This window comes from Streptomyces sp. NBC_00259, assembly GCF_036181745.1.
Classification (GTDB): Bacteria; Actinomycetota; Actinomycetes; order Streptomycetales; family Streptomycetaceae; genus Streptomyces; species Streptomyces pratisoli.
Window position 1 is genome coordinate 627382 of the sequence record NZ_CP108080.1, and the last position, 226737, is coordinate 854118.

Genomic DNA, 226737 nt, shown 5'->3' on the forward strand with positions numbered 1-226737 from the left:
GCCGAGGCGGCCCGCCGCGCCGGCATGAACGTGGTGTGGCTGCGGATCTCGGCGTTCATGGTGTCCGGGACCCTCGCCGCCGTGGGCGGGCTCTTCCTGGCCTCACGCGTCGCGGCGGTGGGCCAGACCTCGGGCTCCAGCATCCTGCTGATCAACGCCATCGCCGCGGCCGTCATCGGTGGTGTCAGCCTGTTCGGCGGCCGGGGTACGACCTGGGCCGTCCTGCTCGGCATGCTCGTGATCCAGTCGATCGCGTCGGGCATGGTGCTCCTCGGCATCCCGACGCCGATGCAGTCCGTGATCACCGGTGGGGTGCTGCTCGCCGCCGTGACCCTCGACTCGCTGTCGCGGATCTCGCAGAAGGCCCACGGCAGGGCCTGAGCTGCCACCCTCGGCCACCGCCGACGCGGGTTGGTACGCCGTCGACGCGGCGTCGATGCGCCGTCGACGGTGCCTCGATGCGGATGGCGTGGCGCCGATGCGGATATTGCGGATGTTGCCGTCCTGGATCTGGTGTTCCGCCGTAGCGGTGTGGTCCACTCCGCTTCGGGCCGGGCGCGGGCGCGCCGGCCGTCGTCGAGAGGACAGCAGATGGGGGTTCACAGCAGCCCACCGGACCCGGGCTCCGGCGTCGTCAAGGACGGCATGGGCCGCCGGCGGTTCCTGGGGTACGTCCTGGCGGGATCGACGCTGACGGTGGCCGCGCAACTCGGTGAGGCGGTTCTCGACCCCGCCAAGGCAGCGGCGGTGGTCCCGTCGGTGCCCGGGCCGTCCGAGATCTACGACCTCAACGACATGCTGACCCATGCCGCCCTGCCGACCGCGAACCTGATCAGCATCCGGATCGACCCCGACGGCACGGCGTCCCTGGCGCTCCCCCGGGCCGAGGTCGGGCAGGGCATCACCACCTCCAGCGCCATGCTGATCGCCGAGGAGCTCGACCTGCCGCTGGACAGGGTCCGGGTCACCCTGGCCGACGCCCGTCCGGAGCTGCTGTTCAACCAGCTCACCGGCGGCTCCAACACCACCATCTCGACCTTCACCCCGATCCGGGTGGCGGCCGCCGTCGCCCGCGGACGGCTGTTGCAGGCCGCCGCCCTGGAACTGGGTGAGGCGATCGGCACCCTCACCGCCAAGGCCGGGCTCATCACCTCGGCGGCGTCCGGGCGGAGCATCGGCTACGGCGAGCTGGCCGTGAAGGCCGCCGGAGTGGCCACCAGCCAGGTCTCCGTCGTGCTGAAGGAGCCCTCCGAGTTCACGGTCATCGGGACCGGCCGAGGCAGGATCGACGCGCTGGACGCCGTGACGGGCCGCAAGACGTTCGCGATGGACCTGCGGGTGCCTGACGCGCTGCCCACGATGGTGTGCCGACCGCCGACGATCAACGGCACGGTCCGTTCGGTGGAGAACCTGGCCGAGGTACGGGCGATGCCCGGCATCACGGACGCGGTGCCGGTCTCCACCGGTGTCGCCGTCCGGGGCCGCACCTTCGGCCAGTGCATCGACGCCGTCCGCGCGCTGAAGGTCGTCTGGGGGCCGGGCACGGCCGAGGGCGCCTCCGACGCCACCGTCCGCCAGAAGCTGCGACGCGCCGAACTGCCGCTCGTCGTACCGCCGTTGCCGCTGCTCACCAAGGCCGTCGACGCGCGCTTCACCTTCCACTTCGCCAGCAACGGCGCCCTGGAGACCAACTGCGCGATCGCCGACGTACGGGCCGGCTCGGCCGAGATCTGGGCGAGCCTGAAGTCGCCGATCGTCGCCCAGGAGCAGATAGCCCTTCGCCTCGGCCTGCCGCCCACCGCGGTGAAGGTCCATGTCGCCCAGGGCGGTGGTTCGTTCGGCCGGAAGCTCTTCCACGACGCGGCCGCGGAGGCCGCCGAGATCTCCCGGGCCATGGGCAAGCCGGTGAAGCTGATGTGGCACCGGACGGACGACTTCCGTCAGGGACGTACGCATCCGATGTCCACCTCGCGGGTCCGGGCCACGTACACGCTCGGCGAGGTGCTCACGTACGAGCAGCGGCACACCTCCGTCGCCACCGACTTCGGCCACGGGCTGGGCGAGATCATCACCTCGCAGGCGGCCCAGCTGCCCGTCGGCGATCTGACCTTCTCCGAGACGGTCTTCCAGCTCACCCAGCAGAGCCCGTATCACTTCGGTGCCACCACCCAGTTGCTCAGCGAGACCGACAAGGGCTTCAACACCGGCTCCATGCGCAACATCTACTCGCCCAACGTCCGCTGCGCGCAGGAACTCGTCGTCGACGAGCTGGCCGAGCGGATGGGCAAGGACGCCTACGCGTTCCGCCGTCGTCATCTCAAGGACGAGCGGGCCCGGGCCGTGCTCGACAAGGTCGCCGAAGTGGGCAGGTGGGGGCGCGCCATGCCGGCGGGTACGGCGCAGGGCATCGCGGTCCACCCGGAGTACCACGCCTTCGTGGCCGTCCTCGCCGAGATCGACTGCAGGCCGCAGACGACCGGACGGAAGGTCCCGAACGCGTACACGGGACCGCGCGTCACCAAGGTCGTCTGCGCCGTCGACACCGGCCTCGCCGTCAACCCGCGCGGCCTGGAGGCGCAGATGATGGGCGGAATCATGGACGGCATCGCCATCACGCTCACCTCGGGTCTGCACCTCGAGGACGGGCACTTCCTCGAAAGCAGCTGGGACAACTACTTCTACACCCGGCAGTGGAACACCCCGCCGGAGCTGGCGATCGTCGTGATGCCGCCGACGACCGGCAGACCGGGCGGCGCGGGGGAACTGGCGGTCGCCGGCGCGATGGCCGCGGTGGCCTGCGCCTACGGCCGGGCCACGGGCACCATGCCGACGACCTTCCCGATCAACCACGGCGAACCGCTGGGCTTCGAACCGCTGCCCACCACCCCGCCGATCCCCGCCTCCCCCACCGACGGCCTCGACCTCGCCCGCTAGGAGTCAGCTGTGCCGCAACACACCTTCATCCTCAACGGCAGGCCGGTGACGGTGGACATCGAAGGCGACGTCCGGCTGCTGTGGGTGCTCCGGGACGTCCTGGGCGTCACCGGTCCGAAGTACGGCTGCGGGGTCGGCGTCTGCCGGGCCTGTACGAGCCACATCAACGGCAGGGCGTTCACCCCCTGCACCGTTCCGGTGGAGGACCTGGGGCCCGCCGACGAGGTCACCACCATCGAGGGCCTGCCCGCGACCGTGGGCCAGGAGCTGCACCCGATGCAGGAGGCCTGGCTGGAGTACGACGTCGTGCAGTGCGGCTACTGCCAGCCCGGCCAGATCATGGCCGCCGTCGCGAAGGTCCGGCAGGCGCGTGAGACCGGCCGGGAGATCGCCGAGGCCGATCTCGACGAGATCCGCAACATCTGCCGTTGTGGCACGTACAACCGCATCCGCGAAGCCATCGTGGCGGGTGCGAAGCAGTTCTAGGGCCCGGGTCCCCAGGGGTCCGCCTCTGGGGACCTGCCGCCTCGGACGGACCCCACCAGGTCAGTCGATCCCGCCCGGTCAGTCCATCCCGCCCAGTCAGTCGATCCCGGTCCGATCCTGCCGGTCAGGCGGACCGTGCCAGGTCAGGATGCCGGGGGCTCGGCGCGCTCCGCGTTCTTCTTCTTGATGCGCGCGGCTTCCTTGCGCACATCGGCCTGGGTGGCGCGCTCCGTCTGCAGCCACTCGGGAGACTCCTGCTTCAGCGCCTCGATCTGCTCCGTGGTGAGCGCCTCGGTGATTCCTCCGCGGGCGAGACCCGAGATGGAGATGCCCAGCTTCGCCGCGACCACCGGCCGCGGGTGCGGACCGTTGCGCCGCAGCTCCAGCAGCCACGCGGGCGGATCGGCCTGCAGCGCACGCAACGCGTCCCGCGAGACCGCGCCCTTCCGGAACTCTTCGGGGGTGGCTTCGAGGTACACACCCAGCTTCTTGGCCGCGGTCGCGGGCTTCATGGTCTGGGAGGTCTGGTGCGACGTCATCCACCAAGGATATCGAGCATGTGCGCGACCTCCGACCACGCCCGGTAACCTGGCCGGGTGACAGGCTCGGAAGTATCCCGTTCGTTCCGGCTCGCGTACGTCCCGGGCGTGACACCCGCGAAATGGGTGCGGATCTGGAACGAGCGCCTGCCCGACATCCCGCTGACCCTCGTTCCCGTGTCCGCCGCCGAGGCACCCGGCCTCCTGCGCGGCGGCCAGGTCGACGCGGGTTTCGTGCGGCTGCCGATCGACCGGACGGACCTCAGCGCGATCCCGCTCTACACGGAGACGACGGTGGTCGTGGTCCCGAAGGACCACCTCGTGGCGGCGGTCGACGAGGTCTCCGCCGAGGATCTCGCCGACGACGTCGTGTTCCACCCCCTCGACGACACCCTCGACTGGGAGCAGCCGCCGGGACGGCCGGCGACCGAGCGTCCCGCCACGACGGCGGACGCCATCGAGCTGGTGGCGGCAGGGGTGGGCGTGCTCCTCGTGCCCCAGTCGCTCGCCCGGCTGCACCACCGCAAGGACCTCACCTACCGGCCGGTCACCGGCGTCCCTCAGTCGCGCGTCGCCCTGTCCTGGCCCGAGGACGAGACGACCGACCTGGTGGAGGACTTCATCGGGATCGTCCGCGGCCGCACCGTCAACAGCTCACGAGGCCGCCGCCCCGACGCCGCGGCTGCCCAGCCGAAGGACAAGCGCGCCGACAACGGCTCCGCGCGGCGCAAGCCCGCGGCCGGCAAGTCGGCCGGAAGAAGTCCCCGTAGCGGTTCCGGCACCGCCAAGGGCGCCAGGCGCGGAAAGCCCCGACGCCGCTCGTAGCTCCGGCGCTCCCCATGCACGCGTCTGCGTGCATGGACCGCCACGTGCGCGTCTGCTTGCCCGGCCGCCGCGTGCACCGCTGTGGCCTGTACGGCTCCCCTGCGCGACACCGGCGCCATTGATATCCGCGCGGAGTTCGCCGACGACACAACTCCCCGGAGATTGCGTCTCACTCATGTAACAAGCACTGACACTAGCGGTGGGAATAGGCCGTTATGAGCCCAACGAAGCGCGCTTTCAAGGGGAGTTGAAGGCTTTCGCGTCCTTGTCACTCCGGTCGCTCGTTCCACATAATCGCAGGGCGCTTCACGGACTCATCCCCCACTGGGTTCGGACGCCTCATGGCGCGCTGCCGTCTTTCAACGCACCTCTCTCGGTGGTGATTTCCGATTCCTGGGGTTGGCATGAGCCCGTCATGGGCGTAACCCCCCACGAGAGGAAATCCGTTGAAGAGTTACCTGAAGCACCTGAGGACGGCCACGGCGGTCGGCGCCGTCGCCCTCGCCGGCCTCAGCCTCCAGACCACAACGGCCGGCGCAGCCCCCGCACCGACCCCACGCGGTGAGGTGGGCACGAAGGTCGTCGGCGGCACCAAGGCCGATCAGGGTGAATTCCCGTTCATGGTCCGGCTGTCCATGGGCTGTGGCGGCTCGCTGTACGCCAAGGACATCGTGCTGACCGCCGCCCACTGCGTCGACGGCAGCGGCCCGAACACCGGCATCACCGCCACGGCGGGCGTCGTCGACCTGGAGGACCCCAACGCGATAAGCGTGAAGTCCACCGAGGTCCTCCAGGCGCCCGGCTACAACGGCAAGGGCAAGGACTGGGCGCTGATCAAGCTGGAGAAGCCGATCGATCTGCCGACCCTCGCGATCGCCGGGGACGACAAGTTCAACACGGGCGACTTCGACATCGCCGGCTGGGGCGCCGACAAGGAAGGCGGCCAGCAGCAGCGCCATCTGCTGAAGGCAAAGGTCCCGTTCATCGACGACACCGCCTGCGGGACGGCGTACGGCGACCAGCTGACCCCCGGCGAGGAGCTCTGCGCCGGAATCCTCGACACCGGCGGCATCGACACCTGCCAGGGCGACTCCGGTGGCCCCATGTTCCGCAAGGACGACGCGGGCGCCTGGATCCAGGTCGGCATCGTCAGCTGGGGCGAGGGGTGTGCGCGCCCGGGCAAGCCCGGCGTGTACACCGAGGTGAGCGCCTTCGCGGCCGACATCAAGCAGGCCGCCGACGGTCTGGGCGGCTGACACCGGTCGGTGACCGTACGACGGCGGAACAACGGAACACAGTGAGCAACTGAGCGACCTCGCGTCCCGGTGCCCGGCCTCACGGCCCGACGGCACCGGGACGCGACCCGTCGAGGCCCGACCCGTGACGCCCCGGGCGCGACCGACGGAGAACGGCGGAGACCGGCAGAGACCGCGGAGACCGGCATTCGCGCGCCAACTTCACTGCTGTTCCTTCGCGTTCCGCGCTCACGTTCCGCCCAACCCCGCGCTCCCTGCAGCCGCATCCCGTACCGGACTTCCAGTTGCGACCCATTTGGCACTGCATGAGCATGGACAGGGAGAATGCCCGGGAGGAACTCATGCCTGCACGTGGCTCGGCAATCACCGAACGTGGCCGGACGGTCGAGGAACGTGGCCCAGGCCCGGTCGAAGTCACCCTGAAGGTCAACGGCTCCGAGCACACGATGGAGATCGAGCCCCGTGTGAGCCTGCTCGACGCCCTGCGGGAGCGTCTGTACATGACGGGCGCGAAGAAGGGCTGCGACCAGGGCACGTGCGGCGCCTGCACGGTGTGGCTGGACGGGCAGCGCGTGCTGGCCTGCCTCACGCTGGCGATGACCTGCGAAGGCCGTGAGATCACCACGATCGAGGGGCTCGCGGACAAGGGCGAACTGCACGACATGCAGCAGGCGTTCATCGCCGAGGACGCGTTCCAGTGCGGTTACTGCACCCCGGGTCAGATCATGTCGGCCGTGGCGCTGCTGGAGGAGGGACACGCGGGCGACGACGACGAGATCAAGGAGTGGATGAGCGGCAACATCTGCCGCTGTGCCGCGTACCCGCACATCCGGGCCGCCATCCGCGCCGTCCGCGACCACCGTGCAGACCACGACGCGGACCATCATGCAAGCCACCACGCGGACCAGCAGGCGGACCGCCACACGCTCCGCCCCGACTCGGAGCGGGCGGACCGAGCCGAGTAGTCCTCCGCCCTCATGTGACCCGAACCCAGGGAGCCCGCCGTGCGGCCCATCACCTACTCCCGCGCCCCTGACACGGACACCGCGATCGCGGCCGTCAGCTCCGACCCCACGAGCGACTTCCTGGCCGGCGGCACCACGGAGGTCGACCTCCTCCGCCAGAACGTCCTCACTCCGCGCCGTCTGGTCGACATCAACGATCTCCCCCTCACCGGGATCGAGGCCACCCCCGCAGGGGGCCTGCGCATCGGTTCACTGGCCCGGATGAGCGAGGTGGCCGCGGCGCCCGTCGTACGCGAACGCTTCCCCGTCATCGCCCAGGCGCTGGAGCTCGGCGCGTCCGCGCAACTGCGCAACATGGCCTCCATGGGCGGCAATCTGCTCCAACGTGTGCGTTGCTCCTACTTCCGCGACGCCGAGTCGCCCTGCAACAAGCGGGAACCGGGCACCGGCTGTTCAGCGATCGAGGGCTTCAGCCGAGGGCACGCGGTGCTGGGCACCAGCGAGCACTGCATCGCCACCCATCCCTCCGACGTGGCCGTGGCCCTCATGGCGCTCGACGCGACGGTGCACACCCAGGGAGCCGAGGGCGAGCGTTCGTACGCCATCGACGACTTCTTCCTGCTGCCGGGCAACACCCCGCACAGGGAGCACCCCATGGCGCACGGTGAGCTGATCACCGCCATCGAGGTGCCGGCCGCGCCGGTCGCCCGGAAGTCCCTGTATCTGAAGGTCCGCGACCGGGAGTCCTACGAGTTCGCCCTGGCCTCCGTGGCCGTGGCGCTGTCCCTCGTGGACGACACCGTGGCGGACGTACGCGTCGCCCTCGGCGGCGTGGCCACCAAGCCCTGGCGTGCCCGCCGCGCGGAGGACTTCCTCATCGGTGCGGTCGCGGAGCGGGCGAACTTCGAGCAGGCCGCACGGGTGGAGCTCATCGAGGCACGGCCCACCGCGATGAACGCCTTCAAGGTCGAACTCGCCAGGCGCGCGATCGTACGCGCCCTCGAAACCCTCGCGGGGAACGGGAGCCCAGCATGACCACGGCAACCCCGGCCGTCGGACAGGCCCTCGACCGGGTCGACGGCCGTTCCAAGGTGACGGGCGCGGCACGCTACTCCGCCGAGATCCCGATCCCGGGCATGGCGTACGCGTACATCGTCGGAGCGCGCATACCCAGCGGTCGCATCACCGCCATCGACACGGGCGCCGCCCTGGCCGAGGACGGTGTGCTCGCCGTGCTGACCCACCGGAACCTGCCGAGGATCGCCTCCCAGCCGCCGCTGATCCCCTCACTGGCCGGGACCGCCGCGCCGGGACAGACGTTCTTCCCGATGCAGGACGACATCGTCCACTACGCGGGCCAGCACGTCGCCCTGGTGATCGCCGACACCTACGAGCGCGCCCAGCACGCGGCGAGCCTGGTGCGGATCAGCTACGAGGAGACCCCGTCGGTCACCACGATCGACCAGGGGCGCGACCAGGCGTACGAACCCGAGAGGATCTTCGGCGGGTTCCTGCCGGGCCGTATCGAGCGCGGGGACGCCGAAGCGGGGCTCGCCGGGGCCGACGTCCGGGTGGACGCCACGTACACGTACGCCGCGAACCACCACAACCCGATCGAGCCGTCGGCCACCACCGCCGAGTGGCAGGGTGACGAGTTGCTCCTGTACGACGCCACCCAGGGCGTCAACGCCACCCAGATCACCGTCGCGCAGCTGCTCGGCATCCCGCTGGCGAAGATCCGCGTCATCAGCCACTTCGTCGGTGGCAGCTTCGGCTGCAAGGCCATGATCCACAACCATCCCGCGCTGGCGGCGATGGCCGCCCGGGAGATCGGCCGTCCCGTCAAGCTCGTCCTCACCCGTGAGCAGATGTTCACCTCCGTCGGCCACCGCGAGGAGCAGGAACAGCACCTCACGGTCGGCGCCACGCGTGACGGCCGGCTGACCGCGATCCGCCACCACAAGATCTCGGTCGGCTCGCACTTCGACGACTGGGCGGAGCCGTCGATGGGTCTCTCCTCGCAGATCTACGCCGCTCCCGCCTACGAGGGCGTCTACCGGCTGATCCGCGGCAACACCATGACGCCCACCTTCATGCGCGCGCCCGGCGAGGCGTCCGGGATGTTCGCCCTCGAGTGCGCCATGGACGAACTCGCGTGGGAACTCGGCCTGGACCCGATCGAGCTGCGCCTGCGCAACATCAGCGACCACGACCCCAGCACCGGCAACCCCTGGTCCAGCACCGGCCTCAGGGAGTGCTTCGAGCGCGGCGCCGCACGCTTCGGCTGGGACCGGCGCGCCGCTGAGCCCGGATCCCGGCGGGAGGGGAACTGGCTGATCGGCACCGGCATGGCGACGGCCGGCTACCCGGTCACCCCGCCCGCCAACCCGCAGCGTGCCCGCGCCCGCCTGTACGCCGACGGCACGGCCGTCGTCCAGGCGGCCACCCCCGACTTCGGCACCGGCGTGGCCACGGTCATGGCCCAGGTGGCGGCGGACGGCCTCGGAATGCCCTTCGAGCGCTGCCGCTTCGAGAACGGCGACACCGACCTGCCCAGCATCGCCGCCGCCGTCGGCTCCGCCGGCAGCGGGATGATCAGCGCCGCCGTGCACAGCGCGGCCACCGCCCTGCGCAACCAGATGATCACCCGGGCCGTCGCCGACAAGGGATCACCCGTGTACGGCGCGGCTCCGGCCGATGTCGTCGTCCAGGACGGCGTCATGACCGCGGGCACGTCGAGCGAGTCGTACGCGGCGCTGCTGCAGCGAAGCTTCCAGCCGGACGCGGAGGCCACCGGTTCCTGGATCCCGCCGCGGGCGGACGCGGAGTACGGCATGCTCACGTTCGGCGCCCAGTTCGCCGAGGTGGCCGTGGACAGGGAGCTCGGGCTGATCCGGGTACGGAGGATGACGGGCGCCTTCGCCCCCGGCCGGGTGCTCAACCCCAAGACGGCGGGCAGCCAGCTCATGGGCGGCATGCTCTGGGGGCTGGGCCAGGCGCTGCTGGAGGCCAACTACATGCAGCCGAGGACGGGGCGCTGGGCCAATGCGAACCTGGGTGAGTACCTGGTCGCGGTCAACGCCGACGCCCCGGACGTGGACGTCGAACTCATCGAGGGCGACGACCCGGTGGTCAACCCGCTCGGGGTGAAGGGCGTCGGCGAGATCGGCCAGGTGGGCGTCGCGGCCGCCATCGCCAACGCGGTCCACAACGCCACCGGCCGCAGGGTCCGCAAGCTCCCGATCACGATCGAGGACATGCTCTGACCCTCTCGGACGAGGGCCTGCGGGAGCGGTACTAGAGGTTGTAGCCACCGGAGACCTCGATGTTCTGCGCGGTGATCCAGCGGCCCTCCTCGGAGACCAGCGTGGCGATGAACATGCCGATGTCGTCGGGTTCGCCCACCCGGCCGAGCGCGGTCTTCGCGGCGATGGCCGGTATCACCTCGGGGAAGCGCTCGAAGGCGTTGTCGGAGATGCGGGTCCGGGTGGCGCCGGGGGCGACGGAGTTGACGCGGATGCCCCGGGTGCTGAGCTCCTTGGCCAGGTAGCGCGTCAGCACGGTGAGGCCGCCCTTTATGGAGGCATAGGCGGAGTAGCCGGGCTCCAGACCCGAGGTCAGCGCGGAGTTGCTGGTGACGTTGACGACGGCACCGCCGTCGACCAGCAGCGGCAGCAGGGTCTGGGTCAGGAAGTACGGGCCCTTGAACAGCACCCGCATGAACCTGTCGAACAGCTCCTCGGTCGTGTCCTGGAACATCGCCGTCGCACCGAACCCCGCGTTGTTGACCAGGTGGTCGAACGAGTCCCGCTGCCAGTTCTCCCGCAGCGCCGCGACGACGGCCTCGCGGAAGGCCGGGAACGTCTCCGAACGGCCGACGTCCAGCGGCAGCGCGACGGCGGTACCGCCGTCCTTCTCTATCGCCGAGACCGTGTCCAGCGCTCCGGCCCGGTTGGCGTTGTAGGTGAGGATCACGCCCTCGCCGCGCTTGGCGATCTGGATGGCCGCGCTCTGCCCGATGCCGGAGCCGGCGCCCGTCACGATGGAGACCCGCATGGTTGTACCACCTGTTCATCACGTGGAGCCGTTGTGTGCTCCGTAGGAATCCGATGCCTCCATCCCACCACCGTGACCTGCGAAAACAGTAGAACGATGCTCGCGGGCTCTTGCACGATCCTCCCCCGCCGGCGGCGGCCGGCCGGCCGGCCGGAGCACGGTGCCCTGCTGCGGGGCGCCTGGCGGTGACGCGACGGGGCTCTCATCCGGCCGCCGCCAGCAGGGCCGTGCGGCTGCCGAGCGCGGCGGAGAACTGGTCGACGACCTGGACGAGGGCTTCGGCCGAGTCGGGCGCGACGGTCAGCGTGCCGTCGTCGGCCACCGCGATGTCCCGGTCGAGAGTGAACCAGCCCTGGACGATGTGCGCGGCGCCCATGGAACTGAGCACCGGGCGCAGCGCGTAGTCGATCGCCAGGACGTGGGCCGTGGTTCCGCCGGTCGCCAGCGGAAGGACCGTCTTGCCGGCCAGGCCGTACTGCGGCAGCAGGTCCAGCAGGGCCTTCAACAGGCCCGAGTAGGCGGCCTTGTAGACGGGTGTGCCGATCACGACACCGTCGGCGCGGTCGAACAGGGCCGTGGCCTCGACGATCGCCGGGTGGCGGAAGTCGGCGCCGAGCAGTGCCTCGGCGGGGATGGTGCGGACGTCCAGCGGGATCACCTCGTGGCCCTGGGCGGTGAGCCGGGCGTCCAGATGCCGCAGCAGCCGGGCGGTACGGGAGGTGGCGGAGGGACTTCCGGAGACGGACAGGACGGTGGCCATGGTGGACCCTTCGGGAACGTGGTCGGGCTGTGCGGTCACTGCTGCGGGGGACGGGGAGCGGGCTCCCCGGAACGGGAGGGGTGCGCGACCGCGTACGGCGGCCACGCACCCCGCGACGGGCTACTTGTTGGTCTTCGGCAGGCCGGGCGGGTTGATGTCCGACTTCTCGACGGACTCCTCGGACAGACCCCAGCGCTTCAGGACCTGGGCGTAAGTGCCGTTGTCGATGACCTCGTTCAGCGCTTCGGCGAGCGGCTCGACCAGACCGTTGTCCTTCTTGGTGGTGGCCGCGATCAGGCCCTGGAGGGTGGCGCCGGCACCGGAGTAGGTTCCGACGATCTCGGTCTTGCCCGCGGTGGCGACGCGATAGGCGGCCGTCGGGTTGGGGCCGAGGTAGAGGTCGATCCGGCCGGAGGCGACCGCCAGGTTGGTGTCGCTCACGTTCTGGTAGTACTTGATGTTCACCGGCTCGCGGCCGGCCTTCTCGTTCTCCTTGCTCCACTCGACCAGCAGCTTCTCCTGGTTGGTGCCGGTGTCCACGGCGACGGTCTTCCCCGCCACGTCCTCGGGTCCGGTGACCTTCAGGCCGCTGCCCTTCTTCGCCTCGAAGGCGAGGTCGTCCTTGCGGTAGGGGGCGAAGTCGTACTTCTCCTTGCGCTCCTCGGTGACCGTGATGTTGCTGAAGCCGGCGTCGTACTTGCCGCTGTCCAGGCCGATGAAGATGTTCTCCCAGGAGACCGTGTTGATGCGGGGCTCGAGTCCGAGGACGTCGGCGACGAGGTGGGCGATGTCGGGCTCGACGCCGATGACGGTCTTGTTGTCGGTGGCGTGGAAGGTCAGCGGCGCCGCTGAGCCGGAGGACGCGACGATCTCCAGGGTGCCTCTCTTGCGGATCTCGGTCGGCACCTTGGCCGCTATGGAGTCGACCTTGCCGGTGGTGATCCGCTTCTGGTCCGGGCCGAGGTTGATCTTCGTGCGTGCGCCGGTCGTGGCGGCGACCTCGGTCGTGCCGCCGTCCGTGGGGTTGCTGCAGGCGGTGAGGACGAGGGCGGCGGCGAGTCCGAGCGCGGGTGCGGTCAGGCGGCGGGTGAAGAGGGCGGACACGGGCGTTCTCCTTGCGTGCGTAACAGGGGACGAGAGGGGGAAACGGGGGCGGTTCAGAGGACTTTGGAGAGGAAGGCGCGGGTGCGGTCGGACCGCGGGTCGTCCAGTACGGCCGTGGGCGGTCCCTGCTCGACGACGACACCCGCGTCCATGAACACCACGGTGTCGGCGACCTCGCGGGCGAAGCCGATCTCATGGGTCACGACGATCATGGTGGTGCCGCTGCGGGCCAGATCCTTGATCACGTCGAGGACCTCGCCGACCAGCTCCGGATCGAGCGCCGACGTGGGCTCGTCGAAGAGCAGCACCTTGGGCCGCAGGGCGAGCGCACGCGCGATGGCCACGCGCTGCTGCTGCCCGCCGGACAGCTGACGCGGGTACGCGCCGGCCTTGTCGGCGAGGCCGACGCGCTCCAGGAGCCGCCCGGCCGCCTCGACGGCCTCCTTGCGCGGGCGGCGCAGCGCGGACACCGGGGCTTCGACGAGGTTCTCCAGCACGGTGAGGTGCGGGAACAGGTTGAAGTTCTGGAAGACGAACCCGATGTGCGTGCGCTGCTTCAGGACGTCCTTCTCCTTCAGCTCGTGCAGCTTGCCGCCGGAGCGGCGGTAGCCGATGAGTTCGCCGTCGATGCTGATCCAGCCGCGGTTCACCTTCTCCAGGTGGTTGATGGTGCGCAGCAGGGTCGACTTCCCGGAGCCGGACGGGCCGAGGATCACGGTGACCTCGCCCTGACGGACCTTCAAATCCACACCGCGCAGCACCTGAAGCGGCCCGAAGCTCTTGTGGACGCCGCGGACGTCCACCATCACTTCGCTCATCGGCTGCCTCCCAGCGGGCCCGCTGGTACGACGGACCGGTTGCGCTGCGCCGCCGCGGTCCGCACCGTGCGGACGAAGCGCACGGCGCGCTGGACCGGGGTGAGCGGCGGGGTGCGGTCGGCCCCCCGGGCGAAGTGGCGTTCCACGTAGTACTGCGCGACCGACAGCAGGGAGGTCAGGAGCACGTACCAGGCGGTGGCGACCAGCAACAGGGGGATCACGCGGCCGTTGCGGCCGTAGATCACCTGTACCTGGTAGAAGAGTTCGCCGATCGCCATCACGTAGACCACCGAGGTCCCCTTGAGCAGGCCGATGATCTCGTTGCCGGCGGTGGGCAGGATCGCGCGCATGGCCTGGGGGAGCACGATCCGCCGGATCTGCCGCAGCCGTGGGATGCCCAGTGCCGCGGCGGCTTCCAGCTGGCCGTGGTCGACGGAGATGACGCCGCCGCGGACGATCTCGGCGGCGTACGCGGCCTGGTGCAGCGACAGCCCGATGAGTGCGGCGCCGATGGTGCCGATGAGGCTGTTGCTGTCGACGGACCAGAAGACCGGGCCGAAGGGAATGCCGACGCCCAGCTCCTTGTACAGGGCGCTGAGATTGAACCAGAACACCAGCTGGACGATCATCGGTATGGAGCGGAAGATCCAGATGTAGGTCCAGGCCACGGTCTGGAGCACGGGGCTGTGCGACAGTCGCATGAAGGCCAGCACCGTGCCGAGGACGAAGCCCAGGACGGTGGCGTACGCGGTGAGTTGCAGGGTCACCCCCACCGCCTCGACGATCGTCTCGGACAGGACGTAGTCGCGGAAGACGCCCCACTCCCAGACCGGGTTGGTGACCAGTCCGTGCACGAACTGGGCGGCCAGGACGACCACGGCGGCGGCCGCCGCCCAGCGCGCGTAGTGACGTGCGGGGACGACCCTGAGCGAGCCGGGTTCGTCATGGGCCGGGTCCCGGCCCGGACTTCCGGGGCAGGCTGCCGCGGCGGCCGGCTGCGTGGCGGCGCCGGGTGGCGCGGAGTCCTTGGTGAGTTCCATGGTGGTGTTCCTGCTCACTGCGTGTGCTCGGGCGGGTTGATCCGCGACGTCTCGATCGCGGAGGCGGTGGTCCCCCACTTCCTGAGGATCCGGTCGTACGTGCCGTTCTTGATCAGCTCGTTGACGGCGCCCTGGAACGCCCGGGTGAGCGGGGACCCCTTCCTGAAGGCGAAGCCGACGTCGAGACGGTGGAACTCGCCCAGGAACTCGGTCCGGGACGCGGGCTGTGCCGCCTGGTGGCGCAGGCCGTTGATGGTGGACATCACCACGTCGACGCGGCCCTGCTGCACGGCCGTGACGGTGGCCCCGTTCTCCGAGAACACCTTGACGTCGTACGGTTCCTTGCCGGTCTCGGCGCATCTCCCCTTCTGTGCGGCGAGGGTCTTCTCGAAGGTGGTGCCGGCGCCGGTGCCGATGGTCAGCCCGCACAACTGGGTGAGCTCGGAGACCTTCTTTCCGAGCGAGGTGTTGCCCTTCCTCACCGCGAAGCCCTGGCCGTCGTTGATGTAGGTGACGAAGTCGATGGTCTTCAGCCGTTCGGTGGTCACCCCGAAGTTGCCGGTTCCGACGTCGTACTTGCCGCTGCCGAGGGCGGGCAGGATCGTCTCGAAGGAGGCGTCCTGCCGCTCCAGTTCGACGCCGAGGACCTTGGCCACGGCATCGGCGATGTCGATGTCCTGACCGGCGGGCTTCGTCCCCGAGGCGCCCTGCGGGTAGTACGCGCCCGGCGGGGCGGCGATGGCGCTGCCGACCCGCAGACGGCCCGACGTCCGTACGTCGTCGGGCAGCAGGGCGGCGACGGAGTCCACCTTGCGTACGGCGGCGACCGGATCGTCGGTGCTCGTGCGGGGGGCCTGGGCGCCGGCCGCCGTGGTCCCGTCGGTGGCGCCGGAGCCGCAGGCGGTCAGTGCCGTCAGGGGCAGCAGCGCAACGAGCGCGGCGAGGCGCAGACGGGCTCTGGTTCCGGAGAGGTTCACCGGGCGGAGGCCTTTCCGGTAGGTGCGTCGGTGGGATCGGGATCGGCACTGCTGGTGGTGCGGGTGGCGTCGGTGGTGTCGGCGCTGCTGCTGGTGGCGTCGGTGCCGAGGTGCTTCTCGAAGGGCAGGAGGCCGAGCGCTTCCGGATCGGCCTGCGTGTCGAACAGCGGTGTGTAGCCGCTGACCAGATACAGGCCGCGGGCCTCGGGCTGGCGCGGGCCGGTGGTCAGCCAGATCCTCCGGTAGCCCCGGGCGCCGGCCTCCCGCTCCAGTTCCGCGACGACACGGCGGGCGAGACCGCGCCGGCGGTGGGCGGTGTGCGTCCAGATCCTCTTGAGCTCGGCCGTGGTTGGGTCGTACCTGCGGAAGGCGCCGCCTGCGACCGGCTCGCCGCGCTCCAGGAGCAGCAGCAGTACGCCGCCGTGGGGTGCGGTGAACTCCTCGTCGGGGTAGCGGGCGAGCTCGGTGCGGGCATCGCCGCCGTAACGGGCCGTGTACTCGTCGCCGAGTTCCCGCAGCAGCGGTTCCACCCGCGGGTCGGAGACGGCGACCTGGATGACCGTCAGTTCCGGTGCGGAGGTCATGCGTGCACCGCCGCGAGCGCCTGAGGGCCGTGCGCCGCAGGGTCCGCCGCGCGCTTCGCCTCGCGCTCCGCGTCGCGTTCGGCGACCTCCTCGCGGACGATCGGGATGACGTACCGCCCGAAGTCGATCGCATCGTCCAGCAGGTCGTAACCGCGGGCGGACAGGATGTCCACGCCCAGGTCGTAGTAGTCGAGCAGCGCCTGGGCGACCGTCTCGGGAGTGCCGACGAGGGCGTTGGAGTTGCCGGCGCCGCCGGTGGCGGCCGCGGTGGGCGTCCACAGCGCGCGGTCGTAGCGCTCCCCCGCCTCGGCGATGGCGACGAGCCGCTGCGACCCGGTGTTCTGCGGTGTCGCAGCCCGCTCGGCGCCGCTTCGGTGGTGGCGCACGAGCCCCTGTCCTTGCCGGGCGCGAATGGCGCCGACCGTACGGTGGGCCTTCTCCCAGGCCAGTTCCTCGGTCGGGGCGATGATCGGACGGAAGGCGACCTGGATACGGGGAATGTCGGTGCGGCCGGCGGCCTTCGCGGCGGCCTTCACCGCCTCGATCTGTTCCGCGGTCCGCGCCAGGGGCTCACCCCACAGGCAGTAGATGTCGGCCTCGGCTCCGCCCGCCTCGTACGCCGCGGGGGAGGAACCGCCGAAGGACACGCCGGGCCTCGGCTGCTGGACGGGGAACACATCGCTGACGAAGTCGTGGAAGCGGTAGTGCTCACCCTCGTGGTCGAAGGGCTCGTGGGTGGTCCAGATCTTCTTGACGATGCCGATGTACTCACGAGTGCGGGCGTAGCGCTGATCCTTGGTGAGGGTGTCCCCCTCGCGGCCCTGTTCGTGGTCGTTGCCGCCGGTGATGAAGTGCACGGTCAGCCGCCCCTCGCTGATCCGGTCGAGGGTGGCGAAGGTCTTGGCGGCGAAGGTGGGGTACGAGACGTTGGGCCGGTGGGCGAGCAGGATCTGCAGGGTGTCCAGTCTGCTCGCGATGAACGCGGCTGCCGGGGCGGGATCCGGTGACCCGGAGCCGTAGGCGAACAGCACCCGGTCCCAGCCGTGCTCTTCGTGCGCCCGGGCGAGCCGCAGCGTGTACTGCTTGTCGAAGGCGGCGCCGGAGCGCGGGGTCGTCTCCGACCCGTCGTGGGTGGCGGCGATGCCGAGAAACTCCACAGGCATGGGAGAGGGCCTTTCCTCGAGTTCTCTGGTGCCGTGGACCGCATGCGGGCAGGACGGAGCTGCCCTTGGTACGGGCCGTGTGCGACGGCACCATCGGGTTGGTGGAAACGGGAGGGTGAAGCAGGTGTGATGACGCCGGGGGCGGTGGCGCCTCGGGCGAGGTGTGCGGCGGCAGCGTGTGTCCGGGATCGCGGCACGGGTCGTCCGTACGACCCTGATCAGGTCTGCTTACGGACGATGGTGCGGCGAAGGGAGAGCTCGGCCCGCGACGGGGTCACCGAGGGAGGGAAAGGGCCGTTCGGACAGCCCGCTGCCGAGTCAGGCGCAACACGCCGCGGACCACACCCGACCGAAGTCGATGTGGTCACGGGTGACCAGGCGCTGCTCGGCATTCATGGGACCAATTGAGCAGTACATCGCGCTGCTCGTCAACCACTGCCCGGATGCCGGACCGGAGTTGCCGGACCGGCAGGGGCCGTTTCCTCAGCATGGTTGACACATGGGCGCGTTGGCCTCGTACGATCGGACACGGACCGGCTGCGCGTCGCGCGGCGGCCGCTCCCGCCGCGTTGAGGGACGTGGCACAGGTGATGACGCCGGGGCCCGCCCGCCCCGTACCCGCGCCGTGTCCGCACGGTCCGAGGGTGCGTGTGCCGCCGGGTGGCCACCACGCCCGCGAATCCCTCCCCGGAGAGCCTCCCGATGGTCTCGCCTTCCGACGTCACCGCTCCCTCCAGCAGCTCCGTACCCGTCCCGCCCCCGGAGTCTCCGGAGGCCCCAGGCCACGGCACCGACGGCGATCTGCCGCGGATCGTGCCGCGCCGGCACGTGGCCCGTCTGGTGTCGGCCGCCGTCGCGCTGCTGGTCTTCGCCATAGTGATCGACTCCGTCGTCCGCAACCCGGCCTTCCAATGGGAGGTGGTGGGCCGGTACTTCACCACCGGCGCCGTGCTCGACGGGCTGCTGCTGACCCTGTGGCTGACCGGCGTCGTGATGGTGCTCGGCTTCCTGCTCGGCACCCCGCTGGCCGTGATGCGTCTGTCCGGCAACCCGGTGCTGCGCACGCCGAGTTGGGGCTACGTATGGATCTTCCGGTCGACGCCCCTGCTGGTGCAGTTGCTGTTCTGGTTCAACATCGGCGCGCTCTACCCGACGCTCGGCATCGGCATTCCCTTCGGGCCGCAGTTCGTCACCGTCCAGACGGTCAATCTGCTGGGGCCCACGCTCACCGCCGTCATCGGGCTGACCCTGCACGAAGCCGCGTACGCCGCCGAGGTGGTCCGCGGCGGGATCATCTCGGTGGACCCCGGCCAGACGGAGGCCGCCCAGGCACTCGGCATCGGCAGACGGCGCACACTGCGCCGGATCGTCGTTCCGCAGGCGATGCGCTCCATCGTGCCGACCGCGGGGAACATGCTGATCGGCACCCTGAAGGGCACCAGCATCGTCAGTGTGCTGGCAGTGCACGACCTGCTGTACTCGGTCCAGCTCGTCTACAACCAGACGTACCAGGTCATTCCGCTGCTGATGGTCGCCACCCTCTGGTACGTCGGCGTCACCACGGTGCTCGGCGTGGGCCAGTTCTACGTCGAACGCCACTACGCGCGCGGCTCCGCCCGCGCGCTGCCACCCACTCCTCTGCAGCGACTCAGGGTCCGGTCGGCCGTGCTGCGCGCCAGGCTGCGTGCGGCGACCGCGCCCGACGCGGCCTCCCCGCGGCGGGCCGACGGGCTGAAAGAGCGCCGCCCTTCGTGACGATCTTCGAGGGGGCGGTGGATCCGAGGAGGATCCCGCGAGCGGCGATGAGTCCTGCGGGGTGCGGCGGTCGTACTGTCGAACCCGTCACCGAGGAGGACTTCCGATGCGCAGCGTGACCTATTCGATGAGCATCTCGCTGGACGGCTACATCGTCGGGCCGGACGGCGGCTTCGACTGGACGGCGCCCGACGACGACGTCTTCCGCTTCTGGATCGACGAGATCCGAGGGGTCGGCGTCCACCTCCTGGGACGACGGCTGTACGAGACGATGCTCTACTGGGAGACCGCCGACCAGGATCCCTCGCTCGACGACGCCATGCTCGAGTGGGCCGCGCTCTGGAAGCCGCTCCCCAAGGTGGTGTTCTCCACCACGCTTTCGGCCGTGCAGGGCCATGCCCGCCTGGCCTCCGGGGGCGTGACGGAGGAGATCGAGCGGTTGCGAGCCGAGCCGGGGGAGGGCGAGATCGCCATCGGCGGCGCGACTCTCGCCGCCGAGGCGGCCGCGGCGGGTCTGATCGACGAGTACCGGGTCATGGTCCACCCGGTACTGGTCGGCGGTGGCATCCCCTTCTTTCCCCAGCGCGAGCGCCGGGTGGATCTCGAACTCGTCGAGACCCGCACGTTCAGCTCGAAATTCGTCTACCTGCACTACCGCGTGGCGCGCTAGGGGCGCCGGTGCGGGCAGCCGTGGGCCTGGCTCAGCAGCCGGTCGATCTGTGCGCCGATCCCGGCGGCGTCCCGCACCGGGACCGGGAACGGGATGCGGATGTCGTGGTGCCCTCGGGCGTACTCGCAGCGAAGGGTGATTCCGTAGCGGTCCAGGGCGAGCGGCCGGACGTGGCGGGCGTCCCGCAGCACCCGCGCGTCCGCGAGGCGGCTCAACCCGGCGACGACGTCGTGGTGGTGGTGGTCGCGGTCGAGGTGGTTCAGCATCCCCGCTTCCTCGGCCGCCAGCGGATCGGTCCGTGCGAGGCCCACCTCGTCGAGGCGTACGTCCTCGGCGAGCCCGTCCCTCTCGATGGTCGCCCGCACGGCCTCGAGACGGAGCACGAGCACGTCCGGGGCCGACTGGACGTCGGCCGGCGTGAGCCGGCCGGAGAGCGTGACGCGCGCCCGGATCCGGTCCCGCACCGCGACGGGGGCGATGTCGGTGAACTGCAGCAGCCCCGCCAGGAGCCCACGCGGCGCACACACGGCCTCGGCGGCGAGGGGACTGTCGGCCGGGGCGTGCAGCCGCAACCGGCCCTGCTCGTCGACGGTGTGCATGGCGATCAGGTCGTAGCAGTTGCCGCCGGTCGTCAGGCTCAACGAGGTGGAGGCTGACATGACCGAACGAATCCGCTCCGCGTTGGTGGGTCCGGTCGCGCGGACGTCTGCGAGGGCCATCGAAACTCCTTAGGTTAGGCTTGCCTAACCTATCCTGGCCGACGCGGGCTGTCCACGCTCCACCCGGTGGAGCGGGCCCGACGGCGCTCACCGCAGCGGGTAGGCACCGGCCCGGACCGGCGGCAGGCTCAGGTGGGCGAGGTCGGGTGGAGCGGGGGTCGTCAGCGGCCACAGCGGTGCGGCGTCCCCGTCGGCGGCCGCGGCCGGAGCATCGGTCAGCCTCATGCGCTCGCGAAGGCGACCGTAGAAGTCGGTGGGCCCGAGCCGCACGGCTCTCAGGGGGCGGGGTGCGGCGTAGACACCGATCCACTCCCCGGGCCGGAGCACGCCGCGCAGCTGACCGTCGAGGCTGACCGCCGCGAGACCCGAGCGTTCGAGCAGGCGCAGTGCGATGGGCTCGTCGGGAGCGGCGACGACGGATCGGTTGAACGCCATATGGGGCGCGACGGGGGTGAAGACGAGGGCCTCGGCGCGCGGGGAGATGACCGGTCCGCCGGCCGCGAAGCTGTAGGCGGTCGAACCGGTCGGCGTGGCGACCATGAGCGCGTCGGCGGAGTACGAGGCCAGCAGCCGCCCGGCGACATAGACGCCCACCGACACCTGATGGTCCCGCGCCAGCCTCTCCAGGACGACGTCGTTGAGCGCTGTCGCGTCCAGGGCGATGCCCCATCCGCCGCCCTGCCGGCACTCCGCGCGCACACAGGGCGGCGGCAGGAGGGGGCCGCGGCCGAAGCGCATCAGGGCTTCCATGTCCTCGGGCAGTTCCAGGGGGCACGAGGCGCGCATGGTGAGCAGCATGCGCCTCTCGATGTTGACGCGGTCCTCGTGCACCGCGTCCAGGGCCAGTCGCACGTCCTGCACGGGCACCTCGGTCAGGAATCCCACGCGTCCGAGGTCGACGCCGAGCACGAGGGCATCGTTCTCGGCGGCCAGGCGCGCACCGCGCAGGAACGTGCCGTCCCCGCCCAGGGTGACGATGAGGTCGGGGTCGCCCGCGGTGTCGAGTTCCTCCTGGGCGCTGCGGCGCTGCTCGCCTTCCTGCCACACGTCGATGTCGGTGCAGCGGACGCCCCGCTCCTCGCTCCATGCACGCACCACCCGGGCCGCTTCGACGGCTTCGGGACGCCCTTGGTGGACGACGAGTCCGACTCGTGCCACTGCCATGGTCTGCCTCCTCATGTGTGCGCGGTCGAATGCGGCGGTCGTCCGCCAGGGGTCGGGCCACCGGCCTCTGGTGTCACCCCATCGGCGTCACCGGTCTCGGAGAAGACCGCACCGCACGAAGGTGTCTGCGAGAGCTGACTCCGAGCTTGGAGAACACATTGCCAAGGTGCCACTCCACGGTGCGCGGGCTGATGAACAGCTGGGCGGCGATCTCGGAGTTGGTGAGCCCGTCCCTGGCCAGCCGGGCGATCTGGGCCTCCTGGCCGGTGAGCTCGGCATCGGCTCCGGCCGTCCGGCTGCGTACGGTCCCACCGGTCGCCACCAGTTCCCTGCGGGCGCGCTCGGCGAAGCCGCCGGCTCCGAACCGGGTGAACGCCTCGTGGGCGGAGCGCAGTTGCGTACGGCTTTCCTGGCGGCGGTTACGGCGACGCAGCCACTCGCCGTACAGCAGACGGGCACGGGCGAGGTGGACGGCGATCCGGCACCGTCCGAGACGCTCGATCGCCTCCCCGTAGAGCGCGTCGGCGGCCTCGTCGTCGCTCAGCAGCGCGCGCGAGCAGGCCTCCGTGCCGCGGGACCATTCGGTTCCCCCGGCGCCCGTGCGTCGGGTGAGTGCGTCCAGTGCCGTCGCCGCGACTTCCTGCTGCCCACTGCGGACGGCCGCCTCGATCAGTTCGGCCAGCGCCCACCCGTGGAATCCCGGATCCTCGTACCGGCAGGCGCGCGTCGCGGCCGCCAGCGCGTCGTCGTAGCGGCCGAGGCCGTTGTACAGCACGGCGGTCGCGTACTCGGCGAGGCCGAGAGAGCGTCCCTCCCCCCGGGCGACCACCTCTTCGACGGTGCTTTCGATGAGGGCCAGCGCCTCGGACTCCTCCGCCCGCCAGGCGGCGAGCACGAGTGAGGTGTACATCATGGGTGCCCCACCCGTCGCCTCGGAGATCGCCGTCGCCTCGTCGATCAGAGCCGCCGCGGTGTCGAACTCGCCTGCGTGGACGTGGAAGCACGCCTGATAGGTCAGCGCCATCGGGAGGACGGCGAGCGCCCCCGCCTCGCGGGCGGTGCCGACCGCCCCGGCCGCCAGTTCGTACCACGCGTCGTCGTCCCACAGCTCCGGCGCGAGAGGTTCGGGTGTCACCCGGAATGCCAGCCACAGCCAGCGCCGGTCCGCGTCCCCGGCACCGGACTCCTGCGCCTGCGCCTGCGCCTGCGCCTGCGCCTGCGCCTGCGCCTGCCGGACGACGTTCAGGGCATGCTTGAGAGCGTCGACGCCGGCGGCAGGGCCGTCGATGATCAGGCCCACCGTGCTGTCCAGAAGCACGTCGACCATCCGCGGTGGATCCGGCGGCGGTGGTCCGGCCCGGGCCGCCTCGGCAACCTCCCGCTGCCCGGGGCCGTCACTCAGCCGGCCCGCGAAGATCGCCGCGCCGACCGCTTCCAGCAGGGTGTCGCGGGCCAGGGCGGCGTCGAGGGGTGCCAGCCGGTCTGCGGCGTCGAGGAGCAGGCGGGGTGCGTCGCCGCCGCGCAGCCGCGAGAACACCAGCCGGGCTCGAAGCCGCTCGAGCCGGGCGCGCTGCAGGTCGTCGAGCGGCCCGGCCTCCGCGGCAGCCAGCATGTTGTCGGCCTGAGCGGCCCCGCCCGCGTCGATCTCGGCCTGCGCGGCCGCCAGCGCACGGGTGACGCGCCGTGCGGGATCGGGTGTCAGTTCCGCCGCACGCCGCAGGAACGCGGCTGCCGCAGCGGCCCCTCCCCTGCCGTGGGCCCGGCCGGCCGAGCGTTCCAGGTCGACGGCGACGCTTTCGTCGGGCGCGGCGGCGGCGTGAGCGCGGTGCCACGCCCTGCGATCAGGGTCGAGGCGAGGATCGGTGGCTTCCGCCAGCGCCCGATGCGCCGCCCGGCGATCCGGCGCGGCCGCCCTCCCGTAGACGGCCGAGCGCACCAGAGAGTGGTGGAACCGCACCCCGGTACCGAACTCGACCAGCCCTGCGGCCTCGGCCGGTGCGGCGGCACCCGCCGGTATCCCCTGCAGACCGGCGGCACGCCACAACAGACACACGTCTCCGGTCGGCTCGGCAGCGGCGATCAGCAGAAGCCGTCGGCTGTCCTGCGGAAGTGAACGGAACTGCTGGTGAAGAGCGTTCTCGAGGCAGCTCGCCATGGAGCGACCCCCGGGAAGCCCGAATCCGCCCGCCAGCTCGGCGGGGGCGAGCCCACGTCGCACCCGCAGCAGGGCCATCGGGTTGCCGTGGGCCTCGGCGACGATCCGGTCCCGTACGAGCGGGTCCAGCGGCCCGCGGACGGCCGAAGCGAGCAGGGCACGCGCGTCGGGCTCGCCCAGACCCCCGACGAGCAGTTCCGGCAGGCCGGCCAGCTCATGGTCGTTGTCGAGGTCCCGCAGGGCGAAGATCAAAGCCACCGACTCGGCCACCAGCCGCCTGGCGACGAACGCCAGCACCTGCACCGACCCGTCGTCGAGCCACTGCGCGTCGTCGACGAGACAGACCAGCGGCCGGTCCTGTGCGGCGCCGGCCAGCAGACCGAGCACGGCCAGACCTACCAGGAACCGACTGGGCGGCTCGCCCTGCCGGCCCTCCCGCAGCCCGAACGCGACGGACAACGCGTCGCGCTGCGGTAGGGGCAGCTCGTCGAGCCGACCCAGCATGGGCGCGCAGAGCTGCTGAAGGCCCGCGTACGGAAGCTCCATCTCCGACTCGACGCCCGCGACGACGGCGGTGCGGAATCCCTCGGCCCGGCCGGCCGCGTGGTCCAGCAGCGCGGTCTTGCCCATCCCCGCCTCACCACGCAGGACGAGGACCGCGCTGCCGCCCTCCCGCGCCGTGGCCAGCACCCGCTCCAGCGCGGCCAGCTCCTGGCTCCGGCCCCGCAGTCCGATCGGATTCTCGATGGCGGGCACGCTCATGGGTCGATCTTCCTGGTCCCCCGCTGATGCGTCATCGTGATCTTATTCCCTTTCGCCCCCTTTGGCAGTTGCGCGGGCTCACGCCCGCCCCGGGTCCGACCACGGGACCAACCCCCGGGGTTTCCCCTGGGGCCACACACGCAGACCCGGTCCACCGTGGACGGACCGGCGGCACGAACACGTCGCCGCCCCCCAGCAAGGAGACCCTCACATGTCTGTCATTTCCGAGTCGACGGCGATCCGGCCGTTCACGTTCGAGTTCCCGGAGGAGGAGCTCGCGGACCTGCGTGCGCGCATCGAGGCGACGCGCTGGCCCGAGAAGGAGACCGTCTCGGACCAGTCGCAGGGCACGCAGCTCGCGACGATCCAGGAACTCGCGCGCTACTGGGCCGCCGAGTACGACTGGCGCAGGGTCGAGGCGAAGCTGAAGGCGCTGCCCCACTTCATCACCGAGATCGACGGTCTGGACATCCACTTCATCCACGTCCGCTCGAAGCATGAGAACGCTCTGCCGCTGATCGTCACCCACGGCTGGCCCGGCTCGGTCATCGAGCAGCTGAAGATCGTCGGACCACTCACCGACCCCACCGCCCACGGCGCGAGCGCGTCGGACGCCTTCCACCTGGTGATCCCGTCGATGCCCGGCTACGGGTTCTCGGGCAAGCCCACCACGACCGGCTGGGGCCCCGAGCGCATCGCACGCGCCTGGGGCGAGCTGATGAAGCGCCTGGGCTACACGAAGTACGCCGCGCAGGGAGGTGACTGGGGTGCGGTCGTCTCGGACATCATGGCCGTTCAGGAGCCCGAGGGCCTGGTCGGCATCCACACCAACATGCCCAAGGTGGTTCCGCCCGCCATCGAGGCGGCGATCGTGGCCGGCAACCCGCTTCCCTCCGACGTCGTCCTGTCCAACGACGAGGAGAAGGCGGCGGTCGAGCAGCTGGACTTCGTGTACCGGCACGTCTACTACGCCTACATCATGGGGTCGCGTCCGCAGTCGCTGACGGCATTGGCGGACTCTCCCGTCGGTCTCGCGGCCTTCATGCTCGACCACGACAGGGACAGCCTGGCCATGATCTCCCGGTCCTTCGCCGGACAGCAGGAGGGACTGACCCGTGACGACGTCCTCGACAACATCACGTTCTTCTGGCTGACGAACACGGCGGTCTCCGCGGCTCGCCTCTACGGGGAGAACACCAGCCCGTTCTTCGGCGCCAAGGGCGTCAGGCTCCCGGTCGCCGTGAGCGTCTTCCCCGACGAGATGTACCAGGCGCCCAGGAGCTGGGCCGAGCAGGCGTACCCGAACCTCGTCCACTACAACAAGCTCCCCAAGGGCGGGCACTTCGCGGCGTGGGAGCAGCCGGAGCTCCTCGTCGAGGAGGTCCGCACGGGCCTCCGGTCGCTTCGCTAGACGACGCCGACCGACCGGCGCAGATGCCGGGTCGCGCCGGGGCGGTCGAGTGGCTCATCCCGATGCCGCTCGGCCGCCCCGGGCCGCGCGGCCCGTCACCCTCGGGCGCTTCCGGGTGCCGGCACGTGCGTCGGCGGCGCGCCCCGCGAAGCGCCTCCCCGGCCGACCCTTGCCCCCTGCACCGGCCGACCTTAGGCTGAATGCGCTTTCAGCAGGTCGGCGGGTTCACGGGCCGGCCGGACGCGCGCGGGGCGCGGCAGAACGAGAGGCGAGGCGGCAGGATGAGCACTCCCACGGTGTACGACGTGGCGGAGCGGGCGGGGGTCTCCATCGCGACGGTGTCGCGCGTCTACCGCAGCCCCGATTCGGTGCGGGCGGCGACCCGCGACCGGGTCCTGTCCGTCGCGCGTGAGCTCGGCTACCTGCCGAGCGGCAGCGCGCGCGGGCTCGCCAGCCGCACCACCGGCGTACTCGGCCTGTGCTTCCCCGACATCCATGACACCGAGGCCGAGGACGCTCCGGACACCGAGGACGCGGAGCTGATCCTCTACTCCGACGAGGTCATCCGGGGCATGGAGCGCGCCGCCCGGCGTCACGGCTACGCGCTGCTGATCGCCGCCTCGCACGCGGACCGCGCGGGCGGGCAACTGGCCGAGGTCGCCGGGCGGGTGGACGGCCTGGCCGTGCTGGCGCAGACCGTGCCCGCCGAGGACCTCGAGGTCGTCGGGCGGCGGCTGCCCGTCGTACTGATCGCGGGCCAGCGCGACGACGACTACGACCACATCGAAGTGGCCAACTTCGACGGCCAGCTGGAGCTCACCCGGCATCTGATCGTCGACCACGGCCTGCGCCGCCTCGCCTTCGTCGGCGGCCCCCCGGACTCCCCGGACGGCGAGGCGCGCTTCCGCGGCTTCCAGGCGGCCCATCTGGAAGCCGGGCTGCCGTTGCCGGAGGCGCCCGACGTGCGGGGAGACCTGACGCAGGCCGCCGGCCGGAAGGCGGTCGAGGAGCTGCTCGACCGGGACGGGGCGCCGCCCCAGGGTCTGGTGCTCGCCAACGACCAGATGGCGGTGGGTGCGTTGCACGCTCTGGAGTCGCGCGGGGTCGGCGTCCCGGACGAGATCGCCGTGACCGGCTTCGACGGGATCGCGCTGAGTCGTCTGGTGCGTCCGACGCTGACGACCGTGCGGCAGCCGATGGGCCGCCTCGGCGAGGAGGCCGTCGAACTGCTCGTCTCCCGGCTCCAGGACCGCGGGCAGGCGACCGTGGCGCGCGTGCTTCCGGTGAAGGTGACCCGGCGGGCGAGCTGCGGCTGCGCCGGGGAACGGTCCCTCTAGCGAAGGCGGTTCTCGTGTTCCGGCGGGTTTACGGAAGCGTTACCTCCGCGCCTCTTGAGTCGCTCCGCCCCGTGCTGCAAGGTCATGTATGCGCTTACGGACAGCGCATACATGAACTCTTGGAGGAGCCGCATGACACGCACTGCCAAGTCCGTCAGCATCGCCGCCACGGTGGTGACGGCTCTCAGCCTGACCTCCTGCGGAGGCAGCGGCGGCGACCAGGCAGCGGCTGACGCCAAGCAGACGCTCACCGTGTGGGCGATGGGCGAGGAGGCCACCCGACTCCAGACCCTCGCCAAGGAGTTCACCGGGGAACACCCCAACATCACCGTCAAGGTGACCCCGGTCGGCTGGGACGTCGTCCACCAGAAGCTGGTGTCGGGCGCCGCTGCCGGGACGCTCCCGGACATGGCCCAGATGGGCTCCACCATGATGGGCGAGTTCATCGAACTCGACACCCTCGAACCGGTGGACGACAAGGCGTTCAAGAAGGACGACTTCTTCCCCGCCACCTGGGACGGGAACGTCGTGGACGGCAAGGCCTACGGCGTGCCGTGGTACGCGGACGCGCGGGCGCTCTACTACCGCACCGACCTCGCCGAGAAGGCGGGCTTCGACAAGGCTCCGGCCACGTGGAAGGACCTGCGCGACCTCGCCGCCGCGTACAAGAACAAGGGCGGGGCCGAGTGGGGCCTGGACCTCCAGCCCGGCAGCACCGGCGCCTGGCAGGGCTGGGTGCCGTTCCTCTACGCCACGGGCGGCGAACTGCTGGGCGAGGACGGCAAGCCCGCCCTGGACTCCCCGGAGACGGTCAGGGCGCTGGCCGAGTTCGGCCACTACTTCGACGCGGGTCTCGCCAAGAAGAACTTCGTTCCCGGTCACGACGTCCTCAAGGACTTCGCCGCGGACCGTGTGCCCATGTTCCAGTCCGGCCCGTGGATGGTCCAGAACATCGCGGAGCAGCAGCCGCAGCTGGACGGCAAGTGGAAGGTCGCGCCGCTGCCGGCGGACAAGTCCTCCACCTCCTGGGTCGGCGGCTCCTCGCTGGTGACCTTCAAGGACAGCGAGCACAAGGCCGCGGCGCAGGAGTTCACCACGTTCCTCACCACGGCGAAGACGCAGGCCAAGTGGTACGAGATATCCAAGACGCTGCCCGCCAACAAGGCCGCGTGGGACGAGCCCGCGCTGAAGGCCGGCGGCGAGTCCCTGGCCGTCTTCAGGAAGTCGCTGGACACGGCCAAGGAGATCCCGCCGATGGCGACGTGGAACGAGTTCTCCGTGCAGATCGAGGACGCCCTGGAGAAGGTCGCTCGGGGCGCCGACCCGGCCGCCACGGCGAAGAAGCTCCAGCAGTCCACCGAGGGCCTGGTGGGCTGAGCACATGAGCACCACCGCCGCCAAGGCCGCCGCCGAGGACCGGGGCGGGAACGGGCCCGGGGCAGCAGCAGAGCCCACGGCGGGCAGGGAGGTCCCGGAGGCGCCCCGGCGCCGCCGGGACCGGCTCTCGACCCAGAATGTCGCCGGCTGGTTCTACTCCGCGCCGTTCCTGTCGCTCTTCCTCACCTTCATGGCGCTGCCCATCGTCGCCACGCTGGTGATGAGCTTCACCGACTTCGGCCTCCGCAACGTCACGGACCCGTTCTCGGCCGAGTTCGTCGGCCTGGAGAACTACGCGAAGCTCGTCGAGGACGAGAAGTTCGTCCGGTCGCTGCTCAACACCGGCTACTTCGTGGTGCTCGGCGTGCCGCTGACCATCGGCAGCGGGCTGGTGGCGGCGGTGCTGCTCAACTCCGGGATCGACCGGATGCGTACGTTCTTCCGCGTGGGGTTCTACGCGCCCGTGGTCACGGCCATCGTCGCGGTCGCCGTCATCTGGCGCTTCGTGCTCGACCCGTCGGAAGGCCTGATCGCGGGACTCGCCGGCCAGATCGGACTGGACAGCCCGGACTTCCTGGCCTCCGAGACCCTTGCCATGCCCTCGCTCATCGCGATGGCGGTCTGGCGCAACATGGGCACCGCGATGGTGCTCTTCCTCGCCGGGTTGCAGGCCATTCCCTCCGAGGTGCGGGAGGCGGCGAGGATCGACGGCGCCGGGATCGTCCAGGAGTTCCGCACGATCACGGTGCCGCTGCTGCGGCCCACCATGCTCTATGTCGCGGTGATGACCACCATCGGCTTCCTCAACGTCTTCGAGGAGCCGTTCGTGATGACCGACGGCGGCCCGTCGGACAGCACGCTCACGGTCTCCCTGCACATGTACCGGGAGGGCTTCGACTTCTTCCACATGGGTTACGCCGGCGCCATGGCGTACGTCCTGTTCGTGATCGTCCTGGCCGTCACGCTGCTCCAGCTCCGCCTGCTGAAGGACAAGACCCGATGAGCGCCACCGAGACCCGAGCGAAGACCGCACCCGTCGCCCGTCCGGCGCCGCCCGCCCGCGGTGCCCGTGGCCGCAGGGCCCTCACGTACGTCCTGCTGGGCGTCGGCATGGCGGCCATGGTCGCGCCGTTCCTGTGGATGGGGCTGTCGGCCTTCAAGACGCAGCGGGAGCTGGGCGCCAGCCCGCCGGTGTGGATCCCGACCGAATGGACGCTCCGCAACTTCCGTGAGCTGCTCGGGCTGATGGACGTTCCGCAGGCGTTCTTCAACTCCTCGCTGGTCGCCGTCTTCGTCACGGTGTGCAATCTGCTGTTCTGCTCGATGCTGGGCTATGCCCTGGCCAAGCTGAACTTCATCGGCCGCAGGCCCGTGTTCGCCGTGGTGCTGGGCGCGCTGATGGTGCCGGGCAACCTCCTGCTGCTCCCCCAGTTCGTGATGATGAGCAAGCTGGGGCTGCTCGACACCTATGCGGCGCTGATCCTGCCGTTCGCGGCCGGGGCGTTCGGGGTCTTCCTGATGCGGCAGTTCATGATGGCCATCCCGGACGAGCTCCTGGAGGCGGCCCGCATCGACGGCGCCCGCGAGTGGTTCATCTTCTGGCGGATCGTGCTGCCGTTGGTCAAGCCCGCGCTGGCGACCCTCGCGATCTTCGTGTTCCTCGGCTCCTGGAACAACTTCCTGTGGCCGCTCGTCGCCACCAACGATCCGGACCACTACACCCTTCCGGTCGCCCTGGCCACCTTCGCCACCGACCCGACGAAGGCCGACGGCTCCAACGGTGTGCTGATGGCGGGCGCCTTCCTCGTGGTGCTGCCGGTGCTGCTGGTCTTCGTCGTCCTGCAGCGGCACTTCACGCAGGGCATCGCCACCGCCGGGCTGAAGTAGCCCACCGCTCCCCGCCCCGGGGACCGCGCCCACGGGCCGGTCTCCGGGCGCACGGCGGGGAGTCCGCACGCCTGTCATGTATGCGCATCCATGCGAAAGGCGGACCATGACCCACACGCACGGTGACCGTCCCGACGGGGACCTGCGCCCCGGCCCGACCGGCGACGGACCGCCGCCCGGCACCACCGCGCTGCCCGCGCCCCGCGGGCTGCGCTCCGAGGACGGCACCGGCCATGTGCTGCTCGACTGGGAGCCGGTGGAGGGCGCGCTGGGCTATCTCGTCCACCGTTCGCACTCCGCCGACGGTCCCTTCGTACCGCTGGACCACCGGGGCGGCGACGTCCTGGCCGTGCCCCACCCGCCGTACGCCGACACCCAGGTGGAGGCCGGCCACGGCTACTGGTACACGGTCGCCTCCTGGAGCGACGCCGGCCCCGGCCAGCTCGCACCCGCCGCCGTCCGGGGCTGCGCGAGGGCGAGGGGCATCGGCCCCGGGGAGGTGACCGTCTCGGTCGACGCCGCCGCCGCGCCCTCGGAACTCCCCGGTGTCTGGAACCGGATGATCGGCGCCGAGCACTTCTCGCTCCTGGTCGGTGACGAGGCGGGACCGGGCGGCGCGGACATCGCCGCGGAGTACGCCGAGGCGCTCGGCATCGTGCGCGACGAGATCGGCGTCCGCACCGTCCGCGCCCACGGCACCTTCCTGCCCGAGAACGTCTCCGTCCGCGACGACGGCTCCTTCGACTTCACCGGTCTCGACGAGGTCTACGACCGCCTCCTCGCCACCGGCCTCAAGCCGGTCGTCGAACTCTCCTTCATGCCCGGGGAACTGGCCGCCGACCCGCAGGCCACCGTGTTCCACTACCGGGGCGTCATCTCCGTGCCCGCCGACTGGGACCGCTGGGGCGACCTGTGCCGCGAGCTGACCGTGCACCTGCGGGAGCGCTACGGCGCCGACGAGGTCGCGGGCTGGGAGTTCGAGGTCTGGAACGAGGCCAATCTCGACGTCTTCTGGACCGGGACGCAGGCCGACTACCACCGGCTGTACGAGGTCGCCGTCCGCGCCGTCAAGGGCGTCGACGCGCGGATCCGCGTCGGCGGCCCCGGATCGGCCGCGGCCCAGTGGGTCGACGCGCTGCTGGAGTTCTGCCGGGAGCACGAGGTCCCGGTCGACTTCGTCTCCACCCACACCTACGGCAACGCGCCCCTGGACTTCCGCCCGCGGACCCGTTCCTTCGCGCAGGTCACGAGCCGGCCGGAGCCGGAGATCCTGTGGACGGAGTGGGGCGTCACACCGACCCACTTCCACCGGGTGAACGACTCCGTCTTCGCGGCGCCCTTCGTGCTGCGCGGCATGAAGTCGGCGCTCGCGTCCACCGACGCCCTCGCCCACTGGGTCGCGAGCGACCACTTCGAGGAGCAGGGCCGGCCGCCGAAGCTGTTCCACGGCGGCTTCGGCCTGCTGACGGTGGGCAATCTGAGCAAGCCCCGCTTCTGGGCACTGTTCCTGCTCTCCCGGCTCGCCGGCGGCCGTGTCCCCGCCCATGTCACGGGCGACGGTGCCGAGGCACTGGTCGAGGCGCTCGCGACGCGTGCGGAAGACGCGTCGGTCCTCGACGTACTGGTGTGGAACGGCACCCTCGACCAGACCAAGACCGACGGTTCGGCAGCGCTCGACCGCACGGCGGTGGTGCGGGTGACCGGCCTGGCGGCGGGCGCGTCGTACGACGTCTCGATGTGCCGGGTCGACGAGGCCCACTCCAGCATCCGGTCCGTCTGGAACGACCTGGGCGGCGGCGACTGGCCCGACGAGCAGCAGTGGGCGAAGCTCCGCGCGGCGGACCGGCTGTCGGAGCGATCCCTGCCCCGGATGACCGCGGACGCGGACGGGACGGTGACCCTCACGGTCGACCTCCCGATGCCGGGCATCCGGGCCCTGCGGCTGACGCGGAGCTGACGCCGGCGCCGCCGGCCGGCGGGCACACACCGGCACGCCACCACACCGCCCCCTCGAACGAAACCGGCAAGTCTCCCCCGCAGGACCGCCCTTCGAAGGAGTTGGACCGTATGAAGCGCCGTACCTTCCTGGCCGCCGGAGCGGGCGCCACCGCCACGCTCGCCCTCACCGGAACCGCCGCCGCGGCGGGCCGGGACGGCGACGCGCTGCTGCGCCGCTGGTTCCGGGACACCTACCGCTCGATCGAGGCGATGACCACCGACCTGGGCCTCGCCGCCGACAAGATCGATGTCACCGCCGCCGACCCGGTGCCGTCCGTCAACACGTCGCCGACCAATATCGCCTGCGGGCTGTGGACGACCGTCGCGGCGGCCGGGCTCGGGGTCATCGACAGCGGGAGCATGCACCGCAGGCTCGCGCGGACCGTCTCGGCCGTCGAGAGGCTGGAGCGCGCGCACGGCTTCTGGTTCAACTGGTACGACGCCCACACCGGCGAGGTCCTCACGGCGTGGCCGGGCACCGGAGACCCGGTACGGCCGTTCCTCTCGTCCGTGGACAACGCCTGGCTGGTCACCGGCCTGCTGATCGCCGCGGACGCCGACCCGGCACTGCGCCCGCGCGTCGCGCGGCTGCTCGCCGACGCCGACTGGGGGTTCTTCTACACGCCGTACGACGCCGACGACCCGGCGGCCAACCCCGGTCAGCTGCGCGGCGGCCACTGGACGGACGACAACACCTTCACCTCGCACTGGTACGGCGCGCTCAACACCGAGCCGCGCATGGCGAGCTACCTCGGGATCGCCGACGGCTCCCTCCCGGCCGAGCACTACTGGCACACCTTCCGCACCATGCTCCCCGAGTGGGAGCAGGAGCAGGCGCCGGAGGGCGCGTGGGTCACCGTCGACGGCGTGCGGCTGTGGCGGGGCCACTACACGTACCGGGGGCGCAAACTGGTCCCCTCCTGGGGCGGTTCGATGTTCGAGGCACTGATGGTGCCGCTCTTCGTTCCCGAGACGTCGTGGTCGCCGGGCGCATGGGGCCTGAACCACCGGCGGCACGTCCGCAGCCAGATCGAGCACGGGCTGGTGGAGGAGGACTACGGCTACTGGGGCTTCTCCCCCGCCAACATTCCGCAGGGCGGCTACAGCGAGTACGGCGTGGACGCGATCGGCATGGCGGTCGACGGCTACACCTCGAAGGGCGTCGTCACCCCGCACGCCTCCTTCCTCGCGATGCCCTTCGCACGGGACGAGGCCGTCGCCAATCTGCTGAGGATCGCCCGGGACTTCGGCGCGTACGAGGACGGGCTCGGTTTCCGTGACTCGGTCGACGTCCGCACCGGCACGGTCAGCGACTTCATGCTCGCGCTCGACCAGGGCATGGTCGCCGCGGCGCTGGCCCAGGTGCTCAGGCCCGGGCTGCTGCAACGCCCCTTCCACACGGGCGGTTTCGCGCGGCGCGTCCGGCCGCTGCTGGCGAAGGAGGACTTCGCCATATGACCCGCCCGAACATCGTGCTGATGATGACCGACGACCACGCGGTCCCGGCCATCGGCGCGTACGGCAGCGCCATCAACCGGACCCCGGCGGTGGACCGTCTCGCCGACGAGGGCATGCGGTTCGACAACGCGTTCTGCACCAACTCGATCTGCTCGCCGGCCCGTGCGACGCTGCTCACCGGTACGTACAGCCATGTGCACGGGATGACGACCCTTGAGCAGCCCGGGCAGAAGTTCGACGCGAGCCAGCCGTCCTTTCCCGAAATGCTCCGGGCCGCCGGCTATCAGACCGCGATCATCGGCAAGTGGCATCTGGGCCACGGCGGTTCGAGCGACCCACGCGGCTTCGACCACTGGGAGGTCCTGCCGGAGCACGGGGTGTACCACGACCCGGTGTTCCTGACCGCCGACGGTGAGCGGCGGTACGCGGGTCATGTCACCGACATCATCACCGATCTGGCGCTGGGCTGGCTGGACGGGCGGGATCCGGACCGGCCGTTCGCGCTGCTGATCCAGCACAAGGCCCCGCACCGCGCCTTCGAGCCGGCCGAACGCCACCGGCATCTGTACGAGCACGACGACATCCCGGCGCCGGCCACCCTGCACGACGACTACGCCAATCGGGCCCCCGCGGCCGTCGAGGCCCGGATGCGGATGTCCGACCTCCAGCCGTACGACCTCAAGGCTCCGGTGCCCCAGTGCCTTTCCGAGCGTGCCGAACGCGAGTGGCGCTACCAGCGGTACATCAAGGAGTACCTGCGGGTCATCGCCGGGCTCGACGAGAACGTCGGCCGGGTCCTGCACTATCTCGACATCAGCGGCCTGACCGATCGCACGGCCGTGGCCTACACCTCGGATCACGGCTTCTACCTGGGCGAACACGGCTGGTTCGACAAGCGCTTCATGTACGAGCCCTCGCTGCGCATCCCGTTGGTCGTGCGCTGGCCCGGGGTCGTCCCGGCCGGGACGTCGTGCGACGAACTGGTGGTCAACGTCGACTTCGCCCAGACGCTCCTCGACATGGCCGGACTGCCCGCGCACGAGCGGATGCAGGGCAGCAGCCTGCTGCCGCTGCTGCGCGGCGAGCGGCCCGGGGACTGGCGGGACTCGGTCTACTACCGCTACTTCGAGCACCTGGACGTGTGTCACCACGTCCAGGCCAGCTACGGGATCCGCACCCGCACCCACAAGCTGATCCACTACCCCGGGCACGGCTCGGGGCAGGTGGGCGCGTCGGCGGAGACCCGTGAGCCGGAGTGGGAGCTGTTCGACCTGGAGCGCGACCCGGACGAGCTGCACAACCGCTACGACGACCCGGAGTACGTGCCGGTCGTCAGGGACCTCACCGAGCGGCTGACGGTGCTTCAGCTCCGGTACCGGGACACGCCCGAGCACGTCCGATGAGCACCGAGGGAAGGGCGTGCTGCGCCCCTCCGCGCGGCCCGCAGCCCGGGGCACCGGCGTCACCGACGTCACCGACGTCACCGACGTCACCGACGTCACCGACGATGCGTACCACCCGTCGCTCGTCCGTCGCTCCCCCACCGGTCGGCGGCTGGTGCGAGCTGGCGGGCGGCACGTTTCTCATGGGATGCGACAGCGGCCCGTACCCGCAGGACGGGGAGGGACCGGTGCGCGAGGTCGCACTCGAACCCTTCGCGATGGCCGCAACGGCCGTCACGAACGCGGAGTTCGCCGCGTTCACCGACGCGACCGGCCACGTCACCGACGCCGAGCGCTTCGGCTGGTCGTTCGTCTTCGCGGGCTTCCTTCCGGACGACTTCCCGCCGACCCGCGCCGCGGCGGCCACCCCCTGGTGGCGGCAGGTGTTCGGGGCGGACTGGCGGCATCCGGAGGGCCCGCCGACGGGACCGGCCGGGCGCTGGGACCACCCGGTGGTGCACGTCTCGCACGCCGACGCGCTCGCCTACTGCGCATGGGCGGATGCGCGGCTGCCCACCGAGGCGGAGTGGGAGTACGCCGCCCGGGGCGGGCTGACGGGCAAGCCGTACCCGTGGGGGGACGAGCGGGATCCGGGCGGCGCGTACGGATGAACATCTGGCGGGGCGACTTCCCCCACCGGAACACCGCCGCCGACGGCTACGCGGGGACCTGCCCGGCGGACGCCTTCCCGCCCAACGGGCACGGGCTGTTCAACATGACGGGCAACGTCTGGGAGTGGTGCGCGGACCGGTTCCTCCCTGGAGGGTCCCGGGTGCTGCGCGGTGGCTCCCACCTGTGCCACGACTCGTACTGCTTCCGCTACCGGACGTCCGCCCGCATGGGCAACACGCCGGACAGTTCCAGCGGCAACACGGGCTTCCGCTGCGCGCGTTGAGCCCCTGGCCCACCCAGGGTCCGTCCGGCCCTGGACCACCTCACCCCTTGGAGCGCCATGACCCGGCAGACCAGGCAGACCAGGCAGACAGGGAACGCCGCACCACGCCGCAGGACCGTCCTCGGAGGACTGGGTGCGGCCGGGGCCACCGTCGCGGCAGGCGGGCTCGGTGCCGCCGGCCCGGCCGCGCCGGCCTCCCCGGGCCCCGGCCGGGCCGCGCCCCGCCCGGGGGACGCCGCGTCGGTCACGTACCGGGACAAGCAACTGCTGATCGACGGCGAGCCGGCCGTCGTCCTGGCCGGCGAGATCCACTACTTCCGGCTGAAGCGCGCCGACTGGCAGTCACGGCTGGACAGGGCCAAGGACGCCGGTCTCAACACCATCGCCACGTACATCCCGTGGATGTGGCACGAGACGCCGGACGGCACCATCGATGTCACCGGCGGCACGCGGCCCGAGCGCGACCTGGGCGCCTTCCTGGATCTCTGCCTGGAGAACGGCTTCCATGTCATCGCCAGGCCGGGCCCGTTCACGATGGCCGAGCTCAAGGGCGAAGGTGTGCCGGAGCGGGTACGCGCCGACCATCCGGAGATCGTGCCGACCGGCTGGGACGGCGCCGAGGCCTCGACACCGACCGTCGACTATCTGGCGCCCGCCTTCCTCGGCGAGGTCCGGCGCTGGTACGCGGCGGTGATGCCGGTCATCGCCCGGCGGCTGCACCGGGAGGGCCGGCCCGGCGTGATCGCCTGCCAGCTGGACAACGAGATCGGGATGCTGGCCTGGGTCAGCAACTCCCCCGATCTCACCGGGCATCTGCTCGAGGACTTCAACGGCTGGCTGGAAAGGACCTACGGGGACGGCCTCGCCGCCCGCTACCCCTTCGCCGGCCGGCCCGCCGCCGAGCGGAACGCGGCCATACGCTCCCCCGAGGACGGTTACGCGCCCGCGCTCATGCACGACCTGGGCACGTTCATGCGCGGCCGGTTCGCCCGCTACGTCACCCAACTCAGGACGTACGCCGAGGCGGGCGGAGTCCGCGGCGTTCCCTTCCTCGTCAACATCCACGGAACCGGGGGCGGCAGCGCCGAGAACTTCCCCATCGGCATCAGCCAGCTGATGGAGACCTACTCCGGACGGTCCGGCATGCTCTCGGGCTCCGACTTCTACCTCGGCGATCTCACACTGCGCAATGTCACCGATCTCTATCTGGTCAACGCCTTCATGGACGCCGTGCACGACGACGACCAGCCGCTGACGTCACTGGAGTTCGACGCCGGGCACGCCGACTACGGCGACGACCTCAGCGACCAGACCGACGGTGAGGCCGTCGGTCTGAAGACCCGGCTGTGCCTCGCCCAGGGCGCCAAGCTGATCAACTACTACCTGTTCGCGGGCGGCTTCAACCCGAAGCTCGACGAGCCGCCGGGCGACGGGAACGACCGCATCGGCATCACGGGAGAACGCCACGGTTTCGCCGCCCCGGTGGACCCCGAGGGCAGGCCGGGGGTCAGCTACGAGCCGACGAAGCGCACCGCCCACGCCGTGAACGGCCTGGCCGCGGCCCTGGCCCCGATGAAGGCCGAGTACGACGACGTGGCGCTGGCGTTCGTGCCGGACCACTACCTCACCGAGTACCACCCGCCGAAGAGCGACGCCGTCAAGGCCGTGCTCGACGATGTGCAGGGCACCCGCGGCTTCGGTCCACGCGACGCCCTGGCCCGCGCGATGCTGCTCGGCGGCTTCCGGTACCGCGGTGTCGACCTCCAGGCCGGGGACGTCGATCCGGCGAAGGTCCCGGTGCTCGCGCTGGCCACCGGGGAGCACCTGGGCGCCGAGCTGCAGAAGCGCCTGGTGCGCTATCTGGAGGCGGGCGGCAGGCTGCTGCTGTCCGGCCGGGTGCCGGGCAAGGACATGGCGGGCCGGCCGTGCACGGTGCTGCGTGACGCCCTGGGCCTGAAGCCCGGCGACACGCTCACCGACGCCGATCGCTTCTGGCTCTCCGTGACCGCGCACGGCTGGGCCGCGCCGCGCGCCGAGATCCGGGTGCCGAAGGCCCAGTTGTGCACCCCGAGCCGCGGTACGACGGTGCTGCGCGAGGTGTCCACCGGCAAGGGCTGCGGGTTCGACATCCCGGTCGGCAAGGGCCGGGCGGTCGTGCTCACCGCGGCGTACCGCTGCGACCTCGGCTTCTGGCTCGGTGCCTTCCGGACCCTCGGCGCGGCTCCGGCGATCAGCCACAGCCCCACGGACCCGGGTGTCTTCCTCCTCACGACGAAGGACGGCAGCGGCGGCCGTCTGCTGCACGCCTTCAACGTCTCCTCCGGCTACGACCAGTCCTTCACGGTGGCGGAGCGGGGCAGGCCGCTGTTCGGTGGCGAGCGCGTACGGCTCGCGGGCCGGAGCGCGGCCATGCTGCCCCTGGGCCTCACCGCGGGCGGGCTGCGGATCGCGTACGCGACCGCCGAGATCACCGGCATCGCGGAGGACCGGGTCACGTTCCGTGCCCTCGGTGACGAGGCGGTCGTGGCCGTCGAGGGCCGGGCGCGCTGCGAGGGCGCCAGGTCCTCGTACGAGGGCGGGCGCACGGTGCTGCGGGTGCGCCGTGGGGAGTTCACGGTCCGCAAGGGCTGACCGGCGCGAGGAAGGGTGGGCCGGCCGCGCCTTGGCGGGTGGCCCACCCTTCCTCGCGTTCCGCGTACCCCGTGAGGTCCGCGCGGCGGCTCAGAGGGCGAAGATGCCGTATCCGAGGCCCGCCGCGTCGATACGTCCGTCCCGCACCGTGACTCCCGACGCCTCCAGCGGTGTCGCGGTGTCCGTCGGAGCGGCGGCCTCCGTCGGTTCGTGACGGGGGTTGACCACCACCAGGTAGCGTCCGCCGCGGACATGGACCAGCGGGTAGCCGGCGTGCAGGACCTCCGTACTGCCCGTGGGGCCCAGCTCCGGCGTGGCCTTGCGCAGCGCGATGAGGCGGCGGACCAGGTGCAGCAGGGAACCGGAGTCGGCACGCTGGGCGGCGACCGTCGGGCGGTCGGGGTCGGGGTCCACGGGCAGGTAGAGACGGTCGGCCGGGGCGGTGGAGAAGCCGGCGTTGGCCGAGTCGTCCCACTGCATGGGCGTACGGGAGCCCGCGCGGTTGTAGCGGGGGCCGAGCCGGCTGCCCTCGTGGTCGGGCAGGCCGGGCACGTACCGCATCCCGATCTCGTCCCCGTAGTAGATCGCGGGCAGCGTGGGCCAGGTGAGCTGGAAGGCGAAGGCGGCGGGCAGTTGCTCGGCCGTGCGCGGGCCGCACGCGAGCCGGGAGAAGTCGTGGTTGGCCGTGGGGAGGGAGAGGAATCCGGCGTCGCCGACGGCGTCGGAGGCCGCGCGCCAGCCGTCGAGGAAGGTCCGCGGGGAACCCTTGCCCTCGGCGTCGAAGTAGGGGGCCTGCGGCTCCCACTGCTCGCTGACCGTGCCCGTGAAGTTGTTCCACAGGGAGCGCAGGAACAGCCCGTCGTTGTCCGAGCCGAACTGCAGGAAGAAGTCGGCGTGGAAGCCTGCCGGGACGGACGTCGCCGGGTCCCCCCACTCGGAGAGGAGCGCCGCCTGTGGGTGCTCGGCGTCGAGCCAGCCGCGCAGTTCACGCCAGAGTTTGACGGTTTCGGCGTGGCCCGGGTCGTCCTTCACGAGTGAGGCGGCCATGTCGACCCGGAATCCGGACAGGCCCAGGGCCAGCCAGTGGTCCATGATCTCGCGCAGTGCCTGCCGGTTGGCGCGTGGGCCCTCGGCGTCGACGGGCAGCCGCCAGGGCTCGGCCGGGTCCATCCGGGCGTGGCCGAAGTTGAGCGCGGGCTGGGACTCGAAGAAGTTCGGCTGGTAGAAGCCGGGGCGGGTGCCGTGAGACGCGACGAATCCCTGGGGGGCTTCGGCCGTGTCGGCCCAGATGTAGCGGTGGTCGGAGGGGTCGTTCGCCGATGCGGTGAACCAGGGGTGCCGGTCGGAGGTGTGTCCCGCGACCAGGTCGAGCAGCACGCGGATGCCGCGGCGTCCGGCGGCGTCGACGAGCCGGGCGAGGTCGTCGTTGGTGCCGTAGCGCGGGGCGACGGAGAGATAGTCGCTGACGTCGTAGCCCGCGTCGTCGAACGGTGAGGCGAAGCAGGGGTTGAACCAGACGGTGTTCACGCCGAGCCAGGCGAGATGGTCCAGTTTCGCCTCGATGCCGGCGAAGTCGCCGATGCCGTCACCGTTCGAGTCGGCGAAGCTCTGCGGATAGATCTGGTAGAGGACGGCGTCGGCGAGCCATTCGAGGGCGGGGCGTGGGGGCGTCGTACGGGGAGACGTCATGAGGTGGGATCCTCCGGGTCGGTCCGAGCGCGCCGTCGTGGGTAGCGTCGGCGAGGGGCGGGTCATCGGGGTGTGCCGGCGTGGGGCCGGTCATCGGGGTGCGTTCCGGCGTGAGCGGGTACGTGCACGAGCGCCTGTACGGGCAGATGGTCGCTGGGGAAACGGCCGCCCGCGGCGAAGGTGTTGACGGCCGCCGAGCGGACTCGGGTCCCCCGTGAGGCGAGGATCCAGTCGATCCGTTCGCCGCCCGCGACCGGCGGCCGGTGGCCGTGGAAGGTGCCGTACGCCGGGCTCCGCTCCTCGGCCGCGTCCCAGGTGTCCACGAGATCCGCCTCGGCGAGCAGCGCGGTGTGCACGGCGTCGTGCCGCGCGGGGGCGTTGAAGTCGCCGGTGACGATGCGTGGGAGGTCCGGGGCGAGCGCGTTCAGCCGTTCGGCGAGCAGCCGGCCGGAGCGCTCACGGGCGTACGCGCTCACATGGTCGAAGTGGGTGTTGGCGGCGTGCAGTTCGCCACCGGTGGCCAGGTCGCGGAAGTGGACCCAGGTGACCATGCGGGGCCAGCCGCCGCCCCAGGTGTTGGAGGCGATGACCTCCGGCGTGCCGGACAGCCAGTAGTGGCCGTGCGCGAGGGGTTCGAGCCGCCGTCGGTCGTAGAGGACGGCCATGAACTCGCCGCGGCCGCCGCCCTCCCGTCCCTGGCCGATCCAGGCGTAGTCCGCGCCGATGGCGGATTCGAGATCGCGCAGCTGGCCGTGCAGGCCCTCCTGGGTGCCGATCAGATGCGGCCGTTCGCGGCGCAGCAGTTCCGCGGCGACGTCCCGCCGCCCGGACCAGGTGTGGGGCGGGTTGTCCCAGTCGAGCTGCAGGTTGAAGGTCATGACCCGCAGCCCGTGCGCGTGGTCCGTCATCCGCTCACCTCCGAGATCGGGTCCTGCGGCGGTTGCCGTCGGATACCTCTCCCCGCTCCTTGTACGCGCTTGCTGAATGCGCTTACATTGATTCGGTCAGAACGTTAACTTCGCTGGTAGCGATGCGGCAAGAGGCAGTGAGGGCTCGCATGCTTGGACCGTACGAGGGCAAGGTCAAGGAACTCCTGGACCGGATGACGACCGAGGAGAAGCTGGGACAGCTCCAGCAGCTGACCTGGACGGGCGACACCGGACCCGGCGGAGGCCAGACCGAGCACACGGAGGCGGCGGCCCGCGCCGGGCTGCTCGGCTCCGTCCTCAACATCCATGGCGCCGGGCACACCAACGCGCTGCAGCGCATCGCCGTCGAGGAGTCCCGCCTCGGCATCCCGCTGCTCTTCGGCCTGGACGTCATCCACGGGTTCTGGACCACCTTCCCGATCCCGCTCGCCCAGGCGGCGAGCTTCGACCCGGCGGTGGCCCGGCTCGACGCCGAGGTGTCGGCGAAGGAGACCCGGTCCAACGGTGTGCGCTGGACCTTCTCCCCCATGATGGACGTCACCCACGAGCCGCGCTGGGGACGGATCGCGGAGAGCTGCGGCGAGGACCCGTATCTGAACGCCGCCTTCGCGGTGGCCAAGGTCCTCGGCTACCAGGGCTCGGCCGACGGTGCCGAGCTGGCCTCCGAGGACCGCGTCGCGGCCTGCGCCAAGCACTTCGTCGCCTACGGCGGTGCCGAGGGCGGCCGCGACTACAACACCGTCGACGTCTCCGAGCAGCGGCTGCGCAATCTGTATCTGCCGCCCTTCAAGGCGGCCCTCGACGCCGGAGCGGCCACGGTCATGGCCGCGTTCAACACGGTCGGCGGCGTCCCGGCACACGGCAACGCGCACACGATGAACACCGTCCTCAAGGGAGAATGGGGCTTCGAGGGCTTCGTGGTCAGCGACTACACGGGCGTCGAGGAGCTGATCGCGCACGGCTTCGCCGAGGACGGCGCGGACGCGGCGCGCCTCGCGCTCAACGCCGGGGTCGACATGGAGATGGTGTCCACGAACCTGGCCGATCACGGCAAGGAGCTGCTGGCCGACGGCCGGATCTCGACGGACCGGCTGGACGACGCGGTGGCACGCATCCTGCGGCTGAAGTTCGCGCTCGGGTTGTTCGACGCCCCCTACACGGACGAGTCGGCGGCCGTCGACGGCCCGACTCCCGCGGCGCGCGCGGCAGCCCGTGAGGCCGGCGCCCGGTCGATGGTGCTCCTGCGGAACGAGGGCTCCGTCCTCCCGCTGAGCCCGGACGCCCGCTCGATCGCCGTCGTCGGGCCCCTCGCCGACTCCACCGATCTGCACGGCACCTGGGCGGGTCCCGGCGTGTACCGCTTCCCCTCGGTCAGCGTGCTGGACGCCGTGCGCGCGGCGGCACCCGGCGCGGACGTCATCCACGCAGGTCAGGAGGTCGCGGAGGCGGTCGCCGCCGCCGAGGCCGCGGAGGTCACGGTCCTCGTCGTCGGCGAGCCCCCCGCGCTCAGCGGCGAGGCGGCCGTACGCAGCGACATCGCTCTGCCCGCCGGGCAGGAGGAACTCATCGCCGCCGTCGCCGCGACCGGCAGGCCCTTCGCCGTGGTCCTGCTGAACGGCAGGCCGCTGACGCTGGGCAGTTGGCTGGACTCCGCACCCGCCGTGCTGGAGGCCTGGCACCCCGGCATCGAGGCCGGTCACGCCGTGGCCGATGTGCTCTTCGGCGCGGTCAACCCCGGCGGCAAGCTGCCGGTGACCTTCCCACGTGCCGTGGGCCAGATCCCGGTCTACTACAACCACGAGAACACCGGCCGTCCTTACCGCCCGGAGCAGCCCCACGAGAAGTACGTCTCCAAGTACCTGGACCTGTCCGACGGGCCGCGGTTCCCCTTCGGGTACGGGCTGAGCTACACGACCTTCACCACCGGCGAGCCGGAGCTGAGCCGCACCGGCGTCGCGGTGGACGCGCTGGAGCGCGGCGAGACGGTCGAGGTCTCGGTTGCGGTCACGAACACGGGAGAGCTGGCCGGGGACGAGGTCGTCCAGCTCTACGTCCACGACGTGGCGGCGAGCATCGCGCAGCCGGTGCGCCGGCTGCGCGGCTTCGAGCGGGTCACGCTCGCGCCGGGAGAGAGCACCACGGTGCGGTTCCGGCTGGGTGCCGAGGATCTCGGCTTCTGGACGAACGACCCGGCGGGGACCTTCACCGTCGAGCCCGGCCGTGTCGACGTCTACGCCGGTACGAGTTCCGCGGCGCGCGCCTGCCGCACGCTGACCGTCGTCTGAACCGCCGTCTTGAACCGCCGTCCGAGCGCTCTTCGGCAGCTGGCCGCCACGTCGGGGTCGGCCTTGGCAGTACGCGAGCGAGTATGCGCATACATGGTTGCCTCACGCCCATCGAGTCGGCCTCACACGGCGCGGTGGTCGAAGATCACGGGATTGCGCGGGGTGTCGGGGATCTCTCCGATCCCCGACACACGGCATCCCGCCGGTGACGGAGGTGCCCGCGCGAAGCTGCTACCAGAACCTCTCGAACGTCAACCGCCGGTTCCGCGAGCTGACGCGGCATGCGCCCACGCGACTACCGTGCGGCGTACCGGCCGTGATCCCGGCGGGCGCCGGGCCGGGCCCGGGATCGGCTCCATGAGCCCGGGCGGCCGGACCGCCGGACCCGGCAGGGTCCGGCGGTCCGGCAGGGCGCGGCAGGGTCCGGCGACGGAAGGCCCCGTCTCGACGCACCGCGAAGTGCGCCTGGCTCAGTCGATGACCGCGGTGGCTTCGATCTCCACCAGATGGTCGGGTACGTCCAGCGCCGCGACGCCCAGCAGCGTGGCCGGCGGGACCGGGGTGACTCCGAGCTTCGCGGCGGCCCGGGTGAGACCCTCCATGAGCAAGGGCATCTTGTCGGGGGTCCAGTCGACGACGTAGAAGGTCAGTTTCGCCACGTCGTCGAAGGAAGCGCCCACCTCGGCCAGCGCGATTCCGATGTTGAGGTAGCACCGCTCGACCTGAGCGGCGAGGTCGCCTTCACCGACCGTGACCCCATCGGGACCCCAGGCGACCTGGCCGGCGATGAACACCAGCTTCGACCCGGTCGCGACCGACACCTGCCGGTAGGCACCGACCTCCGGCAGTCCGCCGGGATTCACCAGGGTGATGGCCATACTGCACGCCTCCTTGTCATGAGCCCGTGGACGCACGGCTCGTTTCCGTCGAGCCCACGCACGTGCTCTCTTGCGGTTACCCAAGAACCGTAGGAGAGTGAACGCCGACCTGGAAGAACGCACTTTTCGGTGACTGGGGAACCTCATGGTGACCAAGCAGTACAGCGGCTCGCCCCACGACGCGGACCTGAGGCGCGCGGACTCTCTGGCGCGGGAGATCTTCTCGGACGTCGCGAACAAGTGGGCGTTGCTGATCATCGAGACCCTCGGCGAACGCACCCTGCGCTTCAGCGAGTTGCGGAACGAGATCGAGGGCATCAGCCACAAGATGCTCACCCAGAACCTGCGCATGCTGGAGCGCAACGGCCTGGCCGGGCGAACCGTGCACCCCACCGTGCCGCCACGGGTCGAGTACACCCTGACCGAGGCGGGCCGGGCGTTGCAGGCGACGGTCGACGGCATGTGCGACTGGACGCACCGATACCTCGGCCACATCGAGGCCTCGCGCCGCACCTTCGGCACCTGACGGGCGCGCGGCGCTCGCCGGCCACAAGCCGGTCCGGCGCTCAGCCGACGTGAGCGGCGATGGTGCGGGCGCACACCAGGGACTCGGTCCGCGTCGTGTCCACCTCCACGTCGTAGAACACCCCCTCGTGCACCGCATCCGCCTGCGCCGCGGCCATCCCCTGGATGCGATCTCCTCGTGCGACCTCACGGCCCGCGGCGACCGCACTCTCGCACCGGACACCGACCCACAACACCGGCAGACCGTCCAGAGCCTTCTGCCACCGCTGCTGGGACGTCGCTCCACCGAGGAAGACATCGTCGATGACGACCCTGGCGCCCGCACGGGCCATCGCCACGACGCCCGCCGTCCAGGCCGCCTCCAGCGCCCGGAAGTCCGCCCCGATGCTCACCTCGCCATCGGCCGTGAACACGATCCCCTCGTCCGACGCCCGCATCTCTGCGGGCAGAGCGTCGACGAACGAGTCGCACCCGAACGCCAGCCAGGGATCCGGCAGAACGGCCTGCAGGCACCGTACGATGCCGGACTTCCCCGAGCTGGAACCACCGTTGAGAATGATCATCCGAGTCGTCACCGGGCCACAGTAGGGGCGCCTCCCGCCCACCACGTAACGAATATCGGCATGCGATCGCGCGGTCGAGCTCGGCGCGCGTCAGGCGGGTGTCAGACGGGCGTAAGGCCGGCTGCGCCGGTCGGCGCAGCGGCCTGACCCGGATACGAAGCCCGTGCTCAGTCCCGGTCGACCTCCTCGCGCAGGACCTCGCCGCTGACGGCGTCGATGTCGAACGCGGTCTTGTACCCGTCGTTCTTCGTCACGACGTCGACGGACCAGATCGGGCCACGGCTGTCCGCGCCCTCGAGGCCGACGGCACTCACCGTGCCCTGCTTGCGGTCGGTGGCGGTCGTGGCAGCCCGCTGTGGGGTGATCTTGGCCTTGCTCAGCCGGTCGGCGAGCTGCTGCCTGTCCTCGTTGTCCTGGTCGGACTCGACGCGGGACTGCGTCACCTGTCCGGACGCGGCGTCGACGTGCACGTCATGGGCCGTACCGTCCGCGGCGGCGATCTCGCTCTCCCACTCCGGGGTTCCGGCCTGGGCGCGCTTCAGCTTGATCTCGATCAGCTTGCTGCCGGGCACCTTCGCCAGCGCGGTGTCCGCCGCCTCGTCCCATCCGATCTTCGCGGAGGTGACCAGCGCCTGCCGCTCCGTCTGGTCCCTGGTGAGCCCACCGGGAGTCGTCTGCCCCACAGCCTGTGCCGGAGCGGTCGGGGCCGCGGCGGAGGTCTTGCCCTGCCCGCCGTCCCCGCATCCACTCACCACCACCGCCGAGGCGGCTACGGCACACAGCGCACCAATGACACGGCCACGGCGGCGACGGCCGCCGGAATGCACGGATACAGAACTCATGCGCCCAGCCTCGCCCCCAGCAGTCCGCAGCCCTGGCACCACACCCCGCTTCGGACGGATCGGGACAAAGAATCCCCCGCACGACGCCTCGCGGAGGCGGAGGCGGGGGCGGAGACGGAGACGGGGCGGACGCCCAGCACTACTGACCTGTTGCGGCCGGTCGGTCGGCGAACACACCGTGCAGCATGCCGGTGGCCTGGCCGACCTCGATGAGATAGCCGTCGGGGTCGCGCAGGTAGCAGCGCAGCTCGGCCTTCCGGTCGAGAGGCTCCGTGAGGAACTCCGCGCCCTTCGCCACGGCGTCGGCGTAGAAGGCGCGGATGTCGGCGACACGGACGTTCATGAAGCTGGAAACGGTGTCGCCCGCCTCCGGGGCTACGAGGGTCACCCCGGGCTTGTCCGGGGTGGGTCCGCCGCCGGGGTTCATGATGATCCAGCTGTTGGCCACCTTCACGATGGCCGGATTCTCGCTCAGTACGATCTCGCCGCCGAAGATGTCGGCGTAGAAGCGACTCGATCTCGCGACGTCGCGCACGGTCAGGAAGTGCGTGATGACAATCCCTTGCTCAGGGGCGGGCAGGTCGCCTTGAGCAGCCATGTCTGTGACCCTCTCGTACGGGAGCAGAGCCAGGCCGTACACCAGGCCCCTTCTCGTGCCCGGACCGGCTCGGCCCGGGTTCCCGCGTCGTCCGAGAACAAGTCTCCGCCATCGCGCGCACGGTCGCGATTCGCCCACGTGCGGAGATGTCCCACCGGCGTCGGGAAGCGCCGGCGGTCCTGCCACCGTCCGAGTTGCCCGTGTGCCCCGCGGCGGAGAGTCTGCTGGAAAGGAACCTGTGGCCCCGGCGGACACCACACGAGCCGCGGCCCCCGGGAGCTTGTGCCGCCCGGTCGGGCCTCCCCCCGGCCGATGCGGCCGAGCCCGCCCTCGTCCCGCCCACCGATGACGCCGATCCGGAAGGCACAACGGTGACTCAGCAGACAACGCACGCGCGCGAACAATGGCCCCAGCTCAAGGTGGCCGACTGGGCCGACACAAGAGACACCCTGCACATGTGGACCCAGATCGTCGGCAAAGTGCGCCTCGCGCACGCGCCGTTGGTGAACCACTGGTGGCAGGTCACGCTGTACGTCAGCCCACGCGGGCTGACCACGTCCACCATCCCGTACGGCTCAGGAGTCTTCGACATCGAGTTCGACTTCGTCGATCACGAACTCCGCATCCGCACCAGTGATGGTGCCGTCCGCGCAGTGGCCCTGGAGTCCAAGCCGGTGGCCCGGTTCTACGCCGAGACGATGCGGGCCCTGGACGAGATGGGGATCGAGGCGCGGATCCAGGCCCGCCCGAACGAAGTCGAAACGGCGATCCCGTTCGCCGAGGATCACGATCACGCCTCCTACGACCCCGGCGCCGCCCGCCTCTTCTGGCAGCAACTGCTGCAGGCCCACCGGGTCATGAGCGACTTCCGCTCACGCTTCACCGGCAAGGCGAGCCCGGTGCACTTCTTCTGGGGAGCCATGGACCTGGCCTGCACGAGGTTCTCCGGCCGCCCCGCCCCACGGCACCCGGGCGGCGCGCCCAACTGCGGTGACTGGGTCATGGTGGAGGGCTACTCCCGTGAGCTGAGCAGCTGCGGCTTCTGGCCCGGCGGCGGCGAGGAAGGCGCCTTCTACGCCTATGCCTACCCGGAGCCCGACGGCTTCGCCGACTACCCCGTGACTCCGGCCGATGCCTTCTACAGCAGGGAGAACGGCCAGTTCCTGCTGCCCTACGAGAAGGTCCGCACCGCGAGTGACCCGGATGCCGTCCTCATGGCGTTCCTGCAGACGACCTACGAGGCGGCGGCCGAACGCGGACGGTGGGACCGCGACATGCTCGAATGCGACCCCCTTCGCTGGCGGGAGTTCCAATGACAGCGACGACGGCGATGACGGCGATGCGAACGGACACCTCCGCGGAGGTGGAGGCGACGGCGAGCGTCCACCCGGCCTCGTACGCCTCCGCGGCGAGCCTCCGCACGCCGGGCCTGGGAGGAATGTCTCCGCCGCGGATGATCCCGGTGTAGATCTCGGTCTTGCGGCGGTGCCAGGCGGCGACCTGTTCCTCGAGTGCGGCCGGGTCGGTGGGCAGACCGGCGGCGGCGACGAAGTCGGGGGTCAGCAGTGTCCGCATCCGCTCCTTGCCGCCGCCGACCTTCACCTTCTCCGCGTACTCCTCGTCGCTCCACCGCACGGGCAGACCGAATTCCTCGAACGCCGCGTTGAACGCGGGCAGATGTCCGTCGCGTTCGGTGTCGGCGAGGACGCCGTCGCAGTCGAAGATGAGCGCGGGCATGGTCTCAGCCCGCCCGCCCGGCGCTGCCGAAGAGCCTCATCAGGGAACCGGCCAGGGCGATGACGTCCTCGCGTACGGCCCGGAACTGCGACGGCGGATCCCACTTCTGCCGTTCCGCCGCCGTTTCGAGGAAGGCCAGATTCGACTTCATGAACGTCTCCTTGAGGGCGGTCGAGATGTTGACCTTCGCGCACCCCCGGGAGATCAGGTCGCGGAACTGCTCGTCGGACAGTCCGCTCCCGCCGTGCAGGGCGATCGGCACCGGATAGGCCGCCACCAGGTCGGACACACGCTGGGCGTCGAGCACCGGCGCCTGCTTGTACGAGCCGTGGGCGTTGCCGATCGCCGGCGCGAAGACGTCGACCTGTGTGGTCCGCAGGAACTCCAGCGCCACCGCGAGGTCCTGCTGCGCGGCGGCGGTGTCGCTGCCGATGCCGTCCTCCACACCGGTGATCGATTCGATCTCGCCCTCGACCGCGGCCCCGTACGCACGAGCCTCCGCGACGACCTCGACGGTCTGCCGCATGCTCTCCTCGACCGGCAGGCTGGAGGCGTCGAAGAGCACCGAGTTCCACCCCCGCCGCAGGCACTCGGTGATGACCTCGCGTTCCGGACAGTGATTCGGCAAACGGCGCGTCCTGCTGCTGACGCTCGCCGCGACGACCACCGGCACGGTCGTCTCCGCCCTGGCCGGTTCGCCGGCGCTGATGGTGATCGGCCGCGGGCTTCAGTCCGACGGAGCCGAAGCCGGAGCCCGTGGACGACACGGCAGGACTGGGTTGACTCGAGGCCCGAAGCGGCTTGGTGAGGTCCGAACTGGCGCTCGCCGAGGGCGCGGAGCCGGATCCGGCCGCCTCTCGCCCAAGGCCTTGTCAGCTACGCGCGTCCTGCTGCGCCGACTCAGGGCCGTGGTGACACGAAGCTGCAGCGACCGGTGCATCATGCTGACAACTTCAGGTCTGCTGCCGCCCCTTGGCGACTGGCAAGGTCACACGTGGCGAAAACACCCCCTACGTGAGCCACAGGGAGCAGACGTGTACCTGATGTCAGTTGTGAACAAGCCTGCCCGCCGTGTGCGTGTCCTTGTCGCACTGGGTTTCGCGGCCACCACGCTCGTCGTGACCGCCGGTTCCGCCACCGCGAGCCCCGCGCACGGGTCCCCGGTTCCACAGGCCACGTTCCAGCACCTGCACCACTCCGACGGCCGCCACGGCCACGGCGACCACGATCCCGCGCAGGAAGCGGCCGAGGCGTTCTGCAGAAGCCTGGCGGACGCGGCTCGGCAGGGGCACGTACCAGAGTCGATACTCGCGCTGTGCAAGCAGGTGAACGGCTGGGACTAGGCCCCGAGCCATGCGGTTTCAGCTTCTCGGGCCGCTGAGCATCTCCGACGGTCCGCACACTGTCGTCCTGCCCCCTTCGAAACCCACCATCCTGCTGGCCTCGCTCCTGCTCCACTCCCCCGCCGTGGTGTCCGTCGAGTACCTCCAGCGGGCCATGTGGGGCGAGGAGCAGCCCGCCACCGCCAGGGCGGCGCTGCAGACCTGTGTGCTGCGGCTGCGCAGGCTGTTCGTCAAGCACGGCGTCACCGCCACACCGATCGAGGCCGTGCCCGGCGGCTACCGCATCAGCGCCGGGCCGGCCGCCCTCGACCTGGTCGACTTCCGGGAGCGGGTGCGGCTGGCCGCCGGCGCGGCCCACGACCCGGACAAGGAGCTGTGCATGCTCTGGGACGCGCTCGCGCTGTGGCAGGGAGCGCTGCTCGCCAACGTACGCTCCGACGTGCTGCAGCGCGACGAGGTGCCGAGGCTCGCCGAGGAGCGGCTGCGGACCGTGGAGCGCGTCTGCGGCCTCCAGCTCGCGCTGGGGCGGTGCGGCGAAGCGCTGGTGGAGCTGTGGAGCGCCACCCGTGCCCATCCCGGCCACGAACGCTTCCGCGAGCAGCTGATCGAGGCGCTGTACCGGAGCGGGCGGCAGAGCGAGGCGCTGGCCGAGTACCGCAAGGTGAAGGAGTACCTCCGCTCCGAGCTGGGCGTCGACCCGTCCCCCGCGCTGCGGGAGCTGGAGTTGGCGATCCTGCGCGGGGACGACCTGGGCCGCGGGGACGGCCTCGGCGGCCGCGGGGATGCCGGCCGCCAGCAGGCGTCCGTGGTCCTGAGGCCGGTCCTCGCGGGCGCGGTCCTGGGCCGCGGGGAACCGACGAGCCGCGGGCAACCGACAGGCCGTGGAGAGCTGACAGCCGGTCCCGCGGCGGACGGCCGCCGGACGGCCGTGCCGCCCGGGGGCCCGAGCGGCGCCGGCGGACCGGCCCGTGACGTGCGGGCGGACCGTGACATGCAGGCGGACGGTGACGTACGGCCGGAGCGTGCGGTCCCCGTACTCGCCGCGTCCGAGGAACCGTTCGTCACCGCGGTGCCGGTGGTGCCGTCGTTCACCGGCCGGGCCGCCGAGACCGCGGCGGCGGCCGCGCGGCTCGTCGAACGGAGCGGCGCCGAACCGGCACTGGTGCTGGTGTCGGGAGCACCGGGCATCGGGAAGTCCGCACTCGCCCAGCACGTCGCCCATCTGCTGCGCGACCGCTTCCCCGGCGGGCGACTGCTGGTGCGGATGGTCCGTCGGGACGGGACGCCGCGCACGGCGGCCGAAGTGGCCGCCGGCATCACGGCCGTACTGCGCGGATCCGAGGGGGACGGCCCGGTGCTGCTCGTGCTCGACGACGTCGTCGACGCGGACCAGGCACGGCCGCTGTTGCACCTGCGGCCCGACGTCGCCGCACTCGTCACCAGCCGGATGTGCCTCGCCGGCCTGATCGCCACCCACGGCGGGCGGGTGCAGCGGCTCGGGCCGCTGGACGAGGAGGAGTCCCACCGGCTCCTGCAGGCCACGCTCGGTGCCGAACGGGTGGCCGCCGAGCCGCGGGCGGCCCGTCAACTGGCCGATGTCTGCGGCCACTTCCCGCTCGCCCTGCGCATCGTGACGGCACGGCTGCTGACCCGGCCGGAGCTGTCACTCGCCCACTGCGCGGACTGGCTCGCCGACGACCCGCTCGCCGCGCTGTCCCTGCCCGGATCGCCCCAACTGTCCCTCGGACACGTGCTGGCGTCGGCACTCGGCCGGATCGGTCCACGGCCGGCCGAGGTGTTCGTACGCCTCGGCCGGCTCGGCCGGGAGAAGTTCCACGCCGCCGACTGCGCGGCGGCGCTCGGACTGTCCGCCGGCGAGGCCGAGGACGCACTGGAACGGCTGGCCGACGCCGGCCTGCTGGAAGAGGGCCCACCCGGCCCGTACCGCATGCATGAACTGCTGCGCGTCTACGCGCGCACAAGCGACCCGCGACGAAACTCTCCCACACAGAAGGTGTGACGTCATGGCTGCCGAAGTCATCGAAGCAGGCGACGCGAGAGGGGTGTTCGACACCCTCGCCGCGACGCGGCCCCGCATCCGCCGCGATGTGCTCTTCACCAGGACACCGGGCGGTGTGCTGTTCCACAACGCCGACGGGGGGTTCCACCTGGCCGGTCGTACGGCCTACCGCTTCGCGTCGCTGATCGTGCCCCATCTGACGGGTCGGCACCGGCTCGCCGAGCTGTGCGCCGGATTCGGCGAGCCGCAGCGGGTGATGGCCACCGAGCTGGTCAGGACGCTCTACGACCGGGGCTTCGCCCGGGACGTACCCGAGAGCGACGACGGCCAGGACGGCGGGCCGCACGAGGCGGTGGCGCGCAGGTTCGCCGCCCAGATCGCCTATGTCGACCACTACACCGACCAGGCGCCGCACCGTTTCGTGCGCTTTCGCGAGACGGCCGTGGCGGTCCTCGGCGAGGACGCGGTGGCCCGCTGGTGCGCACTGAGCCTCGTGCGCAACGGCTGCGCCCGGATCGCGCTGGCCGGTGACACCGCGGAGGTCGCCGCCGAGGCGGCCGAAGCCGCCGCCGACGGCTGCCCCGTGCGCATCGAGTCCCTGGCGGCCGATGCCGACTGGACCGCGCTGAGCGCCTACGACGCGGTGGTGGTGACCGGCGCCGGCGCCGCCGCACGGGTGCACCGGCTGCTCTCCACGGGCGTGCCGGAGGGCAAGACGCTCATACCGGTGTGGACGTTCGGCGAACTGGCCGTGGTCGGGCCGCGGAGCACCGCCCGTTCGGCCGGCTGCTGGTCGTGCGCCGTACTGCGGCTCGGCGGCAACCACGACGCCGGCGCGGCGGCCGCGGTGTGGAGCGAGGTGGCGGGCGCCACGGCCGGCACCGGCCCGCTCGGCGACACCTCGCTGTCCTCCCCCGACGACGGCCCGCTGACCGGCCCGGTCGCCGCGATGGTGGGCAATCTGCTCGGGTACGAGATCTTCCGCATCGCCACCGGCGCCCTGCCGGCCGAGACGGACCGTCAGATCCTGGTGCAGAACACGCAGTCGCTCGACGTCGTGGCCGAGCCGGTGCACCCGCACCCGCGCTGCGTCCACTGCGCCACACGGCCGGTGGACGAGCCTCCGGCCGAAACGCCCGGCGCCCTCGCGGTCCCGGGGACGGCCACCGTGGAGACCGCTCGGGACGCGGAGGCGGTCGTCGACGAGCTGAACCGCGTCAGCGACGCGCTGGTCCGCCCGTTCGCCGGCGTCTTCGGCCGCTTCGACGACGAGGCGCTCACCCAGACCCCGCTGAAGATCAGCCGTGTCGAGGTCGCGCTCGGTCACGGCGTGCGCCGTACGATCGCCGCCTTCGACGTGCACCATCTTGCCGGGGCACGGACGCGGGCCCTGTACGCGGCGGCCGAGGCCTATGTCGAGCACGTCGTGCCGGTGCGGCGGGGCCCCGCGGACGTGCACGACCTGCCCGAGGTGGCGCCGCAGACGCTCACGACCGGCGGCGGGCTCGGTACCGCGGCCGACGTGACCGCCTGGACCACCGCCACGTCGCTGCTGTCCAAGGAGCACTTCAGGGTGCCGGTCGCGGCGGTGCGCCCGTTCGGCCAGTACAACAGGGAGCGGATGGTCCTCGCGACCTCCGCCGGTGCGGGCGCGGGCAGCGGCGCCCAGGAGGCGGCGGGCCGGGGGCTGTTGTCGGCGCTGGCGCACGACGCGCTGCTGCGGGCCGTGGGCGGCACCGCCTCCGTGTCACCGGTGGTCCCGGACGAGGACCCCGAGCTGGTCTTCCTGCTCCGGTCCGCGGCCAATCTCGGCGTCGAGGTGGAGCTGCTGGACCTCGGTGAGGCCGGGCGCTCGTCGACCGAGGTGGTGCTGGCCCGGCAGAGCGGTCCCGGCGGCGGCGTCCGGTGGGCGGTCGCGGCGGGCCTCTCACGCCGCCGGGCCGCCTGCGAGGCCCTGCGTGACCTGCTGGGCCAGGTGCAACTCGCCGCCGAGGGCGCGACGAGCGCAGGTGCTGGCAGCGCCGGGACCATCGGGGGCGTCGACATGGGCGACCCGCTGGTGACGGACCTGGCACCGGGCACGATCGCCGTGACCGGCACGCCGGTCGAGGCCGGTGCGCCCGCCACGACGTTCGACCGGGTGCTGCAGCGGCTGGCCGCCTCGGGGCGGGACGTGCTGTACGTGGACACCACCCCGGCCGATCTGCCCGCGGGCGGCATCCGGACCGCGAGGATCCTGCTCACCAGCGGCCCGAGGAACGGCACCGATGCCGACTGAGCCCGAGCCCGTGGAACCGGCCCTCACGGAGCCGGCGGCAATGCTGCGGCGCGCGCTGGCCGGCCACGGCTGCGACGCACCGCTCGACGTGAAAGCCCTGGGCCTCCACAACGCGTTCGCCACCGAGCCGCCACGCACCGGGCCGTCCCGGGCCGAGGGACCACCGCCCGACGCCTCGACGGCGAACGCGTCCACCGAGGACGCGGCCGCCGACGCGGCCGTGCCCGTACGGATCTACGGGCACCACGCCGTCGTCGGCCCGCTCTCCCGCACCGGAAGTGCCCGCCGTCCGTGTGTGCACTGCCTGGAGCGACGCTGGCAGGCCGTGCGGTCCGTCGCGCTGCGCGAGGCGCTCGAACTGGGTTCCGGCACCGAGGCGTCCGGCCCGTCCCCGTACCTCACGCCGTTCACAGCGGACGCGCTGGCCGCGCTGATCGCCACCCTCACCGCACGCGCAGAGGAAGGCGCCGGCACCGAGGAAGCCGCGGGCACCGAGGAAGGCGCAGGCTCCGAAGAAGCCGCGGGCTCCGAAAACGCCGCGGGCGCCGGCACCTTCCCGCCCGTCCACGTGATGGACCTGCGTTCCCTGACGGTCCGCCGCTACCCGCTGGTGCCCGATCCCGAGTGCCCGCGCTGCGCCGTGCCGGAGCACGACACGGCCGAGGCGGCCGCGCTCACGCTGCGCCCCGCGCCGAAGACCGCCGCCGGCAGCTTCCGCGTCCGGTCCATCGACGACTACAACCTGCCGCTCCCGGCCTTCGCCAACCCGGTGTGCGGCTCGCTCGGCCCGTCCGTGGTCCTGGACGTCTCCTCGACGTCCACCTCCGCCACGATCGGCTGCTTCTCGATGCGCTCCGGCAGCTACCTGCGCGAGACGTTCTGGGGCGGTCACGCCGACACGTTCGGCGACAGCCTGCGCATCGGTGTGCTGGAAGGACTGGAGCGGTACGCCGGGATGCGTGCGCGCGCCAAGCTCACCAAGGTGCACGACTCGCTGGACGGCCTGCGCACACGCGGCGAGCACGCGCTGGACCCCCGCGACTGCGGGCTGTACTCCGACGCCTTCCACGAGGCCAATCCGCACGTGAAACCCTTCGCACCCGACCGCGCCATCCCCTGGGTGTGGGGCTGGTCGCTGCGCGACGCCGGGCCCGTCCTCGTACCCGAGGTGCTGACGTACTACCACGCACCCGGTCTGGAGAACCGGTTCGTCCAGGAGAGCTCCAACGGCTGTGCGTCCGGCGGCTGTCTGGAGGAAGCCGTCTACTTCGGCCTGATGGAGGTCGTCGAACGCGACGCCTTCCTGCTGACCTGGTACGGGCAGGCCCGGTTGCCCGAGATCGATCCGCACACCAGCAACCGGCCCGCGACCCGCCAGATGGTCGACCGGCTGGCGATGTACGGCTACGAGGCCCGCTTCTTCGACACACGCATCACCTTCCCCGTCCCCGTCGTCACCGGCGTCGCCGTCCGCCACGACGGCGGCCTGGGCCGGATGTGCTTCGGCGCCGGGGCCGGGCTCGATCCCGAGGCGGCGCTGGCCGGGGCGCTGTGCGAGATCGCCACCGACGCGGTCAACCTCCAGGGCCGCACGGAACGCGACGAACAGCGACTGCGCGCGATGGAGCGGGACTTCTCCCGGGTCGCGGCGCTCCACGACCATCCGCTCGCCTACGGGATCCCCGAGATGGGCCGTCATGCCGGGTTCCTGCTCGGCGAGCCGGGCGAGCCGCGCCCACCCCTGCGGTCGATGGCCGCCCTCTACGGCGACGGCTCGGTGCCGCCCGCGTCGGACGACCTGCGGGAGGACCTCGACCGCTGCCTCCAGGCGGTCACCGGAGCCGGCTTCGACGTGATCGTCGTCGACCAGACCATGCCGGAGCAGCGGGCGTTGGGGCTGCGGACCGTCAGCGTGCTGGTGCCGGGGCTGCTGCCGATCGACTTCGGCTGGACGCGCCAGCGCGCCCGGCACATGCCCCGGATGCGCACCGCGCTGCGGGAGGCCGGACTGCGCGAGGCGGACCTCATGGCCACCGACCTCAACCCCGCGCCCCATCCCTTCCCCTGACCGGGCCCGCCCGGCACCGCACGGACAAGGAGCACACCATGGGGTACGCCCATGAATACGCCGCCGCGATCATGCAGCGGGGCCGGGTCCCGATGCCTCCGGCGGACTTCGTCCCCGACTGGTCCGACGGCCCCCGCAAGACCAAGTTCTACCCGGGCACGGACATGCTGCCGCTGCCCGCCTGCGACTACCCGTCCGACGCGACCCTGGCACACGCGCAGGCCACGGCCACGGCAACCGAGGAGAGTGCGGGGCGGGCGTTCGACCTGGTGACGCTGTCCGGCATGTTGAGGGACTCGTACGGTCTGACGGGCCGTCGGCTCGGGGTGCAGGCCAACACCGATCTCGACGCGCTTCCGTGGTATCCGCTGGCCAACTGGTCGCGCGGTACCGCGTCCGGCGGCGGCCTCTACCCGGTGAGCGTCTACTGGGTCGGCGGCCCGAGCGGGCCCGTCCCGCCCGGCGTGCACCACTACGCCACGCGTCACCACGCCATGCAGCGGCTGCTCACCGGGGACGTATCCGGCGAGGTGCGCGAGGCGCTCGGCGACAGTGCCCCGGGGACGGGGACCGACCAGTTCCTGGTGCTGAGCGTCAAGTACTGGCAGAACGCGTTCAAGTACAACTCCTTCTCGTTCCACGCCGTGACCATGGACGTGGGGACCGTCGTGCAGACCTGGCGGATGTGGGCGCGGCCCCTGGGCCTCGCCGTGGAGCCGCTGATGTGGTTCGACGAGGAGCGGCTGGCCCGGCTGCTGGGTGTGCGCACCGAGGAGGAGGGCGTCTTCGCCGTCGTGCCGCTGCACTGGCAGGGCGCGGCGGCGCGGCCCGCGCCCGCGCCCGGCACGGCGGCGGTTCGTCGCCACGACGTGGAACGGTCCCGCAGGGTCCTCGCCTTCGAGGCGGTGCGGAAGATGCAAGCGGCCACGGCCGAACGGGCCGCCGAGCGACCGGCGGCCGGCGCGCTCGACTCCGCGGCCGCCCCGGCCGCCGATCCGGACCGGGCCGTGGTGGCGCTCCCCGCCGCTCGGCCGCCGGCCACGGACGTGCGGACCGCGCTGCGTCGCCGTCGCAGCAGCTTCGGCCGCTTCGACGCCCAACGACCCATGAGTGCCGAGCAGTTGGCCACGTGCCTCGCGGCGGCCACGGCGGGTGCCGCGCTCGGCGGCGACACCGGCACGGGGACAGCCACAGGCACGGGCACGGACACCGGCGCCACGTCGCTCGCGACGCTCTACGCCTTCGTCAGCCATGTCGAGGGCGTGCCTGCCGGTGCCTACGCCTACGATCCCGCGGGGCACGCCCTCCGGCTGGTCAAGTCCGGCCCGCCCGGTGAGTTCCTGCAGAGGAACTACTTCCTGGCGAACTACAACCTGGAGCAGGCAGCAGCCGTCCTGGTGCCCTCCGTCCGCACGACCGCCGTGCTCGACGCCGTCGGCGACCGCGGCTATCGGCTGGTCAACGCCGTCGTCGGAGCCGTCGCGCAGAGCCTGTACACCGCCGCCTCCGCGCTGGACCTGGGCTGCGGCGTGGCCCTCGGCTTCGACAACATCTCCTACATGGAGGAGCTCGGCCTGGCGGCGACCGGCCAGTCCCCGCTGCTGATCATGATGCTGGGCAACGAGCGGCCCGCCCCTGCCGACTTCCGCTACGAGATCGCCTGATCGATGAGCACGCGAAGGGGGAGGACCACGATGCCGTTCATGCTCCGCGTCGCCGCGCTGCCCGTCGAGGCCGTGCGCGCACTGCGCTGCCCGGACAGCCGCCGCTGGGCTCAGGAGGTGCTCGACGAGGACGAGCGGCTGCGCGCCGCCGGCGAGCACATCGGCGATCTGCTGCACGCCCTGATCGGACGCAACGACGACGAGGCGTCCCGGCGGACGCTGCTGTCGCTGCGGCGCGAAGTGTTCAACAACCGGCTGCCGGGCGATGCGGACACCGCGCTCACGCAGGTCGCCGCGCTGGACACGGCCGCCGCCGAGGCACTGGAGCGGTGGCTCACCGACCGGCGCGCACTGGTCGCGCTCCGCGAACGGGGCGCCGCGCTGCTCGCGGCCGAGACCGCCCGCAGCAGGGCCGCCCTGGGCCGGCTGGCCGGGGAGGAGCGGCTGCGCAAGGGCCTGCTGCTGGCGTCCCCGACGCTGGAGGCACAACTCGACGCCTACGTACGGGACGTGACCGGGCGGCCGGAGCACCCGCCTTCCAAGAAGCAGCGGAAGATCGAGCGTTCCCTGCTCTCGTACGTGTACCGGACGGCGTGCAAGACGAGCCCGTTCAGCACGTTCACCGGTGTGGTGCCCGGCGGGTTCGCGCAGCCCGACGGCGGCACCGAAAGGGCTGCCGGCGGGCTGGAGGTGCGGATCGACGAGTCGTGGACGAGCCACACCCGGCTGAACGTCACCGCGCTCGACCGTCTCGCCGAGGCCGTGGTCGCCGATCCGGGCCGGCGGGCCGACCTGCCGGTGGCGCTCGCTCCCGGATGGGGCCGCGACGACGACCGGGTGCGCTACGTACGCCGCTGGGTCACGGCGGGCGACGACGACACGGCCGTCACCTTCGACGCGGTCAAGGACCGGCTGTTCTTCCTGCGCCGCAGCGGCACCCTGGAGCGGTTGATCGCGCTCTTCGAGGAGCGCGGCAGCCTGCGCTACGGAGAGCTGTGCGACTGGCTGGCGGCCGACCGCGGCGCCCCCGCCGGTGAGGCCGAGCAGTACCTGCGCGCGCTGCTGGACCTCGGCATGGTCCAGGTGCCCGCGCTGCGCACCGGTGTCCATGACGTCGATCCGCTGCGCGCCTTCCAGAACTCGCTGCGCACGACGGGCAGCGCGTGGGGCGGTGAGCTGGCCGACCGGCTCGACGGACCGCTGGCCTGCGTGGACGGCTTCCCCGACGCGGACCCGGCCGGCCGGCGCATGCTGCTCACCCGGCTGCGGGACGAGCTGCACGCCGTACAGGAGTACCTGGGCGCCGAGCGCGGCAGGGTCCCGCGGACGGTGCTGTACGAGGACGCCGCCGCCGGCCGGGGCTGCACGCTGGACCTGGACGTGTGGACCCGATCGGCGGCCCGCCCGCTCGCGGCCGTGGAGCGCATCCTGCCCGCGTTCGATCTGACCCTGCCTCAGCGGATCACGTTCAAGGGCTTCTTCGTCGCCCGCTACGGCGCCGGCGGGCGCTGTGACGACCTGCTGAGGCTGGTGCACGACTTCCACGAGGACTTCTTCGACCAGTACATCTCCTTCACGGCCCGGCGCACGACGTTCGACACCGCCGGGGAGTACGTACCGGAGGAGAACTGGCTGAGCCTGCCCCAGCTCAAGGCGCTCGACGCCGCCCGCCAGACCTTCGTGGCCGGGATGCGCGAGCGGTGGCGGACGGGGCACGACGGTGAGGAACTCGTCCTCGACGACGACTTCCTCACCGAGGTGGCGCGCGAACTGGCCCCGGTCTCCGAGCCGTTCGCGCCGATGAGCCACCACGTACAGCTCGCCGCCGGACCGGGCGGCGACCCGCTGGTCGTGCTCAACCGCTCGTACGGCGGGGTGTCGTTCCCGTTCAGCCGGTTCGCGCACTGCTTCGACGGGCTGGAGGAGCGGCTGCTGCGCCGGTCCGCCGACCTCGCCCCGGAGGGTGCCGTGCTCGCGGAGGTCACCGGCGGGCCGGTCACCAGCAACCTCAACCTGCACGGGCGGCTCACCGAGTACGAGATCGTCTGCCCGGGCGAGACGGCCACCCTGGACGCGGAGTTCAGTCTGCAGCTGGACGATCTGTACCTCGTCCACGACGAGGAGGCGGACCGGATCGTGCTGCGGTCCGAGCGCCTGGGCCGCCAGGTGATCCCGGTCTATCTGGGCTATCTGGTGCCGCTCGCGCTGCCCGAACTCGCCCGCACCCTCCTGCTGATGTCGCCGACGTCGATGGCGCCGGTGAACGTGTGGGGCGGCGTCCCGGAGTGCGAGCCCACGCACGGTGTCACCCGCAGGCCGCGGGTGCGCCACGCCGGTGTCGTGCTGAGCCGGCGCAGCTGGAGCGCGCCCGCGACCGCGCTGCCGCTGCACAGACCCGGTGTGTCGCAGGAGGACTGGTTCGTCGGCTGGCACGCGTTCCGGCGTACGCACCGGCTGCCGGACCGGGTCTTCGCGACGGTCTCCGACAGCGGGCCCCGCGGCGCCACCGGCGCGAAACCGCAGTACCTGGACTTCGACAGCCCGCTGTCGCTGACGGCGTTCGAGGGGCTCCTGAAAAGCGACGAGGCCCGTGTGGTCTTCCGCGAGATGCTGCCCGACGAGGGCGCCCTGCACGTGACGTCCGAACGCGGCCGCCATGTCGCCGAACTGGCCGTGGAGACCGCCGTCCCGACCCGACGGGAGAGCCGATGACGACCACCACCACGACCGGCGCCGGGGCCTGGCAGGCCACCCACGTCTTCTACGCCGCCAACCCGCGCCCGATGCTGCTGCAGTGCGTCCGCCCGCTCGTCGAGCAACTCGACTCCGAGGGACTGATCGCGGGCTACTTCTTCATCAACTACTGGCTGGAGGGCCCCCACGTCCGGCTGAGGCTGAAGCCGTCCTCGCCCGCTGCCGAGGCCGAGGTGCGACGTCGCACGGAGGAGGCGGTCGACGCCTTCCTCGCCCAGCGGCCCGCTCTCTACGAGGTCGACTCCGGATTCCTCAACGAGTTCTACAACACCCTCTTCGAGATCGAGTTCCCCGGCGCCGAGCGCGGCCACTACACGGACGAGCAGGGCAGGATGCGGCTGCGTCCCAACAACTCCCGCAGCGCCGAACCGTACGAGCCGGAGTACGGCAAGTACGGCGGCCCGGCCGGGATCGAACTCGCCGAGTGGCACTTCCGCCACTCCAGCGATCTCGTGATCGACGCCTTCCGCACCAAGAACCTCCACCTGCGCACGGTTCTGCTCGGCACCTCCGCACAGCTGATGATGGTGATGTCCGGTGCCTTCCTTCCCGCCGTCGAGGAGCTCGCCGACTACCTGGACTCGTACTACACGTTCTGGCACCGGGCTTTCCCCGGCACCGGATTCATCGGCAGCGAGGAGTACGACCGCGACTACGCCGCCATGGCCCCCCGCCTGGCCGCGCACTTCGCCCGGATCCGCGCCGCCGTCGACGAGGGCGAGCCGGGCAGACTGCCCGCCTTCCTGGCCGGCTGGGCCGAGCACTGCGCCGAACTGCGCGACCGTGCCGCGAAGCTGGCCGCCGACGGCGACCTCGTCTTCCGCTCCTGGACCGGCGACCGGGACGAGCACGTCACCGACCCCGGCCTGGCGCTGCCCCGGCTGCTCTCCCCGTACATGCACATGACCAACAACCGGCTGCATGTGACCATCAGGGACGAGGCGTATCTGGCCCATGTGCTGGGCCGCGCGCTGCGTGAGCCGGTCGCGCCGACCGGGCCGCTCGAACCGCGTTCCGGAGCGCGGCCGTGACCGCCGTGACCGTTCCGGCGCACCACCGCCCCGAGCTCGGCGCCGGCGTCCGGATCAGCGAGCCGCTGCTGCACGGCCCCGACGTCGTCCACCTGATCAAGAACACCGACAGCGGGCAGGCGTACAAGGTCGGGACGAAGGAGCACTTCCTGATCTCCCGCATGGACGGCACCCGAAGCATCGAGGAGATCGGCGCCGAGTACGCGGCCCACTTCGGACGGCGGCTCGCGGATGCCAACTGGCAGCCGCTCCTGGCCTCGCTCGGCGCCCGCGGACTGCTCAAGGGCGCGCCGGCGCCAACCGTCCCGTCACAGCCACAGCCACAGCCACAGCCACCGCCACAGCCACCGCACCCACCGGCTCGGGGCCTGCTGCGCGGCACCATCCGGCTGGTCGCCGACGCGGACGCGACGACGGCCGCGCTGCACCGGGTGGTGCGCCCACTGCTGTCGCCGTGGGCGCTCGCGCCGCTGCTCGCATTGACCGCCGTCATGGAAGTGCTGCTCCTGCTCCGCCTGCCCGAACTGATCGACGCGACGGCCGGGTTGTTCACCGAGCCCGCACTGCTGACGGCCGTGGCCACGCTGCTGTGGCTGAGTACCGCGCTGCACGAACTGGCCCACGGTGTGGTCGCCCGCCACCACGGCGGACACGTGGCTGAAATCGGGCTGCGATGGCGGCTGCCTGTCGTGATGATGTACTGCACGGTGGACGACTTCCTCCATCTGCCGGGCCGCCGGGCCCGGCTCGCCACCGCCGGTGCCGGGGCCGTCATGAACCTGCTGTTCCTGCTGCCGTTCTTCGCGGTGTGGTCGCTCGCCCCGCTGGATGCCGCCACGGACGGGGCGCTCGGTGCGCTGCTGCTCCTCGGCAGCGTCCAGGCGTTCACCATGCTGGTACCGCTGCCACCGCTCGACGGCTACAAGATGGCCTCACAACTGCTCGGCGCCACCGGACTGGCAGCCTCCACCGCTGCCTTTCTCCGGCTCACCGCGCGGCGCGATCCGGCAGCGGCCGGCTATCCGTCGCGCGCCCGCCGGGCCTACGCCACCTACGCGCTGCTCGCCGTACTCACGCTGAGCGCCCTTGCCGCGGCGCTCGCGCTCCTCGTCCACCGCCTGTTGACCGCCGCACCCTGAAACGCCCTGCACCGAAGGAGAGTTCCATGTCCCCCGCCTCCGGCCCCACGGACGGCCCGGCCGTCGCCCTCGACGACGTACACAAGCACTACGGCAGCACCCGGGCCGTCGACGGTGTGTCCCTGACCGTGGAGCGCGGGGAGTTCTTCGGCCTCCTCGGCCCCAACGGCGCGGGCAAGACCACCCTCGTGGAGATCATGGAGGGCCAGCGGCGGCCCGACGCCGGCACGGTCAGCGTCCTCGGCCACCACCCCTGGCCCCGCAATCCCGGGCTGCTGCCGCTGATAGGCGTCCAGACCCAGTCGTCCGCCTTCTTCGTACGGCTCACCGCCGCCGAGCACCTGCGCACCATGGCCGCCCTGTACCGCACGGACCGCGCCGCCGCCGAACGCGCCCTGGCCATGGTGGGCCTGACCGAGCAGGGCGAGGTCCGGGTGGACGACCTCTCGGGAGGCCAGCGTCAGCGCCTCGCCATCGCCTCCGCACTCGTCCACGAGCCGGAGCTGATCTTCCTGGACGAGCCGACCGCCGCGCTGGACCCGCAGGCGCGCAGGGCCTTGTGGCAGGTCCTGCGCGACCTCAAGGGCAAAGGCCGCACCATCATCTACACCACCCACCACCTCGACGAGGCCGAGGCGCTGTGCGACCGGGTCGCCATCCTCGTCGACGGACGGATCGCCGCCCTGGACAGCCCCAGCCGGCTGATCGCCCAGGGCAGTCCCACCACCCGCCTGGTGGTGCCGGCCGAGCGGCTCACCCTGGAGGCGGCCCGCGCCCTCCAGGGCGTCGACCGCGCCACGCGGGACGGCGACACGATCGTCCTGGAGACCCTCGACGCCGGCCACGTACTCGCCGCCCTGGAACCCGTCGCGGGGCTGCAGGGCGTGCAGACCCGCACCGCGAACCTCGAGGACGTCTACCTCGCCCTCACCGGCGCCGCCCAACCGCAGGCACAGCCGTAGCTCCTGAGCCCTCGCCTCGCTCCGCCATCGCCTCGCCCTCGCCCCGCCATCGTCCTCGACATCACGGAGACTTGCGACCATGAGCGCCTACGCCGCGCTGACCCAGGCCGGATACCGGGCCTACACGCGCGACAGGACCACCCTCTTCTTCACCTTCGCCTTCCCCCTGCTCTTCCTCGTCGTCTTCGGCCTGATCTTCCACGGCCAGAACGTCGAGGAGAGCGGCAGGCCCTACATCTCCTACATCGCTCCCGGAGTGCTGTCCTGGGGCGTCGGCAACGCCGCGGTCTTCGGCGTCGCCTTCGTCCTCATGCAGTGGCGGCGCGACGACATCCTGCGCCTGATCCGGATGACACCGACGCCCGTCTCGGCGGTCGTCGCCTCCCGCTACGTCCTCGCGCTCGTCATCGGCGCCGTGCAGAGCGCGCTGTTCGTCGCCGTCGCGATGCTGCCCTTCTTCGGGCTCAGCGTGGCCGGCAGCTGGCCGTGGGCGCTGCCGGTCCTCGTGCTCGGCATCACGGCCTTCCTCATGATGGGCGTGATCGTCGGCTCCTTCACGAGGACGCCGGAGGCCGTCGCGGCCGTCGCGAACTGCCTGATGATCCCGATGGCGTTCCTGTCGGGCTCGTTCTTCCCGCTGGACATGATGCCGGGCTGGATGCAGGCCCTGTCCCGGGCCCTGCCGCTGCGCTACCTCAACGACGGCATCTCGGCCGCCCTCACCGGCGGCCCGACCGGCGACATCGCCGTCGCCTGCGCCGTACTCGCCGGCTTCGCCCTCGTCCTCGGGGCGATCGCGATGAAGACGTTCCGCTGGAGCGACAAGTCATGACGACCGCCGTGGCCCTGCCGGCCGGCCGCCCCGACGCTCCCTTCGAACGCGCCCGCACCCGGCTCCAGGCCGAACTCGCCGCACGGCATGCGGCGTTCGCCGACGACGCCGTGCCCGTGCCGCGGGTCGTCCCGCTGGGCGCGGCCGACGTCCTCGGCTTCGGTCACCCGGACCCGTACGCCGCCGTGCGGCCGACGGCCGATGTCCATCTCACCTCCCGCGCGGTGCTCATCGGGCCGTGGGGCGGCGACCGGCCCGCAGGCGACGACGGACCCCGGGACGGCGGGCCCCGGGGCGGCGGCGGGGCGTGCGGTCAGTGCCTGGCCATGCGGTGGCAGCGGCTGCGCAGCCGCTCGGAGCGTGAGGCGCTGGAGCTCGGCGGAGAACCGCACGGCGCCGACCGGTGGCCGCTGCTCACGCCGTACGCCGTCGACGCCGTCTGGGCCGTCCACCGGGCCGTGTTCACCGGTCGGCCCACCCCGCCGGCCGACGGCGCGGCCGACCGGGCGCTGCCGCAGGTCACCCGCGTCGACCTCGTCACCCTGGCCACCGCGACCTTCCCGCTGCTGCCCGAGCCGCTGTGTCCCTCGTGCGTCCGACCGGTCCCGGAGAGCGCCGACGCGGCGCGTCTGCGGCTCGTCCCCTCGCCCAAGCCGGCCCCCGGCAGCTACCGGTTGCGGCCCATCGGCTCGTACGACCTGCCGCAGGCGGCGCTGGCCAACCCGGTGTGCGGGGCACTGGGCGCCGGCACCTGGACCAACCCGGCGTCCACCACCACCGCGCCCGTCGCCGGCACCGCCTTCGTGCGCGGCTACGCGGGCCTCAACGACGTCACGTTCAGCGGCCAGGCCAACAGCTACGCCACCAGCCGTACCCTGGCCCATCTGGAGGGCCTGGAGCGCTACGCCGGCACGCACCGCCGCCGCGGCACGAGTCCGGTCACCGCCTCCTACGACGCCCTCGTGGCGGACGGCGTGCCCGTTCTCGACCCGGCCGGGTGCGGCTTCTACTCCCCCGAGACCTATGCGAGCGACCCGCTGGTCAGCCCCTTCGACCCGGGCCGGGAGATCCCGTGGGTGTGGGGCCACTCGCTGCGCGACGACCGCCCGCTGCTGGTCCCGGCGCGGATCGCGCACTACAGCGCCGGGGTGCGGGCGGACAACTTCGTCTTCGAGTGCTCCAACGGATGTGCGACCGGGGGCAGTCCGTCGGAAGCGGTCCTCTTCGCCCTGCTCGAACTGGTCGAGCGGGACGCGTTCCTGCTGGCCTGGTACGGCCGGGCGCGGCTGACCGAGATCGATCTGGACAGCTGCGGCACGGCGGTGCGCGCCATGATCGACCGGGCCGCGCTGCACGGCTACGACGTCCATGCCTACGACACCCGCATGGACCTGGCCGTACCGGTGGTCACCGCGCTCGCGGCCCGCCGTGACGGCGGGCCGGGCACGCTGTCCTTCAGCGCCGCGGCCGGCTTCGATCCGCGCGAGACCGTCGAGTCGGCGCTGTCCGAGGTCCTCACGTACCTCCCGCATCTTCCCTACCAGGTCGCGGAGCGTCATACCGAACTGCGGGCGATGGCGCGCGACTACACGAAGGTGCGGCACCTCAAGGACCATGCCCAGCTCTTCGGGCTTCCCGAAATGGTCGAGCACGCGAGCGAGTTCCTCGATCCGACCGGCGTCCTGCCGCTCGACGAGGTGTTCGGCGACTGGGCGGAGGTACGGCCGAGGACCGACGACCTGCTGGACGACCTGCGTTTCCTGCGCGACCGGCTGGTGGCCGCCGGGTACGACGTCGTCGCCGTCGACCAGACGACGCCGGAGCAGCGGGGCATGGGGCTGCACACGGTCGGCATGACCGTGCCCGGCATCCTGCCGCTGGACTTCGGCTGGGCGCGGCAGCGGGCCCTGCGCATGCCGCGGCTGCGCACCGCGCTGCGCGACGCCGGCCGGCGCGCCGATGTCCTGCCCGGGTCGGCGGTCAAGGCCGTACCGCATCCGTTCCCGTGAACCGGCGCGGCGCCGGCACGGCCGGCGCCGCATGCGGAACATCCCCCTGTGCGACGGGGACGCACAAGGGGATGCGGTCCGGGCGGCCCGGACTTCCTGGTGGATCAGGCGCTGCAGGAGGTGGTGCTGGTGGTGCTGGAGCAGGTGGACGTCGAGGAACACGACGTCGAACCGGCCAGGACGACCTCGGCGGCGTCGGAGTAGTCCGAGATCTCGAAGGTCTCCGACTCCAGCTCCAGGATCTCGTCGGCCAGGGTGGCGAGTTCGGGCTTCGGGGCCATGGGCTTCTCCTTCGGGTTCCGGGACCCGCCGGCCGTTTCCGGCGAAGCTCCCTCGGACCCATTGCAGCCGTACGCCCTCTCACATCACCGCGGCTTCCGCTGTCACCTCACTGACACCTGCTGTCAGTGAAGCGCCGAAGGTCTGCCGCACCGGCCCCGCACGCTGGCAGGAGACACCGACCGTGCCCCACCGCAGTCACAGGAAGAGGCCCGAACTCCGATGACGGCGACCGACGTACCGCCCGGCGTGCTGCGTTCCGCGCTGGAGTTCTATCTCGACCTGCACGCCCATCCCGAGCTGTCCGGCTCCGAGGTGCGCACCGCGGCCGCGCTCGCCGAGCGGCTGCGGCGTGACGGCTGCACCGTGACGGGGGAGGTCGGCGGCCACGGTGTGGTGGGCGTCCTGTCCAACGGATTCGGCCCGACGGTCATGGTGCGCACCGAACTCGACGCGCTTCCCGTGCACGAGCGCACCGGTCTCGCCTACGCGAGCCGAACGCCCGGGGCCATGCACGCCTGCGGACACGACCTCCACACGGCGGCGGCCGCCGGCGCCCTCGCGCTGCTCGCCGGGGTCCGTGACACCTGGAGCGGCACCGTCCTGGTGGTCGGCCAGCCCGCGGAGGAGGACCTCACCGGCGCCGCCGCGATGCTCGCGGACGGTCTGTACGAGCGCTTCGGCACACCGGACGCGGTGCTCGCCCAGCACTGCGCTCCGCTCCCGGCAGGCACGGTGGCCCACGGGCACGGGCCGCTGATGGCCGGCAGTGTCACGCTGGACGTGGTGATCCACGGCACCGGAGGTCACGCCGGTGCTCCGCAGTCGGCCGTCGACCCGGTGGTGATCGCCGCGGCGGCGGTGCTGCGGCTGCAGACCGTGGTGTCGAGGGAGACCGCGCCGGCCGAGCAGGTCGTCCTGACCGTCGGCTCCCTCCATGCCGGCGACCGGGCCAACGTCATCCCCGACGAGGCGCGCATGTCGCTGTCCGTACGGGCGTTCACGGACGCCGCGCTCGGCCGGGTCGTGGCGGCGGTGGAACGTGTCGTACGGGCCGAGTGCGCCGCGTCCGGCTGCCCCAGGGCGCCGGAGTTCACCGTCATCTCGCGGTCGACGCCGCTGGTGCAGCACGCGGCGACCGCACAACTCGTCCGCCGGGCCCACGAAGAGGCCTTCGGCGCGCACCGTGTGACGGGCTGGCCCGGGTCGACCGCCACGGAGGACTTCGGGCACTTCGGCGTGGACGGCGTGCCGATCGCGTACTGGATTCTGGGGGCCACCGGTGCCCGGCAGTGGCGCGCGGCGAGGGAGGGGACCGCGCCCCTGCCGGCCAACCACTCGCCCGAGTTCGCGCCCGACGTCAGAAACGCCCTCCCGGCCGGCATCACCGCCATGGCCGCTGCCGCACTGCGCGTACTGCACGCACGCCCCGAGTGACGCGAAGGGAACGAACGACATGATGACGACCGGCCCGGCGGAGTACGTGGACGTCGTCGCGGTCCGCGACGACCGGTCCGCCCCGGCGGGAGAGACGACGGTGATCCGGCTGCTCGGACTGCTTCCCGGCCACTGGTCCTGCATTCCCGAGGTCGCTCCCGACCGCATCCGTCTGCGGATCGGGCTGGACCCGGCGACCAACCGTACGGCGGTGAGCAGCGCCGTCAGCCGGGTCCTGGCGGACTCGGCGCTGCGCGGCTGGTCCCGCGACCAGGCCTGACCAGGCCGGCGCGACGGGCTCAACGGCTCGACCGGCCCAGGGTCTCGACCGGCCCTGCGGCTCAGGGTCCAGGGTTTCGCGGCTCAGACCCAGCCTCGTTCGCGGGCGAGCAGCGCCGCGTGGGCCCTGTTGGCCGCGCCGAGTTTCTGCATGATGTCGGCGACATGGCGCCGGTAGGTGCGTACGGAGACTCCGAGGTCGCGCGCGCCGGTCTCGTCCTTGCCGACCGAGCACATCGACAGCAGCACCCGACGTTCGGTGCCGGTCAGTCCCTGCTCCCCGGCGTCGGGACGGGTCTCGGCGCCCGCCACGGTGGGGAGTTCGTCGGCCTGGCTCCAGATCTTCTCGAACAGGGCGATGATGTTCGAGACGAGGCCGGTGCTGCGGGCGAGGAGCGCGCCGCGGGACGTGTTCTGCGGGTCGAGCGGCACGAGAGCGGTGCGGCCGTCGTAGACGAGGATGCGCTCCGAGATGTTCTCGGCCACCTTGATGACCGCTCCCTCGGCGGCGAGTTCGCGCAGATAGTCCGCCGTGGGCGCGTGGTCGAGCGCCGCGCGGAGCACCACGTTGCGTATCCGTATGCCTCTTCGCAGGCATCTCAGGTCCAGAGGCCGTGATCGTTCTATGTTCTCGGCCGAGAGCCTGGTGTAGGGCTCGACGGAGAGGATCTCGTCGCGGGCGAAGAAGGCGAGGTCCTCGATCCGGTTGCGTATCTCCTCCAGGCCGTGGAGCTGTTCGATGCCCTGCGGCGCCATCCAGGCGCCCTGCTCGGAGCGAAGGCTCTGGACGATGTGCCGGGACTGGGTGACCCGCTGCACCTCCTGAAGGAGCGCGTGGAGCCGGGCGTCGGTGAGCCTGGCCACGGCGACCTCGGGGTCGGCGGGGGTGATACGGCCCCCGGCCCCGGTGGGGTGGATCAGCCCGAGGTGGCGCAGCCTCTCCAGGCAGTGGTCGGCATCGCGCCCCGCGTCGTCGCCGAGCTTGCGGAGCTCATCGATCGCGGTGTCGGGATTGCGCAGGAAGTGCCGGTAGAGCTCTTCCTCTGCCGCGGAGACGCCGAATATGGACATCTCGTTCTCACGCAACGCGCCCTCAGTGTGTGAGTTCGGTTCGACCGGGATGGCGGGTGGCCTCCGGCGTGCTGATACGAGGGAAGGTTAACCGCATACCAGGCTGGGAGTTGGATGTGGTGCGGGCGAGAACACCGACTTACCGGATCATGAAGACCGGGTTCAGGCGGACCGGACGCCCTTTGCCGCGCAGCTCGCCGTGGGACGCGCAGTCAGGTCGCCGAGCGCCCTCGCCCGCGACGGCGCACCCGCCCGGATTCACCGGGACCGCCCAGGCCGGCCCCCGCGTCCCCGGCGCCGCCGGCCTGATCGGGGGCGTTCACGTGGCCGGCGAGCTTGCACAACGTCGCGCGGAACGTCTCGCGCGCGTCCTCGGACAGGACCTCGAGCAGCTGCCGCTCGGCAAGGCTCACCCGCTCGTGCAGCCGCCGCCAGCGCTCGACTCCCTGCTCGGTGGCGAGGACGTGCCGGTTCCTGCGATCCGCCGGATCGGGCCTGCGCTCCACCAGGCCCTCCCTCTCCAGGTCGTCCAGCAGGTAGGTCATGACCGTCCGGTCGACGCCGAGGCGTTCGGCGAGGGCCCGCTGACTGCCGGCCCCTCCCTGTACGGCGGCCGAGAGGACGAAGTAGCCGCGGGGTCCGCTGGGGATGTCGCCGACGGCCGCTTCGGCCGCCTTCGCATAGGCACGGAAGACCATTCCGATGGCGATTCCGAAGTCGTCCTCCAGCCGGGCGCTGACCGGCTCCGGTGCACCGTTCGCACGCTGTGCCGTCACGACGAACACGATAGTTCACCGTCGAGTTTCCATACGCTCTGCGTGACAGATGATTCCTCACCGCCGCCACGGGTCTCGTTCACCGGCACGCCCCCCTGGCGCCCAAGCGATCACCCGCACGAGAAGCCATTGAATCTTTAAAAGAAGATCGGAACCAACAGCTCATCACGCCTCATTGTCCATGAGCTCCAATCCAACCAATGAGGCGACCATCACATGAATCCAATCGTTGACGTACTTCAATCATCTGCTAGCTTTGCCTTACTGCGAAGCCCGGAGCCCGGAGCCCGCGAACGGTGAACCAGCACCGCGAACGACACGACTCCTCGCTGCTTACGAGCACACGCGCCTTGCGGACGGACCTCACCAGCAGATCCGTCGTACCGAAGCCCAAAGGCGGGCGTCAGAAGGAGACAGAGACATGAACAAGCTGATGCGACGCATAGCCATCACCACGATCTCGGTGGCTCTGGCCGGCACCACCGTCGTGGGCACCACCGGCTCCGCGTCGGCGGCCCCCCGCGCCACCGCACAGGAGCAGCGGGACGTCAGCACCGTTGTCGCCGACCGGCACGGCGGGCGCCACGACCAGGAGGGTCGTTGGCGCTGGGACCCCGAGCGCTGGGACCGCGACCAGGCCGGCTTCTGGTACTGGCACGGCAACGACCGCCACCACTATTGGTTCGACGGGCACCGCTACTTCCGCTGGATCGGCGGCGAGTGGATCGTCTTCGTGCCGACCGGCCACCACCACGGTGACGTCGACTGGCACGCCGACCAGGTCCTCGACAGCGAGAACCACCACACGCCCAAGCGCTGAACCGGACCTCGTCCGACACGGCCGACGACCGCGCGGATGTCACGTCGAGGCACTGCCTCCACGCGACACCGAAGCACGCCCGATGCACATCCCGGAGTACAGCATGTTCACCACCACGCTCTTCATGGCCATCAACCATCTGCAGTCCACGACGAAGACCGGCGGAACCGGCCGCCACCGCGGTCGGCGTGCCGACGAACCCCTCCTGGCCTCCCTCCACCTCCACGGCCACGGCAGGCACCGCCGCATGCTGATGTCCGACCTGCAGGAGAGCGCCGCGAGCAGCTGAACGGCGGACGACGCGCTCGGAATCCGAACGCACCGGCCGCGGCCGGTGCGTTCGTCGCTGTCACGACGCGATCGGCTCCACCCAGACGATCTTGCCGTCGTCCGTGTAGCGGGTCCCCCACCGTTCGGAGCACCGTGCGACGAGGAGCAGCCCGCGACCACCCTCGTCGGTGGTGCGGGCGTGCCGCAGCCGCGGAGACGTGCTGCTGCCGTCGGACACCTCGCAGGTCAGGACGTCGTTGCGGACGAGGCGGAGCGTCACGGGCGGCTTGCCGTGCCGGATGGCGTTGGTGACGAGTTCACTGACGATGAGTTCCGTGGCGAACGCCGTGTCGCTCATGTCCCACGACGCGAGCTGCCCGGTGACGAGTTTCCGGGCCTCGGAGACGACGGCCGGATCGCTCGGCAGGTCCCACGACGCCACGTGGTTCGGGCCGAGCGCGTGGGTGCGGGCGACCAGCACGGCGGCGTCGTCATGAGGCCGGGCCGGGACGAGTGTCTCGGTCACCGCTCTGCACAACGCCTGCACGGAGCCGGAAGGCCGGGCGAGCAGAGTGGCCAGTCGCTGCTGGACCGGACCGCCCGGCCCCTGATCCAGGCCCCGCTTCCCTTCCTGTTCCTGGTGCTTCTGGTCCTGGTCCTGTTGGAGGAGCCCTGGCGTGTAGAGCACGAGCGTCGAGTTCTCGGGCAGTTCGAAGTCCACTCTGCCGAACGGTGCGCCGGGGCAGCACAGTCCCTCGCCGGCCGGCCGGTCAAGTGTCCTCACCGTGCCGTCCGGGTGCACGACCACGGGCCAGGGATGACCGGCGCTGGAGACCGAGCAGCGCCGGGACACGGGGTCGTAGATCAGGTAGAGGCAGGTGGCACCGCACTCCGGCCCCTGGGCGGACGTCGCGTCGTCTGGTGCCGTCCGTGGCCGGCCGTTGGTCCCGCGGTTGTTCAGCATGGACCTGCGCACCACGTCGTCGAGCCGGGCGAGCAGTTCATCCGGTTCCAGGTCCAGGTCCGACAGCGTGTGCACAGCGGCGCGGAGGCGTCCCGCGGCGGCCGCGGGCTGGATGCCGCGGCCCGGCACGCGGCCTGCCGCGAGGGCCACGCGAGCGCCGGAGAGCGGCAGGGCGTCGACCCAGTCGCCGCCGGACCCGGCGTGCACGTACGTGTGCGCCACGTCCATCGCCTCGTGCGAGGGAAGTCCGCCCGGACGCAGAACATGCTGCAGCGTCACCAGGGAGTTGTGCTCGCGCAGATGGCGACGGGCGTTGTCCAGGCAGGCGGCCGTGCGTCGGGCGAGCCCCGTGGCCAGGGTCAGATCGTCGGGCCCGAACGGCCTGCGCTCCCCCCAGCGGCAGAACGTGGCCAGTCCGAGGCAACGGTCCTGGGCGACCAGTGGCGCGACGATCAGCGAATGGACCTCTTCTCCCTGGGGGATCCACAAGCCCAGCAACGCCCGCTGCCCTTCGGGGCCCAGCGGGTCGACCAGGCGCGGTGTGAGGTCGGCGAGCGCCTCGACAGTGGACACCGGGGCGCCGCCGCCGGCGGTGTCGCTGCCGGTGCCCGGAGCCTCGTCGCTCCGGATCCGGGAGGCGGCCCGTCGCAGCTGGGCGCCGGGCCGTACGGGGCCGCGGTCGACGTCCTCGCCCGCGAGCACCGCCTGCAGGACGTCGACCGCGATGCCGTCGGCCGGTACCGGCACCGAGACCTCCGCCAGACTCCGGGCGGTGTCCAGCGCGTCGAGTGTCGACCCGATCCGGTCGCTGGCCTCGGCCAGTACGGTCAGCCGCTCCTGGGCCAGATAGCGAGCGGTGACGTCGACGGTGGCGTCCGCTATGCCCAGGATCCGGCCCTCGCCGTCCTCCAGACGGAAGATGGCGGTCGAGTAGACGTGCTCGTGCAGGGGATCGCCGGGCGGTCGCATGTGCTTCTCCACGCCGATGGCCGGCTGCCCGGTGGCGAGCACCTCCTCCATCACCCGCTCCACCGTCTCCGCGGCGAAGCCCGGCCACACCTCGGTGGGGCGTCTGCCCGAGGCCTCCTCGACCGAGGTGCCCTGCATGCCTTCGGCCGCTGCGTTGAACCGGATGAGCCGCAGCTGCGGGTCGAGGACGTACAGGCCCATGGGAGAGAGCGTGAACAGCGTCTCGAGAAGGGCCCGCTCAAGCTCGTCCGGTCCGTCCGGTCCCGCGGGCTCGGCGGCCGTGATCACCACGTCCCAGCTCGTGTCCGCCTCACCCGGCCGCTCGGGGCGGACGGTCAGCCGGCACCTCAGCAGGGTGCCGTCGCGGCGCCGCAGCACGACCTCGGCCTCGGTGCCCGCGGCGGCCGGCGAGTCCTTGGCGAGGGCCGTCACGGCCAGCAGGTCGGCCGCCGAACGCCCCAGCACCGCTTGGCCCTGGTGACCGAGGAGAGCCTCGGCCTCGGGGCTCCAGCCGATCAACGTGCCCTGCCGGTCGACCACGACATGGGCCGCGTGCCCCGCCCCGGGCTCGCCGGGCGGGCCGCTCCGGCCGGTGACATGGCATGCGCGCATGGTGATCAACCCTCACTCGCCCAGGGGGCATCGCACGCATCCCAGTGTCCTCCACGCCGGCCGTCGTCGACATCGGAGCGGCTCTGCCGGACGACCGCTGCAGCCTGCGGTCAGAACAAGGGCAAAACGGCGAAGTTGCGGTGGAACACGTCGTCCGGATCCCATGCCGCCCTGAGGTCACCCGCACCGGCACCCGATGATCCGTAGCCCCGGAGTTCCCCGGCGCCAGTCCAACTCCCGTCCCTCTCGCCCCCCTTACAAGTCCGGCGATGCCGCCACCCCATGCCGACGCGGGACAATCAGCCCAACTCAACTATTTTCATAGCGCGATGATTATCGCCTTGATAACATCTGTGCGTGAATGCAGAAGCGAACGCGGTGAACGACGGGCAGCGCGACCCCTTGGACCGGCTGGGATTCCTCCTGGCCCGACATGGCGCCATCACGGACAGCCGAGTCCGCCACGCGTTCGAGACCTGCGGACTGGCTCCCCGGGAGGGCGCGACCCTGATCCTGCTGGGCAAGTCCGGATTCATGAGCCAGCAGGCCCTCGCGGCGGCACTCGAAGTCGACCCCAGCGTGATGGTCGGGATCCTGAACGAACTGGAATCCGCCCGACTCCTGGAACGCCGGCGAGACCCGTCCGACCGCCGCCGGCACATCGTGACCCTCACCGAGGAGGGACGTCGCACCCTCACGAAGGCCCACGAAGCCGTGGCCGACGTGGAGCGGGAACTGTTCGGAGACCTCTCCCCGGAGGAGATCGCCACCCTGCGCGGCCTACTGGCCCGGATCCGGACGAGCCCCGGCGACGCCGCCTGCTCCGAGTAGCAGCAGCGAGACGATGGTCACAGCACCAAAATCCTTGATGCCCATAAATCATCCTGTACCTTAAATCTTGCAGTGCCGCTCCGGTAGGCGCCGCAGGAACGTCCAGGGGCTTGAGCGGAGCCGCCGGCAAGTACTCGCGGCGGGCGGACCGGCCGGGGCCGGCACTGCCCGGGGCCCGCAGAGGGCCGCAGGACCTGCGCCATGCAGGGGCATGGAGGCGCAGGCAGGCCGCACCCAAGGGACGGGGTGACGGCCGCGGGACACGGCATCCCCGTGTCCGCAGGGGCGGTGTCCCCCGCGCTTGGGAAGCGCCGGGAGCGGATGCCGCCCCTCGTACCGTCCGTACCCGGAATCACGGCAGATCGCCGCCATTGCCTGCCAGGACGCTGCGGTCGTTCACCAACCGCCCGGCCGTCACTGCTCGGTGCATACCGGGTCCCCCGGAGTGGTACGAACCTTGGCCAGCAGACCGCGGAGCGCCGTCAGCTCTTCGGGCGAGAGATCGGCGAAGAGGCCGTGCTCGACCTCGGTCACCGCGTCCTGGGCCTTGGTCAGCAGGTCGCGTCCCTCCTTCGTGATCGCCACGATGTGGCGGCGACGGTCGGCGGGGTCGCGGCGGCGCTCCACGAGTCGTGCGGACTCGAGGTCGTTCAGGATCGCGACCATGATGCTGGGGTCCACTTCAAGCGTCGCAGCGAGGGCCTGCTGCCCCATGGACCCCGCCTTGCCCAGCAGCATCAGCGTCGTGCCCTGGCGCACCGCAAGCCCACACGACTCGAAGGCGTGGTGAACGCGGCTGTTCGCGATGGCGCCGTTCCGCGCCAGCAGGAAGCCGAGCTGATCCAGCGGGTCACTCTCGGCCGCATCGGCCACGGCTTCGTTCACGGTCATGCCTACATGCTATCAAAGTCACGATCATCTGGCCGATTCAATCATTGATATTCTCTCATTACCCCTCCATCGCCGAGGCGCGACCCCTCGGCCCCGAGCTGCCGGGAGGTCTGCAGGGCGGTCCGCGACATCGCGGCCGGACTGGTCTCGGCGACTCATCCGGCTCGGTGGACGTGCCACCCGCGCGGTAGCGTGGCGAGGTGGGCGAGTCCGAGGAGTTGAGCGAGCGGGAGCGACGTGCCTGGCACGGCTTCCTCACGATGCAGGAGGGCGTCCGCCGCCGCCTGAATCGCCAATTGCTCCGTGACTTCGGCCCGTCGGTGGCGGACGACGCCATTCTGAGCACGAAGAGGACGCCCGCGGCAGCCACATCGCCCTCACCGACGCGGGACGTGAGGCCATCGCGAAGGCCATGCCACTGCACCTGAAGTACGTGCGGCGCCTCTTCCTCGACGTACTCAGCCCTCGGCAGCTCGATGTGCCGGCCGCCGTGTCGGACTCCGTGCCGGAGAACCTGGTCGGCGGTCACGGTCACGGTGGCGGCCAGTGCGGTGCCTCCGCCTGCCGTACCGCCCGCCCCACCCTCGGAAACCGCGTGAACAAAGGAAAGACCATGGAGCACGACCAGGGGGCCGGCCCCATCACCTCGTCCACCAATGACGCTCTGTTCGGAGACGTCCATGTCTCACTGGACACCCGGGAAGGGGTCGTGACCGTCGACGGCGAGGGAATCCCGTCGATCGTCATCCGCCGGGCCGGCGGCACCGAGGCGGACGACCACACCCCGGTCGGCACCCGGGACGGCTCACTGCTCTCCCTGGAGATCGCCGGCCGTGCCACCCTGCTCCGCCCGGCCAAGGGTCGGCTGACCCGCAAGTCCTTCCGGGTGGACGTCATTCAGGACGACACCACTTATCGCCTGGTGCCGGACTCGATCCCGGGGAGCCGGCTGCTCCGGGACGGGCAGCACATCGGGGACTTCGCGTCGGACGGGGACGGCATCGTCCTGGCCGAGTGGAAAGAAGGCGCGGAGGTGCAGCCGGTGGAGGCCGCGGTCGGATATGCCCTCGCGGTGGCTTTCGGCACCGGGGCGCAGCCCATGTGGATGCTGGTGCTGGACGCCCTCGGCGACCTGTTGCCCGGCTGAGCGGCGTACACAGGGGCAGGTGTCCTACCGCGGCCCGACGGCCGGCACCCAGGGCTGATCGACCGACACGGGCCGCCTTGGGTGAGGGGTGCTGGTTTCCGGGCTTCACCACCAACGGACCCTCCCGACGCCCTTGTTAGGATCCCCAACGGACCAAAGGGGGCAGAATCGGCCTCCTAAGTGGCCGGATACGACATCTTCGATCGAGCGCGTGGCACGGCCTCGGCGGTCGAGCGGAGGGCGTGAACGCGGCGGGACCGCACGTGCCTCGTAGAGGTGCCTGTCGCCGCGGGAAGCCCCGGTGGTCGTCTACGGGCACGACTGTCCTGTGCTGGGACAAGGGGGATGGGAGCCGCCATGGTGTCCGTGGGAGAGAGACTGAGCAGTGCCCGAGGACGGGCCTTCATCGGCCGGGACGAGGAACTCGTGCGCTTCGGGGAGGCTTTGGCCGGCGACCCACAGGCGCCGTTCGCGTTCTATGTGTTCGGGCCGGGCGGTCTCGGCAAGTCGACGCTGCTGCGGCGCCTGGCGGACGATGCTCGTGCGGCGGGCCGGCTGCTCATCGAACTCGACGGCCGCTTCGTCAGCCGGGACCCGGCCGATTTCGAGCAGGCGGCCGGCCCTTTCCTGGACGTTCCCGGCACGGTCCTGGTCGTGGACTCCTTCGAGCACTGCCAGTGGCTGGAGAGCTGGCTGTGGCAGCACTTCCTGCCTCGCGCCGCGGACGACACCCTGGTCGTCCTTGCCGGCCGGCTCGCTCCGCAGCCGCAGTGGACCGCCGACCCCGCCTGGGACGGGCTCCTGCACGTGACCGAACTGGAGCCGTTCTCCGAGAAAGAGGCCCGGAGCCTGCTGGCCGCGGCGCAGATCCGGCCCGAACTACGGGAGCGGGTGCTCCGCTTCGCCGCAGGCAACCCGCTGGCGCTGTCCCTCGCGGCGGCGGCAGGGTCAACGGGCCCCGGCAGCGAGGAGATCTGGGCCCCGTCGGCCGACGTCCTGCGAACCCTGTTGGCGGGGTTGATCGGTGAGGTGCCCACGGTGGCCCACCGCCGTGCCCTGGAGGTGGCGGCGCAGGCGCACTCGACGTCCGAGGAACTGCTCACCGCGGTGCTGCCCGAGGAGGACACCCACCTCCTCTTCTCCTGGCTCAGGGACCTGCCGTTCATGGAGTCCACGCACCGGGGGCTCCACCCGCACGACGCGGCACGCGGAACCCTGGCCGCCGACCTGCGCTGGCGAGCGCCCAACGCCTTTGTGTCGATGCGCCGTCGATTGGCGGAGGAGTACCTGCGCCTGCTGCGCGAGGCGCCCGAGGAGCGGGTGTGGACCGTCACCGATGAGCTCTTCTACCTCTTCCGAGAGGTGGAGACCCTGGCGCGTCTGCGTACCTGGTCCCGCGAGGACGAGGTGCACGACCGTCCGCTGCACCCGCACGACCTCGATGTGGTGCTGCGGATGGCAGAGGAGACCGAGGGGTCCGCCTCCGCGGAACTGGTTCGCTACTGGGCGCAGCGCCAGCCGCAGGCCTTCAGCGTCTACCGTCTCGTGAGCACGGGCCGGATCGTGGCGTTCACGGCCCGACTCGCTCTGCCGGCCCCTCCCGATCCCCAGGACCTGGCCACCGATCCCGTCGTGGCTGCCGCCTGGGAGCACACCGAGGCCACCGCGCCGGTGAGCCCGGGCGAGCACATCGGCATCAGCCGCTTCTCGATCTACCCCGAGCGGTACCAGGTCCCCTCGCGCGTCATCGACCTGAGCAGTTCCCGTGCCCAGGCGGAGTCCGCCCGTGCGCGCGGCCGCGCGTACGGCTTCGCCGTCTGGCGGGACGCCGATGCCTGGTCCGTGCGCGTCAAGGGCACCCTCGACGACACCGGGGCGCGACCGCGAGTCGGTGAACGGACCTACGGACTGTTCAGCGTCGACTGGCGCAAGGTACCCGTGGAGACCTGGCTCCGCCGCTTCATATCGACCACCGTCGAGCCCCTACGGTCCGGACCGTCGCCCATCTCTCGTACCGCGTTCGACCAGGCCGTACGTGAAGCGCTGACGCACTGGCGCGACGCGGGCGCCTTTGCCACCTGTGCCCTGATGCGCGCCCGCCTCGCCGCCGACTTCCCCGATCCCGTCGAGGAGTTGCGCGTCCTGCTGCGCCAGGCCGTCGACGACCTCGCCGGTGACCCGCGCGGAGCACGGGCCCGCGAAGCCCTGACGGCGGGCTACTTCTCCGGTGCGCCCACCCAGGAAGCCGCCGCCCGCCGCCTCGGCCTCCCGTACGGCACCTACCGTCGCCACGTCCGTCAGGGCCTGGACCTGCTCTGCGAGAACCTGTGGCAGCAGGAGCTGCACGGCCCTCGATAGCGACCCGCTGACGCACGCGGATTCACGGCATGTCCACGCTCCAGTCCCAGATCGCCCCGTCCCCCGGCCGCGGGTCGTAGAGCGCCCGCCCGCCGGGCGTGAACCGGCTGAGTTCGGTCGGCAGCGCGGCCCCCGCCGCGATGTCCTCCGCGCTCCAGCCCGTGATGTCGAGCAGAAGGCCATCAAGGGGACCGCCGACGAGCTCCACGTACGAGCGGCCGGCCACAGGCCCCTGCTCCCCATCATGATCGGCACCGTAGACCCGGCGCACGGCAAGTTCCTCGTCCATGGAAACAGCCTCGCAGCCAGGTACGACAACGAACCTTCCCGGCCACAGCGCAGCAGGCGGGGACAGGCCTCAGCGGCTGTGCGCTTCCGATCGCCATCGGCGGCGGCCGAGGAGGACGACGGCCGAACCCACGGTCACCGACACAGCGGCGATGCCGCCGAGGGTGATGGCCTGCCTGGTCTGCCGCCCCGAGCCGGTGTTCGCGAGCGTCGTGCCGGACGGATCGGCGGCGGTCGCCGTGGCGCTCCGGGCGGCCCGCTCGATCAGGCGGGTGACCGCGCCCGGCTGGGACACCGAGACGGCGTGGGAGGCGTTGACCTCGACGGTGTGCGCGTGGGCGCGCCGGGCCATGAAGCGTTGCGCCGCCGGCGGGATGTTGCGGTCCTCGGTGGTGATCAGGGTCCAGGAAGGGATGGTCTTCCAGGCGGCCTTGGTGGCTTTCTCCTCCAGCGCCGAGGCGGCCACGGGGCGCTGAGTGGCGGCCATCAGGTCGGTGACCGACGTGGGCACGTCGGCGGCGAACTGGTCGTGGAACTTGTCGGCCTTGATGTACTGGTCGGTGCCGGTGCCACCGCCGGGAAGAGGGAAGGGCACGTTCTTGATGGTGGGACCGAGCGTGCTCCCGGGGTACTTGTTGGACAGCCCCAGGGAACTCTCCCCCACCGCGGGGGCGAAGGCGGCGACGTAGACCAGCGCCTTGACCTGGGCGTCCCCGACGGCAGCTTCGCTGATCACGGAGCCGCCGTAGGAGTGACCGACGAGCACGACCGGTCCGTGCACGCTCTTCAGCACGCTGTGGACGTACTCGGCGTCACTGGCCAGCCCGCGCAGCGGGTTGGCTGGAGCGATGACCGAGTACCCCGCCTGTTGCAGGCGCTGGAGCACGCCGTTCCAGCTGGACCCGTCGGCGAAGGCACCGTGTACCAGCACGATGGTGGGTTTCATGCCGCCGCCTGCGCCACCGTCCGCCGCAGCCGGTGCCGCCGGGACCGCGCACAGGGCCGCGACGGCGATTCCTGCCGCCGCGCCGTGGAGACGCCGTGTGTGGCGTCGTATGCCATGGACCGCACTCATGGGGTTCTCGCCTTCCGTTGGCCTACGGCGTTCAGCTTCACGCGTCCGTGGCGGTGAGCCAGCTCAGCCAAGGCAATCGGGTGAAATCGCTACGGCAGTCGGTGTAACTGCTTCCGCGAGAGGCGTGGCGGGCGCTCGCCTCACACAAGCGGGAGCCTGTGTGTGTTCCCACGGGCGCGTCGAGGTGGTGTCGGTGGCGCCACCCTGTGCCGTGCGGCCGGCGACCTCGACGGTGGAGCCGCCGCTGACGGTACGCACGCTCCGACCACGGGGTCGCGTCTCGCGCCGCGGGCAGATCCGGGCGCGACCGTCAGCGACACCGGCGGGCGTTGAGCCGGGCGGCCTGGCGCGTCAGGTGGTCGCGCTCGGCGAGGTTGGGTGCCTGGTGGGCCGCCTCGGCGTACAGCCGTGCCGCCGTCGCCAGGTCGCCGTCGCGCTCGTGGAGGTACGCCGCCACCGCGGTGTGGCGGGGCAAGGGGTATCCCCTGCTCGAAGAGCTCGGGGAAGAGGCGTCCAGCGCCGCGAGCGCCGCCAGTCCGGCCCGCGGTCCGTCGGCCTCCCCGACGGCGACCGCGCGGTTGAGCCGGACGACCGGGCTCTCGGTCAGGCGCGTGAGCTCGTCGTACCACTCGACGATCTGCACCCAGTCGGTCTCCTCGGCGGTGGGCGCGTCGGCGTGGAGTGCCGCGATGGCGGCCTGGGCCTGGAACTCGCCCAGCCGGTCGCGGGCGAGGGCCGCCTGGAGGATCCACACGCCCTCGGCGATCAGCGCGGTGTCCCATCGGCCGCGGTCCTGCTCGGCGAGCGGCACCAGGCTGCCGTCGGGCGCGGTCCGGGCGGCACGCCGGGCGTGGTGGAGCAGCATGAGGGCGAGCAGCCCGGCCACCTCGGGGTGGTCGACGCGGGCCGCGAGCTGCCGGGTGAGCCGGATGGCCTCGGCGGAGAGGTCGACGTCGCCGGAGTAGCCCTCGTTGAACACGAGGTAGAGGACGCGCAGCACGGTGGCGACGTCGCCGGGCCGGTCGAAGCGCACGCCGGAGACGGTGCGCTTGGCCCGGCTGATGCGCTGCGCCATCGTCGCCTCCGGCACCAGGTAGGCCTCGGCGATCTGGCGGGTGGTGAGACCGCCGACGGCGCGCAGGGTGAGCGCGACCGCGAACGCCGGGGTCAGCGACGGGTGGGCGCACAGGAAGTAGAGCTGCAGCGTGTCGTCCGCGGCGGGCGCGGGCCCCGGTGCCGGTTCCTCGTCGACGAGGTCCTCACGGCGGCGGCGTGCGGCATCCGCCCGGGTCGCGTCGAGGAACCGGTGCCAGGCCACGGTGACCAGCCAGCCCTTCGCATCCCGCGGAGGGTCGGCCGGCCAGACGCGGACGGCCTGGAGCAGTGCGTCCTGCACGGCGTCCTCGGCCGCCGCGAAGTCGGCTCCGCGGCGGACGAGAACGGCGAGCACGCTGGGCGCAAGGCTCCGAAGCAGAGCCTCATCCATGGAAGGTGCAGTCCGAGGTGGTGGGCGGCTCGGTCAGGAACGGGCGCAGCTCCAGCCACTCGTGGATCGGCTCCCCGCCCGCTCCCGGGGCGGCCGACAGCTCTCCGGCAAGTTCGAGGGCGCGCTCGTAACTGTCGACGTCGATCACCATCCACCCGGCGATGAGATCCTTGGTCTCGGCGAACGGGCCGTCCGTGACCGGCGGGCGGCCCTCGCCGTCGTACCGGACGAAAGTCCCGCCGGGGGCGAGCGCCTGGCCGTCGACGAACTCGCCGGTCCCTTCGAGCCGGGTGGCGAAGTCGCGCATGTACTGCACGTGGGCCGAGATCTCCTCCGGCGTCCACTTGTCCATCGGCACGTCGTTCACCGAAGCCGGGGCGCCGCGGTAGTGCTTGAGCAGCAAGTACTTGGCCATGGTGTTCCTCCTCGCTGGTGCGACCCATTGTGGTCGCCTTCACTGCGGGGACGGAGCCAGTCACGGGTTCTCGACATGGCCGTCCGACTTTGTTCTCGGGCTTTCGTGGAGGAGCCCGGGTGAGCCGCCGCCCAGAAGGATCTCGGTCGCAGTGTGACCCTTCTGCAACAGCTCCCGAGAGGGGCTCCTTCGCAGGTCGGCGACCGGACGCGGCTGCTTACACTGTCGACGTGCCACGAGTCCTTATTGTCGAAGACGACCCGGATGTCCGTAAGGCTGTCGAACTGGGGCTGCGACATCAGGGGCATGACGTCTTCGCCGCCGGAACGGGTGAAGAGGGACTGGAACGGCTCCACCCCTGCCATCCGGACGTCGTCGTTCTCGACCTCATGCTGCCCGGCATGTCCGGCCTCGACGTATGCCGGCGGATCAGGGAACGCGACCAGGTGCCGATCATCATGGTGACCGCCAAGGGCGACGACATCGACGTGGTCGTGGGGCTGGAGGCCGGCGCGGACGACTACGTGGTCAAGCCCGTGCAGGCCCGGGTGCTCGACGCGCGAATACGGGCCGTACTGCGCAGGCAGGACTCGTCGGTCTCCGACGCCGTCCGGCCCAGGGCGGAGTCGCACGGCCTGCTGATGATCGACCGGGCCGGGCTCGTGGTGACGCACGGTGGTGAACCCGTCGCGCTCGCGCCCTCCGAGCTTCGGCTGCTGCTGACCCTGTCGGCCTCGCCCGGCCAGGTGTTCAGCCGCCAGCAGCTGCTGGAAGCGGTCTGGGAGCACAGCTACTACGGCGACATACGGCTCGTGGACGCCTGTGTGAAGCGATTGCGCGGCAAGCTCGGCGAGCTGGGCGGGGATCCCCGGTACATCCAGACCGTACGCGGCTTCGGATACCGCTTCGGTGCCGCGTGAGCGGCCGGACATCCGTACGGGCAGGCAGGCGCGTACGCGAGGGCGAGACCGTCGCAGCCGGGCAGGGCCCCAGGGCGGCGAGGTTCTCCCGCGCGATCCTGGCGAAGGTCCCGCTTCCGCTGCGGGGCCTGCGCTCGCGCCTGGTGGTGGCCTTCGTGCTGGTGGCCATGACGAGTGCCCTGAGCACGGGAGCCGTCGCCTTCCGGGAGGCGCGCACGGGGGTGCTGCAGCAGAGCCAGGACTCCGTCATCCGGCAGTTCCGGACGAGCGTCAACGCCGTGGCCGCCCAGCTTCCCCCGGCGCCGAGCCAGGTGCACCTGCAGAAGGCGGTCACCCAGGTGCTCCAGGCCAACCCGTCGGAAGGACGGCGGGTACTGGCCACGCACGGCGACCTCCGCGCCTACGCGGTGAGCGCCGACTTCGACAAGATCAGCCCGCAGCTGCGCCGGTCCGTGCAGACCCATCGCGCCGCGGTGTTCCAGCGGGTGAACGCCGACGGGCATCCCTATCTCGTCGTCGGAATGCCGGTCACGTACACCAGCGGCGAAGGCACGGAGTCCAGGCTCTCGGGGACGGTGATGTACCTGGTGGTGCCGCAGAACACCGAACAGGCCTACGTCGAAGCGATCGTCGGCGCCATCAAGCAGGCCACCCTGGTGGCCCTGGGCCTCGCCGTCGTCCTGGCGCTGCTGGCCGCGAGGGGCGTGCTCCGTCCCGTACGGGCGTTGCGCCGGGCGACGCGTCGGATGGCCGAGGGGCACCTCGACGTCCGGCTGGTCGTCAACGGTTCCGACGAGCTCGCCGACCTCTCCCGGTCCTTCAACCACACGGCGGCGGCCCTGGAGGATTCGGTCGCGGAGCTGCGCCGCCTGGAGGCCCAGGCGCGCCGCTTCGTCGCGGACGTCTCGCACGAACTGCGGACGCCGCTGGCGGCGATGTCAGCGGTCACCGACGTGCTGGACGCGAACGCACGGGACCTGAACCGGGATACCGGCGAGGCGTTGCGGCTCATCAGTGAGGGAACCAGTCGGCTGAGCGTGCTGGTGAACGATCTGATGGAGATCTCCCGATTCGACGCCGGCGCGGCCGAACTCAGCCTGGACGAGATCGACCTGGCCGAGTTCGTACAGCACACCCTCGCCGGTCGGGGATGGCAGGGCCAGGTGGAGACCCACCTGCCCCCACCGGGCGCGCTCCGGGCGCGCGTGGACCCGCGCCGGCTCGACGTGGTGATGGCCAATCTGGTGGGCAACGCGCTGCGGCACGGGGCGCCGCCGGTGCGGCTGACCCTGGGCGTGAGAGAGGAGCGGCCGGACGTGGCGTGGGCCGTCATCGAGGTGACCGACAGCGGACCGGGCATCGCCGAGGAAGCCTTGCCCCACATCTTCGAGCGCTTCTACAAGGCGAGCACCACACGGATCAGAAGCGAGAGCAGCGGACTGGGTCTGGCCATCACGGCGGAGAACGTGTACCTGCACGGGGGACGTATCAGCGCCGCCAACCTTCCCGGGGGCGGAGCGATGTTCACGGTCGAGCTCCCCCTGCACCGCGCCCCCGCGGCCGCCGGTCACGACTCCACCGCGGGTGCCCGGTGAAGGGCGCGCGAGGGACGGCGCTATCGGCCGGACTCGCGGCCGCGCTGACGCTGATGCTGACGGCGTGCGGAGTCCCCCCGTCCGACGTCATCGAGGCCGGCGAACCTGCGAGCGTCGTGCGGCACCCCAGTCCGACGCCCTCCGTGCCGGTCGTCGTCTCCCTCTACTTCCTGGACGACGGTGCCCTGACGGCTTATCCCCGCACTGTCGGTGATCCTTCGGACCTCGGGTCCGTCGTGGCCCAGCTGTTCGGCGGACCGACGACAGGGGAGGCCGCGACGGCCACCACGGAGCTGCCCCGCCTGACGGACGCACCGGACGTGATGGCCGACAGCGGCAACCTCGTGTCCATCAAGCTCCCCCAAGGCGTCGCTCGCCTCAGCCGTCCGGCCATGCTGCAGTTGGCGTGCACGGTGGCTCACGCGAGCGGGCCGTTCACCGCGCTACCCGCGGACGCGCAACGCAGCGGTGCGCCCGCGACACCTCCCGTCGATGCGCAACGCTCCCCCGCAGACACGAGTGTCCAGGTGCTCGGGTCCGGATGGACGATGACGCAGTCGGCCGACTCGTGTCCCGACCTTCCGCAGCCGTAGGAGGAGCCCGGGCACGGCGGGCGTCACTCCGCCGGTGCGCCCACCCGCAGGCGGTTGCCGTCGGGATCGCGGAGCTCCACCTCACGCGCCCATGGCGCGGTGGTCACCGGCACGCCGAACTCATCCGCGACGGCGTCGACATCGCGCACACGCAGGTAGAGCAGTGTGTCGGGGCGGGCGTCGCCCGTGTGCTCCGACAGGAACAGTTTCACCCCGTCGCGCGCGATCTCGACGAAGGCCGGGTATCCGGGCTCGAACCGGTGCTCCCATTGCTTGGTGAACCCGAGGCGCTCGTACCAGGAGACCGCCGTGGCAGCGTCGGCGACGTGGAGGACGGGGATCGCCTCTTCCTCCGTCTCCCCAGGCTGCTGGGCGGGATCGGGCGCGGGATCGGGCACTGACGGTTCCTCCCCCGAGGACTGTGCCGCGAGAGCCGCGTCGGACCGACCCGCGGCGATCGCCGGCGCGTCGACGATGCGCAGCAGGTACGTGTCCATGATCCAGCCGTGCCGGGCGCGCGCTTCGGAGCGGATGCGGCTGATGCGTTCGGCGACCTCCGACAGCCGTCCGGAGACGAGGAGTTCGTCGGGAGTGCCGATGTAGGCGCCCCAGTAGATCCACACGGCGTCGCCCTCGACCTCGGTGAACGACTCCTGGGAGTCGAGCATCACCACGATGTCGCCGTCGTTGTTCAGGCCCACCTCCGGCAGCCCCCGGGCCGGGGTGATGTGGACGGGGCGGCCGACCTGGTTGAGGGTGATGCGGTGCCGTGCCGCGAGCGCGGAGACGCTGCTGATGCCGGGGATCACCTCGACGTCGAAAGCGACGGTGCCCCGGCCTTCGATCTCGGCCAGGATGCCGAGGGTACTGTCGTAGAGGGCCGGGTCGCCCCAGACCAGGAACGCACCGGTCTCCCCCGGAGCCAGCTCGTCCCGGACGAGGCGTTCGTACACGTCCGCGCGCCGACTGCGCCAGTCGTGGACCGCGGCGGTGTACTCGCTGCGGCCCTCTCGGGTGCGGTCGCGCCAGGGGTCGTCCGCTTCGACGACGCGGTACGGCTCGCGGGCGTGGTCGTCGAGCATGCGGTGGCGCAGATCGGTGAGCGAGGACTTCTCCGGCCCTTTCCCGAGGACGAAGAAGACGTCGGCCCGGCGCATGGCCTTCACCGCCGCGAGCGTCAGATGGTCCGGGTCACCGGCACCGATGCCGATGACGAGGAGGTGGCGCTGGTCCGTGGTCATGGAGACGGCCTTCTGGGCGGGAGATCGGGATGCGGGCGGCCGGCCCGCCGGCGCTCTTCACGACGGCGGGCCGGCGGCGAACGCACAGGTCAGCGATGGGTGAACTCGGGTGGCCGCTTGTCCGTGAAAGCGGTCATGCCTTCCTTCTGGTCGGCGGTCGCGAACACGGAGTGGAACAGGCGGCGTTCGAAGCGTACGCCTTCGGTGAGCGTGGTCTCGAAGGGGCGGTTCACGGGCTCCTTCGCCATCATCGCGACCGGGCGGACATGCCGGCGACGGTCTCGGCGACGGCGAGTGCCTCGCCGAGCAGGTCCTCGGCCGGGACGATGCGGGAGACGAGCCCGGCCCGTTCGGCTTCGTCGGCATCCATGGTGCGGCCCGTCAGGCACAGTTCCATGGCCTTGGCCTTGGCCTTGGCCTTGGCCTTGGCCTTGCCGACCGCGCGGGTCAGCCGCTGGGAGCCGCCGATGCCGGACGCCTCGTCTCGCTGCTCCCCTGTCGGCAGTCCTGCTGGTAGGCCTGGTCCTCAACGCCACGCTCGGCTGGTCCTGGGCCGACCCCATCGCCGCCCTCGTGATTGCCGCTGTCGCAGTCAAGGAAGGTCGCGGCGCATGGCAGGGCAAGGGCTGCTGCGCACCCGCCACCCACGCCCACACGCCGACCCCCGTCGGGGCAGTCACGGCCGAGGCGGACGCGTGCGACTGCAAGCCGGGACGCACCTGCTGCCCGTGAACATCTCGCTACCGGCCCGTGCCGAGGGGCCAGGTCCGTCGATACTGGCCGGACGATCGAGGAGCGGCGGGGGAACTGGTGGACTGGACGATCTGTGCGGGGCTCGCGGCAGGTCTGCTGATCTCCACGGTGACCACTCCGGTCGGTGTGTCCGGCGCGGTCTTCCTCCTCCCGGTCCAGCTCAGCGTCCTCGGTGTGCCCAGCCCCGCGGTCACGCCGACGAACCTGCTGTTCAATGTGGTGGCCGGGCCAGGCGCCCTCTGGCGATACCGCCGCGACGGCGCTCTGCGCGGCGGCCTGGCGCGGCGCCTGGTCCTGTGGACGCTGCCCGGCGTCATCGCCGGCGCCGCCGTCCGCGTCTTCGCCCTCCCCGGCCCGGACGTCTTCCGCGTCCTGGTCGCCGCCCTGCTGCTGCCACTTGGCGCATGGCTGTGCCTGCGCACTCTGCGTCCGGCCCGGCAGCGTTTCGACACGGCCGAGCCGTCGGCGCCCGCGCTCGCCGCCCTCGCCCTGACAGTCGGAGTGGTGGGCGGGATCTACGGGATCGGCGGCGGTTCCCTGCTCGGGCCCGTCCTCGCCGCGCGCGGCATGCCCATGGCCCGCATCGCACCGGCCACGCTCGCCGCGACCTTCACCACCTCCGCCGCCGGAGCCGCCGCCTACGCCGTACTGGCCCTGGCGAGCTCCGGGCCCGTCGCGCCCGACTGGTGGCTCGGCCTGGCCTGCGGCCTCGGCGGCCTGATCGGCGGCTACCTCGGCGCCAAGCTCCAGCCCTGCCTGCCCGAAACCGTGCTCCGCCTCCTGCTCGGCATCCTCGCCGCCGCCCTCGGCGCGCTGTACGCCGCCGAGGCTGTTTCCTAGTCGCGGCCGGTCAGCGGCAGCACGCACCAGCGTCGGCGGGTTCAGCAAGCCTTCCGGGCAAGGCCCTCGAATGCGCCCTTGGTCATGGCGCCTTGACGGGTCAACACCTCGCCCGCCGGCACCCGGGCGAGGTGATCGACGTCGAAGGTCACCGAGGCGCTGTACACGTAGGCGTCATCAGGATCGCCGAACGCGAGTTCATACGTGTAGTCCGGTTGCAGGGTCTGCGGGCCACGAGTCTCGGCTTCCCACTGTGCGGGCGGGGCGAACAGGGGAAAGTCCGCAACCACGTGCGGCCCACGGGTGTCCCAGCCGATCCAGGGTTCGTCCGTCTCGGACGCCTCGGGGACCGTGTCCTGCGTCGCGTCCGAGGTGGCCCCTTCCGCCGCCCGGGCCATGGTGCCGCGCAGCTCAGGACCGCGCACCCGCCCGTCGTCGTCGCAGGACCGCAGCAACGCCTGTGCAGTACCCCGCTCATCCACATACACCGCCACGAGCGTGCGTTGCTCCGGTGAGCATCCCGCCGCCGACAGCACGATGACGCCGCTCAGTGCCGAAGTAAGGCCCACCCGCGCTGTAGTGCTCGTCCAGCCCGCCACCACTCCGCCTCCCCCACGCGCCGATCCCGTACCACGCCCGCCCGCACCGACTCGGACATCCGACCACCGACATCCCAAGTATGCGCACTACCAAGACGCGGAGCCCTGAACGTCCGCCACCGTCAGCCGTACACCGGCCCGCCTCGCCGACGGTACCGCCCAAGCATCGTGCCGATTCCTGGCCCGGCAGGCAGGTGGTTCGCCGGCGGGTGCGTGTCGGACCGGTATCGTCCGGCGCGATGGGCCGGGCGTCCGGTCCGTGCTGAGGAGGGGAGCGCCGTGAGCAATCGCCGGCACGCGACCGGTTCGGATGACGGATCAGCATCACGGCCGTCGGCAGCGCACGGTCCGGGCGCGCGCGACACGGTGCGCCTCGCGCTGGTGATCGGCGCTCTCGGTGTGGTGTTCGGCGATATCGGGACCAGCCCGATCTACACCCTCCAGACGGTGTTCAACCCGAGCGACCCGCATCCCGTCCCCGTCAACACCGAGAACGTGTATGGGGTGGTCTCGCTCGTGTTCTGGTCAGTGGTGATCATCGTCATGGTCACCTACGTCCTGCTGGCGATGCGCGCCGACAACGACGGCGAGGGCGGCATCATGGCGCTGATCACCCTGCTGCGGCGGTGGAGCACGCAGCAGGGACGGAAGGCGACCGCGGTCCTTGCGGCGCTGGGCATCTTCGGCGCCTCGCTGTTCTTCGGCGACAGCATGATCACCCCGGCGATCTCGGTGCTCTCCGCCGTCGAAGGGATCAAAGTCGTCCAGCCCTCGCTGGAGGAACTGGTCGTGCCGATCACGGCAGTGATCATCGTCATGCTGTTCCTGGTGCAACGCAGAGGAACAGCGGCAGTGGGCCGGGTGTTCGGGCCGGTCATGATCGCCTGGTTCGTGGCCATCGGCGCGTGCGGTGTGCTCGGCGTCGTCGACCACCCGGAGATTCTCAGGGCGCTGTCGCCGACCTACGCACTGGGCTTCCTCTTCGGACACTTCCACATCGCCTTCTTCGCCCTGGCCGGTGTCGTGCTCGCGGTCACCGGCGCCGAGGCGCTCTACGCCGACATGGGGCACTTCGGCCGGCGACCCATCAGCCGCGCCTGGATGTTCCTCGTCTTCCCCGCGTGCGTCCTGAGTTATCTCGGCCAGGGCGCGCTGATCCTCGCCGATCCGGCCAACGTCAGCAGCCCGTTCTTCCTGCTCGTGCCCGACTGGGGACGGCTCCCGATGGTCCTGCTGGCCACGGCCGCGACCGTGATCGCCTCCCAGGCGGTCATCACCGGGGCGTACTCGGTCGCCTCCCAAGCGGCACGGCTCGGCTACCTGCCCAGGCTGCGAATCACCCACACCTCCGAGTCCGCCATGGGCCAGATCTATGTGCCGTGGATCAACTGGCTGTTGATGGTCTCGGTGCTCACCCTCGTCTTCGCCTTCCGCAGCTCCACCGCACTGGCCTTCGCCTTCGGCATGGCGGTCACCGGCACCATCACCATCACCACCCTGTTGTTCTTCTACGTCGCCCGCGCGAAGTGGGGCACACCCATGTGGCTGATCGGTATCGGCGCGACGGCGCTGATGTCCGTGGACCTACTGTTCGTGGCCGCCAACCTGACGAAGTTCGTCCACGGCGCATGGCTCCCGCTGCTCATCGGCCTCGTCGCCTTCACCATCATGACCACCTGGCAACGTGGCCGGGCGATCGTCACCGAGGAGCGGACAGAACACGAGGGCTCACTGTGCGAGTTCATCGAAGAGCTGCGCAGCGGGAAGGCTCGGGCACGTCGCGTCCCCGGCACGGCCGTCTTCCTCAACCGCGGCAAGCAGACCGTGCCACTGGCCATGCGGGCCAACGTCGACCACAACCACGTGCGACACGAACACGTCGTGATCCTGTCACTCGAGACCGAGCCCGTGCCCCGCGTCCCGGAGAACAGGAGGATCGACGTCGACGACCTCGGCTACGCCGACGACGGAATCATCCACGTCACCGCCCGGTTCGGCTACATGGAGACGCCCGACGTGCCCCGGGCTCTCTCGATGCTGGACCCGGCCATGACCGAGGGAGCGCTGCACCTCGACCAGGCGTCCTACTTCCTGTCCAAGATCGAGCTCCAGCGCGGCAAAGCGCCGACCATGGCTCCGTGGCGCAAACGGCTGTTCATCGCCACCTCCTACATCACGGCCGACGCCGCAGAGCATTTCGGCCTGCCTCGCAACCAGACGGTCATCATGGGCTCGCGCATCGAGGTGTGAGCGCCTGCTGCGCACACTGCGTGGGCACGCTTGAGTTCGACCACCGCGTCGGGCTCTTCGCCGCCATGAGCACACACCTCATGGGACGGACCGCCACCCCTGTCACCGCGCGGCCGGCATCCGGCGTCACTGCACCCGCGGTTCCGGTACGCCCTCGGCCCCCACGGCGGGAGTGCCTTCCTGCCGGATGCGGTACCCCCGTCAGGAGAGCGTCGAATCCCCGCGGGGAACGGTGTGAACCGGCCCGACGGGATGCGGTTGTTGTGGCGACAGGCCTCGGCATGACGGATGCCGCATGCCGCATGCCGCATGCCGCATGCCGCATGCCGAGGATCGACGCTGATCATCGCCTCTCCGTGAGGGAGCCCGGCCGGGATTCATATCGCGATATAGCGCTAGTCTTGTCATCGCGCCGCTGCCCGCGTCGCGCGGAGACGTTCGACAGGACCAGGACGGAAGCATGTCGGGAGAGATGTCGCCCACCGGAAAGCGCTCCGACTCCGGCTCGTCGCCCGAGCTGCGAGCCTCCCATGCGGACCGGGACCGGGTGGTGGATGTGCTGCGTATCGCGGCAGGAGACGGCCTGCTGACCGCGGACGAGTTGGACGAGCGCCTGGAAGTTGCCCTGTCGGCACGGACTCTGAGCGAACTGGCTCCGCTCACCGCTGACCTGACGCCCGTATCGGCTACGGGCGGCTTGACCGGAGCAGAGGTCAAGGACCTCGTCCGGATCGAACAGGTCCACAGCGGCGCGGTCGAGCGCGTGGGGCGCTGGGTGGTACCGCGGAGGCTGGAGCTCGCGGTGCAGTGGTGTGAGGTGACACTTGACTTCACTGACGCCGTGATCACGCAGGACACCTTGCGGATCAACGTGGACATGGTGGGGAAGACCCTCAGGCTGGTCACGAGGCCGGGCGTCGTGGTCGATACCGATGGCCTGCAGCTGGCGCACAGCAGGGTCACGTACCGTCAGACTCCGACGAATCCCGATACGCCGGTCACTCTGCGCGTGGAGCTGGTCGGCATGAAGGCTCACGGCCGCGTGGTCGTACGGCCCGCGCGTCGGACGTTCGTGCAGTGGCTGCTGCGCAGGCCTACGTCCCATTCTGCTGGCGCTTGACTCCATCGTGGTGAACGTTCGGCGGGGCCCGTCGCCGAATCTCCCGAACCCCATGCCTGAGCGCTCGACGCCGGTGCCACTGACACACCTCTCCATCACGGCGGGCGCCCGTGTCAAAGAGCGGCTCGCCCAGGCCGCGAGGTCGCCCGAGGCTCTGGCCGAACACGTCAGAGGCCAGCTGATCGATCTGCTGCAACTGCAGGGGTGCCGCTTCGAGTACGGACGCCTCATCGGCCATCCACCACGGCTCGAGCAGAACGGCGACGTCGTCGTGGGACGCAGACACTGGAACGTGGAACGGCACGGCTGGCCGGACGGCGAGATCGAGCTACGGGCCACCGCAAACGGACGCTACCTGGGGCGGTTCATGCTCCGGCCGACCCCAGGTGTCGTAGCGCCACTGCAGGCACGGCTCGTGGCGGTGACGCTCGCCGACCAGGCCGGGGCGGCCCTCGACACGGCGGGACCGCTCCTGGACGCATGACGCCGCGTGACGACGCGTGAGCGATCCCGACCTCATGACGTGGTGGTGGCCGACAGCTCCGGGCGGGACGGCGTATGACCGGTCGCGAGACGGAGGGAGAGCACCATGGTCATGCCTCCGCCGGGCGTGTCCTCGGCGGTGAGAGTGCCGCCCATCGCCTCCGCGAATCCTCGGGCGACGGCGAGCCCGAGCCCGACTCCGTTGCCGCCCGGGGCGTCGCCGTATCGCTGGAAGGCCGCGAAGATGCGCTCCTTCGCGTCGTCCGGGACGCCCGGGCCACGGTCCACCACACGGACTTCGACGCGGTCGGCGATGGCACTGGCCGACACCAGTACCTGCGCGTCGTCGGGGCTGTACCTCACCGCGTTCTCGACGATGTTGGCAACGGCCCGCTCCAGAAGACCTCGGTCGACCGCGACCATGGGCAGGGTCTCGGGGATGTCCAGCTCCACCGATGCGTCCGGGACGCCGACGAGGGCCATGGGCACGACCTCGTCGAGGTCGCTCTCCCGGATCACCGGCGTGACCGTGGCCGTCTCCAGCCGGGACATGTCGAGCAGATTGCCGACGAGGTTGTCGAGCCGGTCGGTGCCGGCCTCTATGCCTTCCAGGAGTTCGGCCTGGTCCTCCTCGGACCACTCGACATCGTCCGAGCGCAGTGAAGTGACCGCGGCCTTTATGGCGGCGAGCGGTGTACGCAGGTCGTGGCTGACCGCGGCGAGCAGTGACGTGCGGATCTTGTTGCCCTCGGCGAGTTTGCGGGCAACCTCGGCCTCGTCGACCAGGCGCTGGCGGTCGAGTACGACGACGGCCTGGGCGGCGAACGCGCCCAGTACCCGGCGGTCCTCGGCGGGCAGCACCCGGCCGGAGAGCGCCAGCGCCATGTGGTCGCCGATCGGCATGTCGACATCGGCGTGCTCGGGGCGGGCGACCGGCTCCCGCCCGACGCTGCCCGCGCAGGTCCACGGGTCGACGTCCTTCTCGCGCTCCAGCAGGGCGACGGAGTCCATCGAGAACGTCTCTCGGACCCGCTCCAGCAGCGCCTCCACGGTGGTCTCACCGCGCAGCACGCTGCCTGCGAGGAACGACAGCGTCTCCGACTCGGCACGTAGTCGCGCCGCCTGGTGTGTGCGGCGTGCGGCCAGATCCACCACCGACGCGACCGAGATCGCCACGCCGATGAAGATGACGAGCGCGACGAGATTCCTCGGGTCGGCGATCGTCAGCTGATGGATCGGCGGCGTGAAGTAGTAGTTCAGCAGGAGCGATCCGACGCCCGCGGACGCGAGCGCCGGAACGAGCCCGCCGAGCAGCGCGGCGGCCACGGTCAGCGACAGGAACAGAAGTACGTCGTTGGCGAGCCCCACATCGGGAGCCACGCCGTTCAGGAACAGGGTCAGCAGGGCGGGCCCCGCGATGCCCACCAGCCATCCCCACAGGAGCCGCCATCTGCCGAGTCTCGCCCCGCGGGGGATGGGCAGACCACGGCCCTGTCCTGCCTCTCCGTGGGTGACGATGTGGACGTCGAGGTCGGGACCTGACTCCCGGGCGACGGTGGCACTGACGCCTGGTCCGAAGACGGTCTGCCACGAACGGCGCCGGCTCACGCCGAGAACGATCTGGGTGGCGTTCACGCCGCGTGCGAAGTCGAGCAACGAGGACGGGACGTCGTCGCCGATGACATGGTGGAAGGAGCCTCCCAGGTCCTCGACGAGCGTCCGCTGGACCGCCAGCTCCTTGGGGGAGGCCGACGTCAAACCGTCGCTGCGGGCGATGTAGACGGCGAGCACCTCGCCGCCGGCGCCCTTTTCAGCGAGCCGGACGGCGCGACGGATCAGCGTGCGGCCCTCGGGGCCGCCGGTGAGGCCCACGACGATGCGCTCGCGCGAGCCCCAGATCGTGGAAACCCGGTGCTCGGTCCGGTACTCCTGCAGATACTCGTCGACGCGGTCGGCGACCCAGAGCAGCGCCAGCTCGCGCAGAGCGGTGAGATTGCCGGGGCGGAAGTAGTTGGAGAGGGCGGCGTCGACCTTGTCCGGTTTGTAGATGTTGCCGTGCGCCATACGGCGGCGCAGCGCCTGAGGCGACATGTCGACCAGTTCGATCTGGTCGGCCCGTCGGACCACCTCGTCGGGCACGGTCTCCCGCTGGCGTACTCCCGTTATCGACTCGACGACGTCGCCGAGCGATTCCAGGTGCTGGATGTTGACGGTGGAGATGACGTCGATCCCGGCGGCAAGGAGCTCCTCGACGTCCTGCCAGCGCTTGGCGTTGCGCGAGCCCGGCACGTTCGTGTGTGCCAGCTCGTCCACGAGGGCGACGGAGGGCCGGCGCTGGAGGGCGGCATCGAGGTCCATCTCGGTGAAGACGGTGTCCCGGTACTCGATCTCGCAGCGCGGGAGCTGTTCCAGACCGTGGAGCATGACCTCGGTTCGCGGCCGGGCATGGTGCTCCACGAAGGCCACGACGCAGTCGGTGCCACGCTCCGTTCGGCGGTGTGCCTCGGACAGCATCGCGTACGTCTTGCCGACGCCGGGGGCCGCGCCGAGGTAGATCCGAAGTTTGCCGCGTCCCATGGTTCCGATCTTTGTCGTCGAGGGGCTGGTGTCAGGGGCTCCGCGGCGACGGACTGCCGGACCGCGGGGATCTCATGTCGCGAAGCGATCGGAACCAACAGAGACAATCGCGTTTCGGCCACGGTTCGGATTGCGTTGACGCGTCCCTTACGGGGTGGGGGATCGTCTTAACGGATCCTCTACGCCTCGCCGGCCGGTCACGGAGGCCTGAGCCCCGTCAGAGTTCCCGGTGGGCGTCCGTGCCCGTCCGTCCGGTGACGGCTTCGGCGAAGGGCATGGACACGACCATGGTGAGACCCCCTCCTGGCGTGTCCTCGGGCGTGAGGGTGCCGCCCATGGCCTCGGTCAGGCCACGGGCGAGAGCGAGGCCGAGGCCGACTCCTGTGGTGTTGTCGTTGTCCCCCAGCCGCTGGAAGGGTTCGAAGATCCGCTCGCGGTCCGTGGGCGGCAGGCCGGGGCCCCGGTCGACGACGCGCACTTCGACGCGGCCGGCCAGCGCGCTCGCGGTCACCAGCACCGGGTGCTCGGGGGGCGCGTACCTGGCGGCGTTGCTGACCAGGTTGGCGATCACGCGTTCCAGCAGTGGCGGGTCGGCCAGGACGGGCGGGGTCTCCTCCAGTCCGAGGATCACGGGCAGCGGGGTGTCCGGAGGCAGCGAGTCCAGGGCGGAAGGCACGACCGCTTCCAACGGGGTGGCGCTCAGGCTCAGCGTGAGCGCGCCGGCCTGGAGCCGGCTCATGTCCAGCAGATTGTCGATGAGCCGGCTGAGCCGGGCCATGGACTCGTCGGCAGTGGCGAGCAGTTCGTCCCGTTCCTCGTCCGTGAAGTCCACATCCGGGCTGCGCAGTGAGCCGACGGCCGCCCATCCGGCGGCCAGCGGGGTCCGCAGATCGTGGCTGACCGCCGCGAGCAGCGCGGTCCGCATCCGGTCGGCCGCCCTGACCGGTTCGATCGCGGCGGCGGCCTCGGCGAGCCGGGCCCGTTCCACGGCCGCGGCGACATGGGCGGCGAAGGCGGCGAGGACTCTGCGCTCGGATGCGGGCAGCGTGCGGCCGCGCAGCAGGAGGTAGAGCCCGGGGCCCACGGAGACCTGCGTTGCCGCGGGGTCGTCCACCTGCTCCTCGACGAGCTCGGCGGAGTCCATCCCGAACGTCTCCTGGGTACGGGTGAGCAGCGCCGGTATCGCGTCGTCACCGCGGACGATGGACCCGGCGAGCGAGGACAGGGTCTCCGCCTCGGCCGTGGCCCGGGCGGCGCGGCGGGACAGTTTCAGGGACCGGTCCACGGTCGCGGCCACCGTGCCTGCGACGACGACGAAGACGCCGAGCGCGAGCATGTTGTCGGGATCGTTGAAGGTGAGCTCGCCGATCGGTGGTATGAACCAGTAGTTGAGCAGCAGAGACGCCGTCAGGGCGGCGACCAGTGCGGAGACGACCCCGCCGATGCAGGCCACACCCATCACGGTCACGAGGAAGAGCAGTGCCTCGCTGGTCAGATTGAAGGTGCCGCGGGCCCGGTCCAGGAGGAAGGTGAGCAGGACCGGCAGGAGCAGGCCGGCCACGGGTCCGGCGACAAGCCGTGAGGTGGGCAGCGTTCGTCGCCGGGAGGGCAGCGTTCTGCCGTGTCCCGCGCGTTCGTGCGTGACCATGTGGACGTCGATGTCGGAGGAGAGGGCCACGGTCGTCTCGCCGATGCCGAGTCCCGTCAGGAAACGTTCGAGGCGGCCACGCCTGCTGGTGCCGAGGACGAGTTGGGTGGCGTTCTCCGCACGGGCGAACAGCACCAGCGCGGTGGGCACGTCGTCGCCGACGACCGAGTGGTAGCTGCCGCCGAGGGTCTCGACGAGATGCCGCTGACGAGCGAGGGCGGAGTGCGAGGTGCCGCCGGCGAGGCCGTCGCTTCGTACGATGTGGACGGCGAGCAGTTCGCCGTGGGCCGAGCGGGCGGCGATACGGGCGGCACGGCGTATCAGCGTCTCGCCCTCCGGTCCGCCGGTCAGAGCGACCACGACCCGTTCGCGGGTCTCCCACACACCGCCGATTCCGTGCTCCGAGCGGTAGTTCCGAAGAGCCTCGTCGACCCGGTCGGCCACCCAGAGGAGGGCGAGTTCGCGCAGCGCGGTGAGATTGCCGGTCTGGAAGTAGTTGGCGAGCGAGGCATCGATCTTGTCGGGCGCGTAGATGTTTCCGTGTGCCATCCTGCGGCGCAGCGCTTCCGGCGGCATGTCCACGAGCTCGATCTGATCGGCGCGGCGTACGACGTCGTCGGGGACCGTCTCGTGCTGCGGCACTCTGGTGATCTTCTCGACCACGTCGTTGAGGGACTCGAGATGCTGGATGTTGATGGCCGCGACCACGTCGATGCCGGCGGCGAGCAGTTCCTCGACGTCCTGCCAGCGCTTGGCGTTGCGGCAGCCCGGCACGTTGGAGTGGGCGAGTTCGTCGACCACCACCACCTGGGGGCGGCGCCGCAGGACCCCGTCGATGTCGAGAGCGGGGTACGTTCGGCCACGGTAGTCCCGCTCGGCGCGGGGCAGCACCTCCAGCCCGCCGAGCATCTCCTCGGTGCGCTGACGGCCGTGGCACTCCGCATAGCCGACGACGACATCGGTGCCGCGTCCGGCCCTGCGCCGGGCCTCGTCGAGCATCCGGTACGTCTTGCCCACGCCGGGAGCGGCTCCCAGGAAGACCTTGAGCTTTCCCGGACGCGTCGTGGGCGCGGCGTCCGGCGGTGCGTCGAGGTTCAGAACTTCTCCGGGTCGATCAGAGCGGCCACCAGGTAGCCGAGCAGACTGACGGCGACGATCAGCCCGACGACGTTCTCCACACCCATGCGCGATCAACTCTCCTTGTACGCAGGAACTTTGAGACAGCGGGTTGCGGTATACGCAACCGCGCCCCGGCCGGGCCGCACACCCCCCTTGACGGCTCTCTGGCGCCGCCTGTGGTGATACTGACGCCGCCTTGATGCGTCCCGTACGGATGGGGCGAGAGCGGCGTGCCGGGAAGTCCGGTCGGCAGTGGGGATCACGTGGTTCCGCGCACGGTCTCCAGGGGGCGGCATGCACAGCGTCCATGCCAGCCGAGAGACGCACCCGGAGCGGCGGACGGGCAGAGGGCCGTTCCGGTCGCGGACGGGCAGAGGGCCGTTCCGGTCGCGGACGCCCTCGTGACCGCGGACCGGGACGGCCCTCTGGGGGAACGGCTTTGTGTGGCCCCTGTACGGCAGCTGTCCGGGCCCCCGCTTCCGGACTGCGCGTACTTCCAGCGGTGACCGTCACTCGCCCTCCACGCCACGCCTCGGACGGCCGTCCGGTCCCCCGTGTCGATCATTCTGCGACTGCCCCTGTCACGCGGGGCATCCGCTGACGCGCCCCTGACGCCGATGCCACCGCGCTTGATGTGTTCCTGATGCGGCTCGCCGAAAGGGCGTCAAGGACACGCAAGTTCGTCCCGCAACAGGCCGTTTGGGGCCGGTCGGTGGATTAGGTTCCATGACCGGCCGCCGGAAACCGGGGACGTCAGTGGCATGACGGGGATCCGGCCGAGTCCATCGGTCAGGTTTCCGGCGGTCACGTTTCCGGCGAACGACGAGCCACGGCGGTGCCTCGTCCCCTGCCGACGCACCCGCGAACCGCCTTGTCGTCGCCGCAGCACCGGCGACGGCAAGGCCCGGCGGCCGCCCCTTTCAGTCGGCCGGCCGAACCCGTCAGAAGGATTCCGCGATGCATCCCGCCGCGCCCGAGCAGGCGCCCACAGTCCCGGGCACTCCCCCAGCGGCCCCCGATCCCGGACCGCACCGTCGCCGACGGCGATCCGGCCACGGCGGGCTCTTCGACCCCGTACAGCTGCTGACGTCGTTCCCCGAGGCGCTGCGCAAACTGCACCCGCGGTCGCTGGTCCGCAACCCCGTCCTCTTCGTCGTCGCCGTCGGCTCGGCGCTGACCACCCTCTCCGCGCTGATCCACCCGTCCGTCTTCACCTGGGTGGTCAGCGTCTGGCTCTGGCTGACGGTGATCTTCGCCAACCTCGCCGAGGCCGTCGCGGAGGGCCGCGGCAAGGCCCAGGCCGAGTCGCTGCGCCGCGCGCGTACGGACACCGTCGCGCTGCGGCTGCGCCACTGGCGGTACGGGACGGACCTGGACCGGGCCGAGACGGAGGCTGTCGCCGCGTCCGATCTGAAGCTCTTCGACTTCGTGCTCGTCGAGGCGGGCGAGCTGATCCCTGCCGACGGCGATGTCGTCGATGGCATCGCCGCCGTCGACGAGTCCGCCGTCACCGGCGAATCGGCCCCGGTCATCAGGGAGTCGGGAGGCGACAGATCCGGAGTGACGGGCGGTACGACCGTGCTGTCCGACCGGATCGTCGTACGGGTCACCTCCCGTCCCGGGCACTCCTTCCTGGACCGGATGATCGCCCTGGTCGAGGGCGCGGCCCGGCAGAAGACGCCGAACGAGATCGCCCTCAACATCCTTCTCGCCGCCCTGACCGTCGTGTTCCTGCTGGTCGTCGTCACCCTCCAGCCGATGGCCGGATACGCGGGTGCCGCGCAGTCCACCACCGTCCTGGTCGCCCTGCTCGTCACGCTCATCCCGACCACGATCGGCGCCCTGCTCTCCGCGATCGGCATCGCCGGCATGGACCGGCTCGTGCAGCGCAATGTGCTGGCGATGTCGGGACGGGCGGTGGAAGCGGCCGGTGACGTCAACACCCTGCTGCTCGACAAGACCGGCACCATCACCCTCGGCAACCGGGAGGCGGTCGCCTTCGTCCCGTTCCCCGGTGTCGACGAACTCGTCCTCGCGGACGCCGCCCAGCTCTCGTCGCTCGCCGACGGGACACCCGAAGGCCGTTCGGTGGTCGTCCTCGCGAAGCGGCATTACGGCCTGCGTGCCCCGGCCGAAGGGGAGCTCTCGCACGCGCGATTCGTGGAGTTCAGCGCCCGGGCCCGGATGAGCGGTATCGATCTGAGCTGGGAGAACGGCGCCGCCTGCCACATCCGCAAGGGCGCGGCCGCGCAGGTGATCGGATGGGTGGAGAGCTACGGCGGGTCCGTGCCCGCCGAGGCCCGTTCCTGGTCCGACGCCGTCTCCGCGGGCGGCGGTACTCCGCTGGTGGTGGCCGTGCACGACTGGGACGGTCCCCGCGTGCTCGGCATCATCCATCTGAAGGACGTCCTCAAGGACGGGATCCGGGAACGCTTCGACGAGCTGCGCCGCATGGGCATCCGTACGGTGATGATCACCGGCGACAACCCGCTCACCGCGCGGGCCATCGCGACGGAGGCGGGCGTCGACGACTTCCTCGCGGAGGCCACTCCCGAGGACAAACTCGCCCTCATCAAGCGGGAGCAGGCCGACGGCAAGCTCGTCGCGATGACGGGCGACGGCACCAACGACGCCCCTGCGCTGGCCCAGGCGGACGTCGGTGTGGCGATGAACACCGGTACCTCGGCCGCCAAGGAGGCCGGGAACATGGTGGACCTCGACTCCAACCCGACCAAGCTCATCGAGATCGTCGAGATCGGCAAGCAGCTCCTCATCACCCGGGGCGCGCTGACCACCTTCTCCATCACCAACGACGTGGCGAAGTACTTCGCGATCATCCCTGCGATGTTCGCGGGGAGTTACCCCGGGCTCGAAGCGCTCAACATCATGGGCCTGCACAGCCCGACCTCCGCCATCGCGTCGGCGATCATCTTCAACGCCCTGATCATCGTGGTGCTGATTCCGCTGGCCCTGCGCGGTGTGCGCTACACCCCGGCCTCCGCCCACGATCTGCTGCGGCGGAACCTGGCCGTGTACGGCCTGGGCGGCCTGGTGCTGCCGTTCGTCGGCATCAAGCTGATCGACCTGCTGGTCTCGGCGATTCCGGGGCTCGGCGGCTGAGCCGAACCGTACGCGCACCGGCGGCACGCAGGGTCCCGGCTGCCGGGGCACACCGGCCGCCGGGACCCTGCGTGCGGCCGGGCGTCGGAGAATCCGGCCCGCCGTCAGAAGACCGTCAGGGAACGGCCGTCGAGCTTGTCCTGGCGGCCGGACACGGCTTCGATGGAACCATGAACAGCGAGTGGCTCCTTCTCGACCGGCCGCCGAATACGGCGCCCCGTCGCGTGCCCCGCTGCCCGGAAACGCTCGCGCCAATCCTCCTGCGCCCCGAAGGGCCAGGGGGAACGCGCTGACGCGTATTCCGTAGCCCTCCGGGCGCGCCGTGACTTCGTCCGGCGCCCCTTCTTCGCATCCGCACGCCTCTCACCGCCCTGCGCGGCTCCGAAGCATGCCCTTATCCATGGAAGATCCATGCCTGAATCAGACCTTTCCTCCCGCACCGTCCTGGTGACGGGAGCCACCTCCGGCATCGGCTACGAGACCGCCCGGCTCCTCGCCGAGCGCGGTGCGACCGTCCTCGTACACGGCCGCACCGCCGCCGAGGCGGGGGCCGCGGCCGACGCTCTCGTCGCCACCGCCGGCATCGACGCGGCACGCCTGTGCACGTTCGCCGCGGACTTCTCCCGCCTCGAAGAGGTCGAGACGATGGCGGCCCGGGTGGTCGTCGAGCACCCGCACCTGGACGTCCTCGTCAACAACGCCGCCATCGCCGCCCCCGAGCGCCACACCGTCACCGCCGACGGCAACGAACTCGCCTTCCAGGTCAACTTCCTGGCGCACTACCTGCTCACCAACCTCCTCGAGCGGGCACTGACCAGCGACCCGGGCGGCCGCGTCGTCAACGTGTCCTCCTCACTGCACCGCACCGCGTCCATCCAGTGGAGCGACCCGAACCGGGCCCGCCGCTACTCCCGGCTGGCCGCCTACGCCCAGTCACAACTGGCGCTGACCGTCTTCGCCGCCGACCCACGCGTGACGGCCGTCTCCGTCCACCCCGGCATCTGCGCCACGGACCTGCTCCCCCTCTACGCCCACGACGGCGCGACACCCGCCAAGGGCGCCGCCAACATCGTGCGGCTGTGTGACCCGGCCGTCGAGATCGTCAACGGCGCCTACTACGACCGCGACCAGCGCGTCGAGCCGGCACCGGGCGCCACCGAGGAACGCACCGTCAAGCGCCTCACCAAGCTCGCGGACGTCCTCGTCCACCCGGAGCACCTGAACACCTGAACACCTGAAGGGAATCCCCACCTCCATGTCCAAGCGCGCACGCAAGAAGAGAGCTCGCCGCAAGAAGAAAGCGAACCACGGCCGCAAGGCCGGCCAGCGCTGACGTCCCACGGGGGCGGCCCGCTTCCAGGGCCGCCCTCGTGTCCGCCTCGGAGAGGAACCCTTGTGATCCCGCTCGCCCCACACCAAGTCCCCTCGCTCATGGAGTGGTTTCCTCCCGGAGCTCCCGGACCCGCCGCGCTGCCCGAGCACGTACTGACCACGGGTACGGGCAGTTGGTGGGGTCTTTGGTGGCGGCCATACCTCCAGCCCAGGAGAGGGTTTGCTTTTCAAACGCACGCAGTTATGGTGGATCCAGATTTCCTACTCACCAGTAACGCCGCCCTGGTATCACCGGGCAAGGAGGCCGCTACCATGCGTGACGCCGTGATCGTAGAAGCCGTACGGACCCCGGTGGGCAAGGGCAAGCCCAACGGCGCCCTGGCCCATGTCCACCCCGTGGAACTCCTCGCACACACCCTGCGCACCCTCGTCGAGCGCTCCGGCATCGACCCGGCGCTCATCGACGACGTGATCGGCGGCACCGTCGACCAGGTCGGCGAGCAGTCCATGAACACCACCCGGTACGCCGTGCTGTCCGCGGGCTTCCCGGAGACCGTGCCCGCGACCACCGTGGACCGGCAGTGCGGCTCCTCCCAGCAGGCCGTGCACTTCGCCGCCCAGGGTGTGCTGTCGGGCGCGTACGACATCGTCGTGGCCTGCGGCGTGGAGTCCATGAGCCGTGTGCCCATGTGGTCGAACGTGCCCGCCGGCAAGGACCCCTTCGGGCCCGGAGTCGCCGAGCGCTACCCGGAGGGCCTCGTCCCCCAGGGCATCAGTGCCGAGCTGATCGCCGCGAAGTGGTCGCTCACCCGGGAGCAGATGGACGCCTTCGCCGTGTCCTCCCACCACAAGGCCGGAACCGCGTGGGACGCCGGCCTGTTCGACGCCGAGACGGCCCCGCTGGAGGGCCTCTCGCGCGACGAGTCCATGCGGCCGTCCAGCACCCCCGAGATCCTCGCCGGTCTCAAGCCCGCCTACTACGACCCCGGCTTCGCGGAGCGGTTCCCGCAGATCGGCTGGAACGTCACCGCCGCCAACGCGAGCCCGATCAATGACGGCGCCTCGGCGGTGCTCATCACCAGCAGCGAGACCGCGGAGCGTCTCGGCCTGCGTCCGCTCGCCCGGCTGCACAGCTTCGCGGTCACGGGCTCCGACCCCATCCTCATGCTCACCGGAGTCATCCCCGCCACCGAGAAGGTGCTGCGCAAGGCGGGTCTGACGATCGACGACATCGACCTCTTCGAGGTGAACGAGGCCTTCTCCAGCGTCGTCCTGGCCTGGCAGCAGGAGACGGGGGCCGACCTCGCCAAGGTCAACGTGCACGGCGGTGCCATCGCCATCGGTCACCCGCTGGGCGCGAGCGGCACCCGGCTGACGACCACCCTGGTGCACGCGCTCCGCGCGCGGGGAGCACGGTACGGCCTGCAGACGATGTGCGAGGCGGGCGGACTCGCCAACGCGATGATCCTCGAGGCGGTCCAGTAGGGCTCCGTGAGGTTGTTCTGGCTCTTGGGGTTGGGCTGGTGGTGGCTGTCTTGGGCAGGGGCGGTGGCAGGTGGTGCAGGTGCCGGTCCAACAGTTCAGCAGGTCCTGGATGGTGTCGAGGATCCGCGATGAAGGGCTACCGCGTCCGCTGATCGCCTCGCCAGCACCCGGGCACGAACCGAGGAGCCCGCCAAGGCCGGCTGAGCTCTGCCGCTACCTGCCTTGACTGTCAGCCGCCCTGACAGGCGGCTGGCAGTCTCGCAGTCGTGATTCCCTCCAGGGACTTCCGGCCCAGGCCAGCTCGGCCGCCGCGGTGCGGCAATGGGCCTCAAGAGTCGAGTACGGCGGCCACGGCCTCGATCTCGACGAGCTGGTCCTTATAGCCCAGCACAGTGACGCCCATCAAGGTGCTGGGGACGTCGTGATCAGCGAACGAGTCCCGGACTACCCCCCAGGCAGCCACCAAATCCTCCCGCCGAGCCGATGCGACAAGAACTCTTGTACTGATGACGTCCTGGAGCGAGGCGCCGGAGGCAGTGAGAGCAGCCTGCATGTTCTCAACGGCTTTCAATGCCTGACCTGCGTAGTCCCCGATCGCTGCCGTCGAGCCGTCGTCGTTGAGTGGACACGCCCCGGCGAGGAAGATCAGGCGGGAGTCGGCGGGCGCCGTGGCTGCGTAGGCGTACTCAGCGACGTCGGACAGGGAGGCGGAGCGGATCAAGGTGATGGCACGAGCCACAGTCGTTGGGTCCTTTCCCATCGGGTGCGGAGCGCGGCACATCCTGCCAACGGCCCGTTGGCACCCGCCTTTCCTTTTTCTCGCCGCCCCTCCGCAACCCACCGTCAAGTGCTGTCGCTGACCTGACCAGCTTCCGCCCGGGCCGGAAGGCGGGTCCAGCAGGCTGATCGCATGAACCGCGACGACCTGGAATCCGCACTCGATCGGGACGACAGCACCTCTGCACGTGCCGCCCTGGCCGAACTCGAGGCAGGTGCTGACTTCGAGCGGTTCCAGAACCGAACCGCCGCCGCACGCCAGCTCTGGGACGTCTGGTCCCACCGGCACCAGATCATGCTCGACACCGGAGTCACCCCTCGACCCGGTCTGGCCGAAGTCGTTGACAGACTCCACGCCGCGGGAACAGACCGGATCCACATGGCGAAGATCACCAGCTCGCAACAGCGGTTCACCGTCTTCCTCACGGAAGACGTTGGGTGGTCTACCACATTTCCTCAAGCACTTCCTCGAGCATGCGGTTCCATTCAGACTCGGGGTCGTTCAGCGGAGTCGGATCGAATGCGTTGACTGCTTTACGGAATGCGTCGACCAGGCCATCGACATCGGGGGTGGGTTCCTTGTAAGCTTCTTCGAGTTTCCGGAATTCGGTCAGGCAGTGCACGAGTGCGGCGATGTCGCGGTGCGCGAGCTGGTAGTCATGTCCGCTTTCCTGGAAGACGTACACCGCCTCCGAAGAGGGGTCAAGAGTCACGAGGGCTGCGGGCAGGTAGCCGAGGACCTGCCAACCCCGAGACTCCTCAGGGCAGTAGCGATTGTCGAGAGCGAAGAGAGCGTGCAACTCGTAGGGGTCCCGCTCGTCTCCCGTCACCCCAGCGCGGGAGGTGAAAAGCCTGTCGCTCGGCAGGCCGACAGACCCAAGGAACTGAGCGGTCGCAGCGTCGAGTGGACCCCCGTCTTGGATGGGGTAGAGCACCACGCCATCCAGCCCATAAAGCCCAGTCAGGTCGCCATAGGTTACAGGGGAATTCATGCCGCTCTTTCTACTCCAGCTCTTTCCGTGAGCCTTGATGAGGCTGTCCATGTACTTCTTGCGTTATTTCCTTTGACCGGGGCTGTGCTGGTCGTAGCTTGCGGCGTGTGTAACTTCAGAATCCGATCTGCCGCAGACGCCGGAGTTCAACGCAGCGGAGTCAGCACCAAGTCAGCACGGGAGCGGCCACATCGGAGATCCCGGTATCGGTCCCATGGTGGGCGCATGCACTCCGAGGCCCGGAACTATGGTGTCCCACCACATGTGACCCTGACCTGCACCTTCCTACGGTGTGGCGACACACAAACGTCCCCGCCAACTGTCCGGAAGTGGTGTCCATGGCCGCCCCCGCAACCGCTCCACCAGCTCCCAGCTCGCTCAAGCGCATCGTCGCCGCGAGCCTCATCGGCACCACCATCGAGTGGTACGACAACTCATCCGATCAGAACTACGACCTGCTGTTTTCCCGTCGTTGAACCTCGGAAGTCAGCACCAAACCAGCACCGGAAGGTCTCGTGCTGGGTGGGGAACTAGGGCCCGCCCGATATGGCGGCAGCAGACTTGCCGACAGGCGCCGACAGGCGTCACTCACCGTAGCGTCCTGGCCCGCGACCGACCGGACGCCGATCTCGCAGCAACAGCTGGCCACAGCTGTGCCCACGTCCGCTGCACCCGGGAAGAGCCAACAGCTCTCCGACGAGGCTTTCATGCACCTCGTCGAGCAGGTGCTCGCCGGCGGCCTCTGGCACAAGCTCCACGTCGGCCGACCCTACGACGAACTGGCCGATTTCCTGCGACCCGACGACTACCAGACGATGGCTGCACTCGCCGCCCCAGCCGTCGGAGCAGGCACGCCGCACGGCCAGGCGAAATCGGCTGCCTTGCCGACCCGAACTGGGCCCGGAGCCGGCTACGAGCACGCGACAGCCCTCGAGACCGTCCGCAACCGCTATGCCGTCATGCTCCCCATCGTGCGCTACACCCTTCCCCACCTGGCCGCGGACTCCGGCTTCCGGCGTACGGCCGCACAGTTGAGACAGGAAGGGTGGCGCGACTGGCACCTGCTGACCGCCATCGCCAACGCCGCCGGAAACCATCGCGCCCAGCAGCAGGGCCTGCGCCCCTCCCCGGGCGATTCCCAGGAACGCCGAGCCCGCATCCTCGCCACCATGCAGGCCCCCGAGGCCTGTTCCCGCAGAGGCATTCACCGAACGTGCCTGCGGACACACCTGTCCGTCGCCGCGGTGAGCACGGCGCGCTCCTTCGGCCTTGTCATCCGTCACGGCCTGCTTGACCGGCAGGCACTGCTGTCGGTGCTGGGCGACCGGTACGGGTACTGGACGGACGACGTCGGGCACTCCGACGTTTTTGAATGGCAATCGTCCTCAAACGAGACTGCCGAATTGCCCGCCTCGTAACGCGGCGGCCTTCGCCGCGTAGCTCAAACGGCCCACGGCTTAGCGTTGCTTGGCGCCCTTCGGATCATGGCACAGCGGGGAACTGACCGAGAAAACAGCAGTTGTCTGACCCTTCTCGTCGGTGGCCGGACACCTCGGAGAAACAGCCTGACCGCAGCCGCAATCTCCCTGCCGGTCTGGACGGCGCCACGCCGAACGCATGACGCCCTCACCCAGGTGCTGGGTGAGGGCATCATGCGTTCGCGGTTGTTGAGGTCAGGCCGCCTCGACCACTGCCTCGAACTCAAGGGGCAAGTCGAGTTCGGCCTGCATCGTGAAGACGGCGTCCATCAGAGACCTCTCGGCGCTCAGACCACGCGGCGATCGAAGGAGCTCACGCACGACCGCTGGCCATCGGCGCATTCCCGCAGCTGTCAACTCCACCTGGACCCCGCGCGCTCTGTCCAATAGCTCGGCGCTCGTGCGTAGCGATCCCGGATCACCGCTGGACATCGTGATTCGCTGGATCCCGAACTCAACAACCGACGGCACACCTACCGCTGGTCCCTGGGTTCCCCCTCGGCCACCCGGCTTACATTCCGCCGCTCCTCGGTCTGCCTATCCTCGGGCTCACCCGGCTTTCTGTCCTGTTCGCGACCTTTGAGGAGCATCATGGCGATCGGCGTTTCCCTCGAGACCGGCACCGCTTCCATCCCGGAGTCGATCAAGGACTACTACGGCAAGGTTCTGCAGTCCTCCGATGATCTTCAGACATCCGCCTGCTGCGCCGCTGAGGCGCCGCCGCAGCACGTCAGGGACGCCCTCAAGGACGTGCACGAGGAGGTCCAGGACCGGTTCTACGGTTGTGGGTCCCCGATCCCGGCGGCGCTAGAGGGGATCACGGTGCTTGATCTCGGATGCGGGAGCGGGCGGGACTGCTATGTGCTCTCCAAGCTCGTCGGGCCGGAAGGGCGGGTCATTGGTGTCGATATGACCGACGAGCAGCTCGCTGTGGCGAGGCGGCATGTGGACTACCACGCGGAGAAGTTTGGCTACGCCAATGTGGAGTTCAAGCAGGGCTACATCGAGGACCTTCAGTCCATCGGCATCGCCGACGACTCGGTGGACCTGGTTGTTTCCAACTGCGTGCTGAACCTGTCTCCGGACAAGCCGCGCGTCTTCGCGGAGATCATGCGGGTCCTGAAGCCGGGCGGTGAGCTGTACTTCTCCGATGTCTTCGCCGACCGCCGCATTCCTGCCGAGCTGATGGAGGACCCGGTCCTGCTCGGCGAGTGTCTGAGCGGTGCGCTGTACGTGGAGGACTTCCGCCGCGTCATGGCGGAGTCGGGCAGCGCGGACACGCGCATCGTGTCCAGCTCTCCGCTGGAGATCAGCACTCCGGAGATCGCGAGGAAGATCGGCTTCGTCACCTTCTCCTCGCTGACCGTCCGGGCGTTCAAGCTGCCGTTGGAGGACCGTTGCGAGGACTACGGCCAGATCGCCGTCTACCGTGGCACCTTCCCGGAGCACCCGCACAGCTTCGACCTCGATGACCATCACCGCTTCCACACCGGCAAGCCCGAGCCGGTCTGCGGCAATACCGCGGACATGCTCAGCCGGTCCCGCTACGGGGCGCACTTCGAGGTGATCGGCGACAAGTCGACGCACTTCGGTCTGTTCCCGTGCGGTCCGTCGGACCAGGCGGCTGCCGGCCGGTCCCAGGCGGGGGGCTCCGGCTGCTGCTGACGGCCGTGCCGAGCGCGAGCATGGCAGCCAGCCCGGACAACGCGGCCAGCACGAGGAAGAGTTGCGGGTAGCCGCCCAGGGATGGGGCGAGGGCGGCGCCCGCGAACGGGGCGAGCGCGGCGGCGATCGTGGCGGGTGCTGTCAGTAGGGCGGAGAGGCGGCCGTAGTGGGCCGTGCCCCAGCGGTCGGTGATGGCGGTGGCCTGGAGGAGGGTGAGGTTGCCGCGCACCATGCCCGCCGCGATGGCGAGAGCGATCAGCAACGCCATGGGGCCCGGGGCGACGGCGAGGGCGGCGGTGGTGGCACCGCCTGCGGCGATCAGAGCTGCGGTACGGGTTGTCGCGTTCGTGTGGCGGGCGAGCGCGGCGTAGAGGGTGCGGCCGAGGGTCTGTCCTGCCCCGCCCAGCCCCAGGGCCCATGCCGCGATTGTCGTACCGGCACCGCGCTCGGCGAGCAGAGGGATGAGGGCGATGAGGACGGTGTACATGGCAAAGGCGGACAGCGCGAAAGCCGCGGCCAGCAGGACGAACGGGCGGCTGCGTGCCACAGGCACCGTGCCTGGCCCTGCATGGTGGGAGGGCGAGGTCGGTGCGGGCGGCCAGGGGCCGCGCAGGGCCAGGGCATGGGCGGGGATGGTGACGGCGGCCAGGATCACGGCGAGCACCAGGTAGGTGGTGCTCCAGGAGTGGTGCTCGGCAAGGGTTGCGGTCAGGGGTGCGAAGACGGTGGAGGCGAGCCGTCCGGCGAGAGTGACGATCGTCAGGGCGCGGACGCGCCGTTCGCCCCACCTGGGGGCACCCCGGACGGAGTCTGGGGGAGGGTCAGTGCGGCGAAGGCCGGCTGGTAGAAGGTCGCCGCCATGGCGACGCCGGCGAGTATCCATCCGGCCGCGAAAGCCGGCAGGTTGGGGGCGTACGCGATGATCAGCACGCTCACCACCGCGAGCAGGGAGCCTGCGGTCATGAGGGCTCTGGGTCCGCGCGCGTCCAGGATGCGGCCGATCGGGATGCCCGCGACGGCGGAGATCAGCAGGGCCGTGGAGAAGGCGGCGGTGGTGGCTGCTGGGGACCAGCCGGTGTCGGCTGTGATCGCGGGGTTGAGGACGGGGAAGGCGTAGTAGACCACGCCCCAGCTGGTGATCTGTGTGATGCAGAGGGCGGGCAGGGCGGCGCGTGGCCGCGACCGGTCCCCGGTTCCGGTCGCGGCCACGTGGGCGCGGAGGTGGGTCATCGGCGGATCAGCAGCAGCCCGCCGTCATCGGTTCGTCTGCGCCGGAGCCTGTGGAGGCCGGATCGCCGCAGCGACAGGTGCTTCCCTGCTGCTTGTTGAGCGTGTCTGCGTCGGCCTTGACTACGTAGACCTCCCATGGTTCCTGGCCGGGGCCGTGGACCCAGACCTTGTCCTGGAGGGCGTAGCAGCAGGTGGTGTCGTTCTCCTCGGTGGTGGCCAGGCCCGCCTCGGCGAGGCGGCTGGTGGCGGCGTGGACGGCGTCGGTGGTGTCGACCTCGACGCCGAGGTGGTCCAGGCGCGTCGCCTCGTCCGCGTCGCTGTCGCCTTCGATGAGGACGAGCTTCAGCGGGGGCTCGGCGATGGCGAAGTTGGCGTAGCCGTCGCGGCGCTTGGCGGGCTCGGTGCCGAAGAGCTTGGTGTAGAAGGCCACTGACGCGTCGAGGTCGGGGACGCGGAGGGCGAGCTGTACGCGGGACATGGTGTACCTCCTTGCGTGGGTACGGGGTTCAGCAGCCGCCCGATGCGGCTGCCGGGGCGCCGATGCCGATCTGGAGCGTGCTGGGCGCGGCGCAGCAGCCGCCGCCGTCGCCGGCCTGGGCGGCCTCGGGCTCGTCGAAGAGTCCGGCACCGCCGCACACGCCCGTCTCCGGGAGGGTCAGCTCCACACGCTCGGCGGCCTCCTGGTCGCCGGCGAGTGCGGCGGCGATGGAGCGGACCTGCTCGTAGCCGGTCATGGCGAGGAACGTCGGGGCGCGGCCGTAGGACTTCATGCCGACGAGGTAGACGTCCTTCTCCGGGTGGGAGAGCGCGTTGACCCCGTGGGGGTAGACGGTGCCGCAGGAGTGGACGTTCGGGTCGATCAGCGGTGCCAGCTCGACGGGGGCCTGGAGGCGCTCGTCGAGACCGAGGCGCAGCTCGGAGACGAAGGAGAGGTCGGGCCGGAAGCCGGTGAGGACGATGATCTCGTCGACTGCGTCCAGGCGGCGTCCGTCCTCGGCCACCAGCACCAGCCGCCCGTCGACATTGCGCTCGACTGCCTCGGTACGGAAGCCGGTGACGGTGTCGGCGTATCCGTTCTCGACGGCGGCCTTGGCGGCGAGGCCCAGTGCGCCGCGGGCGGGGAGCTGGTCGGCTTCGCCGCCGCCGAAGGTGGATCCGCCGATGCCGCGCCGCAGGATCCACACGGCGTGCGTGTCCGGGGTGTCCTTGGCGAGGTCGGCCAGGTAGGCGAGGGCGGTGAAGGCGGAGGCGCCGGAGCCGATGACGGCGGTGCGCTTGCCCGCGTAGCGCGCCCTGACGGCCGGGGCCTTGAGGTTCGGGACGCGGTAGGAGATGCGGTCGGACGCGGTGCGCTCGCCGAGAGCCGGGAGGCCGTCGCCGCCGATGGGGCTGGGGGTGGCCCAGGTGCCGGAGGCGTCGATGACCGCGCGGGCGGTGATCCGCTCCTCGGTGCCGTCGGCGCCGAGGTTGTGCACGGTGAAGGGCTGCTGCTCGCGGTCGGCGTCCACAACACGGTCGCGGCCGAGGCGGGAGACGCCAGTGACACGGGCGCCGAAGCGGACCTTGTCGCCAAGGACGTCGGCCAGCGGCTGGAGGTAATGCTCCGCCCAGTCGCCGCCGGTCGGGTAGGTCGCACCGTCCGGGCTGACCCAGCCGGTGGGGGCCAGGAGCTTCTCGGCGGCCGGGTCGACCACCTCGGCCCAGGTGGAAAAGAGCCGCACGTGGCTCCACTCACGCACAGCGGCACCTGCGGCGTCACCGGCCTCCAGAACCAGGGGTTCCAGGCCCCGCTCAACGAGGTGTGCGGCAGCGGCCAGGCCGATCGGGCCGGCCCCGATGACCACGATGGGCAGGGCTTCGGTGGACACCTCGGTGATCGGCTCAGTCACGGTGACTCCCCAGTCTGTTTCGACATCTGTCGATGGCTTGCGGTTGCAGCATGACACCTGCTTCGATGAACGTCAACATAGACATTAGTCGAAACAGGTGATGCGTGTGATGGAACGCCTCGATGTCGCGATCATCGGCGGCGGGCAGTCCGGCCTCGCCGCCGCACATGCCGTGCGTCAGCAGGGCTTGGCCCCGGTGGTCCTGGAAGCCTCCGCAAAGCCGTGCGGTTCCTGGCCGCACTACTACGACAGCCTCACGCTCTCCTCTCCCGCGAGGTACAGCTCCCTGCCGGGCCTGCCCTTCGGTGGCGACCCCGACCGGTATCCGCACCGGGACGAGGTGGTCGCCCACTTGCAGCGGTACGCGGACCGCCTGGACGCCGGGATCCGCACCGGGCATCGCGTGACCGATGCCCGGGCAAGGACGGACTGATTCCTGCTGACCCTGGGTGACGGCTCCCAGATGTCCGCTCGCGCAGTCGTGGCGGCCACCGGCAGCTTCGGCCGGCCGAACCGGCCGACCCTGCCCGGACTGGACTCCTTCACCGGGACCCTCCTCCATGCCACGGAGTACCGGGCGCCCGAGCCCTTCGCCCGGCAGCGGGTCGTGGTCGTCGGCGCCGGCAACTCGGCCGTGCAGGTCGCCACCGAACTCGCCACGCGTGCCCGCGTCAGCCTGACCAGCCGGGCCCCGGTCGCTTGGCTCAAACAGCACCCCCTGGGCGGCAAAGACCTGCCCTTCTGGCTGAAGGTCACCGGGCTGGACATCGCCCCGCTCGGCCGCTTCCAGCGCGATCCGGCCACCATGCCCGTCATCGACGACGGCCGATACCGGGCGGCGCTCGTCGCGGGTGCGCCGGATCGGCGCCCGATGTTCACCGGCATCAGCGGGCCCAAGGTGACCTGGCGGGACGGCACCGTCGAGCACGTCGACGCGATCGTCCTGGCCACCGGCTACAAGCCCGACCTCGGCTACCTCGCACCCCTGGGCGCACTCGACGGGACGGGCGCCCCCGTCACCGCGACGGCATCTCGGTCACTCACCCCAGGCTCGCGTACGTGGGGCTGGAGTGGCAGCGGAGCCTGTCCTCCGCCTCGCTGCGTGGCGTGGGCCGCGACGCCCAGCGCATCACACGCCGCCTCGCCGCGCACCTCGCCCGGTCGTAGCGGACGCCGCGACCCCTGGGCGCTTGGTTCGACATGTGTCAACATAGACGTATGTCGAATGTGGATGTGCTGCCGCTGGTGGGATCCGAGGCTCCCGAGGCCGCGGTGCCCTGCTGCCCGCCGCTGACCGAGCGCCCGCTGACAGCGGAGGAAGCCGTACGGGCGGCCGCGATGTTCAAGGCGCTGGGCGACCCGGTCCGGCTGCGTTTGTTCTCCCTCGTCGCCGCGCACGAGGGCGGCGAGGCGTGCGTCTGCGACATCTCCGACGTCGGCGTCTCCCAGCCCACCGTCTCCCACCACCTCAAGAAGCTGAAGGAAGCCGGCCTGCTCGCCTCGGAGCGGCGGGGCACCTGGGTGTACTACCGGGTCGAACCGTCCGTCCTGGCCGCGATGGGCCAGATGCTGCGGCACTACGGCGCCTGACCGTTCCCGACGACACGTTGCGCCGCCTTGCTCGGGCATGGTCATGTCCGACCGGGTCTGCCGAGGGTGAGCGGGACTGCCAGCGCGGCGACGGCGACGACGCCCGCGACCGCCACGTATCCGTAAGCATCGGCGACCGGGCCGCCCAGCGCCGGGGCGGCCAGGTAGCCGAGGATCCCGATCTGCGACCACAGCACCATCGCCGTGACGATGCGCTGTGCGGGCACGGCGTCCAGCAGCAGTCCGATCGACCCCGTGTTCGCCATGCCGATGCCCACCCCGGCCACAGCCAGCGCACCGATCCACACCAGCACTGACTCCCCGGCTCCGGCGGCGGCGATTCCGGCGACAACCGGCACAGTGGCGGCCGTCAGCGCCCGGCGGGGAGTCAGCCGGGCGGCCAGCGTGGCAGCCACCGCGACGAGTACCGACGTCGCCGCATACAGCACGCCGATCTGGGACTGGGTGAGCCTGGTCCCGAAGTGCAGCGGCAAAACCCCTTCGACGGTGCCAAGGGCCAGGACCGCCAAGACGATCCCGGCGCCGGCCGCCCAGAAGCCGCGCGAGCGCAGGGCGCGGCGGTCCGCAGTGAGCGCCCCGGCGTAGGACGGCGGCCGCAGCACGACGACCGGGAGGGCGGCGGCCAGGACCAGCACCAGGTAGGCGGCGAACGGGCCGCGTACCCCTTGGACGGCACCGAGGAGCGGACCCAGCAGGCCGCCTGCGGAGTACGCGGCGAAGACCCGGCTCGTGCAGAGGTACTCCTGGCCGGGCCATGCCGCCAGCGTGGTGAAGGTGATACCGAGCCACAGGCAGCCCGACCCCACTCCCATGACAAGGCGGGCCACGACGAACACGGCGAGCTCCGTGCCCAGGATGAAGCCGAGACAGCCTGCGGCGACGAGGAGCAGTCCGCCGGTGATCACCGCGGCGGAGGTCATGCGCCGCACCGCGCGGCCGCCCGCCGCGAATCCGGCGATCATCCCCAGCGGGAAGGCGGCTACCAGGATCCCCATCTCCGTGGCGCCGGACCCGGTCTGCTGCGCCAGAGCCGGCAGGACGGGCGCGATCAGGCTGTAGCCGGACGCATCCAGCACACCCAGCGTCAGCAGGAGTGCGTAGACCGCGCTCGAACGCGTCCCGGACAGCTGTCCTTGAGGCGCGGCTGGCGCCTTCACCGTCCCCTGCTCCTCAAATCGCTCCCTCCGACGCGGCCGTCCGAAAGGGGTGCCGGTCTGCCCATCACGACATCAGCGGCCGACGGAAACGCCTGCACGCATTCGTCGTTGAGCCGGTAGCGGCTGTAAGTACCCTCGCGCTCCACCAGCACGAAGCCGACCTCGGCCAGGCCCTTCAGATGGTGCGACACCGTCGACTGGCCCATACCCACGGCGTCCACAATCTGGCCGACGCTCATCGGCGCACCGCGACGGGCCAGCAGCGTCACGATCTGAATGCGCGTGGGATCCGCAAGCGCCTTGAACCAGCTGGCGTACTGCTCGGCCTCATCCCGCTCCAGAAACTCATTCATCGATTATCGACGATAATAGATGAAGTGGGGAAGTCAAACCCGCCGAGCCCTTCAAGCGGCGACCGAGACAGCACGTGCCGCCCTGAGGCCGGCGATGCGACACCAACTGTTCGCCCGAGGTTTGCCCTCCAATCCCGTATATCGCTGAGCATCTATATGCCTGGCGTAGGGGTGCCGGTGCATCGCTCTGTCCGGCGTCCCACGCTTCAGCAACGGTGGCCGCGGGCCATCTCCGGAGACCAGGAGTGCAGCGTGCAGCATCGACGCACGGACCGCAGACGCTTCCTACCGATCGGAGCGGCGCTGGCTGCGGCCGTGTGTGCGGTGACGGGCGCGGTGGTGATCGTGATCGGCGAGTTCGGTGGTTCGCCCGATGGCAGCGATCGCGCCGACACTCTTCCGCCACCGGCCCGGATCGCCTGCGCCAAGGAGGGAAAGGTGCCCGGCTCCGGATCCACGGCGCAGCAGAACGCGATGGAGCGATGGATCCAGGAGTACGAGCGGGCGTGCCCGCCGGTGCGGATCGCGTACAACCCTCTCGGCTCGGGCGCCGGCGTCGCCCAGTTCATGCGGCAGGCGACATCCTTCGGCGGCACCGACGGCGCACTGAAGCCCGAGGACATCGAGTTGTCGAGAAGAGTGTGCCGCGGGGGCAAGGCGATCGATCTGCCGATGGTCGGCGGTCCGATCGCCATCGGCTACAACCTCCAGGGCCTGGACGATCTGGTCCTCGATGCCGGGACCCTCGCGAAGATCTTCGACTCGGAGATCACCAAGTGGTCCGATCCGGCGATCCGGGAGCTCAACCCGGGGATCAAGCTGCCCGATCTGGCGATCCAGGCGGTCCACCGCTCCGACAACTCCGGCACGACACAGAACCTCAACGCGTACCTGAACGGGGCGGCGCCGGACCAGTGGCCGTACGCGAAGGAGAAGACCTGGCAGGGCAAGGGCGGTCACTCCGCGGCCGGTTCCGATGGTGTGGCGGGCGCGGTGCGCAACACCGAAGGGACGATCGGCTACTTCGAGCTGTCCTTCGCCTCCAAGCTGAAGATCCCGACCGTGCGGATCGACACGGGAGCGGCCAAGCCCGTCGAGGCCACCCCGGAGACCGCATCGGCCGGCATCGCCAGCGCCAAGCTCGTGGGCAAGGGCGATGACGTGACGCTGGAGTTCGACTACGCGACCCAGGCCGAAGGCGCGTACCCGATCGTCCTGGTCACGTACGAGATCGTCTGCGACACGGGCAACCAGCCCGAGATGCTGCCCGCACTGAAGTCCTTCCTCACCTATACGGCGAGCGAGGAAGGCCAGAAAATCCTGCCGAGCATTCACTACGCACCGCTGCCTGAGAACGTCGCCACGCGGGTGCGGAAGGTCATCGCCACACTGTCCTGAGACGTGCCGTCCTCAGCTCCGCAGCAGTTCCGCGACAGCGCGGGCGGCGTCGCGCGCGGGGCGGCCGACGCCGATGAGGGTCGCCGAGGCGGGGCCGGTCCAGTCGCCGTAGCCGAGGAGGTGCAGCCTCGGTTCCTGCAAAGCCCTGGTGCCGATGGTGGGAATGCGACCGCGCGCGCCGCGCAGGCCCAGCGGTGCCAGGTGCGAGAGGGCGGGTCGGAAGCCGGTGCACCAGATGACGGCATCGGCCTCGACTCGCGCACCGTCGGCCCACTCGGCCCCGCTGGTCGTGAGACGGGTGAACATCGTTGAGGCGGTGAGGAGTCCGGCATCGCGTGCTTCGCGTACGGGCGGTACGGCGACGATGTCGCCCAGGGATGCCACGCCGCCGGTGTCGGCCCGGCCTGCGTCGAGGGCTCGGCGGCGTGCGGTCGCGACGTCGAAGAGCACACGGCCGTCGACGTCGTCCGGCAGGAAGCGCGGCGGACGCTGGGTCGCCCACGTCACGTGCGCGTGGCCGGTGAGGTCAGCGGCGATCTGGGCGCCGGAGTTTCCGCCGCCGACGACGATCACGCGCTGCCCGGCGAGGTCCTGCGGATTGCGGTAGTCGACGGTGTGGAGCTGGGTGCCTGCAAAGGCCGTACGGCCCGGGACGGCCGGCAGGAAGGGGCGTGACCAGGTGCCGGTCGCGCTGACGACGGCGTGGGCGCGCCACGTACCCGTATCGGCCTCGATGTGCAGGAACGGCCCGTCGCGGTGGACCGCCTGGACCTCAGCGCCGTGGTGCACGGGAAGTTCGTACCGCTTCTCATAGTCGGCGAGGTAGTCGACGACGTGCCGGGCATCGGGGTACGTCGCACCCTCCTGCGGCGGCATGAGCCGGCCGGGCAGGGAGGAGAAGGCCGCCGGGGAGAACAGGCGCAACGAGTCCCAGGTGTGCTGCCAGGCGCCGCCCGGAGTGGACCGGGCGTCCAGAATGACGAAGTCCACACCGAGGCGGCGAAGGTGGAAACCGGCGGCGAGCCCGGATTGCCCGCCGCCGATCACCACGACGTCCGCCTGCTGGGTCATCCGGTGGGCTGCGCCTCGGCCGTGCGGCCGCGCATGAAGATGACCGCCACCAGCGCCAGCCCCACCACGCCTCCGGCGAGTTGGGCGACGATGAAGCCGGGGACGGAGGCGGGAGCGATGCCCGCGAAGGTGTCGGTGAAGGCGCGGCCGATCGTCACCGCCGGGTTGGCGAAGGACGTGGACGAGGTGAACCAGTAGGCCGCGCCGATGTACGAGGCGACCGCGACCGGCGCGAAGCGGAGCCGGTCGGTCCTGGCCAGACCGAAGATCAGCAGGATGAGTCCGGCGGTGGCGACCAACTCGCCCAGCAGCAGGTTCCCGGCGGAGCGGTCGTGCGTGGACCACTTCACCAGCGGCTCGCCGAACATCGCGTCGGCCAGGACGGCACCCGCGATCGCCCCGGCGATCTGCGCGGGTACGTACACGGCCGCATCCCGCGCTGTGACGCCGTCACCGCCGCGGCGGGTCGTCCACCACTCCGCCAGTGTGACAACGGGGTTGAAGTGCGCACCGGAGACCGGCCCGAGCAGGGCGATCAGCACGCCGAGCCCGAAGACCGTGGCGATCGAGTTGGCCAGGAGCTGGAGCCCGACGTCCTGCGTCAGCTCGGTGGCCTGGATGCCGGAGCCGACCACGACGGCGACCAGCGCGGCGGTGCCGACCAGTTCGGCGGCTGCGCGTGCGACCAGCGGCGAGCCGGGAGGCGTGGCCTCTGGCACGGGCTGAGGCCCGGATGACGTGACTGTGGCGGAATCCGCCGTTATCTGGACAGCGGTTTCGGGGGCAGCGGCCTCGGTGGCGCTCAACAGAACTCCTTGATGCGGGCAGTCGCGACGATGATGCTGATCAGGTACGCGGTGATCAGGGGCAGGACCGCTTGATGTTCGCTTCGGCGCTGGCTCGCGCGGTCTGCGCGAGCTGGGTGAACTGGCCGGCGAGCGCGTCGATGACCTCGGGACGCAGCCGGTAGTACGTGAAGCGCCCGCATGGCTCCGTCTCCACCACGCCCGCCTCGCGCAGCACGCGCAGATGGTTGGAGAGGTTCGTCTGCTTGGCGCCGGTCTCCTCCACCAGATGGCTGGTGCAGAGGGTCTCGTGCGCGAGCAGGGTCACGATCTGGAGCCTGAGCGGGTCAGCCAGTACCCGGATCAGCTCAGTGTCGACTGACGTCATCATGGACTGATACTCTCACATCAGTGGCGGATGACACCACCAGGTGCTGATGTCACGTGTGCCTGATTTCTCCTTGAGACAAGAGAGACCCCTGAGATGGCCGAGAAGCCCTCCGTCCTGTTCGTCTGTGTCCACAACGCCGGCCGCTCCCAGATGGCCGCCGGGTGGCTCACCCACCTGGCCGGCGACCGCATCGAGGTCCGCTCCGCGGGCTCCACCCCGGCCGACCAGGTCAACCCCGCCGCGGTCGAGGCCATGCGCGAGGTCGGTGTCGACATCTCCGCCGAGACCCCGAAGATCCTCACGATCGACGCGGTCAAGGAGTCCGACGTCTGCATCACGATGGGCTGCGGCGACACCTGCCCGGTCTTCCCCGGCAAGCGGTACCTGGACTGGCCCCTGGAGGACCCGGCGGGCCAGGGCGTCGAGGCCGTACGGCCGATCCGCGACGAGATCAAGAAGCTGGTCGAGGGCCTGATCGAGGAGCTCGCCCCGGAGAAGCCGGAGCAGTCCGCATGAGCGAGCAGGCCGCGACCGACGAGGTCCGGGACGTCATCGTCATAGGCTCCGGCCCGGCCGGCTACACCGCTGCCCTCTACACCGCCCGCGCGCAGCTCAAGCCGCTCGTGTTCGGCGGTGCGATCTTCGTCGGCGGCTCCCTGACCACGACCACCGAGGTCGAGAACTTCCCCGGCTTCCCCGAGGGCGTCGACGGACCCGTGCTCATGGAGAACATGCGAGCTCAGGCGGAACGCTTCGGCGCGGAGATCGTCGAGGACGACGTCACCGCCGTTGACCTCACCGGGGACATCAAGGAGGTCACGGATTCCGCGGGGACCGTGCACCGCGCGAAGGCCGTGATCGTCGCCACCGGCTCCGGCTATCGCAAGCTCGGCCTGCCGAACGAGGACGCGCTGTCCGGCCGGGGCGTGTCCTGGTGCGCCACCTGCGACGGGTTCTTCTTCCGTGACCGCGACATCGTCGTGGTCGGCGGCGGCGACACCGCCATGGAGGAAGCCACCTTCCTCACCCGCTTCGCCCGCTCGGTCACCGTCGTCCACCGCCGCTCCACCCTGCGCGCCTCCCAGGTGATGCAGAACCGCGCCTTCGCCGACGACAAGATCTCCTTCGCCTTCGACAGTGAGATCGCCGAGATCCACGAAGAGAACGGCATGCTCTGCGGCCTCACGCTGCGCGACACGTTCAGCGGAGAGACCCGGAAGCTCGCGGCCACCGGCCTGTTCATCGCCATCGGCCACGACCCGCGCACCGAACTGTTCAAGGGCCAGCTGGATCTGGACGGTGAGGGCTACTTGAAGGTCGACGCACCGTCGACCCGTACGAACATCCCCGGCGTCTTCGCCGCCGGAGACGTCGTCGACCACACCTACCGCCAGGCCATCACCGCCGCCGGAACCGGCTGCCAGGCCGCGCTCGACGCGGAGCGGTACCTCGCCGCCCTGGCGCACGACGACAAGCCCGCCGCACCGGAGTTGGCTCCGGTCACCACCTGATTCACACCTGCGGAGAGGAGGCGCCACGCATGGCCCTCAAGAGCGTGACGGACGACTCGTTCGAGGCGGACGTCCTGGGCAGCGAGAAGCCGGTCCTGGTCGACTTCTGGGCACCGTGGTGCGGCCCGTGCCGCCAGCTGGCGCCGTCGCTGGAAGCGATCGCGGCCGACCACGGCGACACGATCGAGATCGTCAAGCTCAACATCGACGAGAACCCCGCAACGGCTCTCAAGTACGGCGTGATGTCGGTCCCGACGATGAACCTCTACGTCGGCGGCGAGGTCACCAAGAGCATCATCGGCGCCAAGCCGAAGGCCGCTGTCGAGCGCGAACTCGACGGCATCATCGGCTGATGACACACACCCCGCGTGCGGCGGGGATGCGCCGAGGCATCCTCGCCGGACGGCGTTGAAGGACAAGGTCAGACGGTCGCCGGGTCGAGGATGTCGCGTACCCGGCGCAGGCCCTCCGTGTTCACCGAGTACCAGACCCAGGTGCCGCGGCGGTCGCGGTTCAGCAGCCCGGCCTCGGTCATGAGCTTCAAATGGTGGCTGACGGTCGGCTGGCGGAGCCCCAGGCAGTCGGTCAGATCGCAGACACACGCCTCGCCGCCGGGCGCCCGCTCGATCAGCCTCAGCAGCTGGAGCCGGGTGGGGTCGGCTATGGCCTTCAGCATGACGGCGAGCCGCTCGGCTTCCGCGCGGTCGATCAGCAGGCAGGACAGCCCTGGACCGCAGCTCTCCGCCTTCTCCACCGCCGTCTCCGCTGCGCCGTATGTAGTGATAGCCATCTATTCACCATACGAGCTGTCCGAGTACCCGCCGGGTGCTCGAAGGCCCATCCGAGCAGTTGTTTACCAAGGGTTCACCTTTCTTCCAGCCTGGCCAGAAAATAGATATCCACCTATTATCCGAGGTGAGCGCAGGGCTATTCCCTGCTTGGGAAGGGGCGGCTCATGGACGAGCGGAACGCGCTGGGTCCGGCGACGCCCCAGCTGCGCGACATCGACGCGGTGGTCGAGCGGATCACCCGGCGGCTGCGCACGCGGTTCGGGCACGTCTTCTCGCAGGAAACGGTCGAGTCGTACGTCGACGACTGCGCACTGCTCCTGAGATGCCGAGCACGGCTGGGCACCCACCTTCCCGTACTCATCGAACGCTTCGCCGACCAGCGCCTCGGCGCCCTCGCCACGGCGTCCGGGCTGAGTCCGAAGCCCGTCCCGGAAGTGCTCTTCGTCTGCACGGAGAACGCCGGCCGCTCCCAGCTCGCCGCCGCGCTCATGCACCGGCGGGCCGGAGGATCGGTCGTGGTGCGATCGGCCGGGTCCGAACCGGGACTCGACATCTCGCCCGTCGTACGGGCACTGCTCGCCGATCTGGGGCTCGACGTGGGCGGCGAGTTCCCCAAGCCCATCACGCCCGAAGTGGTGGCCGCCGCCGACGTGGTGATCACTTTGGGCTGCGGGGATGCCTGCCCCGTGCTGCCCGGCCGCCGCTATGTGAACTGGGACCTCCCGGATCTCTCCGGCCTGGACCTGGAAACCGCCCGCGCCGTACGCGACACTCTGGACACGCGGATCGCCGATCTGGTCCGGGAGTTGACCGAAGCCCGGTCGGTAGCCGGTGATTCGGGGATTGGTCGTTAGCCGTAGTTCCGCCTTGCTCGACCCCTATGGCCGGAGGTGCGTGCGGTGCTACTGCATATCGTCGTCGTCATTCACATCGCTGCCGGTCTGACCGCGGTCATCTCGGGCGCGGCGGCGATGCTTGCACCCAAGCGCCGTGGCCGCCACCCCCGTAACGGCCACGTCTACCTCGGCGCGCTGGCCGTGCTGACTGCTACAGCCACCGCTCTGGCAATAGCCAAGCCGCACACGGCCTATCTGTTGATCGCCGGGGCTGTCGCGCTGGCCGCGGCCGGATACGGATGGCGAGCCCGGCGCCTGCACCAACAGGGCTGGCGGGCGCGCCACATCACCGCCATGGCGCTCTCGTACACCGCCATGCTGACCGCGTTCTACGTCGACAACGGCCCCCGGCTGCCTATCTGGGACCGACTGCCGCCGCTGACATTCTGGTTCCTGCCCGCAGCGGTCGCCCTGCCTCTGACGCTTCGGGCCCTGAACCGCCAGGCGCCACACGTCGTCACACGGCAGAGGCCGGATCGGCCGACTGGCTCTGGAACGGCTTAGGGTCACACTCCAGGCGATAGCCCATGCCACGGATCGCGTCGATCGTGCAGCAACTGCTCGCCCCTTCGCTGAGCCTGCTGCGAATCCGCCGGATATGAACGGTGAGGGTGTTGCTGCCCAGCCTTTCCGCGCCCCACAGGGCAAGGATGAGCTCCTCGCGGCTCACGACGCGGCCGGCACGCTCCATGAGGTAGCGCAGCAGCATGAATTCACGTACCGGCAACTGAAGCGAGCGGCCTCGTACGTAGACGTGAAAGCCAGCCGGATCAAGCTCGATGTCACCGACGACGAGCGGGTCTGCCGAGCCATCACCCGTGGCCCGGCCCGCTGTCAGCAACGGCAGTATCTCCTCCGCCCGGTAGGGGCGGGCCACGAAAGCCACGGCGCCCGCCGCCACGGCCGCCGTGGCTTCGGCAACCCCGTCGGGACCGGCGCCCACGAGCACCGGTGCGGGGTGGAGTTTGGCGATCAGCTCGGTCACCTGCGCGTCCCCGACCACCGGCAGTGGCGCTGCGAGCAGCACGGCCCGCGGGTGGCGGGCGCCGACCTGTGACCGCGTCGGCGTGGCCGTTGTCGACGGCGGCCTTGGCAGCGAGGCCGAGAGCGCCACGGGCGGGGAGCTGGTCGGCGGTTCCGCCGCCGAAGGTGGAGCCGCAGATGCCGCGGCGCAGGATCCACACGGCCTTTGTGTTGGTGCCGTCGTCGGACGTCGCGAGGTCGGCGAGCTGCGCGAGCGCGGTGAAGGCGGAGGCGCCAGAGCCGATGACCGCGGTGCGCTTGCCCGCGTACCGGGCCCGCGCGACCGGATCTTTCAGGTCCGGCACGCGGTACGTGATCCGATCGGACGCGGCCTTCTCTCCGAGGGGCGGAAGGCCGCTGCCGCCGGCCGGACTGGGAGTGGCCCAGGTGCCGGAAACCTCGATCACCGCGCGGGCGAACAGCCGCTCCTGGCGGCCGCCCGCGTGGGCGACGTGGACGACGAAGGGCTGCTTCTCTCGGTCAGCGTCCACGATCCGGTCCCGCCCCGCGCGGGAGACACCAGTGACGGTGGCGCCGAACGCACATGCTCGCCGAGGACGTCGGCGAGCGGCTGGAGGTACTGCTCCGCCCAGTCCCGGCCCGAGGGGTAGGTGGCCGGGTCCGGCTTCGCCCAGCCGGTGAGGGCGAGCAGCTTCTCGGCGGTCGGGTCGGTGACCTCGCCCCAGGTGGACAACAGCCGCAGTGCGCCCACTCGCGTACCGCCGCTGCGGCGACCGGGCCGGCTTCCAGGACCAGCGGGGTCGGGCCGCGGTCGACCAGGTGGGCGGCAGCCCTCACCCCAGCACGGGCCATCGGCCCCTTGTGGCCGACCGAGGTCTGGCTCCAGCGACCACCAAAACTTCCGGGGCAGTACGGGAGCCGTCGCCCTGAAAACGGCCGCGGCAACTGCCCGTGGCTCCGTAACGCGGACCGACGCGCTTGCGGACCACCGTGACGTGCTCGTGGTAGGTGAAGGCGTGAGTCCCATTTCCCGAGGAGCGTCATGCCAGCTCGCCGATGGCCGGTTCCGGTGCCTCACGTCTTCGAGGGCTACCGGCGCGACTGGCTGCGCGGCGACTTCGTGGCGGGGGTCACGGTCGTCGCTTACCTGGTACCGCAGGTGATGGCCTACGCGGGCATCGCCGGGCTGCCGCCCGTAGCCGGGCTGTGGGCAGCGCTGCCCGCCATGGTGCTCTACATCGGGTTGGGCACGTCCAGGCTGCTGTCCGTCGGGCCCGAGTCGACCACGGCGCTCATGACCGCCGCGGCCGTCGGTCCGCTGGCCGCCGCTGACCCGGCCCGGTACGCCGTGCTCGCCGCCGCGCTCGCGGTGGTCGTGGGGCTGCTGTGCACGGCGGCCTGGGCCCTTCGGCTCGGTTTCGTCGCCGACCTGCTCTCGCGGCCCGTACTGATCGGATACATGGCCGGCGTCGCCCTCATCATGATCGTGGACCAGCTGACCCGGCTCACCGGCGTGAAGACGAGCGGATCCACCTTCCTCCCGCAAGTCGCCTCGTTCGTCGGGCACATCCAGGAGATCCGATGGCCGACGGCCGTTCTCGGAACGGCCTTCCTCGCCGTCCTGCTCGTCCTGCCGCGCGTGTGGGACGCCCTGCCCGCACCGCTCGTCGCACTGGTGCTGGCCACAGCCGCCGTCAGCGTCTTCGACCTCGACGGTACCTACGGCATCGCGGTGATCGGTGGAGTGCCCACGGGGCTTCCCGGCCCAGCGCTGCCGAGCGCCGCCGACCTCCAGCACCTGTTCCTGCCGGCCGCAGGCGTGCTGCTCGTCGGCTACTCCGACATGGTCCTGACGGCCCGGGCCTTCGCGGAGGACCGGGATCCGCGGCGCCTCGACGCCAACCGCGAACTGCTGGCCATGGGGTGCTCCAACCTGGGAGCCGGGCTCGTGCACGGCTTCCCGGTCAGCAGCAGTGCGAGCCGTACCGCCATCGCCCGTTCGGCCGGCGCACGCACACAGGGATACTCGCTCGTCGCCGCCGCCGGTGTGGTGCTGGTGCTGCTCCTGGCCGGTCCGCTGCTGGCGCACACCCCGGACGCGGTCCTGGGAGCCATCGTCGTGTACGCGGCGATCCGACTCGTGGACATCTCCGAGTTCCGACGCCTCGCCGCATTCCGCCGACGCGAGCTGCTGCTCGCTCTCGGCTGTACCGCGGGAACGCTGGTCCTCGGCCTGCTGTACGGGGTCCTGGTCGCCGTCGCGCTGTCCGTCGCGGAACTCCTCGTGCGCGTGGCCCGCCCGCACGACGCCGTCCAGGGGATCGTGCCCGGACTCGCCGGCATGCACGACGTGGACGACTATCCGCAGGCCCACACCATTCCGGGACTGATGGTCTACCGCTACGACTCACCGCTGTTCTTCGCCAACGCCGACAACTTCCGCCGACGCGCCCGTGCCGCGGTCGACGAACAAGGCGACGAGGTCAGGTGGTTCGTCCTCAACACCGAAGCGAATGTCGAGGTCGACATCACCGCTCTCGACGCAGTGGATGCCCTGCGTCGAGAGCTGGAACGACGCGGCGTCGTCTTCGCCCTGGCACGCGTCAAGCATGACCTGCGGACCCAACTCGACTCATACGGACTGACCGCGTCGGTCGGTGTCGACCGCATCTACCCGACCCTGCCGACGGCCGTCGCCGCCTACCGGGCCTGGCTCGGGTCCTCCGGTGGTGCGACGGGAACCGACCACCGGGCCTGACGCAGTCCCGCCGCCGGCCAGGTCATCCGGGCCGCGCCGGGTGGGCGGACAGTCGCCGACGCGCTTCGTCGTAGGCGTTCGCGTCGATCTCGCCGGAGGCGAAGCGGCGGTCGAGGATCTCCCCCGGCGTCTCCCGGCGGGCCGTCTCGGCCTTGCGCGAGCCGTCGTCGTCCGACCGGTGGTGCGTGAGGCGGACGACCGCCCAGACCGCGAGGCCGGTCAGCACGATCCACAACAGGGGCATGAAGGCCATCCAAGCCCAGCCACAGCCGTTCCAGTACATGGTCATCCCCTCTTCCCGAGCGATGGGCCCAGCGCGGAGGCAGTCACAGCCACCACCCATGCTGACGTGACCGGCAGCTTCGGACCAGGGCTCTTCGGTCCCGTCCCGATGGGCTCTTCGGCTCCTTCACACCGTGCCGCACCACGCCGTGTTCCCGGTGGAACTCGTACCGCACCCGTTGACGCGACAAGCTGTCCCCCTCAGACATCCGGATCCGGGAAAGGAAGCGGGATCGATGGAGCCGCTCGCCGGCACCGTGGTCATCGGGATGGGGAACGAGTTCCGGCGGGACGACGGGGCCGGATGGGCCCTCGTCGCGCTACTGGAGAATCGCGCCGTACAGCGGCCGCTGCCCCCCGGCACGGTGCTCGCGCGGTGCGACGGAGACCCCGGCCGGCTGATCGCCCTCTGGGAACGCAGGATCCTCGCAGTGGTCGTGGACGCCTGCTTTCCCCCGTCGGCACAGCCGGGGCGGACGCACCGGTGGTGCGCGGACCAGGGCGGTGCACTGCATTCGGCCGTCGCAGGGAGGCACAGCACACACGGACTCGGCCTCACCGAGGCACTGCACCTCGCCAACAGCCTCGGGCGCGCCCCCGGCCGCCTCGTCGTGTTCGCGGTCGAGGGAGCGGACCGTTCCCTGGGCACGGGCCTCACTCCTGCAATCACGGCCGCGCTGCCACGCCTCGCCCAGCTCGTCGAGGAAGAGCTCCGGCAGAACAGCGAGCCAACACGCCGAACCGGCCTCGATTCCCGGAAGCACCCGATCTGACAGTCTGTCAGCCTGTCATTGACTCACGGAGATCGAGAGGCAGACCATGGCCGACACTTCAGATGCCGGAGCAGTGCTCGGCAACCAGGCCGACGCGGTACTCGACCGCGACGGTCTGGACGCGCTCGTGCGTGTCCTGAAGCGGCGCGGCCGTACGGTGATCGGCCCCACCGCGCGTGACGGCGCGATCGTCCTCGACGAGTTGGAATCCGCCGACGAGCTTCCCTACGGGTGGGGCGTCGAACTGGAGGCGGGGCAATACCGGGTCCGCCGACGCGAGGACGGTGCCGCTTTCGCGCACAGCGCCGGGCCGCAGTCGTGGAAGTCGTTCCTGCATCCCGATCGCGTCCGCCAGTGGACCACGGACCGCCGCCCCGGCGGAGAGATCGCGGTGCACGAGGAGAAGCAGCAGAGCGTCTCTTACGCGTTCCTCGGCGTGAGGCCCTGCGATCTGCGGGCCATCCAGATCCTGGACCGTGTCATGTCCGGCGGCCGCTACCAGGATCCCGCCTACCTCTCCCGGAGAGCGGGGGCCTTCCTGATCGCGGTCGAGTGCACCGAGCCGGGTGCCACCTGCTTCTGCGTCTCGATGGGTACGGGGCCGGCCGTGGACGCCGGGTACGACCTCGCCCTCACCGAGCTCGTGGACGACGCCGGCCACCGCTTCTTCTGCCGGAGCGGGAGCGAGGCGGGAGCCGCGGTACTCGCGGAACTCCCGCACCGCGGCGCGGACGACCCCACCCGCACCGCCGCCACCGAGGCCGTGAGCGCCGCCGCCGAACGCATGGGCCGGTCCATGCCGCCGGTCGACCTGCGCACGCTGATGCGGGACAACCTGGAGGCGGAGCGCTGGGACGACGTCACGGCCCGGTGCCTGAGCTGCGGCAACTGCACCATGGTCTGCCCCACCTGCTTCTGCACCACCACAGAGGACGTGACCGACCTGACCGGCGATCACGCCGAGCGCTGGCGCCGCTGGGACTCCTGCTACGACCTGGACTTCTCGCTCCTCCACGGCGGCCCGGTCCGGGCCACCCCGCGCAGCCGCTACCGCCAGTGGCTCACCCACAAACTGAGCACGTGGCACGACCAGTTCGACAGCTCGGGCTGCGTAGGCTGCGGCCGCTGCATCGTCTGGTGTCCCACCGGCATCGACCTCACCGAGGAGGCCCACGCCCTGCACCAGGAGGCCACACAGACGGAGAGCGCGCCGTGAATCAACAGCCGGGTGAGCCTTCCGGCGAGGGGATCCTCACCGCTCTGCCCACGGAGCACCGCGGTCGGCTGATGGCCCTCGCCCGCGACACCGCCTTCACCGGTTCAAGGCGCATCTTCGAGGAGGGCGAGAACGCCGACCGCTTCTGGATCATCCGGTCGGGCACGGTCGCGCTCGACGTGCAGATGCCCGGCCGTGGGCGCGCCGTCGTCGAGACCATCGGCGCGGGCGACCTCCTCGGCTGGTCATGGCTGTGTCCGCCCCGGGAGTGGCACCTCGGGGCCGCGACCCGGGACCCCGTCCGTGCCTGGGAGTTCGACGCCGCCGCGGTGCGTGCCCTGTGCGCCGAACACCCGGCGCTGGGCCTGGCGCTGGTCACCGTCGTCGCCGGGACCATCGGAGACCGGCTCAGGGCCACCCGAACCCGGCTGCTCGACCTTTACGGACGTCAGGGATCCCAGGGGAACGGGCCGGCGCCATGACCCTCACCCCACTCCCCTACCGCGTGGTCGACCGCCGCGACGAGACACACGACACGGTCACGCTCGTACTGGAGCCGGCCGGGGAGTCCCTGGATCCCTTCGCACCGGGCCAGTTCGCGATGGTGTACGCGTTCGGCGTCGGCGAGATCCCGGTGTCCGTGTCCCGGACTGCCGACGGGCAGCGGCTCACGCACACGATCCGTGCCGTCGGGGCCGTCTCCCGCGCACTGTGCGGTCTGCGGTCCGGCGCGTGGGTCGGTGTGCGCGGCCCCTTCGGCACGGACTGGGGCGCGGCAGCCGCCCGCGACCACGACGTGCTCGCCATCGCCGGGGGCATCGGACTCGCCCCGCTGCGTCCCCTGATCGACACCGTCCTGGCCGAGCCGCACGCCTACGGACGGCTGAACATCCTCGCCGGAGCCAGGACCCCCGACGATCTGCTGTACCAGGACGAGTTCCCCACCTGGGCACAGCCGTTCGCCGCCGTCACGGTCGACCGGCCCTCCAATGGCTGGACCGGCCGGGTCGGAGTCGTCACCACGCTGCTCGGTCAAGCCGTGTTCACGCCGGCGGACACGACCGCATTCGTCTGCGGGCCCGAAGTCATGATCCGCGCGACCGCACGCGCGCTGGTCCATCGGGGGGTGCGCCCCGACCGCATCCGGGTCGCGCTCGAACGCAACATGCGCTGTGGCATCGGCCATTGCGGACACTGCCAGCTCGGGCCTCTGCTGCTCTGCCGCGACGGCCCCGTCGTCGGCTACGACCACGCCGGGCCCCTGCTCACCGTACGGGAGCTGTGACATGAGCACCGACACCGCACCACCTGCCCGCCCCCGGCTCGGTGTGTTCAAGTTCGCCTCGTGCGACGGCTGCCAGCTCACCCTCCTCGACTGCGAGGACGAACTGCTCGGCATCGCCACCGAGCTGGAGATCGCCTACTTCCTGGAGGGGTCGAGCGCACCCGCCCCTGGCCCGTACGACCTGTCGCTCGTCGAGGGCTCGGTCAGCACCCCCGAGCACGTGGACCGCATCCGGCGCATCCGCGCCGACTCCCGCCATCTCGTCACCATCGGTGCCTGCGCCACCGCCGGCGGCGTCCAGGCGCTGCGCAACCACGCCGACGTCGCGGAGTACCTGGCAGCGGTCTACGCCCGCCCCGACTACATCGAAACCCTCGCTACCTCCACACCGATCTCCGCCCATGTACCCGTGGACTTCGAGCTGCGCGGCTGTCCCATCGACCGCGGTCAGCTCGTGGAGGTCATCACCGCCTTCCTCGCCGGGCGGAAGCCCGGCATCCCCGATCACGCCGTCTGCTTCGCCTGCAAGCGGCGCGGCAACGTCTGCGTCACCGTGGCCCACGGCACTCCCTGCCTCGGCCCTGTCACCCACGCCGGCTGCGGAGCGCTCTGCCCGACCTACGGCCGCGGCTGCTACGGCTGCTTCGGACCAGCCGGAACCACGAATCTCCCCGCGCTCGTCCCGCTCATGCACCGCGACGGGATGAGCGACGAGGACATCGGCAGATTCCTGCGCACCTTCAACGTGACCGCCTTCACGGCCGTTGAGGAGCAGGAGCCCGGCACGATTCAGAAGGAAGGACCTCGATGAGCCAGCCCGCGACCGGGTCGCAGGTCCTGCGCATCCCCGCACTCACTCGTGTCGAGGGCGAGACCGCGCTGCGGCTGCGGATCGACGACGGTACTGTCACCGAGGCCCGGCTCAGCATCTACGAACCGCCGAGGTTCTTCGAAGCCTTCCTCCGGGGCCGGGCCCACACCGAGCCCCCGGACCTCACCTCCCGCATCTGCGGGATCTGCCCGGTCGCCTACCAGCTGAGCGCCTGCCGCGCCGTGGAGGACGCGTGCGGCGCCGTCGTCGACGGACAACTCGCCGCCCTGCGCCGCCTGCTGTACTGCGGTGAGTGGATCGAGAGCCAGACACTCCACATCCACTTGCTGCACGCACCGGACTTCCTCGGCCACGACGACGTGATCGGCATGTCTCGATCACACCTGGCGCACGTCGAGCGCGGGCTGCGCCTCAAACAGACCGGCAACGCCATCGTCGAACTGCTCGGGGGACGCGCGATCCACCCCGTAAACGTCCGCCTCGGCGGCTTCCACCGCACCCCGACACGCACCGAACTCCGTCCCCTGGCAGAGCGGTTGCGCATCGCCCTCGACGACGCCTGGGACACCGTGCGCTGGGTCGCTCGCTTCGACTTCCCCGACGCCGAGTGCGACGCCGACCTCTTCGCCCTCGCCGAAACGGACACGTACGCCATCGAGTCCGGAGTGCCCACAGTGCTCCCGTACGAGAAGACGCTCCCGCCGCGCAGCTTTCCTTTGCGTGACTTCCCCGATCACATCACCGAGGAGCAGGTGCCCCACTCCACCGCCCTCCACGCCCGGCTGGACGGCCGAAGACATCTCACCGGCTCCCTCGCCCGCTACGCCGTCAGCGGCCACCTACTGTCCCCGCTGGCTCTGGAAGCGGCACGCGAGGCAGGACTGGGCGCCCCCCGGCCCCGCGCGGGCACGGAGGGCCCAGGGTGGGGTGGAGTCTGCAGAAACCCCTACCGCAGCATCCTCGTCCGGGCCGTGGAGGTCCTGTACGCGGTGGAGGAGGCCATGCGGATCATCGCGGAGTACGAGCGGCCTGCCCATCCGTACGTGGAGGTGCCCGCCCGGGCCGGTGTCGGTCACGGCGCCACGGAGGCGCCACGCGGCTTGCTCTACCACCGCTACGCGTTCGACGACGCAGGCCGTGTCACCGACGCCTGCATCGTCCCGCCGACCGCCCAGAACCAAGGGGCCATCGAGGAGGATCTGCGCCGGATGGTCCAGGCCGGGCTCGATCGCGGAGAGGGCTCCGAGGCCGAACTCACGCGGCTGTGCGAGCGAGCCGTCCGCAACCACGACCCGTGCATCTCGTGCTCGGCCCACTTCCTGGAGCTGGACATCGAGCGCACGTAGACCCGTGCGCAATGCGACGGGTCCAGGAGCGCGGCTCGCGCCCATGGCCGCCCCCGGTGGCCTGCACGGTCAACGGCCGGAGGACGCGGCGAACTGCTCGTTGGCGACGACGGCCGCCTCCGCCCGACGGGTTCCGGTCGCATCACGAGGACAGGCCGTGCGTCGTCCTGAGGGAACGCGGGAGCGAAGAGTCGTCGGTGCGTGCGGTGAGGCGCTCGGTCACCGACACCACCCCGTCCATCTGCCCGACCAGCTTCACCAGGACGCTGATCTGGCCCAAGGTCTCCAACTGCCCCTCCAGCGTGACCGTTCCGTCGACTACATGAACATCGACCTCGTCGGGCGCGAGGCCCAGCGTGTGCACCAGCACCTCCCCGATGACCCGGAGGCGGATCTCGCTGTCCGGGCGCAGGAACACCTGGAGAAGGTCGCGCCGGGTGACGATGCCGACCAGACGGTCCTCGTCGTCGACCACCGGCATCCGCTCGACGGAGCGCCGCAGCATGGTTCGGGCGGCTTCCGCGACCGTGTCGTCGGCATGCACCGTCACCGCCGGTGCGGACATCAACGCTCCGGCGGTGATCGCCACCCGTTTGTCGGCGTCGGGCCCGGTGTCGGCGCTGTGCCCGGGCATGAGCCGTCCGTACCTGGCGTCCGCGGCCGCGGCCTGGTGCACCAGGAGATCGCTCTCGGAGATGACCCCGACCACCCGGTCGTCCTCGTCGAGGACCGGCAGACCGGTGATGTCGTGTTCGGCAAGCCGCTTGGCCAGCTCCTTGAACGACGTCGTCGGCACGGCCGAGATGACCTCACTGGTCATCAGGCTTCCGACTTTACTGTCCTTCATCTCCTTCATCTGCGTGACTCCCGTCGAACTGGCCCAAGGGGCACGATCCGGTCGGCCCGGGCGTGAGTGGTCCCGACGGACGTGAGCCCGGCAGCCCGCGTGCGAGTACTGCCGTGGCCAGGCCTCCTCGGTCTCGCGGTTACGACATGCCCAGTCAACAGCGCCCCGCTCACGGGGGCAGGGGCCGAACAGTCCGCGCCGGGGCCCAAAGGTCCCCGAGCCCTCGGTCCCGGGACGATCTGCTCCGAACGGTGGACCGGTCGGTCCTCGCGGCCCTGTCCTCCGTTTGCGTACCGTGCGGCCATGGGGCTGCGGTCGCGGCCGACGGCCTCCCGCACACGCACGCGGACGGACGGAGGAGCCATGACATCCAACAGCGCAGTACTCCCGGTCGTGTTCGGCGTCGACGCCGTACAGCCGGCCGACGCGGCGCTGGACTGGGCCGCGGACGAAGCCGCCCGCCGTGGAGCGCCTCTCCAACTCGTCCACGCCGTGCTGCCCGCGACCCATCACGTGCGCGGTGCCGAGGAGACGGCACACCACAAGGGCCTGCGCCGGCTCGGCGACGAAGCGCTCGACAAGGCAACCGTCCGTGCCCATGAGCGTCATCCGGAGCTCGAGGTGACGGCCTTCGTCGCGGACGGCACCCCGGCCAAGGTCCTGGTACGGCGATCCGCGCACGCGCGCCTGCTCGTCCTCGGCTCACGCGGGCTGGGCCGGCTGGCCGAGGCTCTCAGCACTCTCTCGACGACCGTACCCGTGAGTGCCCACGCGGCCTGTCCGGTGGCTGTGGTGCCGGAGGCCGGGCACCTTGTCGAGGAGCCGCCGTACATGGTGGTCGGATTGGACGGCAGCCCGTCGGCCGAAGCCGCTCTGGACCACGCCCTGGAGGCCGCTGCCGCGCGCGGTGCCTCAGTGCGTGCGGTGTGGGTGTGGCAGCGGCCGCTGCTGGGCCTCTGCGACGAGGAAGCCGCACTCGAGGCGTGCCGGAGGCACCTGCACGAGGTGGTCGACCGCCGCGCCGACGTCTACCGGAACGTTCCGCTCAGCCAGAACGTCCTGCGAGGGCACCCGGTCGACGCGCTGGCCGCGGCGGCCGAGAATTCCCTCGCGGTGGTCGTCGGCCGCCGTGGCCGGGAGGGTTTCACGGGCATGCGACTCGGCTCCGTCCCGCACGGTCTGCTCCACCGGGCCTCCTGTTCCGTGATCACCGTTCCCCCGCCGTCCGGCGAGGAACCGTGAGGCCGCGCACGCCCACGGCGCCTCCAGGTGGGACCGGACGGGTGGCGCACGGCCCATGAAGGTGCTCCATTCACCCCGTGCGTGGGCCGTTCGGTCCGCGCAGGGGCCCGATGGGACCTGGCGTTCAACCGTGACGGGTGTTTGCCTGGAGTTGTCGGAAGGGGCCCTGTGGGAGACGCGGGGAAGCGGTCAGCGGCCGCGCACCGCGCAATCAGGATCCGCGAGAAGCGGGTGGGGTCCCTTCCGTCGACTGTCGTCGAGGAGGAAGACCCGCACCGGATCGCCGACGGGGAAGACACACCCCTCGGCGCCCCGGACTCCGGTACTCTCCTCGATCTTGACCGCCGCGCTGCGGCCCGACAAGGCGGAGCGGCGGCCGTCCCCGCGGTTCACGTACGCGCACCCCTGGTCCGGGCCCGTACCGTCGGGTCAGTCAGCGGAGCTTGCGCGGATACGGGTCGTTCGGCCGCCGCAGGAGTCAGCCGCACGCAGGCGTCGACCACGGAGACACCGGATCGGCCCTCGCTCACGATGCTGGTGTGCGCCCGCCCTGCCATCCACGCGACGCGCCTACCGCTGCGGGTGCCACTGCCCGGCGTTGCCGGGTCAGCAGGGCCGTCTCCGAGTCCGTTCGGCTCCGCCCTTCGATCGAGACTGCGGCGGAGAGTGGAGAGTGGTGAGGAGGCCGAGCCCGCATCACTCGGTCCACAGGATCTGAGCAGGAGTAAGGGCATGCAGCACCGCACCGTCTCCCAGGTCATGACACAGAGTGTCGTCACGGCGCACCCCGGCTCGTCCTTCAAGGAGATCACCGGACTGCTCAATGACAACAACATCGCAGCCGTCCCGGTCGTCGACGAGGAAGGCCATCCCCTCGGGGTGGTCTCAGAAGCGGACCTGCTTCGCAAGGCGGCGGGCCTGTCGTCGCCAGAGGGACGCCCTGCCCGGCTGAGACTCGTACCGCTGGACCGGACTCCGGCCGAGGCCGAAACCGAGACGGCTCAGACCATGATGACCTTTCCCGCCATCACAGCCCGGGCGGCCTGGAGCCTCGTCGAGGCGGCAAGAACGATGGACCGCAACCACGTCAAACGGCTGCCCGTCGTGGACGCTGCCGGGAGGATCGTCGGCATCGTCAGCCGCTGCGACCTGCTGCGGCCTTTCCTGCGGCCCGACGAAGCCATCAGCGACGAGATCCACCGGGACGTGCTGGACCGGACATTGGGGCTCGCTCCCGGCACTGTGCACGCGACGGTGCGGGACGGCGTGGCAACACTGACCGGCAGGGTCGCGGAGCGTGCCGACATCCCGGTGATCGAGCGCCTGTGCCGCTCCGTCGACGGCGTGGTCGCCGTGTACCAGACGCTCGGCTACGAGTACGACAACCTGGGGTTGGACGTCGAGCCGCCGCGGGGACACCGGACGCCCGGCGGGCAGCTCGGCATGTGACGCTTCGGCTCAATGGTCCCCATACCGGTCCCGCTCGGCCCTGTCCGCCTGCGGCCACGGCTGCCACGCTCAGAGCCACCGGACATACACGCCGCCTGCACACAGCGGTCATGAGGTACCCGCGGATCCTTTCGCCGTCTCCTGCAGGGCCGGCAACAGCGCGAGATTCGGATGGTGAGACGGTGTCCGAGATACAGTCGGTAACGCAGGCGGAGCACGTGCATACGAGGTGTGGCCGCACGATCAGCGTTTCCAGGTTCATGCCCGAGGGATTGCCCGCCGAAATGGGACGCGTGGTCCTCGACACGTTGCGCCAGCCGTATGACACGAGTGAGGTCTGGGCTTCGCTCACCCCCGAGGAGGCCAGGCGGATCGCCGGACTTCTGCTGTTCCAGGCCGAGGCGGTCGAGCCCTCGCAGCCGGGCCGGGCGGGACACGCGGAGGTCACTCCGATCTCCGGCGATGCCTATGCGGTCACGGTGCGAGGCCACGTACTGACGGTTGACCAGCCTGTCGTGGACGGTGGTCATGACACGGCGCCGACGCCCGTGGAACTCTTCGTGGCCGCTGTGACGTCGTGCGTCGCGCACTACGCCGGGAGATTCCTCGACCGCCACGGCATCGCGCGGAATGGTCTCCGCATCGGCGCCGACTACACGATGGCCTCAGAACGCCCGGCGCGCGTCGCTTCGTTGAGCATCTCCGTCGACGTCCCCGAGCTGCCACAGTCCCGCGCCGCGGCCATGCACGCGGTGATCTCACACTGCACCGTCAAGAACACGCTCGAGACCCCGCCCGACATCACCATCACGCTGAGCGAGCATCAGGATCCCGAGTCCTCCGCACGGGAGTCGGGGGTCGGCCTGCCCCGGTGACACTCACGCACCACCGAGATGATCGATCACTTCGGTCACATCGTCGAGGTCCTTGATCTGCGCGAGGAGCCGTGGCACATCGGCCTTCGCCACGTGGCCGCGGAGGTCGACCACGCCGTTGCGTACGGTGACCTCCACGGTGCCGGGGGCGGCCGGGAAGTGCTTGTCGAGGATCCGGGACTCGATCTCCTCGTGGATTTCGGCGTCATCACGTATCAGGGCGTTGAGCAGGGCGTTCCGATGCACCACACCGACGAGGCGCCCGTCGTGGTCCGTCACCGGCAAACGCTTGAGACGGGACAGGGACACCAGCCACGCCGCTTCGGCGACCGTTTGGCCGGGGTAGACGGTGATGGCGGGCGTGGTCATCAAAGTCTCGGCGGTCTCGCCACGTGCCTCGTCACGCAGCCGCCGATCCCTCAACCGGCCGAGTCCGCCCGGACGGTGCCCCGACGCCTCGACGGCGGCCTTGGCCAGCAGATCGGACTCCGACACCACACCCAGCACGCGGTCGTCGGTATCGACCACCGGCAGGCACCCGATGTGTTCACGGGTCAGGGCCCGGGCAATGTCCAGGAACGGCAGGTCTCCGCGCACCGATGCGGCCGGGACGTCCATGACCTCACGGACCAGCAAGGGCTCGGGTTCGGCGCCCGCCCCAGCGGCCTCGGTCGCTCGCTCGGCGGACACCGCCCCGGAGGCCGCAGGCCGGCGTGCGGCAGTCTGTTTCGCGGACACCGAAGCCACAGCGCCGAGGTACCGCAGCAGCAATTCCTGGTGCCGGGGCTCGCCGGGCCCTGGAAGCCCGCCCGGGGCCGCGCGGCGGGCTTCGGCTCCTGCCGAGAACTTCTCGCGCTCACTCATGGTCGGCTCCTCAACTCGCTCCGGCCGAGACATGCCCTGCCTCTCCCAGTCTCCCGCCGCCGGCGCCCCGCGGCGCTCGTGGGCCGCTGGGAGCACGTTGACCAGGGGGCCGAGGCGTTCGTGAGCCGCATCGCCGTACGGCGGCGAGCATGGTGACCTTCGGGCCCCGTTGTTGCCTGTTCGGCCCCTGCGATCGTGAATCCGGCGCGGTGGACTGGAGACGTAGTAACCGAGATACCGAGGAGCCTGGTCATGGCCACACTCGCACGCAAGCAGAAGTTCCCGTTTCCCGACCTGTCCGACTGGTTCGAGGCCTTCCCCGCTCGATTCACCATGCCGGCCATGGCGGACTTGCACACCATGAGGATCGAGGAGTACACCGAGGAGGGCCGGTACATCGTCTGTGCCGAACTCCCCGGCATCGACGTCAAGGATCTCGACCTGACCGTCGATGACGGCGTCCTCACCATCAAGGCCGAGCGCACCGAGCGTGAGGTGGACAAGCACCGCAGCGAGTTCCGCTATGGGTCCCTCACCCGCAGTCTCGCCCTGCCCAAGAGCGCGGACGAGAACGACGTACGTGCCGAGTACGCGGACGGCATGCTGACCGTCAGCGTGGGCCTCGGCGAACAGAAGCCGGAACCGAAGCACATCGAGATCACGCGCACCACGTGACGCGCACCCCGGACGTCCGAGCGCACTGGTCACGTTCCGCCCACGCGCCACACACCGCCGGCCGCCCCCTCATCGTAGTAGTGAGCAGGGTCGTTCAGCCCCGACGGGGGACCCTCGGCGTCTGCCGACACCCCGGCTCGCCGATGGCAGCAGACGCCGACAAGAAAGCCGCCGACGTGCCCCCGAAGGAGATCAGTGCCATGACCCGTCATCTGACCGCCGGCGTGGACGGCTCGCCCGAGAGCCGCTGGGCTGCGGCGTGGGCTGCCGACGAAGCGGTGTTGCGCAACCTGCCCTTGCGCATCGTCCACGCCGACGACTGGCCCGTGTCCGTAGCCGTCCCGGTGGACGGCTTCGAAACGCAGCACCGTTGGTCCGACGAAATGCTGACCGAAGTCACGAACAATCTGCGGGAGCGCCATCCCGGGCTGGAGATCACCACCCAGCGGCTCTCCGCGCGGCCGCCGGCGGCTCTCGCTGCCGAGGCGAGCGAGGCGGAACTGCTGGTGCTCGGCTCACGGGGGCTCAGTCGCATCACGGGGTTCCTGATCGGCTCGGTCGGCCTGGCCACGATCGGTGCCACCGAGCGGCCGGTCGTGCTCGTACGCGCAGCCGAGCAGCCGGACGACGGGCCGCCGCCCGCCCGCATCGGCCCCTACCGCGACCTGATCGTCGGTGTGGACGTCAACCAGTCCTGCGACGCGCTCCTGGCCTTCGCCTTCGACGAAGCCGCACGGCGCGACTGCACCCTGCGCGCCGTATACGGCTGGTCGCTCCCCCCCGGTGCTCAGCCCGGATCCCACGCTCGATCAGGGAGTCCGCCGCGAAGTGGCCGCGGAAGTCGGCCGCGCGCTCGCCGACCTCCTGATGCCCTGGCGGCAGAAGTTTCCCTCGGTGGACGTCGTCGAACGGGCGCTTGTGGGCGCACCCGGAGAGCAGCTGACCTACTGCACCACCGACGCCGATCTCGTGGTCGTCGGCAGGCGCATCCGCAAGTCCCCCCTGGGAGCTCACATCGGCCCCATCACCCACGCGGTGATCCACCACTCCCCCGCGCCCGTCGCCGTCGTCGCCCACGACTGACCGCCGTGCCCGGCTGGAGCGTCCTCGGCCGGCACGACACGACCTGCTGCGGACAAGGCCGCATGGGCACACACCGGGGACCTCATGGCCCAAGTGCGTGACATGCCGCCTGCGGCAGCCTGGAAGCGCGGACACGGCCCGTGCCCGCACAGAGCCACCGCCCGGGGCCAGGTCCAGGGAGGACATTGATGAACAGCACTTTTCTCCACGGACTGCCGTCGGAGGGCGTGGACCGTCTGATGGCGTGCTCGCGCGAGGTCTCGTTCCCCTCGGGCACCCGCATCTTCGACGAAGGCGACCCGGCCGACCGGTTCTGGATCATCCGCACCGGCACCGTCACCCTCGACCTCCAGGCACACGGCCGCCGCGCCGGCACGGTCGAGACGCTGGGCCACGGCGACCTGCTCGGCTGGTCCTGGCTGGTGCCGCCGTACGACTGGCGACTGGGAGCCGAGGCATTCAGTCTCGTACGGGCGCACGAGTTCGACGCAAGGCCCGTACGCGCCCTGTGCGACCTGGATCCCGCATTCGGCCTCGCGCTCACGCGCCGCGTACTGGAAGTCGTCGCCCACCGGCTACAGGCCACCCGTATCCGCCTACTCGACCTCTACGCGCCCCACGGCAGCGGCGTGATGCAGGTACCGCGATGAATCTCCTGCCATATCCGAACGGAAAGACGTCATGACACGTACAGCCGAGTGGAAGATCCGGCTCTACCTGTTCGAGGAGGACAACACGACGAAGGCCCGCGTCGTACTGGACACGGGAACCGCGGTCCTCACCGGCCACGGTGTGGCCAGATGCAACGCCGAGGACAGGGACGTGCCGGAGATCGGCGACGAACTGGCCGCCGGCCGCGCGCTCCACGACCTCGACCGTCAGCTGATGACCACCGCCCACGGCGACATGGAGGCCCTGCAGACCACCCAGTCGGGACCGGGCACCACACGCGGCGCGCCCTGATACGCCGGTCGCCGCGTGTGCATCCGGAGCCGAGTGGTCATCCGGCGAGAGGTCGTCCGGGGCCGTGTGGTGGTCCGCGTCAGTCCGGTCCGTCGTCCGTTCGGCTCGTGTCGGCCCTGCCCTGCTCGGCTGCCGCCACATGACGCTTCACCGCGGCGAAGCTGTCGGGAGCGACCGAGATCGAGTCGATCCCGGCTCGGACCAGGAACTCGGTGTAGTCCGGGTCGTCGCTGGGGCGCTGACCGCACGGCCGACGGGGCGGCCGCAGACGTGGGCCACGTCCGCGATGCGCAGCTCGGCGGCAGCGCTCGATGCCTCCGACTTGCGCCGTGCCGCTCCGCCCAGGCCGCAGGATGATGTCGTGGACGCCAACTCCGATGCGGCGCGCCACAACGGCGTGGGCGAGTTCGTGGGCGAGCAGTGAGCGAAGAAGACGACGGCCGGCGCCAGCCCTGGTAAGGCACAGGCCCGCATGGGGCAGATCACAGGGACCACTCGGCCCTTCATGGCACGGGCGTCGCACAAGGACCCTGAAGCCATGGCTGCGCATGCGGCGCGAAGGAGGCCGGCACCATTGTCCCGCCATGTGACCGTCGGCCTGGACGGGTCGCTCCAGAGCGACGCCGCTGCCGAATGGGCGGCACGGGAGGCGGTACTGCGGGAGGTGCCGCTGCGCCTCGTGCACGCGGACGAGTGGCCTGTCTGGACTGCCGATCCTGAGGCCGAAGCCGGCGTACAACGACCCGGCGTACAACGACTCTGGGCCGACAAGCTCCTGGCCGAGGCCGCGGAACGGCTGCGTCAAAGGCACCCCTCCCTGGAGATCAGCACACGCCGGTTGTCGGGACGGCCGTCCACCGCCCTGGCGACGGAGGCGGCCGACGCCGATCTGCTGGTGCTCGGCTCCCGCGGGCTGAGCTGCGTCATGGGCTTCGTCCTCGGGTCAGTCGGTATGGAGACGATCACCGCCGCCGAGGGGCCTGTCGTCTTCGTTCGGGCACCGGCATTCCCGGGCGCCGACCAGGACACTCCGGCCGGATCCTCGCGCGACGTGGTCGTCGGCGTCGACATCCACCAGCCCTGCGACCCGCTGCTCGGCTTCGCCTTCGACGAGGCCGCACGCCGCGGCGGCCGCCTGCGGGCGCTCCACGGCTGGTCACTCCCGCCGGTCGTCCACGACGCGCTCGCGCTCGAAGCAGCCGAGCGGGACATGGCACCGGACATCGCCCGCAGCCTCGGGGACGCGCTGGCGCCTTGGCAGCGAAAGTACCCTTCGGTGGCAGTCGTCGAGCTGACACCCGTCGGCGCACCCTCCCAACTGCTGGCGCAGTCCGCCGCCGACGCGGATCTCGTAGTCGTCGGCCGTCGCAGCCGCCGGTCTCGCCTGGGTGCCCATATCGGACCCGTCACCCACGCGGTGATCCACCACTGCGCCGCACCCGTCGCCATCGTCGCCCATCACTGACCCCGCTCGGCCAGGCTCCCCGGTCGCACACGACGTTGCCCGGCTCTTGCGTGTCGGGGAGGGCCACGGTCACCCGTGCCGGGATGCTGGGGCCGTGAACACCGCTGTCGCGGTGCCGGCCGCCCTGCTCTCCGCACTCACCTTCGGAGTCGCGTCCGTGCTCCAGCAGCAGGCGGCGAGCGAGGCGCCCGCCTGGGAGTCACTGCGGCTGCGGCTGGTGCTCGACCTGGCCCGCCGGCCGAAATGGCTGGCGGGCATGGGCCTGACCATCGCCTCCTACGCACTGCTCGGCCTCGCCCTCGCCTATGGCCCACTGGTCCTGGTCCAGCCGCTCGCCGCCACCGATCTCGTCTTCGCCCTGCCTCTGCTCGCCTGGCGCCGCAGCCTGCCCCTGACGCGTCGGGAGGGGGCGGGCATCGCGTGCACAGCTGGGGGCGTTGCCGCGTTCCTGACGGTCCTGCCACCGTCTCCCGCGGGGTCGGAGGTTCTGGCGTGGCACGCGTGGCTGCCGGTACTCGCGGCCGTCGGCGGCACGGTGGCGGTGCTGGCTCCGGTCGGGCGCAGAAGCCGGGCGACGACGCGGACTGCCCTGTACGCGACCTGTGCGGCTCTGTTGTTCGCCTTGCTCGACAGCCTCACCAAGAGTGCGGCGGGCCGGTTCCGCGCCGACGGACTCGGCGCACTGGCGCACTGGGAGCCGTACGCACTGCTCGCCGTCGGCGTGACGGCCCTGGTCTTCTCGCAGAGCGCCTACCAGGCCGGTTCCCTGGCCATCAGCCTGCCGATCATCGACACCCTTGAGCCGATCGGCGCCGTGTTGATCGGCGTCGCCGTCTTCGGCGAGCAACTCGCCTCGTCCACGTGGGCCCTGGCGGTGCAGGCTGTGGGAGCGGCCACCGCTGTGCTCGGCATCGTGCTCCTGGACCGGTCGCCCCTGGCACGGACCTGAGACGCTGGAAGGCTTCCCCTCGCAGGCGGGGCCTCCGTCTCCGTCGGGAGAGCCCCACTGCCGCGCTCGCACGCCGATGCCGGGATGCGGCCCCGGGCGACTGCCGCCACGATGAGGGCATGGTTTCCGTGGGTCCTGCGGACCGTTTCGACGCGTTTCGGGCCCTTGCCGACCGGCGCCGGCGGCCTGGAGACCGGCTGATCGAGTCGCTGGCCGAGGCCGGGGCGGGAACGACGGACAGACCCGAGACCCTGGCGCGGATACGGGAGGCGGTCGGGCGAGCGTACGCGAACGGGCACCTCGGTGCGTCCGTGCACGGTACGGACACGACCCTGAACGTCCAGGTGGTGGAGGGAGCCGGTTCGTCGTCGCGCGGCCACGCACAGCCCTGGTCCCCCTCCAGGCTCGCGATCAGGGCCGTGTCCTCACCCGCGACGTACGCCGTCCGGTACGACGTCCTGGACAGCGCGCTGGTCGCCGTGGAGATCAGGCACGGGCGGGCCCGGCTCATCGCCCGAATCAGCGAACAGACAGCCCCCGGCCAGGTCTTCTCCTCCTTCCACTTCCCCGCAAGCGGCGTGAACCGCCTCACCTCCGACCGCGTGGACACCGTCACGTCCTGCCCCGAGTACAAGGTCACGGCGGTCCGCGTGGTCGTACCGTGACCGCGTCCCACCAAGGTGGACCATGAGTACCGGAACCTCCGTACTGACACCCGGTGACAGGGGCCGGGAACCGACGGCCCTCGGCAGCGGAGGCGGCCCGGCGGTGCAGACCTTGCCGACCGGGGGCGTCTTCGCGGCCCTGGGCACCTCGCCGCGAGGGCTGACGGCGGCGGAGGTGGCGGCGCGGCGGGACCGGTTCGGGCCCAACGAACTGCCCTGGGCGGGGCGGAGAGGGCTGTGGCGAGACCTCGTCGGCCAGTTCACCGACCTCTTCGCCGTCGTGCTGCTCGTCGCGTCTGCGGTCACGTTCCTGGCCTACGCGCTCCAGGAGCCACGTGACGTGGGAACCCTGCAGCTGGCCGTGGCCATTCTGGGTGTGGTGCTGCTGAACGCGGCCATCGGCTTCGCGCAGGAGTACTCGGCCGAGCGGACGGCGGAGTCCTTGCAGGCGATGGTGCCGCACACCTGCCGGGTGCTCCGCGACGGGGAGCGCCAGGAGCTGCCCGCGCCCGACCTGGTGCCCGGAGACGTCGTCGTCCTGGAAGCCGGGGACGCTGTGCCGGCGGACTGCCGACTCGTCGACGCGCACGAGGTCTCGGTGAACAACGCGGCCCTGACAGGGGAAAGCGACGCCGTCGGTCGCACCGGCGAACCCGTCGCGAGCAGCCCGGTACTCGAAGCCCGTAACTGCGTCTTCATGGGCACCGATGTGGTGGCGGGCTCCGCGAAGGCAGCGGTGTTCGCCACCGGTGCGACGACGGAATTCGGGCGGATCTACCGGCTCGCGGCGGCCGCGCCGCGGCAGAAGACCCCGTTGCAGCGCCAGGTCGCCTTGATGGCCCGCCGGGTGGCGGGTGCGGCGCTGGCGATCGGGGCCGCCCTGTTCGCGGTACGCGTACCCACCGGGCAGCCGCTCGTGGAAACCTTCGTGTTCGCCCTCGGGGTGATGGTCGCGCTCGTGCCCGAAGGACTCCCCGCGACACTGTCGGTCTCGCTGGCGATCGGTGTACGCCGCATGGCCCGCCGGCACGCCCTGGTCAAGCAGCTGCTGGCGGTGGAGGCGCTCGGCTCCACGACCGTCGTGTGCACGGACAAGACCGGGACGCTCACCCAGGCCGAGATGACCGTCGTCCAGGTGTGGGCCGGCGGCGTGTCCCATGCCGTTTCCGGCGTGGGGTACGCACCGGTCGGCGAAGTCGCCGACCCCGGGCCGACGCGCGACCTGCTCCGCGCGGCCGGGCTGTGCTCCAACGCCCGGCTCGTCCCTCCCCCGGCCAACGCTGGGGGGCACCACCCCCAGCCGGACCACGCGGGCTGGCGGGTGCTCGGCGACACCACCGAGGGGGCGCTGCTCGTCGCTGCGGCGAAGGCCGGTGTGGACCTGTCCGACGAGGAAGCAGCCGCGCAACGTGTGGCGGAGTACCCCTTCGACTCGGACCGCAAGCTGATGAGCACCGTGCACAAGACCTCTGACGGGTACCGCGTCTACGTCAAAGGCGCGCCCCAGGAGCTCCTCGCCCGCTGTACCGCCATCGACTGGAGAGGTGTGCGGCAGCCGCTGACCGGCGAACTCCGCGCCGCGGTGACCGCAGCCAGTGATCAACTGGCCTCACAAGGGCTACGCGTACTGGCGGCGGCGTCGCGGCCCGTGGACGACTCCCACCCCGCCCAGCACGAGGCCGAACGGGAGCTCACACTGCTGGGCCTGGTCGGCATGCTCGACCCGCCGCGGCCCGAGGTCAGCGACGCAGTCGACGCCTGCCGACGGGCCGGGATCCGCATCGTGATGGTCACCGGAGACCATCCGTTGACCGCGGAGGCGGTCGCACGCCGCGTCGGGATCGTGCGGCAGCCCGCCCCCGCTGTCGTGACCGGTACCCGGCTGGACGAGCTGGACGACGCCGGCCTTGACACCCTGCTGGCCGACTCGGGCGAGCTGCTGCTGTGCCGGGTCAGCCCAGAACACAAGATGCGAGTGGTCACCGCCCTGCAGCGGTGCGGCGAGGTCGTCGCGGTCACCGGCGACGGCGCCAACGACGCCCCTGCGCTCAAGCACGCGGACATCGGCGTCGCGATGGGCGCCTCCGGCACCGATGTCGCCCGGGAAGCCGCGGTCATGGTGCTGCTGGACGACTCGTTCGCCTCCATCGCGGCGGCAGTACGTCTCGGCCGCTCGGTCTATCAGAACATCCGCAAGTTCCTCATCTATCTCTTCAGCCACAACATCGCCGAGCTCGTGCCGATCCTGGCCGCGACCTTCGCCGGATTTCCCCTGGTGCCGATCACCGCCGTGCAGATCCTCGCGATCGACCTCGGATCCGATGTCCTGCCCGCCCTGGCGCTCGGCGCCGAGCCGCCGGAACCCGATGTCATGGACCGTCCGCCGCGCTCCCGGCGCGAACGGCTTTTCTCCACCACCGTGATGGGACGCATCGTGTTCCTGGGCGGCATCCAGGCCCTCGGCGTGACCGCCGTCTTCTTCTGGCACATCCACGCCTCCGGAATCCCGTACTCCGGTTTCACCGAGGACACCATCGTCTACCGCGAGGCGATCACCATGGTCCAAGCAGGGATTGTGGTCAGCCAGTTCTTCAACGCACTCGCGGTGCGCACCGACCGGCAGAGCGTGTTCCGGATCGGGCTGCTGTCCAACCCCTGGCTGCTTGCCGCCGGCTGCTTCGGCATCGCGCTGATGGCGGCCATCAGCTACCTCCCCCCGCTGCAGGCCCTCTTCAACACCGCGCCGCTGGACGCCGCCGACTGGGCGGTTCTCGCCGGCTTCGGAGCACTGCTGCTGGCAGCCGAGGAAATCCGCAAATGGTGGCTGCGCCACCGGCCGAGGAGCTCGACGGGAGGAGCGGGATGAGAGTGATCATCGCAGGCTGCGGGCGGGTGGGATCCACACTCGCCGTCCAGCTCGTCACCGAAGGCCATGACGTACGGCTCATCGATCGCCTGCCCAGGACCCGCAGGCATCTGCCCGACACTTTTCCCGGTGGGTTCCACGAGGGCAACGCGTACAGCCGCGTCGTACTGGACGCGGCGGGTATCGAGCACGCGGACGCCTTCGTCGCCGTCACCTCGGGCGACAACAGCAACATCGTCAGCGCGCGGACAGCCAAGGAGACCTATCGTGTCCCGATCGTCCTCGCCCGCATCCACGACCCCCGCCGCGCCGACATCTACCGCGATCTCGGCATCCCCACCATCGCCAGCGTCCGCTGGACGGTCCACCAGATCCACCAGATGCTGCTGCACCGCCACCTCACGCCCGAACTCGCCTTCGGCAACGGCGAAACCCTGCTGATCCGGTCCGAGCTGCCCGCCTACCTCACGGGTCGGCTGCTGACCGAGTTCGATGTCGACGGCGAGATCCGTGTCGTGGAGGTGACCCGCGCAGGGCGCTCCCTCGTGCCCTCCCACAGCACCCCCGCCGAAGTCGGCGACCTGGTCACCTTCGCCGTCGCTGCCACCGCCCTCGGCCGCTTGCGCGGCTTCCTGGACAAGGAGCTCGGGGCATGAAGGCCCTCATCGCAGGCGCCGGGCGCCTGGGCACCCAGATCGCCCAGGTCCTCGCCGCCGCCCGCAACGACGTCACCCTCGTCGACGTCGACGAGGACCGCATCGCCGAGCTCGAAGGCCACCTTCCTGTACGCCTCGTCCCCGGGGACGCCTGCGAGCCCGCCTTCCTCGAACACGCGGGCGCTCACACCGCCGACCTCATCATCGCTGTCACCGGAAACGACGAGGACAACCTCGTGATCAGCCTCCTCGCCAAGCGGAAGTTCGCCGTCCCCCGTGTCGCGGCACGTGTCAACGACCCGGAGAACGCCTGGCTCTTCGACCGGAACTGGGGAGTCGACACCGCGGTCCCCGCCGCCACGCCCCTCATCTCCCTCATCGAGGAAGCCACCGGCGCCACCGATACCGTGTCGCTCCTGCGCCTGAGCAAAGCGGGTGTCGACGTGATCGAAACCGCCATCACACCGCAGTCCCGCGCCGCGGGCCGCACACTCGCCGAGATCACCCTCCCCGCAGGCACCGTCATCGCCACGGTCGTCCGCGAGGGCCAACCCACCGTCCCCACGCCCGAGATGCGGCTCCGGCCCGGCGACGAACTCCTCCTGGTCTCCCACTCCGCGACCGAGCAGGAGATCCATGCCGCCTTCCAGTAGCCGCCGCGGGCCGGACGCCGCACTGGCCCGCAGCCGGGCTGTCACAGGCGGTGTGCAAAGGTGACGGGGTGAGAGCCGACATCGGCGACGTGGACCATGTACTCCTACGCAGCCCCTGACGGCAGCAGCTCATGGCCGGCCGAGCGCCGCGCGCCGGTTGCCCCTCAGCGTCCTGCGACGGAATTTCAACGGCTCCCTGGAGACATACGGCCCCTCGCCGGTCAGGGGTGGAGCACCAGCCCCGACGGTATCCCCCGACCGTCTGATGCGGACCGGCGCTCATGAGCCGGCTCGCCGTGGCACCCGGGCTCGCCCTGCTCTCGTGTGTCGGCCCGGACCGACACCCACCCATGCCGGATCCTTGCCTCGGGGGGAGCCACTGCCTCGAGAACACTCCCCGCTCGAATGAGAAAGGGGAGTGTGCCGTGAAGGCATCCGAGTACATGATGTCGCCGGTTGTGACGGTGCGCCCGGATACCTCGGCGGCCCAGGCCGCCCGCCGCATGCGCCAGGACTCGGTCGGCTGCCTGCTGGTCGTCGACGACAGCGGCGACCTGCGCGGCATCGTCACCGACCGCGACCTGGTGATGCGCTGCCTGGCCCTCGACATCCCCCCGGATACTCCCGTCTCGCGGCTGATGACACCCTCCGTGATCACACTCGCATCCACCGACGACATTCGGACCGCCTACCGGACCTTCCGCAGATCCGGCGTGCGCAGGCTGCCCGTCATGGACGAGAACGGGCACGTCGCCGGGCTCCTGACCATCGACGACCTCTTCCTCGACGTCTTCCAACGCCTCGCCGACGTACTCGGCCCGGTCGCCTGGACGGTACTGCGCGATCCAAGCGACTCCTACGGCGTGTCCGGTGACCCACCGGACACCCCCTAGCTACTTGCCCCTGAAGAAGTCGGGGCTGCTGGCGGTGTGACGCTTTGGGGAGAGCTGGTGGGAGCCATCGGTTGGCCGGGACAGTTGACGTGGGTCATCGGCAGCCGGGGGTGGTGGCGATGTTGCGTGTCGCGGGAGTGCAGGACTCGTGGTGGGACGTGCTGCCGGAACAGACGCGACAGCTGTCCCCGGAGCTGGCCCGGATCGATGCGTTCTTGGACGACGAACGGTTCATTGCCCCGTGGCGGGCGGTGTTCGCCGAGCGGCTGGGGCGTCCCTCGGTCCCGGTCGAGACACTGCTGAGGCTGCTGTACCTCAAGCATCGCTAGGAGCTCGGCTACGAGACGTTATGCCGCGAGGTGGCGGATTCGCTGAGCTGGCGGCGGTTTTGCAGGATCCCGTTGACCTCTCCGGTGCCGCACCCCACCACGCTGATCAACCTGGTACGCCGCAGCGGCCCGCAGATCGTGGAACACCTCAACGCCGCGCTGCTGGGGAAGCTGGTCGAGGACAAGCTCGTGCGGTGTCGCAAGCTGCGGATCGACACCACCGTGGTCGAAGCCGATATCGACCACCCCACGGACGCCGATCTGCTGGAGCACGGGGTGCGCAAGCTGGGCCGACTGGTGAGGCGGATCAAGTCCGCGGGCGCCGCCAGGCGCACCCGTTTCCGGGACCGAAGCCGGTCAGCGGGCCGCCGCGTGAAGGAGATCTCACGCACGCTGCGGCGGCGCACCGGCCAGGCCATGGGCGAGATCGACCGGCTTACCGGCGAGATCGCCACGGTGGCCCGGGCAACACTGCGGGAGGTGACCGCAGTGGAGCGCAACGCCCGCCGGACACTGGGCAAACGGCCGTCAGGACAGCTCGCGTATCTGCTGGGTGAGCTGGCCGAGAGCGTGGCAGGCACCCGACGGCTGCTGGAGCAGACCGCTTTGCGGCTGGCCGGCATCCGCACAATCCCCGACCGACTGGTTTCGCTGGCCGACCCGGACGCCCGGCCGATCCGCAAGGGCAAGCCCCAGCACCCCACCCAGTTCGGTTACACCGCGCTGGTGGCCGAGGATGAACGCGGTTTCGTCGTCGATCACCAGCTCCAGCGCGGGAACCCACCCGACGCACCTCAGCTGGTGCCCTCGGTGGGACGCGTCACCAGGCTGACCGGCCGGCCGCCCGGCACGGTCGTCGCCGACCGCGGCTTTGGCACCGCGGCCAACGACCTGGCACTCGCCGAACTCGGCGTCCAGCGGATCGGCCTTCAACGAGCCGGCAAGCCCGGAAAGACACGCCGCGAATACGAACGCAGCCGCTCATTCCGACGGATGCGGAACTGGAGAGTTGGTATCGAGGCCCGCATCAGTCACCTCAAGCGCACCTTCGGACTCCGCCGCACCCGCCTGCGCCGCCTGGCGGGTGCGCAGAGCTGGACCGGACTCGGGATCTTCGCCTACAACCTGCAGCGGATGGCCGTCGTCAGCCGATGACACGGCCCCACCCGCAGGTGACGCCACCACGATCCGCCCCCGAAATCGCCTCTGAGCTGGGCGAACTCTTTTTCAGGGGCAAGTAGCTAGGCCCTCTCCCGCGGTGCGGCCCGCTCCAGGTCGTCTTCGACGGCGGGGCCGGGCCCGCCCCACCCTGCAGGGCCCTGCTCCGATCGGCCCGGGACGTGACCGTCACCGTGCGGCCCGGTTCAGGCTCGGCGACTCTGGAGGCAGGAGCAGACGTCGGGAGGAGCGCCCATGCGCTGCGAGACGATCCGTAAGGACCCGGTTCCGGGCGTCACACCGAATCTGGCCGACTACGAACAGGCTCGTTCTGGTTTCACCTGGTCCCGGGCGCGCGAGGAACTGGCCGGTCTGCCCGGGGGCGGGCTGAACATCGCGCACGAGGCGGTCGACCGGCATGCCCGTCCGGGCCACGGGGACAAGATAGCGCTGCGGTGCATCGCCCGCGACGACACCGTCTCGACGGTCACCTACGCCGAGCTGGCCCGCCGTACGGCCCGCTTCGCGAACGTCCTGCGATCGCTCCACCTCGGCCATGGCGACCGGGTGTTCACCCTTCTGGGCCGTTGTCCCGAGCTCTACACGGCAGTGCTGGGCACTCTGAAGAACACCAGCGTGCTCTGTCCGCTCTTCTCCGCATTCGGCCCCGACCCCGTCGAGCAGCGGCTGCGGCTCGGCGACGCCCGGCTCCTGGTCACCACCGCGGCCCTGTACCGGCGGAAGGTGGCGGAGCGCCGGTCGTCGCTGCCCGGCCTCGACCATGTACTCATCGTGGGGCCCGGCGCAGAGGAACTGCCCGGCACGGTCTCCTTCGACGAACTGATGTCCGCCGCCCCGGACACGTTCACCATCCCGCCCACCTCACCCGACGACATGGCTCTGCTGCACTTCACGAGCGGAACCACCGGCACTCCCAAGGGTGCAGTCCATGTCCACGAGGCCGTGGTGGCCCATTACGCCACGGCCGCGTACGCGCTCGATCTGCACCCTGGGGACGTGTACTGGTGCACTGCCGACCCCGGCTGGGTCACGGGCATGTCGTACGGCATCGTCGCTCCGCTCGTCCACGGCGTGACGCTCGTCGTCGATGAAGGCGACTACGACGCCCGGCGCTGGTACCGGATCCTCGGCGAACAGCGGGTCAGCGTCTGGTACACCGCCCCCACGGCCCTGCGGATGCTCATGCGCGCCACGCCCCGCCACGGGCCGTACGACCTACCCCGCTCGTACGACCTGTCCGACCTGCGCTTCATCGCCTCCGTCGGCGAGCCGCTCAACCCCGAGGCGGTGCTGTGGGGCCAGGAGGTGCTGGGCCTTCCGGTGCACGACAACTGGTGGCAGACCGAGACCGGCTGCATCATGATCGCGAACTTCGTGGCATGCGACATCCGGCCGGGTTCGATGGGACGTCCGCTGCCGGGTGTCGAGGCAGCCGTGCTGGAGCGAGGCGAGGACGGCCGGGCGCTGATCACCGACGGCCGGGTGACGCTGGTCGAGAACCCCGACGTCGAGGGTGAGTTGGCGTTGCGGCCGGGCTGGCCGTCCATGTTCCGCGGCTATCTGCACGACAAGGAGCGTTACGAGGCCACGTTCGCCGACGGCTGGTACCTGACCGGCGACCTGGCCCGGCGTGATGCTGACGGCTGGTACTGGTTCGTGGGGCGAGCCGACGACGTCATCAAGTCCGCGGGACATCTGATCGGCCCGTTCGAGGTGGAGAGCGCGCTGATGGAGCACCCGTCGGTCGTGGAGGCAGGAGTGATCGGACGGCCGGACCCTGTCGCGGGGAACATCGTCAAGGCGTTCGTGTCGCTACGCCCCGGCATCGAACCGAGCCCGGAGCTGGAACGGGAACTGCTGGCCTTCTCCCGCCGCAGGCTGGGCCCGGCTGTCGCGCCTCGGGAGATCGCCTTCGACCAGAACCTGCCCAAGACCCGTAGTGGCAAGGTCATGCGCCGACTGCTCCGCGCCCGTGAACTCGGCTTGCCCACCGGCGACTTGTCGACCTTGGAGGGATCCACATGACCCCGACCCGCAGCACCCGCACCCGAAAGACGCCCGCGGTGTCGAAGCCTGCGAAGAAGGCCGCGACGGACAAGCAGAGCACGAGGACCAAGACGCCCGCCGAGCGGCAAGGCACAGAGCACAGGGTGGACCTGCTGAAGGCCATGCTGCGCATCCGGCGCTTCGAGGAGCGTTGTGTCGAGCTGTACAGCGCCGCGAAGATCCGCGGCTTCGTCCACCTCTACATCGGCGAGGAGGCCGTCGCCGTAGGCGTCAACGAGGCGCTGACGCCCGAGGACGCGGTGGTCTCCACGTACCGCGAGCACGGCCACGCTCTCGCCCGCGGCATCACGGCCGAGGCCGTCATGGCGGAGATGTACGGCAAGACGACCGGCTGCAGCGGAGGCCGGGGCGGATCCATGCACCTGTTCGACGCAAGCCGCCGCTTCTACGGTGGCAACGCCATTGTCGCCGGGGGTCTCCCCCTGGCCGCCGGCCTCGCCCTCGCCGACCGAATGCGCGGACAACCCGGCGTCACCTGCTGCTTCTTCGGCGACGGCGCCTTCGCCGAGGGCGAGTTCCACGAGACCGCCAACCTCGCCGCGCTCTGGAACCTGCCGCTACTGCTGGTCTGCGAGAACAACCTTTACGCCATGGGCACCGCCCTCGCACTGCACGAGGCCCAAACCGACCTGGCCATGCGCGCCGCCTCCTACGGCATGGTCGCCTGGGCCGTTGACGGCATGGACGTCGAAGCCGTCGATCAGGCCGCCCGCCGTGCCGCCGAAGCTGTCCGGGCAGGCGCAGGACCGCACTTCCTGGAGTTGCGCACCTATCGCTTCCGTGCCCATTCCATGTACGACCCGGACCGCTACCGCGACAGGGCCGAGGTCGAGCGGTGGAAGGCCAGGGACCCGATCACTCGGCTCATCGACGGCATGCGCGAGGACGGCGAGCTGGGCGACAAGGAGCTCACCCGGATCGAGCGCCAGGTCACCGACGAGCTGGATCGCGCCGTCACAGCGGCCGAAGAGGCGCCCGTAGAGCCGGTCGAAGACCTGTTGCGCCATGTCACCAGTGCCTCGGCGGAGGTGAGCTGACCATGGGCACCGGTGGACGGTCCCAGGAACAGAAGACGACTTACCGAGAGGCGATGCGCGAGGCTCTGCGAGATGCCCTGCGCTCCGATGACCGCGTCTTCCTCATGGGCGAGGACGTGGGCCGGTACGGCGGCTGCTTCGGCGTCAGCCTCGGTCTGCTGGAGGAGTTCGGACCGGAACGGGTCCGCGACACCCCCCTGTCGGAATCCGCGTTCGTGGGCGCTGGCATCGGTTCCGCCCTGGCCGGCATGCGACCGATCGTGGAGATCATGACTGTCAACTTCAGCCTGCTGGCCCTCGACCAGATCCTCAACAACGCCGCCACGCTGTTGCACATGTCGGGTGGGCAGTTGCCGGTACCGTTGGTGATCCGCATGACGACGGGCGCGGGCCGGCAGCTCGCCGCACAGCACTCGCACAGCCTGGAGGGCTGGTACGCGCACATTCCCGGCATCCGTGTGGTGGCTCCGGCCACCATCGAGGACGCCCGCCACATGCTGGCCCCGGCCCTGGCCGATCCCGACCCGGTGCTGATCTTCGAGCACGGCGGCCTCTACAACGCCTCCGGTGAACTGGCCCCGCCCACCGCCCCCGTGGACCTGGATCACGCCGCGATCCGTCGGCCCGGTACCGACATCTCCCTGATCACGTACGGCGGCTCACTGCCGAAGGCCCTCGCTGCGGCGGACGAGCTGGCCACCGAGGGCATCACCGCCGAGGTGATCGACCTGCGCTCGCTCCGGCCGCTCGACGACGCGACCGTCACCGCCTCGGTGGCCCGTACGCACCACGCGGTGGTCGTCGACGAGGCCTGGCGTACGGGCAGCCTCGCCGCGGAAGTGTCCGCCCGAATCGCCGAAGGGTCGTTCTACGAACTGGACGCCCCCGTGGAACGGGTGTGCAGCGCGGAGGTCCCTATTCCGTACGCCCGGCAGCTTGAGGAGGCGGCCTTGCCGCAGACCGCCGACATCATGGCAGCGGCGCACCGGGCGGTGGACTGACCATGGGAGAGTTCACCATGCCGTCCCTGGGCGCCGACATGGACGAGGGCACACTCCAGGAATGGCTGGTACAGCCCGGTGACCCGGTCCGCAAGGGCGACCCCGTCGCGGTCGTCGAGACCGCCAAGTCCACCATCGAGGTGGAGTGCTTCGAGTCCGGGACGGTGAGAAGGCTGCTCGTCGAGCCGGGCACCACGGTGCCGGTCGGCACCGCGCTCGCGCTGATCGAAGCGTCCGACAAGGCCGTGGGGAAACGGCCGCCCCGGCCGCAGGCGCCGAAGCGCGCAACACCGCCCACCCAGTCAGAGCCCGCCCCCGTTCCTGTGCCGGCCGCTGCCCACGAACGCGGGCACACCGAAGCGGGCCCTTTGCTCCGACACCTCGCGGAGCGCATCGGCGTCGACCTGGAAACCCTTCACGGATCCGGGCCCGGAGGGCGTGTCACCCGGAGTGACGTCGATCGCGCGGCCGGGGCTGCCGCGCGGCCACCTCGGATCCGGGCCACTCCGCTGGCTCGACGGCTGGCCGCCGAACTCGACGTCGATCTGGCCACAGTGACGGGGACGGGCAGCAACGGCGCCGTTCGTGCCGCAGATGTGCGAAAGGCGACACCAGGGGCGGCGCCGGCAGCCACCACCGCGACACGCGTCGCCACTCCACTGCGCCCTGCCGAGGGTCGGGCACCCACGATGCGCCAGGCGATCGCCGCACTGATGACCCGCGCCAACCGGGACATCCCTCACTACTACCTGTCCACGACCGTCGACATGGCCGCCGCCATGGACTGGCTGCACGAACACAACCGGCGCAGCCCGGTAGGCGAGCGGCTGCTTCCGGCAGCCCTGCTGCTCAAGGCAGCGGCCCGCGCGGCCCGGGAGGTGCCCGAACTCAACGGTTTCTGGGCCGAGGACCATTTCGTTCCGGGCGAGGGCATACATCTCGGCGTTGCGGTGTCCCTGCGCGGTGGCGGGCTCGTTGCCCCCGCCCTGCACCATGCCGACGCTCTCGAACTCCCGCAGCTGATGGCCGGTCTGAAGGACCTGGTTGCCCGCGCGCGCACGGGTCGGCTGCGCGGATCCGAAGTATCCGACCCCACCATCACGGTCACCAACCTCGGGGACCAGGGTGTGGAGACCGTCTTCGGCGTGATCTACCCGCCCCAAGTGGCCCTTGTCGGCTTCGGACGCGTCGTCGACCGGCCGTGCGCCGTCGACGGCCTGCTCGGCGTACGGCCCGTGGTCACCGCCACCCTGTCCGCCGACCACCGAGCGACGGACGGCGCTGTCGGCGGACGCTACCTGACAGCGGTCGACCGCCTCCTGCAGCACCCGGAGAAGCTGTGAACCGAACCGAAGCACTCGATCTGGTCAAGGAATCCATCGCCCGCATCATCCCCGACGCCGACTTCGCCACTCTGGGGCCCGACGACTCGTTCCGCGACGTTCTGGAGATGGACTCACTGGACTTCCTGAGTTTCGTCGAGACTCTCAGTGAGCGGACCGGCGTCCGCATCGAGGACGAGGACACGCCGCAGCTCACCACGCTGTCCGGGAGCGCCGACTTCCTCATCACCCGCGCGGGGTGAGTGCCGTGGTGATCCCGGGGACTGCGCCCGCTCGGCGCCGTACCCGAGGGCGCCGGAGGCGGCGCTCACCGCCGGGCGTGGTCACGTCGCGGCGCAGACGACCTCCACGAAGTGGCCCACCTGCTCCTCCGGCAGGCGACGTGCGAGGTCCGCTTCACTGATCATGCCGACCAGGCGATGGTCCTCGATGACCGGCAGCCTCCGGATCTTGTGCTCTTCCATCGTGTGCAGGACCTGTTCCGTGTCGGCGTCGGCGTCGATCGTGATCGGTCTGCCCTGTTCCAGCATGCCCGCGGTCATGGTCTTCGGGTCCTTGCCCTTGGCCAGGCACTTCACCACGATGTCGCGGTCGGTGATGATCCCGTGGAGCCGGTCGTCCGGCCCGCAGATCGGAAGCGCTCCCACGTCCAACTCGCTCATCCGCCGCGCCGCGTCGGCCAGGGTCTCGCTCTCCTGGATGCAGGTGGCTCCGAGGTGCATGATGTCCCGTGCTGTGGTCATGGCCGTCTCCTTCGCATCGTAGGGTGCACGCCGGGAGAGCCCATGGAGCCTGGCCCGCCCCGACCGGTGTTCCCTCAGCCAGTGTGGGTTCTTGGCGTCCGGCACGCATGCTGACGAGGAGGTGGCGGCTCACCACCGCCGCCGTCGGGGGCCGAGCAGCCACCGGGCCCCATAGAGGCCCGAGCGGCCCCGGCAAGGCACCTTGACCGGACTCCGCCCCCTCTCGCGGCGCCCGCGCGGCGGGGCGGGCCGCTTCGCGGATCGTCCTGTGGGCTCAGTGGCGGTGCAAGACGGCCAGGATGCGCTCGAGGTCGTTCGGCCGAGAGCGGTTGTGCGGCAGCTTGGCCAAGAGAGCGGCCATGCCGCACGTGTTGGTGAGGGCGGAGAAGACGAGCCCGCCGGCAACTCCCGCCGAGAGCAACTGCCAGGCCGGGTGGAGGAGACCGAGGACGAGGCCCGTGAGCACGAGACCGCCTGCGGTGAAACGGACTTGGCGCTCCATGGACCATGCCCTGCGGGTGGGACCGTCAGAGCGATGGAGCTCATGGCCTGCCTCCGCCCATGCGTTCGTGCCTCCGGCCAGAGTCGCGGCGGGGACGCCGTGTTCGGCGAGGAGCGCGCAGGCGCGGGCGGAGCGGGCTCCCGAGGCACAGATCATGAGGAGATCCACGCGATCCGCTGCCTGCTTGATCGCGGGCAGCGCGGTGGGAAGCAGATCGAGCGGGATGTTGAGGGCGCCGGGCAGGTGGCCCGAGGCGTATTCGGCGGGGGTGCGGACGTCGATGACCGTGAGGTCGTCCAGTCGGGGCCGGACCTGGTCGGGGGTGAGGGAGGCGGTCGTCTGCATGTCGGGTGTCATCCTTGGGATTGGTCGGCGGAACCCCTGAGGGAGTAAATTACCCCCAGGGGTATGGAGAGGGAGTGGTCGTGGAACTGGATCTCGCGGGTGCCGAACTGCGGGCCGTACTGAACCGGCTGCGCCGGGCCCAGGGTCAGATCTCCGGCGTGATCCGGATGATCGAGGAAGGGCGCGACTGCGAGGAGGTCGTGACCCAGCTCGCCGCGGCCTCGCGCGCGCTCGACCGGGCGGGATTCGCGATCATCGCCACTGGCCTGCAGCAGTGTCTGACCGACATGGAGAGCGCGCAGGGGAACGGGGAGGACCGGGAGCAGATGCGGGCACGGCTGGAGAAGCTCTTCCTGTCGCTTGCCTGACGCGCCTCTGATACGGATCGCGCCACCCGTCGGCGCCACGCCGCACGTCATGCGAAGCTGCCGATCAGCATGAGGCCGGCGACCGCCAGCAGGATGCGGGCGAAGGTCCGCCGGAGTGTGTCGGCCTCCACCCTCCTCGACCAGCGTTTGCCGTCCCAGGCACCGAGGATCGCGGCCCCGGTGAAGGGGGCGATGACCGACCAGTCGAGCGCCTCCGCCGTGCCGGTGCGGGTGGCCAGGGCGGCGAGTGCGTTGGCGCTGATCACCAGCAGGCTGGTGCCGACGGCGGTTCGCATGTGCAGACCCAAGGTGGTGACGAGGGCCGGTACGGCGAGAAAGCCGCCGCCCACACCCAGTACGCCGGTGACGGCCCCGAGCCCGGCTCCGGCTGCCGCCGCGCGGCCCTTGCGCACGGCACAGCCGGCCTCGACCGCGCCGGTCGGCGTACGCAGCATCCGCACCGCCGCGAGAGCCGCGATTCCCGCGAACGCCCCGGTCAGCAGGGCAGGGGGCAGCCGGCCCGCGACCGCACCGCCGAGTGCCGCAGGCAGCATGCCGGCGGCGGCGAAGAGCGTTCCCGTGCCCCACCGGACGTTGCCGTCGCGAGCGTGCGCATACAGACCGGCGGCGGAAGTCGCGGCGACGATGACGAGACTCGCAGTGGTGGCCGCGGCCGGAGTGAAGCCGAGCAGGTGGATCAGCGCCGGCACGGCCAGCACGGAGCCACCACCCCCGAGGGCCCCGAGCGCAAGCCCCACCACAGCACCGGAGGCCAAGGCGAGGAGCAGTGTACTCACGCGATCGTGCCGCCGTTCCCGCGTCCGTCCACCACGGGCAGACCAGCCCGGCCCAGGCGAGCATGCCGCCGGTCACGTCCACGGCCGCCGAGCCACGCGCGGCCAGCAGTTCCGCGGCGCGCCGGGAGCGGTTGCCGGAACGGCATATCACCACCAGCGGCCGGCCTCGGGCGGGTGCCGGAAGCGCCGCTCCGGCGGCCAGCGCCGCCAACGGCAGATGGACGGCTCCCGGCGCACGGCCGGCAGCCCACTCGTGCGCCTCGCGCACATCCAGCAGTACGGAACCGCCGGGGGCGAGAGTGCGTTCACGGGCTTCAGCGGGGTCGACCCGGCCTGGCCCTCGGCGGAAAAGATACATGCCTCGCTCCTATTGACGAGTCGTCACGAGTCGGTGAGAGAGGGGCGATCCGGTCACGGTCGGCTCTCCATGACCGGCAGACCCGCCGCCCGGGCGGAGTCGAAGCCGTCGTCGATCGCGACCACATCGCGGCCGGCGGCGTCCAGCAGGGAGGCGGCGATCGCGGCCCGCATCCCGCCGGCGCAGTGGACCCACACGGTCCCGCTCGGTATCTGCCTGATCCGTGCGCGCAGTTCGTGCAGCGGCATGTGCAGCGAACCCTCGATACGGGCCCGGGCACGCTCGGAGTCGCGCCGTACGTCCAGGACGACCCGCTCCCCGTCCGCGCCCGCGGCGGCCAAGTCGGCGAAGGTGGCGCGCGGGAAGGACCGGAGCCGCTCGCCCTCACACACCCAGTCGGCCGGTGAACCCGTCGCCGCCGCAGCGGGCCGGTCGACACCCACCCTGACGAGCTCTCTCTGGGCACCGGCCAGCTGTTCAGCCGACTCGGCGAGCAGCGTGACGGACTTGCCCCAGGGGATCAGCCAGGCCAGTTGGGTGGCGAGCTGCCCGTCCGCCTCGAAGTTGAACGATCCGACGACATGGCCGTCGGCGAAGGCGACACGGCTGCGCAGATCGACCACCCACTCACCGGCGGCCAGCCGCTCGGCAATCTCATGAGCGTCCGCAACGGCGGGCGGCATCAGGTCTACCGGCTCCGGGCCCCGCGCGTTCAGCGGGCCCATGTGGGCGTAGTAGGCGGGAATGTCATCCAGTCCCGCAAGCAGGTCCGCGACGAACGTGTCGGCGTCCTTGACCAGCGCATCATTGGTCGTTCGCTCCTTGCCGATGGTCGTCGCCTCCCCCTCGGCCTGCGCCGACGAGCAGAAACTGCCGAAGCCGTGGGTGGGCAGAACGGCCGTTTCGTCGGGCAGTTCGTCCGCCAGACGGTGCGCGGAGGCGTGCTGGGCGCGGGCCAGTCGCTCGGTCAGGCCGGGCTCGACCAGATCGGGACGGCCGACGGTGCCGATGAGCAGCGAACCACCGGTGAAGGCGGCGACCGGCTCCCCGGCCTCCTCGAGGACGTACGCGGTGTGGTGCGGAGTGTGGCCGGGTGTGGCCAGCGCGCGCAGCACCAGAGCGGCGTCGATCACGGTCCGGTCCCCGTCGGCGACCGGGATCCGGCGATACGAGACCCGCGCTCCCCCCGGCACCAGGTATGCGGCCCCGGTGACGCGGGCCAGCTCCAGGCCGCCGGTCACGTAGTCGTTGTGCACATGAGTCTCGGCGACGTGAGTGATCCGCACGCCACGGCGGCTCGCTGTCTCCAGCACCCGGTCGATGTCCCGCGGCGGATCGATGACCACGGCGCCGTTCGCGCCGCCGGCGAGATAACTGCGGTTGCCGAGCCCAGGGACCTCGATGGCGTCGATGAAGACCACGGCGCTGCTCCTTTCGCAGGGTAGTACCCCGGGGGGTATATGCCCTACCGTAGCAGAATTACCCCCGGGGGTATTTTGGAGATGCCCTTCGATCCCTGCACTGGCCCGGGCGCCGGCACCCGGGAAGGAGCCGCATCCGCGCGGTACGACCGCGGCATTCGCGTCGAAGCAAGGTCGGCCGGCCGGATCACCACGCCTGGGTGTAATCGCCGCCCAAGGCCTCGGCACCGTCGCTGAACCGAGCCCATGGCCCCGAGCAGGCGGCAGCTCAGTGCTCCCGGATTCTCGATGGGACCGCCGCCCCCGGTGGACGCTCCGGTCTCAGCCGCGCCTGGACACGCATGACGACATGGCCGAGGCCGGACAGCGCGGCGGCGATCGCCAGGTCGGTGAGCGGAAGTGGCTCTGTCCCCAGCAGCTCCCGCAACGGAGGCAGGTAGACACCGGCTGCCTGGAGGCCCAGCGCCACGCCCACCAGAACCAGATCACCGGGTACGACCTCGGCAGCCGGGATGGATCGTTCCTCGCCGTCCCGCACCACTCTGGCGGCGGGGGCGCTCATGGCGGACAACGCGAGAACCGCTTGCTCCGCCCGCACTTCCTGCACGACGCCGACCGCGGTGTTCACCGCGATCACGAGCAGAATCACGGTGGCATCGGTGAGATCTCCGGTGGCGATCGTCAGAGCGGCGGCCACGAGCAGGACCAGGATCAGCGGGTCGCGCAGTTGCTGCAGCACCCGCCGCCACACGGGGGTCCGCGGCTCCTCCGGGATCTCGTTCGGCCCGTAGAACGTCAGTCGCCGTGCGGCCTCGTCCAGCGACAGACCACCCGCCCCCGGTGGCGTGCTCCGGAGGTCGTCGACGTCCGGAGCGGGCCTCCGGCCCCTGGGCTGGTTCACTGCCTCGGCGGAGGTGCGTCTCCACGGCAATCGCGAGCCCTCCGAAGAACGCTGAGGCGAGATGCGCGGGCTCCGTGATCTCGTCGCTCGTCGTCGCGAACGAAGGCCGTGAGGGGACTGGAGGCCGTGCGGGGAGTGTCCGAACCGGTCTGTCCACCGATTGCCATCAGCCACTCCCGTAGTGTGCCGAGCCACGCCCCTCAGGACGGGACCCGACTTGTCAGCCACAAAGCCCAGCCACGATCGCCAGTCGCCGCCTCACCAGCCCAGGCAGGCATCCCGGTCAGTCAGGAGGGATGAGGAGCGCGTCAATGAAGTAGACGGTGGCATTGGCGGTGGTGACGTTGCCGCAGACAACGTCTGCCACGTCATTGACCTTGTACGAGGTACCCGAGCCTGAGGTGGTGAGCTCGGAGCCTTCCAGTGTCTTGAACGAGCCGTTCGGCAGTTGACCCGGGGTGATGTTGTCGTCCACCACATGGTAGGTCAACACCTTCTTCAACTGGTCCGGGTCGTTCAACAGCGAGTCGCGCTGTGCCTCGGACAAGCTGTTGAAAGCGTGGTTGGTAGGCGCAAAGAGGGTGATGTTGTTCGATTGGTTGAGGGTGTTGTCCAGCCTGGCCTTCGTCAATGCCGACGACAGCTGTGCCAGCTGGCGGCTTCCTGCCGCAGCATCCGCCACCTTCTGCTTGGCCATGGTGGCGGCACTGCCTTCTCCACTCTTGGGCAGTTCCGAGCAGTCGGGGCCGAACGTTCCCGTCGGACTGGGAACCGGCTCCTGTGCGTAGGTCTGCGGGGCGAATGCACCGAGCGAGAGCGGAACCACGACTGCTGTCGCGATGGCGGCCTCCGCCATTCGCTTTCCCATGAAGCCCATCGTGAATCCTCCTCGAGGGACGGCCTTGTGGGCGTGCCGCCCATGGCCGCCCGACCGGCCATGGGACAGCGTCCCTTCCACGTAACCAGCCCCCACCGGGGAGCGCACCTCAGGCTCGTGAAACCCACGGCGACCGGGGCCCTGGACCGCTGATCTGCTCACCGCCGTCCTCAGGAAGGGGTCACCGTGTCGGCAGCACGAGCGTGCAGGTCTCTCCCGGTGCGATGGTGACCGCCCGGTCGGTCAGTACCACCCGGATCGGTGACTCCTCCGAGTCCGGGACGCTGATCCGCAAATGTCGGCTCTGCAGCTGTACGCCGACACCCCAGTGACCGCGATAGCGCAGCGCGAATCCGTACTCGGACAGCGCCGGTAGCGGCACCGGGTCCAGCCACAGGGCGTCCTCGCGGGGCTCCAGTCCGGTCAGGCCGCGCTGGACCAGGTCGAGGGTCCCGGCCATGGCACCCAGGTGGATGCCTTCGCCGGTCGTACCGCCCTGGAGATCGGCGATGTCCGCCTCCAGGGCCTCCTGGCAGTACTTCCACGCCTCGGCCCGTCTGACCCGTGCGAGGACCCAGCCGTGGACGAGGCCGCTGAGGGTGGAGCCGTGGCTGGTCCGCCGAAGGTAGTAGTCGACGGTCCTGCGCCAGACCTCGTCGTCGAGGCCGTACCCGAGCCGGTGGAAGAGCTGCTGGAGCTCGCCGGGCGGGAAGAGGTAGCCGAGCATGAGGACATCGGCCTGCTTGGAGACTTGGTAGCGGTTGACCGTGTCGCCCTCGGCCTCGAGGATCCGGTCGAGACGCCGGATGCTGTCGTACCGCTCCCGGTAGGCGTCCCAGTCCAGCTCGGCGAGGTCACCGTAGCCGTCGAACTGGCTGATGACGCCCTGGTGGTAGGGCACCCGCAGCCGCCGGGACACCTCCTCCCACTTCGGGAGTTCGTCGGCATTGAGCATCACGCGCTCCAGCAGCTCCTGTCGGCGCCATGCAGGAAGGCGCCGCAAGAGGTCCAGGGCACGGCTGAGCACCCAGGCGGCGGTGACGTTGGTGTACGTGTTGTCGTCCAAGCCGGGTCGGTCGGCGCCCGGGTAGCTGTCGTGGTATTCGTCGGGGCCCACCACTCCGCGGATGCGGAAACGCCCCGTCTCAGGGTCGAGGACCGCGGTGTCCGCCCAGAAGCGGGCTATCTGCAGCAGCATCTCCGCACCCTTGGTGTGGAGGAACTCGGTGTCGCCGGTGGCCTCCCAGTACCGCCACACGTTGTAGGCGATCGCCGAGCCGACGTGGTGCTGGAGCCGGGAGTGGTCCGGCAGCCAGCGGCCCGATCGGGGGTTGAGATGCAGCTGCTGGGTCTCCTCACGGCCGTCACTACCGCTCTGCCACGGGTACATCGCCCCGGTCCGGCCCGCTTGCCGGGCTGCGCGGCACGCCTGCGGGAGGCGCCGGTGACGGTAGTTCAGCAAGGCCCGGGAGACCTCTGGGAAGTGCAGGTTCAGATACGGGAGCACGAACAACTCGTCCCAGAAGACATGCCCGCGGTACGCCTCACCGTGCAGCCCCCGGGCCGGAACGCCCACATCGAGGTCCGCGGTGTGCGGTGAGAGCGTTTGCAGGACGTGAAACAGATGCAGGCGCAGGACTCGACCGGCCTGGCCGGGCACCTGAACGTCCGCGTGCCGCCACAACCGGGCCCACGCGGCGACGTGGGAGTCCATCAGGGCAGGGAAGTCCGCGGCTGCGGACACCCGGTCGACCGCTGCCCCGAGCGGGTCGCTGATCGCCGCGTCGCGTGAGGTGTGCAGCGCCATGGTCTTGTCCACGACGACGGGCCGGCCTGGAGCGATGGGGATCGCCAGACGGCGGACGGCTCGGTGACGAGCGGGATGGAGCCTCCACGAAGCCGACGGCTGTCCGGTGACGACCGTACGGGCAGCCATGGCGACACCGATGTCGGAGCTGCTGGTGCGGCAGTGCAGCCACACGGTGTCGGACTCCTCCGCCCCGGTCTGCACATGGGCCAGGTGGCTTCGTTCAAGGGACCGGTAACGGTGCACGTTGCCATTGACGACGTCGCCGTCGATCGCGGACTCGACTTCGATCTGTCCTGACCAGTCCTCGGCGGTGAAGACGGTCCGCAGCACCGCCAGGTGAGGGTCCGCCATGTGCACCGCGCGGATCTGCTCCACACTCAACACGCCGGCGTCGTCGTCCCGGTAGCGCAACGCGCGTGTGAGTGTGCCACGGCGCAGATCCAGCGTGTGCCGATGGCTGAGGAAGGCACATGTGTCCGGGGAGAACCACGGGCCCGCCGATCCGTCGGCGCAGCGCAGCCGGAACCGCAGGGACAGCCAGTTCGGGAGGTTGACCATGTCCTCGTTGACCACCTGTCGCCCGGCTACGGTCGACTCCAGGCGGTTGTAGCATCCGGCCGCATAGGTCCCGGGGTAGTGCACCAGACCGGCCCTGCTCTCGGGAGCAGCCCCACGGGTGGCGAAGTAACCGTTGCCGAGGGTGCACAGCGATTCACGCAGCCGCTCGGCTCCCGGGTCGTAGCCCTCGTAATCCCAGGTCCACTCCGACATCCGCCGCCCTCGCCCCCTTCCCCTCAACGAGATGTACGGGAGCTCGGTCCACGCGCCGGGACTCAGTCCTGGTGAGGGACGACCGCGACCGGGGACCGGGAGTGGTGCAGGAGGGCGTGGGCGACCCTGCCGAGTTGCAGACCCACGTGGCCGTGCTGCCTCAGAGCGCCGACGACCAGCAGGCCGGCGTCGGCCGAAGCGTCCAGGAGGACCTTCTGGGCGGGGCCTTCCACCGACCGGCGGACCACTTCGACCTCGGGGTGATCGCCTGCGGCCTCGCGCAGCGCGTCGTCGAGGTCGGCCGAGGCCCGTTCCTCGTGCGCACGGGCGGGCTCCTCCGCGAGGAAGGGATGGTCCACATGCTCGTGGGCAGGGCAGCGCCAAGCCCGCACAGCCTCCAGGGCACAGCCCCGTGCCTCGGCCTCGCGGACGGCGAACCGTACGGCGCCCGAGCCCTCCGTCGAATCACCGACCCCGACCACCACCCGCCCGCGGGCTCCCTGCCGGTTCTGCTCCGAGCCGCGGACCACGATGACCGGGCACACGGCGCGGGCCGCGACCGCAAGGCTGACCGACCCCAGCAGCAGCCCGGCGAGCTCGCTACGCCCTCGCGCGCCCGTGACCACGGCAGAGGCATCATGCCCCTCTCTCAGCAGGACGGACACGGCATCGTCGGGCAGCGCCTCGCCCGACACCTTGACCTCCGGATTGCGAAGTCTGGCCCGTTCCGCGCCGGACGCGATGATGTGCTCCGCAAGAACCTCTTCGGCGGGACGATCGGTGCTCAGGGACGGGCGGCTGCCCTCGTAACGCTCCCACAAGGAGGCATGGACCAGGCGCAATGGCAACCCCAGGCGTGCCGCTTCGTCGACCGCCCAGTCAACAGCCTCCAGGCTGGAATCCGATCCGTCCACACCCACGACCAGCGGGAGTTCCATCGTCCCCACCGCCTTCCTCTCCGGCGCCTGCGAACGCCACCTGTGAATACCGTCGCACCGCCCCGCGGCAACCGCGACACGCAGAACCGCCGCTCGGGCCGGGATCCTTTGGACGCGAAGCACCGGCCGGTTTGCCGCACGGTTGGAGTTGTACGACCGGTCAGCCCGCCTTCCTACCCCATAAGGCCCTGGAGCCGGGCGCCTTCTCCCCAGAGGCTGAGGCCGAGAGCGGAAACATTGGCGAGCGGAGCGCGAGAGGGAGCGAGCGATGAAGCACAGCAAGATCGGCAGCCTGATGGTGGACGATGTCGTCTCGGTGATCCCGCAGACCTCGTTCAAGGAGGTCGCCAAGCTGCTCGCAGTACACCGGATCAGCGGTCTGCCCGTGGTCGACACCGACGACAAGGTCCTCGGTGTGATATCCGAGAGCGACCTCATACTCCGGCAGGCGGGCGCTGCACCGGCGGCGGAACCCGCTCGCCGCGCACAGCCGGCCTGGCGGCCGCCGCCGACAGGCGTTGACGAGACCGAAGACGGCCCAGGCACCAAGGCGCGGGCGATGATCGCCCGGGAGCTGATGTCGCATCCCGCGATCACTGTCCACGCCGGCGACACCATCGCCGTGGCCGCCCGCACCATGGCACAGCATCACGTCGAGCGGCTCCCCGTGGTCGATACGGAGGGCCGCCTTGCCGGTATCGTCACCCGCCGCGATCTGCTTCAGGTCTTCCTGCGACCGGACGCCGACATCCGGCGGGAGATCGTCGACGAGATCCTGGAACAGACGCTGTGGCTGTCCCCGGACGCGGTTCAGGCACATGTGATCGATGGTGTGGTCACTCTTGACGGACAGCTGGGGCGGTTCAGCGACATCCAGGTCGTGGTCCGGCTGACGCAGGAGGTGGACGGCGTGGTCTCGGTCGTCGACAAACTGACGTACCGCTGTGACGACTCCGGCTCGCGGCCCGTCCGGCAGACACCGCCGGCCGTCGTCGACGACGCCCGACACAGCAGGATGCATGTGGAGAGGTCCCCGTGATCACAGGAAGCCTCCGCCCGTACGCGCCCGACGGCTCCAGCCCTGAGCCCTGAGCCCTGAGCCCTGAGCCCTGAAACACTGATGCGAACGGAGGTCTGAAGTGCCTGAGACCCCGCACATCGTGAGCGATGTGATGACCCAGACGGTCGTGGCCGTCGGGCGCGACGCGCCCTTCAAGGAGATCGTCCGGACCATGGAGCAGTGGAAAGTGAGTGCCCTGCCCGTACTCGAGGGCGAGGGGCGTGTCATCGGTGTCGTCTCCGAGGCCGACCTGCTGCCCAAGGAGGAGTTTCACGACAGGCCCATGAGCCTCTACGAGCAGCGTCAGCGCCTCCCCGACATCGCCAAAGCGGGAGCGGTGACCGCGGAGGAACTCATGAGCACCCCTGCCGTCACCGTGCACCCCGACGTCACCTTGGCTCAGGCCGCACGGATCATGGCGGTCAAGCACGTCAAGCGGCTCCCCGTGGTCGATGACGAGGACATGCTGCAGGGCATCGTCAGCCGCGCCGACCTGCTGAAGGTCTTCCTGCGCCCGGACGAGGAGATCGAGGAGGAGGTCCGCCGCACGGTGATCGCCTACCTCTTCCCCGCGTTCAGCCACGCCATCCACGTGAACGTGCATGAGGGGGTTGTCACCCTCCGCGGGCAGATCCGCGACACCTCGCTCATCTCGGTCGCCGCCCGCCTTGTTCGCGCCGTGGAGGGCGTGGTGGACGTCGAGCCCCTTCTCACGGGCGAGTCCTCCGCACGAACGGCACCGGAAGGAACGCAGCCGTGACAGGTTCCGTCCACGGAATGATGCCCATGGGGAAGGCGCGGACGATGATGCGACCGCGTCCCGGGTCACGGCTCGTCGTCACGGCTCGATGTCAAGAACTTCGGGCACCGGACGGCGGGGCGTAGTGGGGCCTCCTGGACCGTATCCGAGGCGCAGCACCATCTGCGTATGGCCCCTTCCTGTCACTGGGTCGCGCAGCGGCCAGCGGAGATCCGCCCATTCAAGGGCCTGAGTGGCGAAGGACCCGGACAAGCCCTCCAGCGTGGCCAGGAGCAGGACCCGTTCCATGGCCTGGCCGGCACGCAGCCAGTCGGCCGGGTGGTCGTCCGTCGTGCTGAGAAGAGCCAGCTGAGGGGACTGTTCGAAGTCGGCGGAATCACGGCCGACCACCGGCCTGGTCCCGGCGAAGTCACGCATCGGGGCCTTGCCGCCACGTTTGCGCGGGCCGAAAGCGTAGTCCGGGATCCCGTCAGCGGCGGTGTTCACGGACGGCGCGTCGATGCGGGTCCACTGCGCCAGATCATCGTCGCTGCCGGCGTCGGTGATGTTGCGCCGCTCGGCTTCCTGAACGAGCTCCAGCACCTCCTGCTGGTGCCACGGGCCGGGGAAACTCAGTGTGGCTCCCTCACGGTCGGCGGCGTCGCTGAGGGCCGTTCGTACGCTCTCGGGGATCTCCGTCTCCTCGAACGGGAAGCGGCTGCTGTGCCGTCGGTGGATCGCCGGGTACAGCGCGGCCAGGTCGCTCTCGCCGCCCGTGCCATCGGTCAGTCGTACGGTCGCGACCAGCGCCGGGTCGGCGGGGTCGGGAAGCAGCCGGATTGCCGGGTACCAGCCTTCGTGGACCACTGCGGTCCTGAGGTTCAGCAGGGCGGCGCCGCAGCCGAGGTGCAGGGCACGGGCGTCGGGGTCGGAATGCGGCATGACGCGGTCGAAATCGGCGCGGAGGTGGAAGGTACGGCTGCCCTGGAAGTAGCGGAAGCGCCACGGCTGTGCGTTGTGCATCGACGGAGCGGCAGCAGCGTCGTAGACCATGGCCGTCACACGCTCCTCGGACGGTTCTTGTCGGATCACCGTGGCCTCCCTTCACAGAAGCGACAGCCCCACACAGCTCACTGTTGATCGGCCGGACTGATACTGCGGCCCGTGAGACGTTGGGGCTGGATCGACACCCACATCTCTCGTTCGCCACCCGCCCATGGCTTGGTGTGGGCGCCCTCGGCGAGCCGTCGCACCGCGTCGGGCTCCGTGACGTGCTGGGCATGACCCACGACGAGAACACTCCAGCCCTGGCTCGCGGTCTCGTCCAGATGGTCGACCTCGAAGGCGATGTCCGTCCCTACGGCCGCAGCGGGCGCTGAATCAGGCGCGGTGCGGAAAGCGATCGCGTCATCAATGACTTCGTAGTTGACCGGAACGACCGCCGGGCCTTCAGGGGTCGTCACTGCTACGCGGCCCACACCGTGGGTGGAGAGCCGGGCTCGGCATTCGTCCGGGCTGAGACTGCGCAGCTGAGGGTGGAGGAGGGCTTGGCCCTGGCCGGGCGGCAGATCGATGCCGCCACCGCGCAGGGCTTCGACGCTCGTTCCCATCGCGCCGGCCAATCGTGTGAGAGCCCCCAGGCTCGGGTCGGCCGGACGTTCTTCGAGATACGCCACATACTCCGGCGCCATCGCGGCGCGGCTCGCCACGGCAGCCCGGGTGAGCCCCTGCCGCTCGCGTTCGGCGGCCACGCGGCGCCCGATGTCACCCGGGTTGGGAGCCCGGTCCGGCCGGTGGCTGTCGGATACCGCACCCGCCCTCTCCGTGCCGGGCTCGGAGGACGCAGGGGGCGCCTCGGGAGAGTGCTCCAGGTGATGGAGATGCGCATCGGGCCCTGGGAACACCAGCGTCACGTCGTCCGTGTCCGACCAGCGCACGTCGTAGGGGGGTGTTCCATCCGCATGGTGGAGTCCGACGATCTCACCGTCGCGCCTGGTGGCACCGGTCTTCTGGCTTTCGATGACGAGTTGGTCGCCGAGGTGAGCTCGCATGACCGCCGCCCTTTCCTCAGAATGTTGCTGTACCCAACGTGCCACGCACGGCGTGCCGCCGCACGGGCCGAGTAGCCCCGCTGAGGGGCCGACCAGTCCGGTCTCGGGGCCGGTGGCCCGGGCCACCGGCCCGGCGTGCTCATCCGTGGGCGGGCCCGTTCCCGACACGCTTGACACATCACCACGACTGGCTGCCAGGGGCCTCGAAGGGAAACGCGACATGCAGCACCGAACAGTCGCAGAGCTCATGACCCGGCGGGTCGTCCGGGCGCGGCGTGACCTGCCGTTCAAGGAGATCGTCAAGCTGTTGGCGGACAACGACGTCACCGCCGTACCTGTGGTGGACGAACTGGACCGCCCCATGGGTGTGGTGTCCGAGGCCGACCTGCTGCGCAAGTCCGCGGACCAGGCCGATCCGTCCGGCCGCACACCGATTCCGCATCTTGAGGCGTGGGAGCGGGCCAAGGCCGAAGGGGCCAGGGCCGAAGAGCTGATGTCGGCCCCTGCCGTGTGCGCGCGTCCGGAGTGGACCGTGGTCGAGGCCGCCCGCCTCATGGAGGTCCAGGGCGTCAAGCGGCTGCCCGTCGTGGACGAGACGGACAAGCTGCAGGGCATCGTCAGCCGCAGCGACCTGCTACGCATCTTCCTGCGCCGTGACGACGCCATCCGCGAGGAGATCAACCGGGACCTGCTGCAGCAGACGATGAGCCTCGCTCCTTCGGAGGTGTCGGTCGAGGTACACGAGGGGCAGGTCGCCCTCGGCGGATCCGTCGAGTTCAGGAGCCTGATCCCCATCATCGTGCGGCTGTGCCGGAGCGTTGACGGAGTGGTCTCGGTCTCGGAGCGCATCGCGTATCGGACCGACGACGCCAGGAGTTCCGCCACGGGCGGATGAGTCACCGAAGGCAGATGAGTCAACGAGCGGTGGGGGCGGAGCACGGACCAGGGGCGAATCCGCCGATGCGTCCGTGGCTCCGGGGCCGCATGACGGGGACTTGCGTCTCCTCCTCGATACGGCGCCGGACCCGGTCTGTGAGAGCGCTCAACCGGTCGAAGACCGTCGCCGAGGTGCGTCCGGCGCCCGAATCAGACTGGCCGGTGACGGCAGTCCAGCCAGGTCAGCAACGAATCTCTGGAAGCGGCGCCGTCACCTCCAGCAGGGGTTCGCCCGCGAGCACGATCCGCCCCTCCGGCACCGCGCGCACCTGGCCTCACCGACGGAAGCGCCCGGTCCAAACGGGCTCCACCAGGTCCCACTCGGCGTCCCACCGCGCGGCCCTGCTGCGGTCCAGCAACCGGCGCATGCCCGCCCGTGCACCGAAAGCACCCGCTGTCACCACGACCGCCGTCATGCCGCCCACGAGCCAACCGGTCGCCGTGGCGTTGTCCGCGGTCATCGGCGGACTACGGAGGGTTCCGTCCGGACCCACCCAGACGCGAACGGTCGCGCCCGCGGTGGCACCCGCCTCCACACGCGCGATTCCGGTTCTCTCCTTGCCGTCCGTGCCGGTCCAGCGCACCTGCGCCCGTTGCCGGACTTCCTTTGCGCCACCGCGTGCTCCGTCTCCCTCGGCGTCCGAAACCACGCGGGCGGTGAGCGCATGCCGTTCCGCCGACTGGGCCTGCACGATACGCGTCGAGGACTCGTAAGCCGCCAGCCCTGCACTCACCGAGGCCACGGGCAGACCCAGTGCGAGGACGAACAGCAGGACACGGCCACACCAGGACTCGATCCTGTCGGACGTACGCCTCAACGGGTTCGCACCCTCGGACGAGTGCTCCTGGCCTGACGGGCGGGGACCGGATGCGTACGGCGCGCCCTGTGCACTCATGACCCTGACCTCCGCCAATCGCTGGTCGGCTCCCCCACCACGATCGAACGGCGGCAGAGACCGGTCACTGGGCCGAACGTCCCTCGCAGGCGACCACCCGGACCACACAGGCCGAGTCGGTACCCGCAAGATGGACGGTCACATCTGCGGAACGACCGCAATCGGACACGGTGCGTGATGCAGTACCGCATGGTTGACCAGGCCCAGTTGCAGCCCCAGGTGCCCACGCCGCCTTCGAGCTCCGACGACCAGAAGGTCGGCGCCCGTCGCGGCCGCCAGGAGCGCCTGACGCGCCGGCCCTTCGACCACCTGACGGCTCACCGTGACGCTCCGATACCGCTCGGCACGACCGCGCAGCGCGTCGTCGAGCACCTGCGCCGGCGGGCGGCAGTGGGCCTCGAGGGCGTACCCGGACGGGGGCGGCGGCGAGAGAGCCCCGGGCGGGACGCTCCAGGCGTGCACCGCGACCAGCCGACAGCGCCGCACGTGGGCTTCGCGCAGCGCGAACTGCACCGCCGTGCCGCTTCCCTCCCCGTCCTCGACGCCGACGACGACGCTCCCGAACCGGCCGTTCCGGTACTCGGCCTCCCCGCGTACCACGACGACCGGACAATCGGCGCGCGCCGACACAGCCAGACTGACCGACCCCAGGAGCAGCCCGGCGAGGTCTCCGCGCCCTCTGTACCCAAGGACCAGGGCGAAGGCATTGCGCCCCTGACCAAGTAGGGCGGATGCCGGGTCCTCGTGCAGCACCTCGCTCGACAGCCGCAACGACGGAGCACTCTTCCTGGCTCGTTCCATGGCGACAGCGATCAGATCGGCCGCCCCATGGTCCGGCACGACCGCGTACACGAGATGGAGCGGCACGTCGTGCCGGACCGCCTCCACTGCGGCCCAGTCCACCGCCTCCAGACTCGCCTCGGACCCGTCAACGCCGACCACCACGGGAATCGCCACTGCTCTCACCTCCGCTCCGTGCCGGACTCCATGCTCTTCCAAGCTCCGCCACGGCGCGGTCCGCATGCGCCGCAGGAAGGACTGGGGTACTCCTCGAATGACAAGAGGTTGTGCTCGGCGTGCCGGCGCAGTCCGGACGGGCGGACTCGTTCACCGTCATTCCCAGCTTCGTACGAGACGGAGGCAGTCGCCATGGAGCCAGTGATCACCGTGGGCCTCGACGGCTCACCCGAGAGCCTGGCGGCCGCCCATTGGGCCGCCGACGAAGCTGTGCGGCGCAACTTCACGCTGCGCCTGCTGCACGCGTGGCCTCTGCTGGCGCCGGAACCGACCCGCGTCCCCTCGGAGATCGATCAGAACTACTGGGCGAAGCGCATGGTGCACAACGCACGGACGGAGCTCCAAGCACGCCACCCGGGCCTCACCGCTGTCGGCAATCTGGTCGCCGACGATGCCCAGGACGCGCTGCTGCAAGCGGCATCGGAATCCGCGATGGTCGTCCTCGGCTCGCGGGGGCTGGGGTCCGTCGAGAGCTACTTCATGGGCGACATCAGCATGCTCGTCGTAACACGGGCCGAGCGGCCGGTGGTCCTGGTACGCGCCGAACAACGCGAGGAGGTACCGCAGCCCGCTCCAAGTCCACCAGGTGCCGTAGTGGTGGCACTGAAACTCCACGGCCCGTGCGACGACCTGCTCGATTTCGCCTGCGCCGCCGCCGCGGCGCGCGGCGTGCACCTTCGCGTGGTCCATGGCCGGAGCGTGCCGCTCCATGCATACACCCCCTGGGGCGTGGACCACGACGTCGCAGACGAGATCGCACAGGATGCGCGGAAGCAGCTGAGCAAGGTCCTCCGCCCCTGGCGCGAGAAGTTCCCCGCGGTGGAGATGGTCGACGTGGTAAGGCTCGACAGCCCCGCCAAGTCCGTTGTGCGGGACGCCGAGAGCGCCGGGCTGCTGGTCGTAGGCCGGCGCAAGCACCGTCCCGCCTTGGCACCACGCCTGGGCCCCGTGGCCGAAGCCGCCATCCATCACGCGCGCTGTCCCGTCGCCGTCGTCCCCCATGACTGAGCCGAACCACGGTGGGGATCCGACGGTGCCGGTGCATCAGGCCGACGCGTCCGCGCTCCGGTCCACCACCGGCACCGACGCTCCACCGCTCCCGCGCGCAGAGGTGCGCGAGACCCACACCGCGATCGTGTTCTTTGTCGGTGACTACGCCTACAAGCTCAAGAAACCGCTCGATCTGGAGTTCCTGGACTACAGCACCGTGCCGGCTCGGCGCACCGCGTGCGAGCGCGAAGTCGAGCTCAACCGTCGCTTCGCCCCAGACGTCTACCTGGGCGTGGGGGAATTCCGCAGCCCGCACGCGGAGGCACCCGAACCACTTGTCGTGATGCGCCGTATGCCGACGGAACGTCGCCTGTCCCGGCTGGTGCGGGAAGGTGCGGCCGTCGACGACGTCCTCAGGGCCGTCGCCCGCCGACTCGCCACCCGACACGCAGACGCGCCTCGCAGCCGGGAGGTGGACGAACAAGGCACGCGGGACGCACTGTTGTCGCGCTGGGAAGCGAGCTTCGCGCACGTCCGCGAGCTGGCCGGCGACAGTCCCGTGCCCGACGACGTCAACGACGTCGAGCGGCTGGTGCGCCGCTATCTCGCCGGCCGCAAGCAGTTGTTCGACACGCGCGTCGAGCAGGGGCGAATGGTCGACGGCCATGGCGATCTGCTCGCCGAGGACATCTTCTGCCTCGACGACGGCCCCCGCATCCTGGACTGCCTGGAGTTCGACGACCACCTGCGGTACGTCGACGGCCTCGACGACGCCGCCTTCCTCGCCATGGATCTGGAACAGCTCGGCGCCCCGGAAGCCGCGGCGTTCTTCCTCGCCCAGTACAGCGAGTACTCCGGCGATCCCGCACCCCCGTCCCTGTGGCACCACTACGTCGCCTACCGGGCCTTCGTCCGCGCCAAGGTCTCTCTCATCCAGGCACGCCAGGGCACAGACGGCGCGCAGTCCGCGTCACGGCGCCTGGTCACAACGGCGCTGCGTCACCTGCGCACCTCCGCTGTCGGACTGACGCTGGTCGGTGGTCTGCCGGGCAGCGGCAAGTCCACGCTCTCCGGCGCGCTCGCCGACCGGTTGGGCGTCACGCTGCTCAGCAGCGACCGAATCCGCAAGGAGCTGGCCGGCATACCGGCAGAGGAGTCCGCGGCCGCTGCCTACGGCGAAGGCTTGTACACGGCGGAGTGGACCGCCAGGACCTACGCGGCTCTCCTCGACCGTGCCGCTGCACTGTTGTCCTCCGGGGAGTCCGTCGTCCTGGACGCGACGTGGTCCCATGCGGGACAGCGAGAAGCCGCTCAGCACATGGCCGACCGCACCAGCGCCGACCTGGTGGCCCTGCACTGCCAGGTTCCGGGCGACGTGTCGGCGTCCCGCCTGAGCACCCGCGCGACCGGACCATCCGACGCCGACCTCGATGTGGCCACCGCCATGGCAGCCGCAGAGCCGCCCTGGTCGGAGGCCGTCACGATCGACACAAGCGGCCCCCTGGAGTCCGCCGTCGTCCAGGCACTGGCGGCCGTTCGTCCGTGGGGAACCGGACAGGTTCCGGTCTTCCGCCGCTCCTACATGGAGCCGGACTGACACCGTGGTCCGGGGACCGAGCGTGATGCATCGGGTCGATTGACTCAGCGGGCAGCGGACGAGCAACGCGTCCGCCGCCTGCGCTTCTTGAAGGAGAACCGCTACGACCACCGGGACCTCGTCGTCCTGGACCAACTCGAACACCCACGCCCCCGGCGCCCTGGGCGACGAGCACGTTGTCGAGCTCCAGCGCCTTGCTCGCCTGATCTGCTCCTGCGACCGCTGGTGGTTCCCACTCCTGCAGCAATGGGAGCAGGTCGGCCAAGGGTTCACGAACATCGAGAAGCGACAGCAAGCCATGGTCGTGCTGTCCGACTCCCTCAAGGCACTGAACGGCGGCAGCCTGCCCAGCGGCATCGCGCCGATGGACATGCCCGGGTTCGACGGGACACCTCGAAGGGCACATCCATGAAGCTCGTCCTGTGGCGGGCGCTGCTGGCCCCCCGCACCAGCCTCCAAGCCCTGCTCGTCCAAAGGCGCAGCGCAACCCCCCTGTCCTACGACGCTGCCTAGCGCCAGGCCCGTTTGCAGCGTTGTCCCGACGAAATGGTGTATCGACTCCACGGCCACCAAGCCACCACCACCGACCCGGTATCCAGTACCGGGTCGCCCTCCGCCCCGCCCTGGAATGAGAAACCGACCGACCGGCACCCCTGACCCGAGCATCCAGAATCTTTCGAAGCCCGGAATCTGTCGGCCGTCCGCATCGCCAGTTGCATCGCGCACCCAGCAAGGGCCGACGCCACCAGTGGGCGCAGGCGATGCCTTGCCATCGCTCGATATCCGCACGCGTGGCGATGTAGTTCCAGTGGCGCCTGGCTGTCGCCCTCAGATTAATGATCCAAGTCGCGCTCCTTCACGGACCGCCGCGCCCAGCTGGGGAGTGTGGCGGAGGGGCTTTCCCAAGGGATCGTCGGGGCTACCGCGACAGCGATCACCAGGAGCAGCCGTACCCCGGGCCAAGGACCGCCAGTCCGAATCCGGTCTGCGGCAGATGCCGGAGTTCAACGCAGCGTAGTCAGCACCAAGTCAGCACGGGAGGGGTGGCAACGGGTGATGACGTGGGCGTTCAGTCAGCACCAAACCAGCACGGGAGGCAGGACGGCACCTCCAAATCATGCCCTAATAGCGCAACTCAGACAGCCCTCTTCGCGGCCTTGTCGAGGCCGTCACGGACGATCCGGCACCGCCCCCATGGTGGCCAAGCGCACCCCAGCCGGTAGAACTATGGTGTCCCACCACATGTGCCCCTGACCTGCGGCTTCCTACGGTGTGGCGACACACAAACGTCCCCGCCAACTGTCCGGAAGTGGTGTCCATGGCCGCCCCCGCAACCGCTCCACCAGCTCCCAGCTCGCTCAAGCGCATCGTCGCCGCGAGCCTCATCGGCACCACCATCGAGTGGTACGACTTCTTCCTGTACGGATCAGCCGCGGCGCTGGTCTTCAACAAGCTGTTCTTTCCCGGGTCCGATCCGCTGGTGGGCACCCTGCTGTCGTTCCTGACGTATGCCGTCGGGTTCGCCGCGCGGCCGCTCGGGGCGCTGGTGTTCGGGCACTACGGAGACCGGCTCGGGCGCAAGAAGTTGTTGGTGCTGAGCCTGCTGCTCATGGGCGGGGCGACGTTCGCGATCGGGTTGCTGCCGACGCATGCGACGATCGGCACCGCCGCTCCCGTGCTGCTGACGGTCCTGCGGCTGGTCCAGGGGTTCGCGCTCGGCGGGGAGTGGGGCGGAGCCGTCCTGCTGGTGTCGGAGCACGGGGACGCCCGCCGGCGCGGGTTCTGGGCCTCGTGGCCGCAGACCGGGGCGCCGGCGGGGCAGTTGCTGGCGACCGGTGTGCTGTCGGCGCTGACCGCGCTGCTGTCGGACGCCGCGTTCACCTCATGGGGCTGGCGCATACCGTTCCTGCTGTCCGGTGTGCTGGTGATCGTCGGTTTGTGGATTCGTCTCTCTGTCGACGAGTCGCCGGTGTTCAAGGCGGCGCTGGCGCAGGCCGAGGAGCGCAAGGCGGCGTCCGACCAGGTGGAGAAGATGCCGCTGGTCGCGGTGCTGCGGCATCACTGGCGGGACGTCCTCGTGGCCATGGGCGCGCGTATGGCGGAGAACATCAGCTACTACGTGATCACCGCGTTCATCCTCGTCTACGCGACCACCTCGGCGGGCCTGAGCAAGCAGACCGCGCTCAACGCGGTCCTCATCGCCTCCGCGGTGCACTTCGCCGTGATTCCTCTCTGGGGTGCACTGTCGGACCGGATCGGGCGCCGGCCGGTGTATCTGATCGGCGCGGTCGGTGTGGGCCTGTGGATGTTCCCGTTCTTCGCGCTCATCGACAGCAAGTCGTTCGGCAGTCTGCTGCTCGCCGTCACGGTCGGCCTGATCCTGCACGGAGCCATGTACGCGCCGCAGGCGGCGTTCTTCTCGGAGATGTTCGCGACGCGCATGCGGTACTCGGGGGCGTCCATCGGGGCCCAGTTCGCGTCGGTCGCGGCCGGGGCGCCCGCGCCGCTGATCGCGACGGCGCTCCTCGCCGACTACGGCAACTCCACGCCGATCGCGCTCTACGTCATCGCCGCCGCTCTGCTGACGGTCGTGGCCATCGCCTGCGCACGGGAGACCCGCGACCGGGACCTGGCCGACGTGACGGCCGGGCAGAGCGGAGACCGGGATGCCCGGGGCGCGGTGACCGCGGCCGACGCCCCGACATCCGCCTGACGGACCGGGACGGCTCCGGGGCCGCGTGGACCGTACGCAACGGTCCACGCGGCCCCGCCGCGTTTCCCGTCAGCGCGCGACAGCCGCGGATATCGCGTGCAGCCGCAGCGCCAGCTGGATCTCCAAGGCGCGGGACGGCGACTGCCAGTCCTCGCCGAGGAGCCTGCCTATGCGCTCCAGACGCTGGGCCACCGTGTTGACATGGACGTGGAGTTCGTCCTTCGTACGGGCCGGGCTCATGCCGCTCGCGAAGTACGCGTCGAGCGTGCGCACCAGATCCGTGCCGCGCCGCTCGTCGTAGTCGGCGACCGGTCCGATCGTGCGGTGGACGAAGCCCTCGATGTCGCCGGTGTCGGCGAGCAGCAGGCCCAGGAAGCCGAGGTCCTGCGCCGCCGCTCCCTCTCCGGACCGGTGCAGCAGGCGCAGGGCTTCGACACAGCGCAGCGCCTCGGCGTAGGCCGCGGCCACCGATCCCTGGGTGCCGGCGGGCGCGCCGACCGGGGCGGAGGCGCCGACGGTGACCGGCTCGCGCAGGGTGCCGCCGAGCTGTTTGGCGGTCTGGCGCGCCAGGTCGGTGGCGCTGTCCCCGCGGCCGAGGGGCAGCAGCAGGACCGTGCCGCCGTCGCGGGCCGCGGCGAGGCCGTGGCGGGTGGCCGCGAGATGCGAGGCCGCGGACCACAGGCGCTGGCGGTCGGCGGTGGCCCGGTCCGCGCCACCGGCGTCGGTCGTGGCGTCGATCCGGGCGGCGAGCACGACATGCGGTGCGTCGAGGTCGGCGTGGAGCCGGGCCGCGCGCTCACGCAGCAGGTGCGGGTCGCGTCCCGGTGCGTCGAGCAGGTCGTCCAGCAGCTCACCGCGCACGCGCTGTTCCGCCTCGCCCGCCGAGCGACGGGCCAGCAGCAGGAGCGAGGTGACCAGCGCGGCCCGCTCCAGCGTGCGCCGGTCGACGGGGTCGAGGGCGGGGTGGCCGCGCAGCACGAGCGCGCCCAGCAGCTCCCCGCCGGCCGACACGGCGGCGACCCAGTCGTCCCCGTTGCGTACGGCGTGGCCGTCGGCGTCGCCGAGTTCCAGGGCGGCGAGCGCGGGGGTACCCGGGTCGGCGAACTCGACGGTTCCGTCGAGGACTTCGGACACTGCGGCGGCGACGTCATGGACTCCTCCGCCGCGCAGGACCAGTTCGGTGAGCCGGTCGTGCACGTCCGAGGCCCGCTCGATGACGGCGCTGTGGTCGCGAATGATCGCGTTGGCCCGCTCCAGCTCGGCCAGCGCGGTCCGGGTCTCGGCGAGCAGATTGGCGGTGTCGATGGCGACCGCGGCGTGGGCGGCGAACGAGGCGAGCAGCGCGACCTGTTCCCGCTCGAAGACCCGGGCGCGCCGGTCGGCGGCGAAGAGCACGCCGATGACCTGGCTGCCGAGCATCAGCGGCACACCGAGGATGGCGACGAGGCCTTCGTCCCGGACGCCCGAGTCGATGGTGCGGGTGTGCTGGAAGCGCTCGTCGTCGAAGTAGCTGTCGGTCACGTACGGTCGTGCCGTCTGGGCGACGAGTCCGCCGAGCCCCTCCCCCATGCCGAGCCGCAGCTGCTGGAAGCGGGCCGACACCGAGCCCTCGGTGACGCGCATGTACGTGTCTCCGGCCGCCGGGTCGTTGAGGCTGAGGTAGGCGACCTCGGTGCCGAGGAGGGACCGGGCGCGCTGGACTATGGCCCGCAGCACGGCGTCGAGGTCGCGCAGGCCGGACAGGTCGTGCGCGGTCTCGAACAGCGCGGACAGCTCCGCCTCCCGGCGGCGTCTGCCCTCCAGCTCGGCCCGCACGCGCAGCGCGAGCTGTTTGGCCTGCTCCAGGCCGGACAGCGTCTCGGGGCCCGCGCCGCTCGCACGGGCGAGCAGCACGGGCCTGTCGTACGCCTCCGCGGCGGCGCCGCGTGCGAGGAGCTCCAGGTAGGTGAGCTGATCGTGGGACATGGACAAAGGGATACCTGCCGTGCCGGGGGTCCCGCCAGCCCCTGTGGACGACGCGGCCCATGTGGACAACTCCGTCACCCGCCCCGAGTGGAACCAGCCGCTCCGCAGACCTCGTCGCGGCCCTCGTCGCGGGCCTCGTCGCTCCGGACCTCGTCGCGGCCCTGGTCGCTCCGGGCCTCGTCGCTCCGGACCTCGTCCGCCCGGAACCGTCTCAGTGCGCGGTCCAGCCGCCGTCGAGAACGAATGAGGTGCCGGTGACGAAGGAGGCCTGCGGCGTACAGAGGTACGCCACCGCCTCGGCGACCTCCTCCGGTTCGATGAGCCGCTTCAGGGCGGAGTCCTTCAGCAGCACCTCGGTGAGGACCCGCTCCTGCGGAATGTCATGGGCCGCCGCCTGGTCGGCGATCTGCTTCTCGACCAGTGGGGTGCGTACATAGCCCGGATTGACGCAGTTGGAGGTGACCCCATGGGCGGCTCCCTCCAAAGCGGCGGTCTTGGAGAGGCCCTCCAGCCCATGTTTGGCAGCCACATAAGCGGACTTGAAGGCCGAGGCGCGCAGCCCATGCACGGAGGACACGTTGACGATGCGGCCCCACCCTTGTGCGTACATCTGCGGGAGTGCGCCTCTGATCAGCCGGAAGGGGGCTTCGAGCATCACGGTGAGGACGGTGTGGAAGACCTCCGGCGGGAACTCCTCGATGGGGCGGACGAGTTGCAGCCCCGCGTTGTTGACGAGGACATCGGTCCCCGCGGCGGCGCCCTCGGCCGCGTCGAGGTCGGTCAGATCGAGGACATGGGGTTCGACGGCGCCCGCCAGGCCCATGCCGAGGGCCTGCTCGACGAGCGTGTCGAGCCCGGCCGCCTCCCGGTCGACGGCCCTGACCTTGGCCCCCGCGGCCGCGAGCCGCAGCGCACAGGCCCGGCCGATCCCGCCTGCCGCCCCCGTGACGAGGGCGGTGCGGCCGCCCAGGTCGAGAGCGACGGACGGCCGGCCGGCGGAGGGGACGGGGTGAGGGGCGGGACCCGGGTTCATGGTCATGTTCCGCACCCTAGGGACACCCCAGACGCCGACCGATGTGGTCAGCGCCCATAGTTCAGTCAGTCACCGTGGAGTCGAACCACGTCGGGCCATCGGAAAGTGCCTGCTTGATCCGGAACAGGGCGAACTCCTGGAGTTCGGGCAGCGCGTCCACGGAGAACCAGCCCACCTCCAGGGACTCCTCGTCGTTGACGCGCGCCTCGCCTCCCACGGCCCGGCAGCGCAGGCACACGTCCATGAACTGACACTGGTCGCCGTTGGGGTACGTCACCGGCTTCGCGAAGGTCTCGACCAGCACGATCCGCTCGGGGACACAGCGCACGGCGGTCTCCTCGTACACCTCCCGCACGGCCGCCGCCGCCGGCTGCTCGCCCGGCTCCGGGATACCGCCGATGATCGACCAGTTACCGGTGTCGGCCCGTCTTCCCAGAAGCACCCGTCCGTCGTCGTCGAGGACGACGGCGCTGACTCCCGGCAGGAAGAGCAGTTGGTGGCCGGCGGCGGCCCGGATCTCGCGGATGAAATCGGGAGTACCCATGCACCGACCCTAACCGGCGGAGGCCCGGCGCTCTCGGGCACGGGCGTAGCCGACCAGACCCAGGGCGCCGAGGGCGAGCGCCACGAGGACGCCCTCGGGCAGCGTGCCCATCCGCGTCGCGGGGGTCAGGGACGAGCGCAGCGGCACCTCGGCCACCAGCGCGTCCGGGGTGAACATCCTCGTCTGCTGGACGATCTTCCCGTCCGGCTGGATGATCGCGCTGACCCCGCTGGTGACGGGCACGACGACGGCCCTGCTGTGCTCGACGGCCCGTACGCGTGACATCGCCAGCTGCTGGTAGGTCATCTCGCTGCGCCCGAAGGTCGCGTTGTTGCTGGGTACGGAGATGAGCTGGGCACCGTGGGTGACGGTGTCGCGCACCGCCCAGTCGAAGGCCGCCTCGTAGCAGGTCGCGAGCCCGACCTTGGTACCGGCGAGATCGAAGACGCCCACCTTGTTCCCGGGGCCGAAGTCCCGGCGGACCCGGTCGACGTCCGAGCTGAAGAGGCGGACGAAGGAGCGCATCGGGATGTACTCGCCGAACGGCTGGACATGCCGCTTGTCGTACGTCGCGACCGGTCCGCGCTCCGGGTCCCAGGTGATCAGCGTGTTGCGGAGCGGACCGGTCTCGGGCGTCAGCACGGCCCCGATCACGGTCGGTACGCCGATCGCCCGCACGGCCTGGTCGATCACCAGCCGAGCGTCGCCGTTGCGGTACGGGTCGAGGTCCGAGGAGTTCTCCGGCCACAGCACGAAGTCCGGCTGGGCCACCTTGCCCGCGGCGACGTCCCTGGCGAGCTGCTCGGTGCGGTGTGCGTGGTTGTCGAGGACCGCACGGCGCTGGGAGTTGAAGTCCAGGCCGAGGCGCGGCACGTTGCCCTGGACCGCCGCGACGGTCGCGGTGCCGTCCTCGGCGGAGTCGTCGACGAGGGGCAGTGCGGCGAGCGCGGCGGTGACAGGGACGAACACGGTGAGGAAGGCGGCCGCGAGCGGTCCGCGGGGCAGTTCGCCGCTCCTGCGGTGGTCACGGACACGGCGGGCTGTCTCGTACAGACCGAAGCCGCAGAGGACGACCGCGAAGCCGAGGACCGGGGTCCCTCCCACCGCGGCGAGCGGCAGGAACACGCTGTCTGCCTGGCCGAAGGCGATCTTGCCCCAGGGGAAACCGCCGAACGGCACCCGCGCGCGGACCGCCTCGCCCAGGATCCATACGGCCGCGCCCCACACCGGCCACACGGGGAGCCGCGACACGAGCGCGATGCCCACACAGAAGACCGCGACGAAGAAGGCCTCCACGGCGGCGAGCGCGAGCCACGGGACGGCGCCCACCTCCTCGCCCGTCCAGATCAGCAGGGGCAGCAGGAAACCCAGGCCCGAGAGGTACCCGACCCCCAGCGCGGCCCACGGCCGCCGGCCGTGGAGACACCAGCCGAGCAGAGCGAAGCCGGGCAGTACCAGCCACCACAAGGGGCGCGGGGGAAAGCTCAGATAGAGCAGCACGCCGGAGAGCACGGCCGCGGCGGGCCGTGCGAGCCGCCGAAGCAGCCGCCCGGCCCGGTCGTGCGCAGGAGGGACGGGCTGCTTGGTCTCGGCGGGGGTGATGGTGGCGCTCACCTGGCGGAGTCTACGGCGGAACGGAGCTGTCCCGTCAGCCCGGCCGGGCTGCCCGGCAGCGCTCGGACGCCCTCCCACCAGCGCACGGACGCACGATTCCTGTGCAATCCATCCACAAAACACCGCTCTGCCGTTACGGTGTGCGCCAGTGTGGTGGGTGGGGCACGCCACGGGTCGGGGGACGGTATGGCAGCAGCGGCGGACCGGTCGGCCGCGCGCGAACGTTCGATCACGGCAGGTCTCGGGCACTGTGACGAGCCAGGGGATCTCCGGGAGCACGGGGGCGCACCGGATGCGGCCGGCGTGATCCTGCTCGGCTGCTGTGCGGCATGGGCGTTGATCAGCGCGGCGGGTCGGGAGGGGCGCCCCGAGGGGGTGCTGCTGGCCGTGCTGGCCGTCGCGGCCGGCTACGCGTGCGGACGGATCTGCGGATCGCTGCTCCCCGTGGCGGGCACGGCGGTGGCCGCGGCGGGAGCGCTCGCGCTGGCCGTCGCCGAGCAGCACGGCGCGGTGACCGGTCTGGGGCCGGCGCCTTCCGGACACGCGGGGTCGGCGGCGGCGCTGTTGGTGCTGTCGGCCGGAGCGGCCTGCTGCGCCGCCGCGGCCGTACGCCCACCGGCGGCACGCCTGCTGCTGTGGCTTGCCGCCGTCGCGGCGGCCGGCACGGCCCTCGCATGGGGGTCGGCATCGGGCTTCGTGGCGGCGACCGGAGTGATCCTTTGCGCACTGGCAGCGGGCCGCACGCACCGACGGCTGCCGGCGCTCGCCGGTTTCGCGGTGGCGGCCGCGCTGGTGGCCGGGGCGTCCTGGGCGATGGCCGTGGACGCGCTGCCCCGCTGGTTCACCGGCCCGTTCGAGGACCGACTGGGCGCGGACCGGATGCTGCTGTGGCAGGACGCGGCCGACCTCGCGAGGGCGCACCCGGTGCTGGGCGCGGGCCCTGACCGGTTCGGCGAACTGAGCCCCGCCGCGCAGCTGTCGCTGGTTCCCGATGGCACCCCACATTCGGCCGCGCTCCAGCAGGCGGCGGAGCAGGGCCTCGTCGGAGTGCTGCTGCTGGGCGCGCTGCACTGCTGGATGCTCTATGGGCTGTGGCGCTCGCCCCGGCCCACCCCGGTGGTGCTGAATGCGGGTGCCGCGCTGACGGCACTGGCGGCCCTCGCGACCCTGGGCGACGCGCTGAGCCTCACTCCGGTCACGGCGGGGGCGGGGCTGCTGGCGGGCCTGGCCATGGCGCGTCCGGCACCGGAGTCATCCGCGCCGGCCATGGCATGACGTCCGACGGCGGCGCCCGACAAAGACGCCGGTGGCCCCGGCCACGCCAGGCCACGGGCACGGATCGCGCGGGCTTCAAGCCCTGCTCAGACCCCGCCCTGCTCAGACCCCGCCCTGCTCAGACCCCGCCCTGCTCAGACCCCGCCCTGCTCAGATCCCGGCCGTCGTCGTCCCCGCCGAAGCCCCCGGCCGCATATGGTCGCGAATCACTCGTACCGCCGTCTCGGCGTCGTCCACCGTGACCGTGAAGGTGCGGCCGTCGCCGAGCGTGAGCACCATGCCCTCGCCCTTGCGCACGATGACGGCAGTCCCCTTCTCCGGGCGCCAGCGGCAGCCCCAGCCACCCCAGTGGCACGGCGTCACCTTGGGTACGAACTCGGCGCCCACGACCTGCGTGAGCGGGATTCTGCGGCGGGGCACTCCCATATGGCCGCAGCGCACTTCCATGGCGTCCCTGTCGACCCGTACCGCCACATGGACGAAGGCGAGTGTCCCGAAGAGCATCAGCAGCCCGGCCGCGACACAGCCGATGACCGACATCAGCAGGGCGATGACGCCCGATGTCCAGGGAGAGTCGACGGCCAGCTCGATGCCGAGCGCCATGCAGGCCGCGCCGGCCACGGCGAGCACCCACTGGAGGCGGTTCGTCGCACGACCGGTCCAGAGTGCGGGCAGTGGCTCTACGGCCTGCCCCTTGTCACGGGGGTGGTCCGTCATGCTCGCAGCGTACCCACGTTCCGCTCCGTGAGCACTGCCTCGTCCGGGTCTGCCGAGGATGAGGGGAGCAGGTCCCGATCACCGCGCTCGGCCTGGTCGGCGCGGGCATGGACCGCTCCCGGGACCGGTCCCCTCGGCGGGCGCCTCAGTGCGTGGGCGTGACCGGATTCACCGCGCCCAGCAATCTGCCCTCCGCATACGCCTTGGCGGCTGCGGGAAGCTCCGACTCCCGCCCGCTGAGCAGCACCGTCAGCAGGCCGCTCGGCGGGGCGGCAGGCGCGGGAGCTGCGTCGATACGGCGCAGCGCCTGCGCCGCGACGGCACCGGCGGAGCCGTGCAGCACGAGAGGTGCGAGCCCTTCGGGGCGGCCCTCGCAGACGGCGGCGCGGATGCGCTCGGCGACCAGTTCGTAGTGCGTGCAGCCAAGGACGAGCGCGCATGCGTCCGAAGGAGTGAGTGCGGCCGCGGCGGCCACGGTCCGGTCGATGGCGGTCTCGTCCGCCTCCTCCACGGCGTCGGCGAGACCGGGGCACGGCACCTCGGTGACCTCGGCTCCGTCGGCGAAGTCACGGATGAGCCCGCGCTGGTAGGGGCTGCCGGTGGTGGCCGGGGTGGCCCAGATGGCGATGCGGCCGCCGCTCGCCGCCGCGGGCTTGATGGCGGGCACGGTACCGATGACGGGCAGTCCGGGCTCCAGTTCGGCACGCAGTGCGGGCAGCGCGTGGACGGAGGCGGTGTTGCAGGCGACGATCAGCGCGTCGGGGCGGTGTGCCGCCGCGGCCCTGGCCACGGTGAGGGCCCGCTCGGTGACCTCTTCCGGCGTCCGCGGGCCCCATGGCATCCCGTCGGGGTCGCAGGAGAGGACGAGATCCGCGTCCGGCCGAAGCCGGCGCACCGCCGCGGCCGCCGCGAGGAGGCCGATTCCGGAGTCCATGAGCGCGATCTTCACCCGGTTACCCTAGCCGACAGCACTTGCGGTCCCGCCCGTGTGGGGCACACTGCGGCGAATGAGCACCCTTGCGTGGATCGCCCTGGGTTCCCTGGCCGCCTGGCTGTGGCTGCTCCTCGGGCAGGGCTTCTTCTGGCGTACGGACCAGCGGCTGCCCCGGCGTACGGCGCCGGACAGCTGGCCGTCCGTCGTGATCGTCGTACCGGCCAGGGACGAGGCGGCCGTGCTGCCGGAGAGTCTGCCGTCGCTGCTGCGCCAGTCCTATCCGGGCGAGGCCGAGGTGGTCCTCGTCGACGACGGCAGCAAGGACGGTACGGGCGATCTGGCGCGCAAACTGGCCGAGCAGTACGCGGGGCTGCCGCTGACCGTGACCTCGCCGGGCGAACCGGAGCCGGGCTGGACGGGCAAGCTCTGGGCGCTGCGGCACGGCATCGAACTCGCGCGTACCCGCCGCCCCGAGTATCTGCTGCTGACGGATGCCGATATCGCTCATGAGCCGGACAGCCTGTGCGAGCTGGTCGCGGCCGCGAAGACGCAAGGCCTCGATCTGGTGTCGCAGATGGCGCGGTTGCGGGTGGCCACGGGCTGGGAGCGCCTCGTCGTGCCCGCCTTCGTGTACTTCTTCGCCCAGCTCTACCCGTTCCGCTGGATCAACAAGGAGCGGGCGTGGGCGACGGCGGCGGCGGGCGGGTGTGTGCTGCTGCGTACGGACACGGCCCAGCGAGCGTCGATTCCGGACTCGGTGCGCCAGTCGGTGATCGACGACGTGGCGGTCGCGCGGGCGGTGCGCCGGGCCGGCGGCCGGGTCTGGCTGGGCCTCGCGGAGCGGGTGGACAGCGTGCGGCCGTATCCCCGGTTCGCCGATCTGTGGCGGATGGTGTCGCGGTGCGCGTACGCCCAGCTCCGGCACAGTCCGCTGCTGCTGGCCGGGACGGTGGCGGGGCTGGCGGTCGTGTATCTCGCGCCGCCCTTCGCGGTGTACGTCGCGGTGAGGGCGGATGCGCCGGGGGACGCGGTGGCCGGCTGGGTGGGGCTGCTGGCGTGGGCGGTGATGGCGGGGACGTACATCCCGATGCTGCGCTACTACCGGCAGACCCTGTGGCTCGCTCCGCTCCTCCCGTTCACCGCTCTCCTCTATCTGCTGATGACGGTCGACTCGGCGGTGCAGCACTACCGAGGGCGTGGTGCGGCCTGGAAGGGACGTACGTACGCCCGTCCCGAAGCCGCACCCGATCGCTGACGCCAGGCGTAGGTCATTTCCTGCCAGGTGTCCAGTTCATGCCCCACCCATAGGCGTAATCGATGGTGCGCTGGGGGCTCACTCCGCGCTCCGGTACCAGATAGCGCGCCTCGCGCTGGACGATGAGGTCCCCGTTCTGGTTGGTGATCAGGGCGAGGGCACAGACCGTGGAGGGGACGGTGCACTCGTCGAGGGAGAACTCGATGGGCGCGCCGTGCTGCGGTGTGAGGGTGACCGTGGCGTGGAGATCGGCGAAGCTGCGGGCGCCTTCGTAGACGGTGACGAAGATGACGACGCGGCGGAGCTCGTCCTTGCGGTCGAGGTTGATGGTGAGGTTCTCGCCGGTGGCCACGGCTCCGGTGCGGTCGTCGCCGTCGAGATGGATGTACGGGGGCTGGTGGAGCGAGCCGTAGGCGTTGCCGAGGGCCTGGACGACTCCCTTGCGGCCGTCGGTGAGTTCGAAGAGGGCGCACAGGTCGAGGTCGAGATCGGCGTGCATGGCGACGGCCCGGCCCAGCTTGGCGCCCCAGCCCTTGAACTGCTTGCGCACCTCCCAGTTGAGGTTGACCCGCATCGCGCCGGACGTGCCGCCCTGCTTGCTGAGCGAGACGGTCGGCGACTCCTTCGTCAAGGTGACCTTGGTCAGGCGTACGGGCGCGGAAGCAGGCGTGGGGGGAGGGGCGGACGGGGTCACGTGCGCCGGAGCAGCCGTGTGTGCCGGGGGCGCCGGGGTGTAGGCCGGTGCCGCCGGAGCGGGAGGCGTCACGGGGGCGGGCGGTGCCACGGGTGCCTGGGCCGCCGCCTGCTGGGGTTCGTCGACCGTGATGCCGAAGTCGCTCGCGAGGCCTTCGAGTCCGCTGCCGTACCCCTGTCCGACGGCACGGAACTTCCACGCCCCCTGGCGCCGGTAGAGCTCGCCGAGGATGAAGGCGGTCTCGACCGTCGCGTCCTCGCTGTCGTAGCGCGCGATCTCCGTGCCCGCGGCGGCGTCCAGGACGCGTACGTACAGTCCCGGCACCTGACCGAAGCTGCCGCCGTCCGCGGAGGCGGCGACCACGATCCGCTCGATGGCGGGTTCGACGCTCCCCAGATCGACCGTGAGCCGGTCGGTCGTCCCGTCACCGGTGGCGCTCTTGCCCGCGTGGCGCACCGCGCCCGAGGCGTGGTCCGGCTGGTTGTAGAAGACGAAGTCCGCGTCGGAGCGGACCTTTCCCGATCCCGAGTCGAGCAGCAGCGCCGACGCGTCGACGTCCGGCACCCCGCTTCCGGAACGCCATCCCAACTCGACATGAACGTTCAGCGCGGGTACTGGAACATTGGATCCTTTGAGCATGGACATCCTCGCCCCCATCGCGGGTCCTCGTGCCTGCCCGGTGACATGTGTGCGGACAACCTAGCCCCGGCGCCGCCGGAACACCTCGGGCGACCCGTGGGTAACCCCTTCTCAGCTTGCCCTTTACACGATCTAGACGTCTTGGGGCGACCGTTTTTCCCGGGTTCGCTCGGATTGGGGAATCCCAGTCACAAGTAACACGTCAAACAACCCTCTTATCGGGCTCCCCAACCAGCACATCGTGGGCTTAACTTATGTGCCATGACCTCCCCCCGCTCCACCTACGGTGGCGGTTACTACTCCGCGCCGTACTTCCCCGACACCCCGATCTACGACTCCCTCGTCGCTGAGCGGGGCACGCCTCAGATCGCACCGATCCGAGTGCCTTCCGCGTACGAGACCGGCAACAGCTATCTGCCGGCCCTGCCCGCGGCCCTCCCCGCCCTCCCGGCGGCCCCTTCGCACCCCAGCCCCGCCTACGGTTACCCGCAGCCGATGCAGCAGCCCGTTCCGCTGCAGCAGGCGGCGCCGCCGTACATCCCCCAGCAGCCGACCGGCCCGCGCGGCTACCCGGGCGCCCAGCCGCAGCCCATGCCCCGCCCGGCCGCAACCGGGTACGAGGCGATGCGGCCGGCCGCGGCACCGCGTCCGATGCCCACGCCCGCCCCGTACGAGGACCCCTACAACCGTCCGTACCAGGGCGGCGGCTACTGAGCGGCCCCTGAGCGGGCACCGACCCGGACGGGACCGGCCGGAGGTACGAAGCACCTGGCAGGATGGCCGTATGGCGACTCCCGTGCTCCGTTCCCTCCATGTCCACCCGGTCAAATCGGTCGGCGGCCACGCCCTCGCCGAGGCCGCCGTGGAGCCGTGGGGGCTCGCCGGTGACCGACGGTGGATGCTGGTCGACGCCGTGGGCCGAGCCGTCACGCAACGCCAGCAGGCGCGGCTGGCGTTGGCAGCCGCCGAACCGCTGCCGGACGGCGCCGTCCGGCTGTCCGCGCCCGGGCTCGCACCGCTGACCGTGGCCGTGCCCGAGCCGTCGGGCACGACAACGGTGGAGATCTTCGGGGACAAGGTGGAGGCGGTGCCCGCCGGCGCCGCCCCCGCCGACTGGTTCAGCGCGTTCCTGGACGTCCCGGTCCGCCTCGTACACCTCGACGACCCGGCGTACCGCCGCCCCGTCGATCCGGACTACGCGCTGCCCGGCGAGACCGTCTCCTTCGCGGACGGCTATCCGCTGCTCGTCACCTCCGCATCCTCGCTCGACGCGCTGAACTCGCTGATCGCGCAGGGCGACCATCCCGACGAGGGCCCGCTGCCCATGAACCGCTTCCGCCCGAATCTCGTCGTGGACGGCACCGCTCCCTGGGCCGAGGACGACTGGACGCGCATCGCGGTGGGCGAGGTGAGCTTCCGGGTGGCCAAACCGTGTGGCCGCTGCGTCATCACCACCACCGACCAGACCACGGCCGAGCGCGGCAAGGAGCCCCTGCGCACCCTCGCGCGGCACCGCCGCTTCGGGGACCGGCTGGTCTTCGGCCAGAACCTCGTGCCTGAGCACACCGGCACCGTCCGCGTCGGCGACCCGGTGCGCATTCTGGGCTGACAGCCCCGGCCACCCACGGCAACCCGTTCCGCGTCCTCGTCCGCGTCCCCATGCGTATACGGATACGCATACGCATCAATCGACTTCTCCGGGGAACCCGCCGCGCAGGCCCACTCGTTGGGAGAGCGATCACGTGTGATTGCTCTCTCTTCGCGGAACATGCGCGTGAGCCGTGCCGTAGGAGGCTACGACGGACACGGAAGGGGGTGCGAAGCGATGCGAGCGATCTCGGGGCTCTGGCGTTGGCGGCACAATCCTCTGCGCCGTACGACCGATCTCGTCGAGGCATGGGTGGCCTGCGCCGCCGTGCTGCTGATGACCCTCGCCGTGCCGACCACCGGCTGGATCTGCGGCGCCCTGACCGACGACGCGCTGCGGGAGTCGGCGCGGGCGCAGGCCGCCCAACGGCAGCCGACGACGGCCCGCGTGCTGCGCGCGGCACCCGCGCGGCAGAGCTCCGCCGGCGATCCGGAAGGCGCGGTGGAGAACAGGGTCCGAAGAACGGTGGTCGCCGAGTGGACGGCCCCGGACGGCGGCAGCCGAAGCGGCACGCTGGCCACCGGGGTACGCACGGCCGACCCCGGGGACACCTTCCCGATCTGGACGGACGAACGCGGCAATCCCGTGTCCCGCCCGATCGACCGGGACACCGCGCGGGCGCATGCCGTGGTCGCCGGACTCGGCGCGGCCCTCCTGGCGGCAGGCCTGGTCGAGGGCGGCAGACGGCTGATCGTATGGCGGCTGATGCGGCGACGGTACGCCGACCTCGACCGCGCGTGGGCGAAATCCGGTCCCGACTGGGGCCGTACGGGCGCGGGCAGCTGACCGGTCAACTCGCGCTCGCCGCGCGCGCTACGGTGGTGCGACGCGCGGCACAGCACGCGACCGACGCACGAGGTGGGGGCAGAGCAGCACCATGGCACAGGGCACGGTCCAGGTGACGCACACCGGCACGTCGCGGTGGCGGCGCCGCACGGGCGAGTACGCCTCCCTCGCCGCGGCCCTGGAGGCCGCGGGCGACGGCGACATCCTCACCGTCGCACCCGGCACGTACCGGGAGAACCTGGTGGTGCGGCGTGCCGTGACCCTGCGCGGGACCGAAGGATCGGCCGGTTCGGTGCGGATCGCCCCGGCCGAGGGCGTGCCGCTGACGGTGCGTGCCTCGGCGACCGTGCAGGACCTGCAGATCGAGGGTCAGGACACGACGGCGCCCGCGCTGCTCGTCGAGGACGGTTCGCCGGAGCTGGCCGATCTGCGGATCGTCACACGCTCGGCGGCGGGTATCGAGGTCCGCGGTGCGGCCCGGCCGACCGTGCGGCGCTGCACCGTGGACAATCCGGCCGGCGTCGGGATCGGTGTACTGGACGGCGCGGGCGGCGTGTTCGAGGACTGCGAGGTGGTCGCGGCCGGACAGTCCGGAGTGTCGGTGCGCGGCGGCGCCCATCCACGGCTGGAGCGCTGCCGGGTGCACCACACGTCGGGCTCCGGGCTGAGCGTCACCGGCGAGGGCAGCTCCCTGGAGGCGCTCGGCTGCGAGGTGTACGAGATCAAGGGCGCGGGCATGCAGATCGCGTCGCGGGCGACGGCCCATCTGACGGACTCGCGAGTGCACCGCACCTCCTCCGACGGCATCACGCTCGACACGGACGCGGTACTCACGCTCGCCGACTGCGACATCCACGACGTTCCCGAGAACGCGGTGGATCTGCGGTCGCGTTCGGTGCTCACCCTCACCCGCTCCACGGTGCGGAGGTTCGGCCGCAACGGACTGTCGGTGTGGGATCCGGGCACCCGGGTGGACGCCAACCAGTGCGAGATCCACGAGAGTACGGGTGACTATCCGGCGGTGTGGGTCAGCGACGGGGCGACCGCCGTGCTCGACTCCTGCCGGGTGCACAACGTCCCGGACGCCCTGTTCGTCCTGGACCGCGGCTCGCGTGCCGATGTCGTCGACAGCGACCTGTCCCAGGTGCGCAACACGGCCGTGTCGGTCAGCGACGGCGCCACCGCCCAGCTCGACGACTGCCGTATCCGGGAGGCCTCCACAGGTGCCTGGTTCCGTGACCACGGCAGCGGAGGCACGCTCAACAACTGCACGATCGACGGCGCCCAGACGGGTGTCATCGTCACCAAGGGCGCCGACCCGGCGATCGAACGGTGCACGGTGAGCTCGCCCGCGGAGGCCGGCTTCTACGTATCGGCCGAGGGGCGCGGCTCCTTCCACGGCTGCCAGGTGACGGGCAGCGGCGGCTACGGTTTCCATGTGATGGACGGCTGCCGTACGACGCTGACGCGCTGCCGCACCGAGCGGTGCGCGCGGGGGGGTTACGAGTACCCCGAGGACGGCACCGTCATGGAGGACTGCACCAGCGACGAGAGCGGTGTGCGCGCCCTGCCCACGCAGAGTCCGGCCGTGGTCACCGTCGCCCAGACACCCGGACTGCTGTCCATGATCCCGGGCCAGCGCACCGCCGAGCCCGAACCCGGCGACCTGCCCGCGGCCCCGCCGGCCGCGCCGGCTCCGGCTGCCCGGACGTCGGACGCGGTCCTCGGTGAACTGGACGCCCTGGTGGGCCTGGAGAGCGTCAAGCGCGAGGTGCGCACGCTCACGAACATGATCGAGGTCGGAAGGCGCCGCCAGGAGGCGGGCCTCAAGGCGGCGTCGGTGCGGCGCCATCTGGTCTTCACCGGCTCTCCCGGCACCGGCAAGACGACGGTGGCACGGCTGTACGGCGAGATCCTGGCGTCGCTCGGGGTGCTGGAGCGCGGGCACCTGGTCGAGGTGTCCCGGGTCGACCTGGTCGGCGAGCACATCGGCTCGACCGCGATCCGTACGCAGGAGGCGTTCGACCGGGCACGCGGCGGGGTGCTGTTCATCGACGAGGCCTACGCCCTGTCCCCCGAGGACTCGGGGCGTGACTTCGGCCGGGAGGCCATAGACACCCTGGTGAAGCTGATGGAGGACCACCGGGACGCGGTGGTGGTCATCGTCGCGGGGTACACGGCGGAGATGGAACGGTTCCTGTCGGTCAACCCCGGTGTGGCGTCCCGCTTCTCACGGACGATCACCTTCAGTGACTATGTGCCCGACGAGCTGCTGCGGATCGTGGAGCAGCAGGCGGAGGAGCACGAGTACAGGCTGGGCGAGGGCACGGCCGAGGCGCTGCTGAAGTACTTCACGGCGCTGCCCAAGGGGCCGGCGTTCGGCAACGGCCGGACCGCGCGCCAGACCTTCGAGTCGATGGTCGAGCGGCACGCGGGCCGGGTCGCCGAGTTCGCCGAGGTGAGCACGGACGATCTGACGCTGCTCTACCCGGACGATCTGCCCGAACTGCCCTGAGGCGTGGCGGACTCGTCCCGCTGGCGTGGCAGCGCGGGCGGCAGCCGGTCGAGCAGTTCTTCGCGCTCCTCGGCGAACACCGGATCGGCCTGGTAGTCGGAGTGTCCGAGGACGGGCTCCGGCAACGGGTGGGTGTCCGTACGCCCGTACACCATGGGGTCCTTGAGCGCTTCCCGGTCGACCTGGGGCTTTCCGTCCTCGGCGGGGACGCGCACGGGACCGCCGATCGGGTCGGTGTGCCGCCACAGATTGCGCCAGCAGTGCAGCTCCCCGTCGAGAGCGCGCAGTTGGGCGGGTCCGAAGTAGGCGGGGAACCAGCGGCCGTACAGCCGCTCCAGCGGTGAGCCGTAGGTGAGCAGCGCGACACGGCGGCGGGTGGCGGCCGGGAGCTGCCAGACGGCGGCGGCGGCCAGCACACTGCCCTGGGAGTGACCGGAGATGACGAGTCGTCCGCCGGTGTTCGCGGTCCATGACGCCATGCGCCAGGTGAGGTCGGGGACGGCGCGCTCGGCGTAGCAGGGCGGTGCGAAGGGGTGCGCGGCACGGGGCCAGAACGTGCCGACGTCCCAGAGGATGCCGATGGTGCGCCGGGCGGACGCGTCGCGGTACGCGCGCCGGCCCCAGGTGACGAAGAGGATGAAGCCGAGTCCGATCAGCCAGGAGCCGAGTGTCTGGGCGACGTCGACGGCGGCCTCCACGACCGGGTGGGCCTTGTCGAAGGCCACCACGGGCACCTCGCCGCTGACCCGGGCACCGGCCACGGCTCCGGCCCCGAGCAGCAGGGTGGCCGTGCAGAGGATGCCGAGGAGGGCGGGTGCGGCGTCGGTGAGGCCGGCCCGCGCGCGGGTCCCGGCGATCCGGCGGGTACGCACCGGGTCGGGCCGTTCCCCGGGATAGTCCGCCTCGACACGGCCCGCGAGGTCCCGGGCGGTGCGCCAGGTCCGTACGCCGAGGACACCGAGCGGTACGAGGAGCAGAAGCAGCAGCACGGGAATGACGGACGCCTGCCAGCTGAGGAGCACCGGCGGGCCGGTGATCGGCCCCTCCCCCACGCCGGGGGTGCCGGGCCCGTCCAGCCAGTCGGCGACGCGCTGGGCGACTCCGCCCGTCATGACGCCACCCAGGGCGCAGGCGAGCAGGGCGACGGCGGGACCGCCCATGCCGTACAGGGCGGTACGGGCGTGCCGCGCACGGCGGTGGAGGAGGTGCGCGGCGACGGCGAGCACGACGACGAGGGCGCCCTGGGCGAGGGTGAGGACCTGGAAGGCGGTGTCGCCGGGGAGCGTGCCGTGGGAGAGCCAGCCGGGCCGTGACCAGGACGCGTACAGCATCGAGAGGGCGAGCAGGACCAGGGAGCCGCCGGGGAGCCAGGTGATGACGGCGCGGTCGATCCGGTTGTCGAGGACGTTCTCGCTGCGTCCGCGACGGAACACGACGGCGACGACGAACACGCCCATGACGGCGAGGACCGACTCCAGGGCCCAGCCGGCGACTTCGAGGGCGGGGACGTCGGCGCCGCGGTCGTGGCGCGCGGCCGCACCGGCCACCGCGGCCGCGATGACGAGGAACCCGGCGGCGGTGTGGGCGGCACGCAGCCGCGCGACCAGACGGCGGCCGTACCAGAACCCGGGCCGCCCGAGCGCGGGGCGGAGCGTCTCCTGCTGCTCCGGCCCCGCGGCGGCCCAGGGCTGTGCGGTCGTCGTGATGTTCGGCGGCCGCTGGGCCTCGTAGGCGCTCCAGGTGCGGTTGGACAGGTACCAGAGCAGGCCCATCAGCGCGGCAGGCAGCAGCGCCGCGAGCGAGAGGCGCCGGCCGGGCTGGGACCACCAGCCGTCGTTCGCGGCGGAGAGGAACCCGATCCAGGAACTGTCGCCGGAACAGCGGGCCGAGCCCGCGCACTGCCAGGCCGTCAGATCGAGGGCGACCTCGCAGGCGGCCGCGACGAGCAGGACCGTCAGGCTGAGCGCGATGAGGCGGACCAGCATCCCGTACAGCCGTACCGTCCGGGACCGGCCTCGGGCCGTGGGACGCATCCAGTGGGCCAGGTTGACGACCATGAAGGGCAGGAGCAGCAGCCACAGCGCCCGGGCGCCGTTGCCGGAGGTCAGGTTGGACCAGCAGTAGGCCTCGGGGACAGGTCCGTCCTCGTAGCGCTCGGGGTGCTGTTCGGCATCGGCGTCGTCGGTGCGCCGGTACACGGCGGCGGTCGTGTCCCCGGTGATCCGGACCGTACGGGGATCGCCGAGCATGTCCTGCGGAGTGGCTCCGCCGACGCCGTGAACCAGCAGTTCCAGCGCGGCGCCGCCGCGCCGGGGCGCGGGGTCCGGGGTGGCAGGGGGCACTTCTGCGACTCGCTCTCTGATGGGAGGATCTACGGCGCGCGACCAGAATCCCGGACAGAATCCCGGATCACGGCCACCGCCGCAGGGCTCTCACGTAATCTCCCCCCTGCTCGGGTGAAGCCACCGTGGGAGGATGAGAATCCTCCGTGAACAGCGGTGACATGGCGACAGCGAAACGGAAGGACCGGCCCCGGCGGTGAGCGACAATCACAACCTCCTCGCGGAGCAGCGGCGTGCCCTGATCCTCGACGAGGTGCGGCGGCGTGGTGGGGTGCGCGTCAATGAACTCACGCGCAGGCTGAACGTCTCCGACATGACGGTGCGCCGTGATCTGGACGCACTCGCCCGGCAGGGCGTCATCGAGAAGGTGCACGGCGGTGCGGTGCCGGTGGCCGAGGCGAGTACGCACGAGCCGGGCTTCGAGGCCAAGTCGTCGCTGGAGCTGAACGCCAAGGAGGACATCGCGCGGGCGGCCGCCGCGATGGCCGTTCCGGGGAGCGCGATCGCCCTGTCGGGTGGTACGACGACGTACGCGCTGGCGCACCATCTCGTCGACGTGCCCGATCTGACGGTGGTCACCAACTCGGTGCGGGTCGCCGATGTGTTCCACACGGAACAGCGGGCGACCACGACGGCCGGTCAGCGTCCGGGCGCCGCGACGGTGGTCCTCACGGGCGGCGTTCGCACGCCGTCCGACTCGCTCGTCGGCCCGGTCGCCGACCAGGCGATCCGCTCGCTGCACTTCGATGTGCTGTTCCTCGGAGTGCACGGCATCTCGGTCGAGGCGGGCCTGTCGACACCGAATCTGGCGGAGGCGGAGACGAACCGGCGGTTCGTCCGCTCGGCCCGCCGGGTCGTGGTGGTGGCCGACCACACCAAGTGGGGGACGGTCGGGCTGAGTTCGTTCGCCCGGCTCGAAGAGGTGGACACGCTGGTGACGGACGCGGGGCTGCCGGCGGAGGCGCGCGAGGAGATCGCGGAGCACCTGACGCATCTGGTGGTCGCCGGGGAGACGGCCGAGGCGGGCGAGGCGGCCGCGCCCCAGCGATGACGGTCTTCCGGGTGGTGCGTACGACGCCGTTGCCGGCCCCGGAGGCATGGCGGCGGCTCACCGACTGGTCCGCGCACTCGGGGCAGGTGCCACTGACCCGGATCTCGGTGCCGGCGCCGGGGCCCACGGGCGAGGGCACCCGGTTCGTGGCCCGTACGGGTGTGGGGCGCCTGGGTTTCGACGATCCGATGGAGGTCGTTCGCTGGGAGCCGCCGCGCGCCGGGCGGCCGGGACACTGCCGGCTGGAGAAACGCGGCGCGGTCGTGCGGGGCTGGGCGGAGATCGAGGTGCGGCAGGGGCCCGACGGGACCCGGGTGGTCTGGACGGAGGATCTGCGGGTGCGGGGGCTGCCGCGCGTGGCGGGTCCGGCACTGGCGAGGGTCGCCCGGCGGGTGTTCGGCCGGGTGGTGGACGGTCTGCTCAATGGAGCTGCGCCGGCCGCACGGTAGTGCCCATCGGGACCTGCACGGAGGTCCCCATCCGATGGCGTGCCGGTTATCGTGTGCGGGCCCCTGCCCGGCTGTCCCCGGAGGTACAGGTCATGACGCACCGACTCAGGCCCGTGGAGCTCGACTTCGCCGAGTCAGCCCCGCTGCGACTCGTCTTCACCGCGGAGGTGCGCGCCAGCCCCGCGGCCGTGTACGGCGCGCTCGCGGAGGACGTCGAGGGCTGGCCCGGCTGGTTCACGGCCATCACCTCGGCCCGGCCGACCCGAGGCGGCGCGGGCAGGGAGGTGCGGCTGCGCGGCGGCACGCGCTTCGTGGAGACGATCATGAGCAGGGAACCCGGTGAGCGGTACGCGTACCGCGTGGACGAGACCAACGCCCCGGGCGTCCGGGCCATGCTGGAGGAGTGGCGTCTCACGCCGGCGGAGTCCGGTACCCGGGTGCAGTGGACGATGGCGGTCGACGGGCCCGCCCCGCTGCGGTTCGTCATGGGTCTGGCACGGCCCGGTCTGGGCCGTGCGTTCCGTGACGCCGTCCGCAGCCTCGACCGCCGCCTCGCCTCGGCCACGGCCTGAGTCAGTCCGGCCAGACTCCGGTGCGCAGGAACTCCTCCAGCGTGGCGGCGTACGGGGCGATGTCAAGGCCCTGTCCGGCCAGCCAGTCGTCGGAGTAGTACTTGTCCAGGTAGCGGTCGCCCGGGTCGCAGATGAGGGTGACGACGCTGCCCTGCTCGCCCGCCGCCACCATCTCCGCGACGATCTTCAGCGCGCTCCACAGCCCTGTGCCGGTGGAGCCGCCGGCCTTGCGGCCGATGGCCTGCTCCAGGGCCCGGACGGCGGCGACGGTCGCCGCGTCGGGCACCTTCATCATGCGGTCGATGGCCCCGGTCACGAAGCTCGGCTCCATCCGCGGCCGCCCGATGCCCTCGATCCGCGAGCCGCAGTCACTGGTGGCCAGCGGATCGCCCTGCGTCCAGCCCTCGAAGAAGCAGGAGTTCTCGGGGTCGGGGACACACACCCTGGTGTCGTGCTGCATGTAGTGGACGTACCGGGCGATGGTCGCCGACGTGCCGCCCGTGCCCGCCGTGGCGACGATCCACGCGGGCTCCGGGTAGCGCTCCAACCTCAGCTGCTGGTAGATCGATTCGGCGATGTTGTTGTTGCCGCGCCAGTCGGTGGCCCGCTCGGCGTAGGTGAACTGGTCCATGTAGTGGCCGCCGGTCCGCGCGGCGAGCGTGGCGGACTCCTCGTACATCTTCCGCGAGTCGTCCACGAAGTGGCAGCTGCCGCCGTGGAATTCGATGAGGCGGCACTTCTCCGCGCTGGTGGTGCGCGGCATCACGGCGATGAAGGGCACACCGATGAGCTTCGCGAAGTACGCCTCGGAGACGGCGGTCGAGCCGCTGGAGGCCTCGATGACCGGCTTGCCCGGGCGGATCCAGCCGTTGCAGAGCCCGTAGAGGAACAGCGAACGCGCGAGCCGGTGCTTGAGGCTGCCGGTGGGGTGGGTGGACTCGTCCTTGAGATAGAGGTCGATCCCCCACGGCTCGGGCAGCGGGAAGCGCAGCAGATGGGTGTCGGCCGAGCGGTTCGCGTCGGCCTGCACCTTGCGTACGGCCTCTTTCAGCCATGCTCGGTACTGGGGATCGCTCCGGTCCACATCAATGGTGTCCCTCGCCTCGTACGTGGTCATGCGCCCCGCTCCTCACTGTGGAAGTCACCGCACCCCACTGCCCACCATAAGCCCCTCACCTGCACAAACGTTCACTTTGGGATTCCATAGCGATGGCTTGTGGAGGAGTTCCGCGATACGTCGGGATGCACCCTGGTGCCCGTGCGGTTCCCTGGGCAGACTGAGGTGCACAAGCAGGTGCGAAGGGGGCGGCGGCCATGTCAGAGCCGGAGTTCAGCGCCATGGGTGTGCGGATCGAGCGGTGGCCCCGCTCGCTCACGACGGCCGGGCAGGTCCTGATCGAGGACGGCAGGCTCGCGCTCCTCACCAGCTACGGGCGGGTGATCGACAGCGCGCCGGTGCGGGCGGTCCGGGCGGGCAAGCCCTGGTTCGCGGGCGGCGACAGCGCGGTCGCGACGGTCAACGGCACCCGCTACCGGCTCACCATGAGCCGGCCGGGACACGGACTCGACGGTACGGCGCTGACGGGCCGGTTCCTGGAGGCACTCCGCAAGGCCGGGGCCGGCCGGGGCTGACCGTGCGCGGCCGGCGGTGTCACCAGTGCGGTGCCTGCGCGGAGTTGCCACGGGGTGTGCGCGGAGTTGCGAAGGCGTCACGCCTGGTTCACGCTTGACCTACATCACTCTGGGTTGACCGGCGGTGACACTGCGATCCAGCCCGCCGGCGCATACAGCAGGCAGCCGACTGCTGGATCCGATCCTTCGTCTTCTTCCGGACCTATTCGGGGAGTCGCAGCCGTGATCAGCGAGGCAAGCAGGCATTGCACGGTGGAGCTCCAGGCTCTGCCTTCGCGGATCGGTCAGGTCCGCAGAATAGTGTCGGCGCAATTGCGCTACTGGCAGCTCGACCGCCTGATCGACCAGGCGGCGCTCGGCGTCACCGAGCTGCTGACCAATGTCCACCGGCACGCACAGCCGGACAAGCTGTGCACCGTGGAGATGGAGCTGCTGCTCGACCGGCTCACCGTCTCGGTGCACGACCATGATCCCCGGATCCCGATGCTGGGCTCCGCGGGACCGCTCGAGACCACCGGGCGCGGACTCGCGCTGATCGACGCGGTGAGCGAGAGCTGGGGGGTACTGCCGAAGGGCGACGCCGGGAAGATCGTGTGGTTCACGCTCCCCACGTCACCGACGGCCACGGCGCCGGTGCCGTACACGGTCGCGTCCGTGTACGGGGCGGCCCCGGTCGAGACCTCCTTCGCGGTCGTCGAGGCGGAGCCACGCGAACGTGCGGCGGTCCGGTCGGTCGTCACGACCTGACCGGATCGGGCTGCGCTGGGCTCTCGGCCAGGTCGAGGCCGGGCCGGGCCGGGCTGCGCTGGGCCGGGCTGCCGGCCCGGTGCTGTGGGCGAGGTCGGGGCCGGGCCGGCAGCGCGGCGGGAGGCGCCGGGAGGCGCCGGGTGAGGAACCGCCGGCGCCCCTGGTCGATGACGAACACCTCGTACCGTCCCCGCATCCGTCACTCCGTGGCGATCGCCCGCAGGACGTCGAGACGTGCCGCCCGTCGCGCGGGCAGCCGGCCGGCGAGCGCGCCGGCCGCCAGGCCCACGAGCGCGACCACCGCGAGGCGCTCCGGCGCCAGGACGAAGGCGAACGCGCTGTCGCTCGTACCGTCCGAGGCCCTGACGAGGACCCAGCCGAGGAAGGCTCCCAGGGCCAGTCCGCCGGCCGTGCCGAATGCCGCGACCAGCACGGACTCCCAGCGCACCATGGCGCGCAGCTGCGACCTGGTCTGTCCGACGGACCGCAACAGCCCGAGTTCGCGGGTCCGTTCATGGATGGCGAGGGTGAGGGTGTTGGCGATGCCGAGGAGTGCGATCACCACGGCCAGGCCCAGCAGCGCGTAGACGAGGGTGAGCATCATGTCGATGCCGCCGGCCGACGACTCGGCGTACTCGTCCCGCGTCTGCACCTCGGGACTGCCGTAGGCCCGGGCGGTCTTCTCCACGGCCGCCTTGCCGTCGGCGGGGCTCACGCCACTGCCGAAGGAGACGGCGATCAGCCGGTCGGCGTCCTGTGCGCGGTGCGGGGCCCAGGCCTCTCGGGTGATGAGGTAGTCCCCGACCAGCTCGGACTCCCCGTACACGGCGCGGACCGTGAAGGTCTTCCGCGTCCCGTCGGTGAAGGTGAGTTCGGTGGTGCCGCCGGGCTTCCAGCGGTGGGTGTCCGCCGTGTCGCGGGTGACGGCGATGCCGTCGGTGCCGAGTGCGTCGAGGGAGCCGTCGACCGCGCCGAGGTCGAAGACCTCGCCGACGGCTCCGGCGTCGGCGACGGTCAGGGACCGGCCCTCGCCGTCGACGTCCGCGACGCCACGGCCGAGGCCGACCGCCGTCGCCACTTCGGGCTGCCGGGCGAGCGCCGGGGCGATTGCCGGGCTGAGCCCGCTGCCGCCCGCGCCGAAGGCGGCCGCGCTGATCGCCACGTCGCCCGCGAAGGAACGGGAGACGGTCCGGTCCATGGTGGCCTTCAGCGAGGCGCCGAAGACCGTGAACAGGGAGACCACGGCGACACCGATCATCAGGGCGCTCGCGGTCGCGGCGGTGCGTTTCGGACTGCGCAGCGCGTTGCGCCCGGCCAGCCGTCCCGTGACGCCACGCAGCCGGTCGAGCGGTCCGCCGAGGATGCGTACGGCCGTCGAGGAGGCGACAGGTCCGAGGACGACGAACGCGGCGAGGGCGAGGACTCCGCCGGCGCCGGCGAGCCACACGGACGGGGTGACGAGCACCCCGGTCAGGGCCAGTCCGACCGCGAGCAGCGCGAGGGCGATGCCCGTGACGGCGCGGCTCCTGGACGCTCCCGACTGGTCGACGGAGGTCTCCCGGAGTGCGGCGAGCGGCGCGGTGCGTCCGGCCCGTACGGCGGGCAGCAGCGCGGAACCGAGGCAGACGACGATGCCGACGGCGAGCGGCAGCGCCATCGAGAGCCCGCTGATGACGAGGTCGCCCTCCGGGAACGGGAAGCCGATGGCCGGGAACAGCGCCTGCAGCCCCAGGGCGACACCGACACCGCCGAGGACGCCCGCGGCAGAGGCCACGAAGGCGACGACGGTCGCCTCGGCGAGTGTGGCACCGACGACCTGGCGCCGCGACGCCCCGAGGGCGCGCAGCAGCGCGTTCTCCCTGGTCCGCTGGGCGACGACGATCGCGAAGGTGTTGTGGATGGAGAAGGTGGCGACCAGCAGCGCCACACCGGAGAAGACGAGGAGGAAGGGGTGAAGAGGGTCAGGAACTGACCGGAGATCATGTCGGTGTTCTCCTGCGCCGCCTCCTGGCCGGTGATCGCCTCGATGCCCTTCGGGAGTACGGGCGTGAGCGCGTCGACGAGGTCCCGCTGTCCGGTGCCGGGACCCGCCCGGACCAGGATGGTCGACGCCTCACCGGGCTTCGGGGTCAGGTACTTCTCGGCGTCGGCGCGGGTCATGCCGGTGAAGGTGACCTGGGCCATGCCGTCCTCGCCGCCGAAGGTCGCGAGCCCCACGATCGTCACCCGGACCGGATCCGGTGTGCGCAGCGTCGTCGTGTCGCCGATCTTCAGCCCGCCGGTCTCGGCGGCGCCGCTGTTGACGACGACCTCGCCGGACCTGGCCGGGGTGCGTCCCTCCGCGAGCCGGTACGGGTTGAGTTCGGGATCGTCGATCCAGTTGCCGACCGTACGACCGGTCCGGCGTACGGCGTGTCCAAGCAGCCGCAGCACCTCCTCCCCCGAGCGCGAGTCGAGGTTGCCCGTCGGTTCGTCGGCGAAGACGACATCGGGGTTGCCGGCGAACGCGCGGGCGACGGCGACGCGCTGCTGCTGGCCGCCGGAGATTCGGCGGGCCGGTGGTGCAGCCGGTCACGGAGGCCCACGACGTCGATGAGGGTGTCGAGCCACCGCTGGTCGGGCCGCGTACCGGCCAGGTCGGCGGGGAGCGTGATGTTCTCGGCGACACTGAGGGTGGGCAGGAGGTTGAAGGCTTGGAAGACGAAGCCGATGCGTTCACGCCGCAGCAGGGTGAGCCGCCGGTCGTCGAGGGTGCTCAGGTCGGTGTCGCCGATGAGGGCGGAGCCGGAGGTCAGCGTGTCGAGTCCGGCCGCGCAGTGCATCAGCGTGGACTTGCCCGAGCCCGAGGGCCCCATGATCGCGGTGAAGCGTCCGGCCGGGAAGCCGTCGCTGACCCCGTCCAGGGCCCTGACTTCGGTGTCGCCCACGCCGTAGACCTTGACGGCGTCCACGACGCGGGCGGCTGTCCGGGAAGAGGTCATGACCGCCGGGGTCATCGCGGTCGTCATGCCGCCCCGCCCTTGGAGTACGGTCCGAACTGCTCGTCCAGGACGGAGAGTCGGCGCCAGTACTCGTCCTCGTCGATCTCTCCGGCGGCGAACCGCCGGCCGAGCACGGCGATCGGCGACTGCTCGCCGCCGTACATCCCGCCGTGCATCCCGCCGTGCGTCCCTCCGTGCATCGGACGGTGCTGCCACGGTCCGCGGTGGCCGCGCAGGCCGGTGCGCCTGAGCAGCGTGATGCCGCCGAAGATGACGGCCGCCCAGATCAGCGGGAAGAACAGGATCCACGGGCCGGGCCCGTCGTACGCGAGGGTGTTCATTCCGGTCAGCTCCTCGGTGGTGGTCCGGTGATGTCGTCTCGTGCGATACGAGCGTCACGCCGGGAGGGGCTCCGGGTCGTCGTACGGCCAGCGGCACTGCACGTACCACGCGGGGAGTACGCAAGGCCCGCACGGCTGCTTCCGGTGCGGCCTGGAGCGGCCATGTGCGCGCCGTCACCGAGACGATCAGGCAACGGGCCGAGGAGGTGAGATCGACGCGGAGGCGTCGCCTGGTGGTGTCGATGACCCCCTCGGCCGACTCCCGAGCGGCTCGGAGGTCGCCGAAGAGGGCAGACGCGGGACGAGTTCAGCGCCTCGCGACCGTCGTGGGCAGACGCGAGGCGGTGATCGTCGGGGCCGTCGCGGGCGGTTGTGCGTCCGCGCGTGCTGTCCGGTCGACAGGGGGTGTCGTCAGTCGACCGCGGTGTCGTCAGTCGACCGCGGGTGTCGTCAGTCGACCGGGATCAGCGTGAGGTAGACGAGGCCCAGCACCCCGCGGTAACCACGGAGCCAGCTCGCACGGTGGCGGTCCACCCGGTCCCGGGTCTCGGCGGCGAGGGGGTGGCCGGCGTTCGTGGCGAGCCACTCCTCCGTACCGGCGAGATAGCCGGATTCGAAGTGCTCCCACTCCGCTTCGGTCGCCGTCTCGAGCGATTCGACGCGGAATCCCGCGGCGGTCGCGGCCTCGACGATCCCGGCGAGGGACTGGTGGTCATCGACGCGGGCCCCCGGCCACATCGCGGCCAACTCGTCCGGGGTCGGGGTGCGCTGCCAGAAACCCTCGCCGAAGAGCAGCCGTCCACCCGGCGCCACCAGCGAACGCAGCGCACCGAGCGCGGCCCTGGTCGGGTCGCCGGTCACTTCGTCCGGATCGAGGAGTGCCTGTCCTGAACCCACGCACAGCACGACATCGGCCGGCCCGCGCGTCGTGCCGGTGGCCGACTCCTCGACGAACTCGACCCGCCCGCCGATACCGCGCGCCTCGGCGTTGTGCCGTCCCCGTGCGAGATCCTCGCCGTTGAGATCGATACCCACGCCCTTCGAGCCCGGCGCCGCTTCGAGCACCCGGAGCATCAACTCGCCCCAGCCACAGCCGATGTCGAGCACGGTCGCGGGCGCGCGACGCGTGAGCCTCGCGACGAGAGCATCGGCGCGGACTTCGGACAGGGGCCCGTGGAAGGTGAGGTGGGTGAGGCGCGGCGGCAGCTCGGTGTCGGTCATGGGGCGGAACGGTACGACCACAGGGCCCTGCCACGCACCTGAAATTCCTCGCCCGCGGCGGGACGAGGACTCTTTGAAATTTTTCGACCGGTCGTCTACTTTGGAACTAGCCGACCGGTCGGCTAATCACCGGACCTCATCCCCTCGAAGGAGGCCATCATGAACGCCACGCACGTTCGCAGGGTCGCGGTCGTCACCGGCGCGTCGCAGGGCATCGGAGCCGGGATCGTGAGCGCCTACCGCAGGCTGGGCTACGGCGTCGTCGCCACCTCGCGCCACATCGCCGCGTCGGACGATCCCGACGTCCTCACCGTCCAGGGCGACATCGCCGACCGCGCGACCGCGGAACGTGTCATCGCCGCGGGCGTCGAGCGCTTCGGCCGCATCGACACGCTGGTCAACAACGCGGGGATCTTCATCGCGAAGCCGTTCACCGACTACACCGAGGACGACTACGACGCGGTGCTCGGCGTGAACGTGGACGGCTTCTTCCGTATCACCCAGCTCGCGGTCGAGCGCATGCTCGAGCAGGGCGGGGGTCACGTCGTCCAGATCACGAGCACGCTCGCCGACCAGGCCAGCTCCAGCGTCACGTCCGTACTCGCCTCTCTGACCAAGGGCGGTCTGCAGTCCGCCACCAAGGCGCTGGCCATCGAGTACGCCGGCCGCGGCATCCGGAGCAATGCCGTGTCACTGGGCACGATCAAGACGCCCATGCACCCCGAGGAGCATCACGCGGCTCTCGCGGCCCTGCATCCGGTCGGACGCATGGGCGAGGTGAGCGACATCGTGGACGCGGTGGTCTACCTCGAGAACGCCCCGTTCGTCACGGGCGAGATCCTCCACGTCGACGGCGGCCAGAGCGCCGGGTCCTGAGCACGGACGGCCCCGTCGGGGCGCGGGCCTCGATGCGGGGGCACGCCCCGCGCCCCTGCCGGCCGCGGCCGCCCCTGAACCGACTGCCGGTGGTCCGCCCGTCACCGAGGCGAACCGATCGGCACCAGCCCACTCAGGGACCGTTCGGAGCGAGCCAGTGTCCCGTTCCGGATCCGGCCCTTCATCCGTCTCACGAGGAAGGCACTCCATGGCTTCACCACTCGACGCGCTCGGCGTGGACAACCCGGTTCTGGCCGCGCCGATGGCCGGTGGCCCCAGCACCCCCGCCCTGGTCGCGGCAGCCGCCGGCGCGAGCGGACTGGGGTTCCTGGCCGGCGGATACAAGACCCCCGACGCGCTGGCCGAGCAGATCACCGAGGTCCGCGACCAGGGCGTCACCTTCGGGGTCAACCTCTTCGCGCCGAACCCCCTGCCGGTCGATCCGGGGGCCTTCCGGCGCTATGCCGCCACGATCGCACCCGAGGCCCGGGCCTACGGACTGGACGCCCGGGCAGCGGGAATCGTCGAGGACGACGACCACTGGACGGACAAGATCGACTTGCTGCTGGCCGAACCCGTACCGGTCGTCAGCTTCACCTTCGGTATCCCGGACGCAGCCGTCATCGCCGCGTTGCGCGCCGCCGGAACGCTGGTCGTCCTGACCGTCACTTCGCCGGCAGAGGCGCGCCTGGCCGCGGGCGCGGGAGCCGATGCGCTGGCCGTACAGGCGTCGGCCGCGGGAGGGCACTCCGGCACGCTCACCCCGCAGCATGTCCCGGCCCCTGTTCCACTGACCGATCTGTTGCGGCGGATCCGGGAGACGGTGTCGCTGCCGCTCTTCGCGGCGGGTGGACTGGCCACCCCGGCCGGCGTGGCCGGGGCACTGCGCGCCGGCGCCGAGGCGGTGATGGTCGGCACGGTCCTGCTGCGGGCGGACGAAGCCGGTACGTCACGTCCGCACAGGGCGGCCCTGGCCGATCCGACGCGCCACCGGACCGTGGTGACCAGGGCGTTCACCGGCAGGCCCGCACGGGCCCTGTCCAACCGGTTCACCGACCACTACGGTGGGCTCGCGCCTTCCGGCTATCCCGCCCTGCACCATCTGACCAGGCCGATCCGCCAGGCCGCTGCCTCGGCCGGCGACGCCGAGCGGATCAATCTGTGGGCCGGGACGGGGTATCGCCACGCCATCGCGGAACCGGCAGCCCGGATCCTGCGGAGGCTGGCCTCCCACGTCTGAGCCCTCGGCGCCCGGCGCACGCCGGGCGTCCTCGCCCCATGCCCCGGGCCCCGGGTCGGCACGACTGCGGTTCTGCACGGCTACGGGACTGCATGACTACGGGACTCGCGCCTGCCGACCCGCTCCACCCACCGGCGCGGCTACCCGGCGACCCGCCGGCAGCTGACCGAGGCTCAAGCCTCGGCCGCCACCTCCTGCGGCGTCCGGGCGCCCAGCAGGGCCAGGCAGTTCGCCCAGAGCACGCTCAGCTGGGAGGTGTTGTTGTAGAGCTTCGCGAACAGCACCTGCCCTTCGAGTTGCGCGACGACCGATCGTGCGGCCTCACGAGGGTCGGCGACGGCGACCTCTCCGCGCTCACGCGCCTCGGCGACGACCGACTCCACCATGCCGACCTGGGCGTCGAAGATCTCCTGCAGGCGTTCTCGGATCGCTTCGGTCTGATTGCTCAGCTCCAGCGTCAGGTTCCCGAACAGGCAACCGGAGACGGTGCCACAGCTCTGCTGCCCCGCACGCTGACTCGCCTCCGTCTCCTCGAAGAGCTGCCGCAGCCGCTCGAGAGGAGCGGCGTCGCCACCGAGGACTCGGGTCCATTCGCGCCGCTGACCGACCCAGTGCTCGTCGAGCACGGTCAGTGCCAGGGCCTCCTTGGACTCGAAGAAGTAGTAGAAGCTCCCCTTGGGCACCCCGGCCGTCTTGCAGATCTCGGCCACGCCCAGCGCCGAGTAACCACGCAGCTCGATGAGCGATTGCGCGGCACTGATGATCTTCTCCCTGGCGTCACTGGTCCGTCCCATGGTGGCAAGTATACGACCGATCGACTAGTCTGTACTAGACCGGTCGGCTAGCGATTCCCGGGGCACTCGCCCGCGATGGCCGACCGTCCTCGCGGACCGGGAGCCACCGCCCACACGCACAGATGAGAGCTGATGCAATGAGCCATCCCATGCATGAAGTCCTGCGGCGCTGGAAGGCCGCTTTCGACGGCCATCAGCCCGACTCCATGGCCGGCCTGTTCACCCCGGACGCCCTCTTCCAGGGCTTCGGACCCACCGTCCTCACAGGCCCGGACGCCGTGCGGGGCTACTACGAAGCCGTCCCGGCCGGCCGGAGGGCGGACGTGACGGTCCTGCACACGTACACGGTCGGCGAGCAGGTCGCGGGAGGCTTCGCGGCCGTCACGTTCGGCGACGCGCACGGCTGGGAGGCCCGTGTGCACCTGTCGCTGGTACTCCGCCGCGACGACGGCGACTGGCGGATCCGTCAGTACCACGTGTCCCGGGTGGACACCGAGCACTCGGACCTGTCTAGGTGATCATCCGATAGGGCGCCACGATGGTACTTTGACCGCAATCGTGGGAGGGGCGGGCGACGTAAGTGGACAGTGACCTGCGGCGTGCGGCTGTGGTGGCGCTGGCCGAACTCGGGCGGAGCGATGACTTTCGCGACCGGGCGGATGCTGGTCACAGCCTGGCGGCGTTTGCCGAGATGCAGGAGGCTGGGGAGCCGTTGCTGGGGCTTGTGCTCGACCCTCGTGACACCTTCGTCACCCGGCGGACCGCGGAGGGCTTGCTCCAGCGAAAGGACAGGGCCGGACTGACGATAGTCGCGTCCGCACTGGCAGTCGCCAACGACAATCACGCCGATTGGATCCACACCGCGATCATCGATGTCTTCGGCATCTTCTCGGACGACCTGGACGAGGCGCTACGGCAGTGTGAGGAGATGTCGGGCGACACCGACGGTCGTGTCGCCCGGGGGCCCGTCGGCTGCACGAGAGCCTCGCAAAGATCGATCCCGTTCTTCGCCCCGCATAGCGGGGTTCGGAGCGTCTGCCACTCGGTTTCGCCCTGATGTTCTGGGACTTCGGCCCCTTTTGACGCGGGGTCGGCGGCGGGTCGGTGCGGGCGCCGGCCGCGCTGCACCCCGGTCCGCACCCGGTGCAGAATCCCGTCGATCACCTGCGGTGATCCCGCAACCTGCCACATCGGCCGTACGGGGCGATCGTCGCCATCATTCGTATGCATTCCTCGTCGGGGCGGCGGTGCCCCCGCGCGGTCGGGCAGGCAGGGCCCGCCGGTCGGCAGCCCGTCCGCAGTCGGTTGGTCAGCAGCCGATCAGCAGTCGGCCGGTCGGCCCTCAGGACACGGGCTGCGGCACGGCACTCAGGGGATCGTCCAGGACCGGCTGCCAGGCCAACTCCGCCGCGCCCACCAGGCTGTTGTGGTCGAGCGTGCACGGCAGGATCGGCACGCTGCCGCTGCGGCCCCACAGGCTGCGGTCGGCGACGACCGCGCGGAGGCGTTCCGGGTCGGCGTCGAGGAGTTCGCGATGGAGGCCGCCGAGGATGATGCGGTCCGGGTTGAGGATGTTCACGAGACCGGCGAGGCCGAGGCCGAGACGGTCGATGAGTTCTTCGGCAGCCGCACGCACCGACGGGTCGCCGTACTCCGTGCCGAGCAGGTCCCGGGACTGCTGGAGCAGGGAGACCTCGGGACCCGGGTCGCGGCCGGCGGCCGTGAGGAAGGCGAGCGGGTCGGCCTCGACGTCGAGGCAGCCGCGACTGCCGCAGTGACAGGGGCGGCCCTCGGGGTTGACAGTGAGGTGGCCGACCTCCAGAGCGAGGCCGGAACTGCCGGTGTGCAGACGGCCGTCGAGGACGAGCGCGCCGCCGACACCACGATGGCCGGTGGCCACGCAGAGCAGGTGCTGGGCCCCGCGACCGGCACCGTGCCGGTGCTCGGCGAGGGCGGCGAGATTGACGTCGTTGCCGGTGAAGGCCGGTCCCATGACTCCGGCCGCACGGACGCGTTCGGCGAAGATGTCGCGGACGGGGGCACCGGCGGGCCAGGCGAGATGGAGGGGATTCAGCGCGGTTCCCTCGGGCTCGGCCACGGCGGAGGGGACGGCGAGCCCGGCGCCCACACATCGTCGGCCGGTGGCGCGCAGCAGTGCCGCGCCTGCGTCGACGACCTCGCCCAGCACCTGTGCCGGGTCGGCGGAGACCGTGACACAGCCGGGTGCGGTCGCGACGATGGTGCCGCCGAGGCCGACCAGTGCGGCCCGGAATCCGTCGGCGTGCACCTGGGCGGCGAGCGCGACGGGGCCCGCGTCGTCGACGGCGAGGCGGTGCGAGGGACGCCCCTGGGAGCCGGCGGCCGCGCCGGGTCTGGAGTCGACCCGGATGAGGCCGAGCGCTTCGAGTTCGGCGGCGACGGCACCGGCGGTGGCGCGGGTGACGCCCAGTTCGGCGGTCAGGACGGCCCGGGTGGGCGCGCGGCCCGTGTGGACCAGTTCCAACGCGGGCCCGAGTGCGCTGCGGCCTCTCTCCAGCTTCGTCCGGGTGCTCGTCACCTTGCCGTTCATGGGCGAAGTCTCCCATGATCCCGCAGGTCCGGTGGGCGAACCGGTGGCCGGTGGCCGGTTCCCTCACGGCCTCCCTCTCGTCCGTCCGGACATCGCGCCTCGCCCGGACTTCACGACGCTCGACGAGGCGGGACGGCTCGCGCTCCTCCAGGAGCCGGTGGTGGGGCCCGTACACCGGAGCCGCGGTTGTGCGGGAGCCGCGCCGGGCCCTATCCTGACTTTGTGCCGCTACTAAACAAACCCGACACCGCTCACTCCCTCACCCGCCTTCGCGCCGCGCTCACGGTCTTCTTCGCCCTCGACGGCTTCCTCTTCGCCGGCTGGGTCGTCCGTATCCCCGCCATCAAGCAGCAGACCGGTGCCTCCGCGAGCGATCTGGGGCTCGCGCTCCTCGGTGTGTCGGCCGGGGCCGTGGTGACGATGACGCTGACGGGGCGGCTGTGCCGGCGCTTCGGGAGCCATCCGCTGACCGTCGCGGCCGCGGTCCTGCTGTGTCTGAGCATCGCGCTGCCCGCCCAGACGCATTCGTCGCTCACCCTGGGTCTGGTGCTGCTGGTGTTCGGCGCCGCGTACGGCGGCATCAACGTGGCCATGAACAGCGCCGCCGTCGATCTGGTCGCGGCCTTGCGACGGCCCGTGATGCCCAGTTTCCACGCCGCCTTCAGCCTGGGCGGCATGATCGGCGCGGGGCTCGGCGGGCTGGTGGCCGCGGGCCTGTCGCCTGCCGCGCACCTGTTCGCCCTCACGGGCATCGGGCTGCTGGTCACCGCCGCGGCCGGTCCTGTGCTGCTGCGTCACCCCTCCCCCGCGGCCCCCGGACGGTCGGCCTCGACGGCGGACGCTCCGGCGGCCGGCCCGGCCCGCCTCTCCGGCCGTACGCGCCGCCTCGTCGCGCTCTTCGGTGTCATCGCCCTGTGCACGGCGTACGGAGAAGGCGCGCTGGCCGACTGGGGCGCGCTGCATCTGGAGCAGGACCTCGGCGCGCACGCGGGTGTCGCGGCCGCCGGATACTCCCTGTTCGCGCTGGCCATGACGGCGGGACGGCTTTCCGGTACCACCCTGCTGGAGCGGCTCGGCCAGACCCGGACGCTGGTCGCGGGCGGTGCGACCGCCGCCGTGGGCATGCTGCTCGGTGCGCTGGCACCGACCGTGTGGCTCGCACTGCTCGGCTTCGCCGTGACGGGGCTCGGGCTGGCGAACATCTTCCCGGTGGCGGTGGCACGCGCCGGCGCACTGGCGGGTCCCAGCGGGGTGGCGGCGGCCTCCACGCTCGGCTACGGCGGCATGCTCCTCGGCCCGCCCGCGATCGGGTTCCTCGCCGACTGGTTCTCGCTGCCCGTGGCCTTGACCACGGTGGCGATGCTCGCCGCCGCGGCCGCGCTGATCGGGTACGCGGCCCGGAAGGCACCGGCCGGTCCGGCCGCACCGGCCGGAACCGGACAGGCGCCGATCCAGCAGTCTCAGGCCGAGCGGGACCGTTCCGGACAGGCACACCGCCGGGAGCACGCGCACTGACCGTACGCCCCCGACCGCCGACCCCTTCCCGGCGTACTGAGTACGGGCGGCCTGAGTAGCCGTACTCAGGCACAGCGCTTCCCTGGCGCGCACCATGGACGCATCGACCTCAGGGGGCATCCGCCATGACATCCCGCATGACATCCCGGTTCTCGAACTCCCGGTTCATGAACTCCCGGTTCATGAGCTCCCGGCGTCGCCTGCCGGGCCTTGTCCGGCTGACCTTCGCCCATCCCGCGTCGCGCGCCTATCTCGCCGTCGTCGTCGCCACGGCGGTGTTCGTCGCCGTGGACAGCCTGTTCGTGCGTCACGAGGACGCCTCGCTCGCCGGTGTCTGGCTGTTCCTGCTCGCCGCACCGACGGTGTTCGTCTTCCTCATGGCGGGCTCGCTGTTCGGGGACGCAGTCATCGGCTCGGTCTGGTTCCTCTACCCCGCACTGGTCCTCTCGGTGCTGATCCAGTCCCTCGCCCTCGGCCTGTTCGTACGACTGCTGCGCGGCGGCCGGCACTCCGCCCACCCTCAAGGCGCCTGACGCCTGACACCGACATCCGGCACTTGGCAGAATGCCCGGCATGGAGACCGCCGAGCTGATCAAGTCCCTCGTCCGGGAGGGCCAGTTGCTGGCCGGTGCCGCCGACGAGGCGGGCCCCGACCTCGCGGTGCCGACGTGCCCGGGCTGGCGGGTCAGGGACCTGCTGCGGCACACCGGCATGGTCCATCGCTGGGCGACCGCGTTCGTGGCCGAGGGACACACGGAGTACCGTCCGGACTCGGGCGAGCCCGACCTGGACGGGGACGAGTTGCTTGAGTGGTTCCGGGAAGGACACGGCCTGCTGGTCGCGGCGCTCGCCGAGGCCCCGGACGATCTGAAGTGCTGGAGTTTCCTTCCGGCGCCCTCGCCGCTTGCGTTCTGGGCGCGACGCCAGGCCCATGAGACCGCTGTGCACCGGGTGGACGCCGAGTCGGCGCTCGGCGAGCCCGGTCCCGTGGCGGCTCGCTTCGCGGCCGACGGTGTCGACGAACTGCTGTGCGCGTTCCACGCCCGCCGGAACAGCCGGGTGCGGACGGCCGTGCCGCGGGTCCTGCGGGTGCGGGCCACGGACACGGACGACGTCTGGACCGTGCGGCTGTCGGAGGAGCCCGCGCGAGCCGACCGTACGGGAGAAGGGCTCGCGGATTGCGAGCTGAGTGGGCCCGCCGGACGGCTCTACCTCGCCCTGTGGAACCGGCTGCCCCTCGCGGCCGTGACCGTGAGCGGGGACGAGGAACTCGCCCGGCTGTGGCGCGAGACGTCCGCGATCACCTGGTCCTGAGGACACGGCGGCGACGCAGTCCACACCCCCACGGTCCCCGTCTCCGGGCCCGTCCGGGGTCAGCGGAAAGCGGTCAACCGTCGACAGTCCGCGTCAGCCGTCGCCGTCGGCCCGAGCCCGGTCGCCGTCGGCCCTCTTGCCGTCCGCCGTCAGCGAGCCGGCCGCATCAGCATCCTGGACAGCACCGCCCGCTGCAGCGGCTGCACCTCGGCATGGCGCTCGCGGCCCGCGTCCGTCAGCGCGACCCGCACTCCGCGGCGGTCCTCGCTGCACATCACGCGGTTCACCAGGCCGTCCTTCTCCAGCCGGGCGACCAGGCGTGACAAAGCGCTCTGGCTCAGATGCACTCGGGAGGCCAGCTCCTGCACCCGGTACGAGCAGCCGCCGTCCTCCGCGGACCCTTCGGCCAGCACGTCGAGGACCTCGAAGTCGCTCGCACCCAGTCCGTGCTGATGCAGCTCCCGGTCGAGCTCGCACATCGTGCGCGCGTGCAGCGCGAGCACGTCACGCCATTCGTCCACGAGCGCACGCTCGGACTTCTTCGCCGCCATGACCACACGTTAGCAGAAAACCGGCACATTGTTGCATCGGAATTAAATGCACTTGCATTCAATGCATGTGCATGTAGTGTGCTGCGCATGACCTCTCCGCTCAACGTCCCCGCATCGCAGGAACGCTGGACACCGCGGCTGTGGGGCACCCTGCTCGTGCTCTGCGCCGCGATGTTCCTCGACGCCCTCGATGTCTCGATGGTCGGCGTCGCCCTGCCCTCCATCGCCACCGACCTCGGCCTGTCCACCTCGTCCCTCCAGTGGATCGTCAGCGGCTACATCCTGGGCTACGGCGGACTGCTGCTCCTCGGTGGCCGCGCGGCCGATCTGCTCGGCAGGCGCCGGGTCTTCCTCATCGCGCTCGCCGTCTTCGCGCTCGCCTCCCTGCTGGGCGGGCTCGTCGACTCCGGGCCGCTGCTGATCGCGAGCCGCTTCATCAAGGGCCTGAGCGCCGCCTTCACCGCGCCCGCCGGCCTCTCCATCATCACCACGACCTTCAAGGAGGGCCCGCAGCGCAACCGGGCCCTGTCGATCTACACCACCTGCGCCGCCACCGGCTTCTCCATGGGCCTGGTGCTGTCCGGCCTCCTCACCGAAGTGAGCTGGCGGCTCACGATGCTGCTGCCCGCGCCGATCGCCCTGATCGCGCTGCTCGTGGGCATCAGGCTGATCCCGCGAAGCAGCCGTGAGGACTCCGGCAAGGGCTACGACGTCCCGGGCGCCGTCACGGGTACGGCCGCGATGCTCCTGCTGGTCTTCACCGTCGTCCAGGCGCCCGAGGTGGGCTGGGCCTCGGCCCGTACGCTGCTGTCGTTCCTCGCCGCGGCCGCGCTGCTCACGGCCTTCGTCACGATCGAACGCCGCAGCTCGCACCCGCTGATCCGGCTGGGCGTGCTGCGCTCGGGCAGCCAGATCCGGGCCAATCTGGGTGCCGCGTTCTTCTTCGGCTCGTACGTCGGCTTCCAGTTCCTCGTCACGCAGTACATGCAGTCGCTGCTCGGCTGGTCGGCGCTGCAGACGGCGCTGGCCTTCCTCCCCGCGGGTGCGCTGGTGGCGCTCTCCTCGACGAAGATCGGCTCGGTGGTGGACCGGTTCGGCACGCCGAGGGTGATCGCCATCGGATTCTCGCTGCTCGTGATCGCCTACGCGCTCTTCCTCCGGATCGATCTGTCGCCTGCCTACGCCACGGTGATCCTGCCGTCGATGCTGCTGCTCGGCGCGGCGTGCGCCCTCGTCTTCCCCTCGCTCAACATCCAGGCCACCAACGGGGTGGAGGACCACGAGCAGGGCATGGTCTCCGGACTGCTGAACACGTCGATCCAGGTCGGTGGGGCGATCTTCCTCGCCGTCGTCACCGCGGTGATCACGGCGGGAGGCGACGCGGGCAGCTCGCCGCAGCAGGTGCTGGACAGCTTCCGTCCCGGCCTCGTGGTGGTCACCGTCATCGCGGCGGCGGGTCTGCTCATCACCCTCGCGGGGCTGCGTTCGCGGCGCGCCGCGCAGAGCGGACGGACGGTCCTGGTCGCGAGGTCCGCACCGGACCACGAGTCCGGGCTCCGGACGCGGCACGAGCCCCGGTCGGAGGAGGTCTCGGTCGGCGACTGACTCAGGGCGGCCCACACAGGGCGACCGACACAGGGCAACTGACACAGGTCGACCGACGCAGGCGCTCAGGACGACGACGACACGGTGGCGGTGGCGGTGCGGGGATGGTTGCCCGTGCCGCCACCGTCCTGTGACACTCGCAGCCATGGGGGAACGCACACAGGCGGACCGGGACGCGAGCACCGTCGAGACCGGATACGCGCTGCTGAGCGCGGCGTTCGCGGCCGCGGTGGTCTTCGGCGTGATCGCCGGGCCCAAGCTGATGTTCGTGATGCCGTACGCCGTCGAACGCGGTCTGCTGGTCGCGGGGGCGGCCGCCGCCGCCCTGGTCTTCCCGGTGCGAGTGGTGACCGTGCTGCGCCGCTTCTCACGCACACGGGGCCGAGCGGATCGGCCGGATCAGCCGAGCCACCCGGGCCGCACCAGCCCGGACTCATAGGCCAGCACGACCAGTTGGGCCCGGTCGCGCGCGCCGAGCTTCACCATCGTCCTGCTGACGTGCGTCTTCGCGGTGAGCGGGCTGACCACGAGCTGGCGGGCGATCTCCTCGTTCGACAGCCCGATCCCCACCAGGGCCATCACCTCCCGCTCGCGCTCCGTGAGTTCGGCGAGCGCCTCGGCCCCGGCGGGTTCCTTGGAGCGGGCGGCGAACTCGGCGATGAGCCGGCGCGTCACCCCGGGCGAAAGGAGCGCGTCGCCGTCCACCACCGCCCGTACCGCGCGGAGCAGTTCCTCGGGCTCGGTGTCCTTCACCAGGAACCCGGACGCTCCCGAGCGGATGGCCTCGAAGACGTACTCGTCCAGCTCGAAGGTGGTCAGCATGACGACCTTCACGCCCTCCAGCGCCGCGTCCTCGGTGATGCGCCGCGTGGCGGCGAGTCCATCGAGGAGCGGCATGCGGATGTCCATCAGCACGACGTCCGGCCTGAGTTCGGCGACGTTGCGCACCGCCTCCTCGCCGTCCGCGGCCTCGCCGGCGACCTCGATGTCCGGCTGGGCGTCGAGCAGCGCCCGGAAGCCGGCCCGTACGAGCGACTGGTCATCGGCGAGCAGTACCCGGATCACGGTGTCTCCCTCGATGCCTTCGATGCCTCAGGTGCCTTCGCTGCCTTTGATGCCTTCGATGCCTGAAGTGCCTTCGATACCTTCGCTGCCTCGTTCATCAGCTGCGGTCGACCGGCAGACCGGCGTGGACCTGGAAGCCCCCGTCCGGGCGCGGGCCCGCCTCGATCGTGCCACCGAGCGCGGCGGCACGCTCCCGCATCCCGACCAGTCCGCGGCCGCTGCCGCCCTGGTGCCCTCCGGTGGCGGGCCCGTCGTCGTCGATCCTGAGATCGACGCGGCCGGACGCGTACCCGATACGGACCCGGGCCGTGCGGGCGCCCGAGTGGCGTACCACGTTGGTGAGCGCCTCCTGAATGATCCGGAAGGCGGCGAGGTCCACGCCGGGCGGGAGCGCGGTCCGGGTTCCCTCGGTGCCGACCTCGACCGTGAGCCCGGCCCCGGCGGCCTGCTCGACGAGTTCGGGTAGCCGGTCCAGACCGGGTGCGGGTGCCCGGGGCGCGTCGCCGGGCGTGCGGAGGGTGTCCAGGACCTGCCGGACCTCGCCGAGTGCCTCCTTGCTGGCCGTCTTGATGGTGGTGAGGGCGGTACGGGCCTGCTCGGGATCGGAGTCGAGCAGCGCGAGGCCGACCCCGGCCTGCACATTGATGACGGAGATGGAGTGGGCGAGAACGTCATGGAGTTCCCGGGCGATGCGGAGCCGTTCCTCGTCCGTGCGGCGCTTCTCCGCCGCCGCCCGTTCGGCGCGTTCGCGGGCCCACTGCTCCCTGCGTACGCGCGTCAGCTCGGCGGCCGCGACGATCGCGGCGACCCACGCCGCACCCACCAGCTCCCCGCCCCACGGAGCGGCCCGGTCGTCGCCCGGGGGCAGATACGCGTAGAGCCAGTGCGCGATGAGGAGATGCCCCACCCAGAGCAGGCCGACGGCGCCCCAGGCCGCGTACCGGTGCCCTGCCACGAGGGCGGCGAACACGCCGACCGCGAAGGTGACGAAGACCGGCCCGTACGGATACCCCGCGCCGATGTAGACGAGCGTGACCACCGCCAGCGCGTACACCACGGCGACGGGGTGTCTGCGGCGCATCAGCAGGATCGCGGGCCCGGCGAGCAGCAGCGTGCGGGCCAGGGCGTCGAGGGGCTCGCGGTCGGGCTGGTTCTCGGCCGCGAAGCCCGTACCCACCATCACGAAGACGGCGACGAGGAGGCTGGACAGCCAGGGCACTCGCGTTCCGCCCCACCGGTCCGTTCCGTTCCAACGGCCCGGTCCGTGACGCCACCACGGCGGTTCGCCATGCGCCCACGGCGGTCCGCCGTGCAACCAGGGCGGACCGCCGTGCATCCAGGGCGGACCGCCGTGGGGGCGGGTGCGCTGCTCGTCCATACCGGTCACGCTAGACCCGGCCGGCGCCGGTGGGCGTCAGCCGTGCGCGGTGATCACGCGTACTCCCTGTGGAGTACGCCGGCGGAGCCGGCCGGAGCGAGACCCGCGTCGCGGCCGATGCGGGCGACGGACTGGGCGAAGAAGGTGTCCCGGTCCTCCACGATCTTGGTGAACTGCCCGAACAGTTCGAAGGAGATCAGCCCGAAGACCTGTGACCAGGCGGCCACCAGGGACGCGACGAGCGCCGGGGGCAGATCGGCCGCGAGGCCGGCCGCCATCCGCTCCGCCTCGGGGCGCAGTTCGGCGGCCAGCGGTGGCGGTGCGACGCCGGGACCGCGGTGGGCGTCCCGGGCGACGGTGATGAGGGTGAGCCCGACGCGGGAGGCGGGCGCGATGGTCGTCTGCGGGGCGGCGTAACCGGGCACGGGCGAGCCGTAGATGAGGGCGTACTCGTGGGGGTGGGCGAGCGCCCAGGACCGCACGGCGGTGCAGACGGCTGTCCAGCGCTCGACCGGGTCGGCGTCGGCCGGGCCCGCGGCCCCTTCGGCTGCGGCGCCCACGGAGTCGTAGGCGTCGACGATGAGCGCGGTGAGCAGCTCGTCGCGGCTGGGGAAGTAGCGGTAGAGCGCCGAGGAGACCATGCCGAGCTCGCGTGCGACGGCGCGCAGGGAGAGTTTGGCGGCGCCCTCGGCGGCGAGCTGCGTGCGTGCCTCGTCCTTGATGGCCGCGGTGATCTCGCTGCGGGCCCGCTCCCGGGCGCCTCGCAGGGTGCCGCTGGTGCCGCCGCCCGTACGGCTCCCGTCGTTCGCGCTGTTCATGGAGCCAGTCTGGCACGTTTCGGAGCACCGACCAATAACGAGAGCACTGCTCTTGCTTTGGATCACCCACCTCATGCACACTGCTCTCAACAGAGAGCAGTGCTCTCGCCCCGGTCCGCGGGTCTCATCCATGGAGGTCACCATGTCGTCGTCGCCGCACTACCTCGAGGCCGGACCGATCGCACTCCGCTTCAACCGCCTCGTGGGCTGGCTGGCCCGGCACGGCGTCAGCCTGCTCGGCTCCGCCGAGCTCTCCGTACGCGGACGCAAGAGCGGCCGGATGCAGCGCATCCCCGTCAATCCGCACAGCCACGGCGCGCAGCGGTATCTGATCTCGGCCCGCGGCCACTCCCAGTGGGTGCGCAACATGCGCGTCGCGGGCGGCGGCGAGCTCCGCGTCGGCCGCAAGGTCCGCGGCTTCACCGCCACCGAGGTCACGGACGCCCACGAGAAGCTGCCCGTGCTGCGCACCTATCTGGAGCGCTGGGGCTGGGAGGTCAACCAGTACTTCCAGGGCGTGACCGCCAAGTCCTCCGACGAGGAGATCCTGGCGGCCGCACCCGACCATCCGGTGTTCCTGATCAACGTCAAGGAGTGACGCGCGCCCCGTCGGACTCCGGCTCGCCACTGCCTCCCGGCTCCTCGCGCGCCTCATGGTCCCGCGCCACGGCGACGGGCCCGCTGCGGTCCATCGCCTCCAGGGCCCGCCGTGCGAGCGGGTGGGTGCGCACGAGACCGGCCAGCGACGTCGCACCGCGCGTGATGTCGGCGAACGCCTTCCAGGCCGGCCGGAAGCCGGTGATCGCCGCGTGCAGGATTCCCGGGCGCCGCTCGAACACCGCGAGCATCCGCCGGCCGACGCCCATCTCGACGCCCAGCCCGGCCTTGATGGCGAAGGCGTAGTTCAGCGCCTGGCGGCGCGCGTCGACCGCGTCGTTCGCCTCCGCGACCCGGACCGCCCACTCCCCCGCGAGCCGGCCGGAACGCAGGGCGAACGAGATGCCCTCGCGGGTCCACGGCTCCAGCAGTCCCGCCGCGTCACCGCACACCAGCACCCGTCCGCGCGACAGCGGCGAATCGTCGGCGCGGCAGCGGGTCAGATGCCCGGAAGAGACGGCCGGCTCGAAGCCGGCAAGCCCCAGCCGGGCGATGAAGTCCTCCAGATAGCGCTTCGTCGCGGCCCCTTCGCCGCGTGCCGAGATCACCCCGACGGTCAGCACATCGCCCTTGGGGAACACCCAGCCGTAACTCCCGGGCATCGGGCCCCAGTCGATGAGCACCCGCCCCGCCCAGTCCTCCGCGACGGTCGCCGGCACCGGGATCTCGGCCTCCAGGCCCAGATCCACCTGGTCCATCCTGACCCCGACATGGGCTCCTATCCGGCTGGCGCTGCCGTCCGCGCCGACGACGGCCCGCGCGAGCACCGTCTCTCCGTCCGCGAGGACGACCGCGACCGTACGACGGTCGGGAACCGCCGGTCCGTGCTGCTCGACCCGGGAGACGGTCGCTCCCGTACGCAGCACCGCGCCCGCCTTCTCCGCGTGCTCCACCAGGCTCGCGTCGAACTCGGAACGGTTGATGAGCCCGAAGAGCATCCGGCGCGAGCGGCGTGTACGCGTCAGCCGGCCGTTCATCGAGAAGGTGACCGCGTGCACCCGGTCCTTCAGGGGCAGTTCGAAACCGGGCGGCAGAGCGTCCCGTGAGGGCCCGATGATCCCGCCGCCGCAGGTCTTGTAGCGGGGCAGCTCGGCCTTCTCCAGAAGGAGCACCCGACGGCCCGCGACCGCGGCGGCATAGGCCGCCGACGCTCCCGCGGGCCCTGCGCCGACCACGACGACATCCCACACCGGCTCGCCCTGGCCGCTGACGGCATCTGCGTTCTCGCTGCTCACGATGTGCTTCTGCTCCCGATCCGACTCGTCGCTGGGGCTCTCCACGGCATCCTACGGCGCGACCCGCGGGCGCCCGGCTATGGGAGGATCGCCGTACCTTCGCATTACACACAACGTCGCACCCACAAGGAGCGTGCCCATGACCGCCAATCCGATCGCCGAGACCGTCGCATCCCTGATGCCCCGCGCGAAGGCGGAGCTCACGGAACTCGTGGCGTTCGAATCGGTGGCGGATCCGGCCGTGGCACCCAGGAGCGAGTGCGAGGCCGCCGCGAACTGGGTCGCGGACGCACTGCGCGCCGAGGGCTTCCAGGACGTGGAGCTGCTCGACACCCCCGACGGCTCCCAGTCCGTGTACGGTCTGCTGCCCGGTCCCGAGGGCGCGCCGACCGTGCTGCTGTACGCGCACTACGACGTGCAGCCGAAGCTCGACGAGTCGGCGTGGATCACGCCCCCGTTCGAGCTGACCGAGCGGAACGGCCGTTGGTACGGGCGCGGCGCCGCCGACTGCAAGGGCGGCTTCATCATGCACCTGCTCGCGCTGCGCGCCCTCAAGGCGAACGGCGGCGTGCCGGTCTCGGTCAAGGTCATCGTCGAGGGCTCGGAGGAGCAGGGCACCGGCGGTCTCGAGCGGTACGCCGAGGCCCACCCGGAACTGCTCACGGCCGACGCGATCGTGATCGGCGACACCGGCAACTTCCGGGTGGGACTGCCGACCGTGACGGCGACGCTGCGCGGCATGACGATGATCCGCCTCACGATCGACACCCTCGAGGGCAATCTGCACTCCGGGCAGTTCGGCGGCGCGGCCCCCGACGCGCTGGCCGCGCTGATCCGCGTCCTCGACTCGCTGCGCGCCGAGGACGGCTCGACGGTGATCGAAGGACTCACCGCGGACAGCGTCTGGGAGGGACTCCAGTACCCGGACGCCGACTTCCGCAAGGACGCGAAGGTCCTGGACGGCGTGGACCTGATCGGGCACGGCACGGTCGCCGACCGTATCTGGGCGCGCCCCGCCGTCACGGTGATCGGCATCGACTGCTCCCCGGTCGCCGGTGCGACCCCGTCCGTTCCGGCGAGCGCCCGCGCCCAGATCAGCCTGCGGGTGCCGCCCGGCCAGGACGCGGCCGAGGCGACGAAGCTGCTGTTCGCGCACATCGAGAAGCACACGCCGTGGAACGCGCGGGTGAGCCTGGAGCAGGTCGGCCAGGGCCAGCCGTTCCTCGCGGACGTGAACAGCCCGGCGTACACGTCGATGGCCGACGCCATGCGGATCGCCTACCCGGGCGAGGAGATGCAGAGCGCCGGCATGGGCGGCTCGATCCCGCTGTGCAACACCCTCGCCGAGCTCTACCCGCAGGCGGAGATCCTGCTGATCGGGCTGAGCGAGCCGGAGGCGCAGATCCACGCCGTCAACGAGAGCGTCTCGCCCGAGGAGCTGGAGCGGCTGTCGGTCGCCGAGGCGCACTTCCTGGTGAACTACGCGCGCTCGAAGCAGGGTTAGGCGTCCCGGGGGTCCCGGTCTCCTTACGCGCTGGGCGAAGCTCGCGGAGAGCGGAGACCAGTGCGGCGGACGTGCGCGGCTGCGTACGTTCGCCGTATGGACGTCATCGAGGTACTGCCCCGGCTGCACATGCTGCGTTTCCGGATCGGCCAGGCGTATCTGTGGCGCGACGGCGCGGAACTCACCCTGATCGATTCCGGGGACGTCGACGCGGCCGCGGGGATCGAGAGGGCGGTTCGCGGTCTCGGTGCCGATCCGGCGTCCGTCCGCCGGATCGTCCTCACGCACGGTCATCGCGACCACACCGGCTCGGCGCGGGAGTTCGCGGACCGGTACGGGGCCGAGGTCCTGGCGCACCGGCTGGACGCGCCGGTGATCCGCGGGACGGCGCCCGTCCCCCAACCGGTCCTGCTGGACTGGGAGATCCCGCTGTACGAGCACGCCCTCACGGTGCCGCAGGCGCCACCGGCCCCGGTGGACCGGGAGCTGGAGGACGGCGACGAGCTGGGATTCGGCGGCGGGGCCCGGGTGGTGCACGTCCCGGGCCACACCGACGGCTCGATCGCGGTCCATCTCCCGCGTCACGGTGTGCTGTTCACCGGGGACGCGGTGGCGGGCGTGGGGCAGGTGATGCCGGGTGTGTTCAACGTCGACCGGGGAGCGGCGCTCGCGTCGATGCGCCGGCTGGCCTCCCTCGCGCCCTCCACGGTCTGCTTCGGACACGGCGACCCGGTCACGCGGGACGCGGCGGCGGTGCTGAGCGCCGCGGCCGACGCCGCGTCATGACCCGGCGGCTCACGCCGGGCCGACGGGCACACCGGCCTCCAGGTTGAGCACCGTGCCGCGCTCCCGGGCCCGCAGGGCCCAGCGCAGCCGCTCGTAGCGGGCGGGCGGCAGCATCCCGGCGGCCTCCTCCTCGGAGGCGAAGCGCCAGTCCCGCAGCTCGGGGCCGGGCAGGGTCACGCGGGCGGCCGCGTCGTCGCCGGTGAGCCGTCCGCCGTCGAAGAGGAACCGCAGCCCCCCGTAGCCGGGTGGCCGCGGCGGCTCCCAGTCGACCACCAACAGCCGCGGTACGGCGTCGAGTCGGATCCCCAGCTCCTCGGCGACCTCCCGGATCCCCGCGCGGGCCGGGGCCTCGCCCGACTCGACCACACCCCCGGGGAACTCCCAGCCCGGCTTGTAGGTGGGGTCGACGAGGAGCACCCGGTCACGTTCGTCGAAGAGGAGCACACCGGCGGCGAGTGTCTCGGCGGTCGGTTCGGGTGTCTGCACGATCTCGCTGACCGGGGCCGCGCCGGTGCGTATCGCCTCGGCGACGGCCTCCGCGGTCTCGCGCGGGGTGAGGTACGAGCTGTCCACGGCGTGGGCGTCGGCGGCGAGCCAGCCGAGGGCGCTGCGGTAGTGCTCGATGTGGTCGTACGCGCCCTGTCCCACGCGCTGTTCCCGGTTGTGGCGGCCCGGCTCCTCGCAGGCGGCCGTCCGTGCCCGCAGGATCGTTTCCTCCGGGCGGAGGAGCACATGCCTGACCGGAATGCGACGGGCCGCGAGACCGCCGAAGATCTCGTCGCGGTACTCCTGTCTGAGCAGGGTCATCGGCACCACGAGGACACCGCCCACCTCGGCGAGCAGCGCGGCCATGGTGTCCACGACCAGCCGGCGCCAGATCGGCAGGTCCTGGTGGTCGGTCACTTCGGCGAGACGTTTCTGCGGCAGCAGGGACCGCAACGCGCCGCCGATCGCCTCGGGGTCGTACAACGTGCTGTTCGGGATCAGATCGATCAGTTCGCGGGCGGTGGTCGTCTTCCCCGCGCTGAAAGCACCGTTGATCCAGACGATCACGGTTCCCCCTCCTCCGTAGCCCCCTGTGGACTGCCCGCAACACCCTGCCACGGAAACGTCGCGACCGGCTGTCCCACGGGGGCACCGGGCCGTAACACATCCGGACGGCGCCTCGTTGGGGTTCACGATGAGCGAGGGGGTGCGCAGATGCGCCGTACGGTGCTGGAGCAGTTTCCCGCCGGGGATCCGCGAGGAAGCTGGCCGGCCGAGGAGTTCGCCCGGGCGCGCCGGGACGAGGGCGTGCCGGCGGAGGTCGTGATGGACCTGGAGTCGGACGCGTTCCTCGTGGTGATTCCGCAGCAGGCGGGCGAGTTCCGCCACTGAGAACCCGCCCGCGAGTGGGTCACAGGGCCCAGTACGGGCCCGTGGCGACGCGGTGGAGCAGCCGGACCGCCGAGCCGTCCGGTGTCGTGACGCGGACCTCGAAGCGCAGATGGCGCCCCTTGGGAACGTCCGCGGAGCACAGGAACTGATGGCCGCCGGGGCCCTCCCCGGTGACCGTCAGATAGGGGGACGGGTTCTTGCCCGCCGTGTCGGTCAGATAGAAACGGCCTTCGATCCGGGCGTCCTTGTGGGTGTTGTCGGCGAAGAGCAGGTGCACCAGGGTCGAGTGGCGGCGCGGACCCGAGTGCAGGACGGCGTCGGTGAACGCCAGTCCCGTCCAGACGCCCGAGCGGAGTGCGACATCCACGGCGTTCGACTCGTTCAGCATCGACGGCATGTCGAGGTCCTCCTGGGGCGGGGCGGGGCTCTGTCCGGTCGCGCGGGCGACGATTCCGGGAAAGACGAGATTCTTGAACTGGCGGACACGGGCGTCTCCGGGGCAGGCCGTACCGGACACGGCCCAGTCCGCGTGGAGCCGGTGGTAGCCGTAGCCGGGGTCGGCGGCGGAGCGGCAGACTCGCAGCGGAATGCCGTGCCGCTCGTGCAGCCAGGCGCCGAGCGCGATGAGCTTCTCGACCTGCCGGTCCGTCCATGGGTCGGTGTGCTGCAGGTTGGACGCCGTCTCGATGCTGACCGCGCCGGTGCCGTCGGGGCGCAGGTTCGCCCTGTAGTTGGCGTCGGCCCGGGTCTCGGTGCCGATGTACTGGCCGAGGTCGCCCTCGTAACCGAGACCGAAATGCGACTCGAGGTTGGTGCTCTCGCGCCAGTACTCGTAGATCCGCCGGGCGGTCCACGGTGCGGCGATGCTGTGCAGGATGAACTGCGTGGGCCGGATGGCGGGTTGGGCGTCCGACTCGGGTTGCAGCTCGTACTTGGTGGCGCCTGGGTACCAGGCCATGCGTGGGGTCCCCTTCTGTCGTGCTCATGATCCTGATGCCGCAGGACCGCGTCCGGGAAACCCCGGGCGCCGCTCTTTCGGGCGAGGAAGGGGGCCGGACACCTACCCCTTGCTGGAGCCGAGCGTGAGGCCGGCGATGAAGTGGCGCTGCAGCAGCAGGAAGACCAGGAGCGTCGGCAGGGCGACGATCACCGAACCTGCCGCGAGCAGGTTGTAGTCGGTGAAGAACTGGCCCCTGAGGTTGTTGAGGGCCGAGGTGATCGGGAGCTTGTCGCCGTCGGAGATGAAGACGAGGGCCCACAGGAAGTCGTTGTACATCCACGTGAACTGGAGTGTGCCGAGGGCCGCGAGGGCGGGCCGGCACAGGGGCAGCGTGATCCGCCAGTACTGCGTCCACACTCCGGCGCCGTCGACGATCGCGGCCTCCAGGATCTCCTGCGGCAGCGTGCGCATGAAGTTCGCGAGCACGAAGACGCAGAAGCCGATCTGGAAGCCGACGTGGACGAGGATCACCGCCCAGTACGAGTCGAACATCGTCATCGAGTCCGACATCCAGTAGGGCAGCGGGATGCGGTTGAACAGCACGTACAGCGGGGTGACGATGACCTGCTGCGGGAGCAGGTTGCCCGCGGTGAAGAGCATCAGCAGCAGGATCGAACCGGGCAGCCTCAGCCGGGCGACGGCGAAGGCGACGAAGGACGCGAGGAACAGCGCCAGCAGGACTCCCGGCACGGCGATGATGAGGGAGTTGACGAAGTACTTCGTCATCCCCGAGTCGGTGAACGCCTGCCGGTAGTAGTCGAACGACAGCGACCGGGGCAGCGAGAAGTAGCCGCGCTCGGAGGTCTCGTCGTACGGCCTGAGCGAGGCGTACACCGCGAGGGCCAGGGGAGCCAGGAAGGCCAGCGAGACGGTCATCAGGAACGCGTGCAGTCCGAGCCGGCCAGGGCGCGGGCGTCGCCGCCTGCCCGGGGGCGCCTTCGCGGGAGCCGCCGGGCCGGGCGGTGCGGAGCCGGCGGTCGTGGTGTCGGTGGGCAGCGGGCTCAACGGGTCCTCTCCCCTCGGATCTCCTGGACGAGATAGGTCACGACGAATCCCAGGGAGACGGTCAGCAGCACCACGGCGATGGCCGAGCCGAAGCCGATCCGGCTGGCCTCGCCGATGATGTTGTCGGTGACGAGCACCGAGAGCAGTTCCAGGCCGTTGCGGCCCTTGTTGACGGCGTAGACGATGTCGAAGGCGCGCAGCGCCTCGATGACGGTGATGACGCCGACGATGACGTTGACGGGCCGCAGCGTCGGGAGCACGACGCGGAAGAAGGTCTGTGCCTCCCCCGCCCCGTCGATGGCCGCGGCCTCCTTGAGGGTCGGGTCGACCGCCTTGAGCCCGGCCAGGTAGAGGATCATCACATAGCCGGTGTGCCGCCAGGCGGCGGCCAGCAGGATCATCCAGAGGTTCAGATCCGGGTCGCCGAGCCAGTCGGTGGGGTTCTCGGTGTTGCCGAGGACCGCGTTGAGCGCGCCCTGGTCGCGGGAGAAGACCAGTTGGGCGATGAATCCGACGATGGCCAGCGACAGGACGACGGGCATGTACAGCGTCGACTGGTAGAAGCGGCCGAAGCGCACGCCCCTGTCGACGAGGACGGCCAGCAGCAGCCCGAAGGGTGTGGCCCCCAGACCGAGGAAGGCCAGCCACAGCAGGTTGTGGCGTGCCGCCGGCCAGAACTGCGGATAGCCGGTGAAGAGGTTCGAGTAGTTCTCCGTGCCGACCCACTCGATGTCACCGATGCCGTCCCAGCTGGTGAAGGAGAGCACGACGGAGGCCAGTGTCGGCCCCCAGACGACGACGACGTCGAGCAGGAGGGGTATTCCCAGCAGCACACCGAGGACGGCGAGGTCGCGGGTGGTGAATCTCCGCGGGCCTCGCCGTCCGGTGCGTCGCGCGGTGTTGAGCGCCACGGATCGGATCTCCCTGGGCCGGCAATGGGGGGCGACGGTCAGTCGGAGGCGAAGATGGTCTTCTTCTGCCGCTCGATGTCATTGACCAGTCCGTCCACGTCGTTCGGGTTGCTGATGAACTTCTGGATGGCCGGAATCATCACGGTGGAGGAGAAGTCCGGGCGGGTGTCGCGGTCGAGGAACTGCGAGATCTGCTTGGCGTTCGAGACGAGTTCGACGGCCT

The 226737-nt window shown here is 70.9% G+C and carries 203 protein-coding genes and 10 pseudogenes (2 of these 213 cut by a window edge); 123 read left to right on the forward strand and 90 right to left on the reverse strand.

Going from position 1 to position 226737, the window contains the following annotated elements; translation table 11 throughout:
* From OG766_RS02735 to OG766_RS02745, 3 genes are all read left to right on the forward strand, one after another.
* Window positions 1-381, forward strand: the final stretch of a protein-coding gene (locus tag OG766_RS02735; RefSeq protein WP_266376795.1) for a sugar ABC transporter permease. 912 nt of this gene lie to the left of the window's left edge; only the last 381 of its 1293 coding nucleotides appear in the window; its start codon lies off the left edge, out of view; the stop codon is at window positions 379-381.
* 210 nt (window positions 382-591) lie between these two features.
* Window positions 592-2934: a molybdopterin cofactor-binding domain-containing protein gene (locus OG766_RS02740; RefSeq protein ID WP_266376792.1), complete on the forward strand. Its 2343-nt coding sequence runs from the start codon at window positions 592-594 to the stop codon at window positions 2932-2934.
* A gap of 9 nt (window positions 2935-2943) precedes the next feature.
* Complete coding sequence (locus OG766_RS02745) at window positions 2944-3420, forward strand: (2Fe-2S)-binding protein (protein WP_266376790.1); 477 nt, start codon at window positions 2944-2946, stop codon at window positions 3418-3420.
* Window positions 3421-3563: 143 nt separating this feature from the next.
* Here the strand turns inward: OG766_RS02745 and OG766_RS02750 are convergent, their stop codons facing one another.
* Entirely contained in the window at window positions 3564-3959 is a 396-nt protein-coding gene (locus OG766_RS02750; protein WP_266376788.1) for a DUF5997 family protein, read from the reverse strand.
* A gap of 57 nt (window positions 3960-4016) precedes the next feature.
* Between OG766_RS02750 and OG766_RS02755 the strand changes: the two genes are divergently transcribed.
* The 5 genes from OG766_RS02755 to OG766_RS02775 all read left to right on the forward strand — a co-directional run bounded on the left by OG766_RS02755 (window position 4017) and on the right by OG766_RS02775 (window position 10271).
* The gene (locus OG766_RS02755) at window positions 4017-4784 is read left to right on the forward strand and encodes a LysR family substrate-binding domain-containing protein (RefSeq protein ID WP_328724465.1); all 768 of its coding nucleotides are present in this window, start codon (window positions 4017-4019) and stop codon (window positions 4782-4784) included.
* A 446-nt stretch (window positions 4785-5230) separates the two neighbouring features.
* Window positions 5231-6040: a S1 family peptidase gene (locus OG766_RS02760; RefSeq protein WP_266376782.1), complete on the forward strand. Its 810-nt coding sequence runs from the start codon at window positions 5231-5233 to the stop codon at window positions 6038-6040.
* A 341-nt stretch (window positions 6041-6381) separates the two neighbouring features.
* Complete coding sequence (locus OG766_RS02765; RefSeq protein WP_266376779.1) at window positions 6382-7005, forward strand: (2Fe-2S)-binding protein; 624 nt, start codon at window positions 6382-6384, stop codon at window positions 7003-7005.
* Window positions 7006-7044: 39 nt separating this feature from the next.
* Entirely contained in the window at window positions 7045-8040 is a 996-nt protein-coding gene (locus OG766_RS02770) for an FAD binding domain-containing protein (RefSeq protein ID WP_266376776.1), read from the forward strand.
* Window positions 8037-10271, forward strand: coding sequence for a xanthine dehydrogenase family protein molybdopterin-binding subunit (locus OG766_RS02775; RefSeq protein WP_328724466.1), 2235 nt, complete (start codon window positions 8037-8039; stop codon window positions 10269-10271). Before OG766_RS02770 ends, OG766_RS02775 begins: the two co-directional genes overlap by 4 nt.
* A 31-nt stretch (window positions 10272-10302) precedes the next feature.
* On the opposite strand, the gene OG766_RS02780 is transcribed toward OG766_RS02775, so the two are convergent.
* From OG766_RS02780 to OG766_RS02815, 8 genes are all read right to left on the reverse strand, one after another.
* Complete coding sequence (locus OG766_RS02780) at window positions 10303-11061, reverse strand: SDR family NAD(P)-dependent oxidoreductase (protein ID WP_328724467.1); 759 nt, start codon at window positions 11059-11061, stop codon at window positions 10303-10305.
* Window positions 11062-11263: 202 nt separating this feature from the next.
* Window positions 11264-11821, reverse strand: coding sequence for an NADPH-dependent FMN reductase (gene ssuE, locus OG766_RS02785; protein WP_266376764.1), 558 nt, complete (start codon window positions 11819-11821; stop codon window positions 11264-11266).
* A 120-nt stretch (window positions 11822-11941) separates the two neighbouring features.
* Window positions 11942-12925, reverse strand: a complete 984-nt coding sequence (locus OG766_RS02790) for an ABC transporter substrate-binding protein (protein WP_266376760.1) — start codon at window positions 12923-12925, stop codon at window positions 11942-11944.
* Window positions 12926-12978: 53 nt separating this feature from the next.
* Window positions 12979-13743 (reverse strand): amino acid ABC transporter ATP-binding protein, encoded by a 765-nt coding sequence (locus tag OG766_RS02795; protein ID WP_328724468.1) that lies wholly within the window; start codon window positions 13741-13743, stop codon window positions 12979-12981.
* Window positions 13740-14783 carry an amino acid ABC transporter permease gene (locus tag OG766_RS02800; RefSeq protein ID WP_328724469.1) on the reverse strand — a complete coding sequence of 348 codons (1044 nt, stop codon included), beginning with the start codon at window positions 14781-14783 and terminating at the stop codon, window positions 13740-13742. Before OG766_RS02800 ends, OG766_RS02795 begins: the two co-directional genes overlap by 4 nt.
* Before the next feature lie 14 nt (window positions 14784-14797).
* The gene (locus OG766_RS02805) at window positions 14798-15760 is read right to left on the reverse strand and encodes an ABC transporter substrate-binding protein (RefSeq protein ID WP_328724470.1); all 963 of its coding nucleotides are present in this window, start codon (window positions 15758-15760) and stop codon (window positions 14798-14800) included.
* Window positions 15757-16344, reverse strand: coding sequence for a GNAT family N-acetyltransferase (locus tag OG766_RS02810; RefSeq protein ID WP_328724471.1), 588 nt, complete (start codon window positions 16342-16344; stop codon window positions 15757-15759). The genes OG766_RS02805 and OG766_RS02810 overlap by 4 nt, the downstream gene beginning before the upstream one ends.
* Window positions 16341-17507 carry an LLM class flavin-dependent oxidoreductase gene (locus OG766_RS02815; RefSeq protein ID WP_328724472.1) on the reverse strand — a complete coding sequence of 389 codons (1167 nt, stop codon included), beginning with the start codon at window positions 17505-17507 and terminating at the stop codon, window positions 16341-16343. The genes OG766_RS02810 and OG766_RS02815 overlap by 4 nt, the downstream gene beginning before the upstream one ends.
* Before the next feature lie 702 nt (window positions 17508-18209).
* Between OG766_RS02815 and OG766_RS02820 the strand changes: the two genes are divergently transcribed.
* Window positions 18210-19262 carry an amino acid ABC transporter permease gene (locus tag OG766_RS02820; protein ID WP_328724473.1) on the forward strand — a complete coding sequence of 351 codons (1053 nt, stop codon included), beginning with the start codon at window positions 18210-18212 and terminating at the stop codon, window positions 19260-19262.
* A 106-nt stretch (window positions 19263-19368) separates the two neighbouring features.
* Entirely contained in the window at window positions 19369-19932 is a 564-nt protein-coding gene (locus OG766_RS02825) for a dihydrofolate reductase family protein (RefSeq protein WP_328724474.1), read from the forward strand.
* Here the strand turns inward: OG766_RS02825 and OG766_RS02830 are convergent.
* From OG766_RS02830 to OG766_RS02840, 3 genes are all read right to left on the reverse strand, one after another.
* A complete protein-coding gene (locus OG766_RS02830; protein WP_328724475.1) occupies window positions 19929-20651 on the reverse strand; it encodes a DUF2470 domain-containing protein in 723 nt (240 codons plus the stop codon). The two genes, OG766_RS02825 and OG766_RS02830, sit on opposite strands and share 4 nt — an antisense overlap.
* A gap of 87 nt (window positions 20652-20738) precedes the next feature.
* On the reverse strand, window positions 20739-21815 hold the full coding sequence (locus OG766_RS02835) for an NAD(+)/NADH kinase (protein WP_266376735.1): 1077 nt from the start codon (window positions 21813-21815) through the stop codon (window positions 20739-20741).
* Window positions 21816-21888: 73 nt separating this feature from the next.
* A complete protein-coding gene (locus OG766_RS02840) occupies window positions 21889-24732 on the reverse strand; it encodes a LuxR family transcriptional regulator (RefSeq protein WP_328724476.1) in 2844 nt (947 codons plus the stop codon).
* Window positions 24733-24943: 211 nt separating this feature from the next.
* Here OG766_RS02840 and OG766_RS02845 point away from each other — a divergent pair, with 211 nt between their 5' ends.
* The 10 genes and pseudogenes from OG766_RS02845 (at window position 24944) to OG766_RS02890 (ending at window position 39168) form a co-directional block, all read left to right on the forward strand.
* Entirely contained in the window at window positions 24944-26143 is a 1200-nt protein-coding gene (locus OG766_RS02845; RefSeq protein ID WP_328724477.1) for an epoxide hydrolase family protein, read from the forward strand.
* 281 nt (window positions 26144-26424) lie between these two features.
* Window positions 26425-27480, forward strand: a complete 1056-nt coding sequence (locus OG766_RS02850) for a LacI family DNA-binding transcriptional regulator (protein WP_266376726.1) — start codon at window positions 26425-26427, stop codon at window positions 27478-27480.
* A 132-nt stretch (window positions 27481-27612) separates the two neighbouring features.
* Window positions 27613-28857, forward strand: a complete 1245-nt coding sequence (locus tag OG766_RS02855; protein WP_266376723.1) for an extracellular solute-binding protein — start codon at window positions 27613-27615, stop codon at window positions 28855-28857.
* A gap of 4 nt (window positions 28858-28861) precedes the next feature.
* On the forward strand, window positions 28862-29860 hold the full coding sequence (locus OG766_RS02860; protein WP_266376720.1) for a carbohydrate ABC transporter permease: 999 nt from the start codon (window positions 28862-28864) through the stop codon (window positions 29858-29860).
* Window positions 29857-30744: a carbohydrate ABC transporter permease gene (locus OG766_RS02865; protein WP_423246998.1), complete on the forward strand. Its 888-nt coding sequence runs from the start codon at window positions 29857-29859 to the stop codon at window positions 30742-30744. The genes OG766_RS02860 and OG766_RS02865 overlap by 4 nt, the downstream gene beginning before the upstream one ends.
* Window positions 30745-30850: 106 nt before the next feature.
* Complete coding sequence (locus tag OG766_RS02870; RefSeq protein WP_328724478.1) at window positions 30851-32701, forward strand: GH39 family glycosyl hydrolase; 1851 nt, start codon at window positions 30851-30853, stop codon at window positions 32699-32701.
* Window positions 32702-32811: 110 nt separating this feature from the next.
* Window positions 32812-34200 carry a glucoamylase family protein gene (locus tag OG766_RS02875; protein ID WP_328724479.1) on the forward strand — a complete coding sequence of 463 codons (1389 nt, stop codon included), beginning with the start codon at window positions 32812-32814 and terminating at the stop codon, window positions 34198-34200.
* A complete protein-coding gene (locus tag OG766_RS02880) occupies window positions 34197-35603 on the forward strand; it encodes a sulfatase family protein (RefSeq protein WP_328724480.1) in 1407 nt (468 codons plus the stop codon). The genes OG766_RS02875 and OG766_RS02880 overlap by 4 nt, the downstream gene beginning before the upstream one ends.
* 182 nt (window positions 35604-35785) lie before the next feature.
* Window positions 35786-36537, forward strand: a pseudogene (locus OG766_RS02885) (formylglycine-generating enzyme family protein).
* 57 nt (window positions 36538-36594) lie between these two features.
* Window positions 36595-39168 carry a beta-galactosidase gene (locus tag OG766_RS02890; protein ID WP_328724481.1) on the forward strand — a complete coding sequence of 858 codons (2574 nt, stop codon included), beginning with the start codon at window positions 36595-36597 and terminating at the stop codon, window positions 39166-39168.
* Between the two features lie 90 nt (window positions 39169-39258).
* Here the strand turns inward: OG766_RS02890 and OG766_RS02895 are convergent, their stop codons facing one another.
* Together OG766_RS02895 and OG766_RS02900 are read right to left on the reverse strand one after the other, a co-directional pair.
* Window positions 39259-40857 (reverse strand): alpha-amylase family glycosyl hydrolase, encoded by a 1599-nt coding sequence (locus OG766_RS02895; RefSeq protein WP_328724482.1) that lies wholly within the window; start codon window positions 40855-40857, stop codon window positions 39259-39261.
* 62 nt (window positions 40858-40919) lie between these two features.
* Entirely contained in the window at window positions 40920-41765 is an 846-nt protein-coding gene (locus tag OG766_RS02900) for an endonuclease/exonuclease/phosphatase family protein (RefSeq protein ID WP_266376697.1), read from the reverse strand.
* Window positions 41766-41914: 149 nt separating this feature from the next.
* Here OG766_RS02900 and OG766_RS02905 point away from each other — a divergent pair, with 149 nt between their 5' ends.
* Entirely contained in the window at window positions 41915-44071 is a 2157-nt protein-coding gene (locus OG766_RS02905; RefSeq protein WP_266376695.1) for a glycoside hydrolase family 3 N-terminal domain-containing protein, read from the forward strand.
* Between the two features lie 470 nt (window positions 44072-44541).
* Here OG766_RS02905 and OG766_RS02910 read toward each other — a convergent pair whose 3' ends face one another.
* A complete protein-coding gene (locus tag OG766_RS02910) occupies window positions 44542-44949 on the reverse strand; it encodes a RidA family protein (protein WP_266376692.1) in 408 nt (135 codons plus the stop codon).
* Window positions 44950-45094: 145 nt separating this feature from the next.
* Here OG766_RS02910 and OG766_RS02915 point away from each other — a divergent pair, with 145 nt between their 5' ends.
* Complete coding sequence (locus tag OG766_RS02915; RefSeq protein WP_266376690.1) at window positions 45095-45475, forward strand: winged helix-turn-helix transcriptional regulator; 381 nt, start codon at window positions 45095-45097, stop codon at window positions 45473-45475.
* Between the two features lie 40 nt (window positions 45476-45515).
* Here the strand turns inward: OG766_RS02915 and cpt are convergent, their stop codons facing one another.
* From cpt to OG766_RS02930, 3 genes are all read right to left on the reverse strand, one after another.
* Window positions 45516-46049: a chloramphenicol phosphotransferase CPT gene (gene cpt / locus OG766_RS02920; protein WP_328724483.1), complete on the reverse strand. Its 534-nt coding sequence runs from the start codon at window positions 46047-46049 to the stop codon at window positions 45516-45518.
* A gap of 155 nt (window positions 46050-46204) precedes the next feature.
* Window positions 46205-46879 (reverse strand): PepSY domain-containing protein, encoded by a 675-nt coding sequence (locus OG766_RS02925; RefSeq protein ID WP_328724484.1) that lies wholly within the window; start codon window positions 46877-46879, stop codon window positions 46205-46207.
* A 139-nt stretch (window positions 46880-47018) separates the two neighbouring features.
* Window positions 47019-47477, reverse strand: a complete 459-nt coding sequence (locus OG766_RS02930) for a VOC family protein (protein ID WP_266376680.1) — start codon at window positions 47475-47477, stop codon at window positions 47019-47021.
* Window positions 47478-47932: 455 nt separating this feature from the next.
* On the opposite strand from OG766_RS02930, the gene OG766_RS02935 reads away from it, so the two are divergent.
* Complete coding sequence (locus OG766_RS02935; RefSeq protein ID WP_328727417.1) at window positions 47933-48793, forward strand: DUF5996 family protein; 861 nt, start codon at window positions 47933-47935, stop codon at window positions 48791-48793.
* Here OG766_RS02935 and OG766_RS02940 read toward each other — a convergent pair.
* A complete protein-coding gene (locus OG766_RS02940; RefSeq protein ID WP_328724485.1) occupies window positions 48690-49214 on the reverse strand; it encodes an HAD family hydrolase in 525 nt (174 codons plus the stop codon). The two genes, OG766_RS02935 and OG766_RS02940, sit on opposite strands and share 104 nt — an antisense overlap.
* 4 nt (window positions 49215-49218) lie before the next feature.
* Window positions 49219-49842, reverse strand: a complete 624-nt coding sequence (locus OG766_RS02945; protein WP_328724486.1) for a class II fructose-bisphosphate aldolase — start codon at window positions 49840-49842, stop codon at window positions 49219-49221.
* A gap of 415 nt (window positions 49843-50257) precedes the next feature.
* On the opposite strand from OG766_RS02945, the gene OG766_RS02950 reads away from it, so the two are divergent.
* The 11 genes from OG766_RS02950 to OG766_RS03000 all read left to right on the forward strand — a co-directional run bounded on the left by OG766_RS02950 (window position 50258) and on the right by OG766_RS03000 (window position 67314).
* Window positions 50258-50557, forward strand: coding sequence for a hypothetical protein (locus OG766_RS02950; protein WP_328724487.1), 300 nt, complete (start codon window positions 50258-50260; stop codon window positions 50555-50557).
* A gap of 10 nt (window positions 50558-50567) precedes the next feature.
* On the forward strand, window positions 50568-52577 hold the full coding sequence (locus OG766_RS02955; RefSeq protein ID WP_266376668.1) for an AfsR/SARP family transcriptional regulator: 2010 nt from the start codon (window positions 50568-50570) through the stop codon (window positions 52575-52577).
* A gap of 4 nt (window positions 52578-52581) precedes the next feature.
* Window positions 52582-54855, forward strand: a complete 2274-nt coding sequence (locus OG766_RS02960) for a TOMM precursor leader peptide-binding protein (RefSeq protein WP_328724488.1) — start codon at window positions 52582-52584, stop codon at window positions 54853-54855.
* Window positions 54845-56923, forward strand: a complete 2079-nt coding sequence (locus tag OG766_RS02965) for a TOMM precursor leader peptide-binding protein (protein WP_328724489.1) — start codon at window positions 54845-54847, stop codon at window positions 56921-56923. Before OG766_RS02960 ends, OG766_RS02965 begins: the two co-directional genes overlap by 11 nt.
* A 38-nt stretch (window positions 56924-56961) precedes the next feature.
* Window positions 56962-58587: a SagB family peptide dehydrogenase gene (locus OG766_RS02970; RefSeq protein ID WP_328724490.1), complete on the forward strand. Its 1626-nt coding sequence runs from the start codon at window positions 56962-56964 to the stop codon at window positions 58585-58587.
* Between the two features lie 30 nt (window positions 58588-58617).
* Window positions 58618-61299 (forward strand): lantibiotic dehydratase, encoded by a 2682-nt coding sequence (locus OG766_RS02975; RefSeq protein WP_328724491.1) that lies wholly within the window; start codon window positions 58618-58620, stop codon window positions 61297-61299.
* A complete protein-coding gene (locus OG766_RS02980; protein WP_328724492.1) occupies window positions 61296-62372 on the forward strand; it encodes a lantibiotic dehydratase C-terminal domain-containing protein in 1077 nt (358 codons plus the stop codon). The genes OG766_RS02975 and OG766_RS02980 overlap by 4 nt, the downstream gene beginning before the upstream one ends.
* A complete protein-coding gene (locus OG766_RS02985; protein ID WP_328724493.1) occupies window positions 62369-63511 on the forward strand; it encodes a M50 family metallopeptidase in 1143 nt (380 codons plus the stop codon). The genes OG766_RS02980 and OG766_RS02985 overlap by 4 nt, the downstream gene beginning before the upstream one ends.
* A gap of 26 nt (window positions 63512-63537) precedes the next feature.
* Window positions 63538-64473: an ABC transporter ATP-binding protein gene (locus OG766_RS02990; RefSeq protein WP_266376647.1), complete on the forward strand. Its 936-nt coding sequence runs from the start codon at window positions 63538-63540 to the stop codon at window positions 64471-64473.
* Window positions 64474-64552: 79 nt separating this feature from the next.
* Window positions 64553-65305 (forward strand): ABC transporter permease, encoded by a 753-nt coding sequence (locus tag OG766_RS02995; RefSeq protein ID WP_266376644.1) that lies wholly within the window; start codon window positions 64553-64555, stop codon window positions 65303-65305.
* Window positions 65302-67314 (forward strand): TOMM precursor leader peptide-binding protein, encoded by a 2013-nt coding sequence (locus OG766_RS03000; protein ID WP_328724494.1) that lies wholly within the window; start codon window positions 65302-65304, stop codon window positions 67312-67314. Before OG766_RS02995 ends, OG766_RS03000 begins: the two co-directional genes overlap by 4 nt.
* Before the next feature lie 104 nt (window positions 67315-67418).
* Here OG766_RS03000 and OG766_RS03005 read toward each other — a convergent pair whose 3' ends face one another.
* Window positions 67419-67595 (reverse strand): thiazolylpeptide-type bacteriocin, encoded by a 177-nt coding sequence (locus OG766_RS03005; RefSeq protein WP_266376638.1) that lies wholly within the window; start codon window positions 67593-67595, stop codon window positions 67419-67421.
* Window positions 67596-67815: 220 nt separating this feature from the next.
* Here OG766_RS03005 and OG766_RS03010 point away from each other — a divergent pair, with 220 nt between their 5' ends.
* Together OG766_RS03010 and OG766_RS03015 are read left to right on the forward strand one after the other, a co-directional pair.
* Window positions 67816-69030 (forward strand): amidohydrolase, encoded by a 1215-nt coding sequence (locus tag OG766_RS03010; protein WP_328724495.1) that lies wholly within the window; start codon window positions 67816-67818, stop codon window positions 69028-69030.
* 22 nt (window positions 69031-69052) lie between these two features.
* Window positions 69053-69310, forward strand: coding sequence for a hypothetical protein (locus OG766_RS03015; RefSeq protein WP_266378327.1), 258 nt, complete (start codon window positions 69053-69055; stop codon window positions 69308-69310).
* 83 nt (window positions 69311-69393) lie between these two features.
* On the opposite strand, the gene OG766_RS03020 is transcribed toward OG766_RS03015, so the two are convergent.
* Window positions 69394-70380 carry a helix-turn-helix transcriptional regulator gene (locus OG766_RS03020; protein WP_266376632.1) on the reverse strand — a complete coding sequence of 329 codons (987 nt, stop codon included), beginning with the start codon at window positions 70378-70380 and terminating at the stop codon, window positions 69394-69396.
* Window positions 70381-70592: 212 nt separating this feature from the next.
* Window positions 70593-71156, reverse strand: a complete 564-nt coding sequence (locus OG766_RS03025; RefSeq protein ID WP_266376629.1) for a MarR family winged helix-turn-helix transcriptional regulator — start codon at window positions 71154-71156, stop codon at window positions 70593-70595.
* A gap of 421 nt (window positions 71157-71577) precedes the next feature.
* Here OG766_RS03025 and OG766_RS03030 point away from each other — a divergent pair, with 421 nt between their 5' ends.
* Both OG766_RS03030 and OG766_RS03035 read left to right on the forward strand, forming a co-directional pair.
* Window positions 71578-71976, forward strand: coding sequence for a hypothetical protein (locus OG766_RS03030; RefSeq protein ID WP_266376626.1), 399 nt, complete (start codon window positions 71578-71580; stop codon window positions 71974-71976).
* A 103-nt stretch (window positions 71977-72079) separates the two neighbouring features.
* The gene (locus OG766_RS03035) at window positions 72080-72265 is read left to right on the forward strand and encodes a hypothetical protein (RefSeq protein WP_328724496.1); all 186 of its coding nucleotides are present in this window, start codon (window positions 72080-72082) and stop codon (window positions 72263-72265) included.
* Window positions 72266-72325: 60 nt separating this feature from the next.
* Here OG766_RS03035 and OG766_RS03040 read toward each other — a convergent pair whose 3' ends face one another.
* Window positions 72326-74791, reverse strand: coding sequence for a SpoIIE family protein phosphatase (locus OG766_RS03040; protein ID WP_328724497.1), 2466 nt, complete (start codon window positions 74789-74791; stop codon window positions 72326-72328).
* Window positions 74792-75148: 357 nt separating this feature from the next.
* On the opposite strand from OG766_RS03040, the gene OG766_RS03045 reads away from it, so the two are divergent.
* Window positions 75149-75622, forward strand: a complete 474-nt coding sequence (locus OG766_RS03045; protein WP_266376617.1) for a MarR family winged helix-turn-helix transcriptional regulator — start codon at window positions 75149-75151, stop codon at window positions 75620-75622.
* Window positions 75623-76036: 414 nt separating this feature from the next.
* Here the strand turns inward: OG766_RS03045 and OG766_RS03050 are convergent, their stop codons facing one another.
* A complete protein-coding gene (locus OG766_RS03050; RefSeq protein WP_266376614.1) occupies window positions 76037-76513 on the reverse strand; it encodes a MarR family winged helix-turn-helix transcriptional regulator in 477 nt (158 codons plus the stop codon).
* 412 nt (window positions 76514-76925) lie between these two features.
* Between OG766_RS03050 and OG766_RS03055 the strand changes: the two genes are divergently transcribed.
* Window positions 76926-77660 carry a hypothetical protein gene (locus OG766_RS03055; protein WP_328724498.1) on the forward strand — a complete coding sequence of 245 codons (735 nt, stop codon included), beginning with the start codon at window positions 76926-76928 and terminating at the stop codon, window positions 77658-77660.
* A gap of 366 nt (window positions 77661-78026) precedes the next feature.
* Window positions 78027-80018, forward strand: a complete 1992-nt coding sequence (locus OG766_RS03060) for an ATP-binding protein (RefSeq protein WP_328724499.1) — start codon at window positions 78027-78029, stop codon at window positions 80016-80018.
* Between the two features lie 22 nt (window positions 80019-80040).
* On the opposite strand, the gene OG766_RS03065 is transcribed toward OG766_RS03060, so the two are convergent.
* From OG766_RS03065 to OG766_RS03080, 4 genes are all read right to left on the reverse strand, one after another.
* Window positions 80041-80307, reverse strand: a complete 267-nt coding sequence (locus OG766_RS03065) for a hypothetical protein (protein WP_266376602.1) — start codon at window positions 80305-80307, stop codon at window positions 80041-80043.
* A gap of 69 nt (window positions 80308-80376) precedes the next feature.
* The gene (locus OG766_RS03070; protein ID WP_443045439.1) at window positions 80377-81252 is read right to left on the reverse strand and encodes an alpha/beta fold hydrolase; all 876 of its coding nucleotides are present in this window, start codon (window positions 81250-81252) and stop codon (window positions 80377-80379) included.
* Window positions 81253-81691: 439 nt separating this feature from the next.
* Window positions 81692-82867, reverse strand: a complete 1176-nt coding sequence (locus OG766_RS03075; protein ID WP_328724500.1) for an RNA polymerase sigma factor — start codon at window positions 82865-82867, stop codon at window positions 81692-81694.
* Window positions 82860-83282, reverse strand: coding sequence for a YciI family protein (locus OG766_RS03080; RefSeq protein WP_266376596.1), 423 nt, complete (start codon window positions 83280-83282; stop codon window positions 82860-82862). Before OG766_RS03080 ends, OG766_RS03075 begins: the two co-directional genes overlap by 8 nt.
* Before the next feature lie 230 nt (window positions 83283-83512).
* On the opposite strand from OG766_RS03080, the gene OG766_RS03085 reads away from it, so the two are divergent.
* From OG766_RS03085 to OG766_RS03095, 3 genes are read left to right on the forward strand one after another with little or no spacing between them, the layout of a single operon-like run.
* Window positions 83513-84202: a response regulator transcription factor gene (locus OG766_RS03085; RefSeq protein WP_266376593.1), complete on the forward strand. Its 690-nt coding sequence runs from the start codon at window positions 83513-83515 to the stop codon at window positions 84200-84202.
* On the forward strand, window positions 84199-85797 hold the full coding sequence (locus tag OG766_RS03090) for a sensor histidine kinase (RefSeq protein WP_266376590.1): 1599 nt from the start codon (window positions 84199-84201) through the stop codon (window positions 85795-85797). Before OG766_RS03085 ends, OG766_RS03090 begins: the two co-directional genes overlap by 4 nt.
* Entirely contained in the window at window positions 85794-86390 is a 597-nt protein-coding gene (locus tag OG766_RS03095) for a hypothetical protein (RefSeq protein ID WP_266376587.1), read from the forward strand. The genes OG766_RS03090 and OG766_RS03095 overlap by 4 nt, the downstream gene beginning before the upstream one ends.
* 23 nt (window positions 86391-86413) lie before the next feature.
* On the opposite strand, the gene OG766_RS03100 is transcribed toward OG766_RS03095, so the two are convergent.
* From OG766_RS03100 to OG766_RS03110, 3 genes and pseudogenes are all read right to left on the reverse strand, one after another.
* On the reverse strand, window positions 86414-86788 hold the full coding sequence (locus tag OG766_RS03100) for a glyoxalase superfamily protein (RefSeq protein WP_266378323.1): 375 nt from the start codon (window positions 86786-86788) through the stop codon (window positions 86414-86416).
* A 63-nt stretch (window positions 86789-86851) separates the two neighbouring features.
* Window positions 86852-87631 (reverse strand): annotated as a pseudogene (gene cobF / locus OG766_RS03105) (precorrin-6A synthase (deacetylating)); the annotation flags it as partial.
* Window positions 87632-87720: 89 nt separating this feature from the next.
* Window positions 87721-88103: pseudogene (locus tag OG766_RS03110) on the reverse strand (enoyl-CoA hydratase-related protein); the annotation flags it as partial.
* Window positions 88104-88441: 338 nt separating this feature from the next.
* Between OG766_RS03110 and OG766_RS03120 the strand changes: the two are divergent.
* Window positions 88442-89224, forward strand: a complete 783-nt coding sequence (locus OG766_RS03120) for a sulfite exporter TauE/SafE family protein (protein ID WP_266376584.1) — start codon at window positions 88442-88444, stop codon at window positions 89222-89224.
* 41 nt (window positions 89225-89265) lie between these two features.
* Here the strand turns inward: OG766_RS03120 and OG766_RS03125 are convergent, their stop codons facing one another.
* A complete protein-coding gene (locus OG766_RS03125; protein WP_328724501.1) occupies window positions 89266-89823 on the reverse strand; it encodes a hypothetical protein in 558 nt (185 codons plus the stop codon).
* Between the two features lie 279 nt (window positions 89824-90102).
* Here OG766_RS03125 and OG766_RS03130 point away from each other — a divergent pair, with 279 nt between their 5' ends.
* The 3 genes from OG766_RS03130 to OG766_RS03140 all read left to right on the forward strand — a co-directional run bounded on the left by OG766_RS03130 (window position 90103) and on the right by OG766_RS03140 (window position 93677).
* Complete coding sequence (locus OG766_RS03130; protein WP_328724502.1) at window positions 90103-92073, forward strand: potassium transporter Kup; 1971 nt, start codon at window positions 90103-90105, stop codon at window positions 92071-92073.
* A 460-nt stretch (window positions 92074-92533) separates the two neighbouring features.
* Entirely contained in the window at window positions 92534-93193 is a 660-nt protein-coding gene (locus OG766_RS03135) for a DUF1707 SHOCT-like domain-containing protein (protein WP_266376574.1), read from the forward strand.
* A gap of 52 nt (window positions 93194-93245) precedes the next feature.
* Window positions 93246-93677: a hypothetical protein gene (locus tag OG766_RS03140; protein ID WP_266376571.1), complete on the forward strand. Its 432-nt coding sequence runs from the start codon at window positions 93246-93248 to the stop codon at window positions 93675-93677.
* A gap of 32 nt (window positions 93678-93709) precedes the next feature.
* Here OG766_RS03140 and OG766_RS03145 read toward each other — a convergent pair whose 3' ends face one another.
* The 3 genes from OG766_RS03145 to kdpF all read right to left on the reverse strand — a co-directional run bounded on the left by OG766_RS03145 (window position 93710) and on the right by kdpF (window position 99085).
* Window positions 93710-96253 carry a sensor histidine kinase KdpD gene (locus OG766_RS03145; RefSeq protein ID WP_328724503.1) on the reverse strand — a complete coding sequence of 848 codons (2544 nt, stop codon included), beginning with the start codon at window positions 96251-96253 and terminating at the stop codon, window positions 93710-93712.
* Between the two features lie 217 nt (window positions 96254-96470).
* Entirely contained in the window at window positions 96471-98999 is a 2529-nt protein-coding gene (locus OG766_RS03150; protein WP_328727418.1) for a sensor histidine kinase, read from the reverse strand.
* Window positions 98996-99085, reverse strand: a complete 90-nt coding sequence (kdpF, locus tag OG766_RS03155) for a K(+)-transporting ATPase subunit F (RefSeq protein ID WP_266378317.1) — start codon at window positions 99083-99085, stop codon at window positions 98996-98998. Before kdpF ends, OG766_RS03150 begins: the two co-directional genes overlap by 4 nt.
* A gap of 892 nt (window positions 99086-99977) precedes the next feature.
* Between kdpF and kdpB the strand changes: the two genes are divergently transcribed.
* The 4 genes from kdpB to OG766_RS03170 all read left to right on the forward strand — a co-directional run bounded on the left by kdpB (window position 99978) and on the right by OG766_RS03170 (window position 104957).
* Complete coding sequence (gene kdpB, locus OG766_RS03160; protein ID WP_328724504.1) at window positions 99978-102140, forward strand: potassium-transporting ATPase subunit KdpB; 2163 nt, start codon at window positions 99978-99980, stop codon at window positions 102138-102140.
* A 411-nt stretch (window positions 102141-102551) separates the two neighbouring features.
* Window positions 102552-103370, forward strand: a complete 819-nt coding sequence (locus OG766_RS03165) for an SDR family NAD(P)-dependent oxidoreductase (RefSeq protein WP_266376563.1) — start codon at window positions 102552-102554, stop codon at window positions 103368-103370.
* A 25-nt stretch (window positions 103371-103395) separates the two neighbouring features.
* Entirely contained in the window at window positions 103396-103473 is a 78-nt protein-coding gene (locus OG766_RS36680) for a 50S ribosomal protein bL37 (protein WP_381951490.1), read from the forward strand.
* Window positions 103474-103784: 311 nt separating this feature from the next.
* On the forward strand, window positions 103785-104957 hold the full coding sequence (locus OG766_RS03170) for a thiolase family protein (RefSeq protein ID WP_328724505.1): 1173 nt from the start codon (window positions 103785-103787) through the stop codon (window positions 104955-104957).
* 328 nt (window positions 104958-105285) lie between these two features.
* On the opposite strand, the gene OG766_RS03175 is transcribed toward OG766_RS03170, so the two are convergent.
* Both OG766_RS03175 and OG766_RS03180 read right to left on the reverse strand, forming a co-directional pair.
* Window positions 105286-105696, reverse strand: a complete 411-nt coding sequence (locus OG766_RS03175; RefSeq protein ID WP_266376557.1) for a RidA family protein — start codon at window positions 105694-105696, stop codon at window positions 105286-105288.
* A gap of 481 nt (window positions 105697-106177) precedes the next feature.
* On the reverse strand, window positions 106178-106777 hold the full coding sequence (locus OG766_RS03180; RefSeq protein WP_328724506.1) for an SUKH-4 family immunity protein: 600 nt from the start codon (window positions 106775-106777) through the stop codon (window positions 106178-106180).
* 287 nt (window positions 106778-107064) lie between these two features.
* Between OG766_RS03180 and OG766_RS03185 the strand changes: the two genes are divergently transcribed.
* The 3 genes from OG766_RS03185 (at window position 107065) to OG766_RS03195 (ending at window position 109869) form a co-directional block, all read left to right on the forward strand.
* Window positions 107065-107202 (forward strand): hypothetical protein, encoded by a 138-nt coding sequence (locus OG766_RS03185; protein ID WP_328727585.1) that lies wholly within the window; start codon window positions 107065-107067, stop codon window positions 107200-107202.
* 231 nt (window positions 107203-107433) lie between these two features.
* Window positions 107434-108144, forward strand: a complete 711-nt coding sequence (locus OG766_RS03190) for a hypothetical protein (RefSeq protein ID WP_328724507.1) — start codon at window positions 107434-107436, stop codon at window positions 108142-108144.
* 651 nt (window positions 108145-108795) lie between these two features.
* Window positions 108796-109869 carry a methyltransferase domain-containing protein gene (locus OG766_RS03195; RefSeq protein ID WP_328724508.1) on the forward strand — a complete coding sequence of 358 codons (1074 nt, stop codon included), beginning with the start codon at window positions 108796-108798 and terminating at the stop codon, window positions 109867-109869.
* Here OG766_RS03195 and OG766_RS03200 read toward each other — a convergent pair.
* The 3 genes and pseudogenes from OG766_RS03200 to OG766_RS03210 all read right to left on the reverse strand — a co-directional run.
* A pseudogene (locus OG766_RS03200) lies at window positions 109868-111099 on the reverse strand (MFS transporter); the annotation flags it as partial. The gene OG766_RS03195 and the pseudogene OG766_RS03200 sit on opposite strands and share 2 nt — an antisense overlap.
* Window positions 111100-111106: 7 nt before the next feature.
* Window positions 111107-111577, reverse strand: coding sequence for an ArsI/CadI family heavy metal resistance metalloenzyme (locus OG766_RS03205; RefSeq protein WP_266376551.1), 471 nt, complete (start codon window positions 111575-111577; stop codon window positions 111107-111109).
* 28 nt (window positions 111578-111605) lie between these two features.
* Window positions 111606-112976 (reverse strand): FAD-dependent oxidoreductase, encoded by a 1371-nt coding sequence (locus OG766_RS03210; RefSeq protein WP_328727419.1) that lies wholly within the window; start codon window positions 112974-112976, stop codon window positions 111606-111608.
* Between the two features lie 121 nt (window positions 112977-113097).
* Between OG766_RS03210 and OG766_RS03215 the strand changes: the two genes are divergently transcribed.
* The 3 genes from OG766_RS03215 to OG766_RS03225 are packed head-to-tail and all read left to right on the forward strand — an operon-like array spanning window position 113098 to window position 114578.
* Entirely contained in the window at window positions 113098-113421 is a 324-nt protein-coding gene (locus tag OG766_RS03215; RefSeq protein WP_328724509.1) for an NAD(P)-binding domain-containing protein, read from the forward strand.
* Between the two features lie 30 nt (window positions 113422-113451).
* Window positions 113452-114282, forward strand: coding sequence for an NAD(P)-binding domain-containing protein (locus OG766_RS03220; protein ID WP_328724510.1), 831 nt, complete (start codon window positions 113452-113454; stop codon window positions 114280-114282).
* A complete protein-coding gene (locus OG766_RS03225) occupies window positions 114207-114578 on the forward strand; it encodes an ArsR/SmtB family transcription factor (protein WP_328724511.1) in 372 nt (123 codons plus the stop codon). Before OG766_RS03220 ends, OG766_RS03225 begins: the two co-directional genes overlap by 76 nt.
* Before the next feature lie 41 nt (window positions 114579-114619).
* Here OG766_RS03225 and OG766_RS03230 read toward each other — a convergent pair whose 3' ends face one another.
* Together OG766_RS03230 and OG766_RS03235 are read right to left on the reverse strand one after the other, a co-directional pair.
* A complete protein-coding gene (locus tag OG766_RS03230) occupies window positions 114620-115756 on the reverse strand; it encodes an MFS transporter (RefSeq protein ID WP_328724512.1) in 1137 nt (378 codons plus the stop codon).
* Window positions 115753-116109 carry an ArsR/SmtB family transcription factor gene (locus OG766_RS03235; RefSeq protein WP_328724513.1) on the reverse strand — a complete coding sequence of 119 codons (357 nt, stop codon included), beginning with the start codon at window positions 116107-116109 and terminating at the stop codon, window positions 115753-115755. Before OG766_RS03235 ends, OG766_RS03230 begins: the two co-directional genes overlap by 4 nt.
* A 252-nt stretch (window positions 116110-116361) precedes the next feature.
* Here OG766_RS03235 and pstS point away from each other — a divergent pair, with 252 nt between their 5' ends.
* Window positions 116362-117507: a phosphate ABC transporter substrate-binding protein PstS gene (pstS, locus tag OG766_RS03240; protein WP_328724514.1), complete on the forward strand. Its 1146-nt coding sequence runs from the start codon at window positions 116362-116364 to the stop codon at window positions 117505-117507.
* Between the two features lie 12 nt (window positions 117508-117519).
* Here pstS and OG766_RS03245 read toward each other — a convergent pair whose 3' ends face one another.
* From OG766_RS03245 to OG766_RS03255, 3 genes are all read right to left on the reverse strand, one after another.
* Complete coding sequence (locus tag OG766_RS03245; protein ID WP_328724515.1) at window positions 117520-118578, reverse strand: ArsO family NAD(P)H-dependent flavin-containing monooxygenase; 1059 nt, start codon at window positions 118576-118578, stop codon at window positions 117520-117522.
* Complete coding sequence (locus tag OG766_RS03250) at window positions 118575-119342, reverse strand: aquaporin (protein WP_266378310.1); 768 nt, start codon at window positions 119340-119342, stop codon at window positions 118575-118577. The genes OG766_RS03245 and OG766_RS03250 overlap by 4 nt, the downstream gene beginning before the upstream one ends.
* Before the next feature lie 97 nt (window positions 119343-119439).
* The gene (locus tag OG766_RS03255; protein WP_266376533.1) at window positions 119440-119754 is read right to left on the reverse strand and encodes an ArsR/SmtB family transcription factor; all 315 of its coding nucleotides are present in this window, start codon (window positions 119752-119754) and stop codon (window positions 119440-119442) included.
* Window positions 119755-119847: 93 nt separating this feature from the next.
* On the opposite strand from OG766_RS03255, the gene OG766_RS03260 reads away from it, so the two are divergent.
* Genes OG766_RS03260 through trxA form a run of 3 tightly spaced genes read left to right on the forward strand, consistent with a single transcriptional unit; the run spans window position 119848 to window position 121618 of the window.
* Window positions 119848-120270 (forward strand): arsenate reductase ArsC, encoded by a 423-nt coding sequence (locus tag OG766_RS03260; protein ID WP_266376530.1) that lies wholly within the window; start codon window positions 119848-119850, stop codon window positions 120268-120270.
* Complete coding sequence (gene trxB, locus OG766_RS03265) at window positions 120267-121265, forward strand: thioredoxin-disulfide reductase (RefSeq protein ID WP_266376527.1); 999 nt, start codon at window positions 120267-120269, stop codon at window positions 121263-121265. Before OG766_RS03260 ends, trxB begins: the two co-directional genes overlap by 4 nt.
* A gap of 29 nt (window positions 121266-121294) precedes the next feature.
* The gene (trxA, locus tag OG766_RS03270; RefSeq protein ID WP_266376524.1) at window positions 121295-121618 is read left to right on the forward strand and encodes a thioredoxin; all 324 of its coding nucleotides are present in this window, start codon (window positions 121295-121297) and stop codon (window positions 121616-121618) included.
* Window positions 121619-121686: 68 nt separating this feature from the next.
* Here the strand turns inward: trxA and OG766_RS03275 are convergent, their stop codons facing one another.
* Window positions 121687-122055: an ArsR/SmtB family transcription factor gene (locus OG766_RS03275; protein WP_266376521.1), complete on the reverse strand. Its 369-nt coding sequence runs from the start codon at window positions 122053-122055 to the stop codon at window positions 121687-121689.
* A 165-nt stretch (window positions 122056-122220) separates the two neighbouring features.
* On the opposite strand from OG766_RS03275, the gene OG766_RS03280 reads away from it, so the two are divergent.
* Both OG766_RS03280 and OG766_RS03285 read left to right on the forward strand, forming a co-directional pair.
* Window positions 122221-122910: an arsenate-mycothiol transferase ArsC gene (locus OG766_RS03280; protein WP_328724516.1), complete on the forward strand. Its 690-nt coding sequence runs from the start codon at window positions 122221-122223 to the stop codon at window positions 122908-122910.
* A 45-nt stretch (window positions 122911-122955) separates the two neighbouring features.
* Entirely contained in the window at window positions 122956-123456 is a 501-nt protein-coding gene (locus tag OG766_RS03285) for a hypothetical protein (protein ID WP_328724517.1), read from the forward strand.
* On the opposite strand, the gene OG766_RS03290 is transcribed toward OG766_RS03285, so the two are convergent.
* Together OG766_RS03290 and OG766_RS03295 are read right to left on the reverse strand one after the other, a co-directional pair.
* Window positions 123410-123979 (reverse strand): winged helix-turn-helix domain-containing protein, encoded by a 570-nt coding sequence (locus tag OG766_RS03290; RefSeq protein WP_443045440.1) that lies wholly within the window; start codon window positions 123977-123979, stop codon window positions 123410-123412. The two genes, OG766_RS03285 and OG766_RS03290, sit on opposite strands and share 47 nt — an antisense overlap.
* Window positions 123924-124788 (reverse strand): annotated as a pseudogene (locus tag OG766_RS03295) (flavoprotein); the annotation flags it as partial. The pseudogene OG766_RS03295 and the gene OG766_RS03290, both read right to left, overlap by 56 nt.
* 190 nt (window positions 124789-124978) lie before the next feature.
* Between OG766_RS03295 and OG766_RS03300 the strand changes: the two are divergent.
* A complete protein-coding gene (locus OG766_RS03300) occupies window positions 124979-126694 on the forward strand; it encodes a SulP family inorganic anion transporter (protein ID WP_266376511.1) in 1716 nt (571 codons plus the stop codon).
* Window positions 126695-126716: 22 nt separating this feature from the next.
* On the opposite strand, the gene OG766_RS03305 is transcribed toward OG766_RS03300, so the two are convergent.
* Window positions 126717-126983: an SHOCT domain-containing protein gene (locus OG766_RS03305; protein WP_266376509.1), complete on the reverse strand. Its 267-nt coding sequence runs from the start codon at window positions 126981-126983 to the stop codon at window positions 126717-126719.
* 229 nt (window positions 126984-127212) lie between these two features.
* On the opposite strand from OG766_RS03305, the gene OG766_RS03310 reads away from it, so the two are divergent.
* From OG766_RS03310 to OG766_RS03335, 6 genes are read left to right on the forward strand one after another with little or no spacing between them, the layout of a single operon-like run.
* Window positions 127213-127749: a hydrogenase maturation protease gene (locus OG766_RS03310; protein WP_266376507.1), complete on the forward strand. Its 537-nt coding sequence runs from the start codon at window positions 127213-127215 to the stop codon at window positions 127747-127749.
* Window positions 127750-127795: 46 nt separating this feature from the next.
* The gene (locus OG766_RS03315; RefSeq protein WP_266376505.1) at window positions 127796-128965 is read left to right on the forward strand and encodes a 4Fe-4S dicluster domain-containing protein; all 1170 of its coding nucleotides are present in this window, start codon (window positions 127796-127798) and stop codon (window positions 128963-128965) included.
* On the forward strand, window positions 128962-129447 hold the full coding sequence (locus OG766_RS03320; protein ID WP_328724519.1) for a cyclic nucleotide-binding domain-containing protein: 486 nt from the start codon (window positions 128962-128964) through the stop codon (window positions 129445-129447). The genes OG766_RS03315 and OG766_RS03320 overlap by 4 nt, the downstream gene beginning before the upstream one ends.
* Window positions 129444-130250, forward strand: a complete 807-nt coding sequence (locus tag OG766_RS03325) for an FAD/NAD(P)-binding protein (RefSeq protein ID WP_266376501.1) — start codon at window positions 129444-129446, stop codon at window positions 130248-130250. Before OG766_RS03320 ends, OG766_RS03325 begins: the two co-directional genes overlap by 4 nt.
* Window position 130251: 1 nt before the next feature.
* Window positions 130252-131061 carry an oxidoreductase gene (locus OG766_RS03330; RefSeq protein ID WP_328724520.1) on the forward strand — a complete coding sequence of 270 codons (810 nt, stop codon included), beginning with the start codon at window positions 130252-130254 and terminating at the stop codon, window positions 131059-131061.
* Window positions 131058-132428: a Ni/Fe hydrogenase subunit alpha gene (locus OG766_RS03335; RefSeq protein WP_328724521.1), complete on the forward strand. Its 1371-nt coding sequence runs from the start codon at window positions 131058-131060 to the stop codon at window positions 132426-132428. The genes OG766_RS03330 and OG766_RS03335 overlap by 4 nt, the downstream gene beginning before the upstream one ends.
* 142 nt (window positions 132429-132570) lie before the next feature.
* Here OG766_RS03335 and OG766_RS03340 read toward each other — a convergent pair whose 3' ends face one another.
* Complete coding sequence (locus OG766_RS03340; protein WP_266378308.1) at window positions 132571-133275, reverse strand: CBS domain-containing protein; 705 nt, start codon at window positions 133273-133275, stop codon at window positions 132571-132573.
* A 363-nt stretch (window positions 133276-133638) separates the two neighbouring features.
* On the opposite strand from OG766_RS03340, the gene OG766_RS03345 reads away from it, so the two are divergent.
* From OG766_RS03345 to OG766_RS03355, 3 genes are all read left to right on the forward strand, one after another.
* On the forward strand, window positions 133639-134517 hold the full coding sequence (locus OG766_RS03345) for a universal stress protein (protein ID WP_328724522.1): 879 nt from the start codon (window positions 133639-133641) through the stop codon (window positions 134515-134517).
* A 732-nt stretch (window positions 134518-135249) separates the two neighbouring features.
* Window positions 135250-135966: a CBS domain-containing protein gene (locus OG766_RS03350; protein WP_266376492.1), complete on the forward strand. Its 717-nt coding sequence runs from the start codon at window positions 135250-135252 to the stop codon at window positions 135964-135966.
* Window positions 135967-136148: 182 nt separating this feature from the next.
* Window positions 136149-136841, forward strand: a complete 693-nt coding sequence (locus OG766_RS03355; protein ID WP_266376490.1) for an OsmC family protein — start codon at window positions 136149-136151, stop codon at window positions 136839-136841.
* Between the two features lie 3 nt (window positions 136842-136844).
* Here the strand turns inward: OG766_RS03355 and OG766_RS03360 are convergent, their stop codons facing one another.
* A complete protein-coding gene (locus tag OG766_RS03360) occupies window positions 136845-137705 on the reverse strand; it encodes a CBS domain-containing protein (RefSeq protein ID WP_266376488.1) in 861 nt (286 codons plus the stop codon).
* Between the two features lie 252 nt (window positions 137706-137957).
* On the opposite strand from OG766_RS03360, the gene OG766_RS03365 reads away from it, so the two are divergent.
* The 18 genes and pseudogenes from OG766_RS03365 (at window position 137958) to OG766_RS03450 (ending at window position 155771) form a co-directional block, all read left to right on the forward strand.
* Window positions 137958-138380 carry an Hsp20/alpha crystallin family protein gene (locus OG766_RS03365; RefSeq protein WP_266376486.1) on the forward strand — a complete coding sequence of 141 codons (423 nt, stop codon included), beginning with the start codon at window positions 137958-137960 and terminating at the stop codon, window positions 138378-138380.
* Window positions 138381-138580: 200 nt separating this feature from the next.
* Window positions 138581-138643: pseudogene (locus OG766_RS03370) on the forward strand (hypothetical protein); the annotation flags it as partial.
* Between the two features lie 565 nt (window positions 138644-139208).
* A complete protein-coding gene (locus OG766_RS03375) occupies window positions 139209-139463 on the forward strand; it encodes a universal stress protein (protein ID WP_328724523.1) in 255 nt (84 codons plus the stop codon).
* Window positions 139464-139651: 188 nt separating this feature from the next.
* Window positions 139652-140113 (forward strand): cyclic nucleotide-binding domain-containing protein, encoded by a 462-nt coding sequence (locus tag OG766_RS03380; RefSeq protein ID WP_266376482.1) that lies wholly within the window; start codon window positions 139652-139654, stop codon window positions 140111-140113.
* 31 nt (window positions 140114-140144) lie between these two features.
* A complete protein-coding gene (locus OG766_RS03385; RefSeq protein ID WP_328724524.1) occupies window positions 140145-140426 on the forward strand; it encodes a DUF1876 domain-containing protein in 282 nt (93 codons plus the stop codon).
* Between the two features lie 574 nt (window positions 140427-141000).
* A complete protein-coding gene (locus OG766_RS03390) occupies window positions 141001-141891 on the forward strand; it encodes a universal stress protein (protein WP_328724525.1) in 891 nt (296 codons plus the stop codon).
* 94 nt (window positions 141892-141985) lie between these two features.
* On the forward strand, window positions 141986-142840 hold the full coding sequence (locus tag OG766_RS03395; protein WP_266376474.1) for a DMT family transporter: 855 nt from the start codon (window positions 141986-141988) through the stop codon (window positions 142838-142840).
* Between the two features lie 119 nt (window positions 142841-142959).
* Window positions 142960-143505, forward strand: coding sequence for a molybdopterin dinucleotide binding domain-containing protein (locus OG766_RS03400; RefSeq protein ID WP_328724526.1), 546 nt, complete (start codon window positions 142960-142962; stop codon window positions 143503-143505).
* 22 nt (window positions 143506-143527) lie between these two features.
* Window positions 143528-146371 carry a cation-translocating P-type ATPase gene (locus tag OG766_RS03405; protein ID WP_266376470.1) on the forward strand — a complete coding sequence of 948 codons (2844 nt, stop codon included), beginning with the start codon at window positions 143528-143530 and terminating at the stop codon, window positions 146369-146371.
* Window positions 146368-147027, forward strand: a complete 660-nt coding sequence (locus OG766_RS03410) for a potassium channel family protein (RefSeq protein WP_266376469.1) — start codon at window positions 146368-146370, stop codon at window positions 147025-147027. The genes OG766_RS03405 and OG766_RS03410 overlap by 4 nt, the downstream gene beginning before the upstream one ends.
* On the forward strand, window positions 147024-147680 hold the full coding sequence (locus OG766_RS03415) for a potassium channel family protein (protein WP_266376468.1): 657 nt from the start codon (window positions 147024-147026) through the stop codon (window positions 147678-147680). Before OG766_RS03410 ends, OG766_RS03415 begins: the two co-directional genes overlap by 4 nt.
* 425 nt (window positions 147681-148105) lie before the next feature.
* Window positions 148106-148573, forward strand: a complete 468-nt coding sequence (locus tag OG766_RS03420) for a CBS domain-containing protein (RefSeq protein WP_266376467.1) — start codon at window positions 148106-148108, stop codon at window positions 148571-148573.
* 119 nt (window positions 148574-148692) lie between these two features.
* Window positions 148693-150057 (forward strand): annotated as a pseudogene (locus tag OG766_RS03425) (ISNCY family transposase).
* 258 nt (window positions 150058-150315) lie between these two features.
* Window positions 150316-152106, forward strand: coding sequence for an acetate--CoA ligase (gene acsA / locus OG766_RS03430; protein ID WP_328724527.1), 1791 nt, complete (start codon window positions 150316-150318; stop codon window positions 152104-152106).
* Complete coding sequence (gene pdhA, locus OG766_RS03435; RefSeq protein WP_328724528.1) at window positions 152103-153185, forward strand: pyruvate dehydrogenase (acetyl-transferring) E1 component subunit alpha; 1083 nt, start codon at window positions 152103-152105, stop codon at window positions 153183-153185. Before acsA ends, pdhA begins: the two co-directional genes overlap by 4 nt.
* Before the next feature lie 2 nt (window positions 153186-153187).
* A complete protein-coding gene (locus OG766_RS03440; protein ID WP_328724529.1) occupies window positions 153188-154186 on the forward strand; it encodes an alpha-ketoacid dehydrogenase subunit beta in 999 nt (332 codons plus the stop codon).
* Between the two features lie 2 nt (window positions 154187-154188).
* Window positions 154189-155529, forward strand: a complete 1341-nt coding sequence (locus tag OG766_RS03445) for a 2-oxo acid dehydrogenase subunit E2 (RefSeq protein ID WP_328724530.1) — start codon at window positions 154189-154191, stop codon at window positions 155527-155529.
* The gene (locus OG766_RS03450) at window positions 155526-155771 is read left to right on the forward strand and encodes an acyl carrier protein (protein ID WP_328724531.1); all 246 of its coding nucleotides are present in this window, start codon (window positions 155526-155528) and stop codon (window positions 155769-155771) included. The genes OG766_RS03445 and OG766_RS03450 overlap by 4 nt, the downstream gene beginning before the upstream one ends.
* Window positions 155772-155852: 81 nt before the next feature.
* Here the strand turns inward: OG766_RS03450 and OG766_RS03455 are convergent, their stop codons facing one another.
* Both OG766_RS03455 and OG766_RS03460 read right to left on the reverse strand, forming a co-directional pair.
* Window positions 155853-156272: a CBS domain-containing protein gene (locus OG766_RS03455; protein WP_266376460.1), complete on the reverse strand. Its 420-nt coding sequence runs from the start codon at window positions 156270-156272 to the stop codon at window positions 155853-155855.
* A 274-nt stretch (window positions 156273-156546) separates the two neighbouring features.
* Entirely contained in the window at window positions 156547-157119 is a 573-nt protein-coding gene (locus tag OG766_RS03460) for a rhodanese-like domain-containing protein (RefSeq protein ID WP_266376459.1), read from the reverse strand.
* 80 nt (window positions 157120-157199) lie between these two features.
* On the opposite strand from OG766_RS03460, the gene OG766_RS03465 reads away from it, so the two are divergent.
* Window positions 157200-157487 (forward strand): metal-sensitive transcriptional regulator, encoded by a 288-nt coding sequence (locus OG766_RS03465; RefSeq protein WP_266376458.1) that lies wholly within the window; start codon window positions 157200-157202, stop codon window positions 157485-157487.
* Window positions 157488-157534: 47 nt separating this feature from the next.
* Here the strand turns inward: OG766_RS03465 and OG766_RS03470 are convergent, their stop codons facing one another.
* From OG766_RS03470 to OG766_RS03500, 7 genes and pseudogenes are all read right to left on the reverse strand, one after another.
* Complete coding sequence (locus OG766_RS03470; protein ID WP_328724532.1) at window positions 157535-158284, reverse strand: sulfite exporter TauE/SafE family protein; 750 nt, start codon at window positions 158282-158284, stop codon at window positions 157535-157537.
* Between the two features lie 109 nt (window positions 158285-158393).
* Window positions 158394-158642: pseudogene (locus OG766_RS03475) on the reverse strand (rhodanese-like domain-containing protein); the annotation flags it as partial.
* Window positions 158643-158695: 53 nt separating this feature from the next.
* Window positions 158696-160063, reverse strand: a complete 1368-nt coding sequence (locus OG766_RS03480; protein ID WP_266376452.1) for an MBL fold metallo-hydrolase — start codon at window positions 160061-160063, stop codon at window positions 158696-158698.
* Window positions 160064-160331: 268 nt separating this feature from the next.
* Complete coding sequence (locus OG766_RS03485; RefSeq protein WP_328724533.1) at window positions 160332-160964, reverse strand: cation-transporting P-type ATPase; 633 nt, start codon at window positions 160962-160964, stop codon at window positions 160332-160334.
* A 283-nt stretch (window positions 160965-161247) separates the two neighbouring features.
* Complete coding sequence (locus tag OG766_RS03490; protein ID WP_328724534.1) at window positions 161248-161841, reverse strand: fasciclin domain-containing protein; 594 nt, start codon at window positions 161839-161841, stop codon at window positions 161248-161250.
* Window positions 161842-162022: 181 nt separating this feature from the next.
* The gene (locus OG766_RS03495; protein WP_328724535.1) at window positions 162023-164422 is read right to left on the reverse strand and encodes a glycoside hydrolase family 65 protein; all 2400 of its coding nucleotides are present in this window, start codon (window positions 164420-164422) and stop codon (window positions 162023-162025) included.
* Between the two features lie 62 nt (window positions 164423-164484).
* A complete protein-coding gene (locus OG766_RS03500; RefSeq protein ID WP_328724536.1) occupies window positions 164485-165360 on the reverse strand; it encodes a universal stress protein in 876 nt (291 codons plus the stop codon).
* Window positions 165361-165628: 268 nt separating this feature from the next.
* Here OG766_RS03500 and OG766_RS03505 point away from each other — a divergent pair, with 268 nt between their 5' ends.
* Both OG766_RS03505 and OG766_RS03510 read left to right on the forward strand, forming a co-directional pair.
* A complete protein-coding gene (locus OG766_RS03505; RefSeq protein ID WP_328724537.1) occupies window positions 165629-166399 on the forward strand; it encodes a CBS domain-containing protein in 771 nt (256 codons plus the stop codon).
* A gap of 100 nt (window positions 166400-166499) precedes the next feature.
* Window positions 166500-167180, forward strand: coding sequence for a CBS domain-containing protein (locus tag OG766_RS03510; RefSeq protein WP_266376444.1), 681 nt, complete (start codon window positions 166500-166502; stop codon window positions 167178-167180).
* Between the two features lie 78 nt (window positions 167181-167258).
* Here the strand turns inward: OG766_RS03510 and OG766_RS03515 are convergent, their stop codons facing one another.
* Both OG766_RS03515 and OG766_RS03520 read right to left on the reverse strand, forming a co-directional pair.
* Window positions 167259-168212, reverse strand: coding sequence for an Acg family FMN-binding oxidoreductase (locus OG766_RS03515; RefSeq protein WP_328727420.1), 954 nt, complete (start codon window positions 168210-168212; stop codon window positions 167259-167261).
* Window positions 168213-168289: 77 nt separating this feature from the next.
* Complete coding sequence (locus tag OG766_RS03520) at window positions 168290-169210, reverse strand: pyridoxamine 5'-phosphate oxidase family protein (protein WP_266378301.1); 921 nt, start codon at window positions 169208-169210, stop codon at window positions 168290-168292.
* A 220-nt stretch (window positions 169211-169430) separates the two neighbouring features.
* On the opposite strand from OG766_RS03520, the gene OG766_RS03525 reads away from it, so the two are divergent.
* The gene (locus OG766_RS03525; protein WP_266376442.1) at window positions 169431-170105 is read left to right on the forward strand and encodes a CBS domain-containing protein; all 675 of its coding nucleotides are present in this window, start codon (window positions 169431-169433) and stop codon (window positions 170103-170105) included.
* Window positions 170106-170421: 316 nt separating this feature from the next.
* Here OG766_RS03525 and OG766_RS03530 read toward each other — a convergent pair whose 3' ends face one another.
* Complete coding sequence (locus tag OG766_RS03530; RefSeq protein WP_328724538.1) at window positions 170422-170964, reverse strand: Rv1733c family protein; 543 nt, start codon at window positions 170962-170964, stop codon at window positions 170422-170424.
* A 216-nt stretch (window positions 170965-171180) separates the two neighbouring features.
* Window positions 171181-171999, reverse strand: coding sequence for a universal stress protein (locus OG766_RS03535; RefSeq protein WP_328724539.1), 819 nt, complete (start codon window positions 171997-171999; stop codon window positions 171181-171183).
* A 192-nt stretch (window positions 172000-172191) separates the two neighbouring features.
* Between OG766_RS03535 and OG766_RS03540 the strand changes: the two genes are divergently transcribed.
* The 3 genes from OG766_RS03540 to OG766_RS03550 all read left to right on the forward strand — a co-directional run bounded on the left by OG766_RS03540 (window position 172192) and on the right by OG766_RS03550 (window position 177359).
* Window positions 172192-173067 (forward strand): universal stress protein, encoded by an 876-nt coding sequence (locus OG766_RS03540; RefSeq protein WP_266376435.1) that lies wholly within the window; start codon window positions 172192-172194, stop codon window positions 173065-173067.
* Window positions 173068-173170: 103 nt separating this feature from the next.
* Window positions 173171-174646, forward strand: a complete 1476-nt coding sequence (locus tag OG766_RS03545; protein ID WP_328727421.1) for a bifunctional aminoglycoside phosphotransferase/ATP-binding protein — start codon at window positions 173171-173173, stop codon at window positions 174644-174646.
* Window positions 174647-175964: 1318 nt separating this feature from the next.
* A complete protein-coding gene (locus OG766_RS03550) occupies window positions 175965-177359 on the forward strand; it encodes an MFS transporter (RefSeq protein WP_328724540.1) in 1395 nt (464 codons plus the stop codon).
* A 69-nt stretch (window positions 177360-177428) separates the two neighbouring features.
* Here OG766_RS03550 and OG766_RS03555 read toward each other — a convergent pair whose 3' ends face one another.
* From OG766_RS03555 to lnt, 4 genes are all read right to left on the reverse strand, one after another.
* The gene (locus tag OG766_RS03555; RefSeq protein ID WP_328724541.1) at window positions 177429-179324 is read right to left on the reverse strand and encodes a helix-turn-helix domain-containing protein; all 1896 of its coding nucleotides are present in this window, start codon (window positions 179322-179324) and stop codon (window positions 177429-177431) included.
* Window positions 179325-179535: 211 nt separating this feature from the next.
* A complete protein-coding gene (locus OG766_RS03560; RefSeq protein WP_443045441.1) occupies window positions 179536-180363 on the reverse strand; it encodes a 3-hydroxybutyrate dehydrogenase in 828 nt (275 codons plus the stop codon).
* 55 nt (window positions 180364-180418) lie between these two features.
* Window positions 180419-180901 (reverse strand): NUDIX hydrolase, encoded by a 483-nt coding sequence (locus OG766_RS03565; protein ID WP_266376429.1) that lies wholly within the window; start codon window positions 180899-180901, stop codon window positions 180419-180421.
* Window positions 180902-180910: 9 nt separating this feature from the next.
* Window positions 180911-182515 (reverse strand): apolipoprotein N-acyltransferase, encoded by a 1605-nt coding sequence (gene lnt / locus OG766_RS03570; protein WP_328724542.1) that lies wholly within the window; start codon window positions 182513-182515, stop codon window positions 180911-180913.
* 186 nt (window positions 182516-182701) lie between these two features.
* On the opposite strand from lnt, the gene OG766_RS03575 reads away from it, so the two are divergent.
* Window positions 182702-183790 carry an O-antigen ligase family protein gene (locus OG766_RS03575; protein ID WP_328724543.1) on the forward strand — a complete coding sequence of 363 codons (1089 nt, stop codon included), beginning with the start codon at window positions 182702-182704 and terminating at the stop codon, window positions 183788-183790.
* 150 nt (window positions 183791-183940) lie between these two features.
* Here OG766_RS03575 and OG766_RS03580 read toward each other — a convergent pair whose 3' ends face one another.
* A complete protein-coding gene (locus OG766_RS03580) occupies window positions 183941-184507 on the reverse strand; it encodes a hypothetical protein (protein ID WP_266376422.1) in 567 nt (188 codons plus the stop codon).
* A gap of 145 nt (window positions 184508-184652) precedes the next feature.
* Window positions 184653-185456 (reverse strand): glutamate racemase, encoded by an 804-nt coding sequence (locus tag OG766_RS03585; RefSeq protein ID WP_328724544.1) that lies wholly within the window; start codon window positions 185454-185456, stop codon window positions 184653-184655.
* A gap of 58 nt (window positions 185457-185514) precedes the next feature.
* On the opposite strand from OG766_RS03585, the gene OG766_RS03590 reads away from it, so the two are divergent.
* Window positions 185515-186696 carry a glycosyltransferase gene (locus tag OG766_RS03590; protein WP_328724545.1) on the forward strand — a complete coding sequence of 394 codons (1182 nt, stop codon included), beginning with the start codon at window positions 185515-185517 and terminating at the stop codon, window positions 186694-186696.
* A 13-nt stretch (window positions 186697-186709) separates the two neighbouring features.
* Here the strand turns inward: OG766_RS03590 and OG766_RS03595 are convergent, their stop codons facing one another.
* The gene (locus OG766_RS03595) at window positions 186710-188047 is read right to left on the reverse strand and encodes a TerD family protein (RefSeq protein ID WP_266376416.1); all 1338 of its coding nucleotides are present in this window, start codon (window positions 188045-188047) and stop codon (window positions 186710-186712) included.
* A gap of 243 nt (window positions 188048-188290) precedes the next feature.
* On the opposite strand from OG766_RS03595, the gene OG766_RS03600 reads away from it, so the two are divergent.
* The 4 genes from OG766_RS03600 to OG766_RS03615 all read left to right on the forward strand — a co-directional run bounded on the left by OG766_RS03600 (window position 188291) and on the right by OG766_RS03615 (window position 192978).
* Window positions 188291-188743: a DUF6643 family protein gene (locus OG766_RS03600; RefSeq protein ID WP_266376414.1), complete on the forward strand. Its 453-nt coding sequence runs from the start codon at window positions 188291-188293 to the stop codon at window positions 188741-188743.
* A gap of 70 nt (window positions 188744-188813) precedes the next feature.
* The gene (locus tag OG766_RS03605) at window positions 188814-189638 is read left to right on the forward strand and encodes an MOSC domain-containing protein (protein ID WP_328724546.1); all 825 of its coding nucleotides are present in this window, start codon (window positions 188814-188816) and stop codon (window positions 189636-189638) included.
* Between the two features lie 216 nt (window positions 189639-189854).
* Complete coding sequence (locus OG766_RS03610) at window positions 189855-190463, forward strand: Rv1733c family protein (protein WP_328724547.1); 609 nt, start codon at window positions 189855-189857, stop codon at window positions 190461-190463.
* A gap of 91 nt (window positions 190464-190554) precedes the next feature.
* Window positions 190555-192978 (forward strand): right-handed parallel beta-helix repeat-containing protein, encoded by a 2424-nt coding sequence (locus OG766_RS03615; protein ID WP_328724548.1) that lies wholly within the window; start codon window positions 190555-190557, stop codon window positions 192976-192978.
* Here the strand turns inward: OG766_RS03615 and OG766_RS03620 are convergent.
* Entirely contained in the window at window positions 192948-195320 is a 2373-nt protein-coding gene (locus OG766_RS03620; protein WP_266376409.1) for a hypothetical protein, read from the reverse strand. The two genes, OG766_RS03615 and OG766_RS03620, sit on opposite strands and share 31 nt — an antisense overlap.
* Window positions 195321-195516: 196 nt before the next feature.
* On the opposite strand from OG766_RS03620, the gene OG766_RS03625 reads away from it, so the two are divergent.
* The 3 genes from OG766_RS03625 (at window position 195517) to OG766_RS03635 (ending at window position 197392) form a co-directional block, all read left to right on the forward strand.
* Window positions 195517-196371 carry a DeoR/GlpR family DNA-binding transcription regulator gene (locus OG766_RS03625; RefSeq protein WP_328724549.1) on the forward strand — a complete coding sequence of 285 codons (855 nt, stop codon included), beginning with the start codon at window positions 195517-195519 and terminating at the stop codon, window positions 196369-196371.
* The gene (locus tag OG766_RS03630) at window positions 196368-196820 is read left to right on the forward strand and encodes an SRPBCC family protein (protein WP_266376407.1); all 453 of its coding nucleotides are present in this window, start codon (window positions 196368-196370) and stop codon (window positions 196818-196820) included. The genes OG766_RS03625 and OG766_RS03630 overlap by 4 nt, the downstream gene beginning before the upstream one ends.
* Before the next feature lie 92 nt (window positions 196821-196912).
* Complete coding sequence (locus OG766_RS03635) at window positions 196913-197392, forward strand: SRPBCC family protein (protein WP_266376405.1); 480 nt, start codon at window positions 196913-196915, stop codon at window positions 197390-197392.
* A 1-nt stretch (window position 197393) separates the two neighbouring features.
* On the opposite strand, the gene OG766_RS03640 is transcribed toward OG766_RS03635, so the two are convergent.
* On the reverse strand, window positions 197394-198509 hold the full coding sequence (locus OG766_RS03640) for a PLP-dependent cysteine synthase family protein (RefSeq protein ID WP_328724550.1): 1116 nt from the start codon (window positions 198507-198509) through the stop codon (window positions 197394-197396).
* 197 nt (window positions 198510-198706) lie between these two features.
* Between OG766_RS03640 and OG766_RS03645 the strand changes: the two genes are divergently transcribed.
* The gene (locus tag OG766_RS03645; RefSeq protein WP_266376400.1) at window positions 198707-199024 is read left to right on the forward strand and encodes a hypothetical protein; all 318 of its coding nucleotides are present in this window, start codon (window positions 198707-198709) and stop codon (window positions 199022-199024) included.
* Window positions 199025-199246: 222 nt separating this feature from the next.
* Window positions 199247-199771 carry an ATP-binding protein gene (locus OG766_RS03650; RefSeq protein ID WP_328724551.1) on the forward strand — a complete coding sequence of 175 codons (525 nt, stop codon included), beginning with the start codon at window positions 199247-199249 and terminating at the stop codon, window positions 199769-199771.
* A gap of 199 nt (window positions 199772-199970) precedes the next feature.
* On the opposite strand, the pseudogene OG766_RS03655 reads toward OG766_RS03650, so the two are convergent.
* From OG766_RS03655 to OG766_RS03670, 4 genes and pseudogenes are all read right to left on the reverse strand, one after another.
* Window positions 199971-202156: pseudogene (locus OG766_RS03655) on the reverse strand (ABC transporter permease); the annotation flags it as partial.
* Window positions 202136-202779, reverse strand: a pseudogene (locus OG766_RS03660) (ABC transporter ATP-binding protein); the annotation flags it as partial. The pseudogenes OG766_RS03655 and OG766_RS03660, both read right to left, overlap by 21 nt.
* A complete protein-coding gene (locus tag OG766_RS03665) occupies window positions 202776-203093 on the reverse strand; it encodes an SHOCT domain-containing protein (protein ID WP_328724552.1) in 318 nt (105 codons plus the stop codon). The pseudogene OG766_RS03660 and the gene OG766_RS03665, both read right to left, overlap by 4 nt.
* A 450-nt stretch (window positions 203094-203543) precedes the next feature.
* Window positions 203544-204314 (reverse strand): SAM-dependent methyltransferase, encoded by a 771-nt coding sequence (locus tag OG766_RS03670; RefSeq protein WP_328724553.1) that lies wholly within the window; start codon window positions 204312-204314, stop codon window positions 203544-203546.
* Window positions 204315-204473: 159 nt separating this feature from the next.
* Here OG766_RS03670 and OG766_RS03675 point away from each other — a divergent pair, with 159 nt between their 5' ends.
* Together OG766_RS03675 and OG766_RS03680 are read left to right on the forward strand one after the other, a co-directional pair.
* A complete protein-coding gene (locus OG766_RS03675) occupies window positions 204474-205190 on the forward strand; it encodes an SDR family NAD(P)-dependent oxidoreductase (RefSeq protein ID WP_266376391.1) in 717 nt (238 codons plus the stop codon).
* A gap of 208 nt (window positions 205191-205398) precedes the next feature.
* Entirely contained in the window at window positions 205399-206430 is a 1032-nt protein-coding gene (locus OG766_RS03680) for a nitronate monooxygenase (RefSeq protein ID WP_328724554.1), read from the forward strand.
* A gap of 173 nt (window positions 206431-206603) precedes the next feature.
* Here the strand turns inward: OG766_RS03680 and OG766_RS03685 are convergent, their stop codons facing one another.
* On the reverse strand, window positions 206604-207224 hold the full coding sequence (locus OG766_RS03685) for a TetR/AcrR family transcriptional regulator (RefSeq protein ID WP_266376386.1): 621 nt from the start codon (window positions 207222-207224) through the stop codon (window positions 206604-206606).
* Window positions 207225-207373: 149 nt separating this feature from the next.
* Here OG766_RS03685 and OG766_RS03690 point away from each other — a divergent pair, with 149 nt between their 5' ends.
* Both OG766_RS03690 and OG766_RS03695 read left to right on the forward strand, forming a co-directional pair.
* Window positions 207374-207742, forward strand: coding sequence for an SgcJ/EcaC family oxidoreductase (locus tag OG766_RS03690; protein ID WP_266376384.1), 369 nt, complete (start codon window positions 207374-207376; stop codon window positions 207740-207742).
* A 62-nt stretch (window positions 207743-207804) separates the two neighbouring features.
* Window positions 207805-208281: a hypothetical protein gene (locus OG766_RS03695; protein ID WP_328724555.1), complete on the forward strand. Its 477-nt coding sequence runs from the start codon at window positions 207805-207807 to the stop codon at window positions 208279-208281.
* Window positions 208282-208566: 285 nt separating this feature from the next.
* On the opposite strand, the gene OG766_RS03700 is transcribed toward OG766_RS03695, so the two are convergent.
* A complete protein-coding gene (locus tag OG766_RS03700; protein WP_266376382.1) occupies window positions 208567-209793 on the reverse strand; it encodes an ROK family protein in 1227 nt (408 codons plus the stop codon).
* 222 nt (window positions 209794-210015) lie between these two features.
* Here OG766_RS03700 and OG766_RS03705 point away from each other — a divergent pair, with 222 nt between their 5' ends.
* The 3 genes from OG766_RS03705 to OG766_RS03715 all read left to right on the forward strand — a co-directional run bounded on the left by OG766_RS03705 (window position 210016) and on the right by OG766_RS03715 (window position 212622).
* The gene (locus OG766_RS03705) at window positions 210016-211308 is read left to right on the forward strand and encodes an MFS transporter (protein WP_266376381.1); all 1293 of its coding nucleotides are present in this window, start codon (window positions 210016-210018) and stop codon (window positions 211306-211308) included.
* Window positions 211309-211490: 182 nt separating this feature from the next.
* Entirely contained in the window at window positions 211491-211841 is a 351-nt protein-coding gene (locus OG766_RS03710; protein WP_266376380.1) for an SCO4225 family membrane protein, read from the forward strand.
* Window positions 211842-211881: 40 nt separating this feature from the next.
* Complete coding sequence (locus OG766_RS03715; protein ID WP_266376379.1) at window positions 211882-212622, forward strand: maleylpyruvate isomerase family mycothiol-dependent enzyme; 741 nt, start codon at window positions 211882-211884, stop codon at window positions 212620-212622.
* 149 nt (window positions 212623-212771) lie between these two features.
* Here the strand turns inward: OG766_RS03715 and OG766_RS03720 are convergent, their stop codons facing one another.
* Window positions 212772-213173 (reverse strand): MarR family winged helix-turn-helix transcriptional regulator, encoded by a 402-nt coding sequence (locus OG766_RS03720; protein WP_266376377.1) that lies wholly within the window; start codon window positions 213171-213173, stop codon window positions 212772-212774.
* A gap of 87 nt (window positions 213174-213260) precedes the next feature.
* On the opposite strand from OG766_RS03720, the gene OG766_RS03725 reads away from it, so the two are divergent.
* The gene (locus tag OG766_RS03725; RefSeq protein WP_266376375.1) at window positions 213261-214778 is read left to right on the forward strand and encodes an MFS transporter; all 1518 of its coding nucleotides are present in this window, start codon (window positions 213261-213263) and stop codon (window positions 214776-214778) included.
* 145 nt (window positions 214779-214923) lie between these two features.
* Window positions 214924-215217 carry a DUF6332 family protein gene (locus OG766_RS03730; RefSeq protein WP_266376372.1) on the forward strand — a complete coding sequence of 98 codons (294 nt, stop codon included), beginning with the start codon at window positions 214924-214926 and terminating at the stop codon, window positions 215215-215217.
* Here the strand turns inward: OG766_RS03730 and OG766_RS03735 are convergent.
* The 3 genes from OG766_RS03735 to OG766_RS03745 all read right to left on the reverse strand — a co-directional run bounded on the left by OG766_RS03735 (window position 215178) and on the right by OG766_RS03745 (window position 218039).
* Window positions 215178-215843, reverse strand: coding sequence for a response regulator (locus OG766_RS03735; protein WP_266376370.1), 666 nt, complete (start codon window positions 215841-215843; stop codon window positions 215178-215180). The genes OG766_RS03730 and OG766_RS03735 overlap by 40 nt on opposite strands.
* A gap of 97 nt (window positions 215844-215940) precedes the next feature.
* Window positions 215941-217179: a sensor histidine kinase gene (locus OG766_RS03740; RefSeq protein ID WP_423247161.1), complete on the reverse strand. Its 1239-nt coding sequence runs from the start codon at window positions 217177-217179 to the stop codon at window positions 215941-215943.
* Between the two features lie 95 nt (window positions 217180-217274).
* Entirely contained in the window at window positions 217275-218039 is a 765-nt protein-coding gene (locus tag OG766_RS03745; protein ID WP_266376368.1) for a TetR/AcrR family transcriptional regulator, read from the reverse strand.
* A 142-nt stretch (window positions 218040-218181) separates the two neighbouring features.
* On the opposite strand from OG766_RS03745, the gene OG766_RS03750 reads away from it, so the two are divergent.
* Window positions 218182-218637, forward strand: a complete 456-nt coding sequence (locus OG766_RS03750; protein ID WP_266376365.1) for a nitroreductase/quinone reductase family protein — start codon at window positions 218182-218184, stop codon at window positions 218635-218637.
* Here the strand turns inward: OG766_RS03750 and OG766_RS03755 are convergent.
* The gene (locus tag OG766_RS03755) at window positions 218627-219931 is read right to left on the reverse strand and encodes a geranylgeranyl reductase family protein (RefSeq protein WP_266378290.1); all 1305 of its coding nucleotides are present in this window, start codon (window positions 219929-219931) and stop codon (window positions 218627-218629) included. The two genes, OG766_RS03750 and OG766_RS03755, sit on opposite strands and share 11 nt — an antisense overlap.
* 139 nt (window positions 219932-220070) lie before the next feature.
* Here OG766_RS03755 and OG766_RS03760 point away from each other — a divergent pair, with 139 nt between their 5' ends.
* Both OG766_RS03760 and OG766_RS03765 read left to right on the forward strand, forming a co-directional pair.
* A complete protein-coding gene (locus tag OG766_RS03760) occupies window positions 220071-221435 on the forward strand; it encodes a dipeptidase (protein WP_266376363.1) in 1365 nt (454 codons plus the stop codon).
* Between the two features lie 96 nt (window positions 221436-221531).
* Window positions 221532-222221 carry an MBL fold metallo-hydrolase gene (locus OG766_RS03765; RefSeq protein ID WP_266376360.1) on the forward strand — a complete coding sequence of 230 codons (690 nt, stop codon included), beginning with the start codon at window positions 221532-221534 and terminating at the stop codon, window positions 222219-222221.
* Between the two features lie 9 nt (window positions 222222-222230).
* Here OG766_RS03765 and OG766_RS03770 read toward each other — a convergent pair whose 3' ends face one another.
* On the reverse strand, window positions 222231-223274 hold the full coding sequence (locus OG766_RS03770) for an NUDIX domain-containing protein (protein ID WP_266376358.1): 1044 nt from the start codon (window positions 223272-223274) through the stop codon (window positions 222231-222233).
* A 147-nt stretch (window positions 223275-223421) separates the two neighbouring features.
* On the opposite strand from OG766_RS03770, the gene OG766_RS03775 reads away from it, so the two are divergent.
* On the forward strand, window positions 223422-223598 hold the full coding sequence (locus tag OG766_RS03775; protein WP_266376356.1) for a hypothetical protein: 177 nt from the start codon (window positions 223422-223424) through the stop codon (window positions 223596-223598).
* A gap of 19 nt (window positions 223599-223617) precedes the next feature.
* On the opposite strand, the gene OG766_RS03780 is transcribed toward OG766_RS03775, so the two are convergent.
* From OG766_RS03780 to OG766_RS03795, 4 genes are all read right to left on the reverse strand, one after another.
* The gene (locus OG766_RS03780) at window positions 223618-224556 is read right to left on the reverse strand and encodes a peptidoglycan recognition protein family protein (RefSeq protein WP_266376354.1); all 939 of its coding nucleotides are present in this window, start codon (window positions 224554-224556) and stop codon (window positions 223618-223620) included.
* Window positions 224557-224658: 102 nt separating this feature from the next.
* Complete coding sequence (locus OG766_RS03785) at window positions 224659-225603, reverse strand: carbohydrate ABC transporter permease (RefSeq protein WP_266376351.1); 945 nt, start codon at window positions 225601-225603, stop codon at window positions 224659-224661.
* Window positions 225600-226514, reverse strand: coding sequence for a carbohydrate ABC transporter permease (locus OG766_RS03790; RefSeq protein ID WP_328724556.1), 915 nt, complete (start codon window positions 226512-226514; stop codon window positions 225600-225602). Before OG766_RS03790 ends, OG766_RS03785 begins: the two co-directional genes overlap by 4 nt.
* 38 nt (window positions 226515-226552) lie before the next feature.
* On the reverse strand, window positions 226553-226737 hold the end of the coding sequence (locus OG766_RS03795) for an ABC transporter substrate-binding protein (RefSeq protein WP_266378287.1). The gene runs 1108 nt beyond the window's last position; only the last 185 of its 1293 coding nucleotides appear in the window; its start codon lies off the right edge, out of view — the gene reads right to left on this strand; its stop codon occupies window positions 226553-226555.

Excerpts from the sequence above, each read along its gene's own strand:
- OG766_RS03015 (WP_266378327.1), top strand. The coding sequence starts at position 69,053 with ATGACGACCGGCCCGGCGGAGTACGTGGACGTCGTCGCGGTCCGCGAC.
- OG766_RS02860 (WP_266376720.1), top strand. The coding sequence starts at position 28,862 with ATGAGCACCACCGCCGCCAAGGCCGCCGCCGAGGACCGGGGCGGGAAC.
- OG766_RS03245 (WP_328724515.1), bottom strand. The coding sequence starts at position 118,578 with ATGACCCAGCAGGCGGACGTCGTGGTGATCGGCGGCGGGCAATCCGGG.
- OG766_RS03365 (WP_266376486.1), top strand. The coding sequence starts at position 137,958 with ATGGCCACACTCGCACGCAAGCAGAAGTTCCCGTTTCCCGACCTGTCC.
- OG766_RS03635 (WP_266376405.1), top strand. The coding sequence starts at position 196,913 with ATGACGCACCGACTCAGGCCCGTGGAGCTCGACTTCGCCGAGTCAGCC.
- OG766_RS03595 (WP_266376416.1), bottom strand. The coding sequence starts at position 188,047 with ATGGGGGCGAGGATGTCCATGCTCAAAGGATCCAATGTTCCAGTACCC.
- OG766_RS03055 (WP_328724498.1), top strand. The coding sequence starts at position 76,926 with ATGCCACTGCACCTGAAGTACGTGCGGCGCCTCTTCCTCGACGTACTC.
- OG766_RS03035 (WP_328724496.1), top strand. The coding sequence starts at position 72,080 with ATGTTCACCACCACGCTCTTCATGGCCATCAACCATCTGCAGTCCACG.
- OG766_RS03360 (WP_266376488.1), bottom strand. The coding sequence starts at position 137,705 with ATGAGTGAGCGCGAGAAGTTCTCGGCAGGAGCCGAAGCCCGCCGCGCG.
- OG766_RS02740 (WP_266376792.1), top strand. The coding sequence starts at position 592 with ATGGGGGTTCACAGCAGCCCACCGGACCCGGGCTCCGGCGTCGTCAAG.
- OG766_RS03500 (WP_328724536.1), bottom strand. The coding sequence starts at position 165,360 with ATGGAACTCCCGCTGGTCGTGGGTGTGGACGGATCGGATTCCAGCCTG.
- OG766_RS03745 (WP_266376368.1), bottom strand. The coding sequence starts at position 218,039 with ATGAACAGCGCGAACGACGGGAGCCGTACGGGCGGCGGCACCAGCGGC.
- OG766_RS03330 (WP_328724520.1), top strand. The coding sequence starts at position 130,252 with ATGAGCACCGACACCGCACCACCTGCCCGCCCCCGGCTCGGTGTGTTC.
- OG766_RS02890 (WP_328724481.1), top strand. The coding sequence starts at position 36,595 with ATGACCCGGCAGACCAGGCAGACCAGGCAGACAGGGAACGCCGCACCA.
- OG766_RS03685 (WP_266376386.1), bottom strand. The coding sequence starts at position 207,224 with ATGGGACGGACCAGTGACGCCAGGGAGAAGATCATCAGTGCCGCGCAA.
- OG766_RS03665 (WP_328724552.1), bottom strand. The coding sequence starts at position 203,093 with ATGAACACCCTCGCGTACGACGGGCCCGGCCCGTGGATCCTGTTCTTC.
- OG766_RS02970 (WP_328724490.1), top strand. The coding sequence starts at position 56,962 with ATGGGGTACGCCCATGAATACGCCGCCGCGATCATGCAGCGGGGCCGG.
- OG766_RS03580 (WP_266376422.1), bottom strand. The coding sequence starts at position 184,507 with ATGACGGACCACCCCCGTGACAAGGGGCAGGCCGTAGAGCCACTGCCC.
- OG766_RS03600 (WP_266376414.1), top strand. The coding sequence starts at position 188,291 with ATGACCTCCCCCCGCTCCACCTACGGTGGCGGTTACTACTCCGCGCCG.
- OG766_RS03225 (WP_328724511.1), top strand. The coding sequence starts at position 114,207 with ATGTCGAATGTGGATGTGCTGCCGCTGGTGGGATCCGAGGCTCCCGAG.
- OG766_RS03495 (WP_328724535.1), bottom strand. The coding sequence starts at position 164,422 with ATGTCGGAGTGGACCTGGGATTACGAGGGCTACGACCCGGGAGCCGAG.
- OG766_RS03195 (WP_328724508.1), top strand. The coding sequence starts at position 108,796 with ATGGCGATCGGCGTTTCCCTCGAGACCGGCACCGCTTCCATCCCGGAG.
- OG766_RS03610 (WP_328724547.1), top strand. The coding sequence starts at position 189,855 with ATGCGAGCGATCTCGGGGCTCTGGCGTTGGCGGCACAATCCTCTGCGC.
- kdpF (WP_266378317.1), bottom strand. The coding sequence starts at position 99,085 with ATGGGTGTGGAGAACGTCGTCGGGCTGATCGTCGCCGTCAGTCTGCTC.
- OG766_RS03180 (WP_328724506.1), bottom strand. The coding sequence starts at position 106,777 with ATGGACAGCCTCATCAAGGCTCACGGAAAGAGCTGGAGTAGAAAGAGC.
- OG766_RS03630 (WP_266376407.1), top strand. The coding sequence starts at position 196,368 with ATGACGGTCTTCCGGGTGGTGCGTACGACGCCGTTGCCGGCCCCGGAG.
- OG766_RS03765 (WP_266376360.1), top strand. The coding sequence starts at position 221,532 with ATGGACGTCATCGAGGTACTGCCCCGGCTGCACATGCTGCGTTTCCGG.
- OG766_RS03135 (WP_266376574.1), top strand. The coding sequence starts at position 92,534 with ATGTCGGGAGAGATGTCGCCCACCGGAAAGCGCTCCGACTCCGGCTCG.
- OG766_RS03385 (WP_328724524.1), top strand. The coding sequence starts at position 140,145 with ATGACACGTACAGCCGAGTGGAAGATCCGGCTCTACCTGTTCGAGGAG.
- OG766_RS02865 (WP_423246998.1), top strand. The coding sequence starts at position 29,857 with ATGAGCGCCACCGAGACCCGAGCGAAGACCGCACCCGTCGCCCGTCCG.
- OG766_RS03020 (WP_266376632.1), bottom strand. The coding sequence starts at position 70,380 with ATGTCCATATTCGGCGTCTCCGCGGCAGAGGAAGAGCTCTACCGGCAC.
- OG766_RS03680 (WP_328724554.1), top strand. The coding sequence starts at position 205,399 with ATGGCTTCACCACTCGACGCGCTCGGCGTGGACAACCCGGTTCTGGCC.
- OG766_RS02935 (WP_328727417.1), top strand. The coding sequence starts at position 47,933 with ATGTGGACCCAGATCGTCGGCAAAGTGCGCCTCGCGCACGCGCCGTTG.
- OG766_RS03005 (WP_266376638.1), bottom strand. The coding sequence starts at position 67,595 with ATGGCCCCGAAGCCCGAACTCGCCACCCTGGCCGACGAGATCCTGGAG.
- OG766_RS03405 (WP_266376470.1), top strand. The coding sequence starts at position 143,528 with ATGAGTACCGGAACCTCCGTACTGACACCCGGTGACAGGGGCCGGGAA.
- OG766_RS03040 (WP_328724497.1), bottom strand. The coding sequence starts at position 74,791 with ATGCGCGCATGCCATGTCACCGGCCGGAGCGGCCCGCCCGGCGAGCCC.
- OG766_RS02880 (WP_328724480.1), top strand. The coding sequence starts at position 34,197 with ATGACCCGCCCGAACATCGTGCTGATGATGACCGACGACCACGCGGTC.
- OG766_RS03710 (WP_266376380.1), top strand. The coding sequence starts at position 211,491 with ATGAGCTCCCGGCGTCGCCTGCCGGGCCTTGTCCGGCTGACCTTCGCC.
- OG766_RS02780 (WP_328724467.1), bottom strand. The coding sequence starts at position 11,061 with ATGCGGGTCTCCATCGTGACGGGCGCCGGCTCCGGCATCGGGCAGAGC.
- OG766_RS03645 (WP_266376400.1), top strand. The coding sequence starts at position 198,707 with ATGTCAGAGCCGGAGTTCAGCGCCATGGGTGTGCGGATCGAGCGGTGG.
- OG766_RS02870 (WP_328724478.1), top strand. The coding sequence starts at position 30,851 with ATGACCCACACGCACGGTGACCGTCCCGACGGGGACCTGCGCCCCGGC.
- OG766_RS03080 (WP_266376596.1), bottom strand. The coding sequence starts at position 83,282 with ATGGCCAAGTACTTGCTGCTCAAGCACTACCGCGGCGCCCCGGCTTCG.
- OG766_RS02750 (WP_266376788.1), bottom strand. The coding sequence starts at position 3,959 with ATGACGTCGCACCAGACCTCCCAGACCATGAAGCCCGCGACCGCGGCC.
- OG766_RS03615 (WP_328724548.1), top strand. The coding sequence starts at position 190,555 with ATGGCACAGGGCACGGTCCAGGTGACGCACACCGGCACGTCGCGGTGG.
- OG766_RS03235 (WP_328724513.1), bottom strand. The coding sequence starts at position 116,109 with ATGAATGAGTTTCTGGAGCGGGATGAGGCCGAGCAGTACGCCAGCTGG.
- OG766_RS03415 (WP_266376468.1), top strand. The coding sequence starts at position 147,024 with ATGAAGGCCCTCATCGCAGGCGCCGGGCGCCTGGGCACCCAGATCGCC.
- OG766_RS03410 (WP_266376469.1), top strand. The coding sequence starts at position 146,368 with ATGAGAGTGATCATCGCAGGCTGCGGGCGGGTGGGATCCACACTCGCC.
- OG766_RS02980 (WP_328724492.1), top strand. The coding sequence starts at position 61,296 with ATGACGACCACCACCACGACCGGCGCCGGGGCCTGGCAGGCCACCCAC.
- OG766_RS03065 (WP_266376602.1), bottom strand. The coding sequence starts at position 80,307 with ATGGACGAGGAACTTGCCGTGCGCCGGGTCTACGGTGCCGATCATGAT.
- OG766_RS03725 (WP_266376375.1), top strand. The coding sequence starts at position 213,261 with ATGACCTCTCCGCTCAACGTCCCCGCATCGCAGGAACGCTGGACACCG.
- OG766_RS02990 (WP_266376647.1), top strand. The coding sequence starts at position 63,538 with ATGTCCCCCGCCTCCGGCCCCACGGACGGCCCGGCCGTCGCCCTCGAC.
- OG766_RS03350 (WP_266376492.1), top strand. The coding sequence starts at position 135,250 with ATGCAGCACCGCACCGTCTCCCAGGTCATGACACAGAGTGTCGTCACG.
- OG766_RS03310 (WP_266376507.1), top strand. The coding sequence starts at position 127,213 with ATGGAGCCGCTCGCCGGCACCGTGGTCATCGGGATGGGGAACGAGTTC.
- OG766_RS03260 (WP_266376530.1), top strand. The coding sequence starts at position 119,848 with ATGGCCGAGAAGCCCTCCGTCCTGTTCGTCTGTGTCCACAACGCCGGC.
- OG766_RS02810 (WP_328724471.1), bottom strand. The coding sequence starts at position 16,344 with ATGACCTCCGCACCGGAACTGACGGTCATCCAGGTCGCCGTCTCCGAC.
- pdhA (WP_328724528.1), top strand. The coding sequence starts at position 152,103 with ATGACCCCGACCCGCAGCACCCGCACCCGAAAGACGCCCGCGGTGTCG.
- OG766_RS03215 (WP_328724509.1), top strand. The coding sequence starts at position 113,098 with ATGGAACGCCTCGATGTCGCGATCATCGGCGGCGGGCAGTCCGGCCTC.
- OG766_RS02775 (WP_328724466.1), top strand. The coding sequence starts at position 8,037 with ATGACCACGGCAACCCCGGCCGTCGGACAGGCCCTCGACCGGGTCGAC.
- OG766_RS03515 (WP_328727420.1), bottom strand. The coding sequence starts at position 168,212 with ATGGTCTACGACGCTGCTGCCGCTCCGTCGATGCACAACGCACAGCCG.
- OG766_RS02905 (WP_266376695.1), top strand. The coding sequence starts at position 41,915 with ATGCTTGGACCGTACGAGGGCAAGGTCAAGGAACTCCTGGACCGGATG.
- OG766_RS02925 (WP_328724484.1), bottom strand. The coding sequence starts at position 46,879 with ATGAGTTCTGTATCCGTGCATTCCGGCGGCCGTCGCCGCCGTGGCCGT.
- OG766_RS03305 (WP_266376509.1), bottom strand. The coding sequence starts at position 126,983 with ATGACCATGTACTGGAACGGCTGTGGCTGGGCTTGGATGGCCTTCATG.
- OG766_RS03325 (WP_266376501.1), top strand. The coding sequence starts at position 129,444 with ATGACCCTCACCCCACTCCCCTACCGCGTGGTCGACCGCCGCGACGAG.
- OG766_RS02850 (WP_266376726.1), top strand. The coding sequence starts at position 26,425 with ATGAGCACTCCCACGGTGTACGACGTGGCGGAGCGGGCGGGGGTCTCC.
- OG766_RS03605 (WP_328724546.1), top strand. The coding sequence starts at position 188,814 with ATGGCGACTCCCGTGCTCCGTTCCCTCCATGTCCACCCGGTCAAATCG.
- OG766_RS03280 (WP_328724516.1), top strand. The coding sequence starts at position 122,221 with ATGGACGAGCGGAACGCGCTGGGTCCGGCGACGCCCCAGCTGCGCGAC.
- trxA (WP_266376524.1), top strand. The coding sequence starts at position 121,295 with ATGGCCCTCAAGAGCGTGACGGACGACTCGTTCGAGGCGGACGTCCTG.
- OG766_RS02835 (WP_266376735.1), bottom strand. The coding sequence starts at position 21,815 with ATGGCAGTGGCACGAGTCGGACTCGTCGTCCACCAAGGGCGTCCCGAA.
- OG766_RS02815 (WP_328724472.1), bottom strand. The coding sequence starts at position 17,507 with ATGCCTGTGGAGTTTCTCGGCATCGCCGCCACCCACGACGGGTCGGAG.
- OG766_RS03760 (WP_266376363.1), top strand. The coding sequence starts at position 220,071 with ATGACCGCCAATCCGATCGCCGAGACCGTCGCATCCCTGATGCCCCGC.
- OG766_RS02840 (WP_328724476.1), bottom strand. The coding sequence starts at position 24,732 with ATGAGCGTGCCCGCCATCGAGAATCCGATCGGACTGCGGGGCCGGAGC.
- OG766_RS03030 (WP_266376626.1), top strand. The coding sequence starts at position 71,578 with ATGAACAAGCTGATGCGACGCATAGCCATCACCACGATCTCGGTGGCT.
- OG766_RS03700 (WP_266376382.1), bottom strand. The coding sequence starts at position 209,793 with ATGAACGGCAAGGTGACGAGCACCCGGACGAAGCTGGAGAGAGGCCGC.
- OG766_RS03445 (WP_328724530.1), top strand. The coding sequence starts at position 154,189 with ATGGGAGAGTTCACCATGCCGTCCCTGGGCGCCGACATGGACGAGGGC.
- OG766_RS03145 (WP_328724503.1), bottom strand. The coding sequence starts at position 96,253 with ATGGGACGCGGCAAACTTCGGATCTACCTCGGCGCGGCCCCCGGCGTC.
- OG766_RS03345 (WP_328724522.1), top strand. The coding sequence starts at position 133,639 with ATGACATCCAACAGCGCAGTACTCCCGGTCGTGTTCGGCGTCGACGCC.
- OG766_RS03220 (WP_328724510.1), top strand. The coding sequence starts at position 113,452 with ATGTCCGCTCGCGCAGTCGTGGCGGCCACCGGCAGCTTCGGCCGGCCG.
- OG766_RS03455 (WP_266376460.1), bottom strand. The coding sequence starts at position 156,272 with ATGACCACAGCACGGGACATCATGCACCTCGGAGCCACCTGCATCCAG.
- OG766_RS02855 (WP_266376723.1), top strand. The coding sequence starts at position 27,613 with ATGACACGCACTGCCAAGTCCGTCAGCATCGCCGCCACGGTGGTGACG.
- OG766_RS02800 (WP_328724469.1), bottom strand. The coding sequence starts at position 14,783 with ATGGAACTCACCAAGGACTCCGCGCCACCCGGCGCCGCCACGCAGCCG.
- OG766_RS02915 (WP_266376690.1), top strand. The coding sequence starts at position 45,095 with ATGGTGACCAAGCAGTACAGCGGCTCGCCCCACGACGCGGACCTGAGG.
- OG766_RS02965 (WP_328724489.1), top strand. The coding sequence starts at position 54,845 with ATGCCGACTGAGCCCGAGCCCGTGGAACCGGCCCTCACGGAGCCGGCG.
- OG766_RS03010 (WP_328724495.1), top strand. The coding sequence starts at position 67,816 with ATGACGGCGACCGACGTACCGCCCGGCGTGCTGCGTTCCGCGCTGGAG.
- OG766_RS03335 (WP_328724521.1), top strand. The coding sequence starts at position 131,058 with ATGAGCCAGCCCGCGACCGGGTCGCAGGTCCTGCGCATCCCCGCACTC.
- OG766_RS02830 (WP_328724475.1), bottom strand. The coding sequence starts at position 20,651 with ATGGCCCTCGCAGACGTCCGCGCGACCGGACCCACCAACGCGGAGCGG.
- ssuE (WP_266376764.1), bottom strand. The coding sequence starts at position 11,821 with ATGGCCACCGTCCTGTCCGTCTCCGGAAGTCCCTCCGCCACCTCCCGT.
- OG766_RS03000 (WP_328724494.1), top strand. The coding sequence starts at position 65,302 with ATGACGACCGCCGTGGCCCTGCCGGCCGGCCGCCCCGACGCTCCCTTC.
- OG766_RS02875 (WP_328724479.1), top strand. The coding sequence starts at position 32,812 with ATGAAGCGCCGTACCTTCCTGGCCGCCGGAGCGGGCGCCACCGCCACG.
- OG766_RS03670 (WP_328724553.1), bottom strand. The coding sequence starts at position 204,314 with ATGACCGACACCGAGCTGCCGCCGCGCCTCACCCACCTCACCTTCCAC.
- OG766_RS03070 (WP_443045439.1), bottom strand. The coding sequence starts at position 81,252 with ATGAAACCCACCATCGTGCTGGTACACGGTGCCTTCGCCGACGGGTCC.
- trxB (WP_266376527.1), top strand. The coding sequence starts at position 120,267 with ATGAGCGAGCAGGCCGCGACCGACGAGGTCCGGGACGTCATCGTCATA.
- OG766_RS03190 (WP_328724507.1), top strand. The coding sequence starts at position 107,434 with ATGCACCTCGTCGAGCAGGTGCTCGCCGGCGGCCTCTGGCACAAGCTC.
- kdpB (WP_328724504.1), top strand. The coding sequence starts at position 99,978 with ATGCATCCCGCCGCGCCCGAGCAGGCGCCCACAGTCCCGGGCACTCCC.
- OG766_RS02930 (WP_266376680.1), bottom strand. The coding sequence starts at position 47,477 with ATGGCTGCTCAAGGCGACCTGCCCGCCCCTGAGCAAGGGATTGTCATC.
- OG766_RS03640 (WP_328724550.1), bottom strand. The coding sequence starts at position 198,509 with ATGACCACGTACGAGGCGAGGGACACCATTGATGTGGACCGGAGCGAT.
- OG766_RS03505 (WP_328724537.1), top strand. The coding sequence starts at position 165,629 with ATGAAGCACAGCAAGATCGGCAGCCTGATGGTGGACGATGTCGTCTCG.
- OG766_RS02940 (WP_328724485.1), bottom strand. The coding sequence starts at position 49,214 with ATGCCCGCGCTCATCTTCGACTGCGACGGCGTCCTCGCCGACACCGAA.
- OG766_RS02825 (WP_328724474.1), top strand. The coding sequence starts at position 19,369 with ATGCGCAGCGTGACCTATTCGATGAGCATCTCGCTGGACGGCTACATC.
- OG766_RS03520 (WP_266378301.1), bottom strand. The coding sequence starts at position 169,210 with ATGCGAGCTCACCTCGGCGACCAACTCGTCATCGAAAGCCAGAAGACC.
- OG766_RS03565 (WP_266376429.1), bottom strand. The coding sequence starts at position 180,901 with ATGGGTACTCCCGATTTCATCCGCGAGATCCGGGCCGCCGCCGGCCAC.
- OG766_RS03555 (WP_328724541.1), bottom strand. The coding sequence starts at position 179,324 with ATGTCCCACGATCAGCTCACCTACCTGGAGCTCCTCGCACGCGGCGCC.
- OG766_RS03550 (WP_328724540.1), top strand. The coding sequence starts at position 175,965 with ATGGCCGCCCCCGCAACCGCTCCACCAGCTCCCAGCTCGCTCAAGCGC.
- OG766_RS03590 (WP_328724545.1), top strand. The coding sequence starts at position 185,515 with ATGAGCACCCTTGCGTGGATCGCCCTGGGTTCCCTGGCCGCCTGGCTG.
- OG766_RS03170 (WP_328724505.1), top strand. The coding sequence starts at position 103,785 with ATGCGTGACGCCGTGATCGTAGAAGCCGTACGGACCCCGGTGGGCAAG.
- OG766_RS03140 (WP_266376571.1), top strand. The coding sequence starts at position 93,246 with ATGCCTGAGCGCTCGACGCCGGTGCCACTGACACACCTCTCCATCACG.
- OG766_RS02765 (WP_266376779.1), top strand. The coding sequence starts at position 6,382 with ATGCCTGCACGTGGCTCGGCAATCACCGAACGTGGCCGGACGGTCGAG.
- OG766_RS02845 (WP_328724477.1), top strand. The coding sequence starts at position 24,944 with ATGTCTGTCATTTCCGAGTCGACGGCGATCCGGCCGTTCACGTTCGAG.
- OG766_RS03560 (WP_443045441.1), bottom strand. The coding sequence starts at position 180,363 with ATGACCATGAACCCGGGTCCCGCCCCTCACCCCGTCCCCTCCGCCGGC.
- OG766_RS03340 (WP_266378308.1), bottom strand. The coding sequence starts at position 133,275 with ATGAAGGACAGTAAAGTCGGAAGCCTGATGACCAGTGAGGTCATCTCG.
- OG766_RS03315 (WP_266376505.1), top strand. The coding sequence starts at position 127,796 with ATGGCCGACACTTCAGATGCCGGAGCAGTGCTCGGCAACCAGGCCGAC.
- OG766_RS03540 (WP_266376435.1), top strand. The coding sequence starts at position 172,192 with ATGGAGCCAGTGATCACCGTGGGCCTCGACGGCTCACCCGAGAGCCTG.
- OG766_RS02950 (WP_328724487.1), top strand. The coding sequence starts at position 50,258 with ATGTCAGTTGTGAACAAGCCTGCCCGCCGTGTGCGTGTCCTTGTCGCA.
- OG766_RS03675 (WP_266376391.1), top strand. The coding sequence starts at position 204,474 with ATGAACGCCACGCACGTTCGCAGGGTCGCGGTCGTCACCGGCGCGTCG.
- OG766_RS03440 (WP_328724529.1), top strand. The coding sequence starts at position 153,188 with ATGGGCACCGGTGGACGGTCCCAGGAACAGAAGACGACTTACCGAGAG.
- OG766_RS03780 (WP_266376354.1), bottom strand. The coding sequence starts at position 224,556 with ATGGCCTGGTACCCAGGCGCCACCAAGTACGAGCTGCAACCCGAGTCG.
- OG766_RS03575 (WP_328724543.1), top strand. The coding sequence starts at position 182,702 with ATGGCAGCAGCGGCGGACCGGTCGGCCGCGCGCGAACGTTCGATCACG.
- OG766_RS02960 (WP_328724488.1), top strand. The coding sequence starts at position 52,582 with ATGGCTGCCGAAGTCATCGAAGCAGGCGACGCGAGAGGGGTGTTCGAC.
- OG766_RS03775 (WP_266376356.1), top strand. The coding sequence starts at position 223,422 with ATGCGCCGTACGGTGCTGGAGCAGTTTCCCGCCGGGGATCCGCGAGGA.
- OG766_RS03205 (WP_266376551.1), bottom strand. The coding sequence starts at position 111,577 with ATGTCCCGCGTACAGCTCGCCCTCCGCGTCCCCGACCTCGACGCGTCA.
- OG766_RS03300 (WP_266376511.1), top strand. The coding sequence starts at position 124,979 with ATGCCAGCTCGCCGATGGCCGGTTCCGGTGCCTCACGTCTTCGAGGGC.
- OG766_RS03185 (WP_328727585.1), top strand. The coding sequence starts at position 107,065 with ATGGCCGCCCCCGCAACCGCTCCACCAGCTCCCAGCTCGCTCAAGCGC.
- OG766_RS03525 (WP_266376442.1), top strand. The coding sequence starts at position 169,431 with ATGCAGCACCGAACAGTCGCAGAGCTCATGACCCGGCGGGTCGTCCGG.
- OG766_RS02995 (WP_266376644.1), top strand. The coding sequence starts at position 64,553 with ATGAGCGCCTACGCCGCGCTGACCCAGGCCGGATACCGGGCCTACACG.
- OG766_RS03380 (WP_266376482.1), top strand. The coding sequence starts at position 139,652 with ATGAACAGCACTTTTCTCCACGGACTGCCGTCGGAGGGCGTGGACCGT.
- OG766_RS02975 (WP_328724491.1), top strand. The coding sequence starts at position 58,618 with ATGCCGTTCATGCTCCGCGTCGCCGCGCTGCCCGTCGAGGCCGTGCGC.
- OG766_RS03690 (WP_266376384.1), top strand. The coding sequence starts at position 207,374 with ATGCATGAAGTCCTGCGGCGCTGGAAGGCCGCTTTCGACGGCCATCAG.
- OG766_RS03730 (WP_266376372.1), top strand. The coding sequence starts at position 214,924 with ATGGGGGAACGCACACAGGCGGACCGGGACGCGAGCACCGTCGAGACC.
- OG766_RS02820 (WP_328724473.1), top strand. The coding sequence starts at position 18,210 with ATGGTCTCGCCTTCCGACGTCACCGCTCCCTCCAGCAGCTCCGTACCC.
- OG766_RS02910 (WP_266376692.1), bottom strand. The coding sequence starts at position 44,949 with ATGGCCATCACCCTGGTGAATCCCGGCGGACTGCCGGAGGTCGGTGCC.
- OG766_RS03460 (WP_266376459.1), bottom strand. The coding sequence starts at position 157,119 with ATGCAGACGACCGCCTCCCTCACCCCCGACCAGGTCCGGCCCCGACTG.
- OG766_RS02895 (WP_328724482.1), bottom strand. The coding sequence starts at position 40,857 with ATGACGTCTCCCCGTACGACGCCCCCACGCCCCGCCCTCGAATGGCTC.
- acsA (WP_328724527.1), top strand. The coding sequence starts at position 150,316 with ATGCGCTGCGAGACGATCCGTAAGGACCCGGTTCCGGGCGTCACACCG.
- OG766_RS02955 (WP_266376668.1), top strand. The coding sequence starts at position 50,568 with ATGCGGTTTCAGCTTCTCGGGCCGCTGAGCATCTCCGACGGTCCGCAC.
- OG766_RS02900 (WP_266376697.1), bottom strand. The coding sequence starts at position 41,765 with ATGACGGACCACGCGCACGGGCTGCGGGTCATGACCTTCAACCTGCAG.
- OG766_RS03255 (WP_266376533.1), bottom strand. The coding sequence starts at position 119,754 with ATGATGACGTCAGTCGACACTGAGCTGATCCGGGTACTGGCTGACCCG.
- OG766_RS03490 (WP_328724534.1), bottom strand. The coding sequence starts at position 161,841 with ATGGGCTTCATGGGAAAGCGAATGGCGGAGGCCGCCATCGCGACAGCA.
- OG766_RS03715 (WP_266376379.1), top strand. The coding sequence starts at position 211,882 with ATGGAGACCGCCGAGCTGATCAAGTCCCTCGTCCGGGAGGGCCAGTTG.
- OG766_RS02795 (WP_328724468.1), bottom strand. The coding sequence starts at position 13,743 with ATGAGCGAAGTGATGGTGGACGTCCGCGGCGTCCACAAGAGCTTCGGG.
- OG766_RS03750 (WP_266376365.1), top strand. The coding sequence starts at position 218,182 with ATGTCGTCGTCGCCGCACTACCTCGAGGCCGGACCGATCGCACTCCGC.
- OG766_RS36680 (WP_381951490.1), top strand. The coding sequence starts at position 103,396 with ATGTCCAAGCGCGCACGCAAGAAGAGAGCTCGCCGCAAGAAGAAAGCG.
- OG766_RS03400 (WP_328724526.1), top strand. The coding sequence starts at position 142,960 with ATGGTTTCCGTGGGTCCTGCGGACCGTTTCGACGCGTTTCGGGCCCTT.
- OG766_RS03075 (WP_328724500.1), bottom strand. The coding sequence starts at position 82,867 with ATGGATGAGGCTCTGCTTCGGAGCCTTGCGCCCAGCGTGCTCGCCGTT.
- OG766_RS03165 (WP_266376563.1), top strand. The coding sequence starts at position 102,552 with ATGCCTGAATCAGACCTTTCCTCCCGCACCGTCCTGGTGACGGGAGCC.
- OG766_RS03740 (WP_423247161.1), bottom strand. The coding sequence starts at position 217,179 with ATGCACGGCGGTCCGCCCTGGTTGCACGGCGGACCGCCGTGGGCGCAT.
- OG766_RS03050 (WP_266376614.1), bottom strand. The coding sequence starts at position 76,513 with ATGACCGTGAACGAAGCCGTGGCCGATGCGGCCGAGAGTGACCCGCTG.
- OG766_RS03275 (WP_266376521.1), bottom strand. The coding sequence starts at position 122,055 with ATGGCTATCACTACATACGGCGCAGCGGAGACGGCGGTGGAGAAGGCG.
- OG766_RS03720 (WP_266376377.1), bottom strand. The coding sequence starts at position 213,173 with ATGGCGGCGAAGAAGTCCGAGCGTGCGCTCGTGGACGAATGGCGTGAC.